Below are 224941 nucleotides of genomic sequence, written 5' to 3'. Positions count from 1 at the left end.
GCGCAAAGCGGCAAGGACGACGAGCGCGGCGTGCGCCTCGCCATCGACGAACTGAACGCGAAGGGCTTTTCGATCGCGGGCAAGCCGGTCAAATTCGAGCTGATTTCGATGGACGATCAGGGCGACCCGAAAGTCGGCGTGAACGTCGCGCAGAAGCTCGTCGACGACGGTGTGTCCGCCGTCATCGGCCATTACAACTCGGGCGTGAGCATTCCGGCGGCGCGCATCTACAACGATGCGAAAGTCGTGATGATGACGGGCGCCTCCTCGAATCCGGATCTCACGCATCTCGGCTATCCGTACGTGTTTCGCCTGGCCACGAACGACAACGTGATGGGCGGGCGCATGGCCGTCTATGCGAAGAAAGTGCTGGGCGCCGAGCGCGCCGCCGTCATCGACGACCGCACCGCCTACGGCACGGGCGTCGCGGACGTGTTCATCAAGACCGCGCAGAAGGAGGGCTTGCAGATCGTCGCGCGCGAGTACAGCACGGACAAGGCGACCGACTTCAAGGCCATTCTCACGCAGATCAAGTCGCGCAATCCTCAGGTCGTGTTCTATGGCGGCTACTATGCGCAGGCCGCGACGCTCGCGCGTCAGATGGGCGAGTTGGGCGTGAACGCGACGCTCGTCGGCGGCGACGGCATCTGTTCGCCCGAGTTCGACAAGCTCTCCGCGGGCGTCGCGGACAAGCGCATGTTCTGCGCGCAGGGCGGTGCGCCGCTCGACACGCTCCCCGACGGCAAGACGTTCCGCGCGAGATTCAAGAGCGCGTTCAGCGCCGATGTCGATACCTACGCGCCCGCGTTCTATGCCGCGACGCTCGTCGTTGCCGACGCGATGAAAAAGGCCGGATCGGCGAAGCCCGATGTGTTCGTGAAGGTGCTGCGCGATCAATCGTTCTCCAGCATTCTCGGTCCCGTGAAGTTCGATGCGAACGGCGACTGGGTCGATGCGCCCGTGACCGTGTATCGGCTGAACGGCGGCGCGCTGACCGCGATTGCGCAGAAAGACTGAGCCGCATCACGCAAGGTCGGGCGGCGCGATTTTGTCCTGATATATTCGATGCCGTTACCCGACCGTTCGCAGGTAGACATGGCCGCCGTCGCGCTCGATCCCGACATCGCCACGCTGGAGAGCGCGCTCGCGTCGTCGCGCTGGCGCGATGCGCGCCGTCTCGCGGCGCGCGAAGCAAACGCGTGCATCTTCACGCTGGATCGCAGCGGCCATGTGCTCGAAGGCGCCGATGCCGTGGACGACGCGTTGTTCGCGCAGTGCGCGTCCGATCGATTGGCGGAGCTTGCCGAGACCGCTACGGCATCGGACGGGCGCTGCGTGGCGATTCCGCTGCAAGGCGCGCGGGCGTTCGCGCTGCGCGTCGATGCGCACGGACGGCGCGTGTTTCTCGTCGCGTTGCGTGCGGCTTCGTCGGATGACGCCAATCCCGCGCCGTGGATCGCCCTGCTCGGCGCGACCCTCGACGTGCTGCTGCAAAGCGCCTTCGATCTCGCCGCTTACGACACGCTCGTCGAAGAGCAGCGCGCGATCATCGATCATATCGGCGATGGGCTCATGGTCGTCGGGCAGGGCCATGTGCTGCGGCACGTCAACTCGGTCGCGGGACGCATTCTCGGCATCGATCCGAAGACGAGCATCGGCAAGACGCTCAACGAGGTGATCGACTTCGAGCCGATCATCGGATCGATTTACCGCACGGGCGTGGGGTATGTCGATCGCGAGCTGATCATCGATTCGCCCGCGCGTCATCTGCATCTGCTCGACACGGCCATTCCCATCAAGAACCGCTGCGGCGAAGTGGTGTCGGTCGTCAACACGTTCCGCGAGATGCGGCGCGTGCGCAGGATGGCGGGGCGCTATGCGGGCAATCATGCGCGCTTTACTTTCGACAACGTGATCGGATCGAGCGCGGGCATGAAGCGCGCCGCCGATGCCGCGAAGAAGGCGGCGCGCGGCGCATCGAACGTGCTGCTGTCGGGCGAGAGCGGCGTCGGCAAGGAAGTGTTCGCGCAGGCGATCCACAACGCGAGCGCGCGCGCGGCCCAGCCTTTCATCGCGATCAACTGCGCGGCGCTGCCGCATGCGCTGATCGAAAGCGAGCTGTTTGGCCACGCGCCCGGCAGCTTCACGGGCGCGGCGCGCGAAGGGCGGCCCGGCAAGTTCGAATCCGGCGACGGCGGCACGGTGTTTCTCGACGAAATCTCGGAATTGCCCATCGATGTGCAGGCGAAGCTGCTGCGCGTCCTGCAGGAACGCGAGGTGACGCGCATCGGCGATACGCGCGGCATTCCCGTCGATGTGCGCATCATCTGCGCGAGCAATCGCGACCTCGCGTCGATGGTGATGGCGAAGACCTTTCGCGAGGATCTGTACTATCGCTGCAACGTCATCGAAATCACGATTCCGCCGCTGCGCGAGCGCCGCGAGGATATCCGCGCGATGGCGGCGTTTTTTCTCGAACGCTACTGCACGCGCATGCACAAGCCGACGCCGGAGATCGCTGAAAAGGCGTTGCTGCAACTCGAAGCGCACGACTGGCCGGGCAATGTGCGGGAGATCGAAAATCTCGTGGAGAAGATCGTCAACTTCAACGAGGGCGAAAAGATCGAGGATGTGGCGTCGTTCTTAAACGGCGCGGTGGCTTCGCAGGCGGGCAGTGGGGTGAGCGTTGAGCGTGGCGAGCCGGTGTCGTTGAAGGAAGCGGAGCGCGTCGCGATCGAAAGCGCTTTACAGGCGTGCCGCTTCAACGTGACGCATTGCGCGAAGCTGCTGCAAGTGTCGAAGCCCGCGCTGTACGCGAAGATGAAGCGGCATGGGATCAGGATCGAGCGATCGATTCGCGAGCCTGTGTGACGCATCACTTCGCCACGTCTAATCCCCCCGTCAACAAACACCAGATCGCCAAAAACGGCGCAGACCCCGACCTCATCGCGTGCGGATTATTGCGCACGTTATGAATTCCGCCGCCCATTCCGGGATCGATCCACTCGCCGCCGTTCTGCCGGAACTCGCCCGGCGTGAACAGCACATAGGCCTCTTCCGGCGGATGACTATGATCCGGATATCGCGTATGCGGCACCATCAGCGAGAAACCGAGTTGCACGTCGTAGCGGCTTTCCGCGCCGCCGGGCCCGCAGATCATGCCGTGCACGTGGGCATCGGTGTAGCCGTCGCTGCCATTCACGCCGGATGACCGCCGCGACCATCCGAGATCGGCTTCCAGCGCCTTGATCGCGCGCGCGGCGGCGCCGAAGCCGGTGTCGTCGGCGATGAACGGAGCGAGCGCCGCGTCGAGCCACTCGCATGCGGGATAGCGCGTGCGATGCCGCACGCCGTCGTCCGATGGCGTGCGCAGACGCTCGAACACGCGCGCCGCGAGCGCGCGCCCACCTTCGGGCAGTTTCTCCGATTGAAACAGCGCCTCGGCGATGCCGATATAAATCGCGATGTTATCGGGACGTTTCAAGCGACTAGCTCACAGTTCCAGCACGAGATCCGAGGTCGGACGGCTGCAGCACAGCAGGCGAAAGCCCTTCTGCACTTCGCGCTCGCGAATGCCGCCGTTGTGCTTCATGTCGACGGAGCCTTCGAGCAGCTTCGTCTTGCAGGTGCCGCACACGCCCTGGCTGCACGACGACGCCACCGCGACGCCCGCTTTCTTCGCCGCCGAGAGCACGGTATCCGATGCGCTCATCGTGAACGTCCTCGACGAGCGCGAGAGTTTGACGGTGAAGGTTCCGCTGGCAGTTTCGGCCTTCTCGGCGACGGGCGCGGGCGCAACATCCGCCGTGATATCGAAGCTTTCCTGATGGTAGCGCGCCGGATCGTGACCGCCTTCGGCAAGCAGGCCGCGCACCGCGCTCATATAACCCGCCGGGCCGCAGGTGAAGACTTCGCGTTCCAGATAATCCGGCGCCCACTGCGACAGCAATTGCAGACTGAGACGGCCCACCGGACCCTGCCAGTCCGACTCGTCGCCGACGCCCTCGCAAACGAAGAACACGCGCAGCCGCGGCGACAGCTTCGCGAGCCGCGCGAGTTCTTCACGGAACACGATATCGGCGGGCGTGCGCGCGCTATGGATGAAGATGACGTCGCGGTTCAGACCGAGATCGATGCTCGCGCGCGTCATCGACATCAGCGGCGTGACGCCGGAGCCTGCCGAGAGATACAGCGATTTCGTCGCGGGCGCGGCGGTCGGCGTGAAGGTGCCGGACGGGCCGTAGGCGCGCAGTTCGCAGCCGGCCTTCATGTTGTCGTGAAGCCAGTTCGACATCGTTCCGCCCGGTACGCGCTTGACCGTGATCGACACGAGGAACGGGCGCGTCGGCGGCGATGAGATCGTGTAGCAGCGCTCGACCCGCTGGCCGTTCACGGTCGCCGATACGGTCATGAACTGGCCCGGCTCGAAGCGCACGGGCAGGCCGTCGGCGGTGCGGAATTCGAAGCTCTTGATGTCGTGCGTTTCGTCGACGACGCGGCAGCACGTCAGCGTCTGCTGCTCGCTGCTTGGCCAAAGCCGGCCGCCATGTTCCCAGGTGACGGCATCGGCGAGCCGGTTGTCGAGGTCGAGCGCGGGGGCGAAAATCTTGTCTACCGAGTTCATGGCGTTCACGAGTGCGTTTGCGAATGAACGCAGTATCGAAGCGCCCGAAAACAGCGTCAACGCGCTTTATTTTCCGGCTTGGATTACTTCAGGTAATGCGTAGCGCCGCCGCCCGGCCCGCTCGGTGGTTTCCCCTATGTCAGCCGTCGACCGGTTCCGCGGGCGTCTCCAGATTGAGCTGGTAGAAGGCCGCGTCGAGCCAGCGGCCGAACTTGAATCCGGCTTCGCGGATCGTGCCCGAGTGCGTGAATCCGAGCCGCGTATGAAGGACGATGCTGCCCGCATTCGTCGCATCGACGCAGCCGACGAGCACATGCACCTGCGCCTCCCGCGCGCGCCGGACCAGTTCGCGCAACAGGCGCTCGCCCAACCCGCGGCCACGGCAATCGCGATGCACATAGACGCTGTGCTCGACCGTGTACTTGTAGGCGGGAAACGCGCGGAACGTGCCCCAGCTCGCGAAGCCCAGCAGCGTGCCCGTGGCGTCCACCGCGCCGACGACCGGAAAGCCGCCCGCGCGCTTCGCGGCGAACCACGCCGACATGGCCGAGGCGGGGCGCGGCACGTAGTCGTACAGCGCGGTCGAGTTGACGATGGCGTCGTTCAGGATGTCGAGGATCGCCGGCGCGTGGGCGGCTTCGTCGCAGTCGATCAGGCGCACGTCGTCGTGCGATGCGGTCGTGGTCATGGAGTGTCCGTTAGGTGGAAGGCGCGTCGCCGATCGCAAGCACATAGCGCGCGGCCTTCGACGTGGGATTGCTGAAGATGATCGGCCGGTCCAGCCGCATGGCGAGGCAGTCGCCTTGCTGGAGCGCGTGGAGCGTGTCGCCGATCACGATATCGACGCGCCCGCTCATCACCCAGACCTGCTGATGCATGACGGATTCGCGGTGGCCGGTTTCGTACGCGACGCGCGCGTCGGCGGGAAACTCCACTTCGACGAGTTGAAACGGCGAGGGCCAGCCGGGCGGCGAGAGGTTGCGGCGCGTGTAGCCGGATTCGGGATCGCGCCATTTCACTTGCTGGCCGCGCCGCACGAGCGGTTCGGCCGGCGCGCCTTCCTGCTCGCCGCCGAAGAGGCTCGCGAGCGACACGCCGAGCCCGGCGGCGAGCTTGTCCAGCACGACGGCGGTCGGGCTGGCGGCGCCGCGCTCGATCATGGAGATCATCGAGCGGCTCACGCCGCAGCGCGCCGCGAGCGCGTCGAGCGTGTAGCCGCGCGCGGCACGCAACGCGCGCACGCGTTCGGCAATGCGCTCGTTGATGCCACTCTCGGCGGGTGGTTCGGCAATATCTAGCATAATGGACGTAGTTTCCATTACGCTAGACGTGGCTGTCAAGCAGGCGTCTTGCCGTGCAAACGAAAACGTCGGGCCTGCTGCGCAACGCAGCAAGCCCGACGTCGGAGGGCACTACGCTAAAAGTCAGCCGTAGACGGGGAAGCGCTTCGTCAGTTCAGCGACTTGTTGACGAACGCGTTCCAGATTGCCCGCGTCTTCCGGCGCTTCGAGCACATCGGCGATCAGGTTGCCGACGATCTCCGCTTCCTTCGTGCCGAAGCCGCGCGTGGTCATCGCGGGCGAGCCGAGACGCACGCCGCTCGTGACGAAGGGCTTTTCAGGATCATTCGGAATGGCGTTCTTGTTGACCGTGATATGCGCGGCGCCGAGCGCGGCTTCCGCGGCCTTGCCGGTGATCTTCTTCGCGCGCAGATCGACCAGCATCACATGGCTTTCCGTGCGGCCCGACACGATGCGCAAGCCGCGCTTCACCAGCGTTTCGGCCAGTACGCGGGCGTTATCGACCACTTGCTGCTGGTATGCCTTGAATTCCGGCGACTGCGCTTCCTTGAACGCGACGGCCTTTGCGGCGATTACGTGCATCAGCGGGCCGCCCTGAATGCCGGGGAAAATCGCCGAGTTGATCTGCTTGGCGTACTCTTCCTTCATCAGGATGACGCCGCCGCGCGGGCCGCGCAGGCTCTTGTGCGTCGTCGTGGTGACGAAGTCCGCATGCGGAACCGGGTTCGGATAGACGCCCGCCGCGATCAGGCCGGCATAGTGCGCCATGTCCACCATCAGATAGGCGCCGACGCTTTTCGCAATCTTCGAAAGACGCTCGAAGTCGATCTTCAGCGCAAACGCCGACGCGCCCGCGACGATCAGCTTCGGCTTGTGCTCGTTGGCGAGCTGCTCGGCGGCTTCGTAATCGATATCCTCGGCTTCGTTCAGGCCGTAGCTCACGACCTTGAACCACTTGCCCGACATATTGACGGGCGAGCCGTGCGTCAGGTGGCCGCCGTGCGCGAGGCTCAGGCCCATGATGGTGTCGCCGGGCTGCAGCATCGCGAAGAACACGCCCTGGTTGGCCTGCGAGCCCGAATTGGGCTGCACGTTCGCGGCCTCTGCGCCGAAAATCTGCTTGATGCGATCGATCGCGAGCTGCTCGACCACGTCCACGTATTCGCAACCGCCGTAGTAACGCTTGCCGGGATAACCTTCCGCGTACTTGTTCGTGAGTTGCGAACCTTGCGCCGCCATCACGGCCGGCGAAGTGTAGTTTTCCGACGCGATCAGCTCGATGTGATCTTCCTGTCGTTTGTTTTCATCCGTGATGGCCGCCCAGAGTTCCGGATCGACGTTTTCAACGGTGCTGGTTGCGCGATTGAACATGGTGATTACCCGTGTGAAGGTGAATTGCTTCGAGAGACGCCTGCCTGTTGCGTATTCCATCGAAAGCCGGCGCGTGCGGATAGAAGAATTGCGACATGCCGATGGAATGCAGCGCGCAGCCGCCACGAAAAAAATCGAAGGTTCGCATCGCTGCGAAAGCCTTCGATTCAAGTCACGCTCCCGGAAGTTTTTTGTAAGTCTTTAAACGGTGGAAGCTCAGACGGCGTGGCTGACCTGCACGAGCGCGAACGCGTGACGCAGTTCGAACCCGAGCCGTTCATACAGGGCGATCGCGCTTTCGTTATGGCTGAAGACGTGCAGGAACGGCGTCTCGCCGCGCCGCCCGATCTCCTCGCGCAGAATGTTCATCAGCCGGCCGGCGAGGCCGCGCCCGCGGCAGCGCTCGTCCACGCATACCGCGCTGATCTCGACATGACCGTCGATGGCCATGCGCTCGCCCGCCATCGCGATCAGTTCGCCGCGCTCGCGAATGCCGATGTACGCGCCCATTTCGTGCGTGCGCTTGCCGAAAGGGCCGGGTTTGGTCCGCTGCACGAGCGCGAGCATGTCGTCGGTGTCGGCGTCGCTCAGGCGGATCACGTCGCTCGCGTCGGTGGTTTGCGTGAAGCGTTGCGGCGCGATCATCTGATGGATCGTGCCGGCGCGCTTCGTCTGCAACGCATCGATGCCCTCGACGTCATCGGCCGAGAGGATCGGGACCTGTTCGTGAGGCGCCAGCAGCGCGTGAAGCGCGCGCCACGCGTCCGGCGTGTCCGATGCGAGCGCGGCAAATGGCGCCACGTCGGGATGGAAACGCCGCGCGAGCGCGCCGCCCAGGCTCAGATGCGCCTGCCTCGTCGTCAAAGCGGTCCAGATCGGACGGTCGAGGCCTGTCGGTGTCGGGTTCATGCGGCTTCTCTCATGGGAACGGGTCGAAGCCACTGTAGACGGCGGCGCGCGTTGCGCCTACGGGCGTAAACGACATTTTCAGCGGCACTTACGCCAACACGCGCGCCACGCGTCAGAACTTCTCCACCCACGGCCGCAGTTCGATTTCCCACGCCCACGCGCTGCGGTGCTGACGCAAGACGTCGATATACGTCTGCGCGATGGCATCGGGATCGAGCGTGCTGTCGGGCGCGTCCGGCGGATCGGCGCGCTGATCGGAGCGCACGCCGCCATCGATGACGAAGTGCGCGACGTGAATGCCCTTCGGCGTCAGTTCGCGCGCGGCGCTCTGCGCGAGCCCGCGCAACGCGAACTTGCCCATCGCGAAGGGCGCGGAGAGCGCGAACCCTTTGACGCCCGCGGTCGCGCCGGTCAGCAGGATCGCGCCGTGAGCCTTCGGAATCATGCGTCGCGCCGCTTGCTGCACCGCATGGAACGCGCCGAGCGCGGTGACGGCGACGGCCTGCTCGACCTGCGCCGCATCGAGTTCCGCGATCGGCCCGCGCACGCGTCCGCTCGCGTTATAGATGACGACTTCCGGCGCGCCGATGCGCGCTTCGGTTTCGGCGAAGAGCGTTTCCATTTCGGCGGCATCGGCGGCGTCGACGGGCAGCGCGATCGCGCCTGTTTCGTCGACGAGCGCCGACAGCTTGTCGACGTTGCGCGCCGCGATGACCACCGGAATGTTTTCCGCGCGCAGACGCCGCGTGAGAGAGCCGCTGATGCCGGGCCCGGCGCCGATGATCAGTGCGTTGCGATAAGGGAGAGTGCTCATGGCTTCACGCTCGGACTAGAGGGAAACCGATGATAACCGTGGAGGGAATTTGATGCGCGGACGAGCAGGCCGGCCGCTGCGGTGAAGCGCGAGAGGAGAAGGAAGCGCAGTCGTTCCTTCTCCTGTCGCCGGTGATGCCTTACGCCTTCACGCCGTGCAGCAGGCTGCCGATGGCGTCGATCGACTTCGTGACGTTCGTCAGATCGACCTTCGTGTACGACGATGCATCGACCTGAGTTACCGGCGCGACGTTGATCTGCGGGCTGGCGAACGAGAAGCCGGTCACAGAGTTGGCGTTGATGCCGTTGTTCTGGAAGATGCTCGCGCCGCCGACGATGGCGCCCATTTCAGCGCGGCCGAGTTCTTTGCTGACTGCCAGGTTTTCGATCTTCAACATGGTGTTTCTCCTGAATGGTGTGAGTGACTGGTGTTTGAGCGATCAGAGCTTCACGCCTTCGAGCAGGCTGCCGACCGATGCGAGCGACTTGGTGATGTTCTTCACATCGACATCGGTGTGTTGCGAGGCATCGACTTGCGTCACGGGTGCGACGTTGGTCTGCGGGCTCGCGAACGAGAAGCCGCCGTTGTAGTTGGCGTTGATGCCGTTGTTCTGGAAGATGCTCGAGCCGCCGACGATGGCGCCCATTTCAGCGCGGCCGAGTTCTTTGCTGACTGCCAGGTTTTCGATCTTCAACATGATGTTTCTCCTGAATGGTTTGACTGGATGGTGATTGAGTGATTAGAGCTTCACGCCTTCGAGCAGGCTGCCGACCGATGCGAGCGACTTGGTGATGTTCTTCACATCGACGTCGGTGTGTTGCGAGGCATCGACTTGCGTCACGGGAGCGATGTTCGTTTGCGGGCTCGCGAACGAGAAGCCGCCGTTGTAGTTGGCGTTGATGCCGTTGTTCTGGAAGATGCTCGCGCCGCCGACGATAGCGCCCATTTCCGCACGGCCGAGTTCTTTGCTGACTGCCAGGTTTTCGATCTTCAACATGATGTTTCTCCTGAATGGTTTGACTGAATGATGATTGAGCGATTAGAGGGCCACGCCGCCGAGCAGGCTGCCGACGGATGCGAGCGACTTGGTGATGTTCTTCACATCGACATCGGTATGCGTCGAGGCATCGACTTGCGTGACGGGAGCGATGTTGGTCTGCGGGCTGGCGAACGAGAAGCCGCCGTTGACGTTGGCGTTGATGCCGTTGTTCTGGAAGATGCTGCCGCCGGCGATGGCGCCCATTTCAGCGCGGCAGAGTTCTTTGCTGACTGCGAGGTTTTCGATCTTCAACATGATGGTTCTCCTTGGATACTTGGGTGGGTTGGTTGAGAGCATTAATCGTTGCGCTCGCAGCTACATATGCGAGGGGCGTGCCAGTGGGTACTAGAGGGTCTGTTCGGTACATCTAAGTTATTGAATAAGCGTGAATGTTTGGTCATGAATTGCACTTGTTCGCTGTTCTGAAGGCCGTCAGTAGGATTCGAGAAGTTGGTGGAAAGAAAACAGAATCCCGAAACCTGTCGGTGTGTCGCGAACAGCGGCTATAGGGAGATTTGAAGCTGGCGCAGACGCATCGCTTCCGATGCGGGCCGAGTCGAAAAGGCAACGACAAAAAGCCGAGACGCGACGCGCTCGGCCGAAAAGAACTTCAGGAATTGGAAAAGGCAGAAGGAACCGCCGCAGCGGCTCCTTCTGCCTTCGAGGATGCGCTTACAGCTTCGCGCCTTCGATCAGGCTGCCGACGGATGCGAGCGACTTCGTGACGTTCGTGAGATCGACGTTCGTGTGCGTCGAGGCATCGACTTGCGTCACCGGCGCGACGTTGGTCTGCGGGCTGGCGAACGAGAAGCCGCCGTTGTAGTTGGCGTTGACGCCGTTGTTCTGGAAGATGCTCGATCCGCCGACGATAGCGCCCATTTCAGCGCGGCCGAGTTCTTTGCTGACTGCCAGGTTTTCGATCTTCAACATGATGAGTCTCCTGAGTGGTTCGATGAATGTTTGAGTGAACGGGTGATCAGAGGGCCACGCCGCCGAGCAGGCTGCCGACCGTTGCAAGCGACTTCGTGATGTTCTTCACATCGACGTCGGTGTGTTGCGAGGCATCGACTTGCGTCACGGGAGCGACGTTGGTTTGCGGGCTGGCGAACGAGAAGCCGCCGTTGACGTTGGCGTTGACGCCGTTGTTCTGGAAGATGCTCGAGCCGCCGACGATAGCGCCCATTTCCGCACGGCCGAGTTCTTTGCTGACTGCCAGGTTTTCGATCTTCAACATGATGAGTCTCCTGAGTGGTTCGATGAATGTTTAAGTGAACGGGTAATCAGAGCGCGACGCCGCCGAGCAGGCTGCCGACCGTAGCCAGCGACTTGGTGATGTTCTTCACATCGACATCGGTGTGTTGCGAGGCATCGACTTGCGTAACCGGCGCGACGTTCGTCTGCGGGCTGGCGAACGAGAAGCCGCCGTTGATGTTGGCGTTGACGCCGTTGTTCTGGAAGATGCTCGAGCCGCCGACGATCGCGCCCATTTCGGCACGGTCGAGTTCTTTGCTAACGGCGAGGTTTTCGATCTTCAACATGATGTAGCTCCTGGGTGTCTGGTCGGTTGGTTGAGCATTAATCGTTGCGCTCGCAGCTACATATGCGAGGGGCGTGCCAGCGGGTGCTAGAGGGTCTGTTCGGTACGTCTAAGCTATTGAATAAGCGTGAATATTTATTCATGCCTTACGCTTTTTCGCTTTTCTGAAGGCCGTCGGCGACGTTCGAGATGTTGGTGGAGAAAAAACAGAATCCCGAAACCTGTCGGTGTGTCGCGAACAGCGGCTATAGGGAGATGTGAAGCTGGCGCAGACGCATCGCTTCCGATGCGGGCCGAGACGAAAAGGCAACGACAAAAAGCCGAGACGCGACGCGCTCAGCCGAAAAGGACTTCACCAAATGAAAAAGGCAGAAGGAACCGCCGCAGCGGCTCCTTCTGCCTTTGAGGATGCGCTTACAGCTTCGCGCCTTCGATCAGGCTGCCGACCGATGCGAGCGACTTCGTGACGTTCGTGAGATCGACGTTCGTGTGCGTCGAGGCATCGACTTGCGTCACGGGAGCGACGTTGGTTTGCGGGCTCGCGAAGGAGAAGCCGCCGTTGACGTTGGCGTTGACGCCGTTGTTCTGGAAGATGCTCGTGCCGCCGACGATAGCGCCCATTTCCGCACGGCCGAGTTCTTTGCTGACTGCGAGGTTTTCGATCTTCAGCATGATGAGTCTCCTGAGTGGTTCGATGAATGTTTGAGCGAACGGGTGATCAGAGCGCGACGCCGCCGAGCAGGCTGCCGACCGTCGTGAGCGACTTGGTGATGTTCTTCACATCGACGTCGGTGTGTTGCGATGCATCGACTTGCGTCACGGGAGCGACGTTGGTCTGCGGGCTCGCGAAGGAGAAGCCGCCGTTGACGTTGGCGTTGACGCCGTTGTTCTGGAAGATGCTCGTGCCGCCGACGATGGCGCCCATTTCAGCGCGGCCGAGTTCTTTGCTGACTGCGAGGTTTTCGATCTTCAACATGATGAGTCTCCTGAGTGGTTCGATGAATGTTTGGGTGAACGGGTGATCAGAGGGCGACGCCGCCGAGCAGGCTGCCGACCGTAGCAAGCGACTTGGTGATGTTCTTCACATCGACATCGGTGTGTTGCGATGCATCGACTTGCGTAACCGGCGCGACGTTGGTCTGCGGGCTCGCGAACGAGAAGCCGCCGTTGATGTTGGCGTTGACGCCGTTGTTCTGGAAGATGCTCGAGCCGCCGACGATCGCGCCCATTTCGGCACGGTCGAGTTCTTTGCTAACGGCGAGGTTTTCGATCTTCAGCATGATGTAGCTCCTGGGTGTCTGGTCGGTTGGTTGAGCATCAATCGTTGCGCTCGCAGCTACATATGCGAGGGCTATGCCAGCGGGGTATAGAAGAACGACTCGGTTAATCTAAGATGCTGAATCAACGAATAAATTTAATGTGCCTGCGCAGTGCCGGGCCGATTCGATGGTCATAGTCGGTCATCCATTCGTTGGATGGTGAAAGACGCATTGCGGGAAAGTGTCGGCATTAAACAGACAGCGCGTGAAATCGCATTACGAAGCCTTAAACGCGCTTCGAAAACGGCGTTGAAAAGCATTTAGCCGATCAGGCGATCGGCTTTGAAAACAATTGCGTGGGGATTAATCGAGCGGGCCGACTTCGATTCGCGCATTGCGCGCGATGGCCGATGAAACGGGTGAAGCGTCGATGAACTTCAGAGAAGGGGAGAAGGCAGCACCGTTGTGCCCTCTCCCTTCCAGGTTGCTGCTTACAGCTTCACACCACCGAGCAAGCTGCCGACCGCGTCGAGCGACTTCGTGATGTTCTTCACGTCGACGTCGGTGTGCGTGGAAGCATCGACCTGGGTCACAGGCGCGATGTTGGTTTGCGGGCTGGCGAACGAGAAGCCGCCATTCACGTTGGCATTGACGCCGTTGTTCTGGAAGATGCTCGAGCCGCCGACGATGGCGCCCATTTCTTCACTGTCGAGTTCCTTGGCAACGGCGATGTTGTCGACTTTCAGCATGATGAATCTCCTGGTGGTTTGGGTTGGGTGAGCACCAATCGTTGCGCTCGCGGCTACTTATGCGAGGGCCGTGCCAACCACGCATCGATGAACCATTCGGTGAACGGGACGCGTTGAGGATAAAGGGATTGCGGCGCACACGCGCGAATGGAGCCGATTTGCGCCGCGCCGGGCAGGGTCGATATGTCGGCTGCCGGACTACATATACGCGAGGGGTGTCGGATGGCGCGCGACAAATGAATCGCGGGCCGCATCGCGCCATTCATGCGCAATGCAGCCCGCGAGTGGTTCTTCTTATCGAACTACGCCGGTCTCCTCACATCTGCTGCGAAACACCTAAAGGCGGAACGGTCTCCATGACGGGCGCGCGCCTCGGATGCAGATCCTTGATAAAGGTCTCGGACAGCGCCATCACGCTCGTGAACGCCCGCGTGTCATAGAGCGCGTGATCGACATCCGTGCAAACGGCAGCCTTCACCTTCTTCAGGCGCGCCAGCTTCTTGCCGTGCCTGCCGAAATGCGCGTTGAGCACGTCGAGGCCTTCGTCGCCCGCGCCGTACACGAGCAGCGTGCGCACGCCTTTGCCTTCGAGCGCCTGAACCACCTCGTGCGGATGCGTGAGCGACTGCTCGTCGGCGGAGGCCGGCTTGCCGCGCGACACGCCAATCACTTGCGAATGCAGACGCGCCGCGGCATGCGAGACGAACGCCTTGATGATGGGCTTGAGGCCGCGCTTGCCGCTCAGCACCAGCCACCACTTCGCCGGCTTGAGAATGGCCGGGCCGAGACGCGCCATCGTGTTGCGCCTGCGTGCCCGGAGCTCCTGCAAGGTGAGCTTTTCCGGAATGTGGAAGCCTTGAAGATTGACGGCGATGACGGCCCCGATCGCCGGCTCGACGAGCGATGCGCGCACCGCGCTATACGCGCCCGAGCAGATGCCGAACATGACGACCGTGTCGTAGCCTTTGCGCTTGAGCCATGCGGCGGCCGTCGCGACATCGTCGATGGTGGTTTGTGCGTGGATCGACGCCGTCGCTTCGAGTGCGCCGTCCGCCGCGCGCGCGGGACTGTCGCCGATGCCGCGCGCATCGATGCGCAACGACGCGATGCCGCGCCGCGCCATGTCGCGCGCGATCCGCACGGAAAGACGGCTGTCGCCGTGATGCACGCTGCCCGCCGTATTCGTGATGACGATGACCGGACCGCCCGCCAGCCGGTCGCGCGGCTCGCACAGAATGCCGAAGAGCCCCGCCGCACCGAAGATCACCGGACGCTCGATCGCTTCCGGCGTTTCGATGATCGCGTCGTCGCTCATGTTCGGACGCGCGGCCTTGGCGTTCCTTCGATGCGTGAAGTCGTCTGTGCGGCTCTCGCTCGCGCTTTGCGCGATCCAGTCCACGGTTCGGCCGAGCGTCTTCTCGGGCAAGGTGGACGACGCCGTCTCCTGCATGAAGTCGAAGTAGTCGTCGAAGCTCTCCGCATGGACTTCCACGCCGCGCTCGCCCAACGCAGCGGATAGCGCGCGGCTCGCGCCGGGCAGCGGATCGGCGACGAACGCACGTCGCGGCATCGCGGACTGACGGCTCATGGTCTTGCCGAGATCGAAGCCGTTCAAGCGCTCGCGCAACGCCTCGCTATAGACCTGGCCGAGCACATGAAAGGGCGAATCGATCTGACTCGCGCGCACCACGACCGGCAGATTCTCGACCCACGTCTTGCGCAATGCCGTGAGTTCGCGCAGATAGCGGCGTCCATTCATGACAGGCGCGAGCAACGCAAGCGAATCCACCATCGGATGATGCGATGCAAGCGTGGCAAGCGTTGCGCCAAGGCGCACGCCGCACAACGTCACCGTGGTTACGCCGGTGCGCTTTCGCAGATAATCGATGGCCGCGCCGATATCGCCGACGAAGGCATCGAGCCTGTCGCCTTCGTGATCGATGCCGACGGAATCGCCCGTGGCGAGATAATCGAAACGCAAGACGGGAATATCGCGCTGGGACAACGCTTCGGCCAAATAGCGCATGGCCTTGTGGCACCACGCTTCTTCATGCCCGAATGGATTGCACAGGACGACGCCGTGTTTTCCTTCGCCCGCATGAAGCCACCCGAAACGTCCACCGAAGACGACCGGCGTCATGAGTTGCCTCCGCGCGCCCAGTTATTGCAAGGCGCAGCGACGCTCCTGCAAGGAGCGTTCGTGGCAACCCCGTCTTTCCCTGAGCCGCTAATCGTAGTTTTAGTGTCGCGCATTTTCTTAAGCTACTACTCGTTGCACGTTTCGCCAGATTAAACCTCTTAACCGATTTCCCTATCGGTGCGGTGGCGAACAAATTGTGAAGCGGCTGTTGTTTTTGGGTATGCGGCAATCAATTCGACTTTATCGGCATGTCGAATGTACTTCGGCATCCGAACTAACGCACATAAATCCGCGATGAAAGCATTGAAAGACCTACGGTTTGGCAAGACTACGGGTATATCCTTAGCCGCCGCGCCGGCCGCCTCACTTTAAGTGCGGTCTGACAGAGGAACCTCTGCTTTGCGTCGCGCGACAAGAGTTAGGCCAAAAGCGACAACCGGTTCTGAACGTTCGATCCTATTTCGTGCGATGCACAACAAGATAGCAATTGGTATTACCTGCTTCAATTGCGTTTGGCGAAATTATGCTGAAATCGTCGCAAAACATAGGGTAAAGCGTCAAGACCAAGGCTTACCTGCTTCCTAACATACCGTCCACTTGAACGACTGGTATTCAAGTGGATATGCGAAGGTTCTCGCGAATGTCGGCTGCGCCGGTTCGCGCGGTTGCCGTCCAGCGCTCAGACGGCAAACTGCTCTCTGCTCTTCGAGCGCGATCCGGCATCGCTTTCAAGGCAATGAGCATTCATATGGACCAGCGAGACTTTGCAGAAATACTTCCCTTTGCCAATTGCGTGCGCGCGGCGGGCACCGACGATTTCGGCGATAGCCTGATTGCCGCGCTCGCCGGAATCATCGAGATCGAGCATTGCGTGCTCGTCAACGTTAAGCCGGCGCATGCCGAGACCGCGGCGCTCGCGAGCCGGCGCGCCGGCGGTATTGCGACGCGCCTCACCGAAGCCTATGTGGGCGGCCGCTATCGCGAAGATCCGCTGGTTCACGAATTCACACGCGGACATGCGACGCAACCGCTCCCGCCCACGGTTCGCGCGCTGAAGATCGATCGCGAATCGAACGCCGAATACTACGAGCGCTTTTTCATCGAGCCGGGCATTGCGGACAAGCTTTCGGTTATCGCGCCCGGCGCGGGTCACACGGCATTTCTCAGTATGTACCGCTCCACGGCGATGGGCCGCTTCAGCGATCGCGATAAAGCGTGCATCGCCGCATTCGCCGATTTTCTCGCCGCGCTCGCATCGACACACACGAGACTGCGCGCGAGGCCGGGCGTGTCGCGCGAAATATCGATCAAATGGCATACGGCGCTTTCCGAGCGCGAACGGTCCGTCGCCATGCTGCTCGGGCAGGGCGAAACCGCGAAGACGGTTGGCGCGAAGCTCGCACTCTCGCCCGCGAGCGTCATCACGTACAAGCAACGCGCGCTGGCGAAGCTCGGCATCGGCACGCAGCGCGAACTGGTTGCGCTGACCGCCTTGCTCGACTAGCTATTTAATGTGCATCTGTCCTGTTTCGTGAGGACAGACGTGATTCAAGCGCCCCTTTAGACTGAGCCTGCTCGACTGACGATGGATGATCCACGGCGTCGGGCCCACGAGCCGGAACACCTTTCGGATAGATTCGGTATCCGAAGTAATAATAAAGATGGTGTGCCTGCTTTATCGATGAACTGCAACGAACGCTTGCCGCGAAAAAAGAAGGGACATCATGCGTGTGCTACTGGTTGAAGACGATCTGCAAATGGGACAAGCCCTGTTCCGCGCCTTGAAAGGCGACGGCTACCGCGTCGACTGGGTGCGCGATGCGCGCGCCGGGCGGCTCGCCATCGATGCGACTTATTACGCGGTCGTGCTGCTCGACCTCGGCCTGTTGTGCGGCGGCGGCCTCGAATTGCTCAGAGCCTCGCGCGAATCGGGCAACAAGGTGCCGATGCTGACCTTCACCGCGAGCAGCGACCCGGAAACGCGCGTGCGCAGTCTCGATGTCGGCGCGGACGATTGCGTGCTCAAGCCGTTCGACGTTCGCGAAGTGCTGGCGCGCATTCGCGCGGTATTGCGCCGTCAGGCGGGCTACGCGACGTCGTGCATCGGCGACGACGGCCTGAGTCTCGATCTCGACCGGCGCACGCTATGGCGCGAAGGCGCCGAGTCGCTGCTGTCCGCGCGCGAATTCGCGCTCATGCACGCGCTTCTGGAACGGCCGGGCGCGATCCTCTCGCGCGCGCAACTCGAAGAACGCATCTACGGCTGGGGCAACGAAGTGGAAAGCAATGCGCTCGACGTGCTCATTCATTCGATGCGCAAGCGCTTCGGGCGCGCGTTGATCCGCAATGTGCGCGGCATCGGCTGGACCTTGATGCGTTCGGCGCAGCCCGCGTGATTAATTGCGCCATGACCGCCTCCACCATTCCCTTCGTGTGTGCCAGCGCACAAACGTCAAACGTTTGCATCCCGAATACCGGCGTAGACAGCGAACCAATTCATTGGTGTAATGTCTTTGTAAGAAATGACGCCGGAGCGAGTTGCGTCGCTTCGATCACGAACGATCAACAGGAACGGTACAGGAGAGCCCATGACAGCACCCGTTTTCGAGTCTGTCCGTCTGGACGATGTCTTGCTGAAGCCAGATCCGATAGAACCGGCGTGGATTCTCGAAGGCAATCCTGTCGCGCGCAGCGGCCGATGGTCGCAAAGCCTCGACACCACGACGACGTCATGGGTCTGGGACTGCACGGCCGGCCGCTTCAACTGGTACTTCCACGAAGACGAAACGATCTACGTGATCGAAGGCGAGGTGATCATCACGGCTGAAGGCCAGGAACCGCGCACGCTGCGCGCCGGCCACGCCGCGCTCTTCTATGCCGGCACGCGTTCCGAATGGCACGTCCCGCACTACGTGCGTAAGCACGCGATCCTGCGTCCGCATATGTCGAAGCCGGTGCTGTTCGCGCTGAAGGTGAGCCGCAAGCTCAGCAGCAAGCCGGCTGGCCCGATGTCCTGAGGCCGCGCAACAAAGAATCGCACCAGCTTATGACCGAGGACGAACACGCCGCCATGTGATCGCGACTGCGATAAAGAAGGCCACGTAGGCGAGCGTGAACACCCATGCCGGGAAATCGAAGTAAAGCAATGCGCCGACCCAGCGCTGGACGAAGCCTTGCGCGCCGGACGCACCGGCGCGCAACTCGTCCTCCAGCACCGTGAGCGGGCAGGGAAGGTCCACTACGGCGAGCAGCGCGACAATCCCTATCGCAACGATGTGCGTTGTCCGAAACGCGCGGTTTCGGACCCAGCTTCGTCTGAACGCCGCGCCGATCCATATCGCGATCAGACCGCCGACGATAAACAGCACGATCAGCGCGTGCAGCACGAGAATCGTATTGGCGAGCCAGGTCATAGGCGCTTTCGCTTGATCTTCCCGAGCATGAAACCCGCGAGCAGCCCCGCTACGAGAAGGATCGCGCCCATCCACCACGCCGATAGCGGCGGCATGGCATCGGATCGAGGCGCGACGACCGCCGCGATTTCTTGCGCCTTGATTTGCGTCATGTGCGGAATCTCGTCGATGCCATAGACGCAGATTTCGCCGGTCGGCAACGCGCAGAATCGCGCGGCCGGACATTGCTTCAGGATCTTCTGCTCGGCGCCTTTGCCGCACACGGCGCCCGCGCCTTCCAGCACTTTCAGCGTGACGTCCGGATACTTGGTGATCTGTTCGGGCATTGCAGTGCCTCCTTCGATCTTCGCGGCCACTGACGCTATGATCCTGCGAGGCTCACAACCGTTCCGACCGGATCTTTCATGCCATCCGCCGCCGCTTCGTCTTCGAAGAGAAAGCATGCAAACACCGGCATACACGACCTGCGCGTGATGCGAATCGGCTTTCTGCTTCAGGAGAACTTCTCGCTGATCGCGCTCGGCACGGCGGTCGATCCGCTTCGCATCGCCAATATGGTCGTCGAGCGCACGGTCTACGAGTACACGCTGATCGGCCCCAATGGCGATGTCGTGCGCTCGAGCGACGGCATCCGCGTGGTGCCCGATCTCGCCATGCCGGAAGCCAGCGGCTTCGACGCGGTATTCGTTGTCGGGCCCAATCCGATTCCGCGCAAAGGCATTGGCGCGATCATGGACTGGCTGCGCTTGCAGGCGCGCCGCGGCTGCGCGCTCGGCGGTCTAGATACGGGCAGCTATTTTCTCGCGCGCGCGGGTCTGCTCAACGGCTATCGCTGCACCATTCACTGGGAAGATCAGGACACGCTGCTGGAACAGTTTCCGAAGCTCACCGTGTCGAACCGTCTCTACGAAGTGGATCGCGACCGTTACACGTGCAGCGGCGGCGTCGCGCCGCTCGATCTGATGGTGCATCTGCTCGCGCTTCCGCCCGGCAGCACGGCGCTTGCCGCGCGCGTGCTCGAATTGCTCGTCGCGCAACGGCGCGGCCACGAAGAGCGGCAGGTGACGTCGCTCAGACAGTACATCGGCGATGCGCACGCCAAGCTCGATGAAGCATTGCAGGTCATGGAAAGCAATATCGAGGAGACGCTCAGCATCGCGGAGATTGCGGCGTTCGTGAAGGTATCGCAGCGTCAGCTCGAACGATGGTTCCACGAGCGTCTCGGCAAGACGCCCGCGCAGGCGTACCTCGAAATACGGCTGCTGCGTGCGCGTCAACTGCTCTACCGCACCGCGCGCACGCTGGAAGAGGTGTGCGAACGCACGGGCTTTACCTCGCTCACGCATTTCTCGACGCGCTACAAGGCGCAATTCGATATCTCGCCGATAGCCGATCGACGCCGTTATCAAAAGGCGCTTTAAAGCACGAAGACGCGTGCTGTTCGTCGTTTACCCTCGATGTCGGAAACGCGAATTTTGGCGTCGATTCGAAAAACTTTCGAACAGGCGAGGCTCCTACCATTCACTCACCCCGACGGCCTTAATCATCCAAGGAGCTGAGTGTATGAAGACGACACAACACAACCGCATCACCCTGTCGGGAGCCTGCCGATGAACACGGAAAGAGCGGTAAGCCCGCAGGTCGCGATGCCCGAGGCGTCGCATGAGGCGCGCACGCAAGTCGATCCGAAGCTATTGAAGCGTGCAGCCTGTGCGAGCTTCATCGGCAATTTCGTCGAGTGGTTCGACTATGCGTCCTACGGCTATCTGGCGACGATCATCGCCGTCGTGTTCTTCCCGAAGACCGATGGTGCAACCAGCCTGCTCGCCACCTACGGCGTATTCGCCATCTCGTTCATCGTGCGGCCGATAGGCGGCATCGTATGGGGGCACGTGGGCGACAGAATCGGCAGGCGCACGTCGCTGTCGCTATCCATTCTGATCATGTCGTGCTCGACATTCCTGATCGCACTGCTGCCGACTTATGCGCAGGTGGGCGTGCTCGCGCCGATACTTCTGCTGCTCGTGCGCGTGGTGCAGGGCTTTTCGGCATCGGGCGAATATGCGGGCGCGGCGGCGTTTCTGGCCGAATACGCGCCGGACAAGCGGCGCGGCATCTATACGAGCATCGTGCCCGCGAGCACCGCGGCGGGTCTGCTGTTCGGCTCCATTCTCGTCGCGCTCATGCATGCGGCGCTCACGAGCGAGCAATTGCAATCCTTCGGCTGGCGTCTGCCGTTTCTGCTTGCCGCGCCGTTCGGTCTCATCGGACGATATATCCGCGTGAAGCTGGAAGACACGCCGCGTTTCAAGGCGATGGAGCAGAGCCATCACGCCGCGCAGGCGCCGATTGCCGAATTGCTGTCGAAGCATCGCGGACGCATGTTGATCGCGTTTGGCGCAACCTGCCTGAATGCGGTGGCGTTCTATCTCGTGCTGAGCTACATGCCGACTTATCTCTCGACCGAAATGGGCATGGGCGAGACGGCCTCGTTCATCGCGGCGACGATTTCGCTCGCGGCTTACATCGGACTGATCTTCATGATGGGCGCGTTGTCCGACCGCGTGGGGCGCAAGTCGATGCTGATCGGCGCATCGATTCTGTTTGCCGTGCTGACGGTGCCGCTCTTCAAGGGGCTGGAGGGCGCTAGCTTTGCGATGATCGTCGCGATCCAGGTCGCCTTCGGCGCGCTCCTCACGATGAACGACGGCACGCTGCCCTGTTTCCTCTCGGAGATCTTCCCGACGCGCGTGCGCTATAGCGGCTTCGCATTCTGCTTCAATGCGGCGAACGCGCTGTTCGGCGGCACCGCGCCGCTCGTGGCGACATGGCTCATCGGCGCGACGGGCAGCAAGCTCGCGCCCGCATGGTATCTGGTCGCGGCCTCCGGCGTGGCGCTCGTCGCGATGCTTGCGAGCCGCGAGACCTCGCACGCGCCGCTTGCCGACGACTGAGGCGAGCGTCAAACACATCAGATTGAGCAGGACATTCGAGCGATGGCGCGTGCGCGAGCATGCGCCATTTTTTTTGTCGTCGTGCAAACGAACGCGATATGTGGCTTCATGTGGTCTTGCGAACCATCCGGCCCGGATGGCATCTATAGTCAATGATCGCGGCGCAACTGTCCGGCACGATTTCGACTGATCTATGCGCCGGGCATCGTCTGCTTCACGTCACCGTCATTCCTTTCGCCGATGATGAGCCGCGCAAGCGGCGTCACATGAAGCATGCGTTTCAGGCGCCTTTGACCGGCGCGACTCGCCACTGCAGCCAACCGTCACACGAATAGCAGCCTGGACCGCACTTGCGGCGCTCTCGAATCGAGGTGGACATGCGCGATATACACGGATTGCTGGCACGCGTCTTCGATGTCGTCATGGTGGTGTGGGGCGCGGCCATTGCATCGCGGATCCGATTCGAGCACATCGCCGAGCCCGGCTATTACATGCCGTTCGCGGCTTTCGCGGCGGCGTTCTCACTGCTGCTGTTTCCGGGCTTCGGCGTCTACGAGTCGTGGCGCGGGCGCAGCAAGCTCGTGCTCGCAAGCCGCGTGTCGCTGGTCTGGCTGATCGTGCAGGCCTGCGTGCTCGTGCTGATGTTTTCGCTGCACCGGCTCGATCACGTTTCACGTCTGTGGTTTGCGTACTGGACCGCGATCTCGGTGGCGTTCATGATCGGCGGGCGTCTCGCCACGCATGCGGTGCTCGCGCGCATGCGCCACGCCGGCATGAACTTTCATCAGGTGGCAATTGTCGGCAGTGGCAGGCATTGCGAATCGATCATGAGACGGATCGAGCGCGCGAGCCATTCGGGCTTTCGCACGGTCGCCGTGTTCAATGCATCGCCCGATCTACCGATGACGGCGCGCGTACCTGTCTACGACGATTTCGACGCCTTCGTGAGCCATGTGCGCGAGCAGCGCGTGCATGAGGTATGGCTCGGCTTGCCGTTGTCGCAGGACAGGACCATCCTGCGCTTCGTGAACGAGTTCCGCGAAGACCTCATCAACGTGCGCTTCATCCCGGACGTGCGCAGTCTCGCGCTTTTCGAAAGCAGCGTGAGCGAACTGCTCGGCGTGCCCGCGATCAATCTCGTCGCTTCGCCGCTGTCACAGCGCGCGCTGCTGCAAAAAGAAATCTTCGACCGCCTCTTTGCGCTGACCGCGATTTGCGCCATCTCGCCGCTGCTGATCGCCATCGCGATAGCGGTGAAGCTCAGCTCGCGCGGGCCGATCCTGTTCAGACAGCGGCGCAAAGGCGCGGACGGGCGCGTCTTCACCATCTACAAGTTCCGCTCGATGCGCGTCCATACCGAAGAGGCCGGCGTGCTCAGTCAGGCCACGCGAGGCGATTCGCGCGTCACGCGCGTCGGCGCGTTCCTGCGCCGCACGAGCCTCGACGAACTGCCGCAGTTCTTCAACGTCCTTCGCGGCGACATGTCCGTGGTCGGACCGCGTCCTCACGCGCTCGAACATGACGACCTGTATCGCAAGGTCGTGTCGGGATATATCCATCGATACCGCATCAAGCCGGGTATCACCGGCTGGGCGCAGGTCAACGGCTTGCGCGGCGAAACGGACCGCATAGAAAAGATGGAAGCGCGCGTGGCGCACGATTTGTACTATCTGGGGAATTGGTCGTTCGGGCTGGATATGCGGATCATCGCCGCGACGATCTTCAGGGGATTGCGCAGCGCGAATGCCTATTGAGCGCGGAATCGAAGCGCGTTCAGTCCAGACGCTTGCGCGTCGTGAGCCCGCTCGCCGCGTCCCATTCTTCCGGCGTCATCTTCCGCACGGTAACGCCGAAGGTCCAGATATGCCCTTCGGGATCTTTCGCGCGATAGGTCCGGTCGCCGTAAAACTGCGTCTGCGGCTCCGCGATAATCGACGCCCCCGCTGCGCGCGCATGCTCGCAATGCGCGTCGATGTCTTCGCCCTCCGCAAGCTGCACGTGAACCGACTGCGTGTTCTTGCCGCCGGCCGAGCGCGGGCTTTTATGCTCGTCGCTCCATTCGCTGCCGATCATGACGACCGAATCGCCATATGACATCTCGGAGTGCGCAAGATTGCCGTCGGCGTCGAGGATGACGAACATCGGCTCGAAACCGAATGCGCTTTCGAGCCAGCGGAACGCGGCTTTCGGATCCTGATACGAAAGCGCGCTGGAAAAACCCTTGCTGCGATACGCATCGGCCATGTCGATGCCTCCGGTTTCAGGCGGCCAGCACTTCCGTCACGGCTTCCACTTTCGCGACGGCCGCCGCATGTTCTTCGATCAGACGATAAACCGTCTCGCCGGGCACGGTTTCCGATTCGAGCAGCTCGTTCGCGATCGCGCGCAGCACCGGTTGGTTCGCCCGCAAAAGCGCATAGCACGCGTCGCTCAGATCGTGCAGCAGCGCGTTCGCATGCTCGATCGAATTCTTCAGTTGCAAACCCGCGTACTGCTGCGGCAGCGAAGCGAGGCTGAACAGGTTGCCATCCGCGTTGAAGCCGAACTTCGACACCATGTCGAGACTGATTCGCGACGCTTCCTGAAGATCGCTCGCCGCGCCGCTCGACGCTTCGTCGAACATCAGCAATTCCGCGTTGCGGCCGCCGAGCAGCACCTGAATCTCGTTGCGCAGTTCCGTTTCGCGATACAGATGCTTGTCCTGCATTTTCGTGATGAGCGCGACGCCTAAAGCGCCGCCGCGCGGCAGGATCGTCACTTCTTCGAGCACGCCCGTGCCGAGCACCGCGGCCACAAGACCGTGACCCGCTTCATGCACTGCGATGCGCGTGCGCTCGTCGTCGGACAAGGCGCGCTCCGCGCCGTTGATATCGCCGATGCGCGCGATCTTGATCGCTTCCATGAAATGCGTTGCTCCGACTTCGCGTTCGCCCGCCTTGCGCGCGACCAGCCCCGCCTGATTGCAGATCATCGAGAGCGTGGCGGGCGAGAGGCCGGTTGTCAGGCGCGCGAGTTGATCGAAGTCGATATTGTCGGATTTCGTCTTCAGATTGGCCGCGTAGAAACGCAGGATTTCCGCGCGATCGTCGAGGCTCGGCAGACGCACCTGCACCGTGCGATCGAAGCGGCCGGGACGGCGCAGCGCTTCGTCGAGATTGTCCGGATGATTCGTCGCCGCGACGATGATCACGCCTTCGTTCGACGCGAAGCCGTCCATTTCCGCGAGCAGTTGATTGATGATGCGGTTGCTTTCCGCTTCGACCGGGCCGCCGCCGGTATCGGTGCGCCTGCCGAGGCCATCGGCTTCGTCGATGAAAATGACGGTCGGCGCATTCTTGCGCGCCAGCTCGAACAGATGCTTCACCTTCTGAATGCCGACGCCATAGTACTTGGCGCTGAAATAACTGCCCGTAATGGCGATGAAGTTCGCGCCGCATTCGCCCGCGAGCGCTTGCGCGAGACGCGTCTTGCCGACGCCCGGGCCGCCCGTCATCAGGATGCCGCACGGCGCGCGCACGCCCATGCCGGTAAATTGTGCGGGCTCGGTGAGCCAGGCGCGCACGTCGTTGAGCGCGGCTTTCGCTTCGCCCGCGCCGATGACGTCGTCGAAACGCAGCGTCGGCGATTCGCCGAGCAGTTGCGCGCCGCCGCGCATTTCACGGCGCATGAACCAGAAGAGCCCGCCGATCATCAGCAAGGGCAAGAGCAGGCTCAGCGCATCGCGCGAACGATCGAACATTTCGCTCCAGCGCGCGAAACCCGTGCGCACGTTGGCGTCGGGCAGCCACACGAGTTGATACGGCGTCGCCGCGTCCGGCTTCAATTCGCCGAGCAGCAGCGCATTGGAGAACGCGCCGTTGTGATCGGCGACGTAATACTTCTCGCCCTTGCGTGTGGAGACGAGAATCGCGTCGGGGCTCACGCCGATCGTCGCGACGTTGCGCTCGCGAATGTCGGTCAGCATTTCCGATGCGTCTTTTTCCCGATGCGCCCACGCCGAGGCGTCATGCCGCATCTGGTTCGCGACGCCCGTCAGCGCCGAGGCCTGCGACGCCGCCTGACGCGATGCCTCACGCCAGTGCAGGAAGCTCGCACCCGCCACGAGCGCGGTCAGCAACACGATTAATGTGAGATATCGGCCAACGCGTGACCGCAGCGAATTCCTTGCCGGTTTCATCAATTCTTTCCCAATCGTTCGCAGTCGGCCCGCGCGGCGGCGCCCTGCAATCTTTCGTCGGACGAAATGCGTCCGGACGTGTCTCTGTTGGTAATTCGGTGTGCTTCGGTGGTGGGATGCCCGCGCATGTGGCTTGAATGCTCAAGACGGCGAGGCGATCGACCTTGAACCGCAGATCGTCAACCATGCGAGCATGGCCCTTTTAGTGGGAGTGCTCCGCTGGAATGGTGCCCTTGATGCATGACCATTCCATAACGCGGAACAGCGCGCGAACGAGCGTCACTGCGCCTTTCGGATTCGCGTCCCTCTTTTAATTAACGGCAGACGGCGGGTCTTCTTGACGGCAGTGTAAGGCGGATGCTAGCGCTCGCGGCTCGGGTAGCAGGTGCGATGGTTTATGCAGGACGAGGCCAAGAATATCACGGCAGAAAACATTGCTCCATCCGGTAAGGAATACTGCTTGCTTCCACTAGGGAACCGTCCGCGCACATGGGGCGCGCGGCCTGTCCTCACGGGAGGGAGATAACATCATGTTGTATTACGCATTGGTCTTTTTCGTCATCGCGATCATCGCGGCCGCGCTGGGTTTCGGGGGCATTGCGGCCGGCGCCGCTGGCATCGCGAAAATCCTGTTCTTCATCTTCCTCGTCATCTTCCTGGTGACGCTGGTGATGGGCCTCATGCGACGCTGACGTCCATCGCGCGGGGCGTCGTGCCGGTCTTGCCACGACGCCTCGTTGTGCTCGCGCGTTATCGCGCGATAGCCGAGCGCAGCGCGGCCTGACGCCGCACGATCCAGTTGAAGAGCGGCGTGGCCATGAGCGTGCTGAGCACCGCCATCAGCACGAGGATCGAGAAGAGACCCGGCAGGATCACGCCCGCCGCGAGCCCGATATTGATGATGATGAGTTCCATCAGACCGCGCGCGTTCATCAACGCGCCGATGGCCATTGCGTCGCCGGAAGGCTCGCCGTTCATGCGCGCGGCCGCCCAGCACGCGATGCCCTTGCCGCCGAACGATGCGGCCAGGATCACGATGGAGGCGAGCAGAATGGCCGGGTCCATCAGCATGTCGAGCCGCGTGTTGAGGCCGGAGTAGGTGAAGAACATCGGCAGCAGAAACACGACGACGAAGGGTTGCAGCATGTCGCGCAGCTTGCTCGTGAGCGGGCCGCGCGGCAATGCGACGCCGAGCAGAAAGCCGCCGAAGACCGCGTGGATGCCGATCGCGTCCATCGCGAAGGCGCAGAGCGAGAACAGCACCATGACCGTGGCGAGCACGCTCGTCGGCAGCGGTGCGTTCGGATTCAGTCCGACGGCGAGGCGGCGCATTAGCTTGCTGCCCGCGAAGATCATGAAGAGCGCGAACGCCGCGCCGCCGCCGATCGCGGCGTACGCGCCCATCCACGAGCCGCCGAAGCTCGCGAGCACGATGGCGAGGATGCACCACGCGGCGGCGTCGTCGAATGCGCCGGCGGTCAGCGCGAGCGTGCCGAGCGACGTGCCCGCAAGCCCGCGCTCGTGGATGATGCGCGCGAGCATCGGAAACGCGGTGATGGCGATCGCCGCGCCGAGAAACAGCGACGCCTCGAAGGGCCGCACCTTCGTGGCGAAGAGGCCGGGGATCGTGAGAAGCCAGGGCGTCAGCGCGAACGCGAGCGCGAACGGCGCGACGATGCCCGCCAGCGACACGCTCATCGCGCTCTTCGCGCGTGCGCGGAAGTGATCCGCGCGAAACTCCGTGCCGACGAGAAACATGTAGAGCCCGACGCCGAGCTGGGCCGCGACGTAGAGCATGCCCATCGTCGACTTGGGGAAGAGCGCCTGCTGCCATTGCGGCAGCAGCAGGCCGAAAAGCGACGGGCCGAGCAATACGCCCGCGATCATCTCGCCGACCACTTGCGGCTGACCGACGCGCTGCGCGAGGCGGCCGACGAACTGGCTCGCGAGAACGATGACGGCGGCCTGGATGAAGAAATAGACGGAAAGCTGGGAGACGGGCATCGGCTGGTGTCGCGGGAAATGAACGACGGCAGTCTGATACCCGGGAGGGGGGATGTCAACGCCGGGGCAGGAATTTTACCCCAACGCCACCACCGCAATCTCCACCAGCAACGCCGGCGACGCCAGCTTCGCCTGCACCGTCGCGCGCGTCGGCGCGCAGCCTTGCGGCACCCACGCATCCCACACTTCATTCATTCCCGCGAAATCGCGATCGATATCCGCGAGCCACACTTGCGCCGACACGAGCCGCGTCTTGTCGATGCCGGCCTTGTCGAGAAAGCCGTCGATTTTCTCGAGCACTTTCGCGGTTTGCAGTTTCACATCCGGCGTCTGATCGGCCGATGTCTGCCCGCCGATAAACACGAGCCCCGCCGCCTTCACGACGCGGCTCATACGTTGATTAGTGTCGATGCGAACGATATCGCTCATGCCATTCTCTCCGTTAAAAATGCGCTCAATGCGCAATCAGTTGCGACGCGCCGCCATCGGCCGAAACCGCATCGCGGGAAAAGCGGTCGATGGCGAACACATCGAGTGAAAGGGTCGGCGCGCCGTCGAGCATCAGCTCCGACACGAGCTTGCCGCAGCCCGGCCCGAGCTGAAAGCCGCTGCCGCAATAGCCGAACGAGTAATACAGATCCGAGGCCTTGCGGCTCGCGGAAATCACCGGCAATTCATCTTCGGTGAACGCCTCGACGCCCGCCCACGCGCGATTCACGCCGAGATGACGCAGATGCGGAAAGAGATCCGTGACGGTGCGCGCGCTCTTCACGAGCCGCACGAAATCCACTTCGCCATGCCGGTTCGCGAGATCCGCAATGCCGATCAGCTTGCCGCCGATCACCACCGTGCCGTTGTCGAACTGCTTGAACGAAAGCGGCCGGCCCGTTGCGCCGAGCGTCGCGCGGCAAAACGGCGCGACGCGATGCGTGACCATCAGCATCAAGCCTTCGGGATGAACCGGCACCGGCTCGCCCACCTGTTTCGCGAGTTCGCCGGACCACGCGCCCGCCGTGACGAGCAACTGTTTCGCGCTGAACGTGCCGCGCGGCGTGGTCGCGAACCAGCGCGTGCCGCGCTGTTCGATGCGCTGCACCGGCGTGCCTTCCAGAAAGCGCGCGCCGAGCTTTTGCGCGGCGAGCCGGAAGGCGGTCGTCGTCCGGTACGGCAGCGCGTAGCCATCGCGTTCGACCCAGATGCCGCCCGTCACATGCCGCGCGAGCGCCGGTTCGAGTTCGAGCACGGTCTCGCGGTCGATCACTTTCTCGTGCGTGAAGCCGTGCGCTTCGAGCAGCGCGACGCGCTCGCGGCAGGCGTCGAGTTCGTCGTCGGTTTCGGCGATCTTCAACTGGCCCGAAGGCACGAAGCCGCCATCCTCGCCGATGATCTCGCGCATGCCGTGCCAGATTTCACGCGACATCAGCGCAAGCGGAATCTCCGGAAGCGGACGCCCGAGCGTGCGCACGCCGCCCGCATTCACGCCCGACGAATGCCGCGCGACGTAATCGGCTTCGAGCACGACGACCTTGACGCCGCGCCGCGCCAGATGAAACGCGCTCGACGTGCCGTGCAGCCCGCCGCCGACGACGAGCACATCGGCTTCCTGCGCTTCGCGTGCATCATTCACCGGCGAGTTCTCCGAGCGTGAGCGGCTTGATCGGCGGACGAATGCGGTAATAGCCGACTTCGGCGGGCGAGACGCGGCGTGCATCGGCGATGACTTCCGTCACCGTGAGACCGCACATGCGCCCCTGGCACGGACCCATGCCGCAGCGCCCGAACGACTTCGCCTGATTCGGCCCGACGCAGCCCAGTTCGACGAACTTGCGCAATTCGCCCGCCGTGACTTCCTCGCAGCGGCACACGATGGTCTCGTCGCCCGGAATGCGATTGATCGCGCGCGGACGATACAGGCTGTCGAGAAACGGCCGGATGCGCATGACGCCAGCGAGCGCGCGGCGCAGCGCAACGGCTTCGGCGTCGCGCGCGGTTCGGTCGATCGCGCCGAGTTGCGTTGCCGCGGCCAGTCCCGCGAGCGTGCCCTGCAAGGCCGCGGCCTGCGCGCCGCCGATACCCGCGCCGTCGCCCGCGATGAAAATGCCGGGCACGTCCAGCTCACCCCACGCATCGGTTTGCGGCGTGAAGCACAGTTGCGCATCGTCCCAGCGGTGCGACGCACGCAAAGCCTGCGTGAACTGCGTATTCGGCACGACGCCCTGATGCAGCAGAATCACGTCCGCTTCGACGCGATGCGCGACGCCTTGTGTCCGAAAGCTCAGCGCCGCTGCGCGCTCGACGTGATCCGTGCCGGTGCGCGACTCCACGCGCAGATCGTCGGCGGCCTCGAAGATCGGCACGCCCGCTTCGCGCAGCGTGCGGATCAGTTGCAGACCCTTCGACAGAAACGGCCACGCGCGCAGCGCCGACAGCATGTGACGCTTCGCGCGCCAGCGGTCTTCGTGACGCGTCGTATCGACGAGCGCGCGGATCGGCACGCCCGCGCGCACGTATTGCCAGCCGAGCAGATAGAGCAGCGGCCCGCACCCCGCGAGCACCGGCGGCGCGGCGGGCACTTCACCCGCGCTCTTCAGAAGGATTTGCGCCGCGCCCGCCGTCAGCACGCCCGGCAGCGTCCAGCCCGGAATCGGAAACGGACGTTCGAGCGCGCCGCTCGCGAGAATCACGCGCTTCGCATCGAACGCGCCGATCTTGCCGTCCTTCAGATAGTTGACGCCGCGCTCGCGCGTGACCTGCCACACGCTCGCATTCGTCACATGCCGCGCGCCCGAGGCGGCAAACGCCGCGGCGATCGATGCGCCCGCCGCGTAGTCCGGCCCGAGAATCTCCTTGCGGCGCGCGTCCGCTTTCCCGATCGCGCGATAAATCTGCCCGCCCACGGCGTCCTGCTCGTCGATGAGCACGGTGGAGAGGCCCGCGCGCGCGGCGCGCGTGGCCGCGCTCATGCCGGCGGGACCTGCGCCGACCACCACCACATCGACGGAAACGGAATCGAAATCAGCGGCCATGCGCATTCTCCAGCGAGGCATCGACATTGGCGGGCGGCAGATCGCGCGCGCCTTCCTGCGAGCGCACGCGCATGCCGGCTTTCACTTCGACCATGCAGCTCTGGCGGCTCGGCACGCCGTCGATCTCGACGAGGCATTCGAAGCACGCGCCCATCATGCAATAGGGCGCGCGCGGTGCGCCGGAGACGGGCGTCGCACGAAAGCGCGACACGCCCGCCGCGAAGAGCGCCGCCGCGACCGAGCGGCCCGCGGGTACGGTGAGCGGCGCGTCGTTGAACCAGATGTCGATAGGGCCGGCGTCTGCGCCGTTCAAGGGCTTGAATAGCGTGTGATTCGATTGGACTGTCATGGCGGGCTCAATGTGCGGGAGTCAGTTCTCGTGCGGTCTCGAAACGGCGCGCGGAGAAGTTCGGCAGTTCGGCGGGCATCGGCGCGCCCAGAATCCACGGCGCGACGCGCAGCGCATGCGCGGCGGCGAGCGTCACGCCGCTATGGCAGGTGACGACGAACGCGCCCGGATGCGCGTGCGACGCGTCGTAGATCGGAAAGCCGTCGGGGCTGTAGACGCGCAGCGCGGCCCACATGCGCACGAGCCGTACGTGCTTCAACATCGGAAAGGCGCGCACGCCGCGCCGCGCGATGTCGGCGAGCACGTGCGTCGTGGTGAAATCGTCGAAGCCGACTTCTTCCATCGAATCGCCGAACTGCACGGTGCCTTCGTCGGTCTGGCGCACGTTGAGCGTCGGATAGTGGAGAAACGGCGCGACGCGCTCGCTGATCAGCACTTGCCCGCGATTCGGCGCGACAGGCGCGTTCAGCCCGACGAACGGCGCGAGCGTGCGATTGCCGAGGCCCGCCGCGAGTACGACTTTCGACGCGCGATACGTCGCGTGCTTGCCGTGCACCGTGAAGCCGTTCGCGTCCGGCACGATGCGTTGCGCGCGCTCCGCCGAGACGAGCTTCACGCCGCGCGCCTGCATCGCGACGTGCAGCGCACGCAGCAGCTTGAGCGGATTGACGTGGCCGTCCATCGGCGTGTAGCTCGCGCCGACGACCGACGGTCCAACCTGCGGAATGCGCTCGCGCAGTTCCTTCAGATCGAGCATCTGGAACGGGTAGTCGCCGAGTTCGGCCTGCAGCGTCGAGAGGCGCTTGCTGCGCTCGGCGAGTTCGTCGTCGTCGAAGCAGAACTGGAAACCGCCCGGCTGACGCAACGCGACGTCGATGCCCGTTTCGCTCAGGAGCGCATCGGCGAAACCGGGCCAGCGCGTGGCCGAACTGCGCGACCACGTTGCATAAGGCGACAGGCCGTAGCCCTTGCCCTGTATCCACACGAGGCCGAAGTTGCCGCGCGAGGCGCGAAAGCCGCCGTCGTCCTCGTCGAGCACGGTCACGCGCGCGCCTTCGCGGGCGAGTCCGTAGGCCACGGCGGAACCGACGAGGCCGCCGCCGAGAACCAATACGTCGGGGCTTGAAAATGTCATCGGGCTTCTCCGATCAGAATGCGATCCAGTCCGACCATGCGGTCGAGCAGGATCATCAGCAGAACCGTGCCGACGATCAGCACCGCCGAGACGGACGCGACCAGCGGATCGATGGTCTGCGCGATCTGGTTGTACATGGCGACCGGCAGCGTCGTGGTGCCGGGCGTCGCGACGAAGATGGTCATCGTCAGCTCGTCGAAGCTCTGGATGAACGAGAGCACCCAGCCGCCCGCGACGCCTGTTCGGATCATCGGCAGCACGACGCGGCGAAACGCGGTGAAGCGGCTCGCGCCGCACGAAAGCGCCGCGCGCTCGGCATCGCGATCCAGCCCGATGGCCGACGACAGCGCGAGTCGCAATGCATACGGCAGCACGATGATCACGTGCGCGGCGACGAGCGACCAGAACGATCCCGACAGATGCAAGAGCGACAGGAAGCGCAGGAACGCGATGCCGAGCACGACGGCGGGAATCATCATCGGCGAGAGGAAGAAGCTCGTGAGCGCGGCGCGGCCCGGAAAGCGATAGCGCGCGATCGCGAGCGCGGCGGGCACCGCAAGCAGCACGCCGATGGTTGCCGCCGCGAAGGCGAGCCGGATCGACAGCCAGAACGCCGAGACGATGTCGCCGTTCTCGATGATCGCGTGGAACCAGCGGAACGACGCGCCATCGAAGGGCATCGAAATGAAGCCTTTGTCGGTGAACGCGACGAGCATCACGACGACGAGCGGCGCGAGGATGAACGTCAGGAACAGTGCGTTGAAAGTGAGCCCGAGCCAGCCGTTTTCTTTCATGATGTGGGTTCTCCGCTCAGTCGAAGATATGCCGGAAGCGGCGTTCGGCGAGGCGGCTGCAACCCATCACGATCGCGACGTTCGCGATCAGGAGCAGCACCGCGATGCTCGCGCCGAGCGGCCAGTTGAGCGTGCCGAGAAATTCGTCGTAGGCGGCGGTCGCGACCACTTTCAGACGCCGTCCGCCGATGAGCGCGGGCGTGGCGAACGCGGAAGCCGACAACGCGAACACGATGATCGACCCCGACAGCACGCCCGGCATGATCTGCGGCAGCACCACGCGGCGAAACACCGCGAAGGGCGAGCCGCCGAGCGAGCGGCCGGCCCATTCCACTTGCGGGTCGAGCTTTTGCATCGTGGCCCAGACGGACATCACCATGAACGGCACGAGAACGTGCGTCAGCGCAATGACGACGCCCGTCATCGTGAAGACGAAGCGGATCGGTTCGTCCGTGATGTGCAGCGCCTGCAATACGTTGTTGAGCACGCCGTTGTTGCCGAGCAGGATCTGCCAGCCGAGCGTGCGCACGACCACCGAAATGAGCAGCGGCCCGAGCACGATCAGAAGACACAGCGATTGCCACGGCTTTTTCATGCGCGCGAGCACGATGGTTTCCGGCACGCCGAGCAGAATCGAGAGCAGCGTGACGGCGAAGGCGAGGCCGGCGGTGCGCAGAAAGATCGCGCCGTAATAAGGATCGCTAACGACTTCCCAGTAGTTGCCAAGCGTATAGGCCGCCGTGACGCCGGCCGTGTCGCTGAACACGCGGAACGAAAGGAGCAGCGTGAGCAGCAGCGGCACCAGCAACAGGCCGATGAACAGCAGCAGCGCCGGCCCCGACAGCAGCCACGGCGCCGCGCCGGGACGGGCGTCGTCAAGCGTGGCCATTCGCGTTCTCCCGAAGGTCTTGCGTGAGCACGCGCAGGTCGTCGTCGGTCCAGGCGAGGCCCACTTCGTCGCCTTCCGCGGGCGGCGGCGCGCCGTGATTCGGCTGCGCGACGCGCAGCTTGCCGAGCCCCGTTTCCACTTCGAGCAGCCATTGATTGCCGACGAACACGCGCGTCGAGATGCGGCCTTTGATGCGCGCGTCGCCATTGGCGAGATGCACTTTCTCCGGGCGAATGTAGACGTTCACCGCGCCGTCGACCTCACGGCCTTCGTGCGGCACATGCAGCGTCGTGCCCGCGACATCGACGATCGCGCAGCGCGGGTTACGCTGCAGCACTTCGCCCGCGAACGCATTGGTGCGCCCGAGGAACGTGGAGGCGAACGGCGTGGCCGGGCGCTCGTAGGCGTCGTAGGGCGTCGAGAGTTGCGAGATCGCGCCGCGATGCATCACCGCGATGCGGTCGCTCATCGTCATCGCTTCGACCTGGTCGTGCGTGACGAGAATCGTCGTGATGCCGAGGCGCTTCTGGATCGCGCGCAATTCGATGTGCATCTCTTCGCGCAGCTTGGCGTCGAGGTTCGACATCGGCTCGTCGAGCAGCAGCAGTTCGGGCTGCATCGCAATGGCGCGCGCGATCGCCACGCGCTGCCGCTGCCCGCCCGACAGTTCCTTCGGATAGCGATGCCCGAGCCCTCTGAGCCGCACGAGCGCGAGCGCCTCTTCGACGCGCGCCTCGCGCTCCTTGCGCTTCACCTTGCGCATTTCCAGCCCGAAGCCGACGTTGCCCGCCACCGTCATGTGCGGAAAGAGCGCATAGCTTTGAAACACCACGCCGATGCCGCGCTTTTCCGGGCGTTCATTCGTGATGTCGCGGCCATCGAGCAGGATGCGGCCGGTCGTCGGCGTGACGAAGCCGGCGACCATTTGCAACGTCGTCGTCTTGCCGCAGCCCGACGGACCGAGCAGCGACAGCAGCTCGCCGCGCTCGACCGACAGATCGAGCGACTCGATCGCCGTGAAATCGCCGTAGCGTTTCGATATGCCTTGCAGTGTCAGGAAAGCCATGCGCGTTCTCCCTCGTCACATCGACTTAGCGTTCGACCGAACGGTTCCAGCGCTCCGTCCATTCGGTGCGATGCTGGTTGATCGTGGTCCAGTCCATCGCGGTGAGCTTGCCGATCTGCTCGGGGCCGTAGGGCACGCGCGCGGCGACTTCGGGCGTGAGCTTGACCGTCTTGTTGACCGGGCCGAGACCGATGTTCTGCGCTTGCAACGTCTGCACTTCGGGCGTCAGCAGGTATTGCACGAACTGCTGCGACAGGGCGGGCTGCGCGTTCTCCGCGATGGCGCACGCCGCCACTTGCAGCGCGACCGCGCCTTCCTTCGGATAGACGAACTTGAGCGGAAAGCCGGTGTTTTGCAGCGCCACCGCGCGGCCGCTGCCGTAAGGCGCGAGGATCACGTCGCCGGACTGCATCTGGCCATCCATCTCGCCGGGCGTGGGCGCCCACGAGAGCACGTTGGGCGCGACCTGCTTGGTCATTTCCGTGAAGCCCGGATCGATGTTCTTCTCGCCGCCGCCGGAAAGCCGCGCGAGCATCACGAGCGTATGCAGGCCGTAGGTGTTGGTGATCGGCGGCACGCCGAGCTTGCCCTTGATGCGCTTGTCGGCGAGCACCTTCCACGAATCGGGCGGCGGCAGGCCGGCCTTCCTGAACGCTTCCTCGTTGTAGCCGATGCCCGTCGCGACCATGCCGACGCCCACCGCCGCCGGCCCGATCTTCGCGAGCGGATAGACGTCTTTCATGATGGGCGCGTCGTCGAGCTTCGCGCACAGGTTCAACTGCATCGCCTGATACATGGGGCCGTCGTCCATCACGGCGACATTGATCTGCTGATGGCCCTTCTGCGCCTGGAGCTTCGCGAGCGTATCGCTCGAATTGCCCGCGACGTAGACGATCTTCACGTTATGTGCCTTCTCGAACGGCGGAATGATCTTCTGCCGATAGAGCTGCTCGTTCGAGCCGCCGACGTTGGCGACATAGAGCGTCGTTTCGGCGTGGGCGGCGAGCGCGCCGCTGGCGAGGAGGCCCGCGAAAGCGGTGCGGGACAGGACGGACAAACGGCGATGCAGCGCGCTTCTCATGACGATGATCTCCAGTTCCGGTACGTGGGGCGCGGGCTCGTCTGCCCGTCGATGAGAGGCAGTGTCGCGCCGCCGATTCATATCGTCCAATACGAATAAAATACCTATCTATGCAGGGATGATATGGATCGGGCGCAACCAGAATAGGGAAACTACGCATGAATCTGAAGCACATCGAGGCGTTCCGCGCGGTGATGGTGTCCGGTTCGATGACCGCGGCGGCCAAGGCGCTCTTCACGTCGCAGCCCAACGTGAGCCGCCTGATTTCGCAGCTCGAACGCGAAACGGGCCTGCAACTCTTTCAGCGCAGCGGCGTGCGCCTGATTCCGACGAGCGAGGGCACCGCGTTCTTCCGCGAGGTCGAGCGCGCGTTCGTCGGCCTGCAGGGCCTCGCGAACGCGGCGGCGCAGATCCGCAATCTCGGCAGCGGGCGTTTGCGTATCGCGGCGATGCCGTCGGCGGGCATGACGCTCGTGCCGCATGCGATCAAGCGCTTCGTCGAGCTGTTTCCGGAAGTCACGGTGTCGCTGCATGTGAATACGTCGGGCACGGTGAATCACTGGACCGCGTCGCAGTTCTGCGATCTCGGCGTGGCCGTGTACGTGAGCGAGGCGTCGGATTGCGAAGTGGAACAGCTATCGACCGTGGCCGCCGTGTGCGTGATGCCGGCGACGCATCGGCTTGCGGCGAAGCGCGTCGTGCGGCCGGAGGACCTGGAGGGCGAATCGTTCATTTCGCTTTGTCACGGCGACGGCACGCGCGCGGTCATGGACGAGGTGTTCCAGCGCGCGGGTGTGAAGCGCGTGCTCGCGATCGAGGCGCAATACACCGCCATGTGCTGCGAAATGGTGCGGCACGGCATGGGCGTGACGCTCGCGCATCCCATCGTGGCGCGGGATTATCGTGGGCCGGGTATTGAGATTCGCCCGTTCGTGCCCGCGCCGCGCTTTCCCATGTATCTGCTGTTTCCGCCGCATCGGCCGCGTGAGCGGCTTGCGATGGCGTTCGTCGATGTGCTGCGCGGTTTGCATGACGAGTTGCTTGCGGATGTTGTGCCGCCTGTGCGGGGGCGGTCGCGTGCGTGATGTTGTCGGCGCGCGGTTCATGTGCCGAATGTCGAGGTTCGCTTCGCTCTGAATTGCGTTCGCTGAACACTGAACTCTCGGCGGTTGAGTCGATGCGATGAAGGCGAGAGTCGGCCGGGGGGCGACGGAACGGCGATGACGTGGAGGGGCGACGAATGATAGATGGCAGCAGCGGGAGTGGGGTGGCCGGTCCGGCCATGAAGCGACACTCGCTCGACGGTGACATATCGCCGAAATTGATGCGTCTCGGTCGTTCGCTCCACCTGATGTCGGCCACCGCGCAGCTATGGTCGAACTTTTCCACGAGCTGCGAGTGCAGGAGTACCTTTATCATCCCCCCGAAAGAGCCCGGTCGAATGGACGACTAGGCCACACTTGGGAACAAGAAAATGAAGGACGGTTCGCATCAGCAAGCGGTTGAACGAAGCACGCCAAGCCACGATGAAGTCGTTGATCGGGGGGCGCTTGGCCCAGAGCCGTCGGAATCCTATCTCGAGCGTCTGCGAATGCTTGACGAGATTGTCCGAGAGTGTATCTTCGTGTCCCGTTCCTATGCGGGCATTCCGTCGCCCAGCAGCCAACATTTCTACGCGTCTGTTCTGTTCACGCTTACAATTACCAAGTGCGTGAGCCTTCTAATTTTGGCGCCGCACACGCCTTGGGCCGAGAAGAAGATCGAACATTGGGACTACAGCTCAATGACCGGCATTGCCCGCACAATCATTGAGCTGCGCGTCGCTTTTTATTATCTGTGTGTGGATCAATGCCCCGAGGACGAGTGGCAGTTCCGCTGGAATTTATTCAACCTTCACGATTGCACTTCGCGAATCCGCATGTTCGAGGCGCTCGAAGATGCGAAGCAAGTAGAAGCGCTGCGCGAGGCTGCGGAGGAGCTTCGATCACGCTTACTCGCAAATCCGTTCTTAGCCACCATTGACAAGAAACATCACAAGCGCCTGCTCCATGGTCAAGCAGCTTATCTCTTCCCGATGGAAGTTATCGCGGAGCGTGCAGGTATCGACCTAGCAACCTTCCGCTGGCTCTATGTGCTGTTTTCGAGTCACGTCCATGCACTCCCCATGTCGTTCTATCGAATCGGTCATGCTGGCGACGACCGGGGCCGGGGGCTGCCAAGCCCTTCGGAAGAGGGCTACTCCGCACTTTGTTTGAGTATGTCGGCTACGCTTCTAGTTGCGACGAGGGACGATCTTCATAACCTGTTTGCGGCATATAAGTCGCCGCCACCGCCCTTCGAGCCAGATGTCTCCGAGCTGACGGCCAATCCTCCTGCACTTGCTATCGGAGAAGAGCATCTTCACGAGGCTTCTGACACGCTTGCCGTGCGCTTCAAGAGAACGGGTGAGACGGCCTACAAGACGACTCTCATATATCGGCCGACCGGCGAAGAGATCCTCGAACGCGACGATTCCGAGCAGGACGACGCCGAACTAAAATATTTTGATCCGTATTTCTGGAGTGTGAAGCTAAACGGAGGGCCGGCCACAAGTGAGGCACTCGAGCAGGCACTAACAGGGCCGCATGCGTTTCGCGTTGACTATCCAGCGCGGGAACTGCTGTTTAAAACGGCTGAACGATAAGCTCCGCCGACTCGAGGAGGGCAGGTCGAGAGTCGGATCGGTGCTCGCAGGAACATCCCCTCATTCTTCTCTTTGCAAGAATACGACTGATCGCTCGGGGTATGTTTGCAACGAGAGCGAGCACTGTCGCGCGGTGGCCGTAAAATGGCTGCTCCCGAACTGATTGGGGATCTTGATAGCGCACCTTCTTCTGCTCGGCGCAGGCTTCACCCAAAATTGGGGTGGATGGCTCGCTAGCGAACTCGCCGACGACCTGATCGGCCGTCTCGCGGACGACCGCGAGACTTGCCAGCGATTGATTGCAAATCCGAACTTCGAAGATGTGCTCGGAGACTTGCAGCGCGATTGGCTTCAACAGCGACGCCCCGAGCACCGCACACGTCTGGACGCACTGGAGCGTGCGATCAAAGCGTCCTTCGATGACATGAACAGGGTGCTCGCAGCGCATCCTGGTCTGGAGTTTCAGGGCAACGGGCCGAACTTTGTCGAACGAGGCGTCGGCACTTTTCTGGCCCGGTTCGACGCCATCTTCACCCTCAATCAGGACCTACTTCTCGAATTGTTCTACACGGGAGACGTTCGGGTGGGCGTCCAATATCCAGGGATGCGCGTGCCACCCGCTTTCTGGGGTAGCCGCCCGGACGAGAAGATTGCTGCGGAGTGGCAACCTCGTCCGGAAGACGAGTATCGAGTAGAACAACAAGGCCAGCCGGTCTTCAAACTGCATGGTTCAGCAAATTGGCGCAGTGAGGGCGGTGCCGATCTGCTTGTGATGGGTGCGCAGAAGGTAGATGCGATTGCTGGATCGGCCCTGCTGACGCGCTATGCCACAGAATTCCGTGAGCGGCTGCGTGAGCGCGGCGCACGGCTGATGACCGTCGGCTACGGGTTCGGGGACGAGCATATCAATCAGGAGATCGCCGAAGCGGCACAGGCCGATGAAACCTTTGGATTGTTCGTGGTCGGTCCGGGCGGGCGAAAGACACTCCGGCCACGAAACGACATGGGCCAAATTCCGCAGCCCCAGCGACCGATTGAAGATGTCCGGTATATAGGCGGCTCGACCCGCTCTCTGCGCACGACCTTCACGAACGACGAACTGGAACGCGCAAAGCTGTTACGTTTCTTCGGAGCCTGACGAGTGCGTTGGGCGACTTGCTGCTCATAAATCGATTGGGAACGTACTGGTGCTAGTGATTGCAGCGCTGTGTGCGAACGTCTTATATCGATGAGACAGCGGACTTGCGCCGATGCTGACTGAGTGACCCAAACGGGTCGAGAATCGACCTCCACGCAACTTCCGTCATCGGCACTCTGGGCAGAAGATTCAAAATCAAGCAAACCGTCGATTCAACGTTGAGTGAAACAACGTAACCTGCCGCGCCCGGGTTTAGACTTACGTGAACCCCGCCACCAAAGGAGCAAGCAATGCCGGACCTCGTCACCTGCCTATGGTTCAACGGCAACGCACGCGAGGCGGCGGAATTCTACGCCGCGACCTTTCCCGATAGCCATGTCGGCGCCGGCCACGCGTCCGCTAAGCCGGGCGTCGGCAGCGGTCCCGAACTGACGGTCGAATTCACCGTGCTCGGCCAGCGCTTTCTCGGGCTGAACGGCGGGCCGAACTTCAGGCCGAACGAAGCGGTGAGCTTCATGATCCACACGAACAGCGAGGAGGAAACCGACCGCTACTGGCACGCGATCGTCGGCAACGGCGGCGAGGAAGCGCCGTGCGGCTGGTGCAAGGACCGCTGGGGCTTCTCGTGGCAGATCACGCCGAAGCGCCTGCTCGACATCTTCAACGGTCCCGACCGCGAGGCCGCGAGACGCGCGATGGACGCGATGATGACAATGAAGAAGATCGACATCGCCGCCATCGAGCGCGCGGCGGCGGGCGGCTGACCGGCTTCATCGGTCGAACTCCCGGGTCTGCTCGGCTTCTTCGAACATCTTGCCGAAGGCGGTCGGCACGAGCACGACGGAGCGGTCCGCGGGATCGTAGCGGTCGGCGAGGGCGAACGCTTCGGAGATGATCGTCTGCACGTCCTGGCGCAGCATGGTCACGTCGAAGGACAAGTGCGCCGCGAACGGGTCCCAGTCGAAGCAGCCGACCACCGCCGACTGCCACGCCTCGCGCGACAGCTTCGACGTGAAATGCACGAAGCCTTCAAACGCGGTGATCGAATTCATCAGCAGGCCGGACGGCAGCCGGCCCAGTTTGTCATGCCGGAGCGCGAGCGCGTTTCGCGCGGATGCGGCGTTGTAGCCGCAACTTTCGACGGCATCGGGCTTGAGCGCGATGCCGCGCGCATCGAACGCGTCGCGAAAGCCCGCGATGCGCATCTCCGTCGCGTATTCGCCGGGAATGCCGCCGAGCAGGATCAGTGCGTCCGGCGATTCGCCGCGTGCGATCAGCTTGTCGATGAGCACGTCGGTGATCGCGCGCGCGCCGCCGCGATTGTCCGACACGACCGACGGCGCGCCGTCGCCGGGCAGATCGACGTTGATCGAAGGCACGCCCGCCGCGGCGCACAGCGCGTTGAGCGGCGCCGGATTGCGCACGCCCGCGATGAACAGCAACTCGACGCGCTGCGACAGCAGAGTCTCGACGACGCTTGCTTCCACGGCCGGATCGCGCTGCGTGCCGACGACGACCGGGCACAGGCCGCGGCTGCGCGCTTCATCCTCGAAGGTCTGCGCGAGCCCCGCGAAGAAGCGGTTGCGGTAATGCGGCAGCACCATGCCCGCAAGCCCCGAGCGCGACAGCCGCAGCCCGCGCGCCTTCATGTTGACGTTGTAGCCGAGCGCACGCGCGCTGTCGAGTATGCGGCGGGCCGTTTCCTCCTTGATGCGGTAACGCGTCCAGGTGCCGTTGAGCACCATGCTCACCGTGGATGTCGACGATCCCGTCGCCTTCGCGATGTCGTAGATCGTCGACTTCCTTCCTTGCGTCGTGCTGGCCATCTGATTTCGCTCCGGCTGCATGCGTTTTGCCCCGACGGTAGCCCTTCCCGATGCGCGAACCGAGCTAGGGTTTGTCCGGGTCGATTCCGTTGCTGAATAGTTTCAGCATAGCCCAACCCGGCTTGCTGAATGGATTCAGCACCCTGTAAGCCCAACGCCGGCGCATCTGGAATTCCGTTCACTGAACTGGGCGCGCAGCTCGGATTGCTGACGTCCTCCGGAGGAGACATGTCCAAGAATATGTTTCGCGCGTGGTGCGCCGGTCTGGCGGCTTTCGCATTCGCGGTCGGCGTGGCGTCGGCGTCGCCGGACAAGCCGGTCATCGGCGTCGTCGTGAAGATCGGCGGCATTCCGTGGTTCAACGCGATGGACGCCGGCATCAAGAAACGCAGCGAGCAGCTCGGCGTGAAGGCGTTCATGGTCGGGCCGACGAGCGCCGATCCCGCGCTTCAGGTTCGCGCGATCGAAGATCTCATCGCGCAGAAAGTGGATGTGATCGGCGTCGTGCCCAACGATGCCGAAGTGCTCGAACCCGTGCTGCAGCGCGCCCGCGCGGCGGGCATCAAGGTCATCACGCACGAGTCGCCCAAGCAGAAGAACGCCGACTGGGACTTCGAGCTCGCCTCGGTGAAAGGCTTCGGCGAGGCCTATGCGAAGCGCCTGGGCGAAGCGCTCGGCGGCAAGGGCGAATACGCGGTGTTCGTCGGCTCGCTCACGGTGCCGCTGCATAACGCATGGGCCGATGCGGCCATCGCGTACATCAAGGCGAACTATCCGGGCATGACGCTCGTCGGCGACCGTTACGGCGTCGCGGAAGACGTCGATGCCTCGCGCAAGACGGCGCTCGATCTGATGCGCGCGCATCCTAACCTGAAGGCGATTCTCGCGTTCGGCAGCCAGGGACCGATCGGCGCCGCGCGCGCGGTGCAGGAAAAGCAGATGAAGGGCAAGGTGCTCGTGCTCGGCCCGTTCTCGCCGGGGCAAGGCAGGCGTCTCGTGCACGACGGCGTGCTGACGGGCGGCTACATGTGGAATCCGGCGCAGGCGGGCGAAGTCTTCGTGACGCTCGGCACGATGGTCGCGAAGGGTCAGCCGATCAAGGACGGCACGAACATTCCGGGGCTCGGCGTCGTGCATCCGGACGGCCACAATCTGATCGTCGATCAACTGGTCGATCTCAACGAGAAGACCGTCGACGAACTGGCGAAATCCGGGCTCTGAGCGCTTGTGTTCCATGAGCCACGATGCGTCCGTCGCTGTCGAAACGCCCGCCGCGCAAGGCACGCCCTTGCTGCAGCTCGACAACGTCTCGAAGGTCTTCGGCGGCGTGAAGGCGCTCAAGGCCGTGAAGTTTGACGTGATGCCGGGCGAAGTGCTGTGCCTCGCGGGCGAGAACGGCTGCGGCAAGAGCACGATCATCAAGATCATCAACGGCGTGTATCAGCCGGAGCCGGGCGCGGTGATGCTGATGGACGGCGCGTCGATCGAAGGGCTCGATCCGGCGAAGGCGCGCGAGCTCGGCATTCAGGTGATCTGGCAGGATCTCGCGCTCTTTCCCGAGATGACGGTCGCGGAAAACATCGCGTTCGAGCAGAACCTCGGCGCGCGTCCGCGCTTCGTGAACTACGCGAAGATGAAGGACGCGGCGCGGCGGATTCTCGCGCGGCTCGGCGTCGTCATCGACCTGAACCGGTCGGTGCGCTCGCTGTCGATCGCGCAACGGCAGATCGTCGCGATTGCACGGGCGCTCGTGCGCGACGCGCGCCTTGTGTTCATGGACGAACCTACCGCCTCGCTCAGCCACGCCGAAACCGCGGCGCTGCTGGAGATCGTGCGCCGTCTGTCGGCGGATGGCATTGCCGTCGTGTTCGTGAGTCACCGGCTCGCCGAAGTGCTTGAAGTCTGCACGCGCGTGACCGTGCTGCGCGACGGTCAATATGTCGGCACGTTTCCGACCGAAGGCATGACGCAGACGCGTCTCACCGAGTTGATGACGGGCCGCACGTTCGACTATGAAGTGCGCAACACGGACCTGTCGCAAGCGCCGGTCGTGCTGGACGTGCGCGGCTTGTCGCGCGGGCGCGAATATGCCGATGTGTCGCTCTCCATCCGCCGCGGCGAGATTCTCGGCGTGACGGGGCGCCTCGGCGCGGGACGCACGGAACTCGCGCTGTCGCTCTTCGGCATGACGCGGCCGCGCGCGGGATCGATACGCATCGAAGGCCGTGAGATCGCGCTGCGCTCCAATCGCGATGCGATCCGCAAGGGCATTGCGTATGTCTCGGAGGACCGGCTTTCGCTCGGCCTCGTGCAGCCGCAGTCGATCGGCGACAACACTGTCGCCGCCGTGCTCGACCGTCTTCTCGACGCCACGCGTCTCGTTTCGTCGAAGAAGCGCGATGCATTGATCCGCGACTGGATCGCGCAGCTCGCCGTGAAGATCGGCAAGCCGGACGACGCCGTCTCGACGCTGTCGGGCGGCAACCAGCAACGCATCGTGCTCGCGAAATGGCTCGCGACGAACCCGAAGCTGCTGATTCTGGATTCGCCGACCGTCGGCGTGGACGTGGGCGCGCGCGCCGGCATCTTCGCGATCATTCACAAGCTCGCGGCGCAAGGCATGGCCATCCTGCTGATCTCGGACGAAATCCCCGAGGTCTACTTCAACGCCGACCGCATTCTGCATATGCGCGGCGGGCGCATCGTCGGGCAATACGTGCCGGGCGCGACGACGATGGAACGCATCGAGCGAGACGTCCATGCCTGATCTGCGCAGATTCGGAATCGGTTCGATCGAGGCGCTGCTGATTCTCGTCATCGTCGCGATGATGATCGGCCTGAGCGTCTCGACCTCGACGTTTCTCACGCTGTCGAATCTCTTCGATCTGCTGAATCAAAGCTCCGTCAACATCATCTTCGCGGTGGGGCTGCTCGTCGTGCTGATCGCGGGCGGCATCGACATCTCGTTCGCGGTGGGCGCGTCGGTCGTGCAGTATCTGACGGCGCTGACCGTCATCCGGCTCGGCGGCGGCAACTGGGCGCTCGGCTTTATCGTCGCGGCGTGCTTCGGCTTTTTGCTCGGCGCGATCAACGCGACGATCATCTACCGCTTTCGCATCGTGTCCATCGTCGTGACGATCGCCACCTTCAACGTGTTCTTCGGCGGCCTGATGTTCCTCACGGGCGGCGTGTCCATCTACGACTTGCCGGACTGGTGGGTGACGCGCGTGTCGATCGTGCACTTCGACACCGCGAGCGGCGCGGCGAATCTCGCGCTGCCGGTCGCCGTGATGATCGCGATGGTCGCGGCAACCTGGTTCCTGCTGCGCCGCACGACCACGGGCCGTCAGCTCTACGCGATGGGCGACAACCCCGAGGCGGCGCGGCGCGTCGGCGTGAACATCGGCGCGATGCATTACATCGCGTTCGGCTGGCTCGGCATGATGGCCGGCATCGCCGGGCTGATGCAGGCGCATTACGTGCAGGAAGTCGTGCCCAACGCCTTATACGGACGTGAACTCGATGTTCTCGCCGCCGTGGTGCTGGGCGGCGCGCGGCTCGGCGGCGGGCGCGGCACGATACTCGGCGCGATTCTCGGCATCTTGCTCACGGCGATTACCGCGAACGGACTGAACCTGCTCGGCATCTCGCCTTACGCGTTCAAGATGATCATCGGCGCGATCATTCTCGTCGCCATCACCTTGTCGAGCGGCGGCTTTGCGAAGCTCGTCGGTTCGCGCTTCTCGCCCAAGGCATCGTCATGAAAGACCGATCGCTCGTTCCCGCGGATGTCGCCGGCCTGCTGGGTTTTCTCGTCGTCGTGATCGTCGGCATGAGTCTCGCGTCGGATCGCTTCTTCACGGCGAGCACGTTCGTATCGGTGGCGTTCCAGTTGCCCGAGCTCGGCTTCTTCACGCTCGCGATGCTGATGCCGCTCATCTCCGGCGGCTTCAATCTTGCCGTGACGTTCACCGCGAACATGGCGGGACTCGCGATGGCCTACGTGCTGCACACGCAAGGCGGCGCGGACGCGGGCGCGTTCGCGGTGCTGCTCGGCATGCTCGCGGCGCTGGCGACCGGCGCGGCATCGGGCTGGGTGATGGGCGCGGTCATCGCGCGCACCGGCGCGAGCCCGATCCTCGTTTCCCTTTCGATGATGATCTTCCTGCGCGGCCTCGGCGAATTTCTCACGCGCGGCGGCGATATCTCCGGCTTTCCGCCCTTCGTGCGCGAGATGGGTAACGGCGTGTTCGCCGGCGTGCCGATTCCGCTGTGGATTTTCATCGGCTGCGCGCTGCTGTGGCATGTCGTGATGACGCGCTCGCGGCTCGGCTTCGCGACGCGCATGATCGGCTCGAATCTCGAAGCGACGCGCTATTCCGGCATCGCAACGACGCGCGCCGTGACGCGCATCTACATGCTATCCGGGCTGATGTGCGGCGTCGCGGGCATCGTCATGGCGGCGCGCTTCAATTCGGTGCGCGTCGGTCACGGCGAGGCGTTCCTGCTGATCTCCGTGCTGGCGTGCTTTCTCGGGCGCGTCGATCCGTTCGGCGGCTTCGGGCGCGTCGTGCCGGTCGTGATCGCGCTGGTGATTCTTCAGGTCATCGCGTCGGGGCTGAATCTGCTCGGCGCGAATCAACATCTCGCCACCGCGCTATGGGGCGTGTTTCTGCTGGTGGTGATGCTCATCCGTTGGGCGTGGGCCAACGGCATTTCGAAAACGCGGATCCGCAAGCGCGTGACCGCATCGGAGGGAGTCGCACGATGAACAAGCTTGGCGTACATGCACTGGTTTGGGCGGGCGATCTGACGCCGGAATCGACGCGCAAGGTCGTCAGTCAGACCAAAGCCGCCGGGTTCGATCTCGTCGAGCTTTCGCTGCATGGTCCGAAGGTGATGGACCTCGCGCTCACGCGCGATCTGTTGCAGGAGCATCAACTGGATATCGGCTGCTCGCGCGGCCTGACGTTCGATGCCGACGTGTCCAGCGAAGACAGCGCGACGGTCGCGCGGGGCGTGGCGTTGCTGGAAGAGGGCATCACGATCACGGCGGAACTGGGCGGCCATTATTTCGGCGGCATTCTGTATGGCGCGATGGCGAAGTATTCCGCGCCGGTCACGAAGCAGGGCCGCCGGAATTCGATCGATTCGCTCAGGCGCATCGCCGAGTTCGCGCAGAAGAAGAACGTCACGCTGGGCCTCGAAGTCGTCAATCGCTATGAAAGCAATCTGTTGAACACCGCGTCGCAGGCACTCGCGTTGATCGATGAAGTGAACGCGCCGAATGTCGTCGTGCATCTCGATACGTATCACATGAACATCGAGGAATCGGATTTCATGCAGCCCGTGCTCGAATGCGGCAAGCGGCTCGGCTACGTGCATATCGGCGAGAGCAATCGCGGTTATCTCGGCTCGGGCACGATCGACTTCTCGCAGTTCTTTCACGCGCTCGCGATGATCGGCTATCAGGGCGTCGTGACCTTCGAAAGCTTTTCATCGACGGTCGTGAACGAGCAGTTGTCGAACACGCTCGCGATCTGGCGCAACCTGTGGGACGACGGCATGGATCTCGCGAAGCATGCGCGCGAGTTCATCGCGGGCGGAATCAATGCCGCGGCGAAGGCGCGGGCGCATCACTGAGCGCGCGCCTTCTCCACTGCGCTTTACTTCTGCAACAGCAAGCCCAGCGGCGCGAGCGGACCGACCTGCATCAACTCGTATTTCGCATGGCCGCCCGCCGCGAGCGGCAGGGCTTCCACGGTCGCGCGGGCTTCGTCGAGCGAATCGACGTTCATCAGAAACACCACGCCCGGCGCGTCCTGCCGGTACCAGAACTGCTCGATTCTGCCGTCGAGATAGAGCTTGAGCGTGGCGGGCACTTCCTTCGGCATGATCTGCTGGCGCTCTTCAGGCGTGAGCGGCTTGTTGACCGAAGCAACGGCGATGACTTTCATGGCGATCTCCTTTTCAAAGGGTTCATTGCGGTGCGCAACGGAGATCAATGTAGCCTCGGCGCTCTAAAAGCTGTATTGTCACAACTGACAACTTTAGGGTCGTTTACGCCATGCGCATCGCCATCCTCGCCCTCGACGGCGTCTTCGATACCGGCCTCGCCGTGACGCTCGACGTGCTCGCGGCCGCGAACGGTCTCGCCGCCCGCATGATGAACGGAACGCCGCATTTTCAAGTGACGACGGTTGGCGTGCGCAGGCGTGTGCGCTCGGGGCAGGGCTTCGCGATTCCGGTGCGGCCCATCGAAGCGGATCTGAAACCGGACTGGGTGATCGTTCCCGCAATCGGCGCGACAACGCCGGACAAGCTCCTGCCTGCGCTCGAACGCGTGGACGTGAAGGCGGCGCTGCGGCAGGTGCGGCAATGGCGGGCCGACGGCGCGCTGATCGCGGCGTCGTGCATCGGCACGTTTTTGCTTGCCGAAGCGGGCCTGCTCGATCATCGGCAAGCGACGACGACCTGGTCGCTCGCGCCGCTTTTCAGGCAGCGCTATCCGCATGTCGCGCTCGATGAAACGCGCATGCTCGTGCCGACCGATATCGGCGTGACGGCCGGCGCGGCGCTCGGCCATCTCGATCTCGCGCTATGGCTCATCCGCAAGGCGAGCCCGGAGCTGGCCGCGCTCGTGTCGCGCTATCTGCTCGCCGATATCCGCACGCTGCAGGCGCCTTACATCATTCCGAATCATCTGGCGCAGGCCGATCCGCTGATCCAGCGCTTCGAGCGCTGGGCGCGCGATCGTCTGAAAGAGGGCTTCTCGCTGCAGGACGCCGCGAGCGCGCTCGCGACCAGCACGCGTTCGCTGCAACGCCGCTGCAACGAGGTGCTCGGGAAATCGCCGCTGGCGTACTTTCAGGACTTGCGCGTGGAACGTGCGCAGTCGCTTCTGCACGGCAGCGGCCTCGACATCGAAGCGATCGCCGCCGAAGTCGGTTACGACGACGGCGCGACGCTGCGCACGCTCCTGCGCCAGCGCCTCGGCCGCGGCGTGCGCGATCTGCGCGCCGAGTTGCGCTGACTGACTATAAGGATCGCTCGATGGCCTGGCCGAGCAGGTTCAGCCCGAGGTCGATCTCTTCCTCGCTCACGGTCAGAGGCGGCGCGATGCGGAACACGCCGCCCATGCCCGGCAATTGCACGATGTTCATGCTCAGGCCGAGATTCATGCACTCGCGCGTGATCTTCGCGCCGAGGCCATCGGCGGGCTCTTTCGAGCGGCGGTCCTTGACGATTTCCACGCCCAGCAGCAAGCCGCGTCCGCGCACGTCGCCGATGCAGTCGAAGCGCTCCATCAGATCGAGCAGGCCGCGTCTCAGGCGCGCGCTCATCACGTTTGCGCGTGCGACGAGCCCGTCGCGCTCGACCACGTCCAGCACGCGCAAGCCGACGGCGGCGGGCAGCGGGTCGGAGACGTGCGTCGTGTAGAACAGATAGCCGAGTTCGTGCGCCTTCTCTTCGATTTCCGCCGATGTCACCACCGCCGCGAGCGGCAAGCCCGCGCCGAGCGTTTTCGACAGCGTGAGGATGTCGGGCGTGACGCCGTCGCGCTGGCACGCGAACATCGTGCCGGTGCGGCCGATGCCGGTTTGCGCTTCATCGAGAATCAGCAGCATGCCGCGCTCCTCGCACTTGCGCTTGAGCGCCGCCATGTAGCCTTCCGGCAATTCGATGATGCCGCCCGAGCTCAGAATCGGCTCCGCGATGAACGCGGCGAGATTGCCGCTCGACTGGCGGTCGATGAGATCGAACGCGTAATCCAGTTCCGCGAGCCAGTCGTATTGTCCGTTGCGCTCGAAGCGCGCGCGGTACGCGAACGGCGCGGGAATCGCGAAGGAGCCGACCGCCGCCGGGCCCACGCCCTTGCGCCCGGCGCTGTACGTCGCCGACGCGGCGTGGCCCGTCATGCCGTGCCACGACTGCGCGAAACCGACCACTTCATAGCGCCCGGTGACGAGCTTCGCCATGCGGATCGCCGCTTCGTTCGACTCCGCGCCCGTGCTGAGCAAAAGCGCGCGATCGAGCCCGGCGGGCGTGATATCGGCAAGACGCGTAGCGAGATCGACCACGGGGCGCGACAGCATCCCGCTGAAAAGATGGTCGAGCTTGCCCGCATACTCGCTGATGACCGACACGATTTCCGGATGACTGTGGCCGAGCACGGCGCTCATTTGGCCCGACGTGAAATCGAGGATCGCGCGGCCGTCGGCGTCGTAGACGAAGCTGCCTTGCGCGCGCTCGACGATCATCGGCTCGAACGTGCCGCCGTAGCGGATCAGATGGTTCCTGGCATTGCGCCAGAACGTTGCGTCGTTGTTCAGGGACACCGGGCTTCTCCTGGCGATGGCGATGAATTTGCAGTGTAGACGGCGCGCTGGTTTTATAGAATCGAATAGTTTTAATGCGAGCCAGAAGCGGAGCTAATATCTTGGGCCTTTCGCTCGAAATCGAATTGTTGCGTTCTTTCGCCGTCATTGCCGAGGTGCGAGCGTTGAGCCGCGCGTCGGAGCGCATCGGCCGGACGCAATCGGCGCTCAGCCAGCAGATGAAGCGGCTCGAAGAAATCGTCGATCAGCCGCTTTTTCAGCGCACCGGGCGCGGCGTGGTGCTGACGAACCCCGGCGAGCGCCTGCTCGTCCACGCGCAGCGCATTCTCAGGCTGCACGACGAAGCCATGGCCGATCTGTGCGGCAAAGGGCTCTCGGGCAGCATCCGCTTCGGCTGTCCCGACGATTACGCCGCCGTCTTTCTGCCGGCCTTGCTGCGGCAGTTCTCGAGCCAGCATCCGCATGCGCTCGTGGAAGTCGTGTGCGGCCCGACGCCGCGGCTCGCCGAGCAACTGAAAAAGCGCGCGCTCGATCTCGCGATGCTTTCACTGCCCGAAGATACGCCCGGCGGCGACATCATCCGGCGCGAGCAACTCGTCTGGATCGGCGGGCCGGGCATGGATTCGGCGCATTACGACCCGCTGCCGCTCGCGCTCTCGGACCCCGACACGCTCGATCACATCGCCGCCTGCGATGCGCTGCGGCGCGCCGGCAGGGCCTATCGCATCGCGTATGCGAGCAGCAGTCTTGCCGGGCTCACGGCGCTGGTCCGCTCGGGGCAGGCGTTCGCGGTCATCACGCAGACGGCCGTGCCCGCCGATCTCTGCGTGCTCAACGCCGATGCCGCGTTGCCCGCGCTGCCGGCCGTCGGCATCTCGCTGAAATTCGCGCGCGAGCGGCCGTCGCTATTGACGGCTGCCTTCGCCGAGCACATCCGGAAGACGCTGCCTTTGCTCTGATGATGCCATTCGCCATGCCTTCAAACGATCACGACCTGGAAGACCCCGCTCTGCTGCGCCGTCTGCTGCGCGCGAAAGACCGCATGGACGCGTCGTCGCACGAAGACTGGCCCGTGAAACGCCTGGCCGCTGTCAGCGGCGTGTCCGAAGCGCATTTCGCGCGCTCGTTCAAGCGCGCGTTCGGCATTCCGCCGCATCGCTATCTGCTGACGCGTCGCATCGAGCAGGCCGTCACGCTGCTGCGCGACACGGATTTGCCGATCACGGATATCGCGTTCGTCACCGGCTGGGAAAGTCTCGGTACGTTCGGGCGCATCTTTCGCGACATCACGGGCAAGACGCCGGGTGCGATGCGCACGGAGGCGCGCGCCGCCAGTTCCGCGCTGGATCGCGTGCCCGCATGCGTGCTGAAGGCCGCGCAACGGCCCGATCTCGACACCGCAGTTTTGGAGAAGCGGCGGCGCGCCGCGAAGGCTACATTGAGGCCATCATCAACCAAGGAGGACACATGAACCAGGGCATCAGTGTGGCGGGCGTCTATGTCGACGATCAGGACGAAGCGCTCGCATTCTATGTGGACAAGCTCGGATTTCGCGTTCACACGGACGTGCGCAACGGCGCTTACCGCTGGCTCACCGTGCAGCATCCGGATCAGCCGTCGTTCCAGCTCGGCCTGTTCGCGCCCGGCGCGCCCATTCACGACGACGCCACCGCGCACACGCTGCGCGCGATGGTCGCCAAGGGCGCGATGCCGCCGCTCGTGCTCTCGGTCGCGGACTGCCGCGCGGAGTGCGAGCGGCTCAAGGCGCGCGGCGTGGAGTTCACGCAGGAGCCGGTCGAGCGCTACGGCAGCGTCGATGCCGGCTTTCGCGATCCCGCCGGCAATGGCTGGAAGATGATCCAGGCGGCGCGATGACCGGGACATGAACTGTCCGCTTTCTTAAGCACCATACGGTCTGTTCTTAAATTGCTTAAGACATGACCGTTACGCCATCTCTCTTCGAACCGCCCCGCGACATGCACGCGCTCGTGCTGGCGTGGATCCGGCGCGCGCGCGAATCGCAGGTCCGCCATTACACGATGGCCGACCGGCTCACGGCCTGCGGCAGGCGGCTCGGTCTTGCCGTCATCGGCATCACGGCGGCGACGGGCACGTCGGCGTTCTTGTCGCTCGTCGCAACCGCGGTGTCGCCGGACGTGCGCGTCGTGATCGGCATGACGAGCCTGAGCGCGGCCGTGCTGGCGTCGCTGCAAACCTTCCTGCGCTACAGCGAGCGCGCCGAGCTGCATCGCCGGGCGGGCGCGCAGTATGGCGCGGTGCGGCGGCGGCTCGAAGCGATTCACGCCGCCGATCCTTGCGTGCATGACGCGCGCGCGCTCGACGCCGTGCGCGACGAACTCGATCACATCGCGCAGAACGCGCCGCATCTGCCGCGCGCAACGCCGCAAGCCGAACGTCGATAAACTCGCCGTGCGGGGGCGTTGCCGCGCATGTTATCGGCCTGCCCGCTTTCAAACCAACAACACGCTGGAGTACGTCCGAATGAGCGTTTTCGAAGAAGACAAGATCGACTGCCATTGCCATCTGTTCGATCCCGTGCGCTTCCCTTATCGCGATGACACGGTGTATCGGCCCGAAGGCCAGGAAATCGGCACGGCGGCGCAATTTGTCCACGTGCTCGATGCTTATGGCGTGCGGCATGCGCTTCTGGTTGGACCGACCAGCGGATATCGCACGGACAACCGATGTCTTCTCGATGCCATTGCCCGCTACGAAGGCCGTCTTCGCGGCATTGCGGTCGTCGATAACGACATTGCGCGGGACGAGCTCATGTCCCTGAAGCGCGAAGGCGTGGTCGGGGTCGCGTTCAATCCCGCGATGGAAGGCGTCGAAGCGGTGCTCGGCGCGGGTGCGCTTTTCGGCATGCTCGCGGATCTCGGCATGATCGCTCAGGTTCAGGTCGCGGAAGATCAGATGCTCGCGCTCCAGCCGTGGCTTCAGAAACAGGCGGCGGCGCTCGTGATCGATCACTGCGGGCGGCCGCAGGCGGGCGCGGGCGTGGATCAGCCCGGCTTCGAAGCGCTGCTGCGCCTGGCCGATACCGGGCGCACGGCCGTCAAGCTGTCCGGCTGGCAAAAATACTCCGGCGACGCTTACCCCTACGAGGATACCTGGCGCTATGCGCACACCTTGCTGCGCGTATTCGGGCCGCAACACTGCGTGTGGGGCTCCGACTGGCCGTTCCTGCGGGCTACCGAGCGCCTCGACTACGGTCCGCTGCTGAAGCTCTTCGAGCGGATCGTTCCCGATTCGCAGACTCGCCGGCAGATTCAATGGGAGACCCCGCGACGGCTTTTCGGCTTCGACGCGGCGGCCTCCTGACCGCAAGTGCCGTCAGGCGTTCGCGCCGCCATCGACAGTCAGCGTCGCGCCGGTGATGTAGCTGGCGTTGGCGCTCGCAAGGAAGACCACGGCTTGCGCGATGTCGTCGCCTTTGCCGTATTCGCCGGTGGCCGTCAACGCTTTCAACGTCGCGGCGAACGGACCTTCGACCGGGTTCATGTCCGTATCGATGGAGCCGGGCTGCACCAGATTCGCCGTGATCCCGTGCGCGCCGAGTTCGCGCGCCAGCCCCTGCGTGAGCGCGACGAGCGCGGACTTGGACGCGGAGTAGACGCCGAGCAACGACGCCGGAACGCGGTCGGCGAAATAGCTGCCGATGGAAATGATCCGTCCATTCGCCTTGAGATGCGGAATCGCCGCCTTTGCGGCCAGGATCGGCGCGCGCACATTCACGTTGAGCGTCGCGTCGATATCTTCGATGGATATGTCCTGCACGTTGCCCATTCGAAGAATGCCGGCGTTGTTGACCAGGATATCGAGGCCGCCCAGCGCCTCGACCGTCTTCTGCACGGACGCGTGAATGGCCGCTGCATCGGCGCTATCGGCCTGGATCGCGATGCCGCGCCGGCCCTCGGCTTCGATCGCCTTCGCCACGGCAGCAGCCTGTTCCGACGACTTCTCGTACGTGATGGCGACATCCGCGCCGGCAGCCGCCAGCGCCTTCGCAATCGAAGCGCCGATACCGCGGCTTGCTCCCGTGACGAGCGCGCGTTTTCCTTCGAGCATCATGATTCTCTCCATGGTGGGTAGATCGATACGGATAAAAGCCTGACCGGTCGGCTCAGGCGAAAAGACGCTGAATCTCTGAGTAGGGCAAGGGCTGGTCATTCAGCGCATCGGAACGGCCGTGCGCCAGAAAGTCGGCTGCCAGGGCCTTCGTCCGGCCGAGCACGACCTGCGAGATGCCGCTGCCCGCGCTGAGCCGGCGCACGCCGAGTTGTCCAAGCGTCGCGGCATCGGCCAGACCCGGAAGGGCCATGACGTTCAGCGGCAGGCGGATTGCGCCGACGATCGCTTCGATGTCGGACGGCTGCACGAGCGCGGGCAGGAAGAGACCGTCCGCGCCCGCGGACGCATACAGATTGCCGCGCGCGATCGCCTCGTGCGGCTGCTTCGCTTTCTCGACGAGGCTCGCAAGAAAGACGTCGCTGCGCGCATTGACGAAGAGATCCAGACCCGCTTTCGCAACCGCATTCTTGATGGCGTCGATTTTCGCGGCCAGCAGCGACGCGTCGTCCGGGCCGTCTTCGATATTGATGCCGGCAATGCCTAGCTCCGCGAGCTTCATCACCTGATTCGCGGCGGTGCGTGCATCGTCGGCGTAGCCGTTTTCGACATCGACGGACAAGGGCACCTCCAGCACGCGCACGATGCGCCGCACCGAGGCGACGACTTCATCGAACGGAAGCAGGCGGCCGTCCGGATACCCCAGCGACCACGCAAAACCTGCGCTCGTCGTGGCGATAGCGGATGCGCCCTGCGCTTCGATGAGACGCGCGCTGCCGGCGTCCCACGCGTTCGGCAAAAGGAGCGGCGTCGAATGGTTGTGCAACTGACGGAACGTGCCTGCTTTGGACATGACTGTTTCCTCGTTTCTCGAATGAATGGAACGTCTGCAATGCGATGAACGGACTCAGGCCGCTACCGCGCTTTTCGATCCCGCGAACGAAGCGATGCGGCGTGTCGCGAGCGCGGAAACCAGAATCGCGATCGCCACGGGCACGGCGGCGAGATAGCCCAGGTTGTGGCTGCCGGTCAGCGGGATCACGGCGGCGCCGAGTGTACCGGCGATGGACACGCCCACATAAGTCGCCGACGTGTTGAGGCCGACCAGCACCGCGGTCATCGGCGGATTCAGGCTTGCAAGGCGGAACTGTTGCGGCACCAGCACGCCCCACGCACAAGCGCCCCAGATCGTCACTGCGATAGCCGCGCTCCAGAGATGCGCGCTGGTGATAGGCAGGGTGAAGACGACAGCCGCGACGATGGCCAGCTTGATCATGACGACACGGTGCGAACCGATCCGGTCGAGAATGCGTCCCGTCAGCAGGTTCGAGAACGTGCCCGCCAGCCCCCACAGCACCAGCAGCGCGCCCAGCACCACGGGGCTATGACCGGTCGCACGATCGAACACGACGGAGAAGTAACTGAAGATGATGAACGTGCCGATCTGAGCCAGCACGGTCGTCGTGAGCGTCAGTCCGACGCGCGCATCGGTGAGCGGCGACAAACGCGCGCGCAGCGAAATGGCGGGCGGCAGCGGCACGTCCGGCATGAACGCGAGGATGCCGAAGAAAGCCGCCGCGCCGAGCGCTGCGACGAGCACCAGCGTCCAGTGCCAGCCCGCGAAACCGCCGATGACCGCGCCGATCGGCGAGCCGAGCGCGGTGGCGGTGGTCAGGCCCGCCACGATGATCGACAACGCGTAGCCACGCCGCTCCGGCGGCACCAGTGCCGCTGCGGTGCCGCTGGCGGTCGGCGAGAACATGGCCGCGCCGAGGCCTGCCAGCGCCCGCGTCGCCAGCGCGATGCCGAGATTCGGCGCGACGATCGTGCCGAGATTGGCGATCACGAAGAGGCCGATGCCGCTCAACAGCAAGCGCTTGCGTCCGACATTCGCGGCCAGCGCGGCGATGGTCGGCCCCAGCAGCGCATAGCTCAGCGCATAGACGCTGATCAGCTGACCCGCCGCGCCGATGCTCACGCCAAACGAATCGGCGATTTCGGGCAGGATGCCCGCGAAGACGAAGCTGTCGGTTCCCAGCGCGAACATGCCGAGGGCGAGGGTGATGAGACGGCGATCCATTGGATGTCTCCCGAAGGACAGAGAAGGCAATTACGTTGCGTGACGAAACTATAGGAGAGCGAGCCGGATCGCACTACCGACCGGGAGTGGGAAGCTGTTCCCCGGAAACTGGCGAAGTGCTCGCGCCTTTCCTAGTCTTTCTGCGCCACTTGCTGTTGCGGCGCGTCCCAGCCACCGCCCAGTGCGCGGAACGTCCTCACGGCGGCGCGCGCGACATCCGCCCGCGTGGCATCGAGATCGTTGCGCGCGACGAGCAGTTGCCGGTCGGCGTCGAGCACATCGGTGAGCGTGATCGAACCCGCGCGATACGCCTTCTCCGAAAGGCTTCGCGCCCGCATCAACGCGTCGACTTCCTGCTGGATTTCCTGCGCGCGAAGCTCGGTTTGCGAGAGCGTCATGAACGCGTTCTCGACGTCCTCGGCTGCCTTGAGCGCCGCTTCCCGATACTGCGCCAGCGCCTCCGCATACGCGCCGTGCGCGTTCTTCACCTCGGCGTCCACCCTGCCGAAGTCGAACAGACGCCATCGCAGCGCGCCCGTGCCGGCCGCCTGGAACGCCTTCGCGCTCAGGAAGTGACTGGCCGAGAGGCTGTCGAAACCCAGCGCGCCGGCAAGCGAAATCTTCGGGTAGTACTCCGCAAGCGCCACGCCGATGCCTTCGTTGGACGCCGCCAGATGCCGTTCCGCGGCGATGATGTCGGGGCGGCGGCGCAGCACATCGACCGGTGTATCGCTGCTACCGATCGCCGGCGCGTCCGGAATCGCGCCGGCATGCGTGCCGAGTTCCGCCGCATACGTGCCGGGCTGCGCGCCCAGCAGCACGTCGAGCCGGTTCGATTGCGCTTCGAGCGCGACCCGCAAGCTCGGCACGGCCGCACGCGCCTGACGCAACGACGCTTCGGCCTGAGCGACCTCGCGTTCGTCGGATGCACCGGCCCGCTTGCGCGCTTTCACGAGTTCCAGCAGGCGCGCGTCCGTGTCCACCTGATTCTGCGTGACGGCCAGTTGCGCCTGCAGGCCGCGAATCTGCAGATACGCGTCGGCGGCGTCCGCGGCCACGGTGACGCGCGTGCCGAGTTGCGCGGCCTCGGCGGCCTGCTCTTCGTCCGTGGCGGCTGCGTGGGCGCGTCTGAGGCCGCCCGCGAGATCGATTTCCCAGCTTGCGGTCGCGCCCGCGACGTACTGCTTCTGATCGCGGCCGTAGTTCGGAAACGCGCTCGCCAGCGTGCCGAGCGGACTTTGCGCGCTCTGATGTTGGGCCGAGTACGACGCGTTGATATCGGCCGACGGAAGCAGTTGCGCGCCTGCCGCCTGCGCCGCCGCCCGCGACTGCGCGACGCGCGCGATCGCGGCCTGAATGCTCAGGTTCTGAGCCAGCGCGCGTTGCACCACCGTGACCAGTTGCGGATCGTCGAAGCCGGTCCACCAGCTATCGAGGCTGGGCGCCGGCAGCGTGGCCTGCCGCTCGGCGACACGCTGCGCGTTATGAAACGGCGCCATCTGCGTGTCAGGCGCAACGTAGTTCGGCCCGACCGCGCACGCCGCGAGAAAGGCGCTGACAAACACGCTGCCCGCTATCGCCGTCACCGTTCTGGATAAGAGCTGGTTCATTTCGCTTCTCCACTGCTGAGTTTGCGCGGCAGGGCATGCACGTCGCGGATGCCGAGCTTGCGCACGAAGGCATAGAACGCCGGCGTAAAGGCGAGACCGAAGAGCGTCACGCCGAGCATGCCGAAGAACACCGTCGTGCCGAGCGACTGCCGCATCTCCGAGCCCGCGCCTTCGGCAATGGCGAGCGGCGCGACGCCCGCGATAAAGGCAAACGACGTCATCAGGATCGGGCGCAGCCGCACGTGGGCCGCGTGCGTGGCGGCATCCTCCGCGTTGACGCCGTCTTCCTCCTGACGCTGCTTGGCGAACTCCACGATCAGAATCGCGTTCTTGGCCGCGAGCCCCACGAGCACCACGAAGCCGATCTGCGCGAGGATGTCGATCGGCATGCCGCGCATGTTCAGGCCGATCGCCGCCGCGAGCAGACACATCGGCACGATCAGCACGATCGCGAGCGGCGTCTTCCAGCTTTCGTATTGCGCAGCCAGCACGAGGAACACGAACAGCGCGGAAGCGGCGAAGATCACGAGCGGCGACATGGTCTGCTCTTTTTGCTGATGAGCGAGGTCGGTCCATTCATAGGCGATGCCGTTCGGAAGCACCTGTTGAGCAAGTTCCTCCATGCGTTCGATGGCATCGCCCGAGGAGAGGCCCGGGCCCGCCGCGCCCATGATTTCCGCTGCCGGATACATGTTGTAGCGCGGCACGCGGTACGGCTGCGTGTTGTTGCGGAACGTCGCCACGCTGCTGATCGGCACCATGTCGCCGGATGCATTGCGCACCTTGAGCCTGCCGATATCTTCCGGCGTGCGGCGGAATGCTTCGTCTCCCTGAACCCGCACTTGATACGTGCGTCCCATGAAGTTGAAGTCGTTGACGTATTGCGAGCCGAGATAGAGTTCCATCGTCGAGAACACATCGGTTGGCGTGAGTCCGATCTTTTGCGCCTTCAGACGATCGACGTCCGCATAGACCGACGGCGCGCCCGCGTCATAGAGCGTGAACACGCCGCCGAAGGTCTTGTCCTTGTTGGCCGCCGCCACGAGCGCGTGCGCCGCGTCGGCGAGCGCTTGCGGGCCGAGTCCGCCGCGGTCTTCGAGCATCAGCTTGAAGCCGCCCGCCGCGCCGAGCCCCTGCACGGGCGGCGGATTCACCACCACCACGACCGCGTCCTTGACCCCGGCGACACGCTTGCGCAGCGCGACCAGCATCGAGGCCGCGTTGACGCCCGGCACGTGCTTGCCATACAGCGAAGGCAGGCCGTAGAACAGCGTCCCCACATTGGGCGCAATCGTGCCTGTGGTGACGTCGAAGCCGGACACGGGCGACGTATGCGTGACGCCCTTGAGTCCCGGCGTGTCGAGCACGATCTCGTTGATCTCGCGAATGACCTTGTCGGTGCGCTCAAGGCTTGAGCCGGGCGGAAGAAACGCAATCACCGCCTGATAGCCGATGTCCTGCTCCGGAATGAACCCCGTGGGCATTCTCGACATTTGCAGGCCGGTTGCCGCGATCAGGCCGGCATAGACGATCAGCATCACGGTCGTCGCGCGCACGGCGCGGCCGGTGATCTTGCCGTATTTCGCCGACAGCCATTCGAACGATGCATTGAAGCGCCCGAAAATCGCATGATGCAGGCGGCCCAGCGCCGTGGAACCGCCGCGCGTCTTCTCCATTTCGTGCGGCTTGAGCAGCACCGCGCAGAGCGCGGGGCTCAGCGTGAGCGACACGAAGCACGAGATCACGGTGGACGCGGCGATCGTGATCGCAAACTGCTTGAAGAACAGGCCGGAGATGCCGGACATCAGCGCGGTCGGTCCGAACACCGCGCACAGCGTGAGCGCGATCGCGATGATGGCGGTCGAAACTTCGCTCATCGTGCGATGCGCGGCTTCGCGTGGACTCATGCCGAGCGCCATGTTGCGTTCGACGTTCTCGACCACCACGATGGCGTCGTCCACGACGATCCCGACCGCCAGCACCAGTCCGAACAGGGACAGGTTATTGATCGACGCGCCGAACAGCGAGAGCACCGCGAAAGTGCCTACCAGCGACACGGGAATCGCGACCACCGGAATGATCGTCGCGCGCCAGTTTTGCAGGAACAGATACACCACGCCGACCACCAGCAGGATCGCGATGCCGATGGTCTTGGCGACTTCATGGATCGACTGCGAAACGAAGGTCGTCGGGTCGTAGATCTTGATGTAGTCCACGCCGGGCGGAAAGGTCTTCTTCAGTTCGGCCATCTTGGCCCAGACATCGTGTTCGACCTGCACGACGTTCGCATCCGGCGTCGCGATCACGAACCAGGGCGTCGCCGCGTATCGGTCCGCATACGCCTTCGAGCCGTAATCCACGGAGCCGAGTTCGACGCGCCCGATATCGCGAATGCGCGTGACATGGCCCTGCGTATCCGACTTCACGACCACGTCGCCGAACTGCTCCGGCGTGCTCAGGCGGCCGAGCGCCTCGACGTTGATCTGATAAGCGCCCGTGCCGTGGTTCGAAACCGGCGGCTGATTCAGCACGCCCGCGGATACGGCGGCGTTCTGCGCGCGAAGCGCCGCGAGAATCTCGCCCGCGCTGATGCGGTACGAAGCCGCTTTGTCCGGATCGATCCAGATTCGCATGGCGTATTGCCGTTCGCCGAACAACTGGAAGTCCGAGACGCCCGGCAAGCGGGCAATCTGATCCCGCACCTTGAGCATGTAGTTCGACAGATACTCGGGACTTCGCGATCCATCGGGCGAATAGACGTGGACGCCGAGCAGCAGCGCCTGAATGGTTTTTTTCACCTGGACGCCCTGCAACTGCACGTCGGCGGGCAGGCGCGAGAGCGTGTCTTCCACGCGGCTGCGCGTGAGCAGCAGCGCCGTGTCCGGATTCGTGCCGACCTTGAAGATCACCGTGATCGTCAATTGCCCGTTGCCGGTCGACTGGCTCGAGATGTAGTCCATGTTCTCGACGCCGTTGATCGACTGTTCGAGCGGCGTGGCGACCGTGCGTGCAATGGTCTCGGCGGATGCGCCGGGATACGACGTGGTGATCTGAATCGTGGTGGGCACGATGTTCGGGTATTGCGCCACCGGCAGCTTGATCATCGTCGCCAGGCCGATGAGCACGACGAAAATGTTGAGCACGGCGGCAAAGCGCGGATGCTCGATGAAGAAGTGCGTCAGCTTCATGATTTCGCTCCTTCGACCACTTGCTCCGCCGAGAACTGGATGCTGCCCGCGCGAGGGGCGATCTTCGAACCGGGGTGGACAGACGGAATGCCGTCGATGACCACGCGGTCGGTCGGCGCAAGGCCCGAGCGGATCACGCGCAGGCCGCCGCGCAGATCGCCGGTCTGCACCTTTCTCGGCGTCGCCACGTCGTCCGCGCCGACCACGTACACCATGTGGTCCGTCTGATCGTCGAGCACGGCGGCATCGGGCACGAGCAGGGCCGGTTGCGGCGCGGTCGTGGCGAGCCTCACACGCGCGAAGCCGCCGGGCGTGAGCGACAGATCGCGATTCGGGATCGTCGCGCGCGCATGAATGGTCCCGCTCGAACGGTCGAGCGCGTTGTCGATGAAATCGAATTTGCCGGTGCGCGTGAAGCCGCTGTCGCCCGTGGGCGAGAGTTGCACGGTGTCCGCGAGCGGTCCTTGCAGGCTCGCGCGCGAACGCTGAAACGCGGCGTAGTCGTTTTCGCTGATGTCGAAGTCCAGATAGATCGGGTCGAGCGAAACGATGGTGGCAAGCAGTGTCGTCGGCCCGCTGCCGGCGCGGCTGCCGGACACTAGATTGCCGATCGAGACCAGATGCGTGCCGATCCGGCCGGTAAAGGGCGCCACGATCTTGCAGCGATCGAGATCGAAGCGCGCGTCGCGAACCAGCGCGTTCGCGCGGTCCACGGCCGCCTGCGCCGCGCGCTGCTCGGCCACGCTCTGATCGACGTTCTCGACGGTTCCCGCTTCGGCGCGTTGCAATTCCTGCGCGCGGGCCAGCTGGCGCGTGGCGAGCGTCAGCCGCGCGCTGGCGGAACCGAGTTCGGCCGTCGCCTCGCTCAACTTGATCTGATACGGCTCCGGGTCGATCTGAAAGAGCAGGTCGCCCTGATGGACGATCTCGCCATCCTTGAAGTGAATCTGCGTGAGCGTGCCGCCTACCTGCGCACGCAGTTCGACGCGATTCACCGCGGAAAACTGGCCGAGCGATCCGAGCCGGTCTTCGATATCGCGTTGCAACGGCGCGCTGATCGTCACCGAAGGCGGCGGCGCGACGACCGGCGCGGCATCGGACCCATGCAGATGAAACGCCGTCGCGGCCGCCGCTGCGACGATCGCCAGGCCGGCGACGCTTTTGCCGATCCATCGGACCGGAGGCGACTTCGCCGGGATTGCCGGAGCGTCGCCCCCGATGTCGGCCTGATCAATTTGGTTTTCCATGGTTTTCCCAAGTCTGGCGTTCGGTTAAGTTTCGTGACGCAACTATAGACAAGACAGTTGCGTCACGGTACTGGCCAAAAGTGGGGAGCTGTTCCCCGAAAAATGGTTAAGTTGCGTGACGAAACTTAATGTAGGATGCGTCCATCATGTACAGAAAACGCTTCGACGAGATGGATTGCTCGATCGCCCGCGCGCTTGACGAGGTGGGCGAGTGGTGGACGCTGCTGATCGTGCGCGAGTGCACGCAGGGCAGCCGGCGCTTCGACGAGTTCCAGAGCGGGCTCGGCATCGCCCGGAATGTGCTGGCGGCGCGGCTCGAACGGTTGACCGAGCTTCAGATCCTCGAACGCGTGCCGGTTGCGGAACGCGCGAATACGTTCGGATACCGGCTAACCTCGAAAGGGGCGGACTTGTATCCGGTGCTCGTCGCGCTGATGCAGTGGGGCGACAAGTGGCTGAGGCCGAACGGCAAGCCGCCTATCGAACTCGTCGAGCATGCGAGCGGCAGCCCCGTCGCGGCGCTGGAAGTGCGCGGACCGGGCGGGCAGGCGCTGGGCTATCGGGACGTGCGCTTCGCGGCCGGTCCCGGCGCGACCGGCAAAACGCACGAGGTCATCGACAACCGCAATGATCGCGTGCTCGGCGAAGCGGGCAAGGCATCGCGAACTGCTACGCCTGAGGATTAGGGGCGCTGTGGCTTGCCGAAGCGGGACAAGGATTCCCTGAGTTTCGGCGCGGCGAAGTCGATGAAATGGCGCAGCTTGATCGCCATCAGGCTGCGCGACACATGAACGAGATGCACGGGTACGGGCTCGATCTCGAACTGCGGCAGCAGTACTTCGAGCTGTCCGCTGCGCAGCGCTTCGTCGGCGTCGTGCTCGAACACGTAGGTGATGCCCGCGTCGTCCACGGCGGCGCTCACGGCTGCGTCGGGCGAGGTGACTTCGAGCCGGGGCTTCACGTCCAGCACGTAGAGCTTTTGCGTCGACGGCAGCCGGAAGCGCCAGGGCGACAGATACGGGCTATTGAACACGACGCACGGATGCTTCAGGAGATCGTCGGGCTCAAGCGGATGCGCGCTTTTGGCGAAAAAGGCCGGGCTCGCGCATACGACCGGGCGCAACGCGCCGATGCGCGTGGCGATCATATTGCTGTCCGGCAGTTCGCCGATGCGCACGGCGAGATCGGCGTGCGCATCGATGAGATCGATGTTGCGGTCGGAGAGCAGAAGCCGAACGGTAATGTCCGGATACTGCGCGAGGAACCGGTTGATGACGGGCAAGACATGCAGACGCCCGAACTGCACGGGCGCGGTGACGACCAGTTCGCCGCGTGCGGATGCGAATTCGCCGGTGGCTTCGTGTTCCTGCTCGCGCACGAGTTCGAGAATGCGCCGCGCCGCCGCGACGTACGACATGCCTGCGTCGGTCAGCGTGAGCTTGCGGGTGGTGCGTATGAGCAGCCGCGTTCCGAGCAACGCTTCGAGATCGGCGACACGGCGGGTCAGCGTGCTGACAGGCGTTTTCAGCTCGCGAGCCGCTGCCGACAGGCTGCCCCCGTCCACCGCGGTCACCAGCATTTCCATGGCTTCTAATCGGTCCACCGCGCTTGGCTCACGAGGAATGGGTCGCCGTATTGTAGGGGAAGCGGCCCGCGAAGGCGTTAATCGTCCTTTGCCCTGTCACGTGCGCCAGCGGCCGGTTTCCGGGCATACATCGACCGGCGCGCCATTCAGCCGGATCTGCTCTTCATTCAGTTGCAGCGACGTTAAACGGTCCGTGTCGAAGGCCACGCCGAGCGCTTGCGCGACATGGACGTCTTCGATGGGCAGCTCCCAGGTCAGGAAGATCTGGATGCCATCCCGGTCCGGCGGGAAGTCGGCCGCATGGAAGCCGTCGCTGCCGCGCTGAATGACGCCGTGAGGCCGGCCCGTGTCGAAGATCACGGCCGTTCCCCGCGTGAGGGGAATGCGGCGGCCGATCGAAGGAAAGTGCAGGTCGAGCCCCTTGTCTTCGCTCAGGAAGAGATTGCAAAAGGCCGCGCCGCCATATTGCGCGCCGTCGTGGTGGTATCGCGCGCCACGGCATGCCATGAGCGCGACGTTGCTGGCGGCGAGCACGGCGGGCAGCCCGAGCGCCTTCGTCCAGTCGGACACGGCCTGCACGCACTGTTTGTAGTCCGGCCAGCGAAACTGCGTTCGCGCGAGCGGCATCACGTCCACATCGCCCGGTTCGAGCATGAGGCGCGACGACGTTTCTCTCTGCCAGTCCGCCAGCAGGCGTTGCGAGGGCGCGGGAATATCGAGCGTGTCCGATAGAACGATCTCGCTGACGCGCCGGCTGCGCATGGCGTCGCCGCTTCGAAAGAAGGAAGTCAGCATGTCTCGCGTTCGATGCCGTTGGTTGAAGAGCAAGGGCATTGTAGCGAACGAACCTAGCACTTTCCCTATGTTACGATTCTAACAAAAGCGCTCTAAAATGAGATCAACCTATCAACAATTGTCGTGCGTTGCACAAGACGCCGGTAACCGATCTCATGCTGGAAACTGCATCGAAGTCCATCGTCGCGTGGCCCGGGAAGGCTCAGGTTCACAGCGCCCGTAATCCCGGCGTGCCGTTCGATCTCTCGTGGCTCGACGGCCTGCGCGTGAACCAGTCCGCTGTTTCGCGCCGCACCTCGACGCTCGGCACGCGCCGCGCGGTCAAGAAAGACGCTCAGGCGGCGTGGCTGCTCAAGGCGATCACCTGCATCGACCTGACGACGCTCAGCGGCGACGATACGCACGGCCGCGTCGAACGTCTCTGCGCGAAGGCCCGCCGTCCGTTGCGCGACGATCTGCTCGACGCGCTCGGCATGGCGCCCGCATCGATCAGAACGGGCGCGGTGTGCGTCTATCACCGCTATGTGAAGACGGCCGTGAACGCGCTCGAAGGCAGCGGCATTCCGGTCGCGGCCGTATCGACGGGCTTTCCGGCCGGCCTCAATCCACATGATCTGAAGTTGCGCGAAATCGAGGCGTCGGTGCGCGATGGCGCCTCCGAGATCGATATCGTCGTGACGCGCGAGCATGTGCTCATGGGCAACTGGCAGGCGCTCTACGACGAGATGCGCGATTTCCGCGCGGCATGCGGCGATGCGCACGTCAAGGCGATTCTCGCGACCGGCGACATCCGCACGCTCTCGAACGTCGCCAAGGCGTCGATGATCTGCATGATGGCCGGCGCGGATTTCATCAAGACATCGACGGGCAAGGAAAGCGTGAACGCGACGCTCGACGTGTCGCTCGTCATGGTGCGCATGATCCGCGAATACCTTGCGCGCACCGGCGTCGCGATCGGCTTCAAGCCCGCGGGCGGCGTGTCCACCGCGAAGTCGGTGCTCGAGTATCAGATCCTCATGAAGGAAGAGCTCGGGCGCGAATGGCTCGAACAGGATCTTTTCCGCATCGGCGCATCGAGCCTGCTCGCGGATATCGAACGCCAGCTCGAACATCACGTGAGCGGACGCTATTCGTCGTTCAATCGCCATCCCGTCGCCTGATTCATCCGACTCCCACATTCAAAGCCTCATGAGCGTTGCCGAATACTTCTCTTCGATGGAATACGGACCCGCACCGGAAGACGATCGCGCCGCGCGCGCATGGCTCGGTCAGCACGACGGGCGCTTCGGTCACTTCATCAACGGCGCTTGGCGCGACAGCGACGCCGCCCAACGCTTCGACTCGCGCGAACCCGCGACCGGCCGCGTGCTCGCCTCGATCGCACAGGGCGAGAACGCCGATGTCGATGCCGCCGTGCAAGCCGCGCACGATGCGCTCGAAGGCTGGCAGGCGCTCGGCGGCGCGGGGCGCGCGCGGCATCTGTATGCGCTCTCGCGCATGGTGCAGCGGCATGCGCGTCTCTTCGCCGTGCTGGAATCGCTGGACAACGGCAAGCCGATCCGCGAGTCGCGCGATATCGATATCCCCCTCGTGGCAAGGCATTTTCTGCATCACGCGGGCTGGGCGCAGTTGCAGGACAAGGAATTCGCGGACTGGGCGCCGCTTGGCGTGATCGGCCAGATCGTGCCGTGGAATTTTCCGCTGCTGATGCTCGCGTGGAAGATCGCGCCCGCGCTCGCGCTCGGCAACACGGTCGTGCTGAAGCCCGCTGAATTCACGTCGCTGACCGCGCTTCTGTTCGCCGAACTGGCACATCGCGCGGGCCTGCCGAAAGGCGTGCTCAACGTCGTGACCGGCGACGGCCGCACGGGTGCCGCGCTCGTGGAGCATAAGGGCGTCGCGAAGATCGCGTTCACCGGCTCGACCGAAGTGGGCCGCCAGATTCGCGCGACGACCGCCGGCTCGGGCAAATCCCTCACGCTGGAACTCGGCGGCAAGTCGCCCTTCATCGTGTTCGACGACGCCGATCTCGACAGCGCCGTGGAAGGCGTCGTCGATGCGATCTGGTTCAATCAGGGTCAAGTGTGCTGCGCGGGCTCGCGGCTGCTGGTGCAGGAAGGCATCGAGGCGCGCTTCGTCGAGAAGCTCAAGCGCCGCATGGATACGCTGCGCGTCGGCACTTCGCTCGACAAGGGCATCGACATGAGCGCGGTCGTGGACGACGTGCAGCTCGAACGCATCCGCGCGCTGGTCGATCGAGGCGAAAGCGAAGGCTGCGAGATCTATCAGTCGCCGCGCACCGCGTTGCCCAATGGCGGCGCGTTCTTCCCGCCGACGCTCGTCACGAACGTCGCGCCCGCATCGACGCTCGCGCAGGAAGAGGTCTTCGGCCCCGTGCTCGTGACGATGAGTTTCCGCACGCCGGAAGAAGCCGTCGCGCTCGCCAACAACACGCGGTACGGCCTCGCCGCGAGCGTGTGGAGCGAGAACATCAGCCGCGCGCTCGACGTTGCGCCGCGCCTGCAATGCGGCGTCGTGTGGATCAACGCGACCAATCTCTTCGATGCGGCCGTCGGCTTCGGCGGTTATCGTGAATCGGGCTTCGGGCGCGAAGGCGGACGCGAGGGCATCTACGAATACCTGAAGCCGCGCGCATGGGTCAAGCTCCCGGTTCGCGGCGAGACGAAGCCGCTGCAGGCGCAGCCCGATTCGCTCGTCGATGCCGGCAACGTCAGCGCGCTCGACCGCACGGCGAAGCTCTTCATCGGCGGCAAGCAGGCGCGGCCCGACAGCGGCTATTCGCGGCTCGTGCTGTCTCCCGCCGGCGAGATCGTCGGCGAAGTGGGCGAGGGCAATCGCAAGGACATTCGCAATGCGGTGGCGGCCGCGCGCGGCATGACGAAGTGGTCGTCGGCGAGCGCGCACAACCGCGCGCAAGTACTGTACTACCTCGCGGAGAATCTGAGCGCACGCGCCGACGAATTCGCGAAGCAACTCGTGACGCGCGCCGGTTCGACCGAGCGCGACGCGAAGCGCGAAGTGGAGGCATCGATCGCGCGCTTCTTCACGTATGCCGCATGGGCCGACAAGTACGATGGCGCCGTGCATGCGCCGCCGCTGCATGGCGTTGCGCTCGCGATGCACGAGCCGCTCGGCGTGATCGGCATCGTCTGTCCGGATGAAGCGCCGCTGCTCGGTTTCGTGTCGCTCGTGGCGCCCGCGCTCGCGCTCGGCAATCGCGTGGTCGTGGTGCCGAGCGAGACGTGTCCGCTGATGGCGACGGATTTTTATCAGGTCGCCGAGACGTCGGACGTGCCGGGCGGTGCGCTGAACATCGTCACCGGCGATGCGCGCTCGCTTGCGCAGACGCTCGCGCAACACGACGACGTCGATGCGCTCTGGTGCTTCCACGGCGCGTCGCTGTCGGCGATGACCGAGCGCGAATCGGTCGGCAACCTGAAGCGCACGTTCGTCGATCAGGGCCGCGTGTTCGACTGGCACGATGCCGCGAGCGAAGGCCTGCCGTTCCTTCGCCAGGCGGTGCAGGTGAAGAACATCTGGGTGCCGTACGGAGACTGATCAAAGAATCGTTTTTGAGCGGAGATCTCGACAGGAGACACGCTCGTGCATGGAGGAGACGCTGTGCTGAAGAACATCGATCCGCTCTTGAACGCCGATATCCTGTACGCGCTCGCCGCGATGGGACATGGCGACGAAGTGGTGATTTGCGACGCTCATTTCCCCGCCGACTCGGTCGCGCGGCAAACGGTGCTGGGCAACGTGCTGCGCATCGACGGTGCGAGCGCGCCGCGTGCGGTGCGCGCGGTGCTTTCGGTGCTGCCGCTCGATACGTTCGTCGACGACCCCGCCGGCCGCATGGAGATCGTCGGCGATGCAACGACCTTGCCCGCCGTGCAGCGCGAGGCGCAACGCGAAGTGGACGACGCGGAAGGCCGCGCCTTGCCGTTCGCGCCGGTCGAGCGCTTCGCATTCTATGAGCGCGCGAAGAAGGCGTATTGCGTGATCGCCACGGGCGAAGCGCGCGGCTACGGCTGCTTCATCTTCAAGAAGGGCGTGCAGCTCGCACCGGACGCGCCGGAAGGAGGCGCGCGATGAAAAGCGTCGTCATTCTCGGCATCTACGTGACGGACCTCGCGTTTCGCGCGGCGCGCATGCCGCTGCTCGGCGAAACGGTGCCGGGCTCCGCGTTCAAGATGGGACCGGGCGGCAAGGGCTCGAATCAGGCCGTGGCCGCCGCGCGCGCGGGCGCGGACGTGATCTTCTGCACGCGCATCGGCGCCGACGCATTCGGCGACATCGCGCAGGCGACATGGGCGGCCGAAGGCATCACCTCGCGCGCGACCGTGATGGACGATGTCGCCACGGGCGCCGCGCATATCTACGTCGATGAAAACACGGGCGGCAACGCGATCATCGTCGCGGCGGGGGCGGCAGGCGCGCTCGTGCCCGAAGACGTCGATGCGATCGAAGAGGACATCGCGCGCGCGGGCGTCTTCGTCACGCAACTGGAGCAGCCGATTCCGGCCGCGCGGCGCGGGCTCGAACTCGCGCGCAGGCATGGCGTGACGACGGTATTCAATCCCGCGCCCGCCATGCCGCTCACCGACGAGATCTATCCGCTGTGCGACTACATCACGCCGAACGAAACGGAAGCGCAGGCGCTCACCGGCATCGAGATCAAGTCGGTCGATGACGCGCGCCGCGCCGCGAACGTGCTGCTCGACAAGGGCGTGCGCGCGGTCATCGTCACGCTGGGCGAGGCGGGCGCGCTGCTGCACACGGCGAACGAATCGACGCTCGTGCCCGCGTTCGACTGCGGCCGCGTCGTGGAAACGGCCGGCGCGGGCGATGGCTTCACCGGCGGCTTCGCGGCCGCGCTCGCACGCGGCGAAAGCCCGATCGATGCGGTGCGCTTCGGCTGCGCGCTCGCGAGCCTTTCGGTCACGCGGCCGGGCACCGCGCCTTCGATGCCGCGTCTTCACGAGATCAACGCGGTGCTCGAACAACGGAGCGTCACGCAATGAAGGCGTCGAAATGGCTCGCTGACCGCCAGTTCAACTTTCTGATCGGCGTGAACGTGCTCGTCGTGATCGTCGCGACGTGGATGTCGCACGGCCAGTTCCTCGACATCGACAACCTTCAGTCGATGGGCGGCCAGTTGCCCGAGCTCGGCCTGCTCGCGCTCGGCATCATGCTGTCGATGGTGTCGGGCAATGGCGGGATCGATCTGTCGGGCGTCGGGCTCGCGAACCTCTCCGGCATGGTCGCGGCGATGCTGCTGCCGCACATGGTTTCCGCCGACGATTCGCCCGCGCTCTACACGGGCGTGTTCGTGTGCATCGTCGTGGCGATGGGCGCGATCGGCGGCCTGCTCAACGGCGTCGTGATCGCGAAGCTGAGGCTCACGCCGATTCTCTGCACGCTCGGCACGCAACTGCTCTTCACCGGCATCGCCGTCGTGCTGAGCAACGGCGCGTCGGTGCGCGTCGAGTATGTGGACCCGCTCTCGAACATCGGCAACGGCACCTTCCTGCAAGTGCCCATCTCGCTGTGGATCTTCGTCGCCGCCGTGCTGCTGCTCGGCTGGATACTGAAGCGCACGCCGTTCGGCCTGCGTCTCTATCTCATGGGCACGAATCCGAAGGCCGCGTTCTATGCGGGCATTCCGCGCGCGCGCATGCTGATTCTCACCTACGGCATGTGCGGCGTGCTCGCGTCGCTCGCGGGTCTCATCAGCGCGACGCACACGTCGAGCGCGAAGTGGGACTACGGCAATTCGTATCTGCTGATCGCCATTCTGATCGCGGTGATGGGCGGCGTGAATCCCGCGGGCGGCTATGGACGCATCGTCTGCGTGTTTCTCGCCGCAACGGTGTTGCAGTTCCTGTCGAGCCTGTTCAATCTGCTCGGCGTATCGCAGTTTTTCGGCGATTGCGCGTGGGGTTTCCTGCTGCTCGCCTCGCTCGCCTTCGCGGGCGGCGAACGCGTGCGCGCGATCTTCGGCATGGGCGGGGCAGCGCCCAAAAGCAATGTGCCGCCGCCGCCCGCATCGACCGGACGTTGAAATTCGCGTGTGATTGTTCAAAGAGACCAGACGAAACATAAAGGAGACAACGCAATGAAGCTCAGCAAACTCGGCACCGCGCTCACCGCGGTCGCACTCGCAGCGGGCGCGATCGCGGCCGCGCAGGCCGCCACCAACGAAACCATCGTGACGGTCGTGAAGGTGACTGGCATCAACTGGTTCAATCGCATGGACGAGGGCGTGAAGGAATTCGGCAAGGAGAACCCGAACGTCAATGCGTATCAGACGGGACCGGGCCGCGCCGACGCCGCGCAGCAACTGAAGATCATCGAAGACCTGATCGCGAAGAAGGTTACGGCGATCGCCGTCGTGCCCTACGATCCGCCGACGCTCGAACCCGCGCTCAAGAAGGCGATGGATCGCGGCATCAAGGTGGTCACGCACGAAGCGGACAACGCGAAGAACACGATGGTGGACATCGAAGCCTTCGACAACACCGCGTACGGCGCGGGCCTGAACGAGCGGCTCGCGAAGTGCATGAACAATCAGGGCAAGTGGGCGGTGCTGGTGGGCTCGCTCGGCTCGCGCTCGCAGGTTCAATGGGCGGATGGCGGCATCGGCAATGCGAAGGCGAAGTACCCGAAGATGGACCTCGTCGAGCCGAAGCTCGAAACCAATAACGACGGCGAGCGCGCCTATCAGGTCGCCAAGGAAGTGCTGCGCAAGCATCCGGACCTGACGGGCTTCCAGGGCTCGTCGTCGCTCGATGTGATCGGCATCGGCCGCGCCGTGGAAGAAGCGGGCAAGGTCGGCAAGATCTGCGTGTACGGCACGGGTCTGCCGACGGAAGCCGGCAAGTTCCTCGAAAGCGGCGCGGTCAACGGCATCGCGTTCTGGGACCCGAAGCTCGCGGGTCTCGCGATGAACAAGGTCGCGCAGATGCTCGTCGAGGGCAAGGAAGTGCAGAACGGCGCGGACCTCGGCATCACCGGCTATAACAAGGTGACGGTCACGAAGGGTCCGGGCAAGGGCGTGATCGTGCGCGGCACCGGCTGGGTCGACGTCGACAAGACGAACTACAAGCAATACAACTTCTGATGTGAAGCGCGCGGCGCGCTTTTCAGGAAGTGCGCCGCGTGCCTTGGACAGACATGACCACCACGACACCGCTTCTCGAAGTCGTCAACATCCACAAGCGCTTTACCGGCGTCTATGCGCTGCGTGGCGTGAGTCTCGCGTTCGAGCGCGGGCAGATCTATCACTTGCTCGGCGAGAACGGCTGCGGCAAGAGCACGCTCATCAAGATCATTTCAGGCGCGCAACCGCCCGACGAAGGCGAACTCGTGATCGAGGGCGCGCGGCACAGCAAGCTCTCGCCGCTCGAATCGCTCTCGGCGGGCATCGAGACGGTTTATCAGGACCTGTCGCTGTTGCCGAACATGAGCGTCGCGGAAAACGTGGCGCTGACCGCCGAACTCGCCGAGCATGCGGGCAAGCTCGCGCGCACCTTCGACCGCCGCGCGCTCGCGGCGACCGCGGCCCGCGCGCTGGAAGCCGTGGGCCTGCCGGGCGATGCGGATTTTCAGAAGACGCTCGTCGAGCAACTGCCGCTCGCGACGCGTCAACTGGTGGCGATCGCGCGCGTCATCGCGAGCGAAGCGAAGTTCGTCATCATGGACGAGCCGACCACATCGCTCACGCAGAAGGAAGTCGATAACCTCATCGCCGTGCTTGCACGCTTGCGCGCGGAGGGCGTCGCGGTGCTGTTCGTGAGTCACAAGCTCGACGAGTGCTATGCGATTGGCGGCGAAGTGATCGTTCTGCGTGACGGGCAGAAGATGGCGCAAGGCCCGATCGAAAACTACACGAAGGCGCAGATCAGCGAACTGATGACGGGCAAGCACCTCTCGACGGAACGCTATCGCGCGCAAGGCGAAGAGGGCGCGTCGCAAGTCGTGCTCGACGTGCATGGCCTCGGCCGCAAAGGGCAATTCGCCGATGTCTCGTTCAGGCTGCACAAAGGCGAGATTCTCGGCGTGACCGGTCTGCTCGATTCGGGCCGCAACGAACTCGCGCGTGCACTGGCGGGCGTCGCGCCCGCCGACACGGGCACGGTCACGCTCGACGGCATGCGCGTGCGGCTGCAAACGCCTGGCGACGCGAAGGCGCAGCGCATCGGCTATGTGCCGGAAGACCGCCTGAACGAAGGCCTGTTTCTCGACAAGCCGATTCGCGACAACGTCGTCACCGCGATGATCGCGGGGCTGCGCGACCGCTTCGGCCAGATCGACCGCAAACGCGCGCAGGCTCTTGCAGAACGCACTGTGGAAGACTTGCAGATCGCGACGCCCGATGTCGACAAGCCGGTGCAATCGCTTTCGGGCGGCAACCAGCAGCGCGTGCTGATCGGCCGCTGGCTGGCAATCGATCCGCGCGTGCTGATTCTGCATGGCCCGACGGTCGGCGTGGACGTGGGTTCGAAGGACATCATTTACCGCATCATGCAGCGGCTTTCGAAGGAAGGCATCGGCATCATCCTGATCAGCGATGACCTGCCCGAGCTACTGCAGAACTGCGACCGCATTCTGATGATGAAGAAGGGCCGCGTCGCGAACGAATATCGCGCCGACACGCTGAACGAGGCCGACCTTTATCACGCGCTACTTTCAGAGGCAGCATGAGCATGAGCGAATCCATCCGCCGCACGGGAAGCGAGACGATGCCGCAGCGCGTGGCCGACGTCGCGCCGCGTGTGCGCAAGGGCAATCTGTACGCGCGGCTGATGCGCAATCCCGAGTGGTTCACGGTCGGGCTGATCGTGGTGACGTGTCTGGTCGTGGGCAGCCTCAACCCGCGCTTCTTCCAGTTCGCCACGCTGTTCGATCTGCTGCATTCCGCGACGACGGTATCGCTTTTCGCGCTCGGCACGCTCGTCGTGCTGGCGTCGGGCGGCATCGACGTCTCGTTTACGGCCATCGCCGCATTGACGATGTATTCGATCACCAAGGCCGTGTTCGCGTGGTGGCCGGAATGCCCGTTCGCGCTGATCCTGCTTGCGGGCGCGATCGGCGGCGTGATGCTCGGCGTGATCAACGGCATGCTCGTGCATCGGCTGAAGGCGCCTTCGCTGATCGTCACGATCGGCACGCAGTATCTGTATCGCGGCTTGCTGCTGACCTTCGTCGGCACGCAGTTCTTCATGAACATCCCGCACAGCATGGATACGTTCGGGCGCTTGCCGCTGTTTTTCTATCACACGCCCGATGGCTTGCGCGCCGTGTTGCCGGTATCCGTGCTTGCGCTCGTGATCGCGGCGGTGGTCACGTGGTGGCTCCTGAACCGCACGATGATGGGCCGCGGCGTGTATGCGATGGGCGGCTCGCTCGCGATCGCCGAACGTCTCGGCTACAACCTGCGCGCGGTTCATCTGTTCGTGTTCGGTTATACCGGCCTGCTCGCGGGCGTCGCGGGAATTCTCCATGTATCGACGAACCGTCTCGCGAATCCGTTCGATCTCGTCGGCACGGAACTCGACGTGATCGCGGCCGTGATTCTCGGCGGCGCGCGCATTACCGGCGGCACGGGCACGGTGGTCGGCACATTGCTGGGCGTGGTGCTCGTGACGCTCATCAATAGCGTGCTGATTCTCATCGGCGTGCCGAGCACCTGGCAGAAGGTGATTATCGGCGCGTTCATTCTCGTTGCGGGGACGTTGTTCGCGTTGGGGCGGCGTCAATAACGGCTTCGAAAGCGCGATAAAAAAGGCTCGTTCGGATTCCGAACGAGCCTTTCTGTTTGGGTGCGAAACGATTCAGGCGCGCGCGCGCGCCATTTGCCCTGCTTCCGTGATCACCGAATCGAATTCGGAAAGCTGCGAGAAACGCACGGCCTTCACCTTGCCGAACTTGCTTGCATCGACGACGAGATGCCGTTCCACCGCGCTCGCCATCGCGGCCTGCTTGATTGCGACTTCATGAAAGTTCCAGCACGTCACGCCGCGCGCCTCGTCGACGCCGCCCGCGGACATGAACGCCTTGTTGATGCCCATGCGCCGCAAGGTTTCGACACTCTCGTCGCTGGCGAACGATTCGGACGAAGGCACGTACACGCCGCCGAGCAGGATCATCCGCACATTGGGCTTGCGCCGCAAAATCTCCGCGACGTTGAGCGAATAACACACGACGGTCAGATGCATCTCCGCCGGAATCTGCCGCGCGAGCGTCGTCAAGGTCGTGCCGCAATCGATGAAGATGGTTTCGTTATCGACGAGCAGACGCGCCGCATGACTCGATGCGATCGCCTTCGCCTGCGCGAAATGATCCTTCTCTTCCTCGATGGTGTAGCCCGCGTTGGGCACGTCGGCGGCGCTGACGATGTAGCCGCCGAGATAGGTGAACTGGCCGGGATGCGCGGCGATATCGCGGCGCACCGTCATTTCCGATACCCCGAGCAAGGCGGCCGCATCGCGCAGGCGCATCACATTCTGCTTTTCGAGTGCGCCGGATAGGGCGCGCAGGCGGTCGTTTTTGGCCATCGGAAGGGCGCGATGCGTGATGTTAGATTTTGCTCGTTCAATGAGAGAATTATAACAACGAAAGGGGCTTTATCGGCTCTCTTCGACGTAGCGGATGGCGTCGCGCATCGCGCCGAAACGCCGCCGGTATTGCGCCGGCGTGAGGCTCACTTTGCGTCGAAAGAGGCGGCTGAAGAATCCCGCGTCTTCGTAGCCGACTTCATTGGCGATAGCTTCGATCGGCTGGCTGTCGGTTTCGAGCATCTGCTTGGCTTCCTCCAATCGCAACGTATGCACGTAGGCGAGCGGCGACATGCCCGTCGCCTGCTGAAAGCGCCGCTTGAACGAGCGCTCGGGCAGTCCGCTCAACTGCATCATCGCGCTCACGGGGGCGGGCTGCGCATAGTGCTCGGCGATCCACGACTGACAGCGCGCGATGACCGCGTCTTCCGCCTGACGCGTGCGCGCGAGCCGCGCGAACGGCTGCTGACCGACATCGTGCCAGTCGACGAGATTGATGCGCGCCGTCTGCATCGCGGTTTCGATGCCCGCGAGCCGCGCGATCAGATACAGCGCGAGATCGAGCCACGAGGTGCCGCCGCCCGCCATGATGAGCCGCTCGCCGTCGCCCGATGCGACGAGCGCCCGATGCGCGCGCACCTTCACCGACGGATAACGCCGCGCCATGAAATCGCAGTACGCCCAGTGCGTGGTCGCATCGAGTCCGTCGAGCAGGCCGGCTTCCGCGAGCAGGATCGCGCCCGAGCAGGCCGTCGCGACGATCTTGCCTTGCGCGTGGCAGCGTTTCAGACAGGCGATCTCTTCGTCGAAGCGGCCCGCGAGCGGCTCGCCGGGCGGCACCAGCAGTTCGGGCACGCAGATGACTTCGGCGTCGGCGCAGGCGTCGAGCGAGGCGTTCGCCGTGATGCGCACGTTGTTGCCCGCCACGAACGAGCCGCCATGACGCGACACCACGACGGGCGCAATGGGCGCCCGGCCCGGCGTGCCTTCGACGATGAGACCCCAGTCGCGGCCCGCCGACATGAACATGTCGTACATGCCGTACACCACCGACGCCGACGTTTCGGGCAGCGCAAGAATGCAGATGCGCACGGGTGATCGTCCGTTCATGGCCGTTTTGTCCGGTAAGTTGCCGAAATGGCTTTGGCGCTCGACGCGCGCGCGCCGTATCGTGGCTCCGTCGCAATGTTATTTAAGTGTAAGGAAGGCTTTCGCGCCAGCGCGCACCGCACGCGCGGGCATGCCGGCGCGCGTGTTGTAGCTCCTCCTTTCATTCGACATCGCCGACGCACTTTTCTGACGCGCATATCGTTGACGGAGCATGACCATGAGCCAGTACCGCACGCACCTTCCCCAGCTCGATGACGCGCTTTTCATGACGGACGGCGGCATCGAGACGACGCTGATCTTTCATGAAGGCATCGAGTTGCCATGCTTCGCCGCGTTCGATCTTTTGAAGGATGAAGCGGGCACCGCGCGTCTCGAAGCGTATTTCCGGCGCTACGCGAGTCTCGCGCAAAGCGAGGGCGTCGGCCTTGTGCTCGAAGCGCCGACGTGGCGCGCGAGCGCGGACTGGGGCCGCAAGCTCGGCTATTCAGATGCCGCGCTCGCGGAGGCCAATCGCCGCGCGATCGGGCTGCTCGTGCGCGTGCGCGACGCGTTCGAAACGCCCGGCACGCCGATCGTGATAAGCGGCTGTCTGGGGCCGCGCGGCGACGGCTATCGCATCGATTCGCGCATGACCCGCGACGAAGCGCGCGCGTATCACCAGCCGCAGATCGACACGCTTGCATCGACGGAGGCCGACATGATCGCGGCCTTCACGATGACGTATCCCGAAGAAGGCATCGGCGTGATCGATGCCGCGCGGGCGCGCAACATGCCGGTCGCGATTTCGTTCACGCTCGAAACCGATGGCCGCCTGCCTTCCGGCGATGCGTTGCGCGATGTGATCGAGCGCGCCGACGAGCAAACGGACGCGTATGCCGCGTACTACATGATCAACTGCGCGCATCCATCGCATTTCGACACCGTGCTCGGCGAGGGCGGCGCGTGGCGCGAACGCATCCACGGCGTCCGCGCGAACGCGTCGCGGCGCAGTCATGCCGAGCTGGACGAATCCGCCGATCTGGACGACGGCAATCCCGACGAACTCGGCGCGCAATATCGGGCGTTGAATGCGTTTCTGCCGCGCATGAATGTCGTGGGCGGATGCTGCGGCACGGATCATCGGCATGTCGGTGCGATCTGCCTTGCGATGAAGGGCGCGCGGAACCCGTACGCGCATGCGTGAAGCGCTGCGTCAGGCGGCGGGCGCGATGGCGGCGCTGCGCCGCCGCCAGCTCAGGTAGACGCTCGAAACCAGGAAGGCGGTGAGGAAGTACGCCACGACGAGCACCAGCGTGCGTTGCCCGACGAACTCCGCCGCGACGACCAGCGCAACGCCGACGTGCCGCATCGCGCAGGCAATCGCGAGCGCCGTGCGGTCGTCCGGATCGGGGCCGCCGAGCCACTGACCGATGAACAGCGCGATGACCATCAGCGCGATGAGCGAGAGCACGCCTTGCCAGGTCAGACCCGCGAGGTGCTGGCGATGGACGATCAGCAGGGCAAGCCCGCAGACGGCCAGCACGAGCCACGCAATCGTCATGATGCGGCCCGACAGCCGCTCCGAGGCGGCGGGAAAAGCGAAGCGCAGCCCCATGCCGAGCATGACCGGCAGAAGAATCGTCTTGCCGATGTCCGACACGACGGTGCCGATGCGGAGCTTCAGTTCGACATCGAAATAAGCGCTCAACAACGCCGTCCACACAGGCACCGCGACGATGGCGACGAGCGAGGACAGGATCAGCAAGCCGAAGACGTAATCCCGGCTATGCAGCCTCTTCAGCCTTTTCGGGAGCAGCGGCGCGCCCGCGGACACGGCGAGCGTCAGCAAGGCGGCCTTGACGCCGCGCTCGATGGGCATGACCAGCACGAGGCCGAACGCAACCAGCGGAACCAGCACATACATGGCGGCGAGCGAGCGGAGCAATAGCGCGGGGCGAAACCATACGCGATTCAGTTCGGATAACGAAGTTCCCGCGCCGACGCACGCGATCAGCACGGCAATGGAGAGCTTGAGCAGAATCATCAGCGTTTCAGTCACGACGCTCGCGCCTTCGAATGAGATCGATACGCTCAGAACAATCTAACGATGATGCTCAGAAAGAGAAAACTGCCCGAAAGGGCCATGACGAGCGCGATGAAAAATGTCGGCCGCCAGGCGCTGACGGGCTGATACGCGCGCAGGCCCGCGATGAAGCGCCAGTACTCGATCGTGCCCATCACCATCGCCACCGTGCCCATGCCGGTGAGAAAAAGTCCGATGGTTCGGGGCGTATGCGGATGCGCCAGATGAATGCCGGCTTCCCGGAACCCTTCGAGCAGCTTGTAGATCGTGAAGCCGAAGCTGATCATCGAGAGCGCGGTGCGCGTCCATGCCATCAGGGTGCGATCGGCGGCCATCAACGTGCGCGTCGTCGCGAGATCGGTTCGCTCTTCGGCGAGCTGGTTTGCCGAGCGCGCTTCCACGTTAGCCACACCCACCTCCGCATGGACTGTCACAAACGGATAAAGGCGCTCGCCTGCGTCAACGTTAATCTAGTTCAACGTTAATCTAGTCCATGCAACGCACGATTGCGAGCCGCGCGGCTTCGAAACTTATGTACCTGTTTCCATAGGCGCCGTGTTGCGCCGCGCGCTGCGAATCGAAAGCCGCGAGAAAAGCGCGAAATTGCGTTTGCTTTCCGGGCGCAAGCTGCCTTAAATACGAATCACCTCTGTATCTGCAACGCCCTGCTTCCGAATTCCTGCTTACACGATTTCGTTACGCGATGGAGGCCACGTTGCTGTCATGCGCTTCGTCATCGAGTGCTGAACATCCTTCTCCGGCGCACAGCCTGCCGGATGCGCCGCCGCGCTTTCATTTACTGGCCAAACCGAGCGGCTCGACCTGCAATATCGATTGCAAATACTGCTTTTTCCTGTCGAAAGAGGCGCTGTATCCGAATGAAAAACATCGGATGTCTAAGGCGACGCTCGAAACTTACATTCGGCAGTTATTGGAATCGCACCGCACGCCCGAAGTCACGGTGGCGTGGCAGGGCGGCGAACCCACGCTCATGAAGGTCGAATTCTTCAGGCAGGCGGTCGAATTCGTGGACAAGCACCGCAGGCCCGGACAGGTCGTGAAGCACACCTTTCAGACCAACGGCATTCTTCTCGACGACGAATGGTGCGCGTTTTTTAAAGCGCATGATTTTCTCGTGGGCCTGAGTGTCGATGGACCGCGCGAACTTCACGATACGTTTCGCGTCGATCGTCGCGCGCAGGGCACCTTCGATCTGGTCATGAACGGGTGGCGGCATTTGCGCAAGCATGGCGTCGAGTTCAACATCCTGTGCACCGTCAATGCGGCCAACGAACGGCATGGCCGCGCGGTTTATCGCTTCTTTCGCGATGAACTCGGCGCGAAGTGGATTCAGTTCATTCCTGTCATCGAGCGCGCGACGGAACAGACGATTCAACTGGCGAATCGCGGCTGGAGCGAACAGGCGGGCCACAAGCGCGTGTTGTACACGCAGACCGGCAATCTCGTCACCGATCGCTCGGTCGGCCCGAAACAGTATGGCGTGTTTCTGATCGATGTATTCGAGGAATGGCTGCGCCACGACGTCGGCCGCGTCTTCGTGCAACTGTTCGACGTGACGCTGGAGGCCATGTTCGGCCGTCATCTGTCCTGCATTCACGCGCCCACGTGCGGGCTCGGCCCCGCGCTCGAATACAACGGCGATCTGTATTCATGCGATCACTTCGTCGAGCCCGGTTATCGCCTGGGCAATATTCACGAGACGCACATGCTCGAACTCATGGCGTCGCCCGCGCAACGCAAGTTCGGACTCGACAAACGCGATTCGCTCACGGCCCAGTGCAGAAGCTGCGCAGTGAGGCCGCTGTGCAACGGCGGCTGTCCGAAAGACCGTTTCGCGCTGTCGCGCGATGGCGAGGCGGGGCAAAACTATCTGTGCCCCGGCCTCGAGTTGTTCTTTACGCAGTCGCGTCCTGCAATGGAAACCATGGCGAAGCTTTTTCGCAGTGGCCGCCCGCCGTCCGACGTGATGGCGATGACTGCCATCGAAGATAAACGGCGCGGTCCTTATGCGCCGTGTCCGTGCGGCAGCGGCAGAAAGTTCAGGTTCTGCCACGGCAACGACGCGCCGCAGCGTTCGATCGACACAGGGAGCAGTGAAGCGCGGCGCACCTCTTGATGCGAAGGTCGCGCCCTTTCCGTAAAGGAGTGAAAGCAATCATGGCGACAAAGCAACCGAATATCCTGATCCTTTGGGGCGACGATATCGGATGGTGGAACATCAGCTTCAACAGCCGTGGGCAGATGGGTTATCGCACGCCCAATATCGATCGCATTGCCAATGAGGGCGTGGCATTCACCGATTACTACGCTCAGCAAAGCTGCACGGCGGGCCGCGCAGCATTCATCACCGGACAGAATCCGATCCGCACGGGGCTGACCAAGGTCGGCATGCCGGGCGCGGACGTGGGTTTGTCGGCGGACGACCCGACCATTGCGGAGATGCTCAAGCCGCTGGGTTATGTCACGGGGCAGTTCGGCAAGAATCATCTGGGCGACAAGGATGAATTCCTGCCGACCATGCATGGGTTCGACGAGTTCTTCGGCAACCTTTATCACCTCAATGCGGAAGAGGAACCCGAAGATCCCGATTATCCGAAAGATCCCGCGTTCAAGAAGCGCTTCGGTCCGCGCGGCGTGCTGCACTGCCGCTCCGACGGAAAAGGCGGACAGAGTATCGAGGACACCGGCGCGCTCACCCGAAAGCGCATGGAAACGATCGACGAGGAAACGACCACGCTCGCCAGCGCATTCATCGACAAGGCGCATCAGGAAGGCAAACCGTTCTTCGTCTGGTACAACACGACGGCGATGCATTTCCGCACGCACTGCGCGGAAAAGCACAAGGGCAAGAGCGGACAAGGCGACTATAACGACGTCATGGTCGCGCACGACGAGAACATCGGCAAGATGCTGGCGAAGCTCGATGAACTGGGCATTGCCGACGATACGATCGTCATGTATTCGACGGACAATGGCCCGCACTTCAATAGCTGGCCGGACGCGGGCATCACGCCGTTTCGCTCCGAAAAAAATACCAACTGGGAAGGCGGCTGGCGCGTTCCGGCCTTCGTGCGCTGGCCGGGGAAATTTCCGGCGGGCACGGTGCTTAATGGCATCGTCACGCATCAGGACTGGATGACAACCTTGCTCGCGGCCGCCGGCGAGCCAGACATAAAAGACAAGCTGCTCAAGGGATACAAAGCCGGCGATAAAACGTACAAGGTTCATCTCGACGGTTTCAACATGCTTCCCTATCTGATGGGCGAAGTGAACGAAAGCCCACGCGAATCGTTCTTCTACATCAGCGACGACGGCGACGTCATGGCGATCCGCGTGCGCGACTGGAAAATGGTGTTGCTGGAGCAGCGCGCGAAGCAGTTGGCGTGCTGGGCCGAACCCTTCGTGCGGCTGCGCATTCCGAAGATGTTCAACCTTCGTCGCGATCCGTTCGAGCGGGCGGACGAGAGCTCGAACACGTACTACGACTGGGTGATCTCGCATGCCTATCTGATCTATGCGATGCAGGCGGTCGTCGCGGTGCAGATCGAAAACTTCAAGGCGTATCCGCCGCGCCAGAAGCCCGCGTCGTTCAACCTGGACGCCGTGATGCGGCAACTCGACGATGCGGGCGGCGGTGCGCATCATTGAGTCGTGTAGAGCGTGAGGCAAGTCCGTTGACCGGAGGTGTCAAGTGACTGCAGAGCATGACCGGCTCGATGAAGCCAGGCGCGGCGTCGCGCCGTGGAAAAAATGGGGCCCTTATCTGTCGGAGCGGCAGTGGGGCACGGTGCGCGAGGACTATAGCGAATCCGGCGACGCCTGGAATTACTTCAATCACGATCAGGCCCGCTCGCGTGCGTACCGATGGGGCGAAGACGGACTGGCGGGCCTATCCGACGACGAGCAGCTTCTGTGCTTCGCCGTGAGCCTGTGGAACGGCCGCGATCCGATACTGAAAGAAAGAATGTTCGGCCTGACCAACGGTGAAGGAAACCGCGGCGAGGACGTTAAGGAATACTACTTTTATCTCGACTCGACGCCAACGCATTCCTACATGAAGTATCTGTACAAGTATCCGCAGGCGGCATATCCCTACGACGACCTCGTGAAGACGAATCGTCAGCGCAGCCGGCAGGAACTCGAATACGAGCTGATCGATACGGGCGTGTTCGACGATGACCGCTATTTCGATGTGTTCGTCGAATACGCCAAGGCTTCCCCGGAAGACATGCTGATCCGCATCACCGCGGTCAATCGCGGACCCGATGCAGCCGCGCTGCATCTCCTGCCGACGCTCTGGTTCCGCGATATCTGGTCGTGGGTCGAAGGCGCAACGCGGCCTTCGCTGCGAGCGATTTGGGCGGGCGACGCCGGCAGCGTCGTCGCCGTTTCTCATCCGGACCTCGGAAGCTGGCGGCTCTATTGCGAAGGCGGCGCTGCGCTGCTCTTCACCGAAAACGAAACCAACACCGAGCGCCTCGGTGGCGTCGCGAACCGCACACCCTACGTCAAAGACGGCATCGATCGATGCATCGTTCATGGCGAGGCATCGGCGGTAAATCCTGAGAAGCGCGGGACCAAAGCCGCCGCACACTATTCGCTGACGGTTCAGCCAGGCGAATCGCACGTGGTGCGCTTGCGGCTCGTGCGCGATACGCCGGAACGCGAAGCTTCGCCGGAGGACGGATGCAGAAACGCGTTCGACAGCGGATACGACGATAACCTGAACGCGCGCCATCGCGAAGCGGACGAGTTCTATGCCACGGTCATCCCCGCCTCGCTCGATGCCGACGCGAGCAACGTGATGCGTCAGGCGCTCGCCGGCATGATGTGGTCGAAGCAGTTCTACTACTACGACGTCGACCGGTGGCTGACGGAACGCGGCTCCGATCCGTTCGATCCCAAACGGCGCGCGCCGCGCAACGATCACTGGCATCACATGTACAACGCGGACATCGTCTCGATGCCCGACAAATGGGAGTATCCGTGGTACGCGGCCTGGGATCTGGCGTTTCACGTCCTCGCGCTGACCCTCGTGGATGAGGACTTCGGCAAGCAGCAACTCGACCTGATGCTGCGAGAGCGCTATCTGCATCCGAGCGGACAGCTTCCGGCCTACGAGTGGAACTTCGGCGACGTCAATCCGCCGGTGCATGCCTGGGCGACCATCTTTGCCTATCGTCTCGAACAATACCGCTACGGACACGGCGATCTCGTATGGCTCGAGCGCTCGTTTCACAAGTTGCTGCTGAACTTCACGTGGTGGGTGAACCGCAAGGACCGCACCGGCAACAACGTGTTCGAAGGCGGCTTTCTGGGGCTCGACAATATCGGCGTCTTCGACCGCAGCGCGCCGCTGCCCACGGGCGGCTATCTGGAGCAGGCGGACGGCACCGCATGGATGGCGCTGTTCTGCCAGAACATGCTCGAAATCGCCGTGCAGCTCGCCCTCAATAACCCCGCTTACGTGGACATGTGCGTGAAGTTCGTGTCGCACTTTCTGTGGATTGCCTCGTCGATGCTGCGCACCGGCGAGAGCGGCGGCGGCCTGTGGGATGAAGAAGACGGCTTCTTCTACGACGTGCTGAGGCTGCCCGACGGCCGCTCGGAGCGGCTCAAGGTGCGCTCGATGGTGGGCCTGCTGCCGCTTTGCGCCGCCACTTCGTTCGATGGCGCGCTGGTGGATCGCTACCCCGATGCCTTCCAGAATCTCAAGCGGTTTCTCGCGGCGCGTCCGGAGATCATGGCGTCCATTCACGATCTGACGTCGCAGGGCGTCGCCAACCGGCGCCTTGCTTCGATCCTCAACGAAACGAACCTGCGGCGCGTGCTCTCGAAGATGCTCGACGAGAACGAATTCCTGAGCCCCTACGGCATCCGCTCGCTGTCGCGCTATCACGCGGATCATCCCTACGTGTATCGAACGGGCGGGCAGGAGTATCACGTGGCCTACCTGCCCGCGGAATCGGACACGGGCATGTTCGGCGGCAATTCCAACTGGCGCGGCCCCGTGTGGATGCCGGTGAACGGACTCATCATCCGCGCGTTGCTGCAGTATTTCAGCTACTACGGCAACGATTTCAAGGTCGAATGTCCGACCGGCTCCGGACGCCACATGACGCTCTACGAAGTCGCCGAAGAGATCACGAGAAGACTGGCGAGCATCTTCCTGCGCGGCAGCGACGGCCGCCGTCCGGTTCACGGCGGCAACCGGAAGTTCCAGGAAGACCCGCACTGGCGCGATTGCCTGCTGTTCTACGAATACTTCCACGGCGATAACGGCGCGGGACTCGGCGCGAGCCATCAGACGGGCTGGACGGGCATCATCAGCCGGGCGATGCATCTGTTCGCCACGACGACGCCGGAGCAGTTTTTGCAAGCGGGCAGAGCGGCGGCGTTCATCGAGGTGCCCACTGCACGCGCCGGCCACGCGCCCGGTTCCTGACGATCCCGTCATCGCGATCGGCGATGGTGCCTTGCCAAATGACCACGAACAAGCCGTCCCGCCTGCTGCATGATGCTTCCACCGCACCGACTTCACGGAGCCAGACGAAGCAATGCAACTCGACCAAGCGACGGCGGGTCCGCGCACGCTCTACGACAAGATCTGGGACAGCCACCGCGTGATGTCGCGCGACGACGGACAGGATCTGCTCTTCATCGACCGGCATTACATTCACGACGTCACCGCGCAGTCGTTCGACCTGCTGCGACAGCGCGGGCTCACGCCGCGATCGCCCGAGCGCATCTTCGGCACGGCGGACCACTACGTGTCCAGCACGGCGAACGATATCGCGGCGGTGACGGACCCCGAGCGGCGCGGGATGATCGAAGCGCTGCAACGCGACGCGGCCGAATCGAACATCACCCTGTTCGGCATGAACGACGCGCGGCGCGGCATCGTGCACATCGTCGGGCCCGAGCAGGGCTTGAGCCTGCCCGGCATGACGGTCGTCTGCGCCGATAGCCACACGTCGACGCACGGCGCGATGGGCGCGCTGGCGTTCGGCATCGGCGCCACCGAAGTGACTCACGTGCTCGCCACGCAATGCCTGTGGCAACGCAAGTCGCGAAACATGCGCGTCACGCTCGACGGCGTGCCGGGGCCGGGCGTCACCGCCAAGGACCTGATCCTCGCGGTGATTGCGCAGATCGGCGTGGCGGGCGCGGTGGGCCATGTCATCGAATATGCGGGCTCCGCGATCGCGGGCCTGTCGATGGAAGGCCGGCTGACGCTGTGCAACATGACCATCGAAGCGGGCGGCCGCGCCGGCATGATCGCCCCGGATGACACGACGTTCGCCTATCTCGCCGGACGCCCCTACGCGCCCACGGGCGAAGCGTGGGACCGGGCGATGACGCACTGGCGCACCCTCTTCACCGATCCCGGCGCGGCCTTCAATCGCGAGGTGCATATCGACGTGGCCGGCATCGCGCCGATGGTCACGTGGGGCACCACGCCCGGCTATGCCTGCGCCATCGACGGCCGCGTGCCCGATCCGGCGGAGCAGGCCGACCCTGACCTGCGCGCGGCGATGTCGCGGGCGCTCGACTACATGGGACTGCCCCCGCACGCCGCGCTGGAAGGCGTGACGATCGACCGCGTGTTCATCGGCTCGTGCACCAACGGACGCATCGAGGACATGCGCAGCGCCGCCGAGGTTGCGCGCGGCCGCCGCATCGCCGCGGGCGTCGAGGCCTGGGTCGTGCCGGGCTCGCACGAGGTGCGGGCGCAGGCCGAGGCCGAAGGGCTCGACCGCGTGTTCATCGACGCCGGTTTCCAGTGGCGCTTTCCCGGCTGTTCGATGTGCCTCGCGACCAACGGCGATATCGCCGCGCCTGGCCAGCGCTGCGCCTCGACATCGAACCGCAATTTCGTGGGCCGCCAGGGGCCCGGCGTGCGCACGCATCTCATGAGCCCGGCGATGGCCGCCGCGGCCGCCGTGACCGGACGTCTCACCGACGTGCGCCGCCTTCTGGGAGCCTGAGCATGGAAAGCCTGACCTGCCTCGACGCGGTGGCGGCGCCGATCGTCGCCATCGACTGCGATACCGACCAGATCCTGCCCGCGCGCTTCCTGCAAAAGCCGCGTTCCGACGACTTCGGCCAGTTCCTGTTCCGCTCGGCGCGTTTCGGCCCGGATGGCGCGCCACGGCCCGACTTCGTGCTGAATCGGCCGGCCTACCGCGAGGCGCGCATCGTCGTGGCGAACCATAACTTCGGTTGCGGCTCGTCGCGCGAGCATGCGGTGTGGGCGCTGTACGACTACGGCATTCGCGCGGCGATCGCCCCGAGCTTCGGCGACATCTTTTTCATCAACTGCCTGAAGAACGGGCTGCTGCCGATCGTGCTGCCCGAGCACGTGGTCCTGCCGCTTCTGGACGGCTTGCGGGAAAGCCCGGGCAGCCGCATCGCCATCGACCTGCCCGCGCAGACCGTGACCTTGCCCGATGGCTCCGTCCATGCCTTCGACATGGAGCCTTTCGCGAAGGCGTGCCTGTTGCGCGGCATGGACGAGATCGACTACACGCTGTCGCATCGGGACCGCATCGAGGCCTTCGAGCGCGACCGCGCCGGCCCGTATTGAAGACGCGTTCTTTCAACTATCGACCCAGGAGAAAGCTCACATGAAGATTGCAGTCATGCCCGGTGATGGCATCGGTCCCGAAGTCGTGGCGCAGGCGCTCAAGGTGCTGAAAGTCGTCGCGCCGCAGGCCGAGACGGAGGAAGCGCCCATCGGCGAGGCGGGCATTCAGGCGCACGGCGTGCCGTTGCCCGAGCCCACGCTCGCGCTGGCGCGCAAGGCCGACGCCATTCTGTTCGGCGCGGTAGGCGTGGCCGACGAAGCCGATATCCCGCGCGAACGCCGTCCCGGCACCGGCTTGCTGCAGTTGCGCGAAGCGCTGACGCTGTATGCCAACTTCCGCCCGGCCTACATGTTTCCGGAGCTGATCGGGGCTTCGACCCTGCGCCCGGAAGTGGTGGACGGACTGGATCTCGTGATCGTGCGCGAGCTGAACGGCGACGCCTACTTCGGCCAGCCGCGCGGCTTCGAGACCAATCAGGCGGGCGAGCGCGTGGGCTTCAACACCATGCGTTATGCGGAATCGGAGGTGGAGCGCGTCGCGCATGCCGCTTTTCGGGCCGCGCGCCGCCGTCATCACAAGCTCTGCTCGGTGGACAAGGCCAACGTGCTAGAGGCGAGCCAGTTGTGGCGCGAGGTGGTCACGCGCGTCGGGCGCGATTATCCCGATGTCGAACTGAGCCATCTGTTCGTGGACGCCGCCGCCATGATGCTGATGCGCCGCCCCCTGCAGTTCGACGTGATCGTGACGGGCAACCTCTTCGGCGACATTCTCTCCGACGCCGCCGCGATGCTGACGGGTTCCATCGGCATGCTGCCTTCGGCTTCGCTGGGCTACGAGCGCAAGGGCCTGTACGAGCCGGTGCATGGCTCGGCCCCGGACATCGCGGGGAAGGACATCGCCAATCCGCTTGCCGCGATTCTGTCGCTGGCGATGATGCTGCGCGAGAGCTTCGAGATGGAGGACGCCGCGCGCCGCGTCGAACAGGCCGTGCGCACGGTGCTGGCCGCGGGCTACCGCACCGCGGATATCCAGCAGGACGGCATGCGCCGCGTCGGCACCGGCGAGATGGGCGATGCGGTCGTCGAGGCGCTGCGCAAGCAGACGGCTTAGGGCAGAGCGCGTTCGCGCAAACATTCGGAGCAAGGAGTACGGTCCATCGTCGGGAGTGTGTCGCACCAGAATATCCCTAGAAAGGGAGGAGACAACCATGAAGCTGAAACTCGCCATCGCGCTGTGCGCAGCGTTCGAGCTTGCCTGCGGTTCCGCCACGGCCATCGCCAAGGATGTGCCCGAGAAGCCCGAGCTGCACATCGCCGCGGCTTCGGTCGGCATCACCTATCTGCCGATGCTCGTCGCCAAGCAGCGCGGCTACTTCAAGGATGAAGGGCTGGACGTGACCATCGCGGCCTTCTCCGGTGGTTCGAAGACGCTGGAAGCCTTGCTGGGCGGCAGTTCCGACATGGTGGCCGGCGCCTATTCGAACACCATCACGATGGCCGTCAAGGGCCAGCATCTGGTGGTCGTGGCGGCGCAGGTCATCTGTCCGGGATGGATCTTCGGCGTGTCGCAGAAGCGGCAGGCCGAAGTCAAGTCGCCCAAGGATCTGAAGGGCATGCGGATCGGCGTGAGCGCGCCGGGCTCCAGCACGCACATGGCCGTCAACTACATTCTGCACAAGGCGGGGCTGCAGTCCACGGACGTGTCGATCATCGGCGTCGGGCAGGCGGCCGGCGCGGTGGCGGCGGTGCGCGCGGGACAGGTCGATGCGCTGATCGTCAACGACCCGAGCGCGACGATCCTGACGAAGGACGGCAGCCTCAAGCCGCTGGAAAACATGCGCACGGCGGACGGCAACGTGAAGGTGTTCGGCTCGGATTACCCCGAATCGAGCCTGTTCGCGACGCAGGATTTCATCGACAAGAATCCGAAGACGGTGCAGGCCGTGGCGAATGCGATCGTGCGCGCCGAGAAGTGGATCGCCAAGGCCACGCCTGAACAGGTCGCGGACAACGTCCCGCGCGAATATCTGGAGGACAACAAGGCGCTCTACGCGGAAGCCTTCACGAACAGCCGCCGCTGTATCGCGCAGAACGGGGAAATCACGGCCAAGGGCGCGCAGACCGTGCGCGACGTGCTCGCGGCCTTCGATCCGGCGGTGGCCTCGGCCAAGATCGACCTCGCTTCGACGTATGACAATCGCTTCGTCAAGAAGGCGGCGGAGATCCAGCCATGAGCACCGCGACGTACAGTGTTCCGCTCGATAGCGGCCAGACCGGCATGCGCGAAGCGCTGCGCTTCGAGAACGTCACGTGCACATTCGCCGGCAATGGCAAGCGCGCGCAGACCTACACCGCCGTTGCCGGCGGCAACCTGACGATCGGCGACGGCGAGTTCGTCTCGATCGTCGGGCCCACGGGCTGCGGCAAATCCACGCTGCTGAACGTGGCCGCGGGCTTGACGCGGCCCTCGTCGGGCAGCCTGAGCGTGTTCGGCAAGAAGCTCACGCAAGGGCTGAACACGCAGGCCGCCTATCTGTTCCAGGTGGACGCGCTCATGCCCTGGAAGACGGCCGAGGAGAACATCGCGATCGGCCTGATCTTTCGCGGCATGCCGCGCGAGGAGGCGCTCGGCGTGGCGCGCGGCTGGCTGGAGCGGGTCGGCCTGCAGGGGCACGGCAAGAAGTATCCGCACCAGATGTCCGGCGGCATGCGCAAGCGCGCCGGCCTCGCGCAGGCGCTGGCGCTCAATCCGCGCATCATCCTGATGGACGAGCCGTTCAGCGCGCTGGATATCCAGACGCGGCATCTGATGGAAGACGAACTGCTGAAGCTGTGGTCCTACGACCGCAAGTCCGTCATGTTCGTGACGCACGATCTGGAAGAGGCCATCTCGCTGTCGGACCGCGTGATCGTGCTGTCGGCGGGGCCCGGCACGCGGCCGATCGCCGAGTTCGAGATCGATCTGGAGCGGCCGCGCGAAATGTCGGAAATCCGCATGACGCAGCGTTTCCTTCAACTGCACACCCAGATCTGGGACGTGCTTCGAGGCGAGGTCCTGAAAAGCTATGCGCGCAATCGTGTTTGATCCCAACAACCGGTTCACGGTGCTGGTCACCCGCCTCGCGATCCTGTTCGGCGTGCTGTTCCTGTGGTGGCTCGGCACGGATCAGAAATGGCTTTCGCCGTTCTTTTTCGGCGATCCTGTCGGCGTGGCGCGCCGTATCGTGGAGTGGTTCGTGACGGGCTCGGTGTTCCGCCACCTCTACACGACCCTGCTCGAAACCATGCTGGCGTTCGCGATCGGCACGGTGCTGGGCCTCGCGTGCGGTCTGTGGCTCGCGCTCAATCCGTTCCTCGCGGTCGTGTTCGATCCGTTCATCAAGGCGATGAACTCGATGCCGCGCCTCATCTTCGCGCCGATCTTCGCGCTCTGGTTCGGTCTTGGCATCTGGTCCAAGGTGGCGCTCGGCGTGACGCTCGTGTTCTTCGTGGTGTTCTTCAACGTCTTTCAGGGCGTGCGCGAAGTGAGCCCGACGGTGCTGTCGAATACCCGCATGCTCGGCGCGAACTCGCGCCAGTTGATGCGCCACGTCTACCTGCCTTCGGCGACAAGCTGGGTGTTTTCCAGTCTGCATAACGCGATCGGCATCGCGTTCGTGGGCAGCGTGGTGGGCGAATACCTTGGCTCGGAAAAGGGCGTCGGCTATCTGATTCTGCTGGCCGAGGGCGTGTTCGACATCAACTCGGTCATCGCCGGCATTCTGGTGCTGACCGTATTCGCCCTGGTCCTCGACACGGCCGTGTCGATGGTCGAGGATCACCTTCTGCGCTGGCGGCCCGTCGCCGGGCAGACCGTCGCCGCGAGCGCCTGAGAGCGCGGCGGCTTACTTCGAGGACACTCCACTTGCAGACCAACGCGATCAATCTGAAGGACCGCGTCGCCGTCGTGACGGGCGGCGCGCAGGGTATCGGCCTGGAAGTCGGCCGCAGACTGCTCGAATCGGGCGCGCGGCTCGCGATCTGGGACATCAATGCGGACGGCATGGCGGCCGCGCGCGGCGAACTGGGCGAGCACGATGTCCACTTCGAGCGCGCCGACATCGCCGATTACGCGAGCGTCGAGGCCGCCGTGGCGGGCACGCTGAAAGCGGCCGGGCGCATCGATATTCTGATCAACAACGCGGCGATCGTCGGGCCGAATGTGCCGCTCATCGACTATCCGCTCGACGCATGGAAGCAGGTGATCGATATCGACGTCAACGGGACGTTTCACTGCTGCCGCGCCGTGGCGCCGGTTATGATCCGCCAGAACTACGGCAGGATCGTCAATCTCGCCTCGGTCGCGGGCAAGGAAGGCAACCCGAACGCGGCGGCCTATAGTTCGGCCAAGGCCGCGGTCATCGCCATGACGAAATCGCTGGGCAAGGAACTGGCGGGCCACGATATCGCGGTCAATTGCGTCACGCCCGCCGTGGCGCGCACGCCCGGCGCGATGGAGCAGTCGCCCGAGCATATAAGCTACATGCTGGGCAAGATTCCGCGCGGCCGTTTTCTCGAACTCGCCGAAGCTGCCGCGATGATCGCCTGGCTCGCCAGCGAAGAGAATTCGTTCACCACCGGCGCGGTTTTCGACCTGTCCGGCGGCCGCGCCACCTACTGAGAGTTGTTATCGTGAGAACGTTCTGGCGTTTGATGTTGCCGGTCGTCGCCGCCTGCGCGGCCCTCGTGAACCTGCCGGCCGCCAGCGCCGCGCCCGTGCCGGAGAAGCCGAAGCTGCATCTGGCGGCGGCGGGCGTGGGTTTTCCCTATCTGCCGATGATCATCGCGGACAGCCGCGGGTATTTCAGGCAGGCCGGGCTGGATGTCGAGATCGGCGTGTTCAGCGGCGGCGCGAAAGCGCTTCAGGCGATGATGGGCGGCAGCGCCGATATCGTCGCGGGCGCGTATTCCAACACCATCACAATGGCGGCCAAAGGGCAGAAGCTGGTGTCGTTCGTCACGCTGGCTTCCTGCCCCGGCTGGGTGTTCGGCGTGACGCGCGCGAGCCACGCCAAGGTCAAGAGCTACGCGGACCTGAAGGGCATGCGCATTGGCGTGAGCTCGCCCGGTTCGAGCTTCCACATGGGCGTGAACTACCTGCTGAGCAAGGCCGGCGTGAAGCCGGGCGACGTGTCGATCATCGGCGTGGGCTCGTCCGCGGGCGCGATCGCCGCGGCGCGCAGCGGACAGATCGACGGACTGATGAGCAACGACCCGGTCGCGACCGTGCTGCAGGACAGCGGCGATCTCTTCCCGCTGGCCGTGATGCGCGATCCGGCCGGCACCCGCGCCACGCTGGGCGGCGATTATCCGGAAGCGTCCGTTTACACCACGAAGGACTTCGTCGCCAAATATCCGAATACCGTGCAGGCGGTCACGAACGCCATTCTGCAAGCGGAGCAGTGGATGGCGCAGGCCACGCCCGAGCAGGTCGCCGCGGCCGTGCCGTCGCAATACGCGCTGGCCGAGAAGGATGTCTTCGCCAAGGCCTACGGCAACATGCGCAGTTGCATTTCGCGCGACGGCCTGATGACGGACGCCGCCGCGCATACCGTGCGCGACGTGCTCGCCGCCTTCGATCCCGAGATCGGCAAGGCCTCGATCGATCTGAAGGCGACTTACGACAATCGCTTCGTCGAGAATGCCGGCAAGCACTGAACCGAGAGAAGGGGCGGCGATGGAGAACGGCGTGCGCATCCTGGCCGAAGGCCTGAAGTTTCCCGAAGGGCCCGTGGCGATGCCCGATGGCGCCATCGTGCTGGTCGAGATCGAGCGCGAGACGATCAGCCGCGTGGCCCCCGACGGCACGGTGAGCGTGCTCGCGCAGGTCGGCGGCGGTCCCAACGGTCTGGCGCTCGGGCCGGACGGCGCGTTCTATGTCTGCAACAACGGCGGCTTCCTGTTCCGCACCGTCGCGGGGTTGAATCGCACGAGGCCGGGCGTGCATCCGCACTACACGAGCGGGCGTATCGAGCGCTTCGATCCGCAAACGGGCGCGCTTTCGACGCTGTACGACCGCTGCGGCGACCATCCGCTGTGCGGCCCCAACGACATCGTGTTCGACCACGACGGCGGCTTCTATTTCACCGATTTCGGCAAGAACCGGCTACGCGAGCGCGATCACGCGGGCCTGTATTACGCGCGCGCCGATGGCTCGGCGATCGTCGAAGTGGCGTATCCGCTCACGACGGCCAACGGTGTCGGCCTGTCGCCGGACGACCGTGTCGTGTACGTCGCGGAGACCGAAACCGCGCGGCTCTGGGCGTTCGATCTCGAAGCGCCCGGCCAGGCGCGCAAGCATCCGTATCCGTCGCCGCACGGCGGGCGTCTCGTGTGCGGCCTGCCCGGCTATCAGCGCTTCGACAGCCTCGCGGTGGACGCCGAGGGCAACATCTGCGTGGCCACGCTGGTCACGGGCTGCATCACGGTGGTCGCGCCGTCTGGCGAGGTGCTGCGGCAGGTGATGGTGCCCGACGGCATGGTCACGAACATCTGCTTCGGCGGCATCGACATGAAAACGGCTTACGTGACGATGTCGGGCACGGGACGTCTCGGCGTGCTGCCGTGGCCGCAGGCCGGGCTGAAGCTGGCTTATTCGTGATGGCCCGTGTCCTGGCTGCCGAGCAAATGCCTGAGAAAGAGCTGGACGGGCGCGGGCAGCGATTCGGCCTCGCGCACGCAGATCTTCCAGTGCCGCTCGGCCCACGTTTCGTCGAGCTGCACGGCGACCAGCGGCGCGGAACTGACGTAACGCTCGGCATGATGCTCGGGCACGAGGCCGATGCCGAGCCGCGCCTCCACCATGCTGCGCACCGGCTCGAAACCGTTGACGCGGATCGACAGCTTGAGCGGGTGGTCGAGATCGGCGGCGGCGCGCAACACGAGCGAATTCAGATAGCTGCCCGCTTGCGGCCCCACCAGCGGATATTCGGCCATTTCGCGGAATTTCACGCGCTCCTTGCGGCTGAGCGGATGATCCGGCGGCATGATGACCACCAGGCGATCGCTGCGGTAGGGGAAGACCTGGAGGCCGGTGGTCACGGTCGTGCCGCCGAACACGCCGATATCGGCGGTGTTTTCGGCCACGGCGCGCACGACGGCGGGACTCAGGCTTTCCTGCAGATCGATGCGCAGCCCCGGATGCAGCGCCAGGAAATCGCGGATGTCGTTGGCGATGTACTGGACGATGGTGGACAGGCTCGCATGCAGCCGGATCTGTCCGCGCACGCCTTCGGCATGGTCGAGCAGTTCGCTTTCCATTTGCGCGATATCGCGCAGGAGCACGCGGGCGTGCTGCAAAAGGGCCGCGGCCGCGGCGGTCAGTTCGAGCCCTTTGTTGCTGCGCACGAAGAGGGCGGTCTTGAGGGTGTCCTCGAGATGGGACATGCGCTTGCTGAGCGCCGAGGGCGCGATATTCTCGGCTTCAGCCGCGCGCGCGATGCTGCCGTGCTCGCAGACGGCGACGAATAACTTCAGCGATTGCAGATCGAAACGCATCGAGTCTCCGGGGCGCGGTCTTGTCGCCGCGGTGCTTTGTCATGAAGCGAGAGTATGCATGCGGTCGATTGCGAGTGCAGGAGATGAAAAAAAAGCCCGTCGCGCGGACGGGCCTGCTGTCGTGCTCTGCGGCACGATGTTGCGCCGTCTCCGGCGCTGCTTTTACCAGCTAAAGGAAGCGCCGCTGCCCACTGTCGCGCCGGTGCCGCCGAAGCCCGCGCCGGCGCTCACGCGCAGGTTCTCGTTGATGTTGCCCTTCAAGGCCACGGCGAGCGCCGTCTGGCCGCCGTAATAGCCGACGCCCGCGCCTACCGCGAAGCGCTTGCCTTGCGCGACATCCGGAATGTTCGCCAGCGCGGTGACGCCCGCGATACCCGCCGATGCATGCTTGCTGACGCTGTCGATGCGCGCGCCCATCGCGTTGACCTGGTTCCTGACCTGATTGAGCTGATTGACGTTGGCCGCGTCGTTCGGCGCCACGCCGTCCGCCACGCCGCTCACGCGCACCGGCGCGCCCGCGCCGTTGGCGAGGCTCACGCCGTTGTCGTCGAGCGTCATGTACGTGGATGACGTGCCGCCCGACAGCGTGGTCGATGCGTTGCCCACCGTCAGACCGTGCGTATTGCCCGCGTCGTTCGTGACCGTGAGGCTGGCGGTTTGATTCGCCGAATCCAGCGACAGCGACGACGCACCGCTCGTCAAGCCCGCCGATGCGGCCTGAACGGACAAACTGCTGGCGCCCGTCGCCACGTTGAACGTGTTGCGCACCGAGGTTGCGCCATAAAGCGCCGTGCTGCCCGTCACGTTCATCGATCCGGCATTGACCGCGCCCGTGGTGTTGAACGAGGCCGCGTTCACCGCGCCGGTTGCGTTCACGGTCGTGGTGTTGACCGCATTGGCGTTGACGGTTGCCGCATTCACCGATGCCGCGTTCACCGCGCCGTTCGCGGTGATGGAATCCGCGCTGATCGCGCCCGTCGAATTGACGGAACCGGCGTTCAGTGCGCCACTCGTGGTGAAGCCGCTTGCTGAAACAGCGCCCGTCGTCGTCAGCGAGCTTGCCGAAACAGCGCCCGTGGTGGTCAGCGAGCTTGCCGAAATGCCGCCCGTCGTATTCAGCGAACTCGCCGAGATATTGCTGGCGCTGATCGATCCGGCGGAAAGGTTGCCCGAGACACTCGTGCCGGACGTGCTGACCGTCAGGTTATTGCTGCCGGCCTTGATAGTCGTGCTGTTCAGGCTCGACGAAAAGGTGGTCGTGGGCGCGGAGGTGCCGTTGATCACTTCGAATGCGCCGATAGAGCCGTTATCGTCGTTGACGGTGACAGAGACGTTATTCGGATCGGTGCCGAGTTGAACATCGGCGTGCGAAGCGCCGGACCACATCACGGAGACAGCGACCGCCAGGCTTGCCGCAGGAAAGAAAAACGGACGATGAAACGAGTGCTTCACAAGAACAACCTTTTAAAGTGGCGATAAACAACAAGAGAAAGAATTTGCCGCGAAGTGAATCATTTGCATTTCGCGCTTGTTTGTTTTAACGGCCATGTGCAACGACTACTTAATAGTGCTTTTAAAAATTATATGAACTGAAGAATGGCAGTTTTTGCCGCTTATTCAGGCCCTAAAGCGGTTTCCTGATCCCGCAGCGGTTCTTCATCCGACAATACGGAGAATTAATGATTGACGCCTACACGTCTAAAGGATGAAGCTTTCTCACATTCTCGTTACCGATCCTTCGGTTTGTTTCGCACTGAAAGCCATTTCCTTCCGCCATCCGCCGCATTGCATGGTCTAGACCAACGGAGAAGAGAATGAGAAGGATCAGAGGACTCGTCCTGGCAGTTTTGTCAGGACTACTGTTCAGTGCGTGCGGGGGCGATGCAGGCTCCGACGCCCAGGGTACGAACGCGAAAAGCGCCGCCGGACAACCGGCTTCTGAGCAAGTGGCCACGACCAAGGGTTATGCGTTATCGACCGTCATCTGGGATCGCTTTCCCATCGGGGTGTGCTGGGACATGAGCAACGCCGATTTCTCGCGGTACGCCGCGCAACGCAACTGGAGCCGTCTCGCGGTCCAGGAAACCTGGGAGCAGCATTCGGGCGTGCGGTTCTCGGGCTGGCAGCGATGCACCAATGATCCGAACTACTACGGCATACGGATTTCGGTCGAGGACAACGCCGCGACAGGGCCGCATACCTTTGGTCTGGGTGTGATGCTGAACAATGCGCCGGGCGCCATGGTGCTCAACTTCACCTTCAGGAACTGGAGCCAGAGTTGCCAGGGCCGCGAGGAGTACTGCATCCGCCGGGTTGCCGCGCACGAATTCGGTCACGCGCTGGGCTTCGCGCACGAGCAGAACCGGCCCGACACGCCTTCGACGTGCCGCGAGCCCGTGCAGGGCAACTCGGGCGATACGATGATCGGCGCGTGGGATCTCGCATCGATCATGAACTACTGCAACCCGCAATGGAACGGCGACGGCAAGCTGAGCGCGACCGACATCGACATGGCGCAGAAGTTTTATGGACCGCCGCGGCGCAACGAAACCGTGTACACGCTGACGCGCGCGCAGGCCCCGGCGCAAGTCACCGCGTACGATTTCGCCACGCATGCCGCGAAGGCGACGATCGATCTGAGGCTTTCGGGCGACTACAAGCGCGTCGATCAGATGTTCGCCAGCAGCGACGGAAAGCGGCTGCACGTGCTGCTCGAACGAAGTCCCACGTCGGTCGATCTCGCCACCATCGACACCGCAACGAACACGGTGCTGCACGTCACACCCATCGGGCCGTTGTTGATGGCGTCCACGGGCTTTAGCCTTCAGCCCGCGTTGCAGGGAAGCCAGGTGTATGTGTCGAACCGCAACGTGATCAGCGTCATCGACACGGACTCGGGCGCGCTGGTTCAGCGGACGGTGCTGCCCGAAGCGTTCAATGTCGTCAGACTGGCGACGGCGAAGAACGACGCCGGAAATCTCTATGCGCTGTCGATCGTGAACGGAACGAAGCAGGAAGTGCTTCGCATCGACATGAGCATCTCGCTGATCACGGGCGGCTATCCGGCGGGAGCGGCGCCCGCTGCAATCCACGATCAGTTCGCCGTGACGCCCGATGGCAAGAAGGCCTATTTCGTCAGCTTCGCATCGGCGCAGGCCGAAGGCCGGTTGACGGAAATGGATCTGGAAAGCGGCATCACGCGCGTGCTGACCGATCTGCCGGAGAAGAAGCCGAAGTTCCTCACGGCTATCGGCAATCAGCAAATCCTGTACGCCGACGATAACGGTACGAACCCGAGCCCGATCGTTCTCTACGACGTGACGAGCCGAAAGAAGACGACGTTGCTCGCTTCGTCGAACTCGCTGGATTATCTCCAGTACGAACCGGGAACCGGATCGATTCTGCTTGAGCGAACCGGCGTCTGGTCCGTCAATCAGGCGAAGCCGCAGTCGGACGGCTCGTTCAAGAACGCCGATCTCGGCCTACGTTCGTTCACCAGCGGTTCAGCGTATGGCGGCGTCGCTCCGTTCGTGTTCGTGGCGCGTTGAGATGCAAGACTTCATGGCGCGCAGCGTGGCTCACACTTCGCTGCGCTTCAGAAGATAATCGAGACCGCCCACGCGAAACCATCGATAGCCATAGGGTTCCAGCACGACGGTGTGCTGGCCCTTCGCATTGCCCTGGCTGTGGTCGTCCGACAGCAGATTGACGAGCATCGCGCTCTCGCCGGCTTGCACGCGTACCTGAAACTTCACCGAGCACGCGGCCGCGCTGAAGTTATGCACGCAGACCACCGAGTTGTTGCGCCAGTCGTAGCGCAACGCGAGCACGTCGTCGCGCGAGGTGCGCAGGATCGCGAAATCGCCCCAGCTTATTTCCGGCACTTCCTTGCGCATGCGAATCATCCGCTCGATCCAGTTGAGCAGCGAATTCGGATCGCGGCGCTGGCTGGCGACATTCACGCGTTCATAGCCATAGGGTCCGCCCGAGATCACCGGCGAAACCGGGCGCGCGTGCTTGGTGAAACCGGCGTGCGGCTCGGTGGACCATTGCATCGGCGTGCGCACGGATTCGCGCTCGGGCAGGCGCAGGTCGTCGCCCATGCCGATCTCGTCGCCATAGCGCACGACCGGCGTGCCGGGCAGCGTCAACATCAGGCTGTATGCGAGCTCCAGCCGCTGACGGTCGCCGTCGAGCATCGGCGCGAGACGCCGGCGAATGCCGCGTTCGTAGAGTTGCATGCCGGGTTCCGGGCCGAATGCCGCGAACACGGTTTCACGCTCTTCGGGCGACAGCCGGCCGAGATCGAGTTCGTCGTGGTTGCGCAGGAATACGCCCCACTGCGCGGTTGCCGCGCGCGATTTCGTCGCTTCGAGCGCTTTCTTCAGAGGGGTCGTGTCCGCGCTCGCGAGCGCGTAGAACGTGTTCTGATTCACCTGAAAGTTGAACATCATCTGCAGGCGTTCGCCCGCGTGGCCGAAGTACTGCATGTCGGTGTCGGGCAGCACGTTCGCTTCCGCGAGAATGATCGCGTCGCCCTGACGCCATTGCAGGAACTCGCGAAACATGCGCAGCATGTCGTATTGCTCGACCGGCGTTTTCACCTGCGCGCCCTTGGTGGCGATGACGAACGGCACCGCGTCCATGCGAAACCCCGAGACGCCGAGCTGAATCCAGAAGCCCATGATCTTGAGCAGTTCGGCCTGCACATAGGGGTTGGCCGTGTTCAGATCGGGCTGGAAATCGTAGAAGCGGTGGTAGTACCACATGGCCGCCTCCTTGTCGTAGGTCCACGTCGATTTCTGCACGCCCGGAAAGACCATGCCTTCCTTCGCGCGCGCCGGCTTCTTCTTCGACCACACGTACCAGTCGCGATACTTCGACGACGGGTCGCGCCGCGCCTGCCTGAACCACGGGTGCTGGTCCGACGTGTGGTTCACGACGAGATCGATCATCACGCGCAAGCCGCGCTGACGGCACGCGTGAGTGAACTCCGTGAAGTCGCCGAGCGTGCCGTAGCGTGGATCGACGTTGTAGTAATCGGAGATGTCATAGCCGTTGTCGCGGCCGGGCGAAGGCTGAAACGGCATCAGCCATATCGTCGTGATGCCGAGCCCCTGAAGATAGTCGAGGCGGCGCACGAGACCCTGGAAATCGCCGACGCCGTCGCCGTTCGCGTCCATGAACACACCGACGGACAGGCAGTAGATGACTGCGTTCTTGTACCAGAGGTCGTTGACCATGCGCTTTGATCGGAGCCCGGTTCGTGAGCGGATGGAAACGCGCCGGCAAACTGCCGGGCGCGAAACGTTTCGAGTGTAATCGTCATGCGCTGAAGCGGGCAAGCCGATGCGGGCCGCGCCGTCGCCTATACTTTTTGAGCAACTCAGCCCTTCCATGCGCGGCTTTGCAAGCGATTCGACGCGCCGCGCAACGCGAAACCGGGCGATATCCATCGGCGGCTTTTCTATCTCATGCGCGTTGCTTCCGCGCAATGGCTGCCTTCTCTTTCTTTTCTTTGCCTCTTTATTCACGCATGGAAAACGCTGCGCGCATGGCGGCTGCGTTCGTTCGCTCATGGCGGGCTTCGCGGCGGCGCACTTGCGGCGGCGCCACTCTCACTCGACGAGGTCGATATGGCCACCTACATCATGCTGCTCAACTGGACCGATCAGGGCGTGCGCAGCGCGAAGGACACGATCAAGCGGGCACGCGCATTCGGCGAAACGAGCAAGGCGATGGGCGCGACGCTCACATCGCTGCACTGGACGCTCGGCTCCTACGATCTGGTCGCTTCGGTCGATTCGCCCGACGACGAAACGATGACCCGTCTCGGCCTCATGCTCGGCGGACTGGGCAATGTCCGCACGACGACGATGCGCGCATTCGACGAAACCGAGATGGAACGAATCGTCGGCGGATTGAAGTAGCGCGCATTCGAGCATCGACGGCGGCGCGCGCTCGTCATCGCGCGCGCGTCTTTCCGTGCGTGAGATGGTATCCCGCGATCAGCCCCATGTCGTAGGCGCTTTCGAGCGCCCGCACGATATCGGCTGGCTTGACGAGAATGCGATCGTCGAGCGCGTGGTCGTCCTTGAAATCGACATCGAAGCAATCGGTGGCGATCTCGCTCAGGGTAGTCAGTCGTTCTTCGGTCAGCAGGCTCATGTCGTTTTTCTCCGGCAAGCAAATGCATCGTAGCGATGCCGACTTAGCGCCGTATTACTTTCGAAGACCCCATTCCCCTGATCATTGCGCGCGTCTCGCAGCGCTTTCTTCTGTCTATCGCAACGCGGGCCGGTATGCTACGGTGGATTCGTATGCATTGCTTGCGAACGGGCGATCGCTGATTGTCGATCGACCTTCCGAAATCATTCGGATGGAGTGTGATGTGACAGTGGATCAGCAAGGCGTTCGCTCGTCGCCTTATTCGGTCATTTGCCCCCGCTGTGAAACGCTTTCTTCCGTCGAAGAAAGCGCGTGTCCGTTTTGCGGCGCGGACCGGCACGGGGCCGTGCTGACGCGGGGCGCGGAAACGGCGGTGCGCGCGGTCGCGGCGGCGCGTGGCGTGACGCGCCATTTTCCGGCGTATGGCGAAGCGAACCGCCTGGAAAAAGCGCTGGGCCGGCTCGAAGGGCGCGAGCCGCGCTTGCCGGCGCCCGTGACCGCCGGTGTGCCGGAGCAGCCGCGACGGACATCGAACTCCATGCTGGCCACGGTCGCCATGGCGGGCGTCGTGCTCGGCGCCTGCGTAATCGCACGCGCTTACTTCGAAAATCATGGATCGACGGCGCGCGCCGCCGCGGTGCCGGTCGCCGTTGCCGGGCCTGTGCGCGCGGCGGCGCCGAATCTCGACTCGGCCGACAGGATCGTGGAAAGCCGCGCGCCCGATGCCGCGCGTCCCGCGGCCAGCACGGCGTCGCCGCTGATTCCGGTGGTCGCATCGAGCAAGGACAGCGCGCAGCAGGCGGTGGTGCATGAGACGCCGGTGGTAAAGAAGACTGCCGCGCCTCGCGCGCAGGTTGCGCGTAAAGGTGCTTCCAAGCCGGCCAGCGTCAAGGTCAGCGCCGCGTGCTCGCCGAAGTCCGATCGTGCGTGCGCGAAGACCGCGCAACGTCAGGCATCGAAATCGAAGGTCGAGGTGAAACAGCAGAAGGCGGGCAAGCCGCAGCAGCGTCGTCAGGAAGCCGCGAAAGGTAAGCCGGGGACGAAGGAGTTTCAGAAGGTCGCGGCGATTCCCGCGCCGGTTAAACCGGCGATGACGGCGGAGGGGAGCTGGAAGCCTAGCAGGAAGAATTAGTGGCCGAGGAACCCCCTCAAATCCACTTCGCCTTCCGAAACCACCGGAACAGCAAAGCATCGATCGTCACGATCACCGCGATCACCACCGGATAACCAAAGCGCGCATGCAACTCCGGCATGTGCTCGAAGTTCATGCCGTAAATGCCCGCGATCATCGTCGGGACCGCGAACATCGCGGCGAAGGTGCCGAGACGCTTGGTGATTTCGCTGTCCGCGAGCGCGATCATGCCGAGGTTCACCTGTATGGCGGTGATGACCATGTCGCGCCGTCCGTCTATCGCGCCGACGATGCGCTCCAGATGCACGTACACATCCTTGAAGTACGCCGTCATGCCCGCGCAGATGCCGGGCACGCGCCCGCCGGTCAGCTTGCCGACGCCTTCCAGCAGCGGACCGACGTGATGCCGCAGCACGACGAGCCGCCGCTTGAAGCGATACAGATCTTCGATGAGCGCGCGCGATTCGCTGTGCGCCTGGCGCGCGAAGATGCGGTCTTCCAGCACGTCGAGATCGGCGGCGAGCGTTTCGAGCACATGAAAGTAACCGTCGACGATATCGTCCATCAGCGCGTAGAGCACGAACGCGGAGCCTTGCCTGAGCATCGGCGGCTCGCTTTCGCAGCGCTCGCGCACACGCTTGAAGCCGCGCGTTGCGCGCATCCGCACCGAAAGCACGTAGTTTCTGCCGACGAACACATCGACTTCGCCGAACAGCAGGCCGCCGTCTTCCGTGAGTTCGACGGTATGCATCACGGCGAACAGCGAATCGCCGTATTCCTCGATCTTCGGCCACTGGTGATGCGTGCGCACGTCTTCGACGGCCAGCTCGTGCAGGCCGAATTCCTCGCGCATCGCGTCGAGCTCGGCGGGCTCGGGGTCCTTCAGCGCGACCCAGACGAAGCACTCCGGTTTCTGCACGTAGTCGCTGATCTCGTCGACGGTGATGTCGGCGAGCTTGCGGCCGTCCTGATAGGCAACGCAGGCAATCAACATGATCGATCTCCTGGCGGGAGGATGCGTCAGTCGGGCGGCTGGCGTGCCATCGGGTCTGACCGGACATGCATCGTGCACCGGTCAGCCGACGGTTTGATGACATCGCGCGCGGCGTCGATGAGTCGCCGCGCGGATCGGGAGGAAGAGGGTCGAAGTGTTGCTGACGCGCTCAGGCGGCTTGCCAGTGCTCGTCCACAGTCTTGTCGGTCACGCGTACCTTCGCGACCATGGGCGAATAGCCGCGCAGTCTGATCTCGTCGGCGGCGAGCCGCTCCGAGCGATAAACCTGCTGCGTGATCCTCGTGCCGTCATGAAATTCGAGGGTGTAGCCGTCGATCGGCCCCCACTGTCCCTTCGGCATCGGTTCGATATAGACGTTCTGCATCGCGTTTCTCCAGCGTGATTGGAAAGCGTCGGGCGCAATCGCGCACCTCTTGTATAAGAGGTTATCGAAGAAAAGCAGGCGGGCGGCTGCGGTGCGAGGGGTTGCGCACCAAATAAAAATCGTTGTAATTCAATGCGCTAAGCGCGATATTTCACGATACGAAAGCTCATTGTCCGATGCGCAACCGGGCGCGTGTTGCCATGCAGCGTGCATTTTCGAAAACCGGACCCCGATTGCGCATCATGAAATTTCAGTGATGCATCGCGGCGTTGCCGGCCGCCTCGATAAAGCGGTCGTTCGCGGGCGCGGCATCCGTCGGCATCGAGGCGAAGCGAAAGCCGTTGCGTCCCTTGCGCTTGGCTTCGTACATGGCGCGATCGGCTTCGGCGAGCATCGTTTCCGCCGAGGTATCGATGCCGCCCGCGCACATCGCAATGCCGACGCTCGTGCCGAGCCGCGCCTCGCCGCTTCCCACGTCGAAGGGCCGTCCGATCGCGCGGCAGATATCCTGCGCGATCCGGCTGCACGCGCTCGACGACGCGATGCCTCGTGCAAGCAGCACGAACTCGTCGCCCGCGAGACGGCAGACGAGATCGCCCGCGCGCGTGGTCTTTTTCAGGCGCGCGGCCACCTGGCGGAGCAGCGCGTCGCCGGCGTCGTGGCCGTGCTGATCGTTGACGTTCTTGAAGCCGTCGAGGTCCATGAAAAAGAGCGCGAACGGCACGTCTTCGGCGCGGGCGGCATCCACGCACAACGCAAGCTGCTCGGCGAGGGCGCGGCGGTTCGGCAGACCCGTGAGCGCGTCGCGCATCACTTCGGAACGCATCTGGTTCTCGCGCCGCTTCGTCTCGGTGATGTCCTGCGACATGATGTAGAAGCCCACGGCCTCGCCGCGCTGGAACTCCGGGATATACGTCGCGTTCCAGATGCGGGCGGGCGCGCCTTCGTAGACGATGTCCTCGTGCGTCACGCGCTCGCCCGCGAGTACGCGGCGAAAGTACGGCAGGCAGCGCTCGAAGGTCGCCGCGCCGATCGTCTCGCGCACGGTCTTGCCGCGCAGCGCGGCCGGATCGACGCCGAACACGTCGTGATACACCTGATTGTTGAAGCGGTAGCGCAAGTCCGCATCGACATGGGCGATCAGCACGGGCAGGTTATCCGTGATCGTCTGCAGCGCGACGCGGCTGCTCGTCAGCTCGCCGGTGCGCTCCAGCACGCGGCGCTCCAGTTCCTGACGGTAATCGCGCAACACGCGTTCGCTGTGCTTGCGGCTCGTGATGTCCTGCACCACGCTCACGAAGTGCATCGGCAGGCCGCGGTCGTCGCGGATCAGCGCAACCGAGAGATCGATCCATATCGTGACGCCGTCGCGCCGCCGGTAGCGCTTTTCGAGCGAATAGGTCTTGCGCGCGCCGCCGAGCAGTTCGGCGACGTGTTGCAGATCGCCGGGCAGGTCCGCTTCCTCGGTAATCTGCTGGAAGGTCATCGTCACGAGTTCGTCGGCGCTGTAGCCGGTGATCTCGCAGAGCTTCGGATTCACTTCGATGAAACGCCCGTCGAGATCGACGATGGCCTTGCCCGTCGGCGTCTGCTGGAAAATCGTATGAAAGCGCGACTCGGAAACGCGCAGCTTGCGGCGGTCGTCTTCCTGGATCTCGCGGGTCTCGCGCGCGGCTTCCCGTTGCACGATCTCGCGCTCCACGGTCGCCGCGAGATCGCACAACGCCGCCTGTGCCGATGCGCTCAGCCGCCTCGGTTTCGTATCGATGGCGCAGAGCGTGCCGAGCACGAATCCACCCGAGGAGCGCAGCGGCACGCCCGCATAGAAGCGCACATGCGGCGCGCCCGTGACGAGCGGATTGCCCGCGAAGCGCGCATCGGCATGCGTGTCTTCGACGAGCAGCAGGCGCTCCGAATGCAGCGCGTAGGCGCAGAAGGACACGTCGCGCGCGGTTTCGCACACGTCCAGCCCGAGGCGCGACTTGAACCATTGCCGATGCTCGTCGACGAGCGATACCAGCGCGACCGGCACCTGCAACAGCTCCGCGACGACACGCGTCACGCGGTCGAAGACTTCCTCATGCGGCGTGTCGAGCAGGTCGAGGCTGCGCAGCAATTGCAGCCGCTTCGCTTCGTCGGCGGGCAGGGGCGCCGCGTGCCATTCGTATACGGGATGCAAGGTCGTTCTCGGTTCTTCCGGGTTTCGCCATCGGACCCCATGGCACGACGTGCACTGTATCGAAGCGCGCGACGTCCCGATTCACCGATCAGCGGCAGGCTTTCGGCTTAGTTCGACGCACGGCTTACGGGTCACGTTCCGAGCAGCACCGCGCCCGCCGCGACGACCACGCACGCGAGCCAGCGTTTTGCGCTGACGGGTTCTTGCAGGAACACGCGTCCGATGAGCGCCGCAAACACGACGCTCGTCTCGCGCAACGCGGAGACCGCGCCCATCGCGCCGGCCTGCATCGCCCAGATGACGATGCCGTACGCGGCGATCGACACAAGGCCACCCGCGAGCGACGAACCCACGGCCATCGGCGCATCTCTGAGCGGCGTCCATAGCGCGGGCAGGCCCCGCTTCGCGACGAAGATGACGGGCATGAACCAGTAGAACATGAACATCCACGCGGTGTAGGTGACGGCTTCGCCTTCGGACAGACGCACGCCGATGCCGTCGATCACGGTGTAGATGGCGATGGTCACGCCCGTCGTCAGCGCGGCGAGCGCGCCCGCGCGCGACACGCGGCCGCCCTGCAGCGCGAGCGCCATGATGCCGCACGATATGAGCGCGATGCCGAGCGCATGCAGCCCGCCGATGCCTTCATGCGCGAAGAGCGCCGCGCCGAGCGTGACGAGCATCGGCGACGAGCCGCGCGCAATCGGATAAGCCTGCGCGAGATCGCCGCGGCGATACGCGCGCACGAGGCTCAGGTTATAGGCAATGTGCACGAGCCCCGACGCGACGATATACGGCCACGCGGCCTGCGGCGGCAGCGGCAGATAAAGCACGACGAACACGGAGACGACGCCGATCGCGATGCTCATCCACGTCATCGACAGGAAGCGGTCGCGATTGCCGTGGAGCATCGCGTTCCAGCTTGCGTGCAGCAGCGCTGCGAAAAGGACGACACCGCCGGTATAGCTGAGCATGCGTTTCGTTTTAATGACGTGACGAATAGTTCACAGAATATCTATCTTGTCGTCCCGCAACAAACCATTTAAATTGCGCTATCGCGTTAGAAAATCTCTTGTGAATGAGACCGCCCTTGCCATCGCTCAATGCGCTGCGCGCGTTCGAGGCCGCAGGAAGGCTTGGCAGCTTCAAGGACGCCGCGGCGGAACTGCATGTGACGCACGGTGCGATCAGCCAGCAGGTGCGCCTGCTGGAAGTGTGGCTCGGCGCGCCGCTGTTCGAGCGCCACAACCGGCGCGTCGTGCTGACGTCCGCGGCGCGTGCCTGGCTTGCGCAAATCGGCCCGCTTTTCGATCAGCTCGCGCAGGCCACGGCGCGCTTCGGCCTGCCCGAAGCCGTGCCGCGCACGCTCGCCGTGAACGCGCCCGCGACGTTCACCTTGCGCTGGCTGGTGCCGCGGCTGGAGAAGTTCCGCGCGCGGCATGCCGATATCGAAGTCCGGATCGAGACATCGAACGAGCCGGTCGAAAGCCTGAAGGACACCTTTGACATCGTGATCCGGGGCGGCCCGGACACGTTCTACGGCTACGCGATGCGGCCGTTTCTAGCGGAAGAGCGCCTGCCCGTGTGCAGTCCCACGCTGCTCGAACGCCTGCCGCTCGGCGCGCCGGAGGACTTGCGCCGGCACACGCTGCTGCATACGTCGAGCTTGCCGCGCGTCTGGCCGGACTGGCTCGCGCAGGCGAACATGCCCGCGATCACGCCCGCGGCGGCGCTGACCTTCGATCACTTCTATCTGACCTTGCAGGCAGCGGTCGATGGCATGGGCATCGCGATGGGACCGACCGCGCTCGTCGCCGACGATCTCGCCGCCGGCCGGCTCGTCGCGCCGTTCGCCGGGCCGCGTCTGCCGTCGCGAAGTTACTGCACCTATGTCGCCGACGAGAAAGCGCGCGACGAACGCGTCGCGCTGTTCCGTTCGTGGCTGGAGCACGAAGGCGACGAGTTCGCGAGCGCGCACGACGCGTGAGGCGATCTCGCCGCGCTCAGAGCGCCTGCGTCAGTGTCGGCACGACATCGAACAGATCGCCGACGAGGCCGTAATCCGCGACGCCGAAGATCGGCGCATCGGCGTCCTTGTTGACGGCGACGATCACTTTCGAGTCCTTCATGCCGGCGAGATGCTGGATCGCGCCCGATATGCCGACCGCGACATACAGTTCCGGCGCGACGATCTTGCCCGTCTGGCCGACTTGCAGATCGTTCGCCGCGAAGCCCGAATCGACCGCCGCGCGCGATGCGCCGACCGCCGCGCCGAGCTTCTGCGCGAGCGGGTCGAGCAGCGCGAAGTTTTCCGCGCTGCCAAGTCCGCGTCCGCCCGACACGACGACGCGCGCCGCCGTGAGTTCCGGCTTGTCGCTCTTGGCGATTTCGCGGCGCACGAAGTTGGAAAGGCCAGTGTCGGCGGCGGCGGGCACTTGCGTGACCGTCGCGCTGCCGCCTTCGGCCGCGGCGGCTTCGAAGGCCGTCGTGCGGATCGTCGCGACCTTCACGGCATCGGCGGATTGCACCGTGGCGATGGCGTTGCCCGCGTAGATCGGGCGCTGGAAGGTGTCGTCGGCATCGATGGCGATCACGTCCGAAATCTGCGATGCATCCAGCTTCGCCGCCACGCGCGGCGCGCTGTTCTTGCCCACGGCCGTCGCCGGGAAAAAGATGTGCGTGTAGTCCTTCGCGAGCGCGAGCACCTGCGCGGCGACGTTTTCGGCGAGACCGTCGGCGAGATGGGGCGCGTCGGCGAGCAGCACGGCGTTCACGCCCGCAATCTTGCTCGCGGCATCGGCGACGGCGCGCGCGCCGCTGCCCGCGACGAGCACATTGACGCCATTCGCGAGCTTCAGCGCCGCCGAGATCGTGTGCAGCGTCGAGGCCTTCAGCGCCGCGTTGTCGTGTTCGGCAATAACCAGAGTCGTCATTCAGATCACCTTCGCTTCGGATTTCAGTTTTTCGACGAGCGCCGCGACATCGGGCACGATCACGCCGGCCTTGCGCACGGGCGGCTCGACGACCTTCAGCGTCTTCAGGCGCGGCGCGGGATCGACGCCGAGATCGGCGGGCCTGAGCGTGTCGAGCGGCTTCTTCTTCGCCTTCATGATGTTGGGCAGCGTCACGTAGCGCGGCTCGTTCAGGCGCAGATCGGTGGTGACGATCGCGGGCAGGCGCAGCGAGATCACTTCGAGACCGCCATCGACCTCGCGCGTGACGACTGCGGCGCCTTCGCCGATTTCGATTTCGCTCGCGAAGGTCGCCTGCGGCCAGTCGAGCAGCGCGGCGAGCAACTGGCCGACCTGGCCCGCGTCGTCGTCGATGGCCTGCTTGCCGAGAATCACCAGTTGCGGCTGCTCTTTATCGACGACGGCCTTCAGGAGCTTCGCCACCGCGAGCGGCTGCAGTTCGGCATCGGTCTCGACGAGCACGCCGCGATCCGCGCCGATCGCAAGCGCCGTGCGCAGCGTTTCCTGGCTTTGCGCGCCGCCGCACGACACGGCGACCACTTCGCTCGCCTTGCCGGCTTCCTTGAGGCGCACCGCGGCTTCGGTGGCGATTTCGTCGAACGGGTTCATCGACATCTTCACGTTGCCGATATCCACGCCGCTCTGATCCGACTTGACGCGCACCTTCACGTTGTAATCGACGACGCGTTTTACTGCGGTAAGTACCTTCATCTCTCTTTCCCGGAAGTTTCAGATTCGATCGTGACGAGAAAGCGCGCGCCGTCCGACGGCTCGACGCGCAGCGCTTCCCTGACGTTTTCGGCGATGAGGACATCGCCCGCATCGGACGCGACGACGAGCGCCGCGCGGCACGGCGCGATAGCGAGCGGCTGCGTGATCGCGTGCACCCGCGCCCGGTAAGCCCCGATGCGCGTCATCACGTTGAGCACGGTCACGGGGCCATCGTCGAGCGATGCGCGCCACGCGCGCGCACCGTCGTAGGCGGCCGCGAGCAAGGGTTTTAGCGTGACGGCCGCGCCCGTTTCGTCGCGCAGCACGACGCCATGACCGCGCAGCACGACCGATATCCGCGCGATGCCCTCGAAGCGCGAATACGGCCCGTCGCGCGCCACGTCGGCGATGCTCACGCGCCAGTCGCCGCCCTGCGACGCGACCGTGCGCGTGATCCCGCCGCCGTTGCGCCAGCGTTCGGGCGCGATCGATGCGATGGACACGTGGCGCATCCCCGCGTGCTCACGACACGGCGCCGAGGCCATACTTGCCCGTCAGCAGTTCGCCGGTATCGAAGCGTTCGATGGAATACGGCTTGAGCGACACGTCCGTTGGCAGGCCGAGCGCTTCCTGCGCGAGCACGCGGCCGACCGTCGGCGAAAGCTTGAAGCCGTGGCCGGAGAAGCCGTAACCAACGACCAGCCCTTCGATGCCCGGCAAGCGCCCGAGCACCGGATTCCAGTCGGGCGTGACGTCGTACACGCCGGTCCACGACGAGGCGATGCCCGCCGTCTCGTAATCCGGAAAGCGCTCCGCTACCTGCGCGCCGACTTCGACGACGTAGTCCATCGGAATGTCGCCCTGTTCCGTTTCCGCCGTATTGAGCTTCTCGCCGACGACGCCTTCGCTCACGAGCATCTGATTGCCGCCGTAGCTGCGGTAATACAGCATGCCGGGCGACGCGAGATCCTTGAAGACGGGCATCGAGAACGTGTATTTCGCGGCGTCGCATTCGAGCGCGAGCACGGCGTGACGCTCGGGCATGACCGGCAGATTGCGGCCCGTCCAGCCGGCGAGTTCCGGCGTCCAGATGTTCTGCGTGCTGATGACGGTGGACGTTCTGAAGTCGCCGATGCTCGTCGATACGCCCGTCACCTTGTTGTTCTCGAACAGGATCTTGTTGACCGACACGTTCTCGCGGATCGTCACGCCGCCGCGCCGGGCCGCGCGCGCAAAGCTGGTCGCGACGAGATACGCATCGGCGAAACCGGCTTCCGGCTCGTAGCCGATGAGCGCGGCGTCCTCGAAGTGCGCGATCGGCAGCAGTTCTTTCGCCTGCTTGCGGTCCAGCAATTCGAGCGGAATGCCTTGCTCCTTTTGCTGGGCGAGCGATGCGCGCAGCGGTTCGAGCTTGTCGCCTTCGCCCGACACGATCATGTAGCCGCACTTGACGAGGCCGCACGAGGCTTCTTCATCGCCGAGATAAGCGGCGAAGTCGTTGAAGACGTCCCACGATCTGCGCGCGAGATCGACGTTTTCCTTCACCGAATAATGCGTGCGCAGAATCCCCGACGACTGCGATGTCGTTCCGGCTCCGATCGTTCCGCGATCGAGCACGAGCACGTTTTTCGCACCGAGCTTCGCGAGCTGAAAAGCCACCGAACTGCCGATGACTCCCGCGCCAATCACCACGACGTCATATGTATCCACGGTTCGCTTCCTTCTTTAGCAACGTTCGAACGAAGTGTGAGACGTCAAAAACGCACGGGCCGTGAATATAAGCAGAATCGATTTTTAGCAAAAGCAACGGGACGATGGCCTTCGCGCGGGCGATTGCCGTGCAGCGTGCCGCCGCCATCGTGCTCTCTGCCCCGCGAGCCGTTATCCTTGACGAAAACGGAGCGAGACATGAACGGGACGAACTGGTACAGCGAGAGCGATTGCTTGCTCGACGCGTTTTCGGCTTTGCTGGCACGCGACGATGCGGCCCCGCCCGCGTTCGCCGCTGGCATCGAAAAGAAGATTCCGCTCTATGACTGCCGCGCACTCGGCGCCGTATTGAACGATCCGGGCAAGCGCATGGCCTTGCAAGCGGAGTGGACGAGCGTGCTGCGCGACGGCGCGGGTGTCTTCGTGCTCAAACATGCGTATGCGGATCGGGCTTCGATCGACGAGGCCACCGCCGTTTTCGAAGCGATCATCCGCGAAGAACGCGAGCGCGGCGCGAATGCCGGCGATCATTTCGCGAAAGCCGGCGCGAACGATCGCATCTGGAATGCGCAGGAAAAGCTGTGCCTGCGCGCGCCTCGCGTGTTTGCGAACTACTTTGCGAACCGGTTCATCGAATGCGCGGCGCAAGCGTGGCTCGGCCCGGCGTATCAGATGACGTCGCAGGTCAATGTCGTGCGTCCGGGCGGCGGCGCGCAGCAGGCGCATCGCGACTATCACCTCGGTTTTCAGACCGCCGACGAAGTGCGGCGCTATCCGGCGCATGTCCATGCGATGTCGCCGTTTCTCACGTTGCAAGGCGCGATCGCGCACAGCGACATGCCTGTCGAAAGCGGCCCGACGCAATTGCTGCCGTATTCGCAACGCTACGCGCAAGGTTATGTCGCGTGGCGGCGCGCGGAATTCCGCGAGTATTTCGAAGCGCATTACGTGCAACTGCCGCTCGAAAAAGGCGATGCGTTGTTCTTCAGCCCCGCGCTGTTCCATGCGGCCGGCGCGAATCGCACGCGCGACGTACAGCGCATGGCGAATCTGCTGCAGGTGTCATCGGCCTACGGACGGGCGATGGAAACGCTCGATCGCGCGCGCATGTGCGAAGCGGTTTATCCGGTGCTGCGCGATGGCAAGGCGACGGGGCGGATGAGCGATGACGAGATCGATGCGGTCATCGCATCGTGCGCGGAAGGTTATGCGTTTCCGACGAATCTGGATCGCGATCCGCCGATTGGCGGGCTTGCGCCGAAGAGTCAGCAGGCGCTGCTGAGGCAGGCGCTGGATGAAGGGTGGTCTGTCGTTGCGCTCGAAGAGGCGTTGAAGGAGAGCGCGTGGCGGCGCTACTCCTGATAAACCGCCGACAACACATTCTCCGCATCGGCCCGCGCATTATCCAGTTGCACGACGCTCGCATGCCGCGCCCCGAGCGGATCGTGATTCGCAATCGCGGTAAGAATCGCTTTATGCCGCGGCAGCGACAACGCATGCGTATCCGGATGCCGGCTCGTGAGCTTGATCGACTCCGACAGCGCGAGCGACAGCATGTGCCCGATATACATCAACATGTCGTTATGCGTCGCCGTCATGATCGCGCGATGAAACTCGAGATCGGGCGCGAGCAATTCCTCCGAAGTCCCCGCACGCGCCATGCGCTCGAATGCTTCGCGGATGCGCGCGACATCGTCTTCGGTCGCGTTCGATGCGGCGAGCGCCGCCGCCGCCGGCTCGATGATCCTGCGCACCACGAGCAGCGACTGGAAGAACTCGCCCTCGTGCACGCTGTTGATGGTCCAGAAGAGCACGTCGGGATCGAGCGTGTGCCACTCGTCGCGCGCTCGCACGACGCTGCCTAGACGCGGCTTCGACAGCACGAGCCCCTTGGCGACCAGCACGCGCGTCGCTTCGCGCAGCACGGGCCGGCTCACGCCGTACGATTCGCAGAGCTTCGCCTCGGCCGGCAGACGATCGCCGGGCTGGAGCCTGCCGCTCACGATCTCGACGCCGAGCTCCTGCACGATGCGCGCGTGCATGCTCTTGCGGGGCTGTGGATGGCGATAGTCCATGGCGTCGTCAGCGCTTCGCCGCCGCGCGCTCGCCGAACGCCCGCTGCGACAGACAGAACACGAGCAGCAGCGCGCCGACCGCAATCTTGGTCCACCACGAACTGAGCGAGCCGTCGAACGAAATCAGCGTCTGGATGACGCCGAGCAGCAGCACGCCGAAGAGCGTGCCGATCACATAGCCGACGCCGCCCGTCAAGAGCGTTCCGCCGATCACGGCCGATGCGATCGCATCCAGTTCGAGGCCCATCGCATGCAGGCCATAGCCCGAGAGCATGTAGAACGTGAACAGCACGCCGCCCAGCGCGGAGCAAAAGCCCGAAAGCGCGTAGGCGCCGATGGTCGCGGCGTTCACCGGCAAGCCCATCAGCAGCGCGGAGTGCGGATTGCCGCCGACCGCATAGATCGTGCGCCCGAACGGCGTGTAATGCGCGACGAACACCGCCGCGGCGAGCACCACGAGCGCGATCACCGCGCCGAGCGAAAGCGACGCGCCGCTCATCACGGGAATGCGAAGCTGCGAAACGCTTGCGTACCACGGGTTCGTGATGCTGATCGAATCGATGCTGATCAGATAGCACAGCCCGCGCGCGAGGAACATGCCCGCCAGCGTCACGATGAAGGGCTGCAGGCGAAAGCGTGCGATCAGCCAGCCCATCAGCGTGCCGAATGCCGTGCCCATCGCGAGCACGAGCGGGATCACCACGAGCGGATGCCAGCCCGCTTTCTCGACGAGCGCGGCCGACACCATCGTCGTGAGCGCGATCACCGATCCCACCGAAAGATCGATGCCGCCCGAGAGAATCACGAAGGTCTCGCCCACCGCGACGACGATCAGAAACGCGTTGTCGATCAGCAGATTGAGAAAGACCTGCGGCGAGAAGAAGCCGGTGTACATCACCGAGCCCAGCACGGATATCACGATGAACAGCGATACCGTCGCGGCGAGCGGCAGATAACGTCCGCGCGAAGTCCCGCGCGGCGGCGTGTCGCCCTTGCGTTGCTGCGCGAGCGTGGGCAGGCCCGAGTTCATCGGCGCACCTCACGTTCGGAAAGGGCGGGGCGGCGCGCGAACTTCGCGACGGTCGCGCGGAATTCGCCCGATTGCAGCATCATCACCGCGAACACGACGATGGCCTTCACCACGAGATTCACCTCCGGCGGCACGCCGAGCGAATAGATCAGATACGTGAGCGTCTGGATGATGAGCGCGCCGATCACGCTGCCCGCGAGCGTGAAGCGTCCACCCGTGAGCGCCGTGCCGCCGAGCGTGACGGCGAGAATCGCGTCGAGTTCGAGCAGGAGGCCCGCGTTGTTGCCGTCGGCGCTCTTCACGTTCGAGCTGATGAGAATGCCCGCGACGCCCGCGCACAAGCCGCTGAACGCATACGCGCCGAGCGTGAGCCGCCGCGCCTGCACGCCCGCGACGCGCGCCGCTGTCGGATTGATGCCGATGGCTTGCAGAAAGAGCCCGAGCGCGGTGCGCGTGATCGCGAGATACAAGAGCACGAACACGAGCGCGACAATCAAAATCGACACGGGCACGCCGAGCAGATAACCGCCGCCGAAAAAGAAGTAGGGCGAATAGTAGATCGTGATGATCTGGCCGCTCGTGATGAGTTGCGCGATCCCGCGTCCGGCGACCATGAGAATGAGCGTCGCGATGATCGGCTGCATGCCCACGCGCGCGACGAGCAAGCCGTTCCACAAGCCGCACAGCAAGGCGACGCCGAGCGCGAGCACGATCACCACGGGCAACGGAAAGCGCGTGACATTGCCCGCGATCGAGCCGCCGATCGCCCATGCGGCGACCGCGCCCGCAATGGCGACGACCGCGCCCACGGAGATGTCGATGCCGCGCGTCGCGATGACGATGGTCATGCCGAGCGCGACGACCGCGAGCGGCGCCGCGCGATTCAGGATATCGATGAAACTGCCGTACAGATGCCCGTTGCGCCATTCCACATGCAGAAAGCCGGGATTGAACGCGGCGTTCAGCGCGAGCAGCAAAACGAGCGTGACGACCGGCCAGCCTAGCCGGTGTTCCATCGCAGAACGAAGCAATCCACGCTTTACCGTGTCATCCATGTTCGGCTCCGATCATTTCGCACACGGTGTCCTCGCTCGTGCCCGCGGGCAATTCGCCGACCTTGCGCCGGTCGCGCAGCACGACGATGCGGTTCGCGATGCGCACCACTTCCGAAATCTCCGACGAGATGAAGAGCACGGCCATGCCTGTCGATGCGAGCCGGAGTATCTCGTCCATGATTTCCTGCTTCGCCGCGACGTCGATGCCGCGCGTCGGCTCGTCGAGTATCAGGAGACGCGGCTCGGTGGCGAGCCATCGCGCGATGAGCGCTTTTTGCTGATTGCCGCCGGACAAGAGGCCGATCGGCATGTCGAGCGTCGCGGCCTTGATGCCGAGCGCGCGCACGAAGCGCTCCGCGAGCGCGTTCTGTTGCGCGCGCGTGAGACAGCGCCGCGCGCCCATGCGCGCCTGCAACGCGAGCGCGATGTTCTCGCGCAGCGACAGCTCCGCGACGATGCCGTCCGCCTTGCGCTCTTCAGGACAAAACGCGATGCCGTGACGGATCGCATGCGCGGGCGTCGCGAACGAGACCGGCGCGCCGTCGATGCGCAACTCGCCTTCGTCGGGCTTTTCGAGGCCGAAGAGCAGCTTCGCGAGTTCGGTGCGTCCCGAGCCGAGCAGCCCCGCGACGCCGACGACTTCGCCCGGCCGGATGCGCAGATCGAGCGGTTGAAGCTGGCCTTTCTGGCCGAGGCGGGTGGCGTCGATGAGCGGCGTTTCGGCTGCGTTGGTTCCGGCATCGTCGGGCGGCGTCTGGCGCGCTTGCGCGGCGGCGAGTTCGCGCCCGAGCATCGCGGCGATGAGCGCCTGCATGCCGAGTTCGCTCGCGCGCCATTCGCCCACGCGCCGGCTGTTGCGCAATACGGTGATGCGGTCGGAGATCGCGTAGACCTGGTTGAGAAAGTGCGTGACGAACAGAATCGCGAGACCTTCGCCGCGCAGACGGCGCAGCACGTCGAAGAGGCGGCGCACTTCGTCGTCGTCGAGGCTGGAGGTCGGTTCGTCGAGTATCAGGACTTTCGACGACAGCTTGAGCGCCCGCGCGATCGCCACCATCTGCTGCACGGCGACCGGATAGCTCGTCAGCACGCGCGTCACGTCGATATCGAGGCCGATGCGCGCGAGCAGTTCACGCGCTTGCCGGTGCGTCGCGTCCCAGTCGATGCGATAGCCCGCGAGCGCGCCGCGCCGCGGAAAGTAGCCCGCGAAGATATTCTCCGCCACGGAAAGATTCGGGCAGAGATTCACCTCCTGATACACCGTGCTGATGCCGAGCCGCTGCGCTTGCAGCGGCGAATCGGGACGAATGGCGCGGCCGTCGAGCAGGATCTCGCCGGCGTCGAGGCTCACGACGCCCGTGAGCACCTTGATGAGCGTCGACTTGCCCGCGCCGTTCTGCCCCATGAGCGCGTGAACCTCACCCGGATAGAGCGTGAGGTTCACGTCATGCAGCGCGTGCACGCCGGCAAAACGCTTGTCGATGCCGCGTAACGCCAATACGGGCGATGTCATCGTCGGTCAGTACTTTCTGTTCGGGAATTCCTTCGCCGCGACCTCCATCGGGAAGATGCCTTCCTGCGTGACGATGCGCTTGGGCACGGACTTGCCCGCCTTGATGTCCTTCACGACCGACATCAGTTGCGGCCCGAGCAGCGGGCTGCATTCGACCGATACGTTGAGCTTGCCCGCCATCATCGCTTCGAACGCGCCCTTCACGCCATCGACGGAAATGATGATGATGTCCTTGCCCGGCTTCATGCCCGCTTCCTCGATCGCCTGGATCGCGCCGATCGCCATGTCGTCGTTATGCGCGTAGAGCACGTTGATCTTCTTGCCCTCGGCCTTGAGAAACGCTTCCATCACTTCCTTGCCCTTCGCGCGCGTGAAGTCGCCGGTCTGCGAGCGAATGATCTTGAACTTCGGATCGGACTTGATGATTTCCTCGAAGCCCTTCTTGCGGTCGATGGCGGGCGCGGAGCCCACGGTGCCCTGCAATTCGACGATGTTGATCGGCCCCGCATTGCCTTTCTCTTTCTCGACGAGCCAGCGGCCCGCCTTGCGGCCTTCCTCGGTGAAGTCCGAGCCGATGAACGTGACGTAGAGCGATTCGTCCTTGCTGCTGATCGCGCGATCGGTGAGCACGACGGGTATCTTCGCGTTCTTCGCTTCGACGAGCACGGTTTCCCAGCCCGTTTCGACCACGGGCGAGAACGCGATCACATCGACTTTCTGCGCGATATACGAGCGGATTGCCTTGATCTGGTTTTCCTGCTTTTGCTGCGCGTCGGAGAACTTCAGGTCGATGCCGGCTTCCTTCGCGCTCGATTTGATCGACTCGGTATTCGCGGTGCGCCATTCGCTTTCGGCGCCCACTTGCGCGAAACCGAGCACGATCGGCTTCTGGGCGAAGCTCGTCATCGGGAGCATTGCGCCCAAAGGCGCGGCGGCCATCGCAACTAACACGGTGCGGCGTTTCATGTCAGTGGTTCCTCCAGTCGTTGGCAAAATTATTCGAATGATTTTGTGGAATAACCTGTTAATTCGTTGTTCTATTCATCCCGGTTCGATCGGCCTTTTCCGGTATTTGGGTTTTACGTGAGTTGTCGTTGGGCCGTCCGAGATAGATTGACTATATGAAGCTATTCGGCCACTTTTAATTCACGTTAACCCGCTTTCTAGGGCAAAACAGTCATACCATCTCGCGCCGCGGCAGGCGTTCGCACTATCTGGGTTTTACCGCGGCATAAGCGGTGGTAACGCCTAGTAAGCACCCACGAAAAGCCGCGTGTCCTTGCGCGATCGCCGCGCAGGCGGTCCGGAGAAGATTGCCGGCGTTGCAATCCGCAACGTCATCCCTCTTCAAGGAGCGCGCAGCATGAACGTCACCGGTCCGATTCCATCGCACGCAACCCAGGCGTCGTCGCACGCGCTGCCGATCAGGCGCAGCGCCGACACCCCGGCGGTCGAAACCGCAAACCCGAACGCGAAGACGACGACGCCGGGCAATCCGGCGCATCTCGGCAATCACGTCGATACGACCGCGTGAATCATGCCGATGCCTTTCCGTTTCGCGCTCGCGTGTGTGGCCGTCGCGGCATGCCCGTTCATGCTCGACGGCTGCGCGCTCGCCGCGCTGCCGTGCCGCGTGACTTCCGCGGCGCTGAAGATCGTGCCGGTGGTGGGCCACGCCGCGTCCACGCCTTTCGATGCCTGCGCGACCGCCATCGACTGACATGAAGCGAACGTTCCTCGGCTGCGCGCTCGCGGCGTGCATGGCGATGCCCGCGCTTGCCGCGGCGCAAAAGCCTTACGAATTTCGCGGCCTGCCGCTCGGCATTTCGCTCGATGCGTTTCGCCGCGACGAGCCCGCGCGCGCGACGCCGCCCGGCAGCGTCGCCGTCTGCGACACCGATCTCGAATCGGCCTCGCTCGGCATGGTGCTGCGCGATGCGCACAGCCTCTCGATCGCCTGCAAGTGGGCGCATCGCACGCCGGACGGATGGCGCGCGTCGCAGGCGGTCGTCGATGGCGCGCCCGCGCGCGATCACGTGCTGCGTTTCATGGCGATGCCGGGCGATGCGTCGCCGCGCCTGTATCGCATGTCGTTCGTGATCGATGCGCGCGTCGCCGACGACTTCAGCGAAGCGCTCACGTCGAAATACGGCAGAAGCCGTATCGAACGCGCGAACGGCTACCGCACGCGCACATGGGAAAACGCGCTCAGCTCGATCACGCTGGAAGCGAACGGCGCATCGGCCCCGGCGCGCGTGATCTACCGGCTGAAAGCGTACGAAGCATGGCTGCGCGAGACCACCGAGCGATGGCGGCTCGCCGCGTTGCACGGCACGTTCTGAATCAAAAGAGAGGATCGTTCATGAAACTGGCGTCAATGCCCTGCGCGGCGCTGGCGTGCGCGCTCGCCGCGTGCTCGTCGGGCGCATCGCGCTCGATCGTCGAGATGCCGACCTACGCGCCGGCCGTCGCGCAGCCGGTCAACGTCAACACGCTGGGCGCGATCTATCAGGCGGGCAGTTCGGTCTCGCTCTATGAAACGGCGCGCGCGCAGAAGGTCGGCGACGTGCTGACCATTCGTCTCGCGGAGTCGTATCAGGGCAGCAATTCCGCCGATGCGAGCGCGAGCCGCTCAAGCAGCATCAGCGCGGAGGCCGCCGACAAATCGACCGGCGCGGCGGCGCGGCTCGCGCGCCTTTTCAACGTCGGCTCGGCCGATACGTCGTTCAAGGGCAAGGGCGGCACGAGCAATCTGTCGGCGATGAGCGGCACGCTCGCGGTGTCCGTCATCGGCACGTTGCCGGGCGGCAATCTCGTCGTCGCGGGCGACAAGGTGATCGCGATGAGCGGCAATCAGGATCAGTTGCGCTTCTCGGGCATCGTCAATCCGAAGGATATCGAGGCGGGCAATTACGTGGCGTCGAACAAGGTGGCCAACGCGCGCATCGAGCAGGCGGGCGTGGGCATGCTCGCGGATTCGACGACCATGGGCTGGCTGCAGCGGCTCTTCATGAGCGTGCTGACCTTCTGATGGCGATCTCAGTGACCCGCGCGCGCCGCGATGCGCCCGGCCGCCGTCGGATCGCCGTGCGGCACGAAGATATAGCCCTGGCCCCAGACGGTCTGCACGTAACGCGGCTCGGACGGATCGATTTCGAGCAGGCGGCGCAGACGCCAGATCGCGACATCGAGACTGCGGTCGCGATGCGCGCCGTGGCCGCGCAGCTTCTCGTTCAACTGGGCGCGCGTGAGCACGACCATCGCGTGCTTGACGAGCGTCTTGAGCAGCGCGAATTCGCCCGAGCGCAGCGCGATGCGTTCGCCGTCGCGGCGCAATTCGCGCGCGCCGAAGTCCATTTCGAACGGGCCGAAGCGGTAGCTCGGCCGAATTTCCGGCGCGCTCGCCACGAGCGGCGCTGCAGGTTCGCGCCGCCGCAGGATCGAACGGATGCGCGCGAGCAGCTCGCGCGGGTCGAACGGCTTGCCGAGATAGTCGTCCGCGCCGAGTTCGAGTCCGATCACGCGATCGAGCACGTCGGAGCGCGCCGTCAGCAGGATCACGGGCACATCGTCGTCTGCGTTGCGCAGTTCGCGCAGCGCGCTGATGCCGTCCTTGCCGGGCATCATCACGTCGAGCACGACCATCGATGGACGCTCGGACTGCACGCGGCGCCGAAGGTCCGTGCCGTCGCCGAGCACGGAGACGTCGAAGCCGTGCTGATGCAGATAATCGCGGACGTGATCGCGCACGACGGGGTCGTCGTCGACCATCAATACATGTGGAGTCATGCGCACATGTTAAGCGCAGGGCCGCACTGTCGCGAAGGCGCAGAACTTTCCATTTCTTTCCGTTACGGCATGTTTCACCGGGCGATGCGCGGCGCACTCGCGCGCAGGCGGGGATCGCCGGGGAATAGCACGCGCGTTCATCGCGTGAAAGACGGCTTGCGTAAGAAACCGTAATGAACGCATGCAAGCGCGATGGGCAGAATGGAAATCACGTCCGAATAAAATTTTGAGATGTCTATATCGGTTCTCATCGTCGACGACGATTCCGCGGTGCGCGATCTGCTGCGCCGCTTCTTCAACGCGCGCGGCATCGCCGTGTCCGTGCTGCACGACGGCGCCGGGCTGCGCCGCCGGCTGGAACTGGAGCGCCCGTCCATCGTCGTGCTCGACATCATGATGCCGGACACGGACGGCCTGCGCGCGCTGCGCGACCTGCGCGCGGCGGGCGAGGATATTCCCGTGATCTTCGTGACGGGTTGCGACAGCGTCGCGCAGACGATCGCGGGCCTGCAATCCGGCGCGGACGACTATCTCGCGAAGCCGTTCGATCCGCATGAACTGCTCGCGCGCATCGAAGCGGTGCTGCGGCGTCGCGCGAGCGCGCCGAGCCAGCCCGAGCGTGCGCCGCGCGAGCGCTTCGGGCGTTTCGAAGTGGACTTCGTCACGCGCTCGCTGCTGTGCGCCGGCGAACGCATCGCGCTGCGCGATAGCGAGTTCGCGCTGCTCAAGGTGTTCATCAAGCATCCGTACAAGGTGCTCTCGCGCGTGCTGATCCACGATCTCATCCATCGCGACGAACTGGCGTTTCGCGACCGCGGGCTCGATGTGCCGATCTGGCGTCTGCGCCGCATCATCGAGGAAGATCCGTCGCGTCCGCGTCACGTGCAGACTGTGCGCGGGCAAGGCTATGTGTTCGTTCCCGACGTCGACGGCGCGCTATCGAGCCGGTTCGAATCGTGAGTGCGATGAGCGCAATGAGCACGATGATGCGCGCGCCGCGCCAACTCATCGATACGCTGTTCGGACGCATGGCGCTGCTGTCGATCGTCGTGCTGCTCGCGCTGCAGGGCGGCTGGTTCGCGATTCTGCACGTGCAGGGCCCGCACCGGGAAGCGGACGGCTACGCGCGCGCGCTTTTGATCGTGCTCGATGCGGCGCATAACGATGTCGCGCTCGGCGGGCGGCTCATGCGCGAGACGCGCGTGCATATCGTGCCCGTGTGGAACATGCCCGAGCCGCTGACGCTGCGCGATCCGCGCAAGACGCGTCATGCGCACCTCGCGCGCCAGATCGCCGATGGCTTGCCGCAAGGCGCGCAGATCGCCGTCGAGAGCGACGGCCATCACAAGCCGCGGCTCTGGGTGCGTTATCCGTCGAGCAACGTGTGGATCGTCGCGCCGATCGACCTGCCGCCGCCCCCGCCGTTCATGATGGAAGCGCTCGTGCTGCTGGTCGGCGCGCTCGTGCTGTCGCTCTTCGCGACCTGGCAATTGCAGCGGCCGCTCGCGCGCGTGGCGCAGGCGGCGCGCCGTCTCGGCGGCGGCGAGCGCCCTGTTCCCGTCGATGAAAACGGGCCGCGCGAGCTGCGCCAGTTGATCGGCGCGTTCAATCAGATGATGAAAAAGCTCACCGATGCCGACGACGACCGCGCCGTGATGCTCGCCGGCATCGCGCACGATCTGAAGGCGCCGCTCACGCGCCTCTCGCTGCGCGCGACTGTGCTCGCGAAGGACGAGCGCGAGCGCGCGCATTTCCTGCGCGATATCGATTCGATGAATCGCATCGTGCAGCAGTTTCTGGAATTCGCGGGGCGCTCGTCGTCCGAAAGCACGGATACCGGCGTCGATGCGTTCATCGCGGAACAGTTCGCTTCGCCCGAAGATGGCGATGCGCCGCTCTTCGCGCTGTCCCTCGAAGCGGGCGATGCGTTCCGTCTGCCGCGCACCTTCATCGACCGGCTGATGACCAATCTCGTCGACAACGCGCTTGAGCATGGCGAGCCGCCGGTCGATATTCGCACGGCGCGCGAAGGCGGCGAGTGGCGCATCGAAGTGCGCGATCACGGACCCGGCATTCCCGACGAGCGCCTCGGCGATGCGTTGCGGCCCTTCGTGCGGCTCGATCCCGCGCGCAGCGGCAACGGGCATTGCGGCCTTGGCCTCGCCATTGTCGAGCGCCTCGCGCGCGAACGGCGTGGCCGCTGCGAGATCGGCAATGCCGAGGGCGGCGGGCTTGTCGTGCGCATCGTCATTCCTGTCGAAGCAACATGAACATCGTTTCGTCTCTGCATGCGGCGCCGCTGTCGCGCCGCGCTTTCCTTCGAGGCGCGCTGCTTTCGACGACGCTTGGCGCGGGCGCGCTGCTCTCCGCATGCGGCGGCGCGAGCGGCGCGGGCGGCGACGAGCCCGTGGCCGACACGCCGAAGCTCGCGTCCGTCGAAAACTTCCGTGATGTCGCGGGCGTGGGCGAAGGTTATCCGACCGTCGATGGCCGCCGGCTGCGGCGCGGCGTGTTCTATCGATCGGGCGCGCTCACGGCCGATGATGCGGACGCGCGTGCGCTCGCGCGATTGTCCTTGCGCGCGGTGCACGATCTGCGCGTGGTCGCGGAAGCGGCGCTTGCGCCGGATCGCGTGCCCGCGAACGCGGTGCGCGAGACGCACGAAGTCGCGCCGATCGACGCCGCGGCCGCCATGCCCGCCGATGCCGCCGCCGCGAGCGCGTGGATGAGCGAGCAGCAGCGCCAGTTCGTGACGGATCCGGTCGCGCGTCTGCAATTCGGCGTGCTGCTGACGCGGCTCGCGCGCGTGTCCGGGCCGCAGGTGGTTCACGGCACGGCGGGCAAGGACCGCACCGGCTGGGCGGCGGCGCTTCTGCTGGCCATCGCCGATGTGCCGCTCGATGTGAACATTCAGGACTATCTGCTGACGAACACGGCGGCGCAGACGCAGATCGAGGCGCGTATGGCGGCGCATGCCGCGCGCATTGGCATGGATAGGCAAACGGTCGCGCCGCTGTATCGCGCGCAAAGCGCGACGATCGAAGCGGCGTTCGACGAGATGCATCGCGGGTTCGGCACGTTGAGCAACTATCTCGCGCAGGGGTTGTCCGTGAGTGCGGCGGATGTGGGGATGTTGCGGGCGAAGCTGGTTGCCTAAATCCCCACGCTTTCCCGATACCCCGCAAACTTCGACATCTTCCCGATCCCCGGATTGAAGCAGTTGCACGGATCGAGCTGCTGGTAAAACGCGGCAAGCGCGGGCTTCGCTTCATAGAGATGCCCGACGTTATGCTCGGCGGGATATTCGGCCCCGCGCGTATCGAGCAGGTCGAGCATCTCGTGTTCGAGCGCCATGCAGTCGTTGCCCTTCGCGACGATGTAGTCCTGATGAAACACGTGACACAGAAAGTGCCCGTAATACAGCTTCTTCACGATCGGCCGCTCGATCTTGTCCGGCAATCGCTCGAACCAGTCGCGGTCGTTGCGCCGTAACGCGATGTCGAGCGCGACGATATCTTCCACTTCGCGATGATGCACCGCGCGATAGCGCACCGCCGCGCTCGCCGCGGCGAAGCGATGCAGAAACGCCTTGCGGCCTTCTTCATCGCTGCATTCGAAATACGCGCCGCCGCCATCCGCGAATCGCGCCGACAGAAACGCGCGCGCTTCGTCGATGCCCGCCGCCGGCACTTTCAGCATCAAATGATGCTCGTACTGCTCGCGGTACGCGACGAGCCGCGCAGGCAGATGATCCGGCAGCAACGTGCTCACCCATTGCAGCACGCGATCGCTCAGATGCTTCGGCATGAAGCCCAGGCGCTCGAACCACGCATCGCAACGCGTCTTGAGATTGAAGAACGCAGGCAGCCGATCCGTGCCGAACCGGTCGATGATGACGAACAGGTCCTTGCCGTAATCGCGCGCGATATCGAACGCATCGCGATGAAGATACTCGCCCGCGATCGGCAGATGCGTGAAGCCGGCGAGCGCGTGGCGGCGAATCTCCGTGAGCACGGCCGTATCGTTCGTGCCGATGTAGAACACCTTCGCGCCTTTCTCGGCGGCGAAGGTATCGAGGCGCACCGCGAAGGTCATCACCTTGCCCGCGGAGCCGGATGCCTCGAAAAGACGCCGCGGGTCGGCATTGAAGCGCGCGGGCGTGGGCGCATCGATATCGCGCACGTGGGCCGCGTATTCGTGATCCGACGCCGCCGCGCCTTCGCGTATGTCGGCATCGGCGAATGCGCCGTTTTCGATGCGCGAGAGCATCTCTTCGGGCGTGCCGCCGAGCTCGATGCCAAGATGATTCACGAGCCGTAGCGAACCGGATGCATCGACGGCGGCGAACACGGCCATCTCCGTATAAGCCGGTCCGCGATGCACGAGCGAGCCGCCCGAATTGTTGCTGATGCCGCCCAGCACCGACGCGCCGATGCACGAGGAGCCAATCACCGAATGCGGCTCGCGTCCGAGCGGCTTGAGCGCGCGTTCGAGCTGATCGAGCGTCGCGCCGCCGATGCAGACGACCTGCTTGCCGTCCCTGATGAGATGCACGCGCCTGATACGCGTCGTGCTGACGATGACGATATCGCGGTCGTAGTCGTCGCCGTCGGGCGTCGAGCCGCCGGTGAGCCCGGTGTTCGACGCCTGCGTGATGACGATCGTGCTCGCGGCGACGCACGCCGCGAGCACGCGCCATTGCTCGACGAGCGTGCCGGGGCGCACCACCGCCAGCACGCGGCCGGCGCCGAAGCGGTAGCCCGTGCGATAGCGGCGAGTTTCTCCGTCGCCGGTGAGCAGGTTGCGCGCGCCGACGATATCGCCGAGCGAATGCAGCAGACTCTCGCGCGTATCCGCGAACGGAAGCGCCGAGGAAGCGGTGGCGGACATGATGACCTCAGGCCCGATGCGGTTCCGAAGACGTCTGCTCAGCCGGTGACGCCGCGCGCTGCGTGAGCGTGAGCGCCGCGCCGACGACGAGCGCCCCCGCGACGACGACCAGGCCGGCGTTCGTGCTGTGCGTGACGTCCTTCATCCATCCGATGATCGACGGGCTCACGAACCCGGCGAGATTGCCGATGGAGTTGATCATCGCGATGCCGGCGGCGGCGGCCGTGCCGGACAGCACGCTGCTCGGATGCGTCCAGAAGACCGGCATCATCGACAGCACGCCCGCCGTGCCGATCGACAGCGTGACCAGCGCGAGCGTGAGATTGCCCGTGTGCAGCGTGCTCGCATAGAAGCCCGCCGCCGCGGCGACGGCCGCGAGCGCAAGATGCCAGCGGCGCTCGTTGCGACGGTCGGAGCTGCGCGCGACGAGCATCATCGAGACGATCGCGACGGCGTAAGGCACGGCGGTCAGCAGGCCGACATCGAACGCGTCCTTGACGCCCGCGGTCTTGATGAGCGTCGGCAGATAGAAGCTCACGCCGTAGAGGCCCATCATGCAGCAGAAGTAGATCGCCGCGAGCCGCCACACACGGCCGTTCGCCACGACGTGCCGCAGCGAATGGTCCGCGCCCGCGGATCCGTCGCGTGCGATGTTGTCTTCGAGAAGTTGCTTCTCCTTGTCGTCGAGCCACGACGCGGCGCGGATGCCGTTGGGCAGCATGAAGAGCGTGAGCACGCCGAGCACGAGCGAGGGCAGCGCTTCGAGCAGGAAGAGCCATTGCCAGTTCGACAGGCCGTGAACGCCGTTGAACGCCTGCATGATCCAGCCCGACAGCGGACCGCCGACCACGCCCGCGACCGGAATGCCGATCATGAACAGCGCGTTCATGCGCCCGCGCCGCGACGACGGATACCAGTACGTCAGATAGAGCACGATGCCGGGAAAGAAGCCGGCTTCCGCGACGCCCAGCAGAAAGCGCAGCGTGTAGAACATCGCGGGCGTCGTGACGAACAGCGACGCGGCGGACACGAGCGCCCACGTAATCATGATGCGGCTGATCCACACACGCGCGCCCACGCGATGCAGCAGGATATTGCTCGGCACCTCGAAGAGAAAATAGCCGATGAAAAAGATGCCCGCGCCGAGCCCGTACACGGACTCGCTGAACTTCAGGTCGCTGAGCATTTGCAGCTTCGCGAACCCGACATTGACGCGATCCAGATACGCCGCGACATAGCAGATGAAAAGAAAGGGCAGCAGCCGCCACGTCACTTTGGCGTAGGTCGCGTTTTCGAACGCGGTCGTGACGGCTGGGGATGGGGTGTGCGGGTTCATCGAGTGTCTCCTGATTCGTGCGGCCTGGCGCCGCTACCGGCTTTACTGGAGCGCATTGTTCCGTGCCGGCAGGAGACTGTCGAGACACTGGACCACTGGTCCTACCACTTAATTTTGGCGTGCCAGAGGCGGGAACGTGCCGGAATCAGGCGGGGCGAGCGCGCGCGGCCTTTGGCACGCGCGTGCGCCGCACGTCATTCCCAGCCCTTGAGCCGCAGCGTGGCGCGCACGAGACGCTGCTCTTCCGCCTCGATTTCGCGCAGGCAGGCGGTGGTCGTGGCGATATGCGTGCTCGCGGCCTTGCGCGCCTGGTCCGGCTGCTTGCCGAGCACGGCCTTGTAGAGCCGCGCGTGCTGCCGGTCGATGACGCGCTTCTGCTCTTCGCGATGGTAGAGATTGTTGACCGACGCAAAGACCGAGCTCAGCAGCAGATCGGTGAGTGAACTGAGCGTATGCACGAGCACCGGATTGTGCGAGGCCTCGCTGATCGACAGGTGGAAGTTGTAGTCGAGCCGCGCGCGCATGGTTTCGCCCACATCGTTTTCGTTCGCGGCCAGCATTTCCTCGTAACGGCGCGTGATGAGCGCGAAATCCGCCTGCGTGCCGCGCAGCGCCGCGAGCCGCGCGGATTCGGCTTCGAGCATCTCGCGCACTTCGAAAATGTCGTACAGCGTGCGCGGCTGCGAGCCGAGCAGATGCATCATCGGCGTGAGCGCGGGTTGCGTGGTGAGCGCGGCGACGAACGAGCCGCGCCCATGCGACGTTTCGATGATCCCGCGCGTGCGCAGCACCTTCAGGCCCTCGCGCACGGCGGAGCGCGAAACGCCCAGTTTCGCGGTCAGGCGACGCTCGGAAGGCAGCGCCTGGCCGGGTTTGAGCACGCCGTCGACGATCAGGCCTTCGATGCGTCCGGCGACGACGTCCGCGATCTGCAGCGCATCTTCATGATTGTCTTCGAGCATGGCATGCCTCACTGGTCCGACCACTTGAGGACTGTAGCATCTGGCAGCGGAGACGGCCATGCTTTCGGTGTCGTGTCCCGATCCGCGCAAAAAAAGACGGCTCGCCCGAAGAACGATGGCGAGCCGCAAGAGGGATCGGTCAACAACAGCGTGGGCAGATTAGCATCGCTTGCGCGCGGGCCGTGGCATCGGAAAGATGCCGTAAGGCAAGCGCGCTTCACTGTGTGCGCGAGACAACCATCCGGTCGACGAGCGCATCGAGCTTTTGCCGCGCGCTCGCGAAGCGGTCGATGTTCAGGCCATTCGTGTCGTAGCGCGCGGTCACGAGAATCTGGCCTTGCCGCACGAGCGTCAGATCGATCGCCGACAGATACGACATCGGTTCGCTGCTGAATGCGCGCTTGTCCCAGCGGGTCGTCGCGCTATAGACGAGCAGCGCCTCGCAGCCGGGCGGCGAGGTGCCGGGGTTATAGACCATCGACATGACGCCGCGCCGCTGCAACGCGACTTGCAGCACGGGCACGAAGTCGCCGGTCGCGACGTTGCGGTTGAGTTCGATGCAGACGGATTGCAGCGCGGCAGGCGCGCCCGTCACCGAGGTCGGCGACGAATAGCTCGATGCCACGCTGAGGCCCGCCTGCACGAGCGAGCCCGCGGCGTCGGCGGCCGTGATGAGCGTCCACGTGCAGCCGGACAGCGCGCACGAGACGGCGGCGGCGAGCGCGCGAGCGATGGGCGTCCGGTTCATGTCGCCGCCGTCGCGAATGCACTCAACGCACGACGAGCAGGCGCACCGTGTTCGGCGCTTCGGTGGTCGCGGTCATCGCGATGGCGCGCTGGCCGGCGGCGCGGCGCAACGCGAAGTGCTGTCGTGTCGGCGTATTCACGTCGTGGAGAACCTCGGGAAAACAGGCGGCGATGTCCGCACCGAGTTCCTGGAGCGGATCGGCGAGCATGCCGTCCGGCTCACGGACGATGGTGCTTCGGCCGGCGGCGCGATGGTGTCGTCACTGCCGGCATCCGAAGACGCGGCGGAAGCGGGGCGGCGCGGGAAAGGCGCGTCGGCGCGCGTATAAGCGGTCGTGGCCGCGGGGTTGATCTGCATCGCTTGCCTCGTCGTTATGCGGTTCTGCAAGTCGCGATAACGGCGGCTGCGCGCGCATGCTTGAACGCGCGCGCCTTTCCCTTTCTTACATCGGATGGTTCTGCACGAAGGTCTTGTACGCCCAGTACGCGGGCTTCTTCGTCGCGCCGTCGGCTTCGACGAGACCGTAATTGCCTTCGCTGTCGTCGTAAAGCTGGAAGCCCTGAATCGACTGAATGTTGTACTTCGATGCGACGCTCGCGAATTGCGCCATCATCGTGTTGCCCGTCATGTAGCTCGCGATCTGGTTATACGAGCCGAAATCCGGGCGCACGCCGAACTCGTTGATCCAGATCGGCTTGCCCATGTTGTGCAGCGTCTGGAGCACGTCGTGACAACCCGTGCCGCCGCATGCGTTCGTGATGTCGCCCTGGCTCGAATACCAGTGCCACGAGGTGACGTCCCAGCTTACCGTGGGATGGCCCCAGGTGCCGTCGGGCTGCGAGCCGTCGGCGAGCATCTGGAAGAACGCGGTATGCAGCCACGTGCCGCCGAGCACGATCTTCGCGGAACCATCGACCGACTTCACGCCCGCGATCATGCCGCGGATCACGCCGCGCGCGAGCATGTACGTCCAATTGTTGTACTGATGCCAGACGGTGCCGTCCACATTGCCGTTGAGCGCCTTCGCTTCCAGTTCGTTGCCGACCTCGTAGTACTTGTAGCGGTAGCTGTTCGCGGTCTGCTGGCCGAGTTTGAAGCCTGCGTTGTAGGCGTCGTTCTCGCTGTCGTAGTTGAGTGTCAGGAGCATGACCGGATACATGGTCACGCCGCCGTCTTCCATCGTCTTCGCGATGCCCGCGAGCATGTTCGCCGATGTCTGGCTGTACACGTCGTTGCGATAGATCGTCGCGCCGAGTTCCTTCAATTGCGCGAGTTGCGTCTCCGGGCTGGTGGCGTCGTAAGCGCCGCCGTTGGTGTTATGGCCGTTCATGCCATAGAAGATGGCGCCGCTGCCGCTCGCGGCTTTCGCGGTGGATTTCGGCGACGCGGCGTCCTTGCCGGTCGCGGCGCTGTCGACGGCGCTGTTGTCGCCGCCGCATGCGGCGAGCATCACGCTGGCGAGGAGCGCCGCGGCAATGGAGTGAAAGGAAAAGAAAGCGTTTCTATTGTTCATATCAATTAGTATGACTAACGGACAAGCGCACTCCGATAGCTTTTTCGGCGTCGGACAAGCGATGCGAATGGCGGACGCGTTTGCGACCGAATTCGGAAATAGAGCGTCAGATCGTCAGTAATCCGAACGAACCGCGCATTGTGATGACCGGGAAACTTCAAAGGTCGGTCATCGGTAAGATGTGCATTGAAACATGCACGTGGGATGTCAAAACTTCTGACTGTCGAGCGATAGACGCTCACCCGGGGCAATGGCTTGCCGGGAACAACTCAGCGGGGAAAGATTACTTTGTTCTGATGTAGAAGTAAACCGGACAGCAGAAAAAACATCTTGTATGCGGCAAGTTTTCGAATAGTCCCTTCTGTCATTTCGCATGGCGGGCGCAGCAGATTCTCCTCTTAGCGAGACGGCTTTTTCCTGGCCGCTGGCCGGCGTTTCGCATCGGCGTGTTCGCGGATCATCTCTGTCAGTGCACGCAGCCCGGCGGGCGCATGACGCCGGCCCGGATAGTAGAGGCATAGTCCGTCGAGCGGCGGGGTCCAGTCTTCGAGCACGCGCACGAGCGTGCCCGCCGCGAGATCGGCGGCGACGTTCCATTCGGTCAGATACGCGAGGCCCAGGCCCGCGCGTGCCGCCGCGAGCATCAGTCCGGGTTCGTCGAGCGTCAGCGCGCCCTCGCCGTCGATGCGTACCGCCTCGCCATGCCGCTCGAATTCCCATTGATAGATCGAACCGCTCGGCATGCGGCTGCGGATGCAGCGATGGGCCGCAAGATGCGCCGGCGTGCGCGGCGGCTTGTGCCGCGCGAAATAGTCCGGGCTGCCCACGACCGCGAATCGCTGCCGCTCGCCGAACGGTACCGCGATCATGTCCTGCGGCACGGTTTCGAGCAGACGAATGCCCGCATCGAATCCTTCGACGACGATATCGATCAGCCGGCCTTCGGTGACGATATCGAGCTTCATGTCGGGATAGCGCGCCAGAAACGCGATGAAGACCGGCATCACCTGATGCGCCGCGCCCACCGATGTATTGATGCGCAGTGTGCCCGAAGGCGTGTCGCGAAAGCTGCCCGCCTGTTCGAGCGCATCGCGGATCGTGGTGAGCGCGGGTGCGACGTTCTGCACGAACTGCGCGCCCGCTTCGGAGAGCGACACGCTGCGCGTCGTCCGGTTGAAAAGCCGCACGCCGATGCGCGCTTCGAGTGCGGCGATCGCGTGACTGAGCGCCGATGTCGAGACGCTCAATTCGCTTGCCGCCGCGCGAAAGCTGCGATGGCGCGCAACGGCCAGAACGGCTTCCAGTTCGGCAAGACCCGACGTTTTCATTATGCTAAATCGTTCAAAACGGCATGCCGGATTGTACGTCTAGTCGAATCAATGCAAACGCCTTATCTTCGTGACCGGATACCGAATCAGCGAACCCATCATGCAGATCATCGACACCATTTATATCGACGGCGCGTTCGTCACGCCGCACGGCAGCGAGCTTTTCGAGCTGTTCAATCCGGCCACGGAGCAGGTGATCGGCCGCGTTCGACTCGCCGATGCCGACGATGCGCGCCACGCCATCGCCGCCGCGAAGCGCGCGTTTCCCGCGTTCTCGCGGACACACAAGCGCGAACGCATCGACATGCTCAGACGCATGCATGCGGCCGTCGTCGCGAAGGAAGATGCGTTGTTCGAGGCTATCGTCGAGGAATACGGCGCGCCGGTTTCGCGCGGGCGCTGGATGGCGCAGCACGCGAGCAACGTGTTGCTTCAGGCGGCGAACGTGCTCGAAGACTATGCGTTCGTGCGCGAGGCCGGCAGTGCGAAAGTGGTAATGGAGCCGCTCGGCGTCGCGGGCCTGATCACGCCGTGGAACAGCGATGCGGGCTTTATCTGCGGCAAGCTCGCGGCGGCGCTCGCCGCTGGCTGCACGGCGGTCATCAAGCCGAGCGAGATGAGCGCGATGCAGACGCGCATCGTGACCGAAGCGCTGCATGAAGCGGGATTGCCTGCGGGCGTGTTCAACATCGTCACGGGTCGCGGCGAGACGGTGGGCGCGGAAATCAGCGCGCATTCGGACGTGGCGAAGCTGTCGTTCACCGGTTCGACCGTCGTCGGCAAGACGATTCTGCGCACCGCTGCCGAGACGCTCAAGCGCGTGACGCTGGAACTTGGCGGCAAGTCGCCGATGATCGTGCTCGACGATGCCGACTTCGATCACGCGGTGCCGCTCGCGCTCGACGCGGGCTTCATGAACAGCGGCCAGGCGTGCATTGCCGGCACGCGCATTCTCGTGCCGCGCGCGCGCCTCGCGGAGTTCGAAGAGAAGATCGTGAGCGCCGTCGCACGGATTCAATCGGGCGATCCGCGCGACCCGCGCACGAGCATCGGACCGATGGTGAGCCGCAAACAATGGGAGCGCGTGCAGCGCTACATTCGTATCGGCATCGACGAAGGCGCGCGTCTGATCGCAGGCGGCGAAGGTCGACCAGACCGTGTTGGCGCGGGATGGTTCGTGCGGCCGACACTCTTCAGCGATGTGACCAACGACATGACAATCGCGCGCGAGGAAATTTTCGGGCCGGTGCTGTCGATCATCGCGTATCGCGATGTCGAAGAGGCGATCGCGATCGCCAACGATACGCCCTATGGCTTGCAGGCCTACGTCGCTTCGTCGGACGCAGCGCGAGCGCAGGCGGTGGCGTCGCGCATCGAAGCGGGACGCGTGCTCGTCAACACGCTCGCGCACGAGCCGGCCGCGCCGTTCGGCGGATTCAAGCAATCGGGCATCGGGCGCGAGTACGGCACGTTCGGACTCGAAGCGTTTCTGGAGCCCAAAGCGCTGCTAGGCGTGCTCTAAGCGGCGGCGTTGCGCCTTTTGCGGCGGCGCAGCCATTGCCAGACGCCTGTCACGCAAAGGCCAAAGAGCGCGCAGCCGCCCACGCCGAAGAGCGTCTTCAACGGCACGCCGCCGATTTCGCCGGTATGCAGCGGATAGATCACCGAAGCCGCGCGTGCGCCGGGATCGAGTTCGTTCCATCGTTGCGCGAGCAGCACCTTGCCGGTGTAGGGATCGAGCGATACCGAAGTCAGGCCGTTCGGATGCGGATCGTCGGGCGCGTGCAGGCGAACGCGCATCGGCTGGCCGGCTTTGCCGGGCATTTGCAGCAGGCTCGGCTGCGCATCCGGAAAGCGCTCGCGCGCGCGGGCGACGAGCACATCGAGCGGCAACATCGCCATGCGTTCATGCGGCGCGAACGTCGGCGCGCGCGCCGGCTGCACACCGGCAAGCGCGCTGATCCATGCGCCGATAGGCCGATACGCCATGAACGCCCCCGTCGCCACCGACACCGCAATGACGAGCCCGAGCGCCGCGCCGCCCGCGCGATGCAGGTCGTACAGCGCGAGCGTTTTTCCGCGCCGCAGTTCGAGCCTGAACGCGGGCATGCCGGGACGCGGCCACCACAGCACGATGCCCGTCATCAACATGAAGAGATAGCAGAGCGCCACGCACGCGAGTATCGCCTTGCCGGTCGAGCCCCACGCGAGCGAACTATGCAGGTTGAAGACGAAGTTGACGAAGCCTTCGTTCTGACCGATGCGGCCGAGTTCATCGCCCGAATACGGATCGATGTAGACGGTGCCGTCCCACGTGCCGCGCACGTTCACCGCGAGACTCGCATGCGGCGTGCGCGGCAATCTGAACGACGCCACGGCGCGCGGGCCGAAGCGCGCGTCGATACGCTCGCGCACCGCGTCGAGCGGCATCGGTTCTGCGTTGCCCGAACGCGCGACTTCATACAGATCGCGATGCACGATCTCGTCGATGGGCACGCCGATCATCAGCAGCGCGCCGGTCAGTCCGGCGAGCGCGAGCAGCCAGCCCGCCGTGAGCGCGAGCCAGCGGTGGCCGGTGAGCCAGTAGCGGCGCAGGCGCGGCAGGCCTGCCTTGGCGCGCGAAGCCGGAGGGGACATGGCGCTCACGCGATCAGTAGACGAAGTGACCCTGGACATAGACCATGCGCGGCGCGCCGACCATGCGGCCCGCATTGCCGTCAACGTTGCGCGTGTAATAGCGCTTGTCGAACAGATTGTTGATGCCGATCGTCACGTCGCTGCCTTTCCAGCCGGGGATTTTCCAGTCCGCCTGAATATCCCACACGCGAAAGCCCGGCACGCGGCCGGTGCTTGCATCGGGCGGCTCGGCCACGGTGTTCTGCAAGTCGGAATACTGCGAGCTCTGATGCGTCGTCGAGAAGTTGAAGGTCCAGTCGGCCTTCTGATAGCGAAGGCCCATCGTGTCGGTGATGCGCGAGTAGAACGGCACGTCGTTGCCCGCGGTCGGGCCGGATTCCTGGATCGCCTTCGTATACGTGAAGTTCGCGTACACGTCGAGGCCGGCAAGCACGGTGTCTTTCGAGAACGCGTAATCGATGGCCGTTTCGATGCCCTGATGCTTCGTCGCGCCGATGTTCTGGAAGGTCGGCGGCACGACGCCCGGCGTCTGAAGAATCTGGTTGTCGAAGCGCATGTTGAACGCCGTCACTTCGGCATGCAATTGCTTGCTGCTCCAGCGCGCACCGAGCTCGAAGGTCTTCGCGACTTCAGGCTGCAGCGGGTTCGAAGCCGATTGCGAGTTCAGTTGCAGGTTCTGCACCGGCCCGAACGAGGTGCTGTAGTCCGTGAAGAGCGTGAGCGCGGGGCTCGCGAGATACGACAGATTCACGGCCGGAAGCGGCTTGTTGTTGGTCGTCTCGTAGTTCTGATTCAGCGAGACGTTGTAGCGCGTCGATTCGATGTGCTCGAAGCGCAGACCCGGCGTCAGACGCCAGCGTCCCCACGCGATGCGATCGTCGAGGTAGAACGCGTGCGCATCCGTCGTGTTGTCGAAGGTCGTCGTCGGCCCGAACGCGCCGGTCGCAATGGTCTGGTTGTAGCTGTTGTCGTCGCCGCGCTCGCGGATATAGCGGTAGCCGACCGTCACGTCCTGCTGCACCGGACCGAGCGTGAAACGCTGCGTGTAATGCGGCTCGATGCCGAACGTGTTGTAGTTGCGCGGCTGGTACTGCAACTGCGTGCCCGCGCTGTTGATGAGCACGCTGCTGCGATTGCTTTCGTTGTAGAACGTGCGGATCTCGAACTCCGAGTTCGGCGAGAACGTATTCAGATAGCCGATATCGACGGCCTTGCGCTCGCCCGTCCAGTAATCGGTCGGACGCGTGTTCTGAAACGGATTCTCTTCGTATTGCGCGACCGTGAGGCCGCCCGGCGTGCGCGAGGTCACGTCGTAGTACGAGAACTTGCCGTAGAGCTCGGAGGTCGGCGAGAGCTCGAAGCGCCACTTCAGTTGCAGATCGTTGAGACGCTCGTCGCTGCCTTCGCGCCAATCGCGGCCATGCATGCCGGAGTAGAGCAGGGCGACGCCGAGACCGTTGTCCATCTGCGTGCCGAGGAAGGTCGAGTATTGCGCGTTGGCGCCGCCGCCCGTGGTGTAGAAGTTGCCGCGCACCGAGGCATCCGCCGTGAGACCCGGCGTCGTCGGGATGTCGCGCGTGCGGAAGTTGATGACGCCGCCCACGTTCTGCGGGCCGTAACGCACCGAGCCGCCGCTGCGCACGACGTCGATCGTTTCGATATTGCCGAGGCTGATCGGCGCGAACGAAAGCTGCGGCTGCCCGTAAGGCGCGACGGCGAGCGGAATGCCGTCGAGCAGCACGGTCGAGCGCGGCGTGTAGCGGCCCGTCAACCCGCGCACGCCGATGTTCAGCGAGATCGCGCTGCCCGCCGTGCCGGAGTTGTCGGTGGACTGCACGCCGGGAATGCGGCGCATCACATCGCCGATACTGGTCGCGCCCGATTGCTCGATTTCCGTCTTATCGACGATGGTGCGCGCGCCCGGAAACGTCTTCGCGCTCGTCTGCAAACCGGTTCCAAGCCAGTCGGAAGAAACGTTGATGGCGTCGAGCGTAGTCGTCTTTTCGTCGGATGCGCCCGCTTTCACCGCTTCGGCTTCCTGCGCCGCCGCGCCCGTAGGCTGTATGAAAAAGGCCAGCGCGGCAGCGGCGGCGAGTTGATTGAGCCTGTTGTTGGGCGACTTCGAGCGCGATTTCACGCGCAGACACGGATCGGCGAGCATTTCTCTTCTTTCAGGATTCGCGCGATTTAAGCGCGTGATTCGTAACAATTCGTAATACCGGTGCGGCGCAGAGTATAACGAGAATCATTCCGGTATGAAAGAAAGAACACACAGGCTGCAATGCTTTGTACGGATAGCGGTCAGAACGACCGCTTCGTGATACGCGGTTTCAATGAGGATGACGAAGCAATTATTGCCCTGCTTCAAGCCGATCGAGCAGTTCCGTGATCTGCTTCATCTGCGTGGTCAGGAGATTGTCGTCGCGCAGAAGCTTCGTCAGACGACTGCGCCAGTAGGCCGGCGGAAGCGCGGGATGATCGTCACGCATGGACGATTCGATCGCCACTCGCAGATGCGCGATGTCGGCGTCTGTGAGGGCAAGTCGTCGAGCGTCGGTCAGGCGGGCTTTTCTGCGGTTCATGCCGCTTTCTTGGAGAATTTATTAAGCCCTTATGTTCATGCAATGCGCGGCTGTCGAATACCCTCCTTTCGGGGGTTGAGCAAGGTGGGGGAAACGGCGCGTCAAAGCAGCGAAGATCGCGCCGTTCAATGGAACGTTACTTTTCGGTGGAGAGCTTGTCCTGCGTGCGCGTTTCGAAGTCCGACGCGTCATGACGCTCGTGCAACTGGCTCGACGGCTCGCCGAACGTGCGGTTCACCATGCGGCCGCGCTGCACGGCGGGACGCGCGCCGATGGCATCGGCCCAGCGGCGAACGTGCCGGTATTCATGCACGGAGAGGAACTCGGCCGCGTCGTACAGCCAGCCATTCACGAGGCCGCCGTACCACGGAAAGATCGCGATATCGGCGATCGTATAGTCGTCGCCGGCGATATACGCGCTGTCGGCGAGACGCTTGTCGAGCACATCTAACTGACGCTTCACTTCCATCGTGAAGCGGTCGATCGGATATTCCATCTTGCTCGGCGCATAGGCATAGAAGTGGCCGAAACCGCCGCCGAGATAGGGCGCGCTGCCCATTTGCCAGAAGAGCCAGGACAGGCATTCCGCGCGTTTGGCCGCGTCCTTCGGCACGAATGCGCCGAACTTTTCCGCGAGATAAAGCAGGATCGCGCCCGATTCGAAAACGCGCGTGGGCACGGGACCGCTGCGATCCACGAGCGCCGGAATCTTCGAATTCGGATTGGCCTCGACGAAGCCGCTGCCGAACTGCTCGCCATCGCCGATTCGAATAAGCCATGCATCGTATTCGGCGCCGCGATGGCCGAGCGCGAGCAGTTCTTCGAGCATCACGGTGACTTTCACGCCGTTGGGCGTGGCGAGCGAATAGAGTTGCAGCGGATGCCGGCCGACCGGTAGCGCTTTCTCATGCGTCGGCCCCGAGACAGGGCGGTTGATGTTGGCGAAGCGGCCGCCGTTTTCCTTGTTCCATGTCCAAACGTTGGGCGGCTCGTATTCCGGTAATGCGCTCATGCGTCACGCTCCTTCTGGCTCGATCGATCGATTCGAGCGAGGTTAGCAGGTCGCTGGGAAACGTGCTCGACCGGGCTTTGTACAATCGGGCACGGCATGTCGAACGAGAATATGAATGAGTCCACGTCCATCGCGCAAAGCCCTTCGGCCTCGCAAGGCGCCGGCGCAGTCACGCTCCGAGGCGACGGTATCGAGCATCGTCGAAGCGGCTGCGCAAGTGCTCGAAAACGAGGGCTTCGAGGGCTTCAACACGAATGCGGTCGCGCGCCGTGCGGGCGTCAGCATCGGCTCGCTGTATCAATACTTTCCGGGCAAGGATGCGCTGACCGTCGCGCTGATCCATCGCGAGACAACGCGCTTTCATGAGGACGCCTCGCATGCGCTGACCAAGCGAAGCGGCAAGGCGGCGCTGGAGTATTTCATCGGCGCGGCCGTGCGTCAGCAGTTGCAGCGTCCGATGCTCGCGCGCCTGCTCGATATCGCCGAGGGGCGTCCCGCGTTGCGCCATGAAGTCGCGAAGGGCGACATGGAGGCGCTGGCCGAGACGATCGTCGGCCGCGCCGCGCCGCGGCATGCGCGCCCCGACGTCGCGGCGGGCGATCTGCTCGCGATCATCCGCGGCCTGGTCGATGCGGCCGGCGAACGCGGCGAGCGCGATCTCGATGATCTGGAGCGCCGTGTGCGAGCCGCTGTTTTCGGCTATCTGGCGAGAAGCGGCGACGTTTGAATGCGAGCAAGCGAATTGCGGGCGCCTAGCCGAATCGCGCGAATGGCCGCTGGTGCTGGCGTTCGGGCGCATGCGGCAGGCCTTTTCAATGCGAGTATCGAATGTGAGCTTTTGCTTATATTCTGAAGTCGTCCACATTCAACCAGAGAGACCGACGATGACAGACGCCATTCAAGGCATGAAGCTCAATCACCTCAGCTTTCCTTCCGCCGATACCGCCGCGACCGCGCGCTTCTTCGAGCACTATCTAGGCTTTACGATTGCAGGCACCTGGGACCGTTCGTGCATCCTCAAGCGCCCCGGTTTCGACGTGGTGATCGATCACGCGCGCGACGATGCGCCCCACTGGCCGCGCGCGTTTCACGTGGGCTTCGAACTGCCGACTCTCGATGACGTGCGCGCCCTCTACGAGCGCTTCAAAAGCGAGGGCGTGGAGATGGAGACGGATATCTTCAACAACGGGCGCGGCTCGCGCTTCTTTTGCCGCGCGCCGGGCGGCGTCATGTTCGAACTGAACACGCGATCCGACGCCGCGCCGGAGTATCAAGGCACGTTCGATAACTGAAGGTTCGCTATTCGCCCGCGGCGATCGAAACGGAAGCCTCGCTCGTCAACATGAGAAACGTGAGCGTTTCGGTTAGATAGAGCTGCACGGCGGTGTCGGTGTGGCTCGTGTAGCCGATCGACACATCCTGCCCGATATGCAGTTCGTAATCGCCGCCGCGCGTCGAGAGTACACAGCCGCCTGTGAGCGCGGGCGCCCAGACGAGATCGCCGCTCACGATGCGCTTGATGTGCTCGATAACCGGATACCCCTGATCGCTCGCCTCGGCAAGCGCGGTGTAGGCATCCGCGCCGAGCAGCACGGAGTAGGGGCCGTCCACGCCGGCGAGCCGGAGCTTTTCGAGCGCCTGGCTGATGGCGTTGGGATAGTCGGCGACATCAGCGGGCAAGAACGACTTCGAATTCGAGCTGCCTTCGCGAATGCCGGCGATCCCGGCGGCCGCGAAGCCGTCGAAGATCGCGCTGTCTTCGGCCAGCGCCAGTTCGCTTGCGGCGGTCTTGGCGGGCTGCCAGTCGCCGTCGTTGGAACCGCGCTCCACGCTGTCGATCGCCTCGCGCTGCAGCGTGAACGGCACGGTCAATTGCACGAGCTGCCTTACGTCATACAGTTTCGCCGATACACCCTTCTTCGGCGACGCGATGTTCTTCTGATGTCCCGTGCCGATGCCGGACAGCGCGACGCCGCCGGGATCCTTCACGTCGACGACGCGGCGGCCCGCGACGGAGCGCTTGAACGTGCGCGCGACTTCCGCTTCGATTTGCGACCACGCGGCGGCCGATATCGGCGCGAGCTCTCGATGCAGGTTATTCATGTTGTGGCGTTCCTTTGAGTGAGCCGATGTTCAAGGTTCCTTCGCGTGCATCGCCTTGCCGGTTTTCATCGGCGGACGATGACGCGGTGTGCGGATTGCGGTCGGGCAGCGCGTCGAGCAGATCGCTGGATGGCACGAAGAAGAGGCCGCCCGTCACCGCGCGGCTGTAATCGAGCAGGCGGTCGTAATTGCCCGGCGGCCTTCCGACGAACATGTTTTCGAGCATCTGCTCGATCGGCCGCGGCGTGCGCGCATAGCCGATGAAATACGTGCCGAACTCTTTCGCGCCCGGTCGGCCGAAAGCCATGTTATGCCGCAGGATCTTCACTTCCTCGCCGTTCTCTTCGATCGTCGTGAGCGAGCTATGCGAGCACGAGGGCTTGATCGAATCGTCGAGTTCGACATCGGATAGCTTTTCGCGGCCGATGATAAGTTCCTGCTGCTCGACCGTCAGCCCGTTCCATGCATCGAGGTTATGCAAATACTTCTGCACGATCACATAACTTCCGCCGGCAAATTCAGCATCTTCCTCGCCGATGATCGTATAAGTTTCGGCGCGCTTGCCCGTCGGGTTTTCGGTGCCGTCCACGAAGCCGACCATGTCGCGCAAATCGAAATATCGGAAGCCGTGCACTTCGTCGACGACCGTGACCGCATCGCCGAGCTTGTTGAGCATGTGCGATGCAAGCTCGAAGCACAGATCCATGTGATCCGCGCGGATATGCAGGAGGATGTCGCCCGGCGTCGCGATTGCGCGGCGATCGCCCGAGCCGAATTCCCGAAACGGATGCAGGCCAGCCGGACGCGGCGCGCCGAACAGCATGTCCCACGCATCCGCGCCGAAGCCGCATACACAGGACAGGTTCGCGGTCGGCGCGCGTGTGCCGACCGCGCGGACCAGCGCCGCGATGTCGCCGCACCATGAACGCACGACCTCGGCTTTGTCCTCGCCGCGCGCCACGGTGGCGACGAGAAAGATCGCGCTTCGGGAAATCGGGTTACAGACGGCTTGTGGTTCAGGTATGTTGTCGGGCATCTGAAGAGTTCGATGACGTGAAGCGGTTGATCTGGGTTAATCGAGGTTGATCGAATCGCGGCAGTGCATGGACGATACACCAACGCCATGTCATCAATACTCGAAAATGCACGGTTCTGTAAGATCGCGAAAAAGACCGCCATGCTTTTTTATCGACAATCGACTTATCGACCGACAGGAGCTTATCAGTGAAACTCACCGACTTCGACACGCTGACGTTCGACTGCTACGGCACGCTCATCGACTGGGAATCAGGGATTTTCGACGGACTGCGCGCGTTGCTTGCGCGTGTGACGCCCGCTTTGACGCGCGATCAGGTGCTTGAGGCGCATGCGCGTCACGAGTCGTCGCAGCAGCGCTATACGCCGGGCAAGCCCTATCAGGCGTTGTTGGCGATCGTGTACAAGCGTCTCGCGGAAGAATGGGGCGTTTCATATACGCACGACGAGTGCATCGCCTATGGCCGTTCCATTCGCGACTGGCCGGCCTTCGCGGATTCCGCCGACGCGCTGCGCTATCTCAAGCAGCATTACAAGCTCGTGATTCTGTCGAACGTGGATAACGAGAGCTTTACCCATAGCAACGCGAAGCTGCAAGTCGAATTCGACGCGATCATGACGGCGGAAGATATCGGATCGTACAAGCCTTCGCCGCGTAACTTCGAATACATGCTGGAAAAGCTGGGCGAACGCGGCATCCGCAAGGAGACGATCCTGCATACGGCCGAAAGTCTTTTCCACGACCATAAGCCCGCCAATGGATTCGGCCTTGCGTCGTGCTGGATTTATCGGCGTCATGCGCAAACCGGCTTCGGCGCGACGATGGATCCGGGCTCGCAGCCTAGCATCGACTTCCGGTTCAACAGCATGGCGGATTTCGTTAAGGCGCATCAGGAAGCGCTGGGTACATAAAATCGGATGACTAAATATTATCCGATATATTTACGCAACTAACTGTCAATCGCACCGACGACCGTTCTTGGCTTCGCCAGAAACCACGAGGCCGGAACGGCTCAGTCGACGCGCTGCGGCTGGCAATCCGTCCGATACCAGATCTCGACCTGACGCTGCGCCGCGTGCAGATCGTCCGGATAGTACGGATCGTAGAACCGCGACGGGTCGTATCCCGCCTTCTCCAGCGCCGCCAGTTCGCTGAGGTTGCGCTCGCGCGTCAATGGCGCGTGATTCCGGAGCGCGGTGAGGTCGCGGCATTGCGCGGCGCTTAAGTGCGTCGCGCTTTGCTGCGCGCCACCGGCAGCGCAGCCGGCGAGCGAGATCGCCAGCGCGCAGAACATCGGCAAGCGGTTCATGTTCAGTCTCCCTTCGACGAAGCGGGGCGGTTGACTCACGCATCTTACCGACTAACCTTCCAGCGCGATCTTCACCGGACGAATCTTCCAGATGCGGTCGCAATACTCGGCAATCGCGCGGTCCGATGAGAACTTGCCCGCATACGCCGTGTTTGCGATCGACATCCGCGTCCAGCGGCGCGGGTCCTGCCATGCATCGCTGACATCCTGCTGGCGCGCAACGTAGGACGCGTAATCGGCCAGTACGAGAAACGGATCGTGATACAGCAAGCTGTCGACGAGCGGACGGAACATCGCCGCGTCGCCGCGCGAGAAGTGGCCGCTCGCGATCAACGTCAGCGCTTCACGCAACTCGTCGTTGCCGTTCGCATAGTCGGCCGGACGATACCCTTCGCGCCGCACGCGTTCCACTTCGCTCTCGGTCAGGCCGAACAGGAAGAAGTTGTCGTCGCCCACTTCCTCGCGTATCTCGACGTTCGCGCCGTCCAGCGTGCCGATGGTCAGCGCGCCGTTCATCATGAACTTCATGTTGCCGGTGCCCGACGCTTCCTTGCCGGCCGTCGAAATCTGCTCCGAAAGATCGGCGGCCGGATAGATGAACTGCGCGTTCTTCACATTGAAGTCCGGATAGAACACGACCTTCAGCCGGTCATTCACGGCCGGATCGCCGTTGACGACTTCGGCAATGCCGTTGATGAGGCGGATGATGAGCTTCGCCATCGCATAGCCGGGCGCGGCCTTGCCGCCGAACACGAAGCAGCGCGGCGTCATCGCGAGTTGCGGATCACGCCGCAGACGCAGATACAGCGTCACGATATAGAGCGCGTTCAGATGCTGGCGCTTGTATTCGTGGATGCGCTTGACCTGGATATCGAACAGCGCGCCCGGATCGACGATGATGCCCGTCACGTTCCTGATTTGCGCGGCAAGCGCTTCCTTGTTGCCGCGCTTGACGGCGCGCCAGCGCGCCTGAAAAGCGGGATCGTCGGCGTGCGCGCCGAGTTCGCGCAGCCGGGTCAGATCGGTCGTCCAGCCTGGCCCGATGGTGTCGGCAAGCAGCGCGGCGAGCGCTGGATTGCCGAGCATCAGAAAGCGGCGCGGCGTGACGCCGTTGGTCACGTTGAGGAAGCGCTCCGGCCAGAGTTCGGCGAAATCGCGCAGCACCGTCTGTTCGAGCAGCTTCGAGTGCAGCGCGGCCACGCCGTTGACCGCGTGACTGCCCACCGTCGCGAGATGCGCCATGCGCACGCGCTTCGCGCCGGCTTCGTCGATGAGCGACATGCGCGCGATGCGCGCGTCATCGCCGGGAAAGCGCTGCCGCACATCATCGAGGAAGCGGCGATTGATCTCGTAGATGATCTCCAGCAGCCGCGGCAGCAGGTCGCGAAAGAGCGGCAGGGCCCATGTTTCGAGCGCTTCGGGCAAGAGCGTGTGATTCGTATAGGCGAGCGTGCGCCGCGTGATGTCCCACGCTTCGTCCCACGGCATCTGCCGCTCATCGACGAGCAGGCGCATCAGTTCGGCGACCGCGATCGACGGATGCGTGTCGTTGAGTTGCGCATTGAACACGTCCGCGAGACGTTCCACCGGTTCGCCCTTGAGCCCGAGCAGGCGCAGCATGTCCTGCAGCGAGCACGAGACGAAGAAGTATTGCTGCGCGAGCCGCAGGCGCTTGCCGGCTTCCGGCTCGTCGTTCGGATACAGCACCTTCGAGAGCGTCTCCGACAGCACTTTCTCGTGGACCGCCTCGTAGTAGTCGCCAGCGTTGAAGTCCTGCAGATCGAACGATTCGACGGCTTCGCTCTTCCATAGCCGCAGCGTGTTGCAGGTGTTGACGCGAAAGCCGGGCATCGGCGTATCGCAGGCCACGCCCTTGACCGTGTACGCGGGAATCCATCGCACGCAATAGCGGCCCTTGTCGTCGGTGCCGCTTTCCGTGTGGCCGCCGAAGTTCACGTAGAACGCGACGTCCGGGCGCAGGATTTCCCACGGATTGCCCTTTTGCAGCCACTTGTCGGTGATTTCGACCTGCCAGCCGTCGCGGATTTGCTGATCGAAGATGCCGAATTCATAGCGGATGCCGTAACCGATCGCCGGAATTTCCAGCGTGGAAAGCGAATCGAGATAGCAGGCGGCGAGGCGGCCGAGCCCGCCGGTGCCGAGGCCGGGCTCTTCTTCGATCGCGAGCAGCGTGTCGAGCTCGACGCCGAGCGCTTTCAACGCATCGCGCGCATTGCCTTCGATGCCGAGATTCATCAGGTTGTTGCCGAGTTGCGGACCGATCAGGAATTCGGCCGACAGATAGCACGCGACCTTCGCGCCGCGCGTGGCATACGCATAGGTGGTGGCGGCGCGGCGCGTCATCATCCGGTCACGCACCGTGTAGGCGAGCGCCATGAACCAGTCGTGCGGCGTGGCGATCTCCGGATAGCCGCCTTGCAGGCAGATCAGGTTATCGACGATATCGCGCTGCAATGCCGCGACGCCGAGGCCGCTGCGCGCAGGCTCCGCGCCAGCCGGCGCTTTAAGGGTGTGCATGTTGTCCATGATTCCTCCCTCGTCGTCATGAATCGGCCGGGTTGCGCTCTCTGAAATCGTTGTAGTGCGCCTGACGGGGAAATGGCAAGAAATGCCGTAATTCGCGGCTAAGTCGCGCCGCATAAGCTGCGGGCCTGTTCAACTCCACATCGAGGGGAAAAATCATGATCCGAAAATGGGCCGCCTTGCTGAGCGCATTGAGCGCGAGCGTATTGATCGCGGGGTGCGCCACGCCCATGGAGCGCGCCAACCAGCAGAACGATCTGCTCGCCGCGGCGGGCTTCCATATCGTTCCGGTGACGACGGAGCAGCAGCGCCTGCAACTGCAAACCTTGCCGCCCAATCGCGTCGTGCAGAAGGTGAAGGACGGCAAAGTCCTTTTCGTGTACGCCGATCCCTATGCCTGCGGTTGCCTTTATATCGGCGATGAAACCGCGTGGGACCGCTACAAGCGCGAGCAGCTCCGGCAGAACTTCATCGATCAGGAGCGCATGAACGCCGAGATGAACGAGAACGCGGCCTGGAACTGGAACATGTGGGGACCGGGCTGGCCGGTGTACTGATCTGCGTCAAGGCGAGTCGTGCACCGGCGCGTTAATTCGATCCTAACTATGCCGATGCATGCTGACGTCATTCACGATGCCGCGGGAGCAGGCCATGAAATATGCAGACCACGAGTACCAAGCGCAGAGCCTCACCACCTGCGCGCCGGAAGCGCTCGGTTCGATCCTGGCCGAGGTGCTCGGCGCGCGCCGATGCATCGTGCACGCGCCGGCCGATCCGGAAGCGGCCGGTCTCAGCGCTGCGCCCGTCGCGGTATTCGGTGAGATTCACCCGTCGCCGGATCGTGCGATCGTCGAATACGGTGATGCTCGCGACCGGATGTTTTCGGTGCTTCCGTTGCACGACGGGAAGATCGTCATCGTGCAGGTCTTCGGGCCGCAACGAAAGCCGCGCTTCACCGATCTCGATCTGCAACTGCTGCGCATCATGAGCGGATTCATTGCGACGACGATCGGCGCGCAGGGTCGAACACACGTTCGGTCGATGCCGGAAACTTCGCGAGCTTGCCGGCCGGACGGCGCGGGCGTGCGACCAGTTCGCCGCCGCAATTCGGGCAGACACCCTTCAGCAGACAGTCCGCGCAATCCCGGCAGAACGTGCATTCGAACGAGCAGATGAGGGCATCGGTGGAATCGGGCGGCAGGTCTTTGTCGCAGCATTCGCATCCGGGACGAAGTTGCAGCATGGTTGGCTCCTTGTGGTCGAAGTCGATCGCGAATCGATATTCTGCGTCAGAATCGAAGTTGCGTGACGAAACCTGTGGTATAGGTATGTCCTGAACTTCTCCGGCACGACGACCGCCATGTATAGAAAACGCTTCGACGGAATGAACTGTTCGATCGCCCGCGCCCTCGATGAGGTCGGCGAGTGGTGGACGCTTTTGATCGTTCGCGAATGCACGCAAGGCATGTCGCGCTTCGACGAGTTTCAAAGCGAATTGGGCATCGCCCGGAACGTGCTGACGGCGCGGCTGGAGCGGCTCATCGAGCTCGGCATTCTGGAGCGCTATCCGCTCGAGGAAAGGGCGAATACCTTCGGCTACCGGCTGACCGAAAAGGGCGACGAGCTCTATCCGGTGCTCGTCGCGCTCATGCAGTGGGGCGATCGCTGGCTCGCGCCGAAGGGCAAGCCGCCCGTCACGCTCGTCGATGACGCCACCGGACAGCCTGTCAAGGCGATGTCGGTCGAAGGCAAGGCCGGCAAGGCGCTGTCATTTCGCGACGTGCGTTTTGCGCCCGGCCCCGGCGCCACATCGGCGACGCGGACCGTCATCGATGACCGCAACCGGCGCGTGTTAGGCGAGAGCGACGGCGAGCCCGCAAAGAAAGGCCGGTCGCGCTGAGCGGCTCAGTCGAACGTGCCTGTGCGCACGTCGCCATTGCGCACGTAGCGCGTCATCAGCACGCCGCCGGGCGTGGCCGCCGAGCGTTCGAGCGCGAAGGCGCGCGCCTCTGCGTCGTCGCCGAAGAGGCGCTTGCCGCGCCCGAGCATGACGGGGTAGATCAGCAGGCGAAGATCATCCACCAGACCGGCGGCGAGTAGTTGGCGCACCAGTTCGCCGCTTCCGAACGTCAGCAGATTCGCGCCATTCTGCTGTTTGAGCGCGCGGATCGCGTCGGCGGGATCGCCCTTTAGCGCATGACTGTTGTGCCAGCCGAGATCGCCGGGCCGATGCGTTGCGACGTGCTTGGCGACGCGGTTGAACGGTTCGGCGATCGCGCTGCTGCCGGAATCCGCCGGCACGCGCGGCCAGTACGACGCGAAGATGTCGTAGGTCCGCCGCCCGAGCAGCAGTTCGAACGGCTGTGAAAGCAGATCCTGCACGTGCTGGCCAATGGCGTCGTCCGCGTACGGAACGGTCCAGCCGCCAAAACCGAAGCCGCCGCTGCGATCTTCTTCGGGTCCGCCGGGAGCCTGCATTACGCCATCCAGACTGATGAAAGCCGAAACGATGAGCTTGCGCATGGTGTTCTCCAGATCGATATTCCTACAACGAACGAGCCGTGCGGAAATCGACACTGCAAGCCCACGGGATTAGCGCTACGCTGTCGGCTCCGTTTCGACTTACCGGCAAATTCCATGTCCCGCACGCTTCAAATCGACTTCGTTTCCGACATCGCCTGCCCGTGGTGCGCCGTGGGCCTTTCCTCCTTGCAGCGCGCACTGGAGCGCCTGGGCGATTCCGTCGATGCAAACATCACGCTGCATCCGTTCGAACTGAATCCGGACATGAAGCCGGAAGGCGAGCGCATCGTCGATTATCTCGGCCGCAAGTATGGCCGCACGCCCGCGCAGATCGAAGAGACGCAGGCGACGCTCCGCGAGCGCGGCGCGCGCGAAGGTTTCACGTTCGGCGAGCGCAACTGGGTCTACAACACTTTCGACGCGCACCGGCTGCTGCATTGGGCGCGTCTCGAAGGCCGGCAGTTGCCGCTCAAGCTCGCGCTCCTCGGTGCCTATCACGGCGACGGCAAGGACGTGAGCGATGCCGATGTCCTGATCGAAGCGGCCCGAAGCGCCGGACTCGACGGCGACCGCGCGCGGGACGTGCTGCAAAGCGGTCTGTACGCCGACGAAGTCCGCGCCGAAGAGCACGAGTTTCAGCAACTCGGCATTCAGTCCGTGCCCGCGATCATCTTCGACCGGAAATATCTCGTGAGCGGCGGCCAGCCTCACGAAGCGTTCGAAGAGGCGATACGGAAGATCATCGACGAAACGGCCTGAAGGCAACGCTCCGTCACCCGTCTTCGGGCATCACTTGCCTGAGCGGTTCGGGCTTCACGGCGACGGCCCCGGTGAAGGGGCGGTCGTGCGCGAGGATCATCAGCATGGCGGTTGCGACGCTCGCCGAAAACAGGCCGATGGCGAGCGCCGAGGTCAGCCGGTTTTCGCAATGAACGAGCGCGATGGCGAACACCAGACACGCCGCAAGAAAACTCAGGCATGCCCACTTGACGCCGCTGACTTCGGACCGGCTCACCAGAATCCGCTGACGGCGCGCTTCCAGCGCCTGTTCGAGCGACACGGCAATCTGGCGCTGCGCAATCTGTTGCCCCGCCGCGCTTGCCGGCAGTGAGAGCGCGAACTGCAGCGCCCGGTTGAGCGTGGGCGGACTGATCTTCAGCGTGACCGCGCCTTGCGCCATCATCGGCCATTCGGTCGTGATCGTGTATTCGATGTAGTCGTGCACCAGCTTGCGCAACTGCGCCTGGGCCTCGCCGGGCAACACGGCTGAAAGCACGACGACGGATCGCAGCGCGCCCGCTTCGGCATCGACGGCGGCGTTGGCGCGCTCGGTGTCGTTCCACACCTGCGCCGCGGTGAACGCGACGAGCAAGCCGAAGATGACGCCGACCGGCGACAGCAGGCCGGGCGAAACCGCCAGCGAGCGCCGATGCGGACCCGCGGCCAGCCAGCCGGTGACGCGATGGATCGCCCACGCGATGACACCGGTCGCGATGAACACGACGAGCGTCATCTGCCAGAGCGGAAGGTCATGCAGCCATGTGCTCATGTCGAGATCATGTCGAAGGGCGCAATCGATGCAGAATCGATGCAGGCCGGAAAGTGACTCACTATAAAAAATTTCCGCGGGCGATGCAGCCTGCGCGCGCGGCATGCGGTCCGCATCGCCCTTGAAATGAAAGCAGCGCGAATCTATCCTCATTGAGCAGACAGATCCGAGCCCGCAAGCCGTGCGGACGCTGTCGGTCGAAGGAGGCGCTCATGCGTCGCTTGCTCCTCGTCGTGCTTTCATTGTTCGTGGGCGCGCTGTCGCTTCATGCGCATGCCGACGACGGGCACGAGCGGCGGCGGCATGACGATCATCGCGCCCTCAAAGTATTCGATGCAAACGGCACGCTGATCGGACGCCTCGCGTCGTATCGCGGCGCAGACGGCGTGTATCTCGACATCGACGGCGCAATCGTCTTCGCCGCCGTGACATGGCTGCGCATCGACGTCAACCAGTCCGACTCGTCGAAATTCCAGTGGTCGACGTTCGGGCCGTTCAATTACTCGACCACCGACTGCAGCGGCTCGCCGATCATCTCGCCCGGCAGCGGTCCGCGGCCCTCTCTCGCCATGAGAAAAGGCGCCGACGTCACGCTGTTGATCGCGGGCGATACCGTGTCATCCGGCGCGCCGATCGTCGCCGTGTCCGATGGCGTGAACTGCACGCCGCCGCCCATCATCGGTCATGTGCCGCCTTCGACCGCGCCCGTGCCGGCGTTCAGAGCCGAGACGAATTATCCGCTGACGGCGCATTATCCCGAGCCGCTGACCATCGGCTATTGATCGACCGGAATCGACGGAGAAGCGCCATGCGCCGATGCCTCGTTGTCCTGCTCGTCCTGTGCGCGAGCCTGAGCTTTGCGGGTGGCCGCGACGACGCGCGGCGCGGCGGGCGCGATGCACACGACACGCGCGACGAAGCCCGCCTGCCGATGGTCTACGACGCGCGGGGCAAAGCAGTCGGCCCGCTCGAATACTTCGGGGGCGTCAACGGCGTGTACATCGCGATAGACGGCGAGCCTGTATTCGTCATCGTCGATCACAAGCGCATCGGGCCGTTGCAGTATTCGGCCTCCGAGTACGAATGGACCGCCAATCAATCCGCGGGATATGCGACGACCGATTGCAGCGGAAGCGTACTCGTGCCGTTATCGGGCAGTCCGGTGCCGGCCATCGCGGTCAGAGACGGCGTCGACGTGACGGTGTACACGGCCGTCGGCGGATATTCCGGCGACGTCCACGTGTGGTCGCTGAGACAGACCGACAGCACCGGCGCGACCTCGTGCAGCCCCACGCCGTTCGACGAGGGCTCGCTGTATTGGGCGGTCAGAAGCACGTATCCGCTGACTCAACGTCATCCCGAACCGCTGCGCATCGTGTTCTGACGCGCTTCGAACGCGGTCCGGATGGAGGCCGATATGAAACATTGCTTGGCCGGCGCATTGCTGGCGCTCTTCGCGGTCGCATCGTTCGCCGACGATGGCGCGTATCACGCGAATTCCCGCCCGGTCCGCGTGTTCGATGCGAATGGACAGGCGATCGGCGATCTCACCAGTTTCAGCGCGCAGAACGGCGTGGCGTTCACCGCCGGGGACGCGACCGCGGTCGTGCCCATCACGCGCGTGCAGGACGCGAGCTTTCATTTTTCCGCGACCGACTTTCAATGGCTCGCGGTGTCGTCGGGACAGTTCACGTCGACGGATTGCAGCGGCGATCCGGTCATTCTCTCCATCTGGGGACCGCGATTCGCCATCCCGTTCAGGCGCGGCAGCGAGGTCACGGTTTATTTCGCCGCGCCGGGTCCGGAGCAGGCCTTGACCGTGCGCTCGGCACTCGGCGCGAGCCCGGGCACGTGCAATCAGTTCGCCAGTCCGCTCACGATCATGGGCTATCCGGCCGCCGCGAAGCGCGTGATCACGCGCGATCATCCCGAGCCGCTCAGGATCGGTTACTGATTCGGTTACTGATGCATCGAGTAACATCGATGCTTTCTCTCATTCGGACACCCCTCGATGCAAGTGCTGGTTGATGCGGACGCCTGCCCGGTCGTCGTCAAGGAGATGCTGTTTCGCGCGGCACGTCGCGTCGAAATTTGCGTCACGCTCGTGGCGAATCAGTACTTGCGCACGCCGCCTTCGCCCTTCATCAAGGCGATCCAGGTGCCCGCCGGTTTCGACGCCGCCGATGACCGCATCATCGAACTGGTCGATGACGGCGATCTCGTGATCACCGCGGACATCCCGCTTGCCGCGGCCGCCATCGAGAAGGGCGCGCATGTGCTCGACCCGCGCGGAGGCTGGTTTTCGCGCGAGAACATTCAGGAACGCGTGACCATGCGCGAAGTGATGGATCAGCTTCGCGCGTCGGGCGTCGATACGGGCGGCCCCGCGGCGTACAGTCCCGGCGACAGCAAGACCTTTGCAAGTCAGCTCGACCGGTTTCTCGCGCGGCACGCTCCGCGCCCGCGCCCCGGCGCTACGGGCTAGTCGCTATATATCAAACGATCCGGCCCGCAGATAATCTTCAATTTGGATCATTCTTCCGACGAGATGTCCGATCGAATCGACGAGGAAATCACCTTCCGCAAGCTCGAAGTCCTGCTCGCTTTCATGGAGACGGGCAACCTCTCGAAAGCGGCGGAAGTGCTGGACGTCAGCACGGTTAGCGTGCACCGTGCGCTGCGTTCGCTCGAACAAGGCGTGCGCTGCGCGCTGTTCCGTCACGAGGGGCGCAATCTCAAATCCACCGACGCCGCGCAGATGCTCGCGGACGTCGCGCAGGAAGTGCTCACGCTGATGTCCGAAGGCATTCGGGCGACGCGTGAGGCCGCCGGCTATTCGTCGGACCGCCTGAAGATCGGCTCGTTGTATTCGCTGACCATCCGGACCGTGCCGGGCATTCTCATCGACATCAAGGTGCGGCGGCCGACGCTTCAGGTCGAGCTAGCGCTGGGTTCGAACGCGGAACTGCTCGGCAAGCTCAAGCAGGGCGAGATCGATGCCGCGTTGATGGCGTTGCCGGAGGGGGAATCGGAAATCGAATCCCTGCCGCTTTTCGAAGACGACATCTTTTTTGCCGCGCCCGCCGCTTCGCCTTATGCGCGTCTTGCGGCGGTCGATCTGCGCGACTGCCGCGACGAGACCTTCGTCTCGCTGGGCGAGGGTTTCGCGACGTATCGCGGCTTCATGGAAGCGTTCCGCGTCGCCGACTTCACGCCGAACGTCACGATGAAAGTCGGCGATATCTTTTCCCTGATGAACCTCGTGAGCGGCGGCGTCGGCTACACGCTGCTGCCGGGCCGCGTGCGCGGCGTGTTCGGCGACAAGGTGCAATTCATTCCGCTCAAGCCGCAATACCTGATGCGCCAGACGATCGGCGTGAGCTTTCTGCGCGCACGCGAACGCGATCCGAATCTGCTGGCGCTCATGGCGGTGTGCCGTCTGCGCACGCGAAACGCGGGCTAGGCTCACGCGCCCATCAGCGAGCGCGTCGCGAAGAACAGCACGGACGGGCCGAGCAGGCATCCGACGCCCGTATGAAACGTGGCGATGAGCGCGCCGTAGGGAACGAGCCGGCGGTCCGTCGCGGCGAGTCCCGCGCTGACGCCGCTGACGGTTCCCGCGAGGCCGCCGAAGATCATCGCGGAGCGCGGCGTTTTGAGGCCCATGAATCCGGCGGCGAGCGGCGTGCCGATCATCACGATGATCGCCTTGATGAGCCCCGTCGCGATGCTGAGCGCAATGACGTCCGAACTCGCGCCGATCGCCGCGCCGGTCACGGGGCCCACGATGTACGTGACAGCGCCCGCGCCGATGGTCGTCATGCTGACGGCATCCGTATAGCCGAACGCATGCGCCATGCTCGCGCCGACCACGAAAGGCAGCAGCGTCCCGAGCAGCAGCGACACCACGCCGATGAGGCCGGCCTTGCGCGCTTCCGTCGCCTGCACTTCGAACGCCGTCGCGACGATGGCGAAGTCGCGCAGCATCGCGCCGCCCATCAGGCCGACGCCCGCGAAAAGCGGAATGTCGGCGAGGCCCTTCTGCCCGGATGTGAACGCGCCGCCGAAATAGGCGAGCACGAGACCGATCACGATGGCGATGGCCGAACCGTGCACGCGCCCGAAGGTCAGCTTGCGCGAGAGAATGGCGGACACCCACATGATGAGCCCGACCAGCGCGAACGCCGTGACGAGCCCGTTGTGAACCAGCACTTTGTCGATCATTTCAAACATGGCGCTCACTCCTGGTTCAGATTTCTTCGAGACGCGGGGCCAGCTCGAGCGTGGTGCTGTCGCGGCCGGTGCGGGAAAGAACGGCGATGCAGACCGCGCAGGCGGCAGCCGCGCCCAGCGCCGAAAGCAGCGCCACCGGGCCGCCCTTGAGCGCGGCGACGACGTTCTGGTTGGCCGCCATCGCAACGACGACCGGAATGTACATCGCGCCCCAGAAGGCGACGCCGCTCTCGGTTTCCTTCGGCAGCAGCCCCTTCTTGTGCAGGTAGAGGCGCAGGAAGATGAGCATCAGCATGGCGATGCCGACGCCGCCGACATTGGTCTTCACGCCAATGGCCGCGCCGAGCAGATCGCCGAGAAAGAGTCCCGCCAGATGGCAGAACGCGAGCAGCGCCGTTCCGTAGATGATCATTCGCGTGTCTCCGTTGTTTGCTTGGGTTGAGGCGAGTCTAAGAAGCGCTTAAAGGCGCTTCAATCACCCTGAGCGCGATTCCGTTATCCGGAAGCTAACGAAGTATTCGGGCCGGACGGGCGGCCCTGACAGGACGGGGGAGAGCGGCGTCATCCGGCTTCGTAGGGGTATGCCCCAGCCATACCGGATGCGCCCGCGGATGCGCTTTGCGGCGAACGGTCGTCCGCTGGCCGATTAGGGATAAACCCTTGCGCGATGCATTCGCTATGCATAACCAAATGTATCGCATAGTGCCCAGAAAACGTTTCTTGCGGCGGCATTCCGGCTTGATACGCTTGCTGACAGGCGCGGTCCATACCCACGCGATTTCCGGAGGAAGCGAGGCATGTCATTCAGGCGGATGTTCAATGCAGTCGAAACGCATTCGGGCGAACCGATGCGCGTGATCACCGGCGGCGTTCCGCAGATTCCCGGCGAGACCGTCTACGAGCAGATGAAGTGGCTCGAAAAGAACGACGACCAGATCCGCAAGCTCATGCTGCGCGAGCCGCGCGGCTATCCGCCCGTGTGCTGCAACCTGATCGTGCCGTCGAAGCATCCCGAGGCGCGGGCGGGATACATCATCATGGAGCAGTCCGAGTATCCGGTGATGAGCGGCGGCAACACCATTTCGGTGGCGACCGTCCTTCTGGAAACCGGGATGATTCCGATGCAGGAGCCCGTGACCGAGTTCATGCTAGAAGCGCCGGCGGGTCTTATCGGCATCCGCGCCGAATGCAGCGGCGGCAAGGTCACGCAGGTCACGTTCAGAAACGTGCCGGCGTTCGCCGCGCATCTCGATGCCGTGATCGACGTGCCCGGCCTCGGCAAAGTGACCGTCGATGTGGCGTGGGGCGGCATGTTCTATGTCATCGCCGACGTTCGCCAGTTCGAAGGGCTGCGGCTCGTTCCCGAGCAGGGCCGGGAGATCACGCGCATTTCGGCGCTCATTTTGCGTGCCGCGCAGGATCAACTGCCGGTCGCGCATCCCGACTATCCCGGCATCGGCATTACCGTGTCGCAGCTTTCGGGGCCGCCGCACAGCCCGGCGGCCGACTGGCGCAATACCGTCACGGTGGCCAATGGCCCGATCGATTTCGACGACCCTTCGACGTGGACGGGCGCGCTCGATCGTTGTCCCTGCGGCACGGGAACATGCGCCAAGATGGCGACGCTCCACGCCAAGGGACAACTCAAGCTCGGCGAGCCGTTTCGGCACGAGAACCTGCTCGATATCGCGTACACCGGGCGGCTGGTGGAGGAAGTGCGCATCGGCGAGCATGCGGCGGTGGTGCCGACCGTGTCGGGAACCTCATGGATTTACGGGTTCAACACCTATGTGCTCGATCCGACGGACCCGTTTCCCGAGGGCTTCACGGTCGGCGACATCTGGTAGCCCCGACTGTTGCACACCCTTTCCGACTTCTGCCGAGACACCGATGAATCCCGCAAGCAAGCGCACCTGGCCCCGATCCGGACTCGAAACCACCATGATGGGCTTCGGCGCCGCCCAGATCGGCAACTTCGGCAAAGCGATGAGCGACGAAGAAGCCGCGGCGGTGATCGACGCGGCGTGGGACGCGGGCATTCGCTACTTCGACACCGCGCCCAGCTACGGTCACGGGCTGAGCGAGGCGCGCTGCGGTCAGGCATTGCGCTGGCGTCCGCGCGACCAGTTCGTGCTGTCGACGAAAGTGGGGCGCCTGCTCAGGCCGCGCAGGCGCAGCGAAATTCGCTTCGCGCCGTGGGTCGATGGCTTGCCGTTCGAATGGCATTTCGACTACGGCTACGACGGCACGATGCGCTCGATCGAGGACAGCCTGCAGCGCATGGGGCTGGAGCGCATCGACATCGCCCTGATCCACGAGATCGATGCCTACACGCACGGCGATCGCCAGCCCGAAGTCTTCGAAGAGGCGATGGCGGGTTCCGCCCGCGCGCTGCTGCGCCTGCGTGACGAAGGCGTGGTGAAGGCGATCGGCGTCGGCGTGAACGAGTGTTCGGTGGCGCAGACGGCGATCGAACGCGCCGATTTCGATTGCGTGCTGCTGGCGGGCCGTTACACGCTGCTCGAACAGGATGCGCTCGACAGCTTTCTGCCGCTCTGCGTGCGGCGCGATGTGTCGGTGATCGTGGGCGGCGGCTACAACAGCGGCATCCTCGCGACCGGCGCGATACCGGGCGCGCGATACAACTACGCGGCAGCCGATGACGCCATCATGGCGCGTGTGCGGCGCATCGAAGGGGTATGCGAATCCTTCGGCGTGCCGCTGAAATCGGCGGCCTTGCAGTTCATTCTCGCGCATCCCGCCGTGCCTTCGATCATTCCGGGCGTGCGCAGCGTCGCGCAGCTCGACGCCAACGTGCAGACCTTCAAGGCCGATATACCGCCCGGTTTTTGGGACGAACTGCGCAAACAGGCACTCATCCGCGCCGATGCGCCGACGCCGCGGTGAAGATGTATCGGCCGCTGGCGGGCGGACGCTTTCCGCCTATACTGGTCGTGTCGCCATTTGTCCTCGACCGACAGGGGAGTCATCGTGAAAACAAGGATACCGACCGTCGCGCTGTCATTGATCGTGAGCGCCGCCGCTTGCGTGGCCCCGCTCGCGTATGCGCAGGATACCGGTTCGACCGCGAACGGTGCGGCCGCAACCGGCGCGACCCAGGCCGCGCCGACCACCAAAGCGCAGAAGAAGGCCGCGCGAAAAGAAGCGCGCGCAAAGAAGAACGCCGAACTGAAGAAGCTCGAAGACGCGGGCTATAACCCAGGGCGGGCGAACGATCCGAACTATCCGCAGGATATCCAGAACGCCCAGAAAAAGGCGGGGATCGGGGCTGCTGCGAGCCAGTAGCAATTTCGGCGCGGACTTCGCCGCCGCGCCGTGGCTGAATCCAGCGCGCCGGCGTCGTACAATGTTACCTTCTCGGGGGCATGCGCGACGCCGCCTGTTCGTCGCGTCTGAGCCTCGACGCCCGCTCTTGTCGCTTCCTTCAAAAAACCTGTTCGCTATCGGTCCGGCTGTTTAACCGGCCGTCCGTCCGTGCATCGCGTGGTTCCGCGGGCGTTCGATTGGCTGAAGGGGCGTCTTCACATCGCGCGCCCGCTGTGCGCGCCATTATGTCTACGATCCAGAAAACCGTTCGCGGCACTGGACATGCAATACGAGTGAATGAAGAAGAATGGCTTATACGAATCCAGAAATCACGGCACTCCTCGCAAGGCAGGAAGCATTGAACAAGCAGCTCGCGGAAGCCAAGGAGCGCGAGACCCGGCAGGTCCTGCTGGAGATCGTGCAGAAGATGCGCGACTACAACATCGGTCTCGATGAACTGCTCGGCCGCAAGCCGCGGGCGCAAGAACCGGTCAAGGAAGCGCGATACCGTGACCCGGCCAGCGGGGCGATATGGAGCGGCCGGGGCCGCGCGCCGCACTGGATCGCCGGGAAGAATCGCGACGATTTCCTCGTGGACGAGCACAAGGCGCCCATGACGAAAGCCGGCGTGCAGGCCGCGCTGTTCGGCGACTAGGCGGCGAACAGCGCCTGATGCGTGCCTAGTTCGCGGACGAAGCCGGCGGCGCAACGGACGCGCCGTCGATTCCGTGCCGCGCCAGCGCATCCGCCACGAATCCGGACGCCTTCATGTCCTCGACGAACCGCGCGAGCGTTTCGGCGGCGGCGGGGCCGCGGCTCTTCGGTACGCCCATCGCCTGACGAATCACCATGAAGCGCTCGTCGAGCAGACGCAGGCCGGGAATCGCGCGTGCATCGGCTTCGAGCTGCTGCTTCACGCCCGCCGCGACTTCCAGGTTTTCGTCGATGAACGTGCGCACCACGGCCGGCGACGTCGGCGCGCGCACGATCTGCGCCGCCTTCAGTTCGCGCGTGAGAAAGAGGTCATACGCGCTGCCCTTGCCCACGGCGACGCGGTTATCCGCGCGATCGACCTCGGCGTTGGTCCGGATCGGCGATGCGTCGCGCACCAGATAGAAGCCTTCGATCAGCACGTACGGCGCGGTGAACGCGATGGTTTCGCCGCGCAACGGATCGATCGCGAAGAAGCCGAAGTCGGCCCGCTCTTCGCTCACGGCCTGGACCGACTTGCCCGCCGCATCGAAGACGACGAGTTCGAGCGCCAGGCCGAGATGCTTCGCGAACGCGCGCGCGAGATCGACCGACACGCCGAACGGCTCGCCCGTCTGTGCGTGCTTGTTGGCGAGGATCGGATTGCCGAGATTGATCGACGCGCGCAGCGTGCCCGTGGGCGCGAACGCCCGTGCAATGGTTTGATCGATGGTCATGAGCCTTATCAGGGTTCGAGAATCTGACTGATGCGCGAAAGCGAATCGAGCGTGTGCAGCAAGTGCTGGCGCATGGCCTCGGACGCTTCTTCGTTTCTGTCGCGCTCCAGGAGATCGAGCACTTCGAGATGCTGCTTCGCATGCTCGGCATAGCGCTCGCGATGCTGCATCGAGCGATAGGAAAGCAGGCGCCGCACGCGGTTCACGCGCCGGATCGTATCGATGAAAAAGCTGTTGCCCGAAGCCTCGACGAGCGATTCGTGAAAACGCACGCCGCGTTCGTGAAGCTGATCGGCGGTATCCGTTTCGATGCCGCCCGCGAGCAGATGCTTCTCCACGTCGCGGCAACGCTCCAGCACTTTCTTCTCCAGCCGGTAGCCGGGTTCGAGCAGCGCCGCGGGTTCCAGCGCGAGCCGCAGCCGGTACGACTTCAGCAGGCTGTCCGGCGTGGTCAGCATCGGCGAAAATTCCCAGCCGTAGCCGGGCTTGCGTTCCGCCCAGCCTTCCTGCGCGATGCGCGCGAGCACCGCCGTGAGTTGCGCGCTCGTCAGGCCGTAGCGGTTACGGATCATCTGCTCGGAAAACTCGTCGGGCAGCGCGCCTTTGAGGCGGTCTTCGGCGATGCGGAAATACACGCTCGTGACGATATCGGTCTCGCCGAGCCCGAGTTCATCGACCACGTCGGAGAGCGATTCGACCACCGGCTTCGCCACGAAAAAGCCGCGATTCTTCTCGCGCGTCAGGACGCCTTTCTCGTGCAGCAGCGCGAGCGCCTCGTTGACGGGCGAGCGCGACACGCGCAGCCGGTCCGCGAGCATTTGCGCGGGCAGGTGCGCGCCGGCCAGCAGGCCTTCGTTCTTGATGAGTTCGACAATCTGAGTCGCAATCGAGCGGTCGATCATGGTGTGTGCCTTCTGCCGCGACGCGAACGGCTGCCTCAGGCCTCCTGCGTCGTCAGGTGTTGTTGCAGTATCAGCGGGATGACGCCGCCCGAGCGCAACAGGCGGCATTCGAGCTGCGTTTCCACGGCCGCCGTCGCCTCGACCGGCTCGACGTTGCCGTTCGCGCGCACGATCCTCACGGGCACCGCGCAGCGCGGCGACAGCGCGCTGGCGGGCGCGTCGACTTCGAGCTTATCACCCGGGCGCAGATCCAGCGTGTCCGGACCCGCGCCCGCCGCGAAGCGCAGCGGCAGAATGCCCATGCCGATCAGATTCGATCGATGGATGCGCTCGAAGCTCATCGCCAGCACCGCGCGGATGCCGAGCAGCCGCTGGCCCTTCGCCGCCCAGTCGCGCGACGAGCCCGTGCCGTAGCGCTCGCCCGCGACGAGCACGACGGCGTCGCCATCGTCGCGATAACGCTGCGCGGCTTCGAAGACCGGCAGCACCTCGCCGCTCGGCACGTGCAGCGTATGCGCGACGGGCATGCCGGGCTTCAGCCGGTTTTCGAGCGTCCGGTTGTAGAACGCGGCGCGCACCATCACTTCCCAGTTGCCGCGCCGCGAAGCGAACACGTTCAGATCGTCGCGATCGTCGCCACGCTCGACGAGGAAATCCGCGACGTAGCTGTCCTTTGGAATCGCGCTCGCGGGCGAGATGTGGTCGGTCGTCACGTCGTCGCCGAGCACGAGCAGCGGATACGCGCTGTATCGCCCGAGCTGGCTGCTTTCGGACCCGGACGCGGACGCCGACGCGAACGGCGGGCGGCGCAGCGCGGTCGATTGCGGATTCCACGGAAAGCGAGCGCTGTGCGGCGCGTCGAGATCGTTCCAGCCGGGATTCTGGCTCGCGAGCGCGAACGCGCGCGGATAGTCGTGCGGATCGGCGGCGGCGGCCACGAGCGCGGCGACTTCCTCGCGCGCGGGCCACAGATCGCGCAGATAGACCGGCTTGCCGTCCTGCGTATGCTGGACCGGCTCGCGGCTCAGATCGCGCTCGGCGTCGCCCGCGAGCGCAAACGCGATGACGAGCGGCGGCGACATGATGAAGCCGAGATCGAGATCCGGATGAATGCGTCCCGGAAAGTTGCGGTTGCCCGAGAGCATCGCGACGGGATGCACGTGCTTGGTGGCCATCGCTTCGCGGATCGGCGCGGTGAGCGGGCCGGAATTGCCGATGCACGTCGTGCAGCCGTAACCGACGATATCGAAGCCGACCGCCGACAGATCGCCGATGAGATTCGCGCGCTCCAGATACGCGGCCGCGGCGGGCGAACCCGGCCCGAGCGAGGTCTTGATCCACGGCGGCACGACGAGGCCGAGCGCGCGCGCCTTGCGCGCCAGCAGTCCGGCGGCGATCAGGAGCGCCGGATCCGACGTGTTCGTGCAACTCGTGATCGCGGCGATCGCGACAGGATGCTTCGGCATGAACGCATGCTTTGCGGCGGGCTCGAAGCCGATCTTCGCGAGCGCGTCGCGCGTTTGCGAGTAATCGAGCAGATCCTGCGGGCGGCGCGGCCCGGCGACATGCATGCCGATGCCGTTCAGATCGATATCGATGGTGCGCGTGTAACGCGGCTCGCCTTCGGGGTCGAACCACAGTCCCGCCGCGCGCGTGAATGCCTCGACGAGACGAATCGACTGTTCCGTGCGATTCGTCGCGCGCAGATAGTCGAGCGTATGTTCATCGACAGGAAAGAAACCCGTCGATGCGCCGTATTCCGGTGCCATGTTCGCGACGACGGCGCGATCTCCCGCCGTAAGCGTCGAGACGCCCGGCCCGAAGAATTCGACGAATTCGCCCGACACGCCGATCGCGCGCAGCCTTTGCGTGACCGTCAGCGCGAGATCGGTGGCGAGCACGCCCGCACGCAAGGCGCCGGTGAGCCGCACGCCGATCACATCGGGAATGCGCTGCATCACCGGCATGCCGAACATCACCGTTTGCGCTTCCAGGCCGCCCACGCCCCAGCCGAGCACGCCGATGCCGTTGATCATCGGCGTATGGCTGTCCGTGCCGATGAGCGTATCGGGCACGGCCCACGTTTGCCCGTCGCGCTCGATACTCGTCACGACGGTCGCGAGTTGCTCCAGATTGATCGTATGCATGATCCCCGTGCCCGGCGGATGAATGCGCACGCCCGTGAGCGCCTGCGAGGCCCAGCGCAGGAAGCGGTAACGCTCCGCGTTGCGCCGCAGTTCGAGCGCGAGATTCTCCGGCGCGGCATCGGGCTTCGCGAAGTATTCGACCGCGAGCGAATGATCTACCGACGAATCGACCGGCAGCACCGGATTGAGCGCGGACGGGTCGGCGCCGGCTTCGGCGAGCGCGTCGCGCATGCCGGCGATATCGACGAGCGCGGGCGTGCTGGTCGTGTCGTGCATCAACACGCGGTTCGGCTGGAAGGCGATTTCCTCGACGCTCGTCGCGCGCGCCGTCCAGTCGAGGATGCCGGCGACCGCGCGGTCGCGCTCCGCGCCGTCGCCGTTGCGGATCACGTTTTCCAGCAAGAGACGCAGCACGACCGGCAATTCGTGCAGTTTTCCGCCGAAAAGAGCGGGCAGATCGATGTAGCGATACGACTTTCCGTCGACGCTCAATCGGGCTTCGGAGGGGGCGTTAGTGTTTTCCATGACTGTATTTTTGCATTTCAATGGTTAAAAATGCAATCTAGTGCAAACCCCAGATCATGAAAACAGGAGACACCCGTGGAGAAAATCCGCGTTTCGAGCCGTCGCGGCGTATTGCAGGGCATGGCGTCGATTGGCGCGCTGGCCGCTCTCGGCGGCATCGCGACGCCGGTTTTCGCCAGCGGGAAAACCGCCGGCCAACCCAACATCAAGGAAAGGACACCCATGTTTGCTTACGTCGGATCGCGGACCACGCGCGAACGCAACGCGCGCGGCGACGGCATCAGCGTCTATCGCGTCGAACCCGCGACGGGGGCGCTCACGCTCGTGCAACTCGTGAAGGATCTCGTCAACCCGTCGTTTCTCGCGCTCTCCGCGAACGGCGAGCGTCTCTACACCGTGCACGGCGATCTGAGCGACATCAGCGCGTTCAAGGTCGATAAAACCACGGGCGAGCTGAGCTTCCTCAACAAGCAGAGCACCGAAGGCAAGAACCCGGTGCATCTCGCGATCGATCCGACGGGGCGCTATGTCGTCGTGTCGAACCATATCGGCGCGAGCCTCTCCGTGTTGCCGATAGCCGCCGACGGCTCGCTGCAGCCGCTCACGCAACTCGTGAAGCTCGAAGGCCCGGTCGGCCCGCATCGCGTGGAGCAGAAGCAGGCCAAGCCGCACTTCAATCCGTTCGATCCGGCGGGCGAGTTCGTCGTCGTGCCGGACAAGGGGCTCGACCGCGTGTTCTCGTTCCGCTTCAAGGACGGCCAGCTGACGCCCGCCGAGTCGCCGTTCGTCGTCACGCGTGAAACGGCCGGGCCGCGCCATCTCGCGTTTCATCCGAAGGGCGCGTACGCATACGTGGTCAACGAACTCGATTCGACAGTCACGGCCTATGGCTACGATGCCGCGACCGGTGCGCTCAAGCCGCTGCAAATCGTGTCATCGCTGCCGGATACGTACACGGGCAACAGCCGCGCATCGGAGATCGAAGTGGACCGGAGCGGGCGCTTCGTCTACGCGTCCAATCGCGGCTACGACAGCATCGCGGTGTATCGCATCGATCCTTCGAGCGGGCATTTGAGCTTTGTCAGCGCGACGCAGACATTCGGCCGCACGCCGCGCTTCATCACGAGCACGCCCGATGGCCGCTTCATGTACGCGCTGAACGAGGACAGCGACAGCATCGTCGCGTTTTCGATCGACGCCGCGAGCGGCGCGCTCAAGCCGACCGGTTTCTCCATTGCATCGGGCAGCCCCGTCTGCATGGTGTTTTCGACGCATCAGGCGTAAGGCCGCAACTTCATCACTGAAGAAATCATGCAAACATCGACAGCAATCGACGAACGCGCGCTGGTCCGCAAGATCGGGTGGCGCATCATTCCGTTCGTGTTCATTCTCTACATCATTTCGTATCTGGACCGCGCGAACATCGGCTATGCCGCGCTGCAGATGAACAAGGAACTCGCGCTGTCCAGCGAGGCGTTCGGCTTCGTGTCGGGCATCTTTTTCATCGGCTATTTCCTCTTCGAAGTGCCCAGCAACGTGATGCTCAACAAGTACGGCGCGCGCGTATGGATTGCGCGCATCCTGCTCACGTGGGGCGCGGTCGCGGTGGTCTCGGCCTTCGTGCAGAACGCGACGCAACTCTATGTGCTGCGCTTTTTGCTGGGCGTCGCCGAAGCGGGCTTCTTTCCCGGCATCATCGTGTATCTGACGTACTGGTTCCGCGCGAAGGAACTCGCGACCACGGTCGCGCTCTTCACGGCGGCGATTCCGGTGTCGTACATCATCGGCGCGCCGCTCTCGACGTGGATCATGGACAACATCCACTGGTTCGACTGGAGCGGCTGGCGCTGGATGCTTCTGCTCGAAGGCGCGCCCGCGCTCATCGGTGGTGTGCTGTGTTTCATGTGGCTGACGGACAAGCCCGCGGACGCGAAGTGGCTCAAGCCCGAAGAGCGCGAATGGTTGCTCAACCAGCTCGCCAACGATGCGAAGGCGCGCCCGAGCGCGAAGCACTTCGGCTCGCTCAAGGCGATGACCAATCCGAAGGTGCTGTACCTGTCGTTTATCTATTTCGTGTATCAATGCGGCAGTCTCGGCGTCGGTTACTGGATGCCGCAGATCATCAAGGGCTTCTCGAAGTCGCTCAGTCACACGCAGGTCGGACTGATCGCGATGGTGCCGTATCTGTTCGCGACCGTCGTGATGGTGTTGTGGTCGCGCAGTTCCGATCGCCGCAACGAACGCCGCCTGCATTCCGCGATTCCGCTCGCGCTCGCGGCGGCCGCCCTGCTCGGCGCGGGCCTGGCGACGAACCCTTATGTATCGATCACGATGATCAGTCTGAGCCTCGCGGGACTCTATGCGTTCAAGTCGCCGTTCTGGGCCTTGCCGACACTGTTCCTCACGCGCTCGACCGCGGCCGTTTCCATCGCGGTGATCAATTCGGTGGGCAATCTCGGCGGCTTCGTCGGCCCGTTCGCGATCGGCTATATCAAGGGCTCGGACGGCAGCGCGACGCGTGGCCTGCTGTTCCTGTCGGGCCTGCTCGTCGCTTCTTTCTTCATGACGATCTTCATCCGCCTCACCGAGCACGCGTCCGGCCGGTCCGCCGCGATGGCGAAGCAGAGTCACTGAAACATAACGCAGTCGTAGTCATATCGGAGGAGAGTCCAGCGTGAACAAGAAGTCGCTTTTATCCGTAGTAGTACTAATATCGTTGCCGTGCCTCGCGAACGCGCAGAGCAACGTGACGTTGTACGGCATCATCGATAGCGGTCTCAACTATACGAACAACGTGCAGACGGCGCGAACCGCGTCGGGGCTCGCCGGCGGGCATCAGATCGCGATGATCGAAGGCGGCTCGGCCGGTCTTCAGGGCAGCCGATGGGGCCTGCGCGGCAACGAGGATCTCGGCGGCGGACTGAAAGCGCTTTTCGTGCTCGAAAGCGGCTTCTATAGCAACAACGGCTTTCTGAACCAGGGCGGCGCGGAGTTCGGGCGTCAGGCGTATGTCGGATTGAGCCATGCGTTCGGCACGGTCACGCTCGGCCGTCAGTACGATCCGGTCGTGGACATGTATGGTCCGTTTCTCGCGGCGCCGCAGTGGGGCGGCTATATGGCCTCGCATCCGAGCGATCTCGACAACGCGCTCAACTCGCGCCGCATCAACAACTCGATCAAGTTCCGCAGCGCGAACTACCGCGGCCTGACCGTCGAAGCGATGATGAATCTCGGCGGCACGGCGGGCTCGTTCTCGAACAACTGGATCTGGGGCGCGGGCGCGGCCTATGCGGCGGGGCCGTTCTCGATCGGCGCGGGCTATCTGAACATCCGCAATCCGAATACGTCGTTCTTCGGCGCGAATCCGAATGCGGGCCCGGCGGCGAGCAACAACCTCGGCAGCTTCGGCAGCCCGACGAGCCCCGAGAGCAACCCTGTGTTCGCGGGCTATGCGTCGGCGAAGATGATGGAAATCGTGGGTGTCGGCGCGGGCGTGAGCATCGGATCGGCCAACGTGAACTTCGCGTATTCGAACACGCGCTTCGAGGACATGGGTTCGTCGTCCGGCCCGAACACGCTGCGTTATAGCGGCACCGCGGCGTTCAATAACTTCGAAGTCAACGCGAAGTATCAGTTCACGCCGTCGCTGCTGGCGGGCGTTGCCTACGACTACACGCGCAACGGCGGCGCGGGCGGCAGAGGCGGCGCGAACTATAACCTCTTCAGTGCGGGCGTCGATTACTTCCTTTCGAAGCGCACCGACGTGTACACGGTCGCGGTCTACGAGAAGGCGAGCGGCACCGATTCGCTCGGCCAAAACGCGGTTGCGCAGATTACCGGCCTCACGCCATCCACGACCGACAAGCAGGTGTCGCTGCGCATCGGCATGCGGCACAAGTTCTGAGCGTCGCCCCCCCGACCACTACCAGCCGACCGAAGCGAAGAGCGGCGGCACTTCGTCCAGCGTCTTCAGTATGGCGTCGGGTGTGTAGTCCGGCAGCAGCTTGCGGCCCGTGCCCCGATCGATCCATACGCAGCGAAAGCCGATATCGCGCGCGGCGGCATGGTCCAGATGCGGGCTGGCGCAGATATGCACCACGTCATCCTTCGATACGCCCAGCTGTTCGTGGGCGTAATCGAACAGGCGTCGCGCGGGCTTGTAAGCGCCGGCCTGCTGCGCGGTGATCACTCTGTCGATATGACCGCCGAGCTGCGCCACATTGCCCGCGATGATGTCGTCGTCGGTATTCGACACGATGCACAGGCGATACCCCGACGCCTTGAGCGCCTTCAGCGTGCCGACGACCTCGGGAAAAGGCGGCATCGCCGAGATGCGCGAAGTGAGCACGGCGGCGTCGCCTTCGCTACCGCTGAGCCCGAATTCTTCGAGCGCGAGCCGCAAGCCCTGGCCCGAGACGTCCCGAAACGAACGGTGCGGCGGCGTCTGTTCGAGCGCGTGCTCGTGCCGGTCGTACACCTCGACGAACCGGGCCGCATCGACGTCCGCCGCCTGCCGGTCATGGAGAATCTCGCGCACGGCGGCGAGCAGGCCCTCGTCCCATTGGATCAGGGTGCCGTAACAATCGAAAGTCAGCCATTCCGGCCGGCGCGTTCCCTTCAGCGACATCATCTTCTCCGTTTGGTGTACAAGGCCTTTGCATCTTAGGCGGAAATCTCTATAGTGGAAAATCGAATTAATCGCTGACACTCAGTTAAATTTCAAATGACACGCCATGTTCGACCTCGACTTATTGAAAACGCTGGTTTGCGTCGTTGACGAAGGCAGTTTCACGCGCGCGGGCGAGCGCGTGCATCGCACGCAATCGACGGTCAGCCAGCAGGTGCGCAAGCTCGAAGAATCTGTCGGGCGCACGTTGCTGTTGCGAGACCGCACCGGCAATCACGTGACCGCGACCGAGCACGGCGCGCTGCTCACGCAGTACGCGCGCAGGCTGCTGGCGCTGTCTCAGGAGGCGCGCGACGCGCTGCGGCGGGACGTGCAGTTCGCGCCGGTCCGGATCGGCGTGCCCGAGGACTTCGACGCGAAACGCATGTCGGCGATGCTGTCGGGCTTTCTGGCGATGCGTCCGGATGCGCGGCTCGACACGGTCGCCGGCATGAGCGCGGACCTGCAAAGCAGGCTCGCCGCGGGGGAAATCGATATCGCCCTGCTTAAACGGGAGCCCGGCAGCGGAGACGCGTTCGCGTCATGGCCGGAAACGCTCGTCTGGGTGCGCGGACGCGATGCCCGCGCGCCGGATCCGGAATCGGAGGAGCCCGTCCCCCTCGCGCTTTTTCCGCACGGCTGCATCTACCGGCAGCGGGCGATCCGCAGTCTGGACCGGGCGAAGCGCGCATGGCGCATCGCCTTCGGCAGTCAGAGCCTCACCGCGATTCAGGCCGCCGTCGCGGCCGGTCTGGCCGTCTCGGTGCTGCCGAAGTCGGCGGTGTTGCCCGAGCACCGGGTCTGCGCGGGCATGCCGGCCTTGCCGCCCACGGAACTCGCGCTCGTCGGCGCGGGCGATGCCCTCGGCAGCGCGCAGCGCGATATGGTCGATTTCCTCAGGCAGAAGATCAGGCGGGCGTAGCCGCGGGCATCGAGAAGAACGGTCGAAAAAGGCGTGCTTTTCGAGTGAAATTTGCAGAGATGCCGCCGCAGCCGATTTTGGCTATTGTCCGGCCTCGTTAGGATGGTCTACGGGCGCGCAGGTTTTGCGGCCCGTTCCTGCCACCCTATCGAGAGTACGACCATGCGCTCATTCCGGCCATTGATATGCCTCGCGTCCCTGACGCTCGTCCTGCAACCGCTCGCGGCTCGCGCCGATCTGACGGTGAAGATCGGCCAGGTGTCCCCCTTGACCGGCGAACTGTCCCACATCGGAAAGGACGACGAAAACGGTGTGCGGCTCGCGATCGAAGATCTGAACAGCCGGAAGATCCGCATCGGCGGTCAGGACGTGACGTTCGTGCTCGATTCCCAGGACGATGCGGCCGATCCCAAGACGGCGGTGACGGTCGCCCAGAAACTGGTGGACGATGGCGTGGCGGGCGTCGTCGGCCATGCGAACTCCGGGACGTCGATACCGGCGTCGAGAATCTATTCGGCGGCTGGCGTGCCGATGATCACCGAATCGGCCACCAATCCGAAGCTCACGCAGCAAGGGCTCACGAACGTGTTCCGCATGGTTGCGAACGACGTGCGGCAGGGCGCGGTCATCGGCGCGTATCTGGTCCGCGATCTGGGCGCGCGCAAGGTCGCGATCGTCGATGATCGTACCGCGTACGGTCAGGGCCTCGCCGACGAGATCGAGAAGTCCGTCAAGGCGGCGGGCGGCAACGTGGTCGCCCGCGAATACGGCACCGACAAAACGACGAACTGGATGGCGATTCTCACGACCATCAAGAGCCGCCAGCCGGAAGGCATCGCGTTCACAGGCGGCGACACGCAGGCGGCCGCATTCGTGCAGCAGGCACAAAGGCTCGGGCTGAAGGTCAAGCTCATTGCCGGCGACGAAGCCTGCACGCCGCAGTTCATCAAGCTGGCCGGCTCCGCGATGAACAACGACACGTATTGCACGCTCGCCGGTGTGCCGCCGGCCAAGATGCCGCAAGGGCCCGAATTCTTCAAACGCTATCAGCAGCGCTTCGGCGTGCCCGTGCAGTTGTACGCGCCTTACGCCTACGACGCGGTGCTCGCCATGGCGGACGCCATGCAGGCCGCGGGTTCGACGGACCCGAAGGTCTATCTTCCCAAGCTGCGCGCGTCGAAGCTGGACGGCGTGACGGGCGCGATCCAGTTCGACGAGAAAGGCGATATCCGCAACGGGGCGATCACCGTTCGCCAGTTCGAGGCGGGGAACTGGACCGATAAATCCGTCGTGCGGTGACGGAATCAGGCGGGGTCGGGCGCCACGGGCACGCCGAGTCCGACCTTCACGCTGCTCATGCTCACCAGCGTCTTGAAGCGCTTGACGTTGTTGTTCGAGAAGAACAGTTGCCGCGTGAGCGCCGTGTACGCCTCCATGTTGCGCACGGTCAGTATCAACACGAAGTCCCATTCACCGGCCACGTAATAGCACTGCTGAATTTCCGGACATTGCGCGAAGCTGCGCTTCATCGCGTCGAGCAGATCGATCTGCTCGCTTTCGACTTCGACCGTGGCGATGATCGTGAGCGGATAGCCCACCTTTTCGGGCGCGACGATGGCCGCGTAGTTGCGAATGACGCCTTCGTCCGACAGGCGGCGCAATCTGCGATTGACGGCGGCTGTCGAAAGGTTCACGCGCGCGCCGAGTTCGTTTTGAGGAATCTGCGCGTCGCGCTGGACTTCCATCAGCAGTTTGAGATCGAAGTCGTCGGGGCTGAATGTCATGGCTTTGCGGCTGCGATAACGAAACAGAGATATTTTTGCACCGAAAGGCCTGAAACAGGGATTTTTTAAGGCGCTCGAACAATATCATTTACCAGGCCGACACACGCAACACAGACGCAACGCCACGAGGGAAGCCAGCATGGAAAGCACGCTTCAGGGCCAGTTGAAAAGCTGGCGACAACATTTGCATCGACATCCGGAAACGGGCTTCGAGGAAGTCGATACGTCCGATTACGTCGCGAACATTCTCGGCACGCTGGGGCTCGACGTGCATCGCGGCATCGGCGGGACCGGACTCGTCGCGAACCTGAAAGTCGGCGAAGGGCAACGTGCGATCGGACTGCGCGCCGACATGGATGCGCTGAACATCGCGGAGCAGGCCCCGGGCCGCGAGCACGCTTCGCGCATCGCCGGAAAAATGCATGCGTGCGGGCACGACGGCCATATGTCGATGATGCTCGGGGCGGCGCGGCTCCTCGCCGAACGGCGCGATTTCGACGGCACCGTCCGCTTCATCTTTCAGCCCGCGGAAGAACATGGCCGCGGCGCGAAGGCGATGATGGCCGATGGCCTGTTCGAACGTTTCCCCATCGACGCCATCTTCGGCGCGCACAACATGCCGGGCATGCGCGCGGGCACGTTCGCCACGCGCGCGGGCGGCATCATGGCGAGCGAGGACAACTTCGTCATTCACATCAAGGGACGGGGCACGCACGCCGCGCGTCCGCACATGGGCGTGGACCCGATCGTCATCGCGTCGCAGATCGTCATGGCATTGCAGACCGTCGTGTCGCGCAATCTCGATCCGAGCCTGCAGGCCGTGATTTCCTGCACGGAGTTCATCACGGACGGACTTCGAAACGTGATTCCGTCGAATGTCGTGATCAAGGGCGACACGCGAAGCTATTCGCGCGACGTGCAGACGCTGCTCGACACGCGCATGCGCGAAGTCTGCGAAGGCATCTGCCGCACGCACGGCGCCGAGTGCGCGTTCGACTACACGCACGAGTTCGCGCCGACAGTGAACTCGCCGCAATTCGTGGACGTCGCGATGACGGCGGCGCGCAACGTGGCGGGGCGCGAGTGCGTCGACGGCAACATTCAGCCGATGATGATTTCGGAAGACTTCGGCGCGTTCCTGCAAGCCGTGCCGGGCAACTTCATGTTCATCGGCAACGGCGAATCGGCGGGGCAGGGCGGCACGCCGCTGCACAACGCCGCCTACGATTTCAACGACGACATTCTCCTGACCGGAGCGCGCTATTTCGCCGAGATCGCGAGGCTCGAACTGCCCGCCGGCCGATGACGCGCCCGTCTTGCAATCGCCGTTTCACCTCACATTCTTTGCTGGAGTTTCATGGTCATGCTGGCAGCCAATCCACGCGCAACGCGCGCTTCCTATCCCGACGAACTGAAGGCGATGCTCAGCATCGAAAAAGCCCGCGAAAGCCGCGCATGGCTCGCCTGCTGGGACAAGATTTCGCCGGAGGCCACGCCCTTGCGCGAGTTGCCCGGACTGGCTGCGAAGCTCGCCGTGGGCGGCATCGGCGTGAAGGACGAGTCGGCGCGCTCGGTGCTCGGCAGCTTCAAGGCGCTGGGTGCGCCCATCGCGCTGGTGCGGCTGATCCGGCGGCTGTGGCCCGCTCACGATCTCGACGCGCGTGGTCTTTTCGAAGGGCGCTATCGCAGTCTGCTGACGCATTTCACCGTGGTCAGTGCCACGGACGGCAATCACGGCAAGGGGCTCGCCGCCGCCGCGCAAACGCTGGGTTGCCGCTGCGTGATCGTGCTGCACGCCAATGTCAGCGTCGAGCGCGAGCAGGCCATTGCGGCGTATGGCGCGGTGATCGTGCGCATCGCCGGAAGCTACGACGAGTCGGTCGCGGAAGCGGCTCGCCTCGCTGCGGTGAACGGCTGGCACGTCGTGTCCGATACCTCATACGAGGGTTACGAAGACATTCCGCGCGATGTGATGCAGGGCTACGCCACGATCGCGGCGGAGATCGTCGAGCAGACCGGCGGCCGGGGCTACACGCACGTGTTCCTTCAGGGCGGTGTCGGCGGTCTCGCGGCGGGCTTGATCAGCTATCTGTGGGAGTTTCATGGCGCGCATCGGCCGCGCTTCGTCGTCGTCGAGCCGCAACAGGCCGACTGCCTGTATCAGAGCGCGCTGGCGGGACGCCCCGCGCGCGCGACCGGATCGGTGGATTCGGTCATGGCGGGGCTCGCCTGCGGTGAGACTTCGCCGCTCGCATGGAAATTCTTGCAGCCCGGCGTCGATGATTTCATGACCATCCACGATGACGACGCCGTGGACGCCATGCGCCTTCTGGCCGCGGGCAGCGATACGGACGTGCCGATTGTGGCAGGCGAATCGGGCGTGGCGGGTCTCGCGGGTCTCATCGTCTTGCTGCGAGACGCGCAGGCGGCCGGAAAAGCCGGGCTCGACGGCGCGTCGCGCATTCTGCTGATCAATACCGAAGGCGCGACCGCGCCGGCGACATACCGCGAACTGGTCGGCGAATCCGCCGAATCCGTCCTCGAACGGCAGGCGGCCTGGCGCGACAGAGCAACGGCATAAATCGGCAATTTCTTCGGTACGGTGGTGTGCGGCACGGTGTTTGCGGTGATTTGGATCAAGCAGGCGCACATCGTCTGTGTCCATTTCCATTCCGATCGAGGAGGGACGGATCATGAACAAGGCAATCGGCAGGACGTTTTTCGCGGCGGTCGCCGCACTCGCACTCTCTGGCGGCGCTTATGCGCAAACGGCGGGCGGTTCGAGCGGCAGCGGATCGGCAGGCAGCACGGCCAGCCCGGCCAATCAGGTGAACGGCGCGACGGGCGGCTACGGCACGCCGGGCGCGACCGGTTCCGACAGCGGCATGGCCAGAAAGCCGAACTCCGGCCTGCCGAGCAGCACGAACAGCACCACCAACGCCGCACCGCCGACGAGCAATAACACGCTCGCGACGCCGAGCGTGAAGTCGCCGGCCGCCAGCCAGTAAGACGAAAGGGCAGTCAGGTTTCGACGGCCAGCTTGGCAAGGCACATCCCCGGCGCGCCGATCATGCATCCCGATGCGAGGTCGAAGCGCAGGCCGTGCGCCGGGCATTGCAGGATATGGCCGTCGAGCCGTCCGTTCGCGAGCGACGCGCCGTTGTGCGGGCACGAATTGTCGATGGCGTGAATCACGCCATCGACATTGAACAACACGACGCTGCGGCCCTCGACGAACATGATCCGGCGCGCGCCCGCCTCGGGCGCGTCGGCGGGGGCGATTCGTATCGTGCCCGTCATTTCATTGCCACGGGCTGAGATCGTCGGATGGGGTATGCGCATCCATCCAGTCGTAGGGCTCGTGCGTCCTTCCCCAGGCCCAGGTTCGCGTCTCCTTGGCTTTCGAAACCGATTTGGTCTCGACGGTCGCGGCTTCGTTCGTTGCCGTGGCGGCTTGCAGTTCATCGAACATCATTGATTCTCCTTAAGAAACCTGTTGTTTCGCCGCGCAGCCACGCAGCGTGTCGATGCGGTCGAGATCCCGCGCATAGCGCGATCTGCCGATGGCGAAAGCGGCCATCGCGGCAATGCTCACGAGCGGAATCAGTTGCAGCGCGCCCGCCAGGCCGATGCGGTCGGCGATCGCGCCGGTGACGAGCGGGCCGGGCGCGAGGCCGAGCAGATTGTTCGCGAGCGTGAGGGTGGCGAATGCGGACGCATGAATGGCCGGCGGTGTGAGATTGGCGACCATCGCGCCCGCCGGTCCGGACGTGCCCGCCACAACGAGAATCCCCGCGCCGAGCAGGACGAGTTGCAACGCGCCAGGCTGAAGCCGGAAGCCGATGGACAACAGCACCAGCGAAATCAGGCAATACGCGAGCGCTGTAATCCACTTGCGCGACGGCGCGTTTCTGCAGACCCGGTCCGTCACGATGCCGCAGGCCACCATGCCGAGTCCGCCCAGCAGCACGAACACGGCGGCGCCGGCGGCGGCCTTGTCGGCGGGCATCGCGTAATAGCGATTCAGGAAGCTCGGCATCCATGCGATCACCGCGCCCATGATGAAAAGCTGCAAGCCGCTGCCGACATAGGCGCAGACGACCGAGATCGTCGAGAAGAGGCCGGCCACGAGGGTGCGCAGGCTCGTGCGCATGCCGTCCGCCGGTTGCTCGCCGGACACGCCGCGCGCGTCGGCATACCGTGCGGCGATGCGCTTGTCGGACACCACGAGGCGGTAGGCGATCACCAGCAGGAGGCCGAAAAGCGCCATGGCGCCGAACGATGCGCGCCATCCGAAGTGCACGGCGACGAATCCGCCCAGCGCCATGCCGAGCACGGAGCCGAAGGCCCCGCCGGCCATGAATGCGCCGGTGAGCGTGGAGCGCAGATGCGCCGGAAAAATGCTGAGGATGAGCGCGATGCCCACGCTGCCATACGCGGCCTCGCCGAGGCCCACGAAGGCGCGCGCCACGAGCATCTCGCCGTAACTCGTGGCGATGGCGCAGCCGAGCGTGGCGAGACTCCAGAGCGTCGCCATCAGAACGAGGCTGCGCACGCGGCCCCAGCGGTCCGCGAGCACGGAGAGCGGGAACGTCAGCAGGCCGACCATCAGCGCCACGACGCCGCTGAGCGAGCCCAGTTGCGTGTCGGACAGACCCCATGCCTGTTTCAGCAGGGGAAACACCGCATTCAGGACTTGCCGGGACATGTAGTCCGACAGCAGCAGGCCGAATGTCAGCGCGAATACGACCCACGCGTATTTGCGCGAGGTGGCCGCGAGGGCGTTGCCGCCTTCCGAGGCCGGCTGGGTGCAATGAATATCCAAGATTGTCTCCTCCTATGTCCCGGCGCGGGCCTCATCGTGCGCATGAATGCGCCGCGGGCCGCTCGTTTGTTCTCGCGGGACCGGGTTCAAAGCCGCGGGCGCTGGCCTTCGCGCAGCGTCCGCGTACAGGGTTTCAGGCCGCGCGCAGCGGAAGATTGACCTGACCGGCCTTGCGGTTCGGCGCCATGCCGTTCGCCGCCAGCGTGTCGTCGGCGGTTTCGTACTGCACGCCGATGCGGTAGATCTCGCGCGCGTCCTTGCCGCTCGCGATGTCACGTCCGAGTTCGCGCGCCACGCGCACGCACTGCTCGATCTGCTGCACCGAAGTCATGCGGTTGCCGTGCTGATCGATGATCGTGTCCTCGATGCCGCAGCGCGGATGCAGGCCCATCGACATCGCCATCATGTTGAACGGCAGCACGTTCTTGAGCAGCGACTCGGCCGTGAGCGTGCAGCCGTCCGGCGCACGGTGCACGAAGTTGAAGAAGTTGAACGGGTTCGGGCCGTCGAAGCCGCCGCCGATGCCGATCCACGTCAGGTTCAGCGGGCCCGTGTAGACGCCCTTGCGCACGAGGCGTTCGAGCGTCTCCAGCGCATGGATGCCGGTCAGCTGGAAGTGCGGCTGGATATTCGCCGCCTGCAGACGGCGCAAATGCTCCTCGACCCACGCGGGGCCGGCGGGCACCGTCATTTCGCTGTAGGCGGCCATGAACGCGGGATTCGAGAGCGACGTGCCTTCAAGATACTCCGGATACAGCAGCTCCATGATGTTCATCTGCGTCGTGTTGATCGCGACCGTCACCTGATCGGGCTTCGGATCGAGGTCGGCGAGCATGTGGCGCGTGTCGTCGGACAGCCATTTGGCCGCCTGGCCGTCGTCTTCCGGCGCGAACGAGATCGAGCCGCCCACCTGGATGATCATGTCCGGCACCGCGGCGCGCACGCCGGCGATCAGTTCGTTGAACTTCGACAGGCGCTTGGAGCCTTTGCCGTCCAGTTCGCGCACGTGCAGGTGCAGCACGGTGGCGCCCGCTTCGTAGCAGTCCACGGCTTTCTGGACCTGCTCTTCCATCGTCACGGGAATGTCCTCCGGGAAATCGGCGGGCATCCATTCCGGGCCGTAAGGCGCGACCGTGATCACGACCTTGTCCTGGTTTTCGGGGTGCAGCGAATCGTCGAGGAATTGCATGTGGGGCTCCAGCGTGAGTTTGAGTCGATGCCGGGTAGGCGGCATCTCGATGAACTGATCCGCATCGTAGTGAAGAGATGCGCCATTCAACCCTCTCGCGGCGGGAGGGGGCGGGCCGGACGCCGAAGACACGGCCCCCCTCCCCGCGCGAGAGGGGTCTAAACCGCACGCGCTCCGTATTCTTGCCACATGCCTTCATGCGCCGTTCGGCCTGCGTGAAGCCGAAAAACACGGAGACATCATGAAACGCAGAATTCCCTGCCTTGCCGCCTTACTGACCGTTTCGGGCGCCGCCTGCGCGCAAGGATCGGTGACGCTCTATGGCGTAGTCGATGCAGGCTTGCTGTACCAGAGCACGTCCGCGGCTTCTTTTGCACCGAACGCGCCCAATCTGGGCAAGGTGTATCGCTACAAGGACGGCGGCATTTACGCCAGCTACTGGGGCCTCAAAGGCAGCGAGGAGCTGGGCGGCGGATATCGCGTGAACTTCAGATTGCAGGGCACGTTCGATTCGGGCAGCGGCAGGTTCGGCCTTTCCGACACGCCCGGCGTGCCCGCGCAATTCAATCAGTTCGCAACGCTCGGCATTTCCGGCCCGTTCGGCACCTTCAACGCAGGCCGCCAGATCGTGCCGATGGTCTACGCGATGTTCGAAACCGACGTGCGCGGCGCACAGTACTTCGGCAGCATTCTCACGGCATGGCTCGGCATGAACCAGGCTGCCGGATGGCCGGGCACCAGCACCAACGGCCCGATCGGCGCGCTGTACGACAGCAACGCGCTCGTGTACGAATCGCCGAAGTTCTATGGCGCGTCGCTCGCGCTGGAATATGCGCCCGGCGGCGTGCCGGGCGAGTTTCAGGGCGGCACGCGCGAGTCCGCCGTCCTGAAGTATTCGAACTACGGCCTGAACGTCTCCGCGGTCTACTACAACGGGCACGACGCGAATCCGATGCCCGGCATTCCGCCGAGCGGGCTCAACAACAACCGGCTCGTGTATCTCGGCGCGATGTACACCTTTCGCGACTTCTCCGTGTCCGGCTCCTACAGCCACGGCAAGAATCCGGCGAACACCGCACGCGCCGACTACGACCTCTGGTCGGCCGGTCTCGGATACCGCTTCAGCCCGGTGCTGAAAGTCACGTCCGGGTTTTACTACCTGAAGGACAAGAACAACTCGGCGAATCATTCGAGCGAATTCGCGGTCGGCACGGAGTACAGCCTGTCCAAGCGCACGCTCGCCTACGCGCAGGTCGGCTATGTCGACAACCACGGCACGATGAACCAGACGATCGTCTACGGGCAGCCCGTCGCGCCGGGCGAATCGACCACGGCCGCGATGATCGGCCTGCGCCATAACTTCTGAACGATATCCGGAGCAACACATGAAGAAAATCTCGGTGTCCGCCGCGCTGATCGTGCTGGCGTCGATGGACGCGAGCGCTCAGGCGAACCCGCCGATGGCCGCGAGCGCGCCTTCGATGGCATCGGCCGCGAGCACGCCCGCCGGAACGCGCAAGGACGACCGCGCGCTGCGCAAGCGCGTGTATGCCGCATTCGCGAACGACAAGCGCATCGATGCCGGCGATATCGGCGTCAATGCGAAGAACGGCGCGGTGACGCTGACCGGCACTGCCGCCGACGCGGCGCAGATCGACAAGGCCGTCGCGCTCGCGAAAGGCGTGCCCGGCGTCACGTCGGTTACGAACAAGCTGACCGTCAGGCGCAACTTCGGGCAATAGCCCGCCAGCGGTCTTGCATCAGGAAACCCAAATGGATCACGACATGTTCGAATCATCCGCGGCGGCGTACGCGTACCCGTTGCTCATCAAGCATCTTCTGCATACGCCGCTCGCGCATGCGCCCGATCAGGAGATCGTGTACCGCGGCGAGACGCGCCTGACCTATCGCGCCATGCGCGAGCGCATCGCGCGCCTCGCCAATGGCCTGACGCGTCACGGCGCAGTCATGGGCAGCACCGTGGCGGTGATGGACTGGGACAGCCATCGCTATCTCGAATGCTACTTCGCCATTCCGATGATGGGCGCGGTGCTGCAGACGGTCAACGTGCGGCTCTCGCCGGCGGAGATCGCCTACACGATCAATCACGCGGGCGCGCAGATCCTGCTCGTCCATAGCGATTTCCTGCCGGTGATCGACGCGATCCGCGATCAGCTCGACACGGTGCAAACCTTCATCCTGATCGACGAAAGCACCGAAGCCGGCGCGCATGCGATTCCGTTCGCGGACGAATACGAAGGCATGCTGGCCGCGAGCGAGACCGGCTACGACTTCCCGGATTTCGACGAGAACACGCGCGCCACCACGTTCTACACCACGGGCACGACCGGTTTGCCGAAGGGCGTCTATTTCTCGCACCGTCAGTTGGTGCTGCACACCATCACCGGCATGGCGGCGCTCGCGAGCCCCGCATCCGGGCAGCGCTTTCATCGCGGCGACGTGTACATGCCGATCACGCCGATGTTCCATGTCCACGCATGGGGCATGCCGTACATCGCCACCTTGCTCGGCGTGAAGCAGGTCTATCCCGGCCGATACGTACCCGAGCGCCTGATGAAGCTCGTGCGCGACGAGGGCGTGACGTTCTCGCATTGCGTCGGCACGATCCTGCACATGCTGCTCGAATGCGAAGACGCCAAGGCCGTCGATCTGAGCCGGTGGAAGGTCGTCATCGGCGGGGGCGCGCTGCCGCATGGCCTCGCGCGCGCGGCGCTCGATCGCGGCATCGACATCTTCGCGGGCTACGGCATGTCCGAAACCTGCCCGCTGCTCAGTCTCGCGCAGATCAAGCCCGGCGAAGAGCCGCTCGATATCGACGAGCAGGTGCGGGTGCGCTGCAAGACCGGCCTGCCGTTGCCGCTCGTCGATCTGCGCATCGTCGACGATGAGGGCCGCGACGCCGCTCACGACGGCCGCGCGAGCGGTGAAATCGTCGTGCGCACGCCGTGGCTCACGCAAGGGTACTGGAAGAACGCGGAAGCCTCGGCGCAGCTTTGGGACGGCGGCTATCTGCATACGCAGGATATCGGCAGCATCGATCCGCAAGGCTATCTGCAGATTACCGATCGTCTCAAGGATGTCATCAAGTCCGGCGGCGAATGGGTGTCGTCGCTCGAAATCGAGAGCCTGATCTCGTTGCATCCGGGCGTCTCCGAGGTGGCCGTGATCGGCATCAAGGACGAGAAGTGGGGCGAGCGGCCGGTGGCGCTCGTGGTGCTCAAGGCGCAAGCGAGCGTCTCGGAAGACGAGATCCGGCATCACGTCATGGCCTTCAGCGAATCGGGAAAGATCTCGAAGTACGCCGTGCCGCGGATCGTGAAGATCGTCGACAGTCTCGACAAGACGAGCGTCGGCAAGTTGAACAAGAAGCGCCTGCGCGAAGCGTTCGCGGCGTCGCTGGAAGGGAAGGCAACAGCATGAGCACCATCGAATACAGCATGGCGACGATCGACGCGTTCGTCGGCCGCGAGTTGGGCGTGTCGGACTGGGTCGTCGTCGATCAGGCGCGCATCGAGGCGTTCGCGCAATGCACCGGCGACATGCAGTGGATCCACGTCAACGAGGAACGCGCGAAACGCGAGAGCCCTTTCGGCGGCACGATCGCGCACGGCTATCTCACGCTCTCGCTCCTGGCGACGCTCGCGATCGAAGTCGGCCTCGTTCCGGCGGATGCGTCCGCCGCGCTGAATTACGGGCTGGACAAGGTGCGCTTCATGACGCCGGTCAGGTCCGGCGCGCGCGTGCGATGCCGCGTCAGGCTGACTTCGGTGGAGCGAAAAGGGAATGGCCGCATTCTCGTCAAGACGGATAGCGAACTGCAGATCGAAGGCGAGGACAAGCCCGCGCTGATCGCGCAAACGCTCGCGATGATCGTGGCGTGAGAAGGAAACGATTATGAGTAACCAGAACGACAGCCTCGCCGCCGATGCCAGCGACGGCATGCTCGGCGCCAACCCGTTCGTCGGATTGCGCGCCCTCGACATGTTCGCCGCCGCCGGGCAGATCGGCGCGCAGGCGATGCTGCATCCCGCCTTGCTGATGACCCAGACCGCGGCGCTCGTGCGCGATCTGACATCGGCGGCGAGCGGCAAAGAGACATGCTCACCCGCGCCGGGCGACAAACGCTTCGCCGATCCTGCGTGGCGCGAACAGTCGCTGTATCGCACGACGCTGCAGGGCTATCTGGCCTGGCGCAACGCGCTGGCCGGGTTCGTGGACCACTCCGCGCTCGACGACGCCAACAAGGAACGCGCGCGCTTCGCGATGTCGCTCGTGACGGACGCGCTTGCGCCGACCAACACGCTCGCGGGCAATCCCGCCGCGCTGAGGAAGCTCGTCGAGTCGCGCGGTGCGAGCGTCGTCGCCGGCGTGCGAAACATGCTCGCCGATACGCTCGGCAACAAGGGCATGCCTGCGCAGGTGGACAAGCGGGCCTTTCGTGTCGGCGAGAATCTCGCGACTTCGCCCGGCGCGGTCGTGTTTCGCAACGAGGTGCTCGAACTCATCCAGTACACGCCGTCCACGCCGAATGTATACGCGCGTCCGCAACTGATCGTGCCGCCGCAGATCAACAAGTTCTATATCTTCGATCTCTCGGCGAACAAGAGCATCGTCGAATATCTGGTGAAGAGCGAGTTCCAGGTGTTTGCCGTGAGCTGGCGCAATCCCACCGAAGCGCAGCGCGACTGGGACATGGACACGTATGTCGCCGCGCTCGTCGAAGCGATCGACGCGGTGCGCGATATCACCGGCCACGCCGACGTGAACCTGCATGGCGCATGCTCCGGCGCGATGACGATTTCGGCGCTGCTCGGCCATCTGGCGAGCCGCGGCGAGAAGTCGGTCAACGCGGCCACGCTGATGGTGGCGGTGCTCGACAGCACCTCGGAATCGCAGCTCGGACTCTTTACGACGCCCGCGGCCGTCGAGCTCGCCAAGCGCAACAGCCGCGCCAAAGGCGTGCTGTCGGGCGAAGACATGAGCCGCGTGTTCGCGTGGATGAGGCCCAACGATCTCGTCTGGAACTTCTGGGTCAACAACTATCTGATGGGCGAAGCGCCGCCGGCCTTCGACATTCTCTACTGGAACAACGACACGACGCGTCTGCCCGGCAAGCTGCATGGCCAGTTGCTCGACATCTTCACGCGCAACCTCTTCAGCGAGCCCGGCAAGCTGACGGTGCTCGGCACGCCGGTCGATCTGTCGAAGGTCACGTGCGACACCTACGTGATGGCGGGCATGACCGATCACATCACGCCGTGGAAGGGCGTCTACAACACGGCGCGCGCGTTCGGCGGCAAGACGCGCTACGTGCTGAGTTCGAGCGGCCATATCCAGAGCCTGATCAATCCGCCCGGCAATCCGAAGGCGAAGTTCTTCCACAACGACGAACTGCCCGAAGACGCCGACGCATGGCTCGCCCACGCCCGCCCCGAAGCGGAATCCTGGTGGAGCGACTGGCGCGCGTGGCTGGCCGCGCGCTCGGGCGAACGGCGCGCCGCGCCTCGCGCGCCCGGCAACGAGCGGCACGCGCGACTCGCCGACGCGCCCGGAAGCTACGTCCTCGAAGCCTGACCGGCATCCACACGAGACAAGAACGATGACAAACGCGCGTGCCCTGGAAATACAGAACGTTTCACTCGATGGACAACTGCTTCGCGTCGGCATCTGGCGGGGCAGCAATGCGTCGCCGCCGCTCGTCGTGTTCAACGGCATCGGCGCGAATCTCGAACTGCTTCAGCCCTTCGCCGATGCGCTCGGCGATGTCGAGATCGTGATCTTCGATGTTCCCGGCGTGGGCGGATCGCCTGCGCCGTTCGTGCCGTATCGCTTCGCCACGCTCGCGGTGATGACCGACAAGCTGCTCGCGAAGCTCGGCTACGACGGACCGGTGGACGTGCTCGGCGTCTCGTGGGGCGGCGCGCTCGCGCAGCAGTTCGCGCATCTGTATCCGTTGCGCTGCCGCCGGTTGGTGCTGGCGGCGACTTCGCCCGGCGTGATCATGGTGCCGGGGCGGCTCTCCGTGCTGTCGAAGCTGATCGGCGCGCGGCGCTACCGCGACCCGGATTATCTGCTCGAAGTCGGCGCGGAGATTTATGGCGGCGCATACCGGAACGATCCCGCGCTCCTGAAAGAGCACGGCCGTCATATCCGCGCGCCGGGCGGGCGTGGCTACATGTATCAGTTGCTCGCCACCTGCGGATGGAGCAGCCTGCTGTGGCTCGGCACGCTGCGCCAGCCGACGCTCGTCATGCATGGCGACGACGATCCCATCGTCCCGCTCGTCAATGCGGAAATCATCGCCCGCCGCATCAGGCGCGCGACGCTGCATGTCATGAACGACGGCCATCTGTTTCTCATCACGCGCACGCAGGAAGTCGGTCCGCTGGTGCGGGATTTTTTATCGGCCAAATAGGGCCCTCGCGGAAAACTTTGCGACTCGGGGTTGCCGGTTCGCGTCGCGGTCGCATAGAGTGTGTGAAGAACATCGCGCGTTTTCCTGACGTGCCGGAGCGTGTCTGCTCCGGTGTTGCTGGAGCAGGCAAATGAACAAGTTGCTGATAACCGGTGCGACGACGATGATCACGCTGACGAGCGCGGCGCATGCGCAAAGCAGCGTCACGCTCTATGGTCTGATCGACGCGGGCCTGACCTACACGAGCAACGAAAGAACCGCCCCCGGCAGCGGCCATAGCAGCTGGCAGATGACGAGCGGCGCGGTTCAGGACAGCCGATGGGGCCTGCGAGGGGCCGAAGATCTGGGCGCGGGGATGAAGGCCGTCTTCGCCCTCGAAAGCGGCTTCGACGTGAATAACGGCCAGTACACGTCGGGCAACCGCATCTTCAACCGTCAGGCGTGGGTCGGCGTGTCGAGCCGCGAATACGGCGCGCTCACGCTCGGCCGGCAGACCGACCTCATGGTCGATTTCGTCGCGCCGCTTTCGCTGACCGGCACGGAATTCGGCGGCACGCATTTCGCCCATCCGTTCGACATCGACAATCTGAACGATTCGTTTCAGATCAACAACGCTGTGAAGTACATGAGCCCGGCATTCTACGGCTTCAGACTCGGCGCGTTGTACGGCTTTTCGAATCAGGCGGGCGGATTCACCAACAACCGCGCCTACAGTTTCGGCCTGTCGTATGTGAGCGGCGCATGGAACTTCGCCGTCGGCTATCTTCAGTTGAACAGCTCCGCGCGCACGCCGGCCCAGTTGAACGCGAACGGCGCGGTCACGGACACCACGGCGGCGTCGCTGCAAAGCGCGCTGACCACGAGCGCCGTGCCGATCGGCGTGCTCGCCGACAAGCAGCGGACGCTGGGTGCGGGCGTCAACTACACGTTCGGCCCGGCGGTGGCGGGCTTCGTGTATTCGCAGAGCAAGATCACGCGGTTCTTCCAAACGAACCTGAGCGTGAACTTCCAGAACTTCGAGGGCAACTTCCGCTATGCGTTCACGCCCGCGGTCGAGTTTTCGGGCGCGTACACCTATTCGCGCGCGGGCGGCAACGGCGGCGGCGGCATTCCTCACTGGAACCAGGTGAGCGCGATGGCCGACTACCGCCTGTCGCGCCGCACCGATGTCTATGTGCAGGGCGCGTGGCAGCGCGTGAGCCCGAGCGGCACTTCTCCGCTGGGCGTGGCGTGGATCAACGGCGTGAGCAATCCGTCCTCGACGACGACGCAGGTTCAGGCGTCGGCCGGACTGAGGCACCGCTTCTGATAGTGCGCGTCAGTCTTCTTCGTCTTCGGCGTCGATGTGGTTGAGGCCGGTGGGATCTTCCTTCGCGGCTTCGGTGAACATCGTCGTGAACTGGTCGAGCGTGGCGAGCGTGTCGCGCCCGGTTCGCGTGATGCGGTAAAACGACAGCGGCACCTCGGGGCGCAACGCGTCCACGCGCACCTTGTAGCGGTAGCAGATATGTTCGCAGAAGGACGGCATGACGGCGGTGCCGAGCCCTTCCTGCGCCATCGCGATGGCCGTCTGCAGATGCCCCACGACGATGCGCCGGCTGACCGTCACTTCCTCTTTCGACAGCGTCGCTTCGATCAGCCGTTGCAGCGGATTGTCCTTCGGCAGCGTGATGAGCGGCTGATTCTCGAGCGCGGTCCAGCGAATGCCGGGACCGCGCAGCGGCGCGCCGGCCTCGGCGGGCGACACCGCGACGAGCCGCGTCGGGAAAATCGGCGTGCGGTCGATGCCGGAAAGCTGCGAGAAGAACACGCCGAACGCCGCATCGAGATGGCCTTCCTCGACCATCTGCACGAGCTCGGTCGGATTGCGGTCCACGAGTTCGATCTGCGCATGCGGATGAACCTGCGAGAAGCGCGCGAGCACCGAAGGCATGAGGCTCGCCGCGATCATCGGCGTGCAGCCGAGCAGCAGCGACGATTGTTTCTGACGCCCCAGCTCGTTGAGTTCGATGACCGATTTCTCGAGCGATTCGACGATCGCCATCGCGGTGGGATAGAAGAGGCGGCCCGCTTCGGTCAGCGAGACCGTGCGCGTGGTGCGCTCCAGCAGCCGGCAATCGAGCTGCGTTTCCAGTTCCCGGATGATCGCGGACAGCGCGGCCTGGCTGAGATGCATGCTCTGCGCGGTCTTCGTGAAGCTCGACGCGTTCGCGACGCCAAGAAAAACCTTGAGTTGTTTGAGGGACAGATTCATCAACGACAGCCGTTTGTTTTTCGGGCATGGGGCATGCCCGATTCTATCCCGTCTGCCGCGGCGGCTGCGCCGTCGAACGCCCGTGCAGCCGCCGCCGGCGCGTCACGCCAGCATGTAACGGCCTTCCTCGTCGCGCGAGATCCCGCGCCGTTGCGCCGTGTCTTCGAGCCAGCGCACCACTTCGCGGCCGTCGCGCGTGCCGGTCGCGGCCATCAGTTCGGAGAAGCGCTTCGGTCCGTCTTCGAGCGCCGCTTCGAGCGAATCGAAGCGCGCGCCGCGATAGGCCGGCGGCGTCGGCACGCGATGCTCCAGATCGCGCTCGGCGCCCGGCGCGAGCAGCGGCAGCGTGAGATCGAAGCCGGCCTTCGCCGTTTTGGTCGCGCCGAGCAGCGACGGATCGAGCGGCATCGCGCGCAGGCTGTCCTGCAGCACCAGATCGCGGTCCGCCTGAAAGCGCGTGGCGAGCGCCCAGTCCATCTGCTCGTCGGAGAACACGTCGATGTCCGGATCGACCACGAAGACGTGCTTGACGTTCGCGAGCGACGCGAACACCGCCGCGATCGCGTTGCGCGCCTCGCCCGGCACGCGCTGCTGCATCGCGATGCGCACGTTGAACATGCCGCCCGTGGCCGGATTGGCATAGACGGCCTTCACTTCGCGCACGGCGGTTTCGAGCGCGCGCCACACGGTCACTTCCGTGCGCAGCGCGGCGAGTTGCGCCGTGTCGGTGCGCGCCATCGAGCGCCCGCCGATCGTGCAGGTCTGGAAGACGGCGTCGCGCCGATGCGTGATCGCGGTCAGATGAAACAGCGGATTGGTCTTCACGCCGCCGTAATAGCCGAGGAACTCGCCATACGGGCCTTCGGGCTCGGCGTGGCCGCGCTCGTCGAGATAGCCTTCGAGGATGAACTCGGCGTCGGCGGGCACGAGCAGGTCGTTGGTCACGCACTTCACCACGCCCATCGGCGCGCCGCGCAACGCGGCGACGAGTTCGAGCTCGTCGGCGGGAATGCGCATGGTCGCGCCGACGTGATCGACCGGATGCGTGCCGACGGCGAACGCGATCGGCGTGCGCTCGCCGCGCTTCGCATGGCCGATCGCGATGGCGCGCAAGTCCGACGGCGCGACGAGATCGATGCCCGCCGTGCGGCGCCCGCGCAGCATCAGCCTGCGGATGCCGACATTGGTCCAGCCCATCTCGGGATCGACCGCGAAATCGATCGATGCGGAAATGTACGGCGCGCCGTCCAGATCGTGCTGCAGATGCACGGGCAGGGCGGTGAAATCGCAGGCGTCGCCGGTCAGCACGACCTGCTGCACGGGCGCTTCCTCGCGGCTCACTTCGACGAGTCTGCCCTTCACGCGCAGGCGTTCGCGCACCGTGTCGAGCAGGCCTTGCGGCGTCGTGTCGAAGGCTTTGGCCAGACGCGAACGGCTCGCGGCGACGCTGCCCGCGAGCGAGATCGATCCGCCGGACGGACGGCTGAACCACACGGCGCGCGGATTGCCTTCCATGATGCCGGCGATGTCGGCGAGATCGACGCTCGCGTCATGGCGTTCGAGTTCGGTTTCGTCGAGCGATTCGAGAAAGCGGCGCAGGCGGAAGCGTTCGAGATCGGGCGCGGGCGTGCCGTCGAGGGTCGAGGGAATGGCGGTCTTGGGTCTCACTGGGTTCCTTGGTGCGTGAATTCGTCAGAAGCGCGCGGAAAGCGCCGTCGCGGCGAGATGCGCCGCAAAGCCGCTCGCGCCGCTCGCGGGCATTTCGGGCGCGAGATGCAGGAACTGCTTCACCGCGCGCAACGTGACCGCGCTGCAGCCGAGCAGGGTGTCGACGAGCGCGTCGCTCTCGGCGTCGAGATTCGCCGCCGGCACGATGCGGCTCACGAGCCCGGCCTGCAAGGCTTCGTGCGCGGACAGCCGCACGCGGCTCAGCACCATGTGCGCGACGGTCTTCACCGGCACGCGGCCGATCAGCGCGGACATCACGAGCGTCGGCGGAATGTCGCGTTCCATCTCGGGAATCTGGAACACGGCGTTGTCGGCGGCGAGCGCGATATCGCACACGCCCGCGAGCGCGCAGCCCACGCCGAGCGCTTCGCCGCGCACGACCGACACCACCGGCACGCGCACGGCCTTGAGCGCGTCGTACAGCGCGAGCGGCGGCGCGGCGACCACGCGGCGCAGCGTTTCGGCGGACGGCTTCGCGTCCTTCGGCGGCATCGGTGAGAGGCGGCCGCGGCAGAAGTCGGGGCCGCTCGACAGAATGCGCACGAGCTTCACGTCGTCGTCGAGCGCCGTGACGGTGCCGATGATCGTCTCGCTCATCGGCGCATCGATCAGATTGCCGTTCTCCGGATGGTCGAGCACCACGTCCACGAGCGGGCCGCTGCGTCGAATCGCGATGTGAGGGCTGGTCATGCTGCTCTCCTTAATGAAGCGTGTTCATGCGTCGCGGTGGATGAATTCCCACACGACTTTCGGCGTGGCGGGCATCGCGAGTTCGTCCGCGCCGTAGTCCTGCAGGGCGTCGGCGAGCGCGTTGAAGATCGTCGCCGTGGCGGGCGTGATGCCGCTCTCGCCGCCGCCTTTCACGCGCAGCGGATTGCCGTGCGTCGGGTCTTCGGTGAGTTCGAGATTGAGTTGCGGAATCACGCCCGCGCGCGGCATGCCGTAGTCCATGTACGAGCCGGTCAGCACCTGCCCCGTGTCGCGGTCGAGATAGCAGGTTTCCGAAAGCGCCTGGCCGATGCCCTGCGCGAGGCCGCCGTGCACCTGGCCTTCGACGATCAGCGGATTGATCGGCTGGCCGACGTCATCGACCGATGTGTAGTTGACGAGCTTCACGACGCCCGTGTCCGGGTCCACTTCGAGCTCGCAGACCGCCGCGCCCGTGGGATGCGCGGGCACGCGCGTGTTGACTTCGGCGTGGGCGGAAAGCTTGCGCATGTCGCGCTCGCCCGGCACGCCGTCGCGCGCGACATGTGCGGCCACGTCGAAAAGACTGATTTCGCGCGACGAAGCCGCATCGGCGAACGCGCCGTTGGCGAAGCTCACGCGGTCCGGCGGGATGTCGAACAGTTCGGCCGCCACGCGCTTGCCGAGCGCGACGATCTGCGCGGCGGTATCGACGAGCAGCATGCCGCCGAGGCGCATCGAGCGGTCCGAATGGCTGCCGCCGCCCACGCTCACGAACGCGGTGTCGCCGGTGCGCAGCGCGATCGACTCGATCGGCACGCCCAGATGCTGCGCGATGACCTGCGCGAACGTCGTTTCGTGACCCTGACCGGTGGATTGCGTGCCCGACACGATATCGATGCGGCCCTGCGGCAGCACCGTCAGTTCGATGCGCTCGCGCGGCGCGCCCACCGGCGACTCGATGTAGTTCGCGAGCCCGATGCCGCGCAGCATGCCGTTCGCGCGTGACGCCGCGCGGCGCGCCTCGAAGCCGTCCCATTGCGCGAGTTCCAGCGCGCGCGCCATGTTGCGCGCGAATTCGCCGCTGTCGTAAGTGAGGCCCATCGGGCTGCGATACGGCAGCTTGTCGCGCGCAATCAGATTGCGGCGGCGAATCTCCGCGCGGTCGAGCTTCAGTTCCGCCGCCGCGAGGTCGAGCATGCGCTCGATCACGTGCGTCGCTTCGGGACGGCCCGCGCCGCGATACGGCGCGGTCGGCACCGTGTGCGTCAGCACGGCGCTGATATGCACGGCGGCGAGCGGCACGTCGTAGACCGTCGTCATGATGCGCGTGCCGTTCGACATCGGCACATAGGACACGGTATGCGCGCCGACGTTGCCGATCCATTCGTTGTCGATGGCGAGAATGCGCCCGTCGCGCGAGAAGCCGAACGTGGCGCGCACGATCTGGTCGCGGCCCTGATAGTCGGAGAGGAACGCTTCGCTGCGATCGCTCGTCCACTTCACCGGCCGCCCGACGCGGCGCGCGGCCCACACCACGGCAAGCTGCTCGACATAGATGAACGAACGCGGGCCGAAGCCGCCGCCGGTGTCGGGGCAGACCACGCGCACCTGCGTCGGCGGCACGTTCAGCGCGAGCGCGAGACAGAGCTTTTGCCGCACTGCGCCCTGGCTGCCCGAGATCAGCGTGTAGAGGCCGCTTTCACCGTCGAACACGCCGATCGCGCCGCGCGGCTCCATCTGGCAATTCACGACGCGGCTGTGATGGAATTCGCGCGTGAGCACGAACGGCGCATCCGCGATGATGCGGCGCGCGGCTTCGCGATCGCCGATCTGCGTCTGGAAGCAGAGATTGTTCGCCGCGCCGTCCCACAGTTGCGGCGCGCCGTCCTGCATCGCATCGGCCGCGTTGACGACGGCGTCGAGCTCCTCGTAATCGACCTCGATCAGCTCCGTCGCGTTGCGCGCGGCGAGCGCGGTCTCGGCGATGACCATCGCGATCGGCTCGCCGACGTAGCGCACGCGGTCGATCGGCAGCGGAATATGCAGCTGATTGAAGATGTCGCCGGTCAGCGAGGTGAGAAAGGCTTTCTTCGTGGCATCGACGGCGTCGATGGGATTGGGCACGTGATCGACGCCCTGATAGCCGTCGTCGAGATAATCCTGGCCGACGAGCACCGCGAGCACGCCGGGCGCCTCGCGCGCGGCCGACACGTCGACCGAGCGCAGCGCGGCATGCGCGTGCGGCGAGCGCAGGAAGGCGGCATGCACCTGGCCTTCGACGCGCAGATCGTCGGTGTATTGCCCGTTGCCGGTCACGAAGCGCCGGTCTTCGAGGCGCGGGAGAGGTTGGCCGATCATCGCGTGCCGCCCTCCGTCGTGGCGCCGGCGAGCGCCGGATACATCTCGTGCGCCGCGTGACGCACCGCCTCGATGATGTTCACGTAGCCCGTGCAACGGCAGATGTTGCCTTCGAGCGCGTGGCAGATGCTTGCTTCGTCGAGCGACGGCTGCTCGCGCAGGTAATAGCTCGACGCCATGATCATGCCCGGCGTGCAGAAGCCGCATTGCAGGCCGTGACATTGCACGAACGCGTTCTGCACCGGATGCAGCGGCGCGTCGTTGCTCTCGCGCAGGCCTTCGACGGTCGTCACCGCGCCGCCGCTCGCCTGCGCGGCGAGCACCGTGCATGACTTCACCGCGACGCCGTCGAGATGCACCGTGCACGCGCCGCACTGGCTCGTGTCGCAGCCGACGTGCGTGCCCGTGAGACGCAGCGTTTCGCGCAGGAATTCGACGAGCAGCGTCTGATCGGGCACGTCGCGCTGTACATCGACGCCGTTCACCCGAAGTTGGATTTCAGCCATGATTCGTTCCTTGCGCGATCACTGCGCGGCGTCGGCGTTCGCGGGGGCGCTCATCTTTGCGTTGAAGCGCGTGAAGAATTCCGCCGCGAGCTTGTTGGCCACCGAACTCACGAGGCGCGAGCCGATTTGCGCGAGCTTGCCGCCCACCTGCGCATCGGCGACGTAGCTGAGGAGCGTGCCGCCTTCGTCGGCATCGGCGAGCGTGACCGTCGCGTTCATCTTGCCGAAGCCCGCGATGCCGCCTTCGCCCTGGCCCAGGATCCTGTAGCCGTTCGGGCCGTCGCGATCCGAGATCACGAGCGTGCCCTTGAAGCGCGCCTTCACGGGGCCGACCTTGGCGACCACCACGGCCTTGTACTCGTCGTCGCTTTCGCCGATGAATTCCTCGCAGCCCGGCACGCATGCCTGCAGCACCGCGGGATCGTTCAAGCCTTCCCATACCTGCTCACGCGTGGCGGCGATGGTCTGCGATCCGGTGAACTCCATGTTCTTGTCTCCTGAAAACGTTAGGCGGGCTGGCGCAGCGGTTGCGCCAGCAGCGCGCGCAAGGCGCGGCGCGTGTAGGTTTCGATCAGATGGGCGCGATACGCGGACGAGCCGTTGGCGTCGTCGGGCAGCGTGTGCGCGTCCATCTTCAGTGCGTCGAGCGCGGCGTCGGAAAGATCGGCGGCGAGCGCGGCCTCGGCCTCGTGCCAGCGGAACACCGACGCGCCCGCGCCCGTCACGGCGACGCGAATCGCATCGGCGAATTGCGCGATGAACACGCCGACCACGGCGTAACCGGACGCCGGCTGGCGGAACTTCGCATAGGCGGCGCGCAGCGGCACCGGATACTCGAAGCCGGTCACGAGCTCGCCCGGTTCGAGCGCGGTCTCGAAGGTATCGACGAAAAAGTCGTCGGCGTCGATGCGGCGTTGCGAGGTGAGCACGCACGCGTTCAGCGCGAGCACGGCGCTCGGGTAATCAGCGGCGGGGTCGTTGTTGGCGACCGAGCCGCCCATCGTGCCGCGATTGCGCACTTGCGGATCGGCGATCACGTTCGCGAGTTGCGCGAGCGCGGGAATCGCGGCGGCGACCACGCCCGATGCGGCCACTTCCGCATGCTTCGTCAACGCGCCGACGCGCAGCACGCCGCCATCGACGCTCACGCCGCGCATCGCCTCGATGCGCGTGAGGTCGATCAGATGCGAAGGCGCGGCGAGACGCTGCTTGAGCGTGGGGATCAGCGTCATGCCGCCCGAGAGCGGCCTCGCGTCCTCGTGCTCGCTCAGCCAGCCGAGCGCTTCGTCGAGCGAGGATGCTCGCAGGTAAAGCGTTTCGTACATGAGGTCTCCTGCGGCCGGTGGCCGTCAGGCCTGTTTCAGCCAGTTTTCCAGCGCCGTCGCGAGCGCGACGGGCACTTCGTACATCGGGTAATGGCCCGCGTTCGCGAGTGTTTCCACGCTCGAATTCGGATACCACGCAAGCCACGTGCGGTTCATCACGTCGGCGGTGAGCGTCGGATCGTGTTCGCCGATGAAGAGCTTCACCGGCGTCGCGTTGCCCGTCACATCGGCGGAAAAATCGTTCGCGGCCCAATGCGGCAAGTAGCCCGCGAAGGCCTCCGCGCTCGACCGAAGCTGCGATTCCCGCGCGAGATGCGCGGTAAAACGCGATGCAAGCCGGTTGCCGGTCGAGAACGCGATGATCGCCGCGCGCTTGTCGACGTCGTCCACGGCGGCGCGGAAGCCGGCCAGACGCGCTTCGTCCATGCGCGAGCCGCACGCGGGCACCGCGCACACGCCCGCCATGCGCGCGATGCGTCCGCGCGCCGCGAGCAGCACGCGCTGGATCGCGACGCCGCCCATCGAATGGCCGATGAGGCTGAACCTGTCCCAGCCGAGATGGTCGGCGAGCGCGAGCACGTCTGCCGCCGCTTCATCGAACGTGAACGCACCGTCGCGATCGCGCGAGCGGCCGTAGCCGCGATAGTCGAAGAACACGTAAGTGAAGGCGTCCGTATCGAGCGCGGGCACGAGCGGCTGCCAGTCGTCGGCGCTGCCGAACCAGCCGTTCATCGCGAGCACCTTGCGCGGGCCGTTGCCGACCTGCACGTAGCCGTTGAGCGCCTGCGTCATGCCGCGGCCTCCACTTCGCCCGATGCGAACGCGAACGCCGGCGCGATGCGCCCGCGGCATTCGCCGAAGCCGATGGACACCGCGCCCGGCTTCGACGCACGCGCGCTCAGCACGATTTCATCGCCGTCTTCGAGCGCGGTGCGCGTTTCGCCGTTCGGCAGGCGAAGCGGATCGCGGCCCGCGTTGGTGAGCTCGGTGAGACAGGCGCGCGCCGCATCGTCGGCGCCGGAGATCGTGCCGCTGCCGAGCAGATCGCCGCTGCGCAGATTGCAGCCGTTGCTCGTGTGATGCGCGACCATCTGCGCGAAGGTCCAGTACAGATTGTCGAGATGCGTATGCGTGATGCGCACCGCATCCGCGCCGGCTTCGCGCAGTTGCCGCGTGGACAGATGCGCGTGCAGTTCCAGATGCAGGCCGCCTTCCTGCTGATCGCGCGCACCGCGCAGATGCGGCATGAGCGGCGGATCGTCCGCGCCGCGTGCCACCGGCGCCTTGCGAAACGGCGCGAGCGCCTCCGACGTGACGATCCACGGCGACACGCTCGAATGAAAGCTCTTGCCGAGGAAGGGCCCTAGCACTTGCTCGAACCACTGGATGCTTTTCGCGGACCAGTCGTTGAGCAGCGAATAGCCGAAGAGATGCGCGTGCGCCGCGTCGACGGCGATCGGCTGCGTAAGCGCATTGCCTTCGCCGATCCACGCCGCCAGTTCAAGCTCGAAATCGAGCGCGGGCGCCGGGCCGAACACGATCTGTCCGTTCGCGTCGCGATACTGGCCGTGCGGGCGGCGCACGTCGCCGCCGCTCACGCGCAGCGACGATGCGCGGCCGTGATACGCGATCGGCAGCGACTTGAACGCGGGCGGCAGCGGATCGGCGAGGCCCTTGTAGCGGCCATGCCGTTCGGTGTGATGCAGCGACGTCAGGAAGTCGGTGTAATCGCCGACCTGGCACGGCAGACGCAGCGTGGGCGCATCGATGCGCGGCAGCACGGCGTCTGCCTGCTGCTCGACTTGCGCGCGTTGCGGCGCATCGCTTTTCAGCAGGTCGGACAGCGCGGCGCGCAAGGCGCTCGCATAGCGCGGCGGCATCGACATGAGGCGGTTCAGCGTGCCGTCGCGCGTTGCTTCGCAGGCGATGGCGGCATCGCTGCCCGAGGCGAGCAGGCCGCTATCGGCGAGCGCATGCAGATCGACGGCATGCTCGCCGATGGCGACGCCCGCGCGCGCGGTGCCGTCGCGCTCGAACGCGCCGAACGGCAGGTTCTGAATCGGGAAATCCGCGTCCGGATGATTGGCCGAGTCGATCCAGCTACGGCGTGCCGGATCGTGAGTCAGGTTGAGCGCGGTCATGCGTCGTGGGTCTCCGATGCGGCGAGCTTGCGCGATTCGGTCCACGCGTCGAGCCCGGCATGCGCTTCCTTCCGGTACGAAGCGAGCGTGTCAGGCGGCGCGACCGGCACCGTCAGTTCCAGCCGCAGGCCGTTCGGATCGAAGAAATAGATCGAGCGCACGAAGTGATGATCGGTGACGCCCAGCACCTCGATGCCGTGATCCACGAGACGCTGCTTCATGGTTTCGAGCTCGTCGAGCGTGGCGAGGCGCAGGGCGATGTGGTTCACCCATGCCGGCGTGTTCGGCGAAGGCTCGGCGGCCGTGCCGTCGCCGAGATCGAAGAAGGCGATATTCGAGCCGTCCGCCATCTCGAAGAACAGATGCACGTAAGGGCAATATTCGCCCGTGCTCGGCACGCGGTCGAGACGGATCAGATGAACCAGCGGCAGTCCGAGGATGTCCTCGTAGAAGTGGCGCGTTTCCTCGGCATTGCGGCAACGCCACGCGAAATGATGCAGGCCGCGCACGGGCGGCAGATAGTCGGACATGCGGTGTCTCCTTGATGCGCTCAGACTTCGACGGTATCGACGTCGTATTCGAACAGCCAGTTGTAGCGTTCCTTCACGCGCTCTTCGCTCCACTCGCGATCGACGTACTCCGCCGCGCCTTCCGCATGGGCGAGCGCGGGATTGTGGAAGCGCTTCGTGTTTGCCGCCGAGCCGCGCACGATGCGCGACGTGCGCTCCAGACGCAGCGACTCGTAGCGTTCGAGCGCGTGCGGCAGGTCGTCCGCGTGGCGCGCGAGGCAGCGCGCGATCAGATAGCCGTCTTCGAGCGCCATGCCCGCGCCCTGCGCGAGGAACGGCAGCGTGGGATGGCAGGCGTCGCCGAGCAGCGTGGCGTTGCCCGAGGTCCAGCGCGTCATCGGCTCGCGGATCATGAGCGCCCATTTGTAGGGCACGTCGATGGCCGAGATCATCGTGCGCACGTCTTCATGCCAGCCCGCGAAATCGGCGAGACATTCGTCGAGCGTGCCGCGCTCCGACCACGACTCGACCTGCCAGCCGTCGCGCTCCACCGCGCCGACGAAGTTGACGAGCTTGTTGCCGCGCAGCGGATAGTGGATGACATGCGCGCCGGGCCCGACCCAGTTCGTGCCGTAGGGCGTGCGCAGATGCTCGGGCAGCTTCGAGGCGTCGATCACGCCGCGCCAGGCCATCACGCCCGAATAGACGGGCTCGTCCGCGCCGAAGAGCGCGCGGCGCACGCGCGAGTGCACGCCGTCTGCGCCGATCAGCAGGTCGGCTTCGAAGGTCGCGCCCGAGACGGTCTGCACTTCGACCTTGCCGTCCTTCTGCACGATCGACTCGACCTTGTGATCGAGCCGGATCGCATCCGGCCGATACGCACGCACGGCATCGACGAGCGCTTCGTGGAGATCCGCGCGGTGCACGGTCAGATAGGGGAAGCCATACACTTCGCGCGACGCCGCGCCGAGATCGAAGAGCGGCCAGGTCTGCCCCGTGTTCCAGAGACGCACGCGCTTGCCGGGCGGCTCGCACGCGAGACCTTCGAGGCGCTCACCGACGCCGAGACGGTAAAGCACGCGCGTGGCGTTCGGGCTGAGTTGCACGCCCGCGCCGATTTCCCCGAGGGCTTTGGCCTGTTCGAGAATAGTGACGTGAAAGCCCGCTTTCGATAATGCGGCTCCCGCCGTCAAACCGCCGATACCGGCCCCTGCAATGACGATCTTCATTCGACCTTTCGACCTCTTTCGTATTTGACGCTATCTCTTATCGAGAAGATTTATCATTCGATCGATAAATCTTTTAAATGGGGTTTCGCTTTGAAACGGAACCACTTTAAATGAACGCCAGCCGCTAAAGAAGCAAAAGAATTCGAATGAGTTATCGATGAAAATTGATAATGCGCGATGAATACGCGCATGAATCTCACATGCCCCAGCGATGCACGACCGAGGATTCGATGCCGAACAGATCGAGCACGCGCCCGAGAGTGTGATCGACCATTTCGTCGAGCGATTCGGGGTTCGCGTAGAATGCCGGCACCGGCGGATAGACGATTGCTCCGGCTTCGGTCACGCTCGTCATGCTGCGCAAGTGGCCCAGATGCAGCGGCGTTTCCCGAACCATCAGCACGAGCCGGCGGCGCTCCTTGAGCGTGACGTCCGCGGCGCGCGAAAGCAGGCCGCTCGTTACGCCCGTGGCGATTTCCGAGAGCGTGCGGATCGAGCAGGGCGCGACGATCATGCCCATCACGGGGAACGATCCGCTCGAAATCGCCGCGCCGATATCCGTGTTCGGGTACGTGACCGTGGCGAGCGCGCGGACGTCGGCGACGCTGTACGGCGACTCGTGCGCGAGCGTGACCTGCGCGGAGCGGCTCATCACCAGATGCGATTCGATGTCGAGCTGCCTGAGCAACTGCAGCAGCCGGACACCGTAGACGACGCCCGATGCGCCGCTTATGCCCACGATCATGCGCCTGGGCTGTACTGCGCTGAAATGCATCTGTGCTCTCCGGTTCAACGGTGATGAATTAAACGTCGCGGATGTTAGCACGGCGATTCGTTATGTCGAATGACTTATGTGCTTTTTTGGAATCGATGAGTAAATACCCTGAGTGAATAATCAGGATGTTCGATTGATTGATAAATAACTCGTGATTCAAAACCCGAATCGGAGTGGTTAAACTCGGTTCCGCATCGGGACAAAGCGATGCAATAAGCCGGCGCCGGCGAGCGACCGGCCAACGATAAAAAATTGGAGACTTCGGTTGAGAACTTGTCTGCTCGTCGGCGGCTGCGCCGCGATCCTGGCTGGCCCCGCGTGGGCGCAGTCGTCCGTGACGCTGTATGGGAGCATCGACCTGGGCGTCGATTTCGTGTCGAACTCGCAGGGCAAACACCTGTACCAGGAATCGGCCGGCAAGCGTCAGCCGGATCGCTGGGGACTGTTGATCAAGGAGGACCTGGGCGGCGGCAACTCGGCGTTCGCGCGGCTCGAATCCGGCTTTCTGAGCAACAACGGCGCGCAGATCAACCCGACCAGCTTCTTCAATCGCGACGCCTACGTGGGCCTCTCGAACGACCGCTGGGGGTCGCTGAGCTTCGGGAACATCAACGATTACATCTATCAGTATGTCGGGCGGCTGAATAATTCGGTGCCGGGCATCTCGTCGTACTACACGCCCGGCAATCTCGACGGCCTCGCGAACACGCACGCGCTCAACAACGCGGTGAAGTACGAGACGATCAACTTCCACGGCTTCCAGCTGGGCGCGATGAACGCGTTCGGCAATCAGGCCGGCGACTTCAGCGCGGGGCGCCAGTACAGCGTCGGCGGGCAGTATTCGAGCGGCACGGTGAACTTCGGCATCGCGTACACGATGTCCCATAACCGTACCGCCGACATCTTCGGCACCTTCAGCCTGAATTCGCTGCTCGGCCAGCCGCTGCGGCAGGGCACGATGTTCAACGCGAGCCGTTACAGCACGCTCGCGGCGGGGGCTTCGCTGAAGATCGGCATCTTCACGCCGCACGTCACGTATTCCGGCGTGAAGCTCGAGAACGCGCGCGGCTCGGCCACGCTGAACAACTATCAGGCGGGCGTGAACACGGAGCTGGTCGGCAACCTGGGGTTCTTCATCCTCGGGCTGTCCGTGAATCACTCGCTGTTTCAGGGGCTCACGATCAACCAGTACAACCTGTTCCTGACCGATTATCTGTCCAAGCGCACGCAGGTCTATGCGGGCGTGGGCCTGCAACGCGCGTCGGGGCCAGGCGCGCACGCCGCGCAATTCGGCTATCAGCCTTCGTCGACCGGCAGCCAGACGGTGGCGCGCATCGGGGTCAATCACATGTTCTGACGAGCCGAAGACGCAGCGCAGGCAGGAAGCGATCGGGCGCGCGGGGCGGATTCTTCACTTATTTCGATCGCTTCATCGTTTCTTTTTGATTGAGCCGCGCGGGGCCGCCTCTTATATTATGGCTCCGGCCGCGGCGCCGTCACGAGTGGTAAATGGGACCTACATGCAAGCAGACCGGACTTTCAACATCGCGACACTGGTAGAAGAGCAGAAGACGGGACGCTTCGCCGCCGGGCTGCTCTTCTGGTGCTTTCTCATCATGCTGATGGACGGCTACGATCAGACGGCCGTGTCGTTCGCCGCGCCCGCCATCATCAAGGACTGGCACGTCGCGCGCGGCGGCTTCGGCCCCGTGTTCGGCGCGGGGCTGCTCGGCACGCTGATCGGCTCGTTCATCTTCGGCTATCTCGGCGACCGGCTCGGGCGCAAGAAGGCGATCATCATCGGCAGTTTCTTCTTCGGCGCGCTGACCTGGGCTTCGGTGTGGGTGACGTCGCTTCAGGAATTGATGCTGCTGCGCTTTCTGGCCGGCATCGGCATGGGCGGCGTGGTGCCGAATTCGGTCGCGCTGGTCGCGGAATACGCGCCGAAGCGCCTGCGCGCGACGTGGGTCACGCTGATGTTCTCGGGCTTCTCGATCGGCGCGGGCTCGGGCGGCGCGGTGTCGTCGGCGCTGATTCATCGCTTCGGCTGGCCGGTCATGTTCGCGGTCGGCGGCGTCGGCTCGCTGCTCGTCGCGGTGCTGCTGATCTTCACGCTGCCTGAATCCGCGAAGCTGCTCGTGATCCGCCAGCGCGATCCGCAGATGTTGCGCAAACTCATGACGCGCCTGCGTCCCGAACTGAAGATTCCCGCCGATGCGCTGTTCGTGCCCGGCGAAGTGCGCGAAAAGCAGCGCTTCGTGCTGAAGCTGATTTTCTCCGACGGCCTCGCGGCGATCACGCCGCTGCTGTGGATCGTGTTCATCGTGAACTCGATGGCGCTCTATTTCCTGCAGAACTGGCTGCCGATCCTGATGGAAGGCATGGGCATCGATCCGCGCGGCGCGGGCCTCATCACGATGATGTTCTCGGTGGGCGGCGTGATCGGCGGTCTGGTGCTGTGCCGTTTCGTCGACCGTCATGGCGTCGCGGCGATCATCTCGCTGCCGGTCATCGGTCTTCCGGTGGTCGCCTCGCTCGGTCACGGCGCGTCGCAGGGCTGGCTCATGCTCGCGGTGTTCGCCACCGGCTTTTGCGTGGTGGGCGCGCAGTACGGCCTGTACGCGGTGGCCGGCATGATCTATCCGACCTCGTTCCGCTCGGCGGGCGTCGGCAGCGCGATTTCGGTGGGCAAGATCGGCTCGGTGTCCGGACCGGTAATCGGCGGCCTGCTGCTTTCGATGCATCTGCCGATCACGCAACTGTTCTACGGCGCGTCGCTGCTGTTCCTCATCGCCGCCGTGTTCTCGACGATCCTCGCGCTGCTTTACCGCACGCGCTTCGGCGAAGAGCGCGCGGTCAAGCCGGCGCAGGGTTCGCTGGTCCAGGACTCGTAATTTCGCAGCCGCCGCGCCGCCGTGCCTGCGCGCGGCGGCGTTTTCATGGATACGCCATTGTTTCGGAAAACTAACCATAAGGACCGGACGATGAACACCTTTGCCGCACCCGAGACCACCGTCAACGTATCGGCGCTGATCGAGCGTCAGAAGCTCGGCGGTTTCCCGCTCATGCTGATCGTATGGTGTTTCCTGATCGTGCTGATCGACGGCTACGATCAGGTCGCGGCCGCCTTCGCCGCGCCCGCGCTGATGCATGCGTGGCACACCAATGCGGCCGGTTTCGGGCGCGTTTTCGGCGTCGGGCTCTTCGGCGTGCTGGTCGGCTCGCTGCTGCTCGGCGTCAGCGGCGACCGCTATGGCCGGCGGCTCACGATCATCTACGGATCGCTTTCGTTCGGCATCCTAACGTTTCTGTGCGCTTATGCGAACTCGCTTGAACAACTGACGCTGCTGCGCTTTCTCGCGGGCATCGGCATGGGCGGCGTCGTGCCGAACACCGTCGCGCTCGTTTCCGAATACGCGCCGAAGGCCCGCCGCGCAACCTGGATCACGTTGATGTTTTCCGGCTTTTCGGTCGGCGCGGGCGGCGGCGGGGCGGTCGCGTCGTGGCTGCTGCCGCGCTTCGGCTGGCCCGTGCTGTTCACGGTGGGCGGCGTCGCGGCGATCGCGGTGGCGCTCGCGTCGTTCGCGCTGCTGCCCGAATCGATCCGCTTTCTGATCATGAACGGGCGCGACCCGCGACGCATTGGCCGCATCGCGCGGCGTCTCGGCGCAGAGGCGGAGGGCGAGGCGGTGCGCTATGTCATCGACGACGAAACGCGCGTGCGCGTGCGGCCCGCCGCGCTGTTTCAGAACGGCCTCGCGAAGGTGACGCCGCTGCTGTGGGCCATTTTCATCCTGAACTCGCTCGCGCTGCACTTCCTGCAGAACTGGCTGCCGATTCTCTTCAGCATGAGCACCCTCGAACCGGCGCGCGCGGCGCAGGCCGCGATGATGTTTCCGGTGGGCGGCACGATCGGCGCGCTGGCGCTCTCCCGCTGTGTCGACCGCTTCGGCGTGCGGGTGATCCTGTTGCTGGCGATCACCGGTTGCCCGATTGCCGCGTCGCTCGGCATGCCGATGCCGACCGCCTGGCTTTTCGCGGCCGTCTTCGCGAGCGGCGTGTGCGTGATCGGCAGCCAGTTCGCGCTCTATGCCGTGTCCGGCATGGTCTATCCGACGACGCTGCGCTCGACGGGCGTCGGCTCCGCGATCGGCGTCGGCAAGCTCGGCTCGGTCGCGGGCTCGTTGCTCGGCGGCGTGCTGCTGTCGCTGCATCTGCCCGTCGAGCGGCTGTTTTTCAATCTCGCCACCGTGTTCGTCGCGATCGCGCTGCTTTCAGCGGTGCTCGGCGGCGTGAGGCGGTTCGAGCGCCGCGAAGCCGCGGATCTGTGCTGACGCCTGCTAGAACCTTCCCGCGCGATAGGGACGCGGATCGGTAAAGCCCGCTTCGCCGTCCATCAGTTCCGCGAGAAGCCTGCCGGTCACGGGGCCGAGCGTGAGCCCGTGATGCGCGTGTCCGAACGCGAACCAGAGACCGGGGTGGCGCTCCGCCGGTCCGATCACGGGGCGCATGTCCGGCGTGCAGGGCCGCAGACCGAGCCACGGCGCTGCGTCGATACGCCCGCCGAGACCGAACACCGGCCGCGCGATGCGCTCCGCCCTTTCGAGTTGCACGGGGCTGGGCGGCCTGCCGCTGCAGGCGAGCTCGACGCCCGTCGTGAGACGCAGGCCGCGCCGCATCGGCGCGACCACATAGCCCTGCTCGATATCGACGACGGGCCGCGACAGCGCGGCGCGTCCATCGCTTGCGTAATGCATGTGATAGCCGCGCTTGGCCATGAGCGGCATGCGGTAGCCCAACTTGCGCGCCAGTTCGCCGGACCAGACGCCGAGCGCCGCGACCGCCGCCCGCGCCTCGACCGGTCCGCTTGCCGTCATCACGCGCCAGCCGCTTCCCGCGCGTTCGAGCGTCGCGGCGTCGCCGGTCAGGATGCGCCCGCCCTCGCGCTCGAAAAGCGCCGCGTAGCCTTTCGTCAACGCGCCCGGATCGATGACGCTGCGCGGGTCCGTCCAGTGGATCGCGCCCGCGTAGCCGCCATCGAGCGACGCCTCCAGCCGATGCAGCGCGCCCGCATCGAGCACCTTCATGCCGAGCCCGTGCTCGCTCGCGATGCGTTCTGATGCGCTCGCCTCGCGCTCGAACTGCGCGCGCGAGCGATAGGCTTCCAGCCAGCCCGTGGGCCGCACGAGATCGGCGAGGCCGGCCCGCGAGATCAGCGCTTCGTGCTCGGCCACGCTGCGCCGGATGAGCGGCAGCATGTCGCGCGCGGCGGCGGCGAGCCGCGCGGGCGCCGATTCCCACCAGAAGCGCGCGAGCCACGGCGCATACGCGGGCAGCGAGCGCAGGTCATAGCGCAGCGCGGTCGAGCGGTTCATCGCGAACTTCAGGACCGTGCCCCAGTCGCGCGGAAACGCATACGGCACGACCGACGACGCCTCGATCAGCCCCGCGTTGCCGAAGCTCGTCGCTTCGCCGGGCGCCTGCCGATCGACGAGCGTCACCTGCCAGCCGCGCTGCCGCAGATGCAGCGCGACGCTTACTCCCACGATGCCCGCGCCGAGCACGATCACGTCCTGAGCCATGTTCCGATGCCTGATGAAGTCGCTATTTCGCAATGATGTCGCGTTTGAAGTACTTTTGCGACAGTTGGCTGAGCGTGCCGTCCTTCTTCAATGAATCGAGGGCGGCGACCACCTTCGCCTTCAGCGCCGCATCGTCCTTGCGCAAGCCGATGCCGGTGCCTTCGCCGAGCGTGGCGGGGTCGCTGAGCGCGGCGCCCGCGAAATCGAAGTTCTTGCCCTCGGGCTTGGCGAGGAAGCCGTCGATCGCGGTCTGCACTTCCTGCACCGCGCCGTCGAGCCGCCCGGCCGAGAGATCCGCAAAAATCTGGTCCTGGCTCTGATACGTCACGACCTGCACGCCCTCGCTCGCCCAGTGCTTGCGCACGTAATCCTCCTGCGTCGAGCCTTGCAGCACGCCCACCGACTTTCCTTTCAGACTCGCGGGCGTCGGCTGAAGGTTCGAGCCGCGCTTCGCGACCATCTGGATCGGCATGATATAGACGGCCGGCGTGAAGTCGATCACCTGCTTGCGCTTGGCCGTAATGTTCATCGCCGAATTGATCGCGTCGAACTTGCGCGCCTGCAGCGCGGGGATCAGCCCGTCGAAGCTGTTTTCCACCCACACGCATTTCATCTTGATGCGCTGGCACACGGCATTGCCGATATCGATGTCGAAGCCTTCGAGCTCGCCCGCCGGCGTCTTGCTCTCGAACGGCGGATACGACGCCTCGACGCCGAATCGCAAGGTCTGCGATTGCGCCTGCGCGAGGCCGCATGTGAACGCGAGGCTCGCCGCGCCCGCGAAGCAAATCATCTTCCAGTTCATTGTCGTCACCCAAGGTCATGTGTTGAACCTGCCCTGGAAATATAGACCAAAAATAAAATAAAAGTCTAGAATAGACAAAAATGTCTACGCCGAGACGGCGACGAACCGGAGGTTTTCGAATGAGTCCCTTGTCTGAAGAAATGCAGGTTGGCCCGACGCCGTTCATCGTTCACGAAGAGGCGGTGCGGCAGGCGCTGCCTTCGCTCGATATCCGCAGCGCGCTCGAAGACATGTTTCTCGCGCTCGGTCATGGCGAAGCCGCGCAGCCGCCGCAGACGCTCACGCTGTTTCCGCGCGGCGCGGGCGATTTCATCACCTATCTCGGCGTGCTCGCGAAGCACGGCGTATTCGGCGCGAAGCTTTCGCCCTATGTCGTGCAGCCCGGCGCGCCGATCGTCACCGCGTGGACCGCGCTCATGTCGATGCGCACCGGCGCGCCGCTCATGTGGTGCGATGCCGCGCTGCTCACGACCGAGCGCACGGCGGGCACGACGGCGCTCGCGGTCGACCGGCTCGCCCGCGCATCGAGCGAGCGGCTGGCGATCATCGGCGCGGGGAGCGTCGCGCTCGCGCATATGCGGCATGTCGCGCCGTTGCGCGAATGGTCGGAGATCCGCATTCATTCGCCGCGCCTCGCAAGCGGGGGCGAGCGCGCGGATGCGATCCGTGCGCTCGATGCGCGCGTGCGCGTGGCGGAGTCGGTCGAAGCATGCGTGCGCGATGCCGATGTGGTCATGCTGTGCACGTCGTCGGGCACGCCGGTGCTCGCGCTCGACGCGCTCACGAAGCCCGCGCTCGTCACCTCGATCAGCACGAACGTCGCGCGCGCGCACGAAATCGACCCGGCCGCGCTGCCCGCGCTCGATGTCTATTGCGATTATCGGCAGACGACGCCGTCGAGCGCGGGCGAAATGACGATCGCGCACGAACGTCACGGCTGGTCGCCCGATGCGATTCGCGGCGACCTCGCGGAACTCATGCGCGGCGCGTGCCCGGCACCGTCGTACGAGCGCACCGTGTTCTTCCGTTCGATCGGCCTCGGTCTCGAAGACATCGCCGTCGCGCACGCGCTGTATGTCCATCTCGCGAAGCAGCGCGCGGCGGGCTAGCGTTATCATCGGCTTTCGCGGGACCGAACCCATGCCCCTTCCCATTTCCATGCCACGACGCAAGACTTCCAAGGCCGATGACGCCGCGCGCGAGGCGCTGCTCGCGCGCTACGCGCACATCGCGGACAGCATCACGACGCTCTTTTTTCCTTATGCGGAAGTCGTGATCCACGATCTCTCGGATCAGACGATCGCGTATCTGTCGAACAATCTGTCCAAGCGCGAGATCGGCGACGATTCGGCGCTGGAGGATATCGAGGAGACCGCGCGCGAACGCCTCGTCGGGCCCTACGAGAAGATCAACTGGGATGGGCGGCGCATGCGCTGCGTGAGCACGGCGCTCTTCGACGACGCGGGCAACGCCGCGGGCGTGATGTGCATCAACTTCAACATCGCGCCTTTCGAGGAGATGCGCTCGACGCTCGATCTGTTCCTGCGCGGCGCGGGCGTGGTTGCGCAGCCGGTCGAGTTGTTCAAGGACGACTGGCAGGAGCGCATCAACACGTTCCTGCACGGCTGGCTGCGCGAGCGGCAGATCGCGCTCAACTCGCTCACGCGCGATCACCGGCGCGAGCTCGTCGAGGCGCTGCACGCGGAGGGCGCGTTCAAAGGGAAGAGTTCGGCGAACTATGTCGCCAAGGTGCTCGGCATGGGGCGCGCGACCGTCTACAAGCATCTGCGCGAGATGAAGGACGGCGGCTGAGCGCCGCCGCTCCGCTGCTTCGTTCAGTCCCAGACCGGCGCGAGGCCTTCCGGGCTGACTTCGCGGCCGTTGCGTTCGAGCGCGGCGATCTGCGCCATGTCTTCGGCGGTCAGCGTGAGCTGCTGCGAGAGCAGGTTGCTCGCGAGGTTCTCGCGCTTGGTCGATGACGGAATCACCGAATAGCCGAGTTGCAGCGCCCAGGCGAGCGCCACTTGCGCGGGCGTCGCGTGATGCCGTTTCGCGATCTCGCCGATGACCGGGTCTTTCAGCACCTTGCCGTAGGCGAGCGTCATGTACGACGTGACGTGAATGTCCTGCTCGCGAAGAAACTCGACCAGTTCGCGGTTCTGCAAGTACGGGCTCAGTTCGATCTGATTGGTCGCGATGTTCTCGCGGCCGACCACGGCGATGGCCTCTTTCGTCAACTCGATGTTGAAGTTCGAAATGCCGATCTGTTTCGTGAAGCCCTGCGTCTTGGCTTCTGCGAGCGCGCTCATGAATTCGTCGAGCGCCACGCCGTTGCCGGGCGCGGGCCAGTGGATCAGCGTGAGGTCCACTTCATCCACACGCAGCTTCGTGAGGCTTTCCTTCAAACTCGGCACGAGCTTGCTGTGCGCGTAGTTGTCGGTCCAGATTTTCGTCGTCAGGAAGATGTCCTGGCTGGGCACGCCCGACGCCGCGATCGCCGCGCCGACTTCGGCTTCGTTGCCGTAGATCTGCGCCGTGTCGATCGCGCCATAGCCGAGTTCGAGCCCGTTGCGCACCGAATCCATGACGACCTGGTCTTTCAGGCGGAAAGTGCCGAGGCCGAAAGCGGGAATCCGATTCATGGAATAGTCCTCCAGTCTGATGCTTCGTTCATTTGTCCAGCGATGAACCGGAGTATGCCGACTTTACTTTTGCGCAAAAACCAGCCTATAAAGGAAATACTCTTGAATTAAAGTCAACGATGAAAGTCACGCTCGACGAGCTTCAGACCTTCGCGACGGTGGTCGACACCGGCTCGATCACGGCTGCGGCGGAACAACTGGATCAGACGGTTTCCGGCGCGAGCCGCACGCTGGGGCGGCTGGAAGAAAAGCTCCAGACCACGCTCCTGCGCAGGACCACGCGGCGCCTCGAACTGACGGAGGAGGGCAAGAGCTTTCTGCAGCACGCGCGAGAGATCATCGATGCGGTGGAGAGCGCCGAGGAGCAAATCGCCTCGCGGCGCGAGCGGCCTTCTGGACTGCTGCGCATCGATGCCGCGACGCCGTTCATGCTGCACGTGATCGTGCCCCTCGTCGCGGGATACCGTGAGCGCTATCCGCACGTGGAGCTGGAGCTGAACAGCAACGAAGGCGTGATCGATCTTCTGGAGCGCCGCACCGATGTCGCGATCCGCATCGGCAGGCTGAAGGATTCGACCTTGCACAGCCGCCCGATCGGCAGCAGCCGCATCCGCGTGCTCGCGACGCCGCACTATCTTCAAACGCACGGGCAGCCCAAACGCGTGGAAGAACTGGCGAATCATTCGCTGATCGGCTTCACGCAGCCGGAATCGCTCAATCTCTGGCCGCTTGCCGGGCCGGACGACGAGCCGTACCGGATCACGCCGGCCATTCAGTCGTCGAGCGGCGAGACGCTGCGGCATCTCGCGCTGGAAAGCGCGGGCATCGTGTGCCTGTCGGATTTCATGACCCTGCGCGACCGGCGTGAGGGCAGGCTCGTGCAGATCCTCGCCCGCCACACGCGCGACGTGCGGCAGCCGATCAACGCGGTCTACTACCGCAACACGGCGATATCCGCGCGCATCGCTTCATTCGTCGACTATCTGGCCGAAGCGGTCAGGTCCACCGAATTCGCGCTGACCGGGCATCGCTGAGGCTTCAGCCGATGCCGAGCACGTTCGCGCCGATACACGGATCGATCGCGCGTTCGAGCCGCTTCTGATGGATGATGAGCGTGATCTCCATCGAGCCGGTGCCCACTTCGAGATCGAGCAGATGGCCGCCATACGCGTTGAAGTTGCTGTCGCCGGCCATGCCGTGCATGTGAATGGACGGCTTGCCTTCCTTCCACGCCACCGAGCCCGCGAGGCTGCCCATTTCGACGTTGCGGAAGGTCTTCGCATCGAAGTCCTTCTTCGCTGCGTTCCAGAAGCCGAACGTCGGGTGGCCGAAGCCGATGCCGGTGACGCTCGCTGCGGGAATGTTCTCGGCCAGCGCGAACTTCGTCAGATGCTCGAAGACGTTGTCGCCCATGCGCAGCACCATGAAATAGCCCGTCGGCGTTCTGATGTATCTGCGTTGCACGTCCGGGCCGCCTGCGGAAATGACGCCCGCTTCGCACTCCGCCGGGGATTGGGTCTGCGCCGCTACACCGCTCGGGATGACGGATGCCGCCAGCGCGCCGGCCGACAGCGCCGCCATATTCTTGAAGAAGTGCCTGCGCAGATAAGTCTCGTCCATGAAGCTGTCTCCGTTGATGTGCATGCCGAGTGGATTCGGCTGCCGCGGAGTGTAGACAAGACGTTCCCGGCGAAATACTGAGAGTTGCGACTAGGGCTATAACCCGAGGTCATGGCTTTCGTCGCGCGGCGGATTCAGCGCTTCCATCAGGAGGCGGGCGCCGGCTGAAACCGGCGCGCCGTGCCGTGTGACGAGTTCGTACGGCTCGCTCTTCGACGAGAGCTTGAGCGGAAGAATGCCCGTCATGCCATGCTGGCTGAAGAACTCGGCGACATCCACGGACACGAGCGCGACGAACGTCGGATTGCTCTGCAAGAGCGAAAGCGTGGCGAACGCCGAGGTGGTTTCGACGAGATGCCGCGGAAAGCGGATCTCGGCCTCGCGGAACTCGCGTTCGAGCAGCATGCGCATGGGCATGTTGGCGCGATAGACGACCCATCGCACATCCGCGAGATCCTTCAGATGCAGCTTGCGCGCATTCTGAAACGGATGGCTCAGGTTCGCGATGACGGCGAGCGTCTCGTCCTGCAGATTGACGCTGTCATAGAGAAAGGGCGTCTGGCTGATCGTCGTGCGGCACACGGCGAGATCGAGCCTGCCCGCATCGATCAGGCTCAGCAGCGCGGCGCTCGTGTCCTCCACGATCTCCACCGACATCTCCGGATGCTTCGTGACGAGCGACGAAATCGCGTCGATCACGCGCGGCACCGCGCCCATGATGACGCCCACCGACACCCGTCCGCCATGCCCGCGCATGATGCCGACGATTTCCTCCCGCAAATGCGCCACGTCGGTATGAATCAGCCGCGCATAGCGAATCACGCAATGGCCGATGTCGTTCGGTTCCAGCCCCCGGCTGGTGCGGTTGAACAGCGCCGTGCCGAAGGTCGTTTCGATTTCATGCAGCGCCTTGCTTGCGCCAGGCTGCGTGAGCGAAACCTGTTTGGCCGCGCTCAGCAGCGAACCGTGATCGGCCAGCGCGATGAGCAGCCGCAGTTGCTTCAGATGCAGCCGGGAAATGATCGAGTTGAGAGAAGGAGTCATGCCGAGGGTTGAGGAATAGTTATAGCCGTATTCATTATTGTCAATTCCGGCCGTTTGGACCGCTGCCTATACTGCCGCATCAAACCCGCGTTGCGCAAAGCTCTGCACCTAAGGTTAACCCCCGGTGATAAGGGTTTCAGCTATCCGGGTTTTCGCGTACCTATAACTGTCGATCAACATGGCCCTCATCAATTACATCACGCAGATTCAGTTCGACTTCGGCGCGGTCCGGCTGCTGAAGAGCGAATGCGAAAGGCTCGGCATCAGGCGGCCGCTCATCGTGACCGATCGCGGCATCAGGGCGGCGGGCATCGTCGACAAGGTGCTGTCCGCGCTCGGTGCGGATCACGACGTACCCGTGTACGACGGCACGCCGCCGAATCCGAACGAAGCGGCCGTGCGCGAAGGCGTCGCCGCGTTCGTCGAGGCGTGCTGCGACGGAATCATCGCGGTGGGCGGCGGATCGTCGATCGATCTCGCGAAGGGCGTCGCGGTCTGCGCGACGCACGACGGCCCGTTGCAGAGCTTCGCCGTGATCGAAGGGGGCGCGGCGCGCATCACGGCGGCGACCGCGCCCGTCATCGCGATTCCGACGACGGCGGGCACTGGCAGCGAAGTCGGGCGCGGCGCGATCCTGATTCTCGACGACGGCAGAAAAGTCGGCGTGATCTCGCCTTTCGTCGTGCCGAAGTCCGCCATCTGCGATCCGGAACTCACGCTGAAGCTGCCCGCGACGATGACCGCCGCGACCGGCATGGACGCAATCGCGCATTGCATCGAGACCTTCATGGCGCCGGCGTTCAATCCCGCAGCCGACGGCATCGCGCTCGACGGCCTGTGGCGCGGATGGCGTCATATCGAGCGCGCCACCGCGCATCCCGACGACAAGGTCGCGCGCATGAACATGATGAGCGCATCGATGCAGGGCGCGCTCGCGTTCCAGAAAGGCCTTGGCTGCGTGCACAGCCTCAGTCACTCGCTCGGCGGCATCGATCCGCGTCTGCATCACGGCACGCTCAACGCGATCTTTCTGCCTGCCGTGATCGCGTTCAATCAGGACGCGCCGACGGTGAAGGACGAAGGCAAGCTCGCGCGTCTCGCGCAGGCGATGGGCCTCGAAAACCCCGCGAACGTCGGGCCTTCCATCAAAGAGATGACGCATCGGCTTGGTCTTCCGACGACGCTTGCAGGCGTGGGCGTCACGCGCGGCATGTTCCCCGACATCGTCAAGGGCGCATTGAAAGACCACAGCCACAAGACCAATCCGCGCGACGCATCCGAAAGCGACTATCACGCGATGCTCGACGCATCGTTCTGATCAGAGGAAGACATGGGAGACAGGATCAGCATCGAGCGCAATGGCGAACTCGCCATCGTCACGCTCGACAACCCCGAGAAGATGAACGCGCTCACGCTTGCCATGTGGCGCGATCTCGGCGCGGCGATGCAGCAGCTATCGGACGACGACGGCGTTCGATGCGTCGTGCTGCGCGGCGCGGGAACGAAGGCGTTCGCGGCGGGCGCGGATATCGGCGAGTTCGCTACGCAGCGATCGAACCGCGAAGAGGCGCGCGCTTATGCACACATCACGACCGCCGCGATGGAGGCGATCGAGCATTGCCGTCATCCGGTCGTCGCGATGATTCACGGCGTCTGCGTGGGCGGCGGGCTGGAAATCGCGTCGCTCTGCGATGTCCGCATCTGCGGCGAATCGAGCCGCTTCGGCGCGCCCGTCGGGCAGCTCGGACTCACGATGTCCTACGCCGAGCTTGGCGCGCTGATGCGTCTCGCGGGCCGCGCCGTCGCCATGGAGATCGTGCTCGAAGGACGCATTTTCGATGCGTGTGAAGCGCTCGCGAAGGGGCTGACGTCGCGCGTCGTCGCCGACGATGCCGTCGAGGAAGAAGCCCTCGCCGCCGCGCGGCGCATCGCCCGCGGCGCGCCGCTCGTCGCGCGCTGGCACAAGGCCGCGGCGAGCCGGCTGACGCCATCGCCCGCGCTCACGGATGCGGATATCGAATCCGCGTTCGATTGCTTCGATACGGAAGATTTTCGCATCGGCGCCGCGGCGTTCAATGCAAAACAGAAACCAGTCTTCAAGGGAAAGTGAAATGGGTCCGCTGAGTGGGATGAAAGTAGTCGAGCTGGCGCACATCATGTCCGGCCCCGTGTGCGGCATGATGCTCGCCGACATGGGCGCGGATGTCGTGAAGGTCGAGAAAGCGCCCGACGGCGACGACTCGCGTCGTTTTTCGCCGATTCTGCCGAGCGGCGAATCGGCCTCGTACATGATCGTGAATCGCAACAAGCGGGGCATCGGTCTGAACCTGAAAAGCGAAGGCGGCCGCGAGGTCCTGAAGCGCTTGCTGGCGGACGCGGATGTCGTCACGGAGAACTATCGCGCGGGCACGATGGAAAAATTCGGCCTCGGCTACGAGACGCTCAAGGCGCTCAATCCGGGCCTGATCTATTGCGCGATCTCCGGCTTCGGCCGCACGGGTCCGTTCGGCGAGAAGGGCGGCTTCGATCTCATCGCGCAGGGCATGAGCGGCATGATGAGCATGACGGGCGAAGAGGGGCGCGAGCCCGTCAAGGCGGGCTCGCCCGTCGCCGACATCAACTCGGGCATTCTCGCGGCGCTCGGCATTGCGGCGGCGTATGCGCAGAAGCTGCGCACCGGGCGCGGCCAGATGGTCGATACGTCGCTCTTCGAAGCGGGCCTTCAGCAGATGTTCTGGCCGGCGGCGAGCTATCTCGCGGACGGCACGATCCTGCCGAAGATGGGTTCCGCGAATTCGACGAGCGCGCCCTATCAGGTCTTCAAGACGAGCGATGGCTGGATCAACATCGGCGCGGCCAATCAGAGCAACTACGAACGCCTGCTGGAGGTGCTCGATGCGCCCGAACTGGCGAGCGATCCGCGCTTCGAAACGAATGCGCTGAGATTGCAGCATCGCGAGGCGCTCGTCGCGATCCTCAACACCTTGCTCGTGCGCCGCAGCACGGACGAATGGATGACGCAGTTCGATCGCATCGGCCTGCCGGCGGGACCGGTCCTCGATATCGCGGCGGCGCTCGCGCATCCGCAGACGATCGCGCGCGAGATGGTCGTCGAAACCGATCATCCGACGGCGGGCAAGGTTCGCGGTCTCGGCCTGCCGATCCACTTCTCCGATGCGAAGCGCTCGGGCAATCGCCCCGCGCCGCTGCTTGGCGAGCATACGCGGGAAGTGCTGAAGGAGTCGGGCTATTCGGCGGCCGAAATCGATCGGCTGATCGAAGAGAAAGCCATCGTCGCGCTGGCCCGGTAACAGCAGTGACAGACGCGAGCGAATCGCGCATGACAGAGTTCAGGAGACAAACATGAGTGGAACCATCACGCGTCGGGACTTCCTGACGACGGCGGGCCTGGCCGTGGCCGCCACGGCGGCGGGCATCGCCGCGCCGAGCCGTGCATTCGCGCAAGCCGCACCCATCGTGCTCAAGTATGCGAGCAGCCTGCCCGACAGCCATCCGCTCAACGCGCACATGCGCGAGGCGTCGGCGGCGATCAAGAAGGAAACGAACGGCCGCGTCGATCTTCAGGTTTTCGCGAACGCGCAAATGGGCGGCGACACCGACATGCTGTCGCAAGTGCGCGCGGGCGGCGTCGATTTCATCCCGCTGCCGGGCGCGATCCTGTCGACGCTCGTGCCGGTCGCATCGATCGAAAGCGTGCCCTTCGCGTTCAAGAGCTACGACGACGTATGGGCCGCGATGGACGGCGATCTCGGCCGCCACGTGCGCGAACAGGCCGCGAAAGCAGGGCTGATCGCGATGGACAAGGTCTGGAACAACGGCTTTCGCCAGATCACGAGTTCGACGCGCCCCATCAAGACGCCGGCGGACCTGAAGGGCTTCAAGATCCGCGTGCTGGTGAGCCCGCTATGGACGTCGATGTTCAAGACCTTCGGCGCGGCGCCCACCGGCATCAGCATCAACGAGACGTACTCGGCGTTGCAGACGAAGGTCGTCGAAGGCCAGGAGAATCCGCTCGTCGTGGTGCAGTCCGCGCGCTTTTACGAGGTGCAGAAATACTGCTCGCTGACGGGGCATATCTGGAACGGCTTCTGGCTGCTTGCAAGCGGCAAGACCTGGCCGAAGCTGCCGAAGGACGTGCAGGAGATCGTCGCGCGCAACGTCAATGCCGCGGCGATGAAGCAGCGCGAGGAAGTCGTTCGTCTGAACCAGAGTCTCGAGCCGATGCTCACGGCCAAGGGCGTCACGTTCAACAAGGTCGATCAGCAGGCGTTTCGCGCCGACTTGCAGCAAAAGGGCTTCTACGCCGAATGGAAGAAGAAGTACGGCGATGCGGCATGGGGTCTTCTCGAGAAGTATTCCGGGCAGCTTTCGTGAGGAAGGGGCGGATCATGAGCACTGACGTTTCCATGGCGACCCTGCCTGTTGCGGCCGCGGGCAAGCCGCTCGGCCCGGTCGCGAGAGCGGGTCATCTTCTCGATGCCTGCATCCGCTGGTCCACCGAGCTTTGCGCGGCGGCGCTCGTGGTGGCCGAAGTGGTGCTGCTGTTCGCGAACGTGTTCTATCGCTACGTGCTTCACGATCCGCTGATCTGGGGCGACGAACTGGCGACGCTGCTTTTCATCTGGCTCGCGATGCTGGGCACGGTCATCGCCTTGCGCCGCAACGAACACATGCGGCTCACGACCTTCATTGCGCATCTCGAACCGGTGAAGCGCGCGTTCGTCGATACGTTCGGCGCGGTGGTCGTCATCGCGTTCATTGCGATGCTGCTGTCGCCGGCGTGGGAATACGTGTCGGAAGAGTGGGCCATCACGAGCGCGGCGCTGGAAATATCCAACGGCTATCGCGTTGCGGCGCTCGCGGTCGGTCTCACGCTGATGCTCGCGATTTCCGTCGCGCGTCTCATGGAGCAGGCGCGGCCGTCGCACTTCGTGATCTCGGCGGCGGTGGTCGGCGGCATCGCGCTCGCGCTGATGACCTTCAAGGCCGCGATGACATCGCTCGGCAACTGGAACCTCGTGATCTTTTTCGTCGTCGCCGTCGTGTTCATGGTGTCGATCGGCGTGCCGATCATGGTCGCCTTCGGGCTATCGACCGTCGCGTACCTGAACACGGTGACGATGACCCCGATGCTCGTCGTGCTGGGCCGCATCGACGAAGGCATGTCGAGCCTGATCCTGCTCGCCATTCCCTTGTTCGTGTTCCTCGGCGCACTGATCGAAGCCATGGGCATGGCGCAGGCGATGATCCGCTTTCTCGCTTCGCTCATCGGCCATTTCAAGGGCGGGCTTTCTTACGTGCTGATCGGCGCGATCTATCTCGTGAGCGGCATCTCCGGTTCCAAGGCCGCGGACATGGCCGCCGTCGCGCCCGCGCTCTTTCCGGAGATGAAAAAGCGCGGCGAGGACGAGAACGAACTCGTCGCCATGCTGAGCGCGTCGGGTGCGATGTCGGAGACCATTCCGCCGAGTCTCGTGCTGATCACCATCGGCTCGGTGACGGGCGTGTCGATCTCCGCGTTGTTCACGGGCGGCTTCATGCCCGCGATCGTGGGCGCGCTCGCGATGATCGTCGTGATCTGGCTGAAGAATCGCAAGCGCGACCTGAAGGAAGTCGAGCGCGCGAAGCCGCGCGAAGTCGGCAGGGCATTTCTGTTCGCGCTGCCCGCGCTCGCGTTGCCGTTCGTGATCCGCGCGGCGGTGGTCGAAGGCATTGCGACGGCGACCGAAGTGGCATCGGTCGGCGTGGCTTACACGTTCGTCGTCGGGCTCCTGTTTTATCGCTCGTTCAAGTGGAACCGGCTGTATCCGATCATCGTCGGCACGGCTTCGCTGTCGGGCGCGATCCTGATCATCATCGGCTGCGCGACGGCGATGGCCTGGGCGCTGACGCAATCCGGCTTCTCGCATCAACTGGCGCAACTCATGTCCACCGCGCCCGGCGGATCAATGGGCTTCCTGCTGATATCGGCCGTCGCGTTCGTGCTGCTTGGCAGTTTCCTCGAAGGCATTCCCGCGATCGTGCTGTTCGGCCCGCTGCTCTTTCCGGTCGCGCGCCAGCTCGGCATCAACGATGTGCATTACGCGATGGTCGCGATCTTCGCGATGGGCCTCGGCCTCTTCGCGCCGCCATTCGGCGTGGGCTTCTACGCGGCGTGCGCGATCGCGAAGGTCGATCCGGACGGCGCAATGAAGCGCGTGTGGCCGTATCTGGGCGCGCTTGCGGTCGCGCTTCTGGTGCTCGTCGCCGTGCCCTGGGTGTCCACGGGCTTTCTTTCCCAAAACTGAAACATGATCAACGATTCCTTGCGCGCAGGCGCCACGCATTCGCGAACGATCGAAGTCGATCGCGAGCGCACCATTTCATTTCTCGGCGAAGACCTTCGCATTTACGCCACGCCGAAACTGATCGACGATATCGAGCGGACGTGTCTCGACTATCTGCTCGATTTCGTCGGCGCGGGCGAGAACTCGGTGGGAACGGCCGTCGATATCGCGCACACCGGCGCGACCTTGCTCGGCATGAGCGTGCGCATCGAGATAAAAGTGGCGAGCATCGACGGGCGCGCCGTGAAGTTCGATATCGCCGTGTTCGACGATATCGAGCAGGTCTGCGCGGGCGGCCATTCGCGCTTTGTCGTGAATGTCGAAAAACTCAAGGCGCGCGTCGCCGAAAAAGCGAGCCGGGCCGGCATCGAATCCGCATGAGCATGAATGACATCGCGCCGGACGACATTCCGATCATCGATGCGCATCATCATTTGTGGGATCTCGCGGCGGGGCGTTATCCGTGGCTGCAGGACGCGTATCACGAGGACTTCTTTCTCGGCGATTACCGCAGCCTGTGCCGGAACTTCCTTCCGGAAGACTATCTCGCGGCGACGGGCGCGCAACCCGTGATCGGCACCGTGCACGTCGAGGCGGAACGCGCGCGCGACGAGCAGGTCGCGGAAACGCGCTGGCTGCACGAGGTGCATGCGCGCCGCGGCTTTCCGGGCGCGGTTGTCGCGCATGCGTGGTTCGATACGCCGGACACGGAGGGGATCCTCGCGGCGCACGCCGCGTATCCGCTCGTGCGCGGGATTCGCTCGAAGCCGGTCACGTCGCCGAGGCCCGGCGAGCGGCTCGACGATCGTCGCGGCACGATGCACGACCCGGCCTGGCTGCGCGGCTTCTCGTTGCTCGAAAAGTTCGGCTTTTCGTGGGACTTGCGCGTGCCGCCGTGGCATCTCGCCGATGCGGCCGAGGTCGCGGGCATGTTTCCGAACATCGGGATCGCCTTGAATCACACCGGCTTTCCGTGGGACCGGAGCGAAGACGGCCTGGTCTCATGGCGGCGCGGCATGGAGCGGCTCGCGAAGCAGCCCAACGTATGGGTGAAGCTGTCGGAATTCGGCCTCAAGGACGCGCCCTGGAACTACGACGATAACCGGCGCATCGTGCTCGACGCGATTTCTATCTTCGGCGTCGAGCGCTGCATGTTCGCGAGCAATTTTCCGGTCGCAGGTTTGCGGATCAGTTACGACGTGCTCGTCGACAGCATGAGAAGGATGCTCGAACCGCTCGGGCGCGATGCGCTGGAGAAGATTTTCTATCGGAACGCGCAGCAGTTTTATCGCGTCGTGGTTTAAGCGAGGAGAAACAGTCCATGTTGGACGCCAATGCATTGCGCCGCCGGTTTCTCGAAAGCGGCGCGGACGACGATCTGCCGATCGCGGACGCTCATCAGCACTTCTTCGATATCGAGCGCAACTACTATCCGTGGCTCGCGGACAAGCCCGTGAAGCATTTCCGCTACGGCAATTACGACGCGATCCGGCGCACCTTCCTGCCCGGCGATTACTTTCGCGCCGCGGGGCATCACAAGATCGTGAAGACGGTGCTCATCGAAGGGGAATGGGACCCGGCCGATCCGCTCGGCGAACTGCGCTGGGTCGAATCGCTGCGGCGCGAGCAGGGCTTTCCGCACGCGATGAGCGCTCAGGCGTGGCTCGATCGCGAAGACGTGGACGCCGTGCTCGATGTCTATGGCCGTCATCCGCTCGTCAGGGGGATTCGGCACAAGCCGGCCGCGGTCGCGCGCGCCGACCATAGGGATGATTTCGCCGCGCCGGGATCGATGCGCGATCCGAAGTGGCGCGACGGTTACGCGAAACTGCGCGAGCACGGCCTGTTGTTCGAGCTTCAGGTGTTCTGGTGGCATTTCAACGAGGCGGCCGAACTGGCGCGCGATTTTCCGGACACGCAGATCGTCATCAACCATACCGGCCTGCCGGCGGATCGTTCCGCGGAAGGCCTGAAAGGCTGGCGCGACGCGCTCGAACGGGTCGCGCGGGAGCCGAACGTGCATCTGAAGATTTCGGGCATCTGCATTCCGGGGCAGCGCTGGAGCGTGGAGGCGAACGCGCCCGTGGTGCATACCGCCATCGACGTGTTCGGCGTGCAGCGCTGCTCGTTCGCCAGCAACTTTCCGGTGGATGGCGTGGTGGACCGCATGACGGATATCTTCGATGGCTTCAAGACGATCGCCGCGCGATATTCGATCGCGGACCGGCTGGCGCTCTTTCACGACAATGCCGTTCGCGTCTACGGAATGTGACACCGTCGCTGTATACGCTGCTTCAATCATTCGCCGCACCCGCATGCTTTGATTCGCGCCCGCTTAACGCCTACAACAAAGAATGCCGGGCGAGGGTCGTCCCGGTGCGGAGGCGAAAATGAGCTATCGACTGATGGGCAGCATCCTGGAAGTGTGCGAGTGCAAGATCCTGTGTCCGTGCTGGGTCGGAGAAGATCCCGATAACGGCACGTGCCGCAGCGCGATTGCTTACCACTACGAGCAAGGCACGATCGACGGCGTCGATGTGTCGGGCATGACGGTCGCGTTCGCGGCGTTCATTCCCGGCAACGTGCTGCAAGGCGGCTGGCGCGTCGCGATGTTCGTCGACGAGCATGCGAGCGACGCGCAATTCGACGCCCTCGTGAGCGTGCATCGTGGCGAGCGCGGCGGACCGCTCGCGGATATCGTGAAGCTGATCGGCGAAATGGTGTCGGTGGAACGCGCGTCGATCGAATACACGGTCGTCGACGGCAAGGGCCGGATGAAGGTCGGCGAAACCATCGAGGCCGACCTGGAGCCTTATCGCGGTCCGACCGGCGAGCCGACGCGGCTGGTCGAAAGCATCTTTTCGACGATACCCGGCTCGCCCGCTTTCGTCGGCAAGGCCACCGCGTTCCGCCTGCGTCACGAGCATCTCGGGCTCGACCTGAATTTGACGGGGCATAACGCGATTCAGGGATCGTTCAGCTTTACGTCGTGACGATGCGCCCGCGCTTGCGCCTGTTCGCGCCGCTCTTCGCCGCGTTGACGGCGGGCGCGTGGATCGTGCTGTGGCTGTGGGATGCGGGGCCGTATGCGCGCTATCTGCATCAAACGAGCTGGACCGAGCTGCCGGGCGTCGGCGCGCTATGCCGCGCGGCGCCCGGGGCGAGCATCGCGCTCGCCGCGACGCTGCACAGCGCCGCCTGGCTTTTGATGATCGCGGCGATGATGCTGCCGACCGCTTTCCCCCTCTTCGACACCTTCAGGCGAATGACGGTCGCGCGCGACGAGCGGCGCACGCTATTGAGCTTGCTGATCGCCGGTTACGCGGCGGCGTGGGCGCTGTTTGGCCTCGTCGCGCATGGCTTCGATGCGGCGCTGCATCGCCTGGCGGACGAGTCGCCGATGCTGCTCGTGAACGGCTGGATGATCGGCGCCGCGATCGTTGCGTTCGCGGGCCTTTACCAGTTCAGCCGCCTCAAGACGCGATGTCTCGACAAATGCCGCTCGCCGCTGATGTTCATCACCGAGCATTGGCGCGGCCTGAGCGCGCGCCGCGAGAGCTTTATGCTCGGCGCCGGTCACGGCATTTTCTGCATCGGCTGCTGCTGGGCGCTGATGCTGCTGATGTTCGCGGTCGGCATGGGCAGCGTTGGCTGGATGCTGGCGCTGGGCGCGATCATGGCGGCCGAAAAGAATCTGGGCTGGGGCAAGGCCATCGGCAAGCCGCTCGGCGTCGCGCTGATCGCGTGGTCGGCGTGGATCGTCGCGGCGAATACGCTTTTCGTCTGAGCGAAACGTATTCGCCGTAGCAGGGTGATCAGGCACGAAACTTGCGCCGCGAACTTCGACTCGGAAGCGTCGCCTGCCGTGAGAATGATCGCGATATCAGATGAGCGGGCGGATAAACTCCCACTGTGGCTCGGTTCGCCGTTGCGCCTCGCCCACAGCTAACTTCTTATCGATCCATGCCTGACGCACGACCTGCTCGCATCTCCTCCGGATTGCCGGAACTCGACGACATCCTCAATGGCGGTTTTCCATCGAGCCGCCTGTACCTGATCGAGGGCGCGCCCGGCTCGGGTAAAACGACGCTGGGCCTTCAGTTCCTGCTTCGCGGCGTCAAGGCGGGGGAGAGGGTTCTCTTCATCACCCTTTCCGAAACCACCGCTGAACTCGCCGAGGTGGCGGCCGCCCACGGCTGGAGTCTGGACGGCATCTCCATCTTCGAAATGGAGGCGACGGAACTGTCCCTCGGCATAGACGGCGACCAGAGCATCCTGCATTCCTGGGAAATCGAACTGGGCGAAGTGGTGCGCCATATCACGCGCGAGGTCGAGCGAATCAAGCCGGCCCGGGTCGTCTTCGATAGCCTGTCGGAGCTTCGGCTTCTCGCTCAGGACCCGCTGCGCTTTCGCCGCCAGTTGCTGTCGCTGAAGCACTTCTTCAACCACAACGACGCAACCGTGCTGCTCATGGACGACATGAGCGCCCGAGGCTCGCATGACGTCGATCTGCACAGTCTCTCGCATGGCGTGGTGACGCTGGAGCGCCTCACGCTCGATTTCGGCATCGCTCGCCGCCGGCTGCAGATTCAGAAGCTGCGCGGCAGCGCGTTCCGCGAGGGCTATCACGATTTTGCGATCCGGCAAGGCGGCTTGCAGATCTTTCCGCGTCTGGTTGCACTGGAGCATCACACCGAGTTCGCGGAAGAGTTCTTGCCAAGCGGCATGCCGGGCCTCGACGCAGTGCTGGGCGGTGGCCCGCTCAGAGGCACGAGCACGCTGCTCATGGGCCCCGCCGGCTCGGGCAAGACCACCATCTCGCTGCAGTTCGCCGCTCAGGCGTGCGTGCGCGGCGAGCGCTGTGTGATCTATGAGTTCGACGAGCGGATCGGAACGCTGCTGGTGCGGGCGAAAGGCATCGGCATCGACTTGCGCGAGCATCTCGATTCCGGCCTGCTACAGATACGGCAGATCGATCCCTCCGAGATTTCGCCCGGCGAATTCACCAGCATGGTCCGCAGCGAGGTCATGGAGAACAATGCGCGGCTCATCGTTATCGACAGTCTGAGCGGTTATATCTCGGCGATGCCGCAGGAAAAACAGCTCATCCTGCAATTGCATGAATTGCTCTCGTTTCTGAACCAGCAGGGCGTGGCCACCTTTCTGATCAACCCGCAGCAAGGTCTGGTCGGGAGCATGCAGGGGGGCTCGCTCAACATCAGCTATATCGCCGATACGGTCATCCTGCTGCGTTTCTTCGAAGCGGGGGGACGGGTCCGCAAGGCGCTTTCGGTGCTCAAGAACCGGGGCAATGTGCACGAAAGCACGATCCGCGAGTTCACGATCAGTTCGCGTGGACTGGAACTCAGTGAACCGCTCACGCGCTTCACCGGCGTGCTGACGGGGACGCCCACGTTCACGGGCGGGCCAGGCCCGTTCAAGGAGCGGCATGATCCGAACGAGTCCGATGGCGGAAGCGGCAAACATCGAGCATGAAGCCTTTCTCCCGTCACGTCGTCATCTTTGCCCGCTTCGGGCGCGATGCGCCCACCGCCGAATCGCTGCTGCGCAAGCGCCGGATCGAGACGAGCACCGCCGCCACGTTCGAGGAGCTCGTCGCGGCCATCGACCCGTATGTGGGCGCGGTGCTCCTCACCGACGAGTCGCTGTCGGGCGCGGACCTCTCCGCGCTTGCCGAGAAGCTCGACGCGCAACCGTCGTGGTCGGACATACCCTTCGTCGTTCTGACGCAGCGCAGCCGTCTGGAGGCGATACATCAGCGGCATCTGGTGGGGCTGCTGCCCGCGCGAATGACCAATCTCGTCTATGTCGAGCGGCCCGCGAGCGCGCTCACGCTGACGAGCGCCGTCGAGGCGGCGCTGTCCGGGCGCGAGCGGCAGTTCCGGATACGCGACGAACTGAGAGCCGCCGCGCAGATGAACGAGCGGCTCAGCGTGGCCGAAGCGACGCTTGCGCGAAGCCATCAGGATCTGGAGCGGCTGGTCGCGGAGCGCACGGCCGAGCTCAGGAAAGCCAATGCCCGGCTTTGGGACGAAATGGAAGAGCGCAAGCGCGCCGAAGAAGCATTGGCGCACGCGCAAAAAATGGAAGCCGTCGGCCGCCTGACTGGCGGTATCGCGCACGACTTCAATAATCTCTTGATGGCGCTCGTCGCCAATCTGGAACTCGCGCGCCGCCGGCTCGGAGAAGAGCATCCGGTCCTGCCGTTTTTGAACAACGCCTTTCGCGCGACCGAGCGCGGTTCGAAGCTCTCGGGTCAATTGCTCGCATTCTCGCGCATCCAGAAGCTGGTTCTGGAGCCCGTCGATGTCGACGCGCTGATGCACGACCTGATCGATCTTGCGCGCCACTCGCTCGGCATCGGTCATTCCATCGAGACGAAGTTTCAGGGCACAGATCTGTGCGTCGTCGCCGATCCGAATCAGATCGAACTCGCAATACTCAATCTCGTGAACAACGCGCGCGACGCGATGGAAGAGGGCGGCGTCATCACGCTATCCACGCAAAAGCGCGTGCTCGACGAAACGGATGCCGAGCTGCCTGCCGGGCAGTATGTCGAGATCGCCGTGTCGGATACCGGAACCGGCATCGATCGCGAATCGCTCAAGCGCATCTTCGACCCGTTCTATACGACCAAGCCCGTGGGCAAGGGGACGGGCCTCGGCCTCGCGCAGGTCTGGGGCATCGCCCATCAATGCGGCGGCGCGGTGCGGGTCAGCAGCCAGATCGGCAAGGGCACCTGTTTCTCGATCTGGTTGCCCGTCAGCGAGTCGACGCGCGAGATCGTGGAAGAGGCAAGGCCTGCACCGAACGGTCACATCGACGACGATCGCGCCGCCGCGGCAACCTCGGTGCTGGTGATCGACGACGACGACAACGTGCGTGAATCGCTCGTTGCCGGCCTGCTGCTCGACGAGTTCAGCGTGCGCGAAGCGCGATCGGGCGCTGACGGTCTCGCGATGATCACCGACGATTTTCCGAGCGTGCTCGTCGTCGATTTCGCGATGCCGTTCATGAACGGAGCGGACGTGGCGCGTGCCGCGCAGAAGATCCGCCCCGGCTTGCCTATCGTGATGGTGACGGGGTATTCCGACACGGCCGCGTTGGACGGCGTCGCCAACGCGCAGATTTTACGGAAGCCCTTCGAGCTTGCCGAACTGGGCAGACAGATCAGTTCGCTGCATCAGTCCGCACTGAGATCATGAAAGACAAGGAGGCTGCATGCCAGGCATCGAGCCAGCGCGACCGGCAACGCTTCTCGACCTCGTCTGGCGGATGCTGCTTCGCCTCGCCTTCCCGCTTGCTCGCATCTGGTGGCGCGTTCGACGGCCTCGCCACGAGGGCGCGCTCGTCGCGCTCTATGTCGGGCAGGCGCTCTTGCTGTTGAAGTCATCGTACCGGTCGGAATGGAATTTCCCGGGCGGAAGCGTGCACGCGGGAGAAACGCCCGAAGCGGCGGCGCAGCGCGAAATGGAAGAGGAGATCGGGCTGCCTCCGCATCCGCTCCTTGACGCGGGCAGCGTGCACGGAGACTGGGACGGACGAAGGGACCGCGTTCATTTCTTCGAGCTGCGCCTCGATGCGCTTCCCGCGCTTCGGCTCGACAATCGCGAGATCGTGGCGGCGCGGCTCGCGTCGCCGGACGAATTGCGCGGGCTGGCGCTGACCGAGGCGGTGGTCGCCTGGCTCGGCAGAGTCGAGTGAAAAATTTCTATTTCCCGCCGCGCATTGATTTCGCGCCGCGACTAGCGATACCCTTGAATCATTGGTTGTCGTCGAATGCTGGTCAACCCGGAGACACCGTTTCGTGAATCGAGCGCTGGCTTTAACCTGCATCGTCGTCTTGAGCGCGGTGCTCGGCGGATGCAAGGACGAATCGCGAAAGGCGGCTCAGGATGCGGGCGCATCCGCGAGTCAGGCGTCGGCGCCGCCTGGACTGGCTGCAAGCGGCCCGCTCGCCGCATCGGGTGCGCAGGGGAGTGCGCCGGGCTCCGTGACACGGGCGCAATTGCCGGCGGAAGCAGCCGAAACGCTGCGTCTGATCAAAGCGGGCGGCCCTTTCCCGTTCGGCGAAGACGGCGTCCTGTTTCGCAACAGCGCGACACTGCTGCCGCAGCATCCGCGCGGTTACTACCACGCGTACACGGTTCGCACGCCCGGCTCGGCGGATCGCGGGCAACGCCGCATCGTATGCGGCGGCCCGCGCAAGCACACGAACGACTGCTACTACACTGAGGATTATTACGCCAGTTTCAAGCGCATTTCGGACTGATGGTTATTGATTCGTCATCCGAATCAAATGATGCTGGTTTGAGTCAAAGCGCGGCCTCGTAGATTGCGAGCGCGGCCGTCTCGGTCATCTCGCGCGGGTTGTTGATGAGCAGACGCTGCTGCTTCATCGCGTCGGCGGCGAGCATTGGCAGATGCGATTCTTCGACGCCCACGTCGCGCAACGTGCGGGGAATGCCGGTTTCGTTCACGAGCGTCTGCATCGCCTGGATGAAGGCTTCCGTCTTTGCTTCGATGCCGTCATCGGCGGCGGCGCAGCCGAGCGTGTCGGCAAGCTCCGCATACAGCGCGGCGGCGGCGGGCGCGTTGAAGCGCAGCACATGCATCAGCACGAGCGCGTTCGACAGACCGTGCGGCACATGGAAGTGTCCGCCGAGCGGATACGCGAGCGCGTGCACGGCGGCCACCGGTGCGTTCGAGAACGCCTGGCCCGCAAGTGTCGCGCCGAGCAGCATGGCTTCGCGGGCGGCGCGGTCGCGGCCGTCGCGGCACGCGGGCAACAGGTTCGCGTAGAGCAGGCGCAGCGCTTCCTTCGCGAGCATGTCGGAGAGCGGATTCTTCAGGCGCGCCGATGTGTACGCCTCGATCGCATGCACCATCGCGTCGATACCCGTCGCGGCCGTTGCCTGCGGCGGCAGGCCGAGCGTGAGTTCGGCGTCGAGCAGCGCGAGATCGGGATAGAGGATCGGCGAAACGACGCCGCTTTTCGTGGTCGCGCCCGTCGTCACGATAGAAATGGCCGTGACTTCCGAGCCGGTGCCCGCGGTCGTCGGCATCAGCACGAGCGGCAGCCGCGGGCCTTCGACATTGCCGACGCCGTACATCTTCTCCAGCGGCTGAGCGGACGCGCACAGCACGGCGATAAGCTTCGCGACATCCATCGACGAGCCGCCGCCGAGACCCAGCACGATTTGCGCGCCGCTCGCCTTCGCGCGCGCGGCGGCATCGAGCACGACGTGATCGGGCGGATCGGCGATCACGTCGTCGATCACGGTGACTTGCCAGCCTTGCGCGGCGAGATCCTCAAGCGCAGGCGCGATCAGGCCGCTTTCATTGAGGAAGTGATCGGTGACGAGCACGAGACGGCGTTCGTCGCGATAGCGCTCGCGCAGCAGCGTGCCGAGGCGACGCGCGCCGCCGAAATCGACGAGGAGCGAGGGAACCGTGGTGAAGCTGAATGCGTTCATGCGATGCGCCCTGGTGAGAGAGTCGATACGATTTCCGAGTCTATATCAGAAAGCAAACCTTCGGGCATAAGCGATCAAAGCTTGTCTGAGTTAATTACTTCGATATCCGAATGAATCTTCAACTAGCGCGTCTTCTTCTTTGCAACCGGTTCGTTCATCAATCGTCCGCCCCCTGACTTGAGGATCACATCGAGTAGCGCCATGGCATCCAGACCCCCGGACAGACTGGCGACGATGGGATCGAGACGGCCATCGATCTTCAACATCGCGAAGCCGTGGACCAGCGACCACGCAGTGACCAGCCGTGCGGCGCCGTCCGCCGAGAGCGTATCGTGCGGGCCGGGTTGTGCGCCCACCGCAACGCGAACGACCGAGGACGCGGCGGACATGGCTTCCCGCAGATTCGGCCGGTCGATATCGAGCCGTTCGCTTCGAAACATCAGCAGAAACAAGCCGGGAAAGCGGATCGCAAATTCAACGTAGGCGCGCCCGATCGCCGCCAGCCGGGTTTCTGGCGTGTCGGCATCAGCGGCGGCCGAAGTCAGGCAACGTTCGAAGCGTCGAAAGCCCACGGCCGCCAGTTCGCTCAGCAAGCCCGCGACGTTCTCGAAGTGATTTTTCGGCGCGGCGTGAGATGCGCCCGCCTCGCGTGCGGCGGCGCGCAAGGTCAATCCGTCGATGCCGTCGCGCGCCAGTATCCGCTCTGCGGCTTCCAGCATGGCTTCTCGCAGCGAGCCGTGGTGATAAGGGCGTGCCGCGCTTTTCGCCGGTGCGCGCGGTTTGGATTTCGCGGTTGTCTTCGTTGTTCTGGTTGCCATCGCCGTGCCTCATGTTGACATCGTCAATTTTAACTTGACGCGCGGCGAGATGGAATCTAATCTTGATGTTGTCACTGTCAATATTCATCGATCATGGTCATCTTTATTGCGGGTCTCGTGGTGTTCCTGGTAATCCATTCGGTTTCCATCGTTGCGCCGCGTTGGCGAGACACGCAAGCGGCTCGGCTGGGCGAGCGGCCCTGGAAGGGGCTGTATTCGCTCGCGTCCATCGTGAGTTTCGTCGCGCTGATCTACGGCTATGGAATCGCGCGGCACGCGCCGGTCGTGGTCTACCTGCCGCCGGTGGCGCTGCGGCATCTGGCCCTGCTGCTCATGCTCCCCGTGTTCCCTCTTTTGATCGCGGCCTATTTGCCGGGGCGCGTCAAACGCTTCTTTCGGCATCCGATGCTGCTCGCCGTGATCCTTTGGTCGGTGTCGCATCTGATTGCCAACGGGACGCTCGCGGACGTGCTGCTCTTCGGCGGCTTTTTGGCGTGGGCTGTGGCGGACCTGATCTCGGTGTCCCGGCGATCGATTCAGCGGCCCGTGCCGGGCGTGCCGGCGTCAGCCGCCAACGACGTGATCGTGATCGTCGCGGGGCTGGCCCTGTACGCCTTCATGCTGCTGTGGGGGCATGCGCGTCTGACGGGATTCTCGCCGCTTGGATAACTTCGAGGCTCGCGATGACGGTGCCCCGGCTCGCTCAAGCGTCCTCGCGTGCTTCTGCCACCGCCGGCACCGCATTGGTGATCAGACGATAGAGGCTTCCAAGCGTCTCGCCCTCGAACGTGGCCTCGCCAAACGGGTCGAGGCGCTTCTCGGCGGCTGCATCGATAAGTGCCCAATCGCTTTCGGTGAAGAAGCGGTCGGCGGCCGGAAGGATCACCGCTTCCTCGACGCGCCTGTGATTCGCGCAGAATTCGACGTACTGCTCCATGAGCGTGCGCAGTCCTGGCAGAACCGAATCGCCCTTCAGTTCGAAGCGCGTGAGCGCATGCTCCAGATTGCGCAGACGTGCATCGCCTTCGATGTGTTCGCATCGCAGTTCGTCGAGCACGTCGTCGAATTGGTCGGTGCGGCTCCGCAGCGTCGCGAAGAGGTAGCGATCCTCCATCGGATGATGAAACTGCTCGGGATATTCGCGGATGTAGTAGAGCATCGCGCGTAGCACGATGGGGTCGGGCGCCGGCCGGCCCTCACCGAGCATGCGGACGAAGTCGAGCATGGCCGCTGTCACGGAGGCGAGGCGCCTGTGATCGAGCTGGATGACGTGGATCGCGGCGCGTTCTGTTGCATCGTTCATGGCAGATCCAGTCGGGCGGAAGCACCCATGCGAGGTGATGGACCGATTCTTTCACCTCGGCGCGTCTGCGCGATTGATCTGGATCAGTCTGCGCGTCCGGTTTCAGTCGATCGATGCGTTTGGATTCGGACCGGCGACCAGACGCGAAGTTATGCGCCCCAAATTTATTTTCGAAAAGGTGCTTGACGACAGCAAAATACGTCCGCATAATTCGCCTCCCGTTGAATGACGGCGCGCAAGAAAGCAAGCGAACAGCGAAGCAAATTCATTGCGTAATGCTCTTTAAAAACTAACAGCCGATAAGTGTGGGCGCTTGATAGCGAGTGCGGCTGGTCTTTCGGGATCAGCAATAGCAAAAGTATCAAGAGTCTCACACGAAGTATCAGAGGAAGGTTTTTTCATCTTTGGATGGAATAAATCATCGTCAGTACGTTGAGTGAGCGACCGGTTCTTAACGGAACCGAAAACAGTAACAGGTTTGAACTGAAGAGTT

229 protein-coding genes (1 of these 229 cut by a window edge) are annotated in these 224941 nt (G+C 64.3%); 111 read left to right on the top strand and 118 right to left on the bottom strand.

Annotated features, from left to right (window positions below):
* Together AWB70_RS22775 and AWB70_RS22770 are read left to right on the top strand one after the other, a co-directional pair.
* Positions 1-1017: the 3' portion of a branched-chain amino acid ABC transporter substrate-binding protein gene (locus AWB70_RS22775; protein WP_053570891.1), read on the top strand. 117 nt of this gene lie to the left of the window's left edge; 1017 of the gene's 1134 nt are visible here — the last part of the coding sequence; the start codon falls outside the window, past its left edge; the stop codon is at positions 1015-1017.
* 78 nt (positions 1018-1095) lie between these two features.
* On the top strand, positions 1096-2871 hold the full coding sequence (locus tag AWB70_RS22770; RefSeq protein WP_053570892.1) for a sigma-54 interaction domain-containing protein: 1776 nt from the start codon (positions 1096-1098) through the stop codon (positions 2869-2871).
* A gap of 4 nt (positions 2872-2875) precedes the next feature.
* Here AWB70_RS22770 and AWB70_RS22765 read toward each other — a convergent pair whose 3' ends face one another.
* The 20 genes from AWB70_RS22765 to AWB70_RS39345 all read right to left on the bottom strand — a co-directional run bounded on the left by AWB70_RS22765 (position 2876) and on the right by AWB70_RS39345 (position 16611).
* The gene (locus tag AWB70_RS22765; protein WP_053570893.1) at positions 2876-3484 is read right to left on the bottom strand and encodes a dimethylsulfoniopropionate lyase; all 609 of its coding nucleotides are present in this window, start codon (positions 3482-3484) and stop codon (positions 2876-2878) included.
* 9 nt (positions 3485-3493) lie between these two features.
* Entirely contained in the window at positions 3494-4624 is a 1131-nt protein-coding gene (locus tag AWB70_RS22760) for an FAD-binding oxidoreductase (RefSeq protein WP_053571056.1), read from the bottom strand.
* Positions 4625-4763: 139 nt separating this feature from the next.
* Complete coding sequence (locus AWB70_RS22755; protein WP_053570894.1) at positions 4764-5312, bottom strand: GNAT family N-acetyltransferase; 549 nt, start codon at positions 5310-5312, stop codon at positions 4764-4766.
* Positions 5313-5322: 10 nt separating this feature from the next.
* Positions 5323-5925 (bottom strand): helix-turn-helix domain-containing protein, encoded by a 603-nt coding sequence (locus tag AWB70_RS22750; RefSeq protein ID WP_053570895.1) that lies wholly within the window; start codon positions 5923-5925, stop codon positions 5323-5325.
* 123 nt (positions 5926-6048) lie between these two features.
* On the bottom strand, positions 6049-7296 hold the full coding sequence (gene glyA / locus AWB70_RS22745) for a serine hydroxymethyltransferase (protein WP_053570896.1): 1248 nt from the start codon (positions 7294-7296) through the stop codon (positions 6049-6051).
* Positions 7297-7512: 216 nt separating this feature from the next.
* The gene (locus tag AWB70_RS22740; protein WP_053570897.1) at positions 7513-8205 is read right to left on the bottom strand and encodes a GNAT family N-acetyltransferase; all 693 of its coding nucleotides are present in this window, start codon (positions 8203-8205) and stop codon (positions 7513-7515) included.
* 112 nt (positions 8206-8317) lie between these two features.
* Positions 8318-9019, bottom strand: coding sequence for an SDR family NAD(P)-dependent oxidoreductase (locus AWB70_RS22735; RefSeq protein ID WP_053570898.1), 702 nt, complete (start codon positions 9017-9019; stop codon positions 8318-8320).
* Between the two features lie 139 nt (positions 9020-9158).
* Positions 9159-9416 (bottom strand): hypothetical protein, encoded by a 258-nt coding sequence (locus AWB70_RS22730; protein WP_014193941.1) that lies wholly within the window; start codon positions 9414-9416, stop codon positions 9159-9161.
* 42 nt (positions 9417-9458) lie between these two features.
* Positions 9459-9716, bottom strand: coding sequence for a hypothetical protein (locus AWB70_RS22725; protein ID WP_053570899.1), 258 nt, complete (start codon positions 9714-9716; stop codon positions 9459-9461).
* 42 nt (positions 9717-9758) lie between these two features.
* On the bottom strand, positions 9759-10016 hold the full coding sequence (locus tag AWB70_RS22720) for a hypothetical protein (protein ID WP_053570900.1): 258 nt from the start codon (positions 10014-10016) through the stop codon (positions 9759-9761).
* Positions 10017-10058: 42 nt separating this feature from the next.
* A complete protein-coding gene (locus AWB70_RS22715; protein WP_014193943.1) occupies positions 10059-10313 on the bottom strand; it encodes a hypothetical protein in 255 nt (84 codons plus the stop codon).
* Positions 10314-10730: 417 nt separating this feature from the next.
* Positions 10731-10988, bottom strand: coding sequence for a hypothetical protein (locus AWB70_RS22710; RefSeq protein ID WP_053570901.1), 258 nt, complete (start codon positions 10986-10988; stop codon positions 10731-10733).
* Positions 10989-11034: 46 nt separating this feature from the next.
* A complete protein-coding gene (locus tag AWB70_RS22705; RefSeq protein ID WP_014193945.1) occupies positions 11035-11292 on the bottom strand; it encodes a hypothetical protein in 258 nt (85 codons plus the stop codon).
* 46 nt (positions 11293-11338) lie between these two features.
* A complete protein-coding gene (locus AWB70_RS22700; RefSeq protein WP_045458716.1) occupies positions 11339-11596 on the bottom strand; it encodes a hypothetical protein in 258 nt (85 codons plus the stop codon).
* A 413-nt stretch (positions 11597-12009) separates the two neighbouring features.
* The gene (locus tag AWB70_RS22695) at positions 12010-12267 is read right to left on the bottom strand and encodes a hypothetical protein (protein ID WP_053570902.1); all 258 of its coding nucleotides are present in this window, start codon (positions 12265-12267) and stop codon (positions 12010-12012) included.
* Between the two features lie 46 nt (positions 12268-12313).
* Positions 12314-12571: a hypothetical protein gene (locus AWB70_RS22690; protein WP_053570903.1), complete on the bottom strand. Its 258-nt coding sequence runs from the start codon at positions 12569-12571 to the stop codon at positions 12314-12316.
* Positions 12572-12617: 46 nt separating this feature from the next.
* Complete coding sequence (locus AWB70_RS22685; RefSeq protein ID WP_045458716.1) at positions 12618-12875, bottom strand: hypothetical protein; 258 nt, start codon at positions 12873-12875, stop codon at positions 12618-12620.
* Between the two features lie 470 nt (positions 12876-13345).
* Positions 13346-13603 carry a hypothetical protein gene (locus AWB70_RS22680; protein ID WP_014193949.1) on the bottom strand — a complete coding sequence of 86 codons (258 nt, stop codon included), beginning with the start codon at positions 13601-13603 and terminating at the stop codon, positions 13346-13348.
* Positions 13604-13919: 316 nt separating this feature from the next.
* Positions 13920-15743 (bottom strand): serine aminopeptidase domain-containing protein, encoded by a 1824-nt coding sequence (locus AWB70_RS22675; protein WP_053570905.1) that lies wholly within the window; start codon positions 15741-15743, stop codon positions 13920-13922.
* A 679-nt stretch (positions 15744-16422) separates the two neighbouring features.
* Positions 16423-16611, bottom strand: coding sequence for a hypothetical protein (locus AWB70_RS39345; RefSeq protein ID WP_235024328.1), 189 nt, complete (start codon positions 16609-16611; stop codon positions 16423-16425).
* Between the two features lie 3 nt (positions 16612-16614).
* Here AWB70_RS39345 and AWB70_RS22670 point away from each other — a divergent pair, with 3 nt between their 5' ends.
* The 3 genes from AWB70_RS22670 (at position 16615) to AWB70_RS22660 (ending at position 18760) form a co-directional block, all read left to right on the top strand.
* The gene (locus tag AWB70_RS22670) at positions 16615-17247 is read left to right on the top strand and encodes a helix-turn-helix transcriptional regulator (RefSeq protein ID WP_235024327.1); all 633 of its coding nucleotides are present in this window, start codon (positions 16615-16617) and stop codon (positions 17245-17247) included.
* Positions 17248-17467: 220 nt separating this feature from the next.
* The gene (locus tag AWB70_RS22665) at positions 17468-18139 is read left to right on the top strand and encodes a response regulator (protein ID WP_014193952.1); all 672 of its coding nucleotides are present in this window, start codon (positions 17468-17470) and stop codon (positions 18137-18139) included.
* 192 nt (positions 18140-18331) lie between these two features.
* On the top strand, positions 18332-18760 hold the full coding sequence (locus AWB70_RS22660; RefSeq protein ID WP_053570907.1) for a cupin domain-containing protein: 429 nt from the start codon (positions 18332-18334) through the stop codon (positions 18758-18760).
* Between the two features lie 27 nt (positions 18761-18787).
* On the opposite strand, the gene AWB70_RS22655 is transcribed toward AWB70_RS22660, so the two are convergent.
* Together AWB70_RS22655 and AWB70_RS22650 are read right to left on the bottom strand one after the other, a co-directional pair.
* Entirely contained in the window at positions 18788-19156 is a 369-nt protein-coding gene (locus tag AWB70_RS22655) for a DUF2784 domain-containing protein (protein WP_053570908.1), read from the bottom strand.
* The gene (locus tag AWB70_RS22650; protein ID WP_053570909.1) at positions 19153-19482 is read right to left on the bottom strand and encodes a hypothetical protein; all 330 of its coding nucleotides are present in this window, start codon (positions 19480-19482) and stop codon (positions 19153-19155) included. The genes AWB70_RS22655 and AWB70_RS22650 overlap by 4 nt, the downstream gene beginning before the upstream one ends.
* Positions 19483-19560: 78 nt before the next feature.
* On the opposite strand from AWB70_RS22650, the gene AWB70_RS22645 reads away from it, so the two are divergent.
* The 3 genes from AWB70_RS22645 to AWB70_RS22630 all read left to right on the top strand — a co-directional run bounded on the left by AWB70_RS22645 (position 19561) and on the right by AWB70_RS22630 (position 23864).
* Positions 19561-20577, top strand: a complete 1017-nt coding sequence (locus tag AWB70_RS22645) for a GlxA family transcriptional regulator (protein ID WP_053570910.1) — start codon at positions 19561-19563, stop codon at positions 20575-20577.
* Between the two features lie 189 nt (positions 20578-20766).
* Positions 20767-22110 (top strand): MFS transporter, encoded by a 1344-nt coding sequence (locus AWB70_RS22640; RefSeq protein ID WP_143281685.1) that lies wholly within the window; start codon positions 20767-20769, stop codon positions 22108-22110.
* Between the two features lie 377 nt (positions 22111-22487).
* Positions 22488-23864, top strand: a complete 1377-nt coding sequence (locus AWB70_RS22630; RefSeq protein ID WP_053570912.1) for an undecaprenyl-phosphate glucose phosphotransferase — start codon at positions 22488-22490, stop codon at positions 23862-23864.
* Between the two features lie 19 nt (positions 23865-23883).
* Here the strand turns inward: AWB70_RS22630 and AWB70_RS22625 are convergent, their stop codons facing one another.
* Together AWB70_RS22625 and AWB70_RS22620 are read right to left on the bottom strand one after the other, a co-directional pair.
* Positions 23884-24354: a VOC family protein gene (locus tag AWB70_RS22625; RefSeq protein WP_053570913.1), complete on the bottom strand. Its 471-nt coding sequence runs from the start codon at positions 24352-24354 to the stop codon at positions 23884-23886.
* Between the two features lie 16 nt (positions 24355-24370).
* Positions 24371-26287 (bottom strand): AAA family ATPase, encoded by a 1917-nt coding sequence (locus AWB70_RS22620; RefSeq protein ID WP_053570914.1) that lies wholly within the window; start codon positions 26285-26287, stop codon positions 24371-24373.
* A 530-nt stretch (positions 26288-26817) separates the two neighbouring features.
* On the opposite strand from AWB70_RS22620, the gene AWB70_RS22615 reads away from it, so the two are divergent.
* Positions 26818-26979 (top strand): DUF1328 domain-containing protein, encoded by a 162-nt coding sequence (locus AWB70_RS22615; RefSeq protein ID WP_041732749.1) that lies wholly within the window; start codon positions 26818-26820, stop codon positions 26977-26979.
* Positions 26980-27037: 58 nt separating this feature from the next.
* Here AWB70_RS22615 and AWB70_RS22610 read toward each other — a convergent pair whose 3' ends face one another.
* From AWB70_RS22610 to AWB70_RS22565, 10 genes are all read right to left on the bottom strand, one after another.
* Positions 27038-28291, bottom strand: a complete 1254-nt coding sequence (locus AWB70_RS22610; RefSeq protein ID WP_053570915.1) for a cation:proton antiporter — start codon at positions 28289-28291, stop codon at positions 27038-27040.
* A 75-nt stretch (positions 28292-28366) separates the two neighbouring features.
* Positions 28367-28720, bottom strand: a complete 354-nt coding sequence (locus tag AWB70_RS22605; RefSeq protein WP_014193962.1) for a RidA family protein — start codon at positions 28718-28720, stop codon at positions 28367-28369.
* A 25-nt stretch (positions 28721-28745) separates the two neighbouring features.
* Entirely contained in the window at positions 28746-29918 is a 1173-nt protein-coding gene (locus tag AWB70_RS22600) for an NAD(P)/FAD-dependent oxidoreductase (protein ID WP_053570916.1), read from the bottom strand.
* Positions 29911-31317 carry an FAD/NAD(P)-dependent oxidoreductase gene (locus AWB70_RS22595; protein WP_053570917.1) on the bottom strand — a complete coding sequence of 469 codons (1407 nt, stop codon included), beginning with the start codon at positions 31315-31317 and terminating at the stop codon, positions 29911-29913. The genes AWB70_RS22600 and AWB70_RS22595 overlap by 8 nt, the downstream gene beginning before the upstream one ends.
* Complete coding sequence (locus AWB70_RS22590) at positions 31307-31666, bottom strand: (2Fe-2S)-binding protein (RefSeq protein WP_014193965.1); 360 nt, start codon at positions 31664-31666, stop codon at positions 31307-31309. The genes AWB70_RS22595 and AWB70_RS22590 overlap by 11 nt, the downstream gene beginning before the upstream one ends.
* 7 nt (positions 31667-31673) lie before the next feature.
* Positions 31674-32801 carry an NAD(P)/FAD-dependent oxidoreductase gene (locus AWB70_RS22585; protein WP_053570918.1) on the bottom strand — a complete coding sequence of 376 codons (1128 nt, stop codon included), beginning with the start codon at positions 32799-32801 and terminating at the stop codon, positions 31674-31676.
* Positions 32798-33595, bottom strand: a complete 798-nt coding sequence (locus AWB70_RS22580; protein WP_045458680.1) for an ABC transporter permease — start codon at positions 33593-33595, stop codon at positions 32798-32800. The genes AWB70_RS22585 and AWB70_RS22580 overlap by 4 nt, the downstream gene beginning before the upstream one ends.
* Before the next feature lie 16 nt (positions 33596-33611).
* Positions 33612-34484, bottom strand: coding sequence for an ABC transporter permease (locus AWB70_RS22575; RefSeq protein ID WP_053570919.1), 873 nt, complete (start codon positions 34482-34484; stop codon positions 33612-33614).
* Complete coding sequence (locus AWB70_RS22570) at positions 34471-35550, bottom strand: ABC transporter ATP-binding protein (RefSeq protein WP_053570920.1); 1080 nt, start codon at positions 35548-35550, stop codon at positions 34471-34473. The genes AWB70_RS22575 and AWB70_RS22570 overlap by 14 nt, the downstream gene beginning before the upstream one ends.
* A 25-nt stretch (positions 35551-35575) precedes the next feature.
* Positions 35576-36631, bottom strand: a complete 1056-nt coding sequence (locus tag AWB70_RS22565) for an ABC transporter substrate-binding protein (RefSeq protein WP_053570921.1) — start codon at positions 36629-36631, stop codon at positions 35576-35578.
* Between the two features lie 158 nt (positions 36632-36789).
* Here AWB70_RS22565 and AWB70_RS22560 point away from each other — a divergent pair, with 158 nt between their 5' ends.
* From AWB70_RS22560 to AWB70_RS22545, 4 genes are all read left to right on the top strand, one after another.
* Entirely contained in the window at positions 36790-37716 is a 927-nt protein-coding gene (locus AWB70_RS22560; protein WP_014193971.1) for a LysR substrate-binding domain-containing protein, read from the top strand.
* Between the two features lie 389 nt (positions 37717-38105).
* On the top strand, positions 38106-39314 hold the full coding sequence (locus tag AWB70_RS22555; protein ID WP_053570923.1) for a DUF5677 domain-containing protein: 1209 nt from the start codon (positions 38106-38108) through the stop codon (positions 39312-39314).
* Positions 39315-39486: 172 nt separating this feature from the next.
* Positions 39487-40452, top strand: a complete 966-nt coding sequence (locus tag AWB70_RS22550) for an SIR2 family protein (protein ID WP_143281684.1) — start codon at positions 39487-39489, stop codon at positions 40450-40452.
* A 290-nt stretch (positions 40453-40742) separates the two neighbouring features.
* The gene (locus AWB70_RS22545) at positions 40743-41216 is read left to right on the top strand and encodes a VOC family protein (protein ID WP_053570925.1); all 474 of its coding nucleotides are present in this window, start codon (positions 40743-40745) and stop codon (positions 41214-41216) included.
* A gap of 6 nt (positions 41217-41222) precedes the next feature.
* Here AWB70_RS22545 and AWB70_RS22540 read toward each other — a convergent pair whose 3' ends face one another.
* On the bottom strand, positions 41223-42278 hold the full coding sequence (locus AWB70_RS22540) for a substrate-binding domain-containing protein (RefSeq protein ID WP_053570926.1): 1056 nt from the start codon (positions 42276-42278) through the stop codon (positions 41223-41225).
* 228 nt (positions 42279-42506) lie between these two features.
* Between AWB70_RS22540 and AWB70_RS22535 the strand changes: the two genes are divergently transcribed.
* The 5 genes from AWB70_RS22535 to AWB70_RS22515 are packed head-to-tail and all read left to right on the top strand — an operon-like array spanning position 42507 to position 47921.
* Complete coding sequence (locus AWB70_RS22535; RefSeq protein WP_014193979.1) at positions 42507-43499, top strand: substrate-binding domain-containing protein; 993 nt, start codon at positions 42507-42509, stop codon at positions 43497-43499.
* A 13-nt stretch (positions 43500-43512) separates the two neighbouring features.
* Positions 43513-45045 (top strand): sugar ABC transporter ATP-binding protein, encoded by a 1533-nt coding sequence (locus tag AWB70_RS22530; RefSeq protein ID WP_053570927.1) that lies wholly within the window; start codon positions 43513-43515, stop codon positions 45043-45045.
* Positions 45038-46042, top strand: a complete 1005-nt coding sequence (locus AWB70_RS22525) for an ABC transporter permease (RefSeq protein ID WP_082378171.1) — start codon at positions 45038-45040, stop codon at positions 46040-46042. The genes AWB70_RS22530 and AWB70_RS22525 overlap by 8 nt, the downstream gene beginning before the upstream one ends.
* Positions 46039-47049 (top strand): ABC transporter permease, encoded by a 1011-nt coding sequence (locus tag AWB70_RS22520; protein ID WP_053570928.1) that lies wholly within the window; start codon positions 46039-46041, stop codon positions 47047-47049. The genes AWB70_RS22525 and AWB70_RS22520 overlap by 4 nt, the downstream gene beginning before the upstream one ends.
* Complete coding sequence (locus AWB70_RS22515) at positions 47046-47921, top strand: sugar phosphate isomerase/epimerase family protein (protein ID WP_014193983.1); 876 nt, start codon at positions 47046-47048, stop codon at positions 47919-47921. The genes AWB70_RS22520 and AWB70_RS22515 overlap by 4 nt, the downstream gene beginning before the upstream one ends.
* Before the next feature lie 23 nt (positions 47922-47944).
* Here AWB70_RS22515 and AWB70_RS22510 read toward each other — a convergent pair whose 3' ends face one another.
* A complete protein-coding gene (locus AWB70_RS22510; protein WP_014193984.1) occupies positions 47945-48235 on the bottom strand; it encodes a hypothetical protein in 291 nt (96 codons plus the stop codon).
* Between the two features lie 110 nt (positions 48236-48345).
* Here AWB70_RS22510 and AWB70_RS22505 point away from each other — a divergent pair, with 110 nt between their 5' ends.
* Complete coding sequence (locus AWB70_RS22505; protein ID WP_053570929.1) at positions 48346-49311, top strand: GlxA family transcriptional regulator; 966 nt, start codon at positions 48346-48348, stop codon at positions 49309-49311.
* 4 nt (positions 49312-49315) lie between these two features.
* On the opposite strand, the gene AWB70_RS22500 is transcribed toward AWB70_RS22505, so the two are convergent.
* Complete coding sequence (locus tag AWB70_RS22500) at positions 49316-50617, bottom strand: aspartate aminotransferase family protein (RefSeq protein WP_053570930.1); 1302 nt, start codon at positions 50615-50617, stop codon at positions 49316-49318.
* A gap of 74 nt (positions 50618-50691) precedes the next feature.
* Between AWB70_RS22500 and AWB70_RS22495 the strand changes: the two genes are divergently transcribed.
* The 5 genes from AWB70_RS22495 (at position 50692) to AWB70_RS22475 (ending at position 53959) form a co-directional block, all read left to right on the top strand.
* Positions 50692-51576 (top strand): LysR family transcriptional regulator, encoded by an 885-nt coding sequence (locus AWB70_RS22495; RefSeq protein WP_053570931.1) that lies wholly within the window; start codon positions 50692-50694, stop codon positions 51574-51576.
* A 14-nt stretch (positions 51577-51590) separates the two neighbouring features.
* Positions 51591-52088 (top strand): helix-turn-helix domain-containing protein, encoded by a 498-nt coding sequence (locus tag AWB70_RS22490; protein WP_082378179.1) that lies wholly within the window; start codon positions 51591-51593, stop codon positions 52086-52088.
* Complete coding sequence (locus AWB70_RS22485; RefSeq protein ID WP_053570932.1) at positions 52085-52492, top strand: VOC family protein; 408 nt, start codon at positions 52085-52087, stop codon at positions 52490-52492. Before AWB70_RS22490 ends, AWB70_RS22485 begins: the two co-directional genes overlap by 4 nt.
* Positions 52493-52554: 62 nt before the next feature.
* A complete protein-coding gene (locus AWB70_RS22480; protein WP_053570933.1) occupies positions 52555-53040 on the top strand; it encodes an SLATT domain-containing protein in 486 nt (161 codons plus the stop codon).
* Positions 53041-53119: 79 nt separating this feature from the next.
* Positions 53120-53959, top strand: coding sequence for an amidohydrolase family protein (locus AWB70_RS22475; RefSeq protein WP_053570934.1), 840 nt, complete (start codon positions 53120-53122; stop codon positions 53957-53959).
* 12 nt (positions 53960-53971) lie between these two features.
* Here AWB70_RS22475 and AWB70_RS22470 read toward each other — a convergent pair whose 3' ends face one another.
* The 6 genes from AWB70_RS22470 to AWB70_RS22445 form a co-directional block, all read right to left on the bottom strand.
* Entirely contained in the window at positions 53972-54712 is a 741-nt protein-coding gene (locus AWB70_RS22470) for an SDR family oxidoreductase (protein ID WP_087086320.1), read from the bottom strand.
* 49 nt (positions 54713-54761) lie between these two features.
* Positions 54762-55559 carry an isocitrate lyase/PEP mutase family protein gene (locus AWB70_RS22465; protein WP_053570936.1) on the bottom strand — a complete coding sequence of 266 codons (798 nt, stop codon included), beginning with the start codon at positions 55557-55559 and terminating at the stop codon, positions 54762-54764.
* A 54-nt stretch (positions 55560-55613) separates the two neighbouring features.
* On the bottom strand, positions 55614-56786 hold the full coding sequence (locus AWB70_RS22460; RefSeq protein WP_053570937.1) for an MFS transporter: 1173 nt from the start codon (positions 56784-56786) through the stop codon (positions 55614-55616).
* Between the two features lie 131 nt (positions 56787-56917).
* On the bottom strand, positions 56918-58396 hold the full coding sequence (locus AWB70_RS22455) for an efflux transporter outer membrane subunit (protein WP_053570938.1): 1479 nt from the start codon (positions 58394-58396) through the stop codon (positions 56918-56920).
* Positions 58393-61584, bottom strand: a complete 3192-nt coding sequence (locus AWB70_RS22450) for an efflux RND transporter permease subunit (protein WP_053570939.1) — start codon at positions 61582-61584, stop codon at positions 58393-58395. The genes AWB70_RS22455 and AWB70_RS22450 overlap by 4 nt, the downstream gene beginning before the upstream one ends.
* Positions 61581-62831, bottom strand: coding sequence for an efflux RND transporter periplasmic adaptor subunit (locus AWB70_RS22445; protein ID WP_053570940.1), 1251 nt, complete (start codon positions 62829-62831; stop codon positions 61581-61583). Before AWB70_RS22445 ends, AWB70_RS22450 begins: the two co-directional genes overlap by 4 nt.
* 146 nt (positions 62832-62977) lie before the next feature.
* Here AWB70_RS22445 and AWB70_RS22440 point away from each other — a divergent pair, with 146 nt between their 5' ends.
* Entirely contained in the window at positions 62978-63517 is a 540-nt protein-coding gene (locus AWB70_RS22440; RefSeq protein ID WP_053570941.1) for a winged helix-turn-helix transcriptional regulator, read from the top strand.
* Here the strand turns inward: AWB70_RS22440 and AWB70_RS22435 are convergent.
* Positions 63514-64416: a LysR family transcriptional regulator gene (locus AWB70_RS22435; protein ID WP_255725112.1), complete on the bottom strand. Its 903-nt coding sequence runs from the start codon at positions 64414-64416 to the stop codon at positions 63514-63516. The genes AWB70_RS22440 and AWB70_RS22435 overlap by 4 nt on opposite strands.
* Before the next feature lie 96 nt (positions 64417-64512).
* Entirely contained in the window at positions 64513-65211 is a 699-nt protein-coding gene (locus AWB70_RS22430; protein WP_053570943.1) for a hypothetical protein, read from the bottom strand.
* 155 nt (positions 65212-65366) lie between these two features.
* Here AWB70_RS22430 and deoC point away from each other — a divergent pair, with 155 nt between their 5' ends.
* The 8 genes from deoC to AWB70_RS22390 all read left to right on the top strand — a co-directional run bounded on the left by deoC (position 65367) and on the right by AWB70_RS22390 (position 74996).
* On the top strand, positions 65367-66371 hold the full coding sequence (deoC, locus tag AWB70_RS22425; protein ID WP_053571059.1) for a deoxyribose-phosphate aldolase: 1005 nt from the start codon (positions 65367-65369) through the stop codon (positions 66369-66371).
* A gap of 28 nt (positions 66372-66399) precedes the next feature.
* Positions 66400-68790, top strand: coding sequence for an aldehyde dehydrogenase family protein (locus tag AWB70_RS22420; protein WP_053570944.1), 2391 nt, complete (start codon positions 66400-66402; stop codon positions 68788-68790).
* A gap of 63 nt (positions 68791-68853) precedes the next feature.
* The gene (locus AWB70_RS22415; RefSeq protein WP_053570945.1) at positions 68854-69327 is read left to right on the top strand and encodes an RbsD/FucU family protein; all 474 of its coding nucleotides are present in this window, start codon (positions 68854-68856) and stop codon (positions 69325-69327) included.
* Positions 69324-70256 carry a ribokinase gene (gene rbsK, locus AWB70_RS22410; protein WP_053570946.1) on the top strand — a complete coding sequence of 311 codons (933 nt, stop codon included), beginning with the start codon at positions 69324-69326 and terminating at the stop codon, positions 70254-70256. The genes AWB70_RS22415 and rbsK overlap by 4 nt, the downstream gene beginning before the upstream one ends.
* Entirely contained in the window at positions 70253-71296 is a 1044-nt protein-coding gene (locus AWB70_RS22405) for an ABC transporter permease (protein ID WP_053570947.1), read from the top strand. Before rbsK ends, AWB70_RS22405 begins: the two co-directional genes overlap by 4 nt.
* A 54-nt stretch (positions 71297-71350) precedes the next feature.
* Positions 71351-72355 carry a substrate-binding domain-containing protein gene (locus AWB70_RS22400; RefSeq protein ID WP_014194006.1) on the top strand — a complete coding sequence of 335 codons (1005 nt, stop codon included), beginning with the start codon at positions 71351-71353 and terminating at the stop codon, positions 72353-72355.
* 53 nt (positions 72356-72408) lie between these two features.
* Entirely contained in the window at positions 72409-73938 is a 1530-nt protein-coding gene (locus AWB70_RS22395; protein ID WP_053570948.1) for a sugar ABC transporter ATP-binding protein, read from the top strand.
* Entirely contained in the window at positions 73935-74996 is a 1062-nt protein-coding gene (locus AWB70_RS22390) for an ABC transporter permease (protein WP_045458608.1), read from the top strand. Before AWB70_RS22395 ends, AWB70_RS22390 begins: the two co-directional genes overlap by 4 nt.
* 72 nt (positions 74997-75068) lie before the next feature.
* On the opposite strand, the gene AWB70_RS22385 is transcribed toward AWB70_RS22390, so the two are convergent.
* Together AWB70_RS22385 and AWB70_RS22380 are read right to left on the bottom strand one after the other, a co-directional pair.
* Positions 75069-75791 carry a DeoR/GlpR family DNA-binding transcription regulator gene (locus tag AWB70_RS22385; protein ID WP_053570949.1) on the bottom strand — a complete coding sequence of 241 codons (723 nt, stop codon included), beginning with the start codon at positions 75789-75791 and terminating at the stop codon, positions 75069-75071.
* 69 nt (positions 75792-75860) lie between these two features.
* Positions 75861-76901, bottom strand: coding sequence for a GlxA family transcriptional regulator (locus tag AWB70_RS22380; RefSeq protein WP_045458606.1), 1041 nt, complete (start codon positions 76899-76901; stop codon positions 75861-75863).
* Positions 76902-77118: 217 nt separating this feature from the next.
* Here AWB70_RS22380 and AWB70_RS22375 point away from each other — a divergent pair, with 217 nt between their 5' ends.
* Positions 77119-78084, top strand: a complete 966-nt coding sequence (locus AWB70_RS22375) for a homocysteine S-methyltransferase family protein (protein WP_053570950.1) — start codon at positions 77119-77121, stop codon at positions 78082-78084.
* 9 nt (positions 78085-78093) lie between these two features.
* On the opposite strand, the gene AWB70_RS22370 is transcribed toward AWB70_RS22375, so the two are convergent.
* Complete coding sequence (locus tag AWB70_RS22370) at positions 78094-78939, bottom strand: bile acid:sodium symporter family protein (RefSeq protein ID WP_143281683.1); 846 nt, start codon at positions 78937-78939, stop codon at positions 78094-78096.
* A 32-nt stretch (positions 78940-78971) separates the two neighbouring features.
* Positions 78972-79373, bottom strand: a complete 402-nt coding sequence (locus AWB70_RS22365; RefSeq protein ID WP_197668884.1) for a YidH family protein — start codon at positions 79371-79373, stop codon at positions 78972-78974.
* A 305-nt stretch (positions 79374-79678) separates the two neighbouring features.
* Here AWB70_RS22365 and AWB70_RS22360 point away from each other — a divergent pair, with 305 nt between their 5' ends.
* From AWB70_RS22360 to AWB70_RS22305, 12 genes are all read left to right on the top strand, one after another.
* Positions 79679-81100, top strand: a complete 1422-nt coding sequence (locus tag AWB70_RS22360; RefSeq protein WP_235024329.1) for an anaerobic sulfatase maturase — start codon at positions 79679-79681, stop codon at positions 81098-81100.
* A gap of 41 nt (positions 81101-81141) precedes the next feature.
* On the top strand, positions 81142-82632 hold the full coding sequence (locus AWB70_RS22355) for an arylsulfatase (RefSeq protein ID WP_041732764.1): 1491 nt from the start codon (positions 81142-81144) through the stop codon (positions 82630-82632).
* Between the two features lie 43 nt (positions 82633-82675).
* Positions 82676-85429 (top strand): MGH1-like glycoside hydrolase domain-containing protein, encoded by a 2754-nt coding sequence (locus AWB70_RS22350; protein ID WP_053570952.1) that lies wholly within the window; start codon positions 82676-82678, stop codon positions 85427-85429.
* Between the two features lie 112 nt (positions 85430-85541).
* Positions 85542-86972 (top strand): 3-isopropylmalate dehydratase large subunit, encoded by a 1431-nt coding sequence (gene leuC, locus AWB70_RS22345; RefSeq protein ID WP_053570953.1) that lies wholly within the window; start codon positions 85542-85544, stop codon positions 86970-86972.
* A 2-nt stretch (positions 86973-86974) separates the two neighbouring features.
* On the top strand, positions 86975-87571 hold the full coding sequence (leuD, locus tag AWB70_RS22340) for a 3-isopropylmalate dehydratase small subunit (protein ID WP_053570954.1): 597 nt from the start codon (positions 86975-86977) through the stop codon (positions 87569-87571).
* 40 nt (positions 87572-87611) lie between these two features.
* Positions 87612-88682 (top strand): 3-isopropylmalate dehydrogenase, encoded by a 1071-nt coding sequence (gene leuB, locus AWB70_RS22335; RefSeq protein ID WP_053570955.1) that lies wholly within the window; start codon positions 87612-87614, stop codon positions 88680-88682.
* 97 nt (positions 88683-88779) lie between these two features.
* Positions 88780-89805 (top strand): ABC transporter substrate-binding protein, encoded by a 1026-nt coding sequence (locus AWB70_RS22330; RefSeq protein ID WP_014194020.1) that lies wholly within the window; start codon positions 88780-88782, stop codon positions 89803-89805.
* Positions 89802-90656 carry an ABC transporter ATP-binding protein gene (locus AWB70_RS22325; RefSeq protein ID WP_053570956.1) on the top strand — a complete coding sequence of 285 codons (855 nt, stop codon included), beginning with the start codon at positions 89802-89804 and terminating at the stop codon, positions 90654-90656. The genes AWB70_RS22330 and AWB70_RS22325 overlap by 4 nt, the downstream gene beginning before the upstream one ends.
* Positions 90637-91443 carry an ABC transporter permease gene (locus AWB70_RS22320; RefSeq protein WP_053570957.1) on the top strand — a complete coding sequence of 269 codons (807 nt, stop codon included), beginning with the start codon at positions 90637-90639 and terminating at the stop codon, positions 91441-91443. The genes AWB70_RS22325 and AWB70_RS22320 overlap by 20 nt, the downstream gene beginning before the upstream one ends.
* 32 nt (positions 91444-91475) lie before the next feature.
* Positions 91476-92231 (top strand): SDR family NAD(P)-dependent oxidoreductase, encoded by a 756-nt coding sequence (locus AWB70_RS22315; RefSeq protein ID WP_053570958.1) that lies wholly within the window; start codon positions 91476-91478, stop codon positions 92229-92231.
* Between the two features lie 32 nt (positions 92232-92263).
* Positions 92264-93268, top strand: a complete 1005-nt coding sequence (locus AWB70_RS22310) for an ABC transporter substrate-binding protein (RefSeq protein WP_374730254.1) — start codon at positions 92264-92266, stop codon at positions 93266-93268.
* Between the two features lie 19 nt (positions 93269-93287).
* Positions 93288-94211, top strand: a complete 924-nt coding sequence (locus AWB70_RS22305) for an SMP-30/gluconolactonase/LRE family protein (protein ID WP_053570960.1) — start codon at positions 93288-93290, stop codon at positions 94209-94211.
* On the opposite strand, the gene AWB70_RS22300 is transcribed toward AWB70_RS22305, so the two are convergent.
* Positions 94202-95107, bottom strand: coding sequence for a LysR family transcriptional regulator (locus AWB70_RS22300; protein ID WP_014194026.1), 906 nt, complete (start codon positions 95105-95107; stop codon positions 94202-94204). The genes AWB70_RS22305 and AWB70_RS22300 overlap by 10 nt on opposite strands.
* A gap of 162 nt (positions 95108-95269) precedes the next feature.
* Positions 95270-96028, bottom strand: coding sequence for a YadA-like family protein (locus tag AWB70_RS38835; RefSeq protein WP_159680298.1), 759 nt, complete (start codon positions 96026-96028; stop codon positions 95270-95272).
* Between AWB70_RS38835 and AWB70_RS38830 the strand changes: the two genes are divergently transcribed.
* Positions 95994-96464 carry a hypothetical protein gene (locus AWB70_RS38830; protein ID WP_159680295.1) on the top strand — a complete coding sequence of 157 codons (471 nt, stop codon included), beginning with the start codon at positions 95994-95996 and terminating at the stop codon, positions 96462-96464. The two genes, AWB70_RS38835 and AWB70_RS38830, sit on opposite strands and share 35 nt — an antisense overlap.
* Before the next feature lie 589 nt (positions 96465-97053).
* Positions 97054-98655 carry an ATPase gene (locus tag AWB70_RS22290; RefSeq protein ID WP_235024326.1) on the top strand — a complete coding sequence of 534 codons (1602 nt, stop codon included), beginning with the start codon at positions 97054-97056 and terminating at the stop codon, positions 98653-98655.
* Positions 98656-98685: 30 nt separating this feature from the next.
* Here the strand turns inward: AWB70_RS22290 and AWB70_RS22285 are convergent, their stop codons facing one another.
* Positions 98686-100350 carry an alpha-amylase family protein gene (locus tag AWB70_RS22285; RefSeq protein ID WP_053570962.1) on the bottom strand — a complete coding sequence of 555 codons (1665 nt, stop codon included), beginning with the start codon at positions 100348-100350 and terminating at the stop codon, positions 98686-98688.
* A gap of 393 nt (positions 100351-100743) precedes the next feature.
* Here AWB70_RS22285 and AWB70_RS22280 point away from each other — a divergent pair, with 393 nt between their 5' ends.
* The gene (locus tag AWB70_RS22280) at positions 100744-101037 is read left to right on the top strand and encodes a GYD domain-containing protein (RefSeq protein ID WP_014194030.1); all 294 of its coding nucleotides are present in this window, start codon (positions 100744-100746) and stop codon (positions 101035-101037) included.
* A 34-nt stretch (positions 101038-101071) separates the two neighbouring features.
* Here the strand turns inward: AWB70_RS22280 and AWB70_RS22275 are convergent, their stop codons facing one another.
* Positions 101072-101275, bottom strand: coding sequence for a hypothetical protein (locus AWB70_RS22275; protein ID WP_045458575.1), 204 nt, complete (start codon positions 101273-101275; stop codon positions 101072-101074).
* Between the two features lie 346 nt (positions 101276-101621).
* On the opposite strand from AWB70_RS22275, the gene AWB70_RS22270 reads away from it, so the two are divergent.
* Entirely contained in the window at positions 101622-102407 is a 786-nt protein-coding gene (locus AWB70_RS22270; RefSeq protein WP_143281682.1) for a hypothetical protein, read from the top strand.
* 16 nt (positions 102408-102423) lie between these two features.
* Here AWB70_RS22270 and corA read toward each other — a convergent pair whose 3' ends face one another.
* From corA to AWB70_RS22250, 4 genes are all read right to left on the bottom strand, one after another.
* Entirely contained in the window at positions 102424-103401 is a 978-nt protein-coding gene (gene corA, locus AWB70_RS22265) for a magnesium/cobalt transporter CorA (RefSeq protein WP_053570964.1), read from the bottom strand.
* 169 nt (positions 103402-103570) lie between these two features.
* A complete protein-coding gene (locus AWB70_RS22260; RefSeq protein WP_045458567.1) occupies positions 103571-103786 on the bottom strand; it encodes a hypothetical protein in 216 nt (71 codons plus the stop codon).
* A gap of 250 nt (positions 103787-104036) precedes the next feature.
* Positions 104037-105965, bottom strand: a complete 1929-nt coding sequence (locus AWB70_RS22255; RefSeq protein WP_235024325.1) for a diguanylate cyclase domain-containing protein — start codon at positions 105963-105965, stop codon at positions 104037-104039.
* 131 nt (positions 105966-106096) lie between these two features.
* Positions 106097-106939: an EamA family transporter gene (locus AWB70_RS22250; RefSeq protein WP_053570965.1), complete on the bottom strand. Its 843-nt coding sequence runs from the start codon at positions 106937-106939 to the stop codon at positions 106097-106099.
* Positions 106940-107043: 104 nt separating this feature from the next.
* On the opposite strand from AWB70_RS22250, the gene gcvA reads away from it, so the two are divergent.
* Positions 107044-107952: a transcriptional regulator GcvA gene (gene gcvA / locus AWB70_RS22245; RefSeq protein ID WP_053570966.1), complete on the top strand. Its 909-nt coding sequence runs from the start codon at positions 107044-107046 to the stop codon at positions 107950-107952.
* A gap of 16 nt (positions 107953-107968) precedes the next feature.
* Here the strand turns inward: gcvA and AWB70_RS22240 are convergent, their stop codons facing one another.
* From AWB70_RS22240 to AWB70_RS22225, 4 genes are read right to left on the bottom strand one after another with little or no spacing between them, the layout of a single operon-like run.
* Complete coding sequence (locus tag AWB70_RS22240) at positions 107969-108898, bottom strand: electron transfer flavoprotein subunit alpha/FixB family protein (RefSeq protein ID WP_053570967.1); 930 nt, start codon at positions 108896-108898, stop codon at positions 107969-107971.
* Positions 108899-109648 carry an electron transfer flavoprotein subunit beta/FixA family protein gene (locus AWB70_RS22235; RefSeq protein WP_053570968.1) on the bottom strand — a complete coding sequence of 250 codons (750 nt, stop codon included), beginning with the start codon at positions 109646-109648 and terminating at the stop codon, positions 108899-108901. It abuts the gene before it with no gap.
* Entirely contained in the window at positions 109645-110151 is a 507-nt protein-coding gene (locus AWB70_RS22230) for a HutD/Ves family protein (RefSeq protein ID WP_159680293.1), read from the bottom strand. Before AWB70_RS22230 ends, AWB70_RS22235 begins: the two co-directional genes overlap by 4 nt.
* Positions 110152-110170: 19 nt before the next feature.
* Positions 110171-111358, bottom strand: a complete 1188-nt coding sequence (locus tag AWB70_RS22225) for an NAD(P)/FAD-dependent oxidoreductase (RefSeq protein WP_053570970.1) — start codon at positions 111356-111358, stop codon at positions 110171-110173.
* 198 nt (positions 111359-111556) lie between these two features.
* On the opposite strand from AWB70_RS22225, the gene AWB70_RS22220 reads away from it, so the two are divergent.
* Positions 111557-112720 (top strand): phytanoyl-CoA dioxygenase family protein, encoded by a 1164-nt coding sequence (locus AWB70_RS22220; RefSeq protein ID WP_053570971.1) that lies wholly within the window; start codon positions 111557-111559, stop codon positions 112718-112720.
* Here the strand turns inward: AWB70_RS22220 and AWB70_RS22215 are convergent.
* From AWB70_RS22215 to AWB70_RS22195, 5 genes are read right to left on the bottom strand one after another with little or no spacing between them, the layout of a single operon-like run.
* Positions 112711-113433, bottom strand: coding sequence for a FadR/GntR family transcriptional regulator (locus AWB70_RS22215; RefSeq protein ID WP_014194042.1), 723 nt, complete (start codon positions 113431-113433; stop codon positions 112711-112713). The genes AWB70_RS22220 and AWB70_RS22215 overlap by 10 nt on opposite strands.
* Positions 113434-113440: 7 nt before the next feature.
* A complete protein-coding gene (gene yjfF, locus AWB70_RS22210) occupies positions 113441-114463 on the bottom strand; it encodes a galactofuranose ABC transporter, permease protein YjfF (RefSeq protein WP_175585680.1) in 1023 nt (340 codons plus the stop codon).
* On the bottom strand, positions 114460-115518 hold the full coding sequence (locus tag AWB70_RS22205) for an ABC transporter permease (protein WP_053570972.1): 1059 nt from the start codon (positions 115516-115518) through the stop codon (positions 114460-114462). Before AWB70_RS22205 ends, yjfF begins: the two co-directional genes overlap by 4 nt.
* Positions 115511-117031, bottom strand: a complete 1521-nt coding sequence (locus AWB70_RS22200; protein ID WP_053570973.1) for a sugar ABC transporter ATP-binding protein — start codon at positions 117029-117031, stop codon at positions 115511-115513. Before AWB70_RS22200 ends, AWB70_RS22205 begins: the two co-directional genes overlap by 8 nt.
* 6 nt (positions 117032-117037) lie before the next feature.
* Positions 117038-117997, bottom strand: coding sequence for an ABC transporter substrate-binding protein (locus AWB70_RS22195; RefSeq protein ID WP_014194046.1), 960 nt, complete (start codon positions 117995-117997; stop codon positions 117038-117040).
* Between the two features lie 397 nt (positions 117998-118394).
* On the opposite strand from AWB70_RS22195, the gene AWB70_RS38825 reads away from it, so the two are divergent.
* Genes AWB70_RS38825 through AWB70_RS22180 form a run of 4 tightly spaced genes read left to right on the top strand, consistent with a single transcriptional unit; the run spans position 118395 to position 120062 of the window.
* Positions 118395-118565 carry a hypothetical protein gene (locus AWB70_RS38825; protein ID WP_159680290.1) on the top strand — a complete coding sequence of 57 codons (171 nt, stop codon included), beginning with the start codon at positions 118395-118397 and terminating at the stop codon, positions 118563-118565.
* A gap of 9 nt (positions 118566-118574) precedes the next feature.
* Positions 118575-118751 carry a DUF6726 family protein gene (locus tag AWB70_RS22190; protein ID WP_309243386.1) on the top strand — a complete coding sequence of 59 codons (177 nt, stop codon included), beginning with the start codon at positions 118575-118577 and terminating at the stop codon, positions 118749-118751.
* Position 118752: 1 nt separating this feature from the next.
* Positions 118753-119373 carry a hypothetical protein gene (locus tag AWB70_RS22185; RefSeq protein ID WP_014194048.1) on the top strand — a complete coding sequence of 207 codons (621 nt, stop codon included), beginning with the start codon at positions 118753-118755 and terminating at the stop codon, positions 119371-119373.
* A gap of 20 nt (positions 119374-119393) precedes the next feature.
* On the top strand, positions 119394-120062 hold the full coding sequence (locus AWB70_RS22180) for a flagellar basal body L-ring protein FlgH (protein WP_053570975.1): 669 nt from the start codon (positions 119394-119396) through the stop codon (positions 120060-120062).
* Between the two features lie 8 nt (positions 120063-120070).
* Here AWB70_RS22180 and AWB70_RS22175 read toward each other — a convergent pair whose 3' ends face one another.
* Positions 120071-120820, bottom strand: coding sequence for a response regulator (locus AWB70_RS22175; protein ID WP_053570976.1), 750 nt, complete (start codon positions 120818-120820; stop codon positions 120071-120073).
* Positions 120821-121051: 231 nt separating this feature from the next.
* Here AWB70_RS22175 and AWB70_RS22170 point away from each other — a divergent pair, with 231 nt between their 5' ends.
* Genes AWB70_RS22170 through AWB70_RS22160 form a run of 3 tightly spaced genes read left to right on the top strand, consistent with a single transcriptional unit; the run spans position 121052 to position 123977 of the window.
* The gene (locus tag AWB70_RS22170) at positions 121052-121780 is read left to right on the top strand and encodes a response regulator (protein WP_053570977.1); all 729 of its coding nucleotides are present in this window, start codon (positions 121052-121054) and stop codon (positions 121778-121780) included.
* Between the two features lie 5 nt (positions 121781-121785).
* Positions 121786-123090, top strand: a complete 1305-nt coding sequence (locus tag AWB70_RS22165) for an ATP-binding protein (protein ID WP_445344319.1) — start codon at positions 121786-121788, stop codon at positions 123088-123090.
* The gene (locus AWB70_RS22160) at positions 123087-123977 is read left to right on the top strand and encodes a tyrosine-protein phosphatase (RefSeq protein ID WP_053570978.1); all 891 of its coding nucleotides are present in this window, start codon (positions 123087-123089) and stop codon (positions 123975-123977) included. The genes AWB70_RS22165 and AWB70_RS22160 overlap by 4 nt, the downstream gene beginning before the upstream one ends.
* On the opposite strand, the gene dld is transcribed toward AWB70_RS22160, so the two are convergent.
* From dld to AWB70_RS22125, 7 genes are all read right to left on the bottom strand, one after another.
* On the bottom strand, positions 123974-125710 hold the full coding sequence (gene dld, locus AWB70_RS22155; RefSeq protein ID WP_053570979.1) for a D-lactate dehydrogenase: 1737 nt from the start codon (positions 125708-125710) through the stop codon (positions 123974-123976). The two genes, AWB70_RS22160 and dld, sit on opposite strands and share 4 nt — an antisense overlap.
* Before the next feature lie 7 nt (positions 125711-125717).
* A complete protein-coding gene (locus AWB70_RS22150) occupies positions 125718-127046 on the bottom strand; it encodes an MFS transporter (protein WP_053570980.1) in 1329 nt (442 codons plus the stop codon).
* A 194-nt stretch (positions 127047-127240) separates the two neighbouring features.
* Positions 127241-128008, bottom strand: a complete 768-nt coding sequence (glcC, locus tag AWB70_RS22145; protein ID WP_014194056.1) for a transcriptional regulator GlcC — start codon at positions 128006-128008, stop codon at positions 127241-127243.
* Positions 128009-128225: 217 nt separating this feature from the next.
* A complete protein-coding gene (locus AWB70_RS22140; protein WP_014194057.1) occupies positions 128226-128756 on the bottom strand; it encodes a hypothetical protein in 531 nt (176 codons plus the stop codon).
* Between the two features lie 22 nt (positions 128757-128778).
* Positions 128779-128964, bottom strand: coding sequence for a hypothetical protein (locus tag AWB70_RS38395; protein WP_053570981.1), 186 nt, complete (start codon positions 128962-128964; stop codon positions 128779-128781).
* Between the two features lie 234 nt (positions 128965-129198).
* Positions 129199-130269 (bottom strand): lipopolysaccharide biosynthesis protein, encoded by a 1071-nt coding sequence (locus AWB70_RS22130; RefSeq protein WP_053570982.1) that lies wholly within the window; start codon positions 130267-130269, stop codon positions 129199-129201.
* Positions 130270-130667: 398 nt separating this feature from the next.
* The gene (locus tag AWB70_RS22125) at positions 130668-131597 is read right to left on the bottom strand and encodes a LysR family transcriptional regulator (protein WP_053570983.1); all 930 of its coding nucleotides are present in this window, start codon (positions 131595-131597) and stop codon (positions 130668-130670) included.
* Between the two features lie 100 nt (positions 131598-131697).
* Between AWB70_RS22125 and AWB70_RS22120 the strand changes: the two genes are divergently transcribed.
* On the top strand, positions 131698-133119 hold the full coding sequence (locus tag AWB70_RS22120; RefSeq protein WP_053570984.1) for an aldehyde dehydrogenase family protein: 1422 nt from the start codon (positions 131698-131700) through the stop codon (positions 133117-133119).
* Here AWB70_RS22120 and AWB70_RS22115 read toward each other — a convergent pair.
* The 4 genes from AWB70_RS22115 to yghU form a co-directional block, all read right to left on the bottom strand.
* A complete protein-coding gene (locus AWB70_RS22115; protein WP_053570985.1) occupies positions 133116-134234 on the bottom strand; it encodes a PepSY-associated TM helix domain-containing protein in 1119 nt (372 codons plus the stop codon). The two genes, AWB70_RS22120 and AWB70_RS22115, sit on opposite strands and share 4 nt — an antisense overlap.
* 13 nt (positions 134235-134247) lie before the next feature.
* Positions 134248-136395: a TonB-dependent receptor family protein gene (locus AWB70_RS22110; protein WP_053570986.1), complete on the bottom strand. Its 2148-nt coding sequence runs from the start codon at positions 136393-136395 to the stop codon at positions 134248-134250.
* A gap of 190 nt (positions 136396-136585) precedes the next feature.
* Positions 136586-136816: a hypothetical protein gene (locus AWB70_RS22105; protein WP_014194065.1), complete on the bottom strand. Its 231-nt coding sequence runs from the start codon at positions 136814-136816 to the stop codon at positions 136586-136588.
* 136 nt (positions 136817-136952) lie between these two features.
* The gene (gene yghU, locus AWB70_RS22100; RefSeq protein ID WP_014194066.1) at positions 136953-137828 is read right to left on the bottom strand and encodes a glutathione-dependent disulfide-bond oxidoreductase; all 876 of its coding nucleotides are present in this window, start codon (positions 137826-137828) and stop codon (positions 136953-136955) included.
* Between the two features lie 115 nt (positions 137829-137943).
* Between yghU and AWB70_RS22095 the strand changes: the two genes are divergently transcribed.
* Positions 137944-138555, top strand: coding sequence for a TetR/AcrR family transcriptional regulator (locus tag AWB70_RS22095; RefSeq protein WP_053570987.1), 612 nt, complete (start codon positions 137944-137946; stop codon positions 138553-138555).
* A gap of 157 nt (positions 138556-138712) precedes the next feature.
* On the top strand, positions 138713-139120 hold the full coding sequence (locus AWB70_RS22090; protein ID WP_233409192.1) for a VOC family protein: 408 nt from the start codon (positions 138713-138715) through the stop codon (positions 139118-139120).
* 7 nt (positions 139121-139127) lie between these two features.
* On the opposite strand, the gene AWB70_RS22085 is transcribed toward AWB70_RS22090, so the two are convergent.
* Together AWB70_RS22085 and AWB70_RS22080 are read right to left on the bottom strand one after the other, a co-directional pair.
* Positions 139128-139931 carry a family 1 encapsulin nanocompartment shell protein gene (locus tag AWB70_RS22085; RefSeq protein ID WP_053570988.1) on the bottom strand — a complete coding sequence of 268 codons (804 nt, stop codon included), beginning with the start codon at positions 139929-139931 and terminating at the stop codon, positions 139128-139130.
* A complete protein-coding gene (locus tag AWB70_RS22080) occupies positions 139924-140967 on the bottom strand; it encodes a Dyp-type peroxidase (RefSeq protein WP_053570989.1) in 1044 nt (347 codons plus the stop codon). Before AWB70_RS22080 ends, AWB70_RS22085 begins: the two co-directional genes overlap by 8 nt.
* A 188-nt stretch (positions 140968-141155) precedes the next feature.
* On the opposite strand from AWB70_RS22080, the gene AWB70_RS22075 reads away from it, so the two are divergent.
* Positions 141156-141878: a haloacid dehalogenase type II gene (locus AWB70_RS22075; protein WP_053570990.1), complete on the top strand. Its 723-nt coding sequence runs from the start codon at positions 141156-141158 to the stop codon at positions 141876-141878.
* A 101-nt stretch (positions 141879-141979) separates the two neighbouring features.
* Here the strand turns inward: AWB70_RS22075 and AWB70_RS22070 are convergent, their stop codons facing one another.
* Both AWB70_RS22070 and AWB70_RS22065 read right to left on the bottom strand, forming a co-directional pair.
* Positions 141980-142276 (bottom strand): DUF4148 domain-containing protein, encoded by a 297-nt coding sequence (locus AWB70_RS22070; RefSeq protein WP_053570991.1) that lies wholly within the window; start codon positions 142274-142276, stop codon positions 141980-141982.
* A gap of 51 nt (positions 142277-142327) precedes the next feature.
* A complete protein-coding gene (locus AWB70_RS22065) occupies positions 142328-144823 on the bottom strand; it encodes a glycogen/starch/alpha-glucan phosphorylase (protein ID WP_053570992.1) in 2496 nt (831 codons plus the stop codon).
* 155 nt (positions 144824-144978) lie between these two features.
* Between AWB70_RS22065 and AWB70_RS22060 the strand changes: the two genes are divergently transcribed.
* Positions 144979-145377, top strand: a complete 399-nt coding sequence (locus AWB70_RS22060; protein ID WP_045458493.1) for a hypothetical protein — start codon at positions 144979-144981, stop codon at positions 145375-145377.
* Between the two features lie 67 nt (positions 145378-145444).
* Here the strand turns inward: AWB70_RS22060 and AWB70_RS22055 are convergent, their stop codons facing one another.
* Together AWB70_RS22055 and AWB70_RS22050 are read right to left on the bottom strand one after the other, a co-directional pair.
* Positions 145445-145852 (bottom strand): hypothetical protein, encoded by a 408-nt coding sequence (locus AWB70_RS22055; RefSeq protein WP_143281681.1) that lies wholly within the window; start codon positions 145850-145852, stop codon positions 145445-145447.
* Entirely contained in the window at positions 145815-146063 is a 249-nt protein-coding gene (locus tag AWB70_RS22050; protein WP_075644299.1) for a DUF1272 domain-containing protein, read from the bottom strand. The genes AWB70_RS22055 and AWB70_RS22050 overlap by 38 nt, the downstream gene beginning before the upstream one ends.
* Positions 146064-146180: 117 nt before the next feature.
* Here AWB70_RS22050 and AWB70_RS22045 point away from each other — a divergent pair, with 117 nt between their 5' ends.
* Positions 146181-146720, top strand: a complete 540-nt coding sequence (locus tag AWB70_RS22045; RefSeq protein WP_053570994.1) for a winged helix-turn-helix transcriptional regulator — start codon at positions 146181-146183, stop codon at positions 146718-146720.
* A gap of 5 nt (positions 146721-146725) precedes the next feature.
* On the opposite strand, the gene AWB70_RS22040 is transcribed toward AWB70_RS22045, so the two are convergent.
* A complete protein-coding gene (locus AWB70_RS22040; protein WP_053570995.1) occupies positions 146726-147343 on the bottom strand; it encodes a dihydrofolate reductase family protein in 618 nt (205 codons plus the stop codon).
* Positions 147344-147457: 114 nt separating this feature from the next.
* Between AWB70_RS22040 and AWB70_RS22035 the strand changes: the two genes are divergently transcribed.
* Positions 147458-148102, top strand: coding sequence for a DsbA family oxidoreductase (locus AWB70_RS22035; RefSeq protein ID WP_053570996.1), 645 nt, complete (start codon positions 147458-147460; stop codon positions 148100-148102).
* A 13-nt stretch (positions 148103-148115) separates the two neighbouring features.
* Here AWB70_RS22035 and AWB70_RS22030 read toward each other — a convergent pair whose 3' ends face one another.
* Positions 148116-148892 (bottom strand): bestrophin-like domain, encoded by a 777-nt coding sequence (locus AWB70_RS22030; RefSeq protein WP_053571065.1) that lies wholly within the window; start codon positions 148890-148892, stop codon positions 148116-148118.
* 212 nt (positions 148893-149104) lie between these two features.
* Between AWB70_RS22030 and AWB70_RS22025 the strand changes: the two genes are divergently transcribed.
* The 5 genes from AWB70_RS22025 (at position 149105) to AWB70_RS22005 (ending at position 152355) form a co-directional block, all read left to right on the top strand.
* The gene (locus AWB70_RS22025; RefSeq protein WP_053570997.1) at positions 149105-149674 is read left to right on the top strand and encodes a hypothetical protein; all 570 of its coding nucleotides are present in this window, start codon (positions 149105-149107) and stop codon (positions 149672-149674) included.
* Between the two features lie 26 nt (positions 149675-149700).
* Positions 149701-150276: a hypothetical protein gene (locus tag AWB70_RS22020; RefSeq protein WP_053570998.1), complete on the top strand. Its 576-nt coding sequence runs from the start codon at positions 149701-149703 to the stop codon at positions 150274-150276.
* 33 nt (positions 150277-150309) lie between these two features.
* The gene (locus AWB70_RS22015) at positions 150310-150846 is read left to right on the top strand and encodes a hypothetical protein (protein WP_053571066.1); all 537 of its coding nucleotides are present in this window, start codon (positions 150310-150312) and stop codon (positions 150844-150846) included.
* Positions 150847-150903: 57 nt separating this feature from the next.
* Positions 150904-151377, top strand: a complete 474-nt coding sequence (locus AWB70_RS22010) for a YaiI/YqxD family protein (RefSeq protein WP_053570999.1) — start codon at positions 150904-150906, stop codon at positions 151375-151377.
* A gap of 63 nt (positions 151378-151440) precedes the next feature.
* Entirely contained in the window at positions 151441-152355 is a 915-nt protein-coding gene (locus tag AWB70_RS22005) for a LysR family transcriptional regulator (RefSeq protein WP_014194084.1), read from the top strand.
* A 2-nt stretch (positions 152356-152357) separates the two neighbouring features.
* Here the strand turns inward: AWB70_RS22005 and madM are convergent, their stop codons facing one another.
* Both madM and madL read right to left on the bottom strand, forming a co-directional pair.
* Positions 152358-153125, bottom strand: coding sequence for a malonate transporter subunit MadM (madM, locus tag AWB70_RS22000; protein ID WP_014194085.1), 768 nt, complete (start codon positions 153123-153125; stop codon positions 152358-152360).
* A gap of 16 nt (positions 153126-153141) precedes the next feature.
* On the bottom strand, positions 153142-153537 hold the full coding sequence (madL, locus tag AWB70_RS21995; protein ID WP_045458476.1) for a malonate transporter subunit MadL: 396 nt from the start codon (positions 153535-153537) through the stop codon (positions 153142-153144).
* A gap of 385 nt (positions 153538-153922) precedes the next feature.
* Here madL and AWB70_RS21990 point away from each other — a divergent pair, with 385 nt between their 5' ends.
* From AWB70_RS21990 to AWB70_RS21975, 4 genes are all read left to right on the top strand, one after another.
* Positions 153923-154972 carry a proline racemase family protein gene (locus AWB70_RS21990; protein WP_014194087.1) on the top strand — a complete coding sequence of 350 codons (1050 nt, stop codon included), beginning with the start codon at positions 153923-153925 and terminating at the stop codon, positions 154970-154972.
* Between the two features lie 43 nt (positions 154973-155015).
* Entirely contained in the window at positions 155016-156032 is a 1017-nt protein-coding gene (locus tag AWB70_RS21985; protein ID WP_053571000.1) for an aldo/keto reductase, read from the top strand.
* 84 nt (positions 156033-156116) lie between these two features.
* Positions 156117-156431 (top strand): DUF4148 domain-containing protein, encoded by a 315-nt coding sequence (locus tag AWB70_RS21980; protein WP_143281680.1) that lies wholly within the window; start codon positions 156117-156119, stop codon positions 156429-156431.
* Positions 156432-156810: 379 nt separating this feature from the next.
* Positions 156811-157107: an H-NS histone family protein gene (locus tag AWB70_RS21975; RefSeq protein ID WP_374730252.1), complete on the top strand. Its 297-nt coding sequence runs from the start codon at positions 156811-156813 to the stop codon at positions 157105-157107.
* Between the two features lie 25 nt (positions 157108-157132).
* On the opposite strand, the gene AWB70_RS21970 is transcribed toward AWB70_RS21975, so the two are convergent.
* From AWB70_RS21970 to acnA, 3 genes are read right to left on the bottom strand one after another with little or no spacing between them, the layout of a single operon-like run.
* Positions 157133-157879, bottom strand: coding sequence for an ABC transporter substrate-binding protein (locus AWB70_RS21970; protein ID WP_053571001.1), 747 nt, complete (start codon positions 157877-157879; stop codon positions 157133-157135).
* An 8-nt stretch (positions 157880-157887) separates the two neighbouring features.
* Positions 157888-158781, bottom strand: a complete 894-nt coding sequence (locus tag AWB70_RS21965) for a GntR family transcriptional regulator (RefSeq protein WP_053571002.1) — start codon at positions 158779-158781, stop codon at positions 157888-157890.
* A gap of 35 nt (positions 158782-158816) precedes the next feature.
* Positions 158817-161453: an aconitate hydratase AcnA gene (acnA, locus tag AWB70_RS21960; RefSeq protein WP_053571003.1), complete on the bottom strand. Its 2637-nt coding sequence runs from the start codon at positions 161451-161453 to the stop codon at positions 158817-158819.
* Between the two features lie 222 nt (positions 161454-161675).
* On the opposite strand from acnA, the gene AWB70_RS21955 reads away from it, so the two are divergent.
* From AWB70_RS21955 to AWB70_RS21945, 3 genes are read left to right on the top strand one after another with little or no spacing between them, the layout of a single operon-like run.
* Positions 161676-162737 (top strand): lactonase family protein, encoded by a 1062-nt coding sequence (locus AWB70_RS21955; protein WP_053571068.1) that lies wholly within the window; start codon positions 161676-161678, stop codon positions 162735-162737.
* 27 nt (positions 162738-162764) lie between these two features.
* A complete protein-coding gene (locus AWB70_RS21950; RefSeq protein WP_045458462.1) occupies positions 162765-164087 on the top strand; it encodes an MFS transporter in 1323 nt (440 codons plus the stop codon).
* Between the two features lie 40 nt (positions 164088-164127).
* A complete protein-coding gene (locus AWB70_RS21945) occupies positions 164128-165357 on the top strand; it encodes a porin (RefSeq protein ID WP_053571004.1) in 1230 nt (409 codons plus the stop codon).
* An 18-nt stretch (positions 165358-165375) separates the two neighbouring features.
* Here AWB70_RS21945 and AWB70_RS21940 read toward each other — a convergent pair whose 3' ends face one another.
* Entirely contained in the window at positions 165376-166080 is a 705-nt protein-coding gene (locus tag AWB70_RS21940) for a haloacid dehalogenase type II (protein ID WP_053571005.1), read from the bottom strand.
* A gap of 106 nt (positions 166081-166186) precedes the next feature.
* On the opposite strand from AWB70_RS21940, the gene AWB70_RS21935 reads away from it, so the two are divergent.
* Positions 166187-167041 (top strand): LysR substrate-binding domain-containing protein, encoded by an 855-nt coding sequence (locus AWB70_RS21935; RefSeq protein ID WP_053571006.1) that lies wholly within the window; start codon positions 166187-166189, stop codon positions 167039-167041.
* Positions 167042-167203: 162 nt separating this feature from the next.
* Complete coding sequence (locus AWB70_RS21930; RefSeq protein ID WP_045458453.1) at positions 167204-168340, top strand: branched-chain amino acid ABC transporter substrate-binding protein; 1137 nt, start codon at positions 167204-167206, stop codon at positions 168338-168340.
* 5 nt (positions 168341-168345) lie between these two features.
* On the opposite strand, the gene AWB70_RS21925 is transcribed toward AWB70_RS21930, so the two are convergent.
* Positions 168346-168825 carry an Lrp/AsnC family transcriptional regulator gene (locus AWB70_RS21925; protein ID WP_045458452.1) on the bottom strand — a complete coding sequence of 160 codons (480 nt, stop codon included), beginning with the start codon at positions 168823-168825 and terminating at the stop codon, positions 168346-168348.
* A 139-nt stretch (positions 168826-168964) separates the two neighbouring features.
* Here AWB70_RS21925 and AWB70_RS21920 point away from each other — a divergent pair, with 139 nt between their 5' ends.
* From AWB70_RS21920 to AWB70_RS21910, 3 genes are all read left to right on the top strand, one after another.
* Positions 168965-170131 carry a M20 aminoacylase family protein gene (locus AWB70_RS21920; RefSeq protein ID WP_053571007.1) on the top strand — a complete coding sequence of 389 codons (1167 nt, stop codon included), beginning with the start codon at positions 168965-168967 and terminating at the stop codon, positions 170129-170131.
* Positions 170132-170188: 57 nt separating this feature from the next.
* The gene (locus AWB70_RS21915; protein ID WP_053571069.1) at positions 170189-171406 is read left to right on the top strand and encodes a diaminopropionate ammonia-lyase; all 1218 of its coding nucleotides are present in this window, start codon (positions 170189-170191) and stop codon (positions 171404-171406) included.
* Positions 171407-171518: 112 nt separating this feature from the next.
* Positions 171519-171833, top strand: coding sequence for a hypothetical protein (locus AWB70_RS21910; protein ID WP_053571008.1), 315 nt, complete (start codon positions 171519-171521; stop codon positions 171831-171833).
* A gap of 13 nt (positions 171834-171846) precedes the next feature.
* Here AWB70_RS21910 and AWB70_RS21905 read toward each other — a convergent pair whose 3' ends face one another.
* From AWB70_RS21905 to AWB70_RS21895, 4 genes are all read right to left on the bottom strand, one after another.
* Positions 171847-172125, bottom strand: coding sequence for a Rieske (2Fe-2S) protein (locus AWB70_RS21905; RefSeq protein ID WP_053571009.1), 279 nt, complete (start codon positions 172123-172125; stop codon positions 171847-171849).
* A 1-nt stretch (position 172126) separates the two neighbouring features.
* Positions 172127-172300, bottom strand: a complete 174-nt coding sequence (locus tag AWB70_RS38820; RefSeq protein ID WP_159680286.1) for a hypothetical protein — start codon at positions 172298-172300, stop codon at positions 172127-172129.
* Positions 172301-172309: 9 nt separating this feature from the next.
* Positions 172310-173650: an MFS transporter gene (locus tag AWB70_RS21900; RefSeq protein WP_053571010.1), complete on the bottom strand. Its 1341-nt coding sequence runs from the start codon at positions 173648-173650 to the stop codon at positions 172310-172312.
* A 133-nt stretch (positions 173651-173783) separates the two neighbouring features.
* Positions 173784-174839, bottom strand: a complete 1056-nt coding sequence (locus AWB70_RS21895) for a beta-keto acid cleavage family enzyme (protein ID WP_053571011.1) — start codon at positions 174837-174839, stop codon at positions 173784-173786.
* A gap of 241 nt (positions 174840-175080) precedes the next feature.
* Here AWB70_RS21895 and AWB70_RS21890 point away from each other — a divergent pair, with 241 nt between their 5' ends.
* From AWB70_RS21890 to AWB70_RS21860, 7 genes are all read left to right on the top strand, one after another.
* The gene (locus tag AWB70_RS21890; RefSeq protein ID WP_014194101.1) at positions 175081-176205 is read left to right on the top strand and encodes a porin; all 1125 of its coding nucleotides are present in this window, start codon (positions 175081-175083) and stop codon (positions 176203-176205) included.
* A gap of 19 nt (positions 176206-176224) precedes the next feature.
* Positions 176225-176581, top strand: a complete 357-nt coding sequence (locus tag AWB70_RS21885) for a BON domain-containing protein (protein WP_014194102.1) — start codon at positions 176225-176227, stop codon at positions 176579-176581.
* 43 nt (positions 176582-176624) lie between these two features.
* The gene (locus AWB70_RS21880; protein ID WP_374730251.1) at positions 176625-178280 is read left to right on the top strand and encodes a fatty acid--CoA ligase; all 1656 of its coding nucleotides are present in this window, start codon (positions 176625-176627) and stop codon (positions 178278-178280) included.
* Positions 178277-178741 carry a MaoC family dehydratase gene (locus AWB70_RS21875; protein ID WP_053571013.1) on the top strand — a complete coding sequence of 155 codons (465 nt, stop codon included), beginning with the start codon at positions 178277-178279 and terminating at the stop codon, positions 178739-178741. The genes AWB70_RS21880 and AWB70_RS21875 overlap by 4 nt, the downstream gene beginning before the upstream one ends.
* 13 nt (positions 178742-178754) lie before the next feature.
* Positions 178755-180434, top strand: a complete 1680-nt coding sequence (locus tag AWB70_RS21870; protein WP_053571014.1) for an alpha/beta fold hydrolase — start codon at positions 178755-178757, stop codon at positions 180432-180434.
* Positions 180435-180459: 25 nt separating this feature from the next.
* Positions 180460-181275 carry a poly(3-hydroxyalkanoate) depolymerase gene (phaZ, locus tag AWB70_RS21865; protein WP_053571015.1) on the top strand — a complete coding sequence of 272 codons (816 nt, stop codon included), beginning with the start codon at positions 180460-180462 and terminating at the stop codon, positions 181273-181275.
* A gap of 130 nt (positions 181276-181405) precedes the next feature.
* Positions 181406-182584, top strand: coding sequence for a porin (locus tag AWB70_RS21860; protein WP_014194107.1), 1179 nt, complete (start codon positions 181406-181408; stop codon positions 182582-182584).
* Positions 182585-182593: 9 nt separating this feature from the next.
* On the opposite strand, the gene AWB70_RS21855 is transcribed toward AWB70_RS21860, so the two are convergent.
* From AWB70_RS21855 to AWB70_RS21800, 12 genes are all read right to left on the bottom strand, one after another.
* Complete coding sequence (locus tag AWB70_RS21855; protein ID WP_014194108.1) at positions 182594-183529, bottom strand: LysR family transcriptional regulator; 936 nt, start codon at positions 183527-183529, stop codon at positions 182594-182596.
* A 102-nt stretch (positions 183530-183631) separates the two neighbouring features.
* Positions 183632-185197, bottom strand: coding sequence for a UbiD family decarboxylase (locus tag AWB70_RS21850; protein WP_053571016.1), 1566 nt, complete (start codon positions 185195-185197; stop codon positions 183632-183634).
* Between the two features lie 24 nt (positions 185198-185221).
* Positions 185222-185947, bottom strand: coding sequence for an enoyl-CoA hydratase/isomerase family protein (locus AWB70_RS21845; protein ID WP_053571017.1), 726 nt, complete (start codon positions 185945-185947; stop codon positions 185222-185224).
* Positions 185948-185971: 24 nt separating this feature from the next.
* Entirely contained in the window at positions 185972-188305 is a 2334-nt protein-coding gene (locus AWB70_RS21840; protein ID WP_053571018.1) for a xanthine dehydrogenase family protein molybdopterin-binding subunit, read from the bottom strand.
* Positions 188302-188811: a (2Fe-2S)-binding protein gene (locus AWB70_RS21835; protein WP_053571019.1), complete on the bottom strand. Its 510-nt coding sequence runs from the start codon at positions 188809-188811 to the stop codon at positions 188302-188304. The genes AWB70_RS21840 and AWB70_RS21835 overlap by 4 nt, the downstream gene beginning before the upstream one ends.
* An 18-nt stretch (positions 188812-188829) precedes the next feature.
* Entirely contained in the window at positions 188830-189297 is a 468-nt protein-coding gene (locus AWB70_RS21830; protein ID WP_014194113.1) for an SRPBCC family protein, read from the bottom strand.
* A gap of 20 nt (positions 189298-189317) precedes the next feature.
* Positions 189318-190136 carry an FAD binding domain-containing protein gene (locus AWB70_RS21825; protein WP_053571020.1) on the bottom strand — a complete coding sequence of 273 codons (819 nt, stop codon included), beginning with the start codon at positions 190134-190136 and terminating at the stop codon, positions 189318-189320.
* Positions 190137-190160: 24 nt separating this feature from the next.
* Positions 190161-190928, bottom strand: coding sequence for an alpha/beta fold hydrolase (locus AWB70_RS21820; protein WP_053571021.1), 768 nt, complete (start codon positions 190926-190928; stop codon positions 190161-190163).
* Positions 190925-192277 carry a fumarylacetoacetase gene (gene fahA, locus AWB70_RS21815; protein WP_053571022.1) on the bottom strand — a complete coding sequence of 451 codons (1353 nt, stop codon included), beginning with the start codon at positions 192275-192277 and terminating at the stop codon, positions 190925-190927. Before fahA ends, AWB70_RS21820 begins: the two co-directional genes overlap by 4 nt.
* Positions 192274-192807 carry a VOC family protein gene (locus tag AWB70_RS21810; protein ID WP_045458410.1) on the bottom strand — a complete coding sequence of 178 codons (534 nt, stop codon included), beginning with the start codon at positions 192805-192807 and terminating at the stop codon, positions 192274-192276. Before AWB70_RS21810 ends, fahA begins: the two co-directional genes overlap by 4 nt.
* A gap of 20 nt (positions 192808-192827) precedes the next feature.
* Entirely contained in the window at positions 192828-194015 is a 1188-nt protein-coding gene (locus AWB70_RS21805) for an FAD-dependent monooxygenase (protein WP_045458405.1), read from the bottom strand.
* A 196-nt stretch (positions 194016-194211) separates the two neighbouring features.
* The gene (locus tag AWB70_RS21800) at positions 194212-194790 is read right to left on the bottom strand and encodes a UbiX family flavin prenyltransferase (RefSeq protein WP_014194119.1); all 579 of its coding nucleotides are present in this window, start codon (positions 194788-194790) and stop codon (positions 194212-194214) included.
* A 265-nt stretch (positions 194791-195055) separates the two neighbouring features.
* Between AWB70_RS21800 and AWB70_RS21795 the strand changes: the two genes are divergently transcribed.
* From AWB70_RS21795 to AWB70_RS21785, 3 genes are all read left to right on the top strand, one after another.
* Entirely contained in the window at positions 195056-196147 is a 1092-nt protein-coding gene (locus tag AWB70_RS21795; protein WP_014194120.1) for a porin, read from the top strand.
* Between the two features lie 163 nt (positions 196148-196310).
* Entirely contained in the window at positions 196311-197684 is a 1374-nt protein-coding gene (locus AWB70_RS21790; RefSeq protein ID WP_053571023.1) for an MFS transporter, read from the top strand.
* Positions 197685-197774: 90 nt separating this feature from the next.
* Positions 197775-199124 carry an MFS transporter gene (locus AWB70_RS21785; protein ID WP_053571024.1) on the top strand — a complete coding sequence of 450 codons (1350 nt, stop codon included), beginning with the start codon at positions 197775-197777 and terminating at the stop codon, positions 199122-199124.
* 6 nt (positions 199125-199130) lie between these two features.
* Here AWB70_RS21785 and AWB70_RS21780 read toward each other — a convergent pair whose 3' ends face one another.
* Positions 199131-200372: an NAD(P)/FAD-dependent oxidoreductase gene (locus AWB70_RS21780; protein ID WP_053571025.1), complete on the bottom strand. Its 1242-nt coding sequence runs from the start codon at positions 200370-200372 to the stop codon at positions 199131-199133.
* Between the two features lie 22 nt (positions 200373-200394).
* Complete coding sequence (locus AWB70_RS21775) at positions 200395-201177, bottom strand: ABC transporter substrate-binding protein (RefSeq protein WP_014194124.1); 783 nt, start codon at positions 201175-201177, stop codon at positions 200395-200397.
* Between the two features lie 119 nt (positions 201178-201296).
* On the opposite strand from AWB70_RS21775, the gene AWB70_RS21770 reads away from it, so the two are divergent.
* Both AWB70_RS21770 and AWB70_RS21765 read left to right on the top strand, forming a co-directional pair.
* Entirely contained in the window at positions 201297-202286 is a 990-nt protein-coding gene (locus AWB70_RS21770) for an ornithine cyclodeaminase family protein (protein ID WP_053571026.1), read from the top strand.
* On the top strand, positions 202252-202989 hold the full coding sequence (locus AWB70_RS21765; protein WP_374730250.1) for a helix-turn-helix transcriptional regulator: 738 nt from the start codon (positions 202252-202254) through the stop codon (positions 202987-202989). The genes AWB70_RS21770 and AWB70_RS21765 overlap by 35 nt, the downstream gene beginning before the upstream one ends.
* A gap of 23 nt (positions 202990-203012) precedes the next feature.
* Here AWB70_RS21765 and dkgB read toward each other — a convergent pair whose 3' ends face one another.
* Positions 203013-203819, bottom strand: coding sequence for a 2,5-didehydrogluconate reductase DkgB (dkgB, locus tag AWB70_RS21760; RefSeq protein WP_053571027.1), 807 nt, complete (start codon positions 203817-203819; stop codon positions 203013-203015).
* Between the two features lie 119 nt (positions 203820-203938).
* On the opposite strand from dkgB, the gene AWB70_RS21755 reads away from it, so the two are divergent.
* Entirely contained in the window at positions 203939-204853 is a 915-nt protein-coding gene (locus AWB70_RS21755) for a LysR family transcriptional regulator (protein WP_045458383.1), read from the top strand.
* Positions 204854-204857: 4 nt separating this feature from the next.
* Here the strand turns inward: AWB70_RS21755 and AWB70_RS21750 are convergent, their stop codons facing one another.
* Both AWB70_RS21750 and AWB70_RS21745 read right to left on the bottom strand, forming a co-directional pair.
* Entirely contained in the window at positions 204858-205439 is a 582-nt protein-coding gene (locus tag AWB70_RS21750) for a PPC domain-containing DNA-binding protein (protein WP_053571028.1), read from the bottom strand.
* 96 nt (positions 205440-205535) lie between these two features.
* Positions 205536-206483 carry a LysR substrate-binding domain-containing protein gene (locus tag AWB70_RS21745; protein WP_014194130.1) on the bottom strand — a complete coding sequence of 316 codons (948 nt, stop codon included), beginning with the start codon at positions 206481-206483 and terminating at the stop codon, positions 205536-205538.
* A gap of 178 nt (positions 206484-206661) precedes the next feature.
* Between AWB70_RS21745 and gbd the strand changes: the two genes are divergently transcribed.
* From gbd to AWB70_RS21675, 14 genes are all read left to right on the top strand, one after another.
* Positions 206662-207801, top strand: a complete 1140-nt coding sequence (gene gbd, locus AWB70_RS21740; RefSeq protein WP_053571029.1) for a 4-hydroxybutyrate dehydrogenase — start codon at positions 206662-206664, stop codon at positions 207799-207801.
* A gap of 12 nt (positions 207802-207813) precedes the next feature.
* Positions 207814-208593 carry an enoyl-CoA hydratase-related protein gene (locus tag AWB70_RS21735; protein WP_053571030.1) on the top strand — a complete coding sequence of 260 codons (780 nt, stop codon included), beginning with the start codon at positions 207814-207816 and terminating at the stop codon, positions 208591-208593.
* A 1-nt stretch (position 208594) separates the two neighbouring features.
* Positions 208595-209794 (top strand): CaiB/BaiF CoA transferase family protein, encoded by a 1200-nt coding sequence (locus AWB70_RS21730; RefSeq protein WP_045458378.1) that lies wholly within the window; start codon positions 208595-208597, stop codon positions 209792-209794.
* Between the two features lie 52 nt (positions 209795-209846).
* Entirely contained in the window at positions 209847-210878 is a 1032-nt protein-coding gene (locus AWB70_RS21725; RefSeq protein ID WP_053571031.1) for a TRAP transporter substrate-binding protein, read from the top strand.
* 14 nt (positions 210879-210892) lie between these two features.
* The gene (locus AWB70_RS21720; RefSeq protein ID WP_235024323.1) at positions 210893-212791 is read left to right on the top strand and encodes a TRAP transporter large permease; all 1899 of its coding nucleotides are present in this window, start codon (positions 210893-210895) and stop codon (positions 212789-212791) included.
* A 3-nt stretch (positions 212792-212794) separates the two neighbouring features.
* Positions 212795-213211 (top strand): thioesterase family protein, encoded by a 417-nt coding sequence (locus AWB70_RS21715; RefSeq protein ID WP_053571033.1) that lies wholly within the window; start codon positions 212795-212797, stop codon positions 213209-213211.
* On the top strand, positions 213208-214134 hold the full coding sequence (locus AWB70_RS21710) for an amidohydrolase family protein (protein ID WP_053571034.1): 927 nt from the start codon (positions 213208-213210) through the stop codon (positions 214132-214134). Before AWB70_RS21715 ends, AWB70_RS21710 begins: the two co-directional genes overlap by 4 nt.
* A gap of 17 nt (positions 214135-214151) precedes the next feature.
* Entirely contained in the window at positions 214152-215102 is a 951-nt protein-coding gene (locus AWB70_RS21705) for an amidohydrolase family protein (protein WP_053571035.1), read from the top strand.
* 118 nt (positions 215103-215220) lie between these two features.
* Complete coding sequence (locus tag AWB70_RS21700; RefSeq protein WP_014194139.1) at positions 215221-215823, top strand: DUF1326 domain-containing protein; 603 nt, start codon at positions 215221-215223, stop codon at positions 215821-215823.
* A 2-nt stretch (positions 215824-215825) separates the two neighbouring features.
* Positions 215826-216617, top strand: a complete 792-nt coding sequence (locus AWB70_RS21695; RefSeq protein WP_053571036.1) for a DUF2182 domain-containing protein — start codon at positions 215826-215828, stop codon at positions 216615-216617.
* Between the two features lie 176 nt (positions 216618-216793).
* A complete protein-coding gene (locus AWB70_RS21690) occupies positions 216794-218326 on the top strand; it encodes an ATPase domain-containing protein (RefSeq protein ID WP_053571037.1) in 1533 nt (510 codons plus the stop codon).
* Positions 218323-220056 carry an ATP-binding protein gene (locus AWB70_RS21685; RefSeq protein ID WP_053571038.1) on the top strand — a complete coding sequence of 578 codons (1734 nt, stop codon included), beginning with the start codon at positions 218323-218325 and terminating at the stop codon, positions 220054-220056. The genes AWB70_RS21690 and AWB70_RS21685 overlap by 4 nt, the downstream gene beginning before the upstream one ends.
* A 16-nt stretch (positions 220057-220072) precedes the next feature.
* A complete protein-coding gene (locus AWB70_RS21680) occupies positions 220073-220555 on the top strand; it encodes an NUDIX domain-containing protein (RefSeq protein ID WP_053571039.1) in 483 nt (160 codons plus the stop codon).
* Positions 220556-220658: 103 nt separating this feature from the next.
* Positions 220659-221123, top strand: a complete 465-nt coding sequence (locus tag AWB70_RS21675) for a ribonuclease (RefSeq protein ID WP_053571040.1) — start codon at positions 220659-220661, stop codon at positions 221121-221123.
* Between the two features lie 43 nt (positions 221124-221166).
* On the opposite strand, the gene AWB70_RS21670 is transcribed toward AWB70_RS21675, so the two are convergent.
* Complete coding sequence (locus tag AWB70_RS21670) at positions 221167-222327, bottom strand: iron-containing alcohol dehydrogenase (RefSeq protein ID WP_053571041.1); 1161 nt, start codon at positions 222325-222327, stop codon at positions 221167-221169.
* Between the two features lie 122 nt (positions 222328-222449).
* A complete protein-coding gene (locus AWB70_RS21665; protein WP_235024322.1) occupies positions 222450-222992 on the bottom strand; it encodes a TetR-like C-terminal domain-containing protein in 543 nt (180 codons plus the stop codon).
* A 246-nt stretch (positions 222993-223238) separates the two neighbouring features.
* Here AWB70_RS21665 and AWB70_RS21660 point away from each other — a divergent pair, with 246 nt between their 5' ends.
* A complete protein-coding gene (locus AWB70_RS21660; protein WP_053571043.1) occupies positions 223239-223814 on the top strand; it encodes an NnrU family protein in 576 nt (191 codons plus the stop codon).
* A gap of 34 nt (positions 223815-223848) precedes the next feature.
* Here the strand turns inward: AWB70_RS21660 and AWB70_RS21655 are convergent, their stop codons facing one another.
* Complete coding sequence (locus AWB70_RS21655; RefSeq protein ID WP_053571044.1) at positions 223849-224448, bottom strand: hemerythrin domain-containing protein; 600 nt, start codon at positions 224446-224448, stop codon at positions 223849-223851.
* Between the two features lie 282 nt (positions 224449-224730).
* The coding region (locus AWB70_RS39340) for a hypothetical protein (protein WP_235024321.1) at positions 224731-224941 on the bottom strand (211 nt) is incomplete at its 5' end.

This window comes from Caballeronia cordobensis, assembly GCF_001544575.2.
Lineage (GTDB): Bacteria > Pseudomonadota > Gammaproteobacteria > Burkholderiales > Burkholderiaceae > Caballeronia > Caballeronia cordobensis.
The sequence above is the reverse complement of the archived record's forward strand: the minus strand, read 5'-3'. Positions and strand labels throughout refer to the sequence as shown.

Bases quoted from the DNA above. Each gene is read 5' to 3' on its own strand.
- AWB70_RS22770 (WP_053570892.1), top strand. From the start codon at position 1,096: ATGGCCGCCGTCGCGCTCGATCCCGACATCGCCACGCTGGAGAGCGCG.
- AWB70_RS22760 (WP_053571056.1), bottom strand. From the start codon at position 4,624: ATGAACTCGGTAGACAAGATTTTCGCCCCCGCGCTCGACCTCGACAAC.
- AWB70_RS22755 (WP_053570894.1), bottom strand. From the start codon at position 5,312: ATGACCACGACCGCATCGCACGACGACGTGCGCCTGATCGACTGCGAC.
- AWB70_RS22750 (WP_053570895.1), bottom strand. From the start codon at position 5,925: ATGCTAGATATTGCCGAACCACCCGCCGAGAGTGGCATCAACGAGCGC.
- glyA (WP_053570896.1), bottom strand. From the start codon at position 7,296: ATGTTCAATCGCGCAACCAGCACCGTTGAAAACGTCGATCCGGAACTC.
- AWB70_RS22740 (WP_053570897.1), bottom strand. From the start codon at position 8,205: ATGAACCCGACACCGACAGGCCTCGACCGTCCGATCTGGACCGCTTTG.
- AWB70_RS22735 (WP_053570898.1), bottom strand. From the start codon at position 9,019: ATGAGCACTCTCCCTTATCGCAACGCACTGATCATCGGCGCCGGGCCC.
- AWB70_RS22730 (WP_014193941.1), bottom strand. From the start codon at position 9,416: ATGTTGAAGATCGAAAACCTGGCAGTCAGCAAAGAACTCGGCCGCGCT.
- AWB70_RS22725 (WP_053570899.1), bottom strand. From the start codon at position 9,716: ATGTTGAAGATCGAAAACCTGGCAGTCAGCAAAGAACTCGGCCGCGCT.
- AWB70_RS22720 (WP_053570900.1), bottom strand. From the start codon at position 10,016: ATGTTGAAGATCGAAAACCTGGCAGTCAGCAAAGAACTCGGCCGTGCG.
- AWB70_RS22715 (WP_014193943.1), bottom strand. From the start codon at position 10,313: ATGTTGAAGATCGAAAACCTCGCAGTCAGCAAAGAACTCTGCCGCGCT.
- AWB70_RS22710 (WP_053570901.1), bottom strand. From the start codon at position 10,988: ATGTTGAAGATCGAAAACCTGGCAGTCAGCAAAGAACTCGGCCGCGCT.
- AWB70_RS22705 (WP_014193945.1), bottom strand. From the start codon at position 11,292: ATGTTGAAGATCGAAAACCTGGCAGTCAGCAAAGAACTCGGCCGTGCG.
- AWB70_RS22700 (WP_045458716.1), bottom strand. From the start codon at position 11,596: ATGTTGAAGATCGAAAACCTCGCCGTTAGCAAAGAACTCGACCGTGCC.
- AWB70_RS22695 (WP_053570902.1), bottom strand. From the start codon at position 12,267: ATGCTGAAGATCGAAAACCTCGCAGTCAGCAAAGAACTCGGCCGTGCG.
- AWB70_RS22690 (WP_053570903.1), bottom strand. From the start codon at position 12,571: ATGTTGAAGATCGAAAACCTCGCAGTCAGCAAAGAACTCGGCCGCGCT.
- AWB70_RS22685 (WP_045458716.1), bottom strand. From the start codon at position 12,875: ATGCTGAAGATCGAAAACCTCGCCGTTAGCAAAGAACTCGACCGTGCC.
- AWB70_RS22680 (WP_014193949.1), bottom strand. From the start codon at position 13,603: ATGCTGAAAGTCGACAACATCGCCGTTGCCAAGGAACTCGACAGTGAA.
- AWB70_RS22675 (WP_053570905.1), bottom strand. From the start codon at position 15,743: ATGACGCCGGTCGTCTTCGGTGGACGTTTCGGGTGGCTTCATGCGGGC.
- AWB70_RS39345 (WP_235024328.1), bottom strand. From the start codon at position 16,611: ATGCTCGATCTCGATGATTCCGGCGAGCGCGGCAATCAGGCTATCGCC.
- AWB70_RS22665 (WP_014193952.1), top strand. From the start codon at position 17,468: ATGCGTGTGCTACTGGTTGAAGACGATCTGCAAATGGGACAAGCCCTG.
- AWB70_RS22660 (WP_053570907.1), top strand. From the start codon at position 18,332: ATGACAGCACCCGTTTTCGAGTCTGTCCGTCTGGACGATGTCTTGCTG.
- AWB70_RS22655 (WP_053570908.1), bottom strand. From the start codon at position 19,156: ATGACCTGGCTCGCCAATACGATTCTCGTGCTGCACGCGCTGATCGTG.
- AWB70_RS22650 (WP_053570909.1), bottom strand. From the start codon at position 19,482: ATGCCCGAACAGATCACCAAGTATCCGGACGTCACGCTGAAAGTGCTG.
- AWB70_RS22645 (WP_053570910.1), top strand. From the start codon at position 19,561: ATGCCATCCGCCGCCGCTTCGTCTTCGAAGAGAAAGCATGCAAACACC.
- AWB70_RS22640 (WP_143281685.1), top strand. From the start codon at position 20,767: ATGAACACGGAAAGAGCGGTAAGCCCGCAGGTCGCGATGCCCGAGGCG.
- AWB70_RS22630 (WP_053570912.1), top strand. From the start codon at position 22,488: ATGCGCGATATACACGGATTGCTGGCACGCGTCTTCGATGTCGTCATG.
- AWB70_RS22625 (WP_053570913.1), bottom strand. From the start codon at position 24,354: ATGGCCGATGCGTATCGCAGCAAGGGTTTTTCCAGCGCGCTTTCGTAT.
- AWB70_RS22620 (WP_053570914.1), bottom strand. From the start codon at position 26,287: ATGAAACCGGCAAGGAATTCGCTGCGGTCACGCGTTGGCCGATATCTC.
- AWB70_RS22615 (WP_041732749.1), top strand. From the start codon at position 26,818: ATGTTGTATTACGCATTGGTCTTTTTCGTCATCGCGATCATCGCGGCC.
- AWB70_RS22610 (WP_053570915.1), bottom strand. From the start codon at position 28,291: ATGCCCGTCTCCCAGCTTTCCGTCTATTTCTTCATCCAGGCCGCCGTC.
- AWB70_RS22605 (WP_014193962.1), bottom strand. From the start codon at position 28,720: ATGAGCGATATCGTTCGCATCGACACTAATCAACGTATGAGCCGCGTC.
- AWB70_RS22595 (WP_053570917.1), bottom strand. From the start codon at position 31,317: ATGGCCGCTGATTTCGATTCCGTTTCCGTCGATGTGGTGGTGGTCGGC.
- AWB70_RS22590 (WP_014193965.1), bottom strand. From the start codon at position 31,666: ATGACAGTCCAATCGAATCACACGCTATTCAAGCCCTTGAACGGCGCA.
- AWB70_RS22585 (WP_053570918.1), bottom strand. From the start codon at position 32,801: ATGACATTTTCAAGCCCCGACGTATTGGTTCTCGGCGGCGGCCTCGTC.
- AWB70_RS22580 (WP_045458680.1), bottom strand. From the start codon at position 33,595: ATGAAAGAAAACGGCTGGCTCGGGCTCACTTTCAACGCACTGTTCCTG.
- AWB70_RS22575 (WP_053570919.1), bottom strand. From the start codon at position 34,484: ATGGCCACGCTTGACGACGCCCGTCCCGGCGCGGCGCCGTGGCTGCTG.
- AWB70_RS22570 (WP_053570920.1), bottom strand. From the start codon at position 35,550: ATGGCTTTCCTGACACTGCAAGGCATATCGAAACGCTACGGCGATTTC.
- AWB70_RS22565 (WP_053570921.1), bottom strand. From the start codon at position 36,631: ATGAGAAGCGCGCTGCATCGCCGTTTGTCCGTCCTGTCCCGCACCGCT.
- AWB70_RS22560 (WP_014193971.1), top strand. From the start codon at position 36,790: ATGAATCTGAAGCACATCGAGGCGTTCCGCGCGGTGATGGTGTCCGGT.
- AWB70_RS22555 (WP_053570923.1), top strand. From the start codon at position 38,106: ATGAAGGACGGTTCGCATCAGCAAGCGGTTGAACGAAGCACGCCAAGC.
- AWB70_RS22545 (WP_053570925.1), top strand. From the start codon at position 40,743: ATGCCGGACCTCGTCACCTGCCTATGGTTCAACGGCAACGCACGCGAG.
- AWB70_RS22540 (WP_053570926.1), bottom strand. From the start codon at position 42,278: ATGGCCAGCACGACGCAAGGAAGGAAGTCGACGATCTACGACATCGCG.
- AWB70_RS22535 (WP_014193979.1), top strand. From the start codon at position 42,507: ATGTCCAAGAATATGTTTCGCGCGTGGTGCGCCGGTCTGGCGGCTTTC.
- AWB70_RS22530 (WP_053570927.1), top strand. From the start codon at position 43,513: ATGAGCCACGATGCGTCCGTCGCTGTCGAAACGCCCGCCGCGCAAGGC.
- AWB70_RS22525 (WP_082378171.1), top strand. From the start codon at position 45,038: ATGCCTGATCTGCGCAGATTCGGAATCGGTTCGATCGAGGCGCTGCTG.
- AWB70_RS22520 (WP_053570928.1), top strand. From the start codon at position 46,039: ATGAAAGACCGATCGCTCGTTCCCGCGGATGTCGCCGGCCTGCTGGGT.
- AWB70_RS22515 (WP_014193983.1), top strand. From the start codon at position 47,046: ATGAACAAGCTTGGCGTACATGCACTGGTTTGGGCGGGCGATCTGACG.
- AWB70_RS22510 (WP_014193984.1), bottom strand. From the start codon at position 48,235: ATGAAAGTCATCGCCGTTGCTTCGGTCAACAAGCCGCTCACGCCTGAA.
- AWB70_RS22505 (WP_053570929.1), top strand. From the start codon at position 48,346: ATGCGCATCGCCATCCTCGCCCTCGACGGCGTCTTCGATACCGGCCTC.
- AWB70_RS22495 (WP_053570931.1), top strand. From the start codon at position 50,692: ATGCGAGCCAGAAGCGGAGCTAATATCTTGGGCCTTTCGCTCGAAATC.
- AWB70_RS22490 (WP_082378179.1), top strand. From the start codon at position 51,591: ATGCCTTCAAACGATCACGACCTGGAAGACCCCGCTCTGCTGCGCCGT.
- AWB70_RS22485 (WP_053570932.1), top strand. From the start codon at position 52,085: ATGAACCAGGGCATCAGTGTGGCGGGCGTCTATGTCGACGATCAGGAC.
- AWB70_RS22480 (WP_053570933.1), top strand. From the start codon at position 52,555: ATGACCGTTACGCCATCTCTCTTCGAACCGCCCCGCGACATGCACGCG.
- AWB70_RS22475 (WP_053570934.1), top strand. From the start codon at position 53,120: ATGAGCGTTTTCGAAGAAGACAAGATCGACTGCCATTGCCATCTGTTC.
- AWB70_RS22465 (WP_053570936.1), bottom strand. From the start codon at position 55,559: ATGTCCAAAGCAGGCACGTTCCGTCAGTTGCACAACCATTCGACGCCG.
- AWB70_RS22460 (WP_053570937.1), bottom strand. From the start codon at position 56,786: ATGGATCGCCGTCTCATCACCCTCGCCCTCGGCATGTTCGCGCTGGGA.
- AWB70_RS22455 (WP_053570938.1), bottom strand. From the start codon at position 58,396: ATGAACCAGCTCTTATCCAGAACGGTGACGGCGATAGCGGGCAGCGTG.
- AWB70_RS22450 (WP_053570939.1), bottom strand. From the start codon at position 61,584: ATGAAGCTGACGCACTTCTTCATCGAGCATCCGCGCTTTGCCGCCGTG.
- AWB70_RS22445 (WP_053570940.1), bottom strand. From the start codon at position 62,831: ATGGAAAACCAAATTGATCAGGCCGACATCGGGGGCGACGCTCCGGCA.
- AWB70_RS22440 (WP_053570941.1), top strand. From the start codon at position 62,978: ATGTACAGAAAACGCTTCGACGAGATGGATTGCTCGATCGCCCGCGCG.
- AWB70_RS22435 (WP_255725112.1), bottom strand. From the start codon at position 64,416: ATGGAAATGCTGGTGACCGCGGTGGACGGGGGCAGCCTGTCGGCAGCG.
- AWB70_RS22430 (WP_053570943.1), bottom strand. From the start codon at position 65,211: ATGCTGACTTCCTTCTTTCGAAGCGGCGACGCCATGCGCAGCCGGCGC.
- deoC (WP_053571059.1), top strand. From the start codon at position 65,367: ATGCTGGAAACTGCATCGAAGTCCATCGTCGCGTGGCCCGGGAAGGCT.
- AWB70_RS22420 (WP_053570944.1), top strand. From the start codon at position 66,400: ATGAGCGTTGCCGAATACTTCTCTTCGATGGAATACGGACCCGCACCG.
- rbsK (WP_053570946.1), top strand. From the start codon at position 69,324: ATGAAAAGCGTCGTCATTCTCGGCATCTACGTGACGGACCTCGCGTTT.
- AWB70_RS22405 (WP_053570947.1), top strand. From the start codon at position 70,253: ATGAAGGCGTCGAAATGGCTCGCTGACCGCCAGTTCAACTTTCTGATC.
- AWB70_RS22400 (WP_014194006.1), top strand. From the start codon at position 71,351: ATGAAGCTCAGCAAACTCGGCACCGCGCTCACCGCGGTCGCACTCGCA.
- AWB70_RS22395 (WP_053570948.1), top strand. From the start codon at position 72,409: ATGACCACCACGACACCGCTTCTCGAAGTCGTCAACATCCACAAGCGC.
- AWB70_RS22390 (WP_045458608.1), top strand. From the start codon at position 73,935: ATGAGCATGAGCGAATCCATCCGCCGCACGGGAAGCGAGACGATGCCG.
- AWB70_RS22385 (WP_053570949.1), bottom strand. From the start codon at position 75,791: ATGGCCAAAAACGACCGCCTGCGCGCCCTATCCGGCGCACTCGAAAAG.
- AWB70_RS22380 (WP_045458606.1), bottom strand. From the start codon at position 76,901: ATGAACGGACGATCACCCGTGCGCATCTGCATTCTTGCGCTGCCCGAA.
- AWB70_RS22375 (WP_053570950.1), top strand. From the start codon at position 77,119: ATGAGCCAGTACCGCACGCACCTTCCCCAGCTCGATGACGCGCTTTTC.
- AWB70_RS22355 (WP_041732764.1), top strand. From the start codon at position 81,142: ATGGCGACAAAGCAACCGAATATCCTGATCCTTTGGGGCGACGATATC.
- leuC (WP_053570953.1), top strand. From the start codon at position 85,542: ATGCAACTCGACCAAGCGACGGCGGGTCCGCGCACGCTCTACGACAAG.
- leuD (WP_053570954.1), top strand. From the start codon at position 86,975: ATGGAAAGCCTGACCTGCCTCGACGCGGTGGCGGCGCCGATCGTCGCC.
- leuB (WP_053570955.1), top strand. From the start codon at position 87,612: ATGAAGATTGCAGTCATGCCCGGTGATGGCATCGGTCCCGAAGTCGTG.
- AWB70_RS22330 (WP_014194020.1), top strand. From the start codon at position 88,780: ATGAAGCTGAAACTCGCCATCGCGCTGTGCGCAGCGTTCGAGCTTGCC.
- AWB70_RS22325 (WP_053570956.1), top strand. From the start codon at position 89,802: ATGAGCACCGCGACGTACAGTGTTCCGCTCGATAGCGGCCAGACCGGC.
- AWB70_RS22320 (WP_053570957.1), top strand. From the start codon at position 90,637: ATGCGCGCAATCGTGTTTGATCCCAACAACCGGTTCACGGTGCTGGTC.
- AWB70_RS22310 (WP_374730254.1), top strand. From the start codon at position 92,264: ATGTTGCCGGTCGTCGCCGCCTGCGCGGCCCTCGTGAACCTGCCGGCC.
- AWB70_RS22305 (WP_053570960.1), top strand. From the start codon at position 93,288: ATGGAGAACGGCGTGCGCATCCTGGCCGAAGGCCTGAAGTTTCCCGAA.
- AWB70_RS22300 (WP_014194026.1), bottom strand. From the start codon at position 95,107: ATGCGTTTCGATCTGCAATCGCTGAAGTTATTCGTCGCCGTCTGCGAG.
- AWB70_RS22285 (WP_053570962.1), bottom strand. From the start codon at position 100,350: ATGGTCAACGACCTCTGGTACAAGAACGCAGTCATCTACTGCCTGTCC.
- AWB70_RS22280 (WP_014194030.1), top strand. From the start codon at position 100,744: ATGGCCACCTACATCATGCTGCTCAACTGGACCGATCAGGGCGTGCGC.
- AWB70_RS22275 (WP_045458575.1), bottom strand. From the start codon at position 101,275: ATGAGCCTGCTGACCGAAGAACGACTGACTACCCTGAGCGAGATCGCC.
- corA (WP_053570964.1), bottom strand. From the start codon at position 103,401: ATGTTGATTGCCTGCGTTGCCTATCAGGACGGCCGCAAGCTCGCCGAC.
- AWB70_RS22260 (WP_045458567.1), bottom strand. From the start codon at position 103,786: ATGCAGAACGTCTATATCGAACCGATGCCGAAGGGACAGTGGGGGCCG.
- AWB70_RS22250 (WP_053570965.1), bottom strand. From the start codon at position 106,939: ATGCTCAGCTATACCGGCGGTGTCGTCCTTTTCGCAGCGCTGCTGCAC.
- gcvA (WP_053570966.1), top strand. From the start codon at position 107,044: ATGAGACCGCCCTTGCCATCGCTCAATGCGCTGCGCGCGTTCGAGGCC.
- AWB70_RS22240 (WP_053570967.1), bottom strand. From the start codon at position 108,898: ATGACGACTCTGGTTATTGCCGAACACGACAACGCGGCGCTGAAGGCC.
- AWB70_RS22235 (WP_053570968.1), bottom strand. From the start codon at position 109,648: ATGAAGGTACTTACCGCAGTAAAACGCGTCGTCGATTACAACGTGAAG.
- AWB70_RS22220 (WP_053570971.1), top strand. From the start codon at position 111,557: ATGAACGGGACGAACTGGTACAGCGAGAGCGATTGCTTGCTCGACGCG.
- AWB70_RS22215 (WP_014194042.1), bottom strand. From the start codon at position 113,433: ATGGACTATCGCCATCCACAGCCCCGCAAGAGCATGCACGCGCGCATC.
- yjfF (WP_175585680.1), bottom strand. From the start codon at position 114,463: ATGAACTCGGGCCTGCCCACGCTCGCGCAGCAACGCAAGGGCGACACG.
- AWB70_RS22205 (WP_053570972.1), bottom strand. From the start codon at position 115,518: ATGGATGACACGGTAAAGCGTGGATTGCTTCGTTCTGCGATGGAACAC.
- AWB70_RS22200 (WP_053570973.1), bottom strand. From the start codon at position 117,031: ATGACATCGCCCGTATTGGCGTTACGCGGCATCGACAAGCGTTTTGCC.
- AWB70_RS22195 (WP_014194046.1), bottom strand. From the start codon at position 117,997: ATGAAACGCCGCACCGTGTTAGTTGCGATGGCCGCCGCGCCTTTGGGC.
- AWB70_RS38825 (WP_159680290.1), top strand. From the start codon at position 118,395: ATGAACGTCACCGGTCCGATTCCATCGCACGCAACCCAGGCGTCGTCG.
- AWB70_RS22190 (WP_309243386.1), top strand. From the start codon at position 118,575: ATGCCTTTCCGTTTCGCGCTCGCGTGTGTGGCCGTCGCGGCATGCCCG.
- AWB70_RS22185 (WP_014194048.1), top strand. From the start codon at position 118,753: ATGAAGCGAACGTTCCTCGGCTGCGCGCTCGCGGCGTGCATGGCGATG.
- AWB70_RS22180 (WP_053570975.1), top strand. From the start codon at position 119,394: ATGAAACTGGCGTCAATGCCCTGCGCGGCGCTGGCGTGCGCGCTCGCC.
- AWB70_RS22175 (WP_053570976.1), bottom strand. From the start codon at position 120,820: ATGACTCCACATGTATTGATGGTCGACGACGACCCCGTCGTGCGCGAT.
- AWB70_RS22170 (WP_053570977.1), top strand. From the start codon at position 121,052: ATGTCTATATCGGTTCTCATCGTCGACGACGATTCCGCGGTGCGCGAT.
- AWB70_RS22165 (WP_445344319.1), top strand. From the start codon at position 121,786: ATGAGCGCAATGAGCACGATGATGCGCGCGCCGCGCCAACTCATCGAT.
- AWB70_RS22160 (WP_053570978.1), top strand. From the start codon at position 123,087: ATGAACATCGTTTCGTCTCTGCATGCGGCGCCGCTGTCGCGCCGCGCT.
- dld (WP_053570979.1), bottom strand. From the start codon at position 125,710: ATGTCCGCCACCGCTTCCTCGGCGCTTCCGTTCGCGGATACGCGCGAG.
- AWB70_RS22150 (WP_053570980.1), bottom strand. From the start codon at position 127,046: ATGAACCCGCACACCCCATCCCCAGCCGTCACGACCGCGTTCGAAAAC.
- glcC (WP_014194056.1), bottom strand. From the start codon at position 128,008: ATGCTCGAAGACAATCATGAAGATGCGCTGCAGATCGCGGACGTCGTC.
- AWB70_RS22140 (WP_014194057.1), bottom strand. From the start codon at position 128,756: ATGAACCGGACGCCCATCGCTCGCGCGCTCGCCGCCGCCGTCTCGTGC.
- AWB70_RS38395 (WP_053570981.1), bottom strand. From the start codon at position 128,964: ATGCTCGCCGATCCGCTCCAGGAACTCGGTGCGGACATCGCCGCCTGT.
- AWB70_RS22130 (WP_053570982.1), bottom strand. From the start codon at position 130,269: ATGAACAATAGAAACGCTTTCTTTTCCTTTCACTCCATTGCCGCGGCG.
- AWB70_RS22125 (WP_053570983.1), bottom strand. From the start codon at position 131,597: ATGAAAACGTCGGGTCTTGCCGAACTGGAAGCCGTTCTGGCCGTTGCG.
- AWB70_RS22120 (WP_053570984.1), top strand. From the start codon at position 131,698: ATGCAGATCATCGACACCATTTATATCGACGGCGCGTTCGTCACGCCG.
- AWB70_RS22115 (WP_053570985.1), bottom strand. From the start codon at position 134,234: ATGTCCCCTCCGGCTTCGCGCGCCAAGGCAGGCCTGCCGCGCCTGCGC.
- AWB70_RS22110 (WP_053570986.1), bottom strand. From the start codon at position 136,395: ATGCTCGCCGATCCGTGTCTGCGCGTGAAATCGCGCTCGAAGTCGCCC.
- AWB70_RS22105 (WP_014194065.1), bottom strand. From the start codon at position 136,816: ATGAACCGCAGAAAAGCCCGCCTGACCGACGCTCGACGACTTGCCCTC.
- yghU (WP_014194066.1), bottom strand. From the start codon at position 137,828: ATGAGCGCATTACCGGAATACGAGCCGCCCAACGTTTGGACATGGAAC.
- AWB70_RS22095 (WP_053570987.1), top strand. From the start codon at position 137,944: ATGAGTCCACGTCCATCGCGCAAAGCCCTTCGGCCTCGCAAGGCGCCG.
- AWB70_RS22090 (WP_233409192.1), top strand. From the start codon at position 138,713: ATGACAGACGCCATTCAAGGCATGAAGCTCAATCACCTCAGCTTTCCT.
- AWB70_RS22085 (WP_053570988.1), bottom strand. From the start codon at position 139,931: ATGAATAACCTGCATCGAGAGCTCGCGCCGATATCGGCCGCCGCGTGG.
- AWB70_RS22080 (WP_053570989.1), bottom strand. From the start codon at position 140,967: ATGCCCGACAACATACCTGAACCACAAGCCGTCTGTAACCCGATTTCC.
- AWB70_RS22070 (WP_053570991.1), bottom strand. From the start codon at position 142,276: ATGAACCGCTTGCCGATGTTCTGCGCGCTGGCGATCTCGCTCGCCGGC.
- AWB70_RS22065 (WP_053570992.1), bottom strand. From the start codon at position 144,823: ATGGACAACATGCACACCCTTAAAGCGCCGGCTGGCGCGGAGCCTGCG.
- AWB70_RS22060 (WP_045458493.1), top strand. From the start codon at position 144,979: ATGATCCGAAAATGGGCCGCCTTGCTGAGCGCATTGAGCGCGAGCGTA.
- AWB70_RS22050 (WP_075644299.1), bottom strand. From the start codon at position 146,063: ATGCTGCAACTTCGTCCCGGATGCGAATGCTGCGACAAAGACCTGCCG.
- AWB70_RS22045 (WP_053570994.1), top strand. From the start codon at position 146,181: ATGTATAGAAAACGCTTCGACGGAATGAACTGTTCGATCGCCCGCGCC.
- AWB70_RS22040 (WP_053570995.1), bottom strand. From the start codon at position 147,343: ATGCGCAAGCTCATCGTTTCGGCTTTCATCAGTCTGGATGGCGTAATG.
- AWB70_RS22035 (WP_053570996.1), top strand. From the start codon at position 147,458: ATGTCCCGCACGCTTCAAATCGACTTCGTTTCCGACATCGCCTGCCCG.
- AWB70_RS22030 (WP_053571065.1), bottom strand. From the start codon at position 148,892: ATGAGCACATGGCTGCATGACCTTCCGCTCTGGCAGATGACGCTCGTC.
- AWB70_RS22025 (WP_053570997.1), top strand. From the start codon at position 149,105: ATGCGTCGCTTGCTCCTCGTCGTGCTTTCATTGTTCGTGGGCGCGCTG.
- AWB70_RS22020 (WP_053570998.1), top strand. From the start codon at position 149,701: ATGCGCCGATGCCTCGTTGTCCTGCTCGTCCTGTGCGCGAGCCTGAGC.
- AWB70_RS22015 (WP_053571066.1), top strand. From the start codon at position 150,310: ATGAAACATTGCTTGGCCGGCGCATTGCTGGCGCTCTTCGCGGTCGCA.
- AWB70_RS22010 (WP_053570999.1), top strand. From the start codon at position 150,904: ATGCAAGTGCTGGTTGATGCGGACGCCTGCCCGGTCGTCGTCAAGGAG.
- AWB70_RS22005 (WP_014194084.1), top strand. From the start codon at position 151,441: ATGTCCGATCGAATCGACGAGGAAATCACCTTCCGCAAGCTCGAAGTC.
- madM (WP_014194085.1), bottom strand. From the start codon at position 153,125: ATGTTTGAAATGATCGACAAAGTGCTGGTTCACAACGGGCTCGTCACG.
- madL (WP_045458476.1), bottom strand. From the start codon at position 153,537: ATGATCATCTACGGAACGGCGCTGCTCGCGTTCTGCCATCTGGCGGGA.
- AWB70_RS21990 (WP_014194087.1), top strand. From the start codon at position 153,923: ATGTCATTCAGGCGGATGTTCAATGCAGTCGAAACGCATTCGGGCGAA.
- AWB70_RS21985 (WP_053571000.1), top strand. From the start codon at position 155,016: ATGAATCCCGCAAGCAAGCGCACCTGGCCCCGATCCGGACTCGAAACC.
- AWB70_RS21970 (WP_053571001.1), bottom strand. From the start codon at position 157,879: ATGACCATCGATCAAACCATTGCACGGGCGTTCGCGCCCACGGGCACG.
- AWB70_RS21965 (WP_053571002.1), bottom strand. From the start codon at position 158,781: ATGATCGACCGCTCGATTGCGACTCAGATTGTCGAACTCATCAAGAAC.
- acnA (WP_053571003.1), bottom strand. From the start codon at position 161,453: ATGGAAAACACTAACGCCCCCTCCGAAGCCCGATTGAGCGTCGACGGA.
- AWB70_RS21955 (WP_053571068.1), top strand. From the start codon at position 161,676: ATGTTTGCTTACGTCGGATCGCGGACCACGCGCGAACGCAACGCGCGC.
- AWB70_RS21950 (WP_045458462.1), top strand. From the start codon at position 162,765: ATGCAAACATCGACAGCAATCGACGAACGCGCGCTGGTCCGCAAGATC.
- AWB70_RS21940 (WP_053571005.1), bottom strand. From the start codon at position 166,080: ATGTCGCTGAAGGGAACGCGCCGGCCGGAATGGCTGACTTTCGATTGT.
- AWB70_RS21935 (WP_053571006.1), top strand. From the start codon at position 166,187: ATGTTCGACCTCGACTTATTGAAAACGCTGGTTTGCGTCGTTGACGAA.
- AWB70_RS21930 (WP_045458453.1), top strand. From the start codon at position 167,204: ATGCGCTCATTCCGGCCATTGATATGCCTCGCGTCCCTGACGCTCGTC.
- AWB70_RS21925 (WP_045458452.1), bottom strand. From the start codon at position 168,825: ATGACATTCAGCCCCGACGACTTCGATCTCAAACTGCTGATGGAAGTC.
- AWB70_RS21920 (WP_053571007.1), top strand. From the start codon at position 168,965: ATGGAAAGCACGCTTCAGGGCCAGTTGAAAAGCTGGCGACAACATTTG.
- AWB70_RS21915 (WP_053571069.1), top strand. From the start codon at position 170,189: ATGCTGGCAGCCAATCCACGCGCAACGCGCGCTTCCTATCCCGACGAA.
- AWB70_RS21910 (WP_053571008.1), top strand. From the start codon at position 171,519: ATGAACAAGGCAATCGGCAGGACGTTTTTCGCGGCGGTCGCCGCACTC.
- AWB70_RS21905 (WP_053571009.1), bottom strand. From the start codon at position 172,125: ATGACGGGCACGATACGAATCGCCCCCGCCGACGCGCCCGAGGCGGGC.
- AWB70_RS38820 (WP_159680286.1), bottom strand. From the start codon at position 172,300: ATGATGTTCGATGAACTGCAAGCCGCCACGGCAACGAACGAAGCCGCG.
- AWB70_RS21895 (WP_053571011.1), bottom strand. From the start codon at position 174,839: ATGCAATTCCTCGACGATTCGCTGCACCCCGAAAACCAGGACAAGGTC.
- AWB70_RS21890 (WP_014194101.1), top strand. From the start codon at position 175,081: ATGAAACGCAGAATTCCCTGCCTTGCCGCCTTACTGACCGTTTCGGGC.
- AWB70_RS21885 (WP_014194102.1), top strand. From the start codon at position 176,225: ATGAAGAAAATCTCGGTGTCCGCCGCGCTGATCGTGCTGGCGTCGATG.
- AWB70_RS21880 (WP_374730251.1), top strand. From the start codon at position 176,625: ATGTTCGAATCATCCGCGGCGGCGTACGCGTACCCGTTGCTCATCAAG.
- AWB70_RS21875 (WP_053571013.1), top strand. From the start codon at position 178,277: ATGAGCACCATCGAATACAGCATGGCGACGATCGACGCGTTCGTCGGC.
- AWB70_RS21870 (WP_053571014.1), top strand. From the start codon at position 178,755: ATGAGTAACCAGAACGACAGCCTCGCCGCCGATGCCAGCGACGGCATG.
- phaZ (WP_053571015.1), top strand. From the start codon at position 180,460: ATGACAAACGCGCGTGCCCTGGAAATACAGAACGTTTCACTCGATGGA.
- AWB70_RS21860 (WP_014194107.1), top strand. From the start codon at position 181,406: ATGAACAAGTTGCTGATAACCGGTGCGACGACGATGATCACGCTGACG.
- AWB70_RS21855 (WP_014194108.1), bottom strand. From the start codon at position 183,529: ATGAATCTGTCCCTCAAACAACTCAAGGTTTTTCTTGGCGTCGCGAAC.
- AWB70_RS21845 (WP_053571017.1), bottom strand. From the start codon at position 185,947: ATGACCAGCCCTCACATCGCGATTCGACGCAGCGGCCCGCTCGTGGAC.
- AWB70_RS21840 (WP_053571018.1), bottom strand. From the start codon at position 188,305: ATGATCGGCCAACCTCTCCCGCGCCTCGAAGACCGGCGCTTCGTGACC.
- AWB70_RS21835 (WP_053571019.1), bottom strand. From the start codon at position 188,811: ATGGCTGAAATCCAACTTCGGGTGAACGGCGTCGATGTACAGCGCGAC.
- AWB70_RS21830 (WP_014194113.1), bottom strand. From the start codon at position 189,297: ATGGAGTTCACCGGATCGCAGACCATCGCCGCCACGCGTGAGCAGGTA.
- AWB70_RS21825 (WP_053571020.1), bottom strand. From the start codon at position 190,136: ATGTACGAAACGCTTTACCTGCGAGCATCCTCGCTCGACGAAGCGCTC.
- AWB70_RS21820 (WP_053571021.1), bottom strand. From the start codon at position 190,928: ATGACGCAGGCGCTCAACGGCTACGTGCAGGTCGGCAACGGCCCGCGC.
- fahA (WP_053571022.1), bottom strand. From the start codon at position 192,277: ATGACCGCGCTCAACCTGACTCACGATCCGGCACGCCGTAGCTGGATC.
- AWB70_RS21810 (WP_045458410.1), bottom strand. From the start codon at position 192,807: ATGTCCGACTATCTGCCGCCCGTGCGCGGCCTGCATCATTTCGCGTGG.
- AWB70_RS21805 (WP_045458405.1), bottom strand. From the start codon at position 194,015: ATGAAGATCGTCATTGCAGGGGCCGGTATCGGCGGTTTGACGGCGGGA.
- AWB70_RS21800 (WP_014194119.1), bottom strand. From the start codon at position 194,790: ATGCATTTCAGCGCAGTACAGCCCAGGCGCATGATCGTGGGCATAAGC.
- AWB70_RS21790 (WP_053571023.1), top strand. From the start codon at position 196,311: ATGCAAGCAGACCGGACTTTCAACATCGCGACACTGGTAGAAGAGCAG.
- AWB70_RS21785 (WP_053571024.1), top strand. From the start codon at position 197,775: ATGAACACCTTTGCCGCACCCGAGACCACCGTCAACGTATCGGCGCTG.
- AWB70_RS21780 (WP_053571025.1), bottom strand. From the start codon at position 200,372: ATGGCTCAGGACGTGATCGTGCTCGGCGCGGGCATCGTGGGAGTAAGC.
- AWB70_RS21775 (WP_014194124.1), bottom strand. From the start codon at position 201,177: ATGAACTGGAAGATGATTTGCTTCGCGGGCGCGGCGAGCCTCGCGTTC.
- AWB70_RS21770 (WP_053571026.1), top strand. From the start codon at position 201,297: ATGAGTCCCTTGTCTGAAGAAATGCAGGTTGGCCCGACGCCGTTCATC.
- AWB70_RS21765 (WP_374730250.1), top strand. From the start codon at position 202,252: ATGTCCATCTCGCGAAGCAGCGCGCGGCGGGCTAGCGTTATCATCGGC.
- dkgB (WP_053571027.1), bottom strand. From the start codon at position 203,819: ATGAATCGGATTCCCGCTTTCGGCCTCGGCACTTTCCGCCTGAAAGAC.
- AWB70_RS21755 (WP_045458383.1), top strand. From the start codon at position 203,939: ATGAAAGTCACGCTCGACGAGCTTCAGACCTTCGCGACGGTGGTCGAC.
- AWB70_RS21750 (WP_053571028.1), bottom strand. From the start codon at position 205,439: ATGGACGAGACTTATCTGCGCAGGCACTTCTTCAAGAATATGGCGGCG.
- AWB70_RS21745 (WP_014194130.1), bottom strand. From the start codon at position 206,483: ATGACTCCTTCTCTCAACTCGATCATTTCCCGGCTGCATCTGAAGCAA.
- gbd (WP_053571029.1), top strand. From the start codon at position 206,662: ATGGCCCTCATCAATTACATCACGCAGATTCAGTTCGACTTCGGCGCG.
- AWB70_RS21735 (WP_053571030.1), top strand. From the start codon at position 207,814: ATGGGAGACAGGATCAGCATCGAGCGCAATGGCGAACTCGCCATCGTC.
- AWB70_RS21730 (WP_045458378.1), top strand. From the start codon at position 208,595: ATGGGTCCGCTGAGTGGGATGAAAGTAGTCGAGCTGGCGCACATCATG.
- AWB70_RS21725 (WP_053571031.1), top strand. From the start codon at position 209,847: ATGAGTGGAACCATCACGCGTCGGGACTTCCTGACGACGGCGGGCCTG.
- AWB70_RS21720 (WP_235024323.1), top strand. From the start codon at position 210,893: ATGAGCACTGACGTTTCCATGGCGACCCTGCCTGTTGCGGCCGCGGGC.
- AWB70_RS21715 (WP_053571033.1), top strand. From the start codon at position 212,795: ATGATCAACGATTCCTTGCGCGCAGGCGCCACGCATTCGCGAACGATC.
- AWB70_RS21710 (WP_053571034.1), top strand. From the start codon at position 213,208: ATGAGCATGAATGACATCGCGCCGGACGACATTCCGATCATCGATGCG.
- AWB70_RS21705 (WP_053571035.1), top strand. From the start codon at position 214,152: ATGTTGGACGCCAATGCATTGCGCCGCCGGTTTCTCGAAAGCGGCGCG.
- AWB70_RS21700 (WP_014194139.1), top strand. From the start codon at position 215,221: ATGAGCTATCGACTGATGGGCAGCATCCTGGAAGTGTGCGAGTGCAAG.
- AWB70_RS21695 (WP_053571036.1), top strand. From the start codon at position 215,826: ATGCGCCCGCGCTTGCGCCTGTTCGCGCCGCTCTTCGCCGCGTTGACG.
- AWB70_RS21690 (WP_053571037.1), top strand. From the start codon at position 216,794: ATGCCTGACGCACGACCTGCTCGCATCTCCTCCGGATTGCCGGAACTC.
- AWB70_RS21685 (WP_053571038.1), top strand. From the start codon at position 218,323: ATGAAGCCTTTCTCCCGTCACGTCGTCATCTTTGCCCGCTTCGGGCGC.
- AWB70_RS21680 (WP_053571039.1), top strand. From the start codon at position 220,073: ATGCCAGGCATCGAGCCAGCGCGACCGGCAACGCTTCTCGACCTCGTC.
- AWB70_RS21670 (WP_053571041.1), bottom strand. From the start codon at position 222,327: ATGAACGCATTCAGCTTCACCACGGTTCCCTCGCTCCTCGTCGATTTC.
- AWB70_RS21660 (WP_053571043.1), top strand. From the start codon at position 223,239: ATGGTCATCTTTATTGCGGGTCTCGTGGTGTTCCTGGTAATCCATTCG.
- AWB70_RS21655 (WP_053571044.1), bottom strand. From the start codon at position 224,448: ATGAACGATGCAACAGAACGCGCCGCGATCCACGTCATCCAGCTCGAT.